Annotated in this window: 224 protein-coding genes, 1 tRNA gene, 13 pseudogenes and 2 CRISPR repeat arrays (2 of these 240 running past the window's edge); of the genes and pseudogenes, 106 read left to right on the plus strand and 132 right to left on the minus strand. The window is 49.8% G+C overall.

What is annotated here, in order from left to right; genetic code table 11:
* On the minus strand, nt 1-87 hold the 5' portion of the coding sequence (locus QJT81_08215; protein WGZ95952.1) for a cytochrome c peroxidase. The gene continues 1,005 nt to the left of window position 1, outside the view; only the first 87 of its 1,092 coding nucleotides appear in the window; it begins with the start codon at nt 85-87; its stop codon lies beyond the left edge, outside the window.
* Nucleotides 88-299: 212 nt separating this feature from the next.
* On the opposite strand from QJT81_08215, the gene gyrA reads away from it, so the two are divergent.
* The 8 genes from gyrA (at nt 300) to QJT81_08255 (ending at nt 8,971) form a co-directional block, all read left to right on the plus strand.
* The gene (gyrA, locus tag QJT81_08220; protein WGZ95953.1) at nt 300-2,879 is read left to right on the plus strand and encodes a DNA gyrase subunit A; all 2,580 of its coding nucleotides are present in this window, start codon (nt 300-302) and stop codon (nt 2,877-2,879) included.
* Between the two features lie 6 nt (nt 2,880-2,885).
* Nucleotides 2,886-3,971, plus strand: coding sequence for a 3-phosphoserine/phosphohydroxythreonine transaminase (gene serC / locus QJT81_08225; protein WGZ95954.1), 1,086 nt, complete (start codon nt 2,886-2,888; stop codon nt 3,969-3,971).
* Nucleotides 3,972-4,077: 106 nt separating this feature from the next.
* Nucleotides 4,078-5,241 (plus strand): phosphoglycerate dehydrogenase, encoded by a 1,164-nt coding sequence (locus QJT81_08230; GenBank protein WGZ95955.1) that lies wholly within the window; start codon nt 4,078-4,080, stop codon nt 5,239-5,241.
* On the plus strand, nt 5,238-6,317 hold the full coding sequence (gene pheA / locus QJT81_08235; GenBank protein WGZ95956.1) for a prephenate dehydratase: 1,080 nt from the start codon (nt 5,238-5,240) through the stop codon (nt 6,315-6,317). Before QJT81_08230 ends, pheA begins: the two co-directional genes overlap by 4 nt.
* A gap of 101 nt (nt 6,318-6,418) precedes the next feature.
* The gene (locus QJT81_08240) at nt 6,419-7,120 is read left to right on the plus strand and encodes a Crp/Fnr family transcriptional regulator (protein WGZ95957.1); all 702 of its coding nucleotides are present in this window, start codon (nt 6,419-6,421) and stop codon (nt 7,118-7,120) included.
* Nucleotides 7,121-7,137: 17 nt separating this feature from the next.
* Nucleotides 7,138-8,337 (plus strand): iron-containing alcohol dehydrogenase, encoded by a 1,200-nt coding sequence (locus tag QJT81_08245; protein WGZ95958.1) that lies wholly within the window; start codon nt 7,138-7,140, stop codon nt 8,335-8,337.
* A gap of 164 nt (nt 8,338-8,501) precedes the next feature.
* Nucleotides 8,502-8,672: a hypothetical protein gene (locus QJT81_08250; protein WGZ96461.1), complete on the plus strand. Its 171-nt coding sequence runs from the start codon at nt 8,502-8,504 to the stop codon at nt 8,670-8,672.
* Nucleotides 8,597-8,971, plus strand: coding sequence for a uracil-DNA glycosylase family protein (locus tag QJT81_08255; GenBank protein ID WGZ95959.1), 375 nt, complete (start codon nt 8,597-8,599; stop codon nt 8,969-8,971). The genes QJT81_08250 and QJT81_08255 overlap by 76 nt, the downstream gene beginning before the upstream one ends.
* On the opposite strand, the gene bamB is transcribed toward QJT81_08255, so the two are convergent.
* Genes bamB through ndk form a run of 7 tightly spaced genes read right to left on the minus strand, consistent with a single transcriptional unit; the run spans nt 8,948 to nt 15,442 of the window.
* A complete protein-coding gene (bamB, locus tag QJT81_08260; protein ID WGZ95960.1) occupies nt 8,948-10,108 on the minus strand; it encodes an outer membrane protein assembly factor BamB in 1,161 nt (386 codons plus the stop codon). The genes QJT81_08255 and bamB overlap by 24 nt on opposite strands.
* Before the next feature lie 10 nt (nt 10,109-10,118).
* Entirely contained in the window at nt 10,119-10,745 is a 627-nt protein-coding gene (locus QJT81_08265; protein ID WGZ95961.1) for a tetratricopeptide repeat protein, read from the minus strand.
* A gap of 31 nt (nt 10,746-10,776) precedes the next feature.
* Nucleotides 10,777-12,063 (minus strand): histidine--tRNA ligase, encoded by a 1,287-nt coding sequence (gene hisS, locus QJT81_08270; GenBank protein WGZ95962.1) that lies wholly within the window; start codon nt 12,061-12,063, stop codon nt 10,777-10,779.
* A gap of 2 nt (nt 12,064-12,065) precedes the next feature.
* Nucleotides 12,066-13,118 carry a helix-turn-helix domain-containing protein gene (locus tag QJT81_08275; GenBank protein WGZ95963.1) on the minus strand — a complete coding sequence of 351 codons (1,053 nt, stop codon included), beginning with the start codon at nt 13,116-13,118 and terminating at the stop codon, nt 12,066-12,068.
* A 16-nt stretch (nt 13,119-13,134) separates the two neighbouring features.
* Entirely contained in the window at nt 13,135-13,836 is a 702-nt protein-coding gene (gene pilW / locus QJT81_08280; protein WGZ95964.1) for a type IV pilus biogenesis/stability protein PilW, read from the minus strand.
* A gap of 37 nt (nt 13,837-13,873) precedes the next feature.
* The gene (gene rlmN / locus QJT81_08285; protein ID WGZ95965.1) at nt 13,874-14,980 is read right to left on the minus strand and encodes a 23S rRNA (adenine(2503)-C(2))-methyltransferase RlmN; all 1,107 of its coding nucleotides are present in this window, start codon (nt 14,978-14,980) and stop codon (nt 13,874-13,876) included.
* Nucleotides 14,981-15,010: 30 nt separating this feature from the next.
* Nucleotides 15,011-15,442, minus strand: coding sequence for a nucleoside-diphosphate kinase (gene ndk, locus QJT81_08290; protein WGZ95966.1), 432 nt, complete (start codon nt 15,440-15,442; stop codon nt 15,011-15,013).
* A gap of 102 nt (nt 15,443-15,544) precedes the next feature.
* On the opposite strand from ndk, the gene QJT81_08295 reads away from it, so the two are divergent.
* The 4 genes from QJT81_08295 to QJT81_08310 all read left to right on the plus strand — a co-directional run bounded on the left by QJT81_08295 (nt 15,545) and on the right by QJT81_08310 (nt 20,854).
* Nucleotides 15,545-17,305, plus strand: coding sequence for a hypothetical protein (locus tag QJT81_08295; GenBank protein WGZ95967.1), 1,761 nt, complete (start codon nt 15,545-15,547; stop codon nt 17,303-17,305).
* 18 nt (nt 17,306-17,323) lie between these two features.
* Entirely contained in the window at nt 17,324-18,694 is a 1,371-nt protein-coding gene (locus tag QJT81_08300; protein WGZ95968.1) for a leucyl aminopeptidase family protein, read from the plus strand.
* A 91-nt stretch (nt 18,695-18,785) separates the two neighbouring features.
* Nucleotides 18,786-19,274: a hypothetical protein gene (locus QJT81_08305; protein ID WGZ95969.1), complete on the plus strand. Its 489-nt coding sequence runs from the start codon at nt 18,786-18,788 to the stop codon at nt 19,272-19,274.
* 23 nt (nt 19,275-19,297) lie between these two features.
* Nucleotides 19,298-20,854, plus strand: a complete 1,557-nt coding sequence (locus QJT81_08310) for a class I SAM-dependent methyltransferase (protein WGZ95970.1) — start codon at nt 19,298-19,300, stop codon at nt 20,852-20,854.
* Nucleotides 20,855-20,862: 8 nt separating this feature from the next.
* Here QJT81_08310 and QJT81_08315 read toward each other — a convergent pair whose 3' ends face one another.
* The 3 genes from QJT81_08315 to QJT81_08325 all read right to left on the minus strand — a co-directional run bounded on the left by QJT81_08315 (nt 20,863) and on the right by QJT81_08325 (nt 23,257).
* Nucleotides 20,863-21,597, minus strand: a complete 735-nt coding sequence (locus QJT81_08315) for a TSUP family transporter (GenBank protein ID WGZ95971.1) — start codon at nt 21,595-21,597, stop codon at nt 20,863-20,865.
* 42 nt (nt 21,598-21,639) lie between these two features.
* Nucleotides 21,640-22,413 carry a hypothetical protein gene (locus tag QJT81_08320; GenBank protein ID WGZ95972.1) on the minus strand — a complete coding sequence of 258 codons (774 nt, stop codon included), beginning with the start codon at nt 22,411-22,413 and terminating at the stop codon, nt 21,640-21,642.
* 64 nt (nt 22,414-22,477) lie between these two features.
* Nucleotides 22,478-23,257: an ABC transporter ATP-binding protein gene (locus QJT81_08325; protein ID WGZ95973.1), complete on the minus strand. Its 780-nt coding sequence runs from the start codon at nt 23,255-23,257 to the stop codon at nt 22,478-22,480.
* Nucleotides 23,258-23,316: 59 nt separating this feature from the next.
* Between QJT81_08325 and QJT81_08330 the strand changes: the two genes are divergently transcribed.
* Complete coding sequence (locus QJT81_08330; GenBank protein WGZ95974.1) at nt 23,317-23,928, plus strand: hypothetical protein; 612 nt, start codon at nt 23,317-23,319, stop codon at nt 23,926-23,928.
* Between the two features lie 12 nt (nt 23,929-23,940).
* Here QJT81_08330 and QJT81_08335 read toward each other — a convergent pair whose 3' ends face one another.
* The 4 genes from QJT81_08335 to QJT81_08350 form a co-directional block, all read right to left on the minus strand.
* Nucleotides 23,941-24,969 (minus strand): folate-binding protein, encoded by a 1,029-nt coding sequence (locus QJT81_08335; protein ID WGZ95975.1) that lies wholly within the window; start codon nt 24,967-24,969, stop codon nt 23,941-23,943.
* A 75-nt stretch (nt 24,970-25,044) separates the two neighbouring features.
* The gene (locus QJT81_08340) at nt 25,045-25,914 is read right to left on the minus strand and encodes a peptidylprolyl isomerase (GenBank protein WGZ95976.1); all 870 of its coding nucleotides are present in this window, start codon (nt 25,912-25,914) and stop codon (nt 25,045-25,047) included.
* A 28-nt stretch (nt 25,915-25,942) separates the two neighbouring features.
* The gene (locus QJT81_08345) at nt 25,943-26,242 is read right to left on the minus strand and encodes a YciI family protein (protein WGZ95977.1); all 300 of its coding nucleotides are present in this window, start codon (nt 26,240-26,242) and stop codon (nt 25,943-25,945) included.
* Between the two features lie 31 nt (nt 26,243-26,273).
* The gene (locus QJT81_08350) at nt 26,274-26,900 is read right to left on the minus strand and encodes a septation protein A (GenBank protein WGZ95978.1); all 627 of its coding nucleotides are present in this window, start codon (nt 26,898-26,900) and stop codon (nt 26,274-26,276) included.
* A gap of 51 nt (nt 26,901-26,951) precedes the next feature.
* Between QJT81_08350 and QJT81_08355 the strand changes: the two genes are divergently transcribed.
* The 8 genes from QJT81_08355 to pgl all read left to right on the plus strand — a co-directional run bounded on the left by QJT81_08355 (nt 26,952) and on the right by pgl (nt 34,282).
* A complete protein-coding gene (locus QJT81_08355) occupies nt 26,952-27,578 on the plus strand; it encodes an L-threonylcarbamoyladenylate synthase (protein ID WGZ95979.1) in 627 nt (208 codons plus the stop codon).
* A 109-nt stretch (nt 27,579-27,687) separates the two neighbouring features.
* Nucleotides 27,688-28,053 carry a site-2 protease family protein gene (locus QJT81_08360; protein WGZ95980.1) on the plus strand — a complete coding sequence of 122 codons (366 nt, stop codon included), beginning with the start codon at nt 27,688-27,690 and terminating at the stop codon, nt 28,051-28,053.
* Between the two features lie 58 nt (nt 28,054-28,111).
* Nucleotides 28,112-29,290 carry a tryptophan--tRNA ligase gene (locus QJT81_08365; GenBank protein ID WGZ96462.1) on the plus strand — a complete coding sequence of 393 codons (1,179 nt, stop codon included), beginning with the start codon at nt 28,112-28,114 and terminating at the stop codon, nt 29,288-29,290.
* Nucleotides 29,290-30,093 (plus strand): ScpA family protein, encoded by an 804-nt coding sequence (locus tag QJT81_08370; protein WGZ95981.1) that lies wholly within the window; start codon nt 29,290-29,292, stop codon nt 30,091-30,093. Before QJT81_08365 ends, QJT81_08370 begins: the two co-directional genes overlap by 1 nt.
* Nucleotides 30,094-30,660, plus strand: coding sequence for an SMC-Scp complex subunit ScpB (gene scpB, locus QJT81_08375; GenBank protein ID WGZ95982.1), 567 nt, complete (start codon nt 30,094-30,096; stop codon nt 30,658-30,660).
* A 36-nt stretch (nt 30,661-30,696) separates the two neighbouring features.
* Nucleotides 30,697-32,136 carry a decarboxylating NADP(+)-dependent phosphogluconate dehydrogenase gene (gene gnd / locus QJT81_08380; protein ID WGZ95983.1) on the plus strand — a complete coding sequence of 480 codons (1,440 nt, stop codon included), beginning with the start codon at nt 30,697-30,699 and terminating at the stop codon, nt 32,134-32,136.
* Complete coding sequence (gene zwf / locus QJT81_08385; GenBank protein WGZ95984.1) at nt 32,133-33,632, plus strand: glucose-6-phosphate dehydrogenase; 1,500 nt, start codon at nt 32,133-32,135, stop codon at nt 33,630-33,632. Before gnd ends, zwf begins: the two co-directional genes overlap by 4 nt.
* On the plus strand, nt 33,596-34,282 hold the full coding sequence (gene pgl, locus QJT81_08390; GenBank protein WGZ95985.1) for a 6-phosphogluconolactonase: 687 nt from the start codon (nt 33,596-33,598) through the stop codon (nt 34,280-34,282). The genes zwf and pgl overlap by 37 nt, the downstream gene beginning before the upstream one ends.
* Nucleotides 34,283-34,333: 51 nt before the next feature.
* Here pgl and QJT81_08395 read toward each other — a convergent pair whose 3' ends face one another.
* Nucleotides 34,334-34,546, minus strand: coding sequence for a hypothetical protein (locus QJT81_08395; GenBank protein ID WGZ95986.1), 213 nt, complete (start codon nt 34,544-34,546; stop codon nt 34,334-34,336).
* A 152-nt stretch (nt 34,547-34,698) separates the two neighbouring features.
* Between QJT81_08395 and QJT81_08400 the strand changes: the two are divergent.
* Nucleotides 34,699-35,136, plus strand: a pseudogene (locus tag QJT81_08400) (AAA family ATPase).
* A gap of 33 nt (nt 35,137-35,169) precedes the next feature.
* Here QJT81_08400 and QJT81_08405 read toward each other — a convergent pair.
* Nucleotides 35,170-36,378, minus strand: coding sequence for an RNA-guided endonuclease TnpB family protein (locus tag QJT81_08405; protein WGZ95987.1), 1,209 nt, complete (start codon nt 36,376-36,378; stop codon nt 35,170-35,172).
* 136 nt (nt 36,379-36,514) lie between these two features.
* On the opposite strand from QJT81_08405, the gene QJT81_08410 reads away from it, so the two are divergent.
* The 3 genes from QJT81_08410 to QJT81_08420 are packed head-to-tail and all read left to right on the plus strand — an operon-like array spanning nt 36,515 to nt 37,855.
* The gene (locus tag QJT81_08410) at nt 36,515-36,874 is read left to right on the plus strand and encodes a hypothetical protein (GenBank protein ID WGZ95988.1); all 360 of its coding nucleotides are present in this window, start codon (nt 36,515-36,517) and stop codon (nt 36,872-36,874) included.
* Nucleotides 36,875-36,878: 4 nt separating this feature from the next.
* The gene (locus QJT81_08415; GenBank protein ID WGZ95989.1) at nt 36,879-37,217 is read left to right on the plus strand and encodes a hypothetical protein; all 339 of its coding nucleotides are present in this window, start codon (nt 36,879-36,881) and stop codon (nt 37,215-37,217) included.
* Nucleotides 37,151-37,855 carry an ATP-binding protein gene (locus QJT81_08420; protein ID WGZ95990.1) on the plus strand — a complete coding sequence of 235 codons (705 nt, stop codon included), beginning with the start codon at nt 37,151-37,153 and terminating at the stop codon, nt 37,853-37,855. Before QJT81_08415 ends, QJT81_08420 begins: the two co-directional genes overlap by 67 nt.
* Before the next feature lie 10 nt (nt 37,856-37,865).
* Here QJT81_08420 and QJT81_08425 read toward each other — a convergent pair whose 3' ends face one another.
* Nucleotides 37,866-38,141 (minus strand): toxin-antitoxin system HicB family antitoxin, encoded by a 276-nt coding sequence (locus tag QJT81_08425; GenBank protein ID WGZ95991.1) that lies wholly within the window; start codon nt 38,139-38,141, stop codon nt 37,866-37,868.
* Between the two features lie 207 nt (nt 38,142-38,348).
* On the opposite strand from QJT81_08425, the gene QJT81_08430 reads away from it, so the two are divergent.
* The 4 genes from QJT81_08430 (at nt 38,349) to QJT81_08445 (ending at nt 42,217) form a co-directional block, all read left to right on the plus strand.
* Complete coding sequence (locus QJT81_08430) at nt 38,349-38,636, plus strand: DUF1778 domain-containing protein (protein ID WGZ95992.1); 288 nt, start codon at nt 38,349-38,351, stop codon at nt 38,634-38,636.
* On the plus strand, nt 38,637-39,137 hold the full coding sequence (locus tag QJT81_08435) for a GNAT family N-acetyltransferase (GenBank protein WGZ95993.1): 501 nt from the start codon (nt 38,637-38,639) through the stop codon (nt 39,135-39,137).
* 93 nt (nt 39,138-39,230) lie between these two features.
* Nucleotides 39,231-39,710: a hypothetical protein gene (locus tag QJT81_08440; protein ID WGZ95994.1), complete on the plus strand. Its 480-nt coding sequence runs from the start codon at nt 39,231-39,233 to the stop codon at nt 39,708-39,710.
* A 2-nt stretch (nt 39,711-39,712) separates the two neighbouring features.
* Nucleotides 39,713-42,217, plus strand: coding sequence for a tetratricopeptide repeat protein (locus QJT81_08445; GenBank protein WGZ95995.1), 2,505 nt, complete (start codon nt 39,713-39,715; stop codon nt 42,215-42,217).
* 35 nt (nt 42,218-42,252) lie between these two features.
* Here the strand turns inward: QJT81_08445 and QJT81_08450 are convergent, their stop codons facing one another.
* Nucleotides 42,253-43,443, minus strand: coding sequence for an AAA family ATPase (locus tag QJT81_08450; protein ID WGZ95996.1), 1,191 nt, complete (start codon nt 43,441-43,443; stop codon nt 42,253-42,255).
* Nucleotides 43,444-43,596: 153 nt separating this feature from the next.
* Here QJT81_08450 and QJT81_08455 point away from each other — a divergent pair, with 153 nt between their 5' ends.
* Nucleotides 43,597-44,721: an agmatine deiminase family protein gene (locus tag QJT81_08455; protein ID WGZ95997.1), complete on the plus strand. Its 1,125-nt coding sequence runs from the start codon at nt 43,597-43,599 to the stop codon at nt 44,719-44,721.
* Nucleotides 44,722-44,754: 33 nt separating this feature from the next.
* On the opposite strand, the gene QJT81_08460 is transcribed toward QJT81_08455, so the two are convergent.
* A complete protein-coding gene (locus QJT81_08460; protein ID WGZ96530.1) occupies nt 44,755-44,955 on the minus strand; it encodes a hypothetical protein in 201 nt (66 codons plus the stop codon).
* On the opposite strand from QJT81_08460, the gene QJT81_08465 reads away from it, so the two are divergent.
* The 5 genes and pseudogenes from QJT81_08465 to QJT81_08485 all read left to right on the plus strand — a co-directional run bounded on the left by QJT81_08465 (nt 44,882) and on the right by QJT81_08485 (nt 46,552).
* Nucleotides 44,882-45,118, plus strand: a complete 237-nt coding sequence (locus tag QJT81_08465; protein WGZ96463.1) for a hypothetical protein — start codon at nt 44,882-44,884, stop codon at nt 45,116-45,118. The genes QJT81_08460 and QJT81_08465 overlap by 74 nt on opposite strands.
* The gene (locus QJT81_08470) at nt 45,010-45,324 is read left to right on the plus strand and encodes an agmatine deiminase family protein (protein ID WGZ95998.1); all 315 of its coding nucleotides are present in this window, start codon (nt 45,010-45,012) and stop codon (nt 45,322-45,324) included. The genes QJT81_08465 and QJT81_08470 overlap by 109 nt, the downstream gene beginning before the upstream one ends.
* The gene (locus QJT81_08475) at nt 45,269-45,712 is read left to right on the plus strand and encodes a hypothetical protein (protein WGZ95999.1); all 444 of its coding nucleotides are present in this window, start codon (nt 45,269-45,271) and stop codon (nt 45,710-45,712) included. The genes QJT81_08470 and QJT81_08475 overlap by 56 nt, the downstream gene beginning before the upstream one ends.
* A 67-nt stretch (nt 45,713-45,779) precedes the next feature.
* Nucleotides 45,780-46,064 (plus strand): annotated as a pseudogene (locus tag QJT81_08480) (excinuclease ABC subunit UvrA).
* A gap of 158 nt (nt 46,065-46,222) precedes the next feature.
* Complete coding sequence (locus QJT81_08485) at nt 46,223-46,552, plus strand: hypothetical protein (GenBank protein ID WGZ96000.1); 330 nt, start codon at nt 46,223-46,225, stop codon at nt 46,550-46,552.
* Between the two features lie 395 nt (nt 46,553-46,947).
* Here the strand turns inward: QJT81_08485 and QJT81_08490 are convergent, their stop codons facing one another.
* Both QJT81_08490 and QJT81_08495 read right to left on the minus strand, forming a co-directional pair.
* On the minus strand, nt 46,948-48,003 hold the full coding sequence (locus QJT81_08490) for a transposase (GenBank protein WGZ96001.1): 1,056 nt from the start codon (nt 48,001-48,003) through the stop codon (nt 46,948-46,950).
* A 474-nt stretch (nt 48,004-48,477) separates the two neighbouring features.
* Nucleotides 48,478-49,533, minus strand: coding sequence for a transposase (locus QJT81_08495; GenBank protein WGZ96002.1), 1,056 nt, complete (start codon nt 49,531-49,533; stop codon nt 48,478-48,480).
* Between the two features lie 502 nt (nt 49,534-50,035).
* On the opposite strand from QJT81_08495, the pseudogene QJT81_08500 reads away from it, so the two are divergent.
* Together QJT81_08500 and QJT81_08505 are read left to right on the plus strand one after the other, a co-directional pair.
* Nucleotides 50,036-51,360 (plus strand): annotated as a pseudogene (locus QJT81_08500) (UPF0236 family protein).
* Between the two features lie 30 nt (nt 51,361-51,390).
* Nucleotides 51,391-51,756: pseudogene (locus tag QJT81_08505) on the plus strand (transposase).
* A 4-nt stretch (nt 51,757-51,760) separates the two neighbouring features.
* Here QJT81_08505 and QJT81_08510 read toward each other — a convergent pair.
* Nucleotides 51,761-51,982: an IS66 family insertion sequence element accessory protein TnpB gene (locus tag QJT81_08510; GenBank protein WGZ96003.1), complete on the minus strand. Its 222-nt coding sequence runs from the start codon at nt 51,980-51,982 to the stop codon at nt 51,761-51,763.
* Between the two features lie 65 nt (nt 51,983-52,047).
* On the opposite strand from QJT81_08510, the gene QJT81_08515 reads away from it, so the two are divergent.
* Nucleotides 52,048-52,302: a hypothetical protein gene (locus QJT81_08515; protein ID WGZ96004.1), complete on the plus strand. Its 255-nt coding sequence runs from the start codon at nt 52,048-52,050 to the stop codon at nt 52,300-52,302.
* Here the strand turns inward: QJT81_08515 and QJT81_08520 are convergent.
* From QJT81_08520 to rfbD, 25 genes and pseudogenes are all read right to left on the minus strand, one after another.
* Entirely contained in the window at nt 52,267-53,514 is a 1,248-nt protein-coding gene (locus tag QJT81_08520) for an O-antigen ligase family protein (protein WGZ96464.1), read from the minus strand. The genes QJT81_08515 and QJT81_08520 overlap by 36 nt on opposite strands.
* A 123-nt stretch (nt 53,515-53,637) precedes the next feature.
* On the minus strand, nt 53,638-54,882 hold the full coding sequence (locus QJT81_08525; protein ID WGZ96005.1) for a hypothetical protein: 1,245 nt from the start codon (nt 54,880-54,882) through the stop codon (nt 53,638-53,640).
* 27 nt (nt 54,883-54,909) lie between these two features.
* A complete protein-coding gene (locus tag QJT81_08530; protein ID WGZ96006.1) occupies nt 54,910-57,237 on the minus strand; it encodes a polysaccharide biosynthesis tyrosine autokinase in 2,328 nt (775 codons plus the stop codon).
* A 24-nt stretch (nt 57,238-57,261) separates the two neighbouring features.
* Nucleotides 57,262-57,849: a polysaccharide biosynthesis/export family protein gene (locus tag QJT81_08535; GenBank protein WGZ96007.1), complete on the minus strand. Its 588-nt coding sequence runs from the start codon at nt 57,847-57,849 to the stop codon at nt 57,262-57,264.
* A 209-nt stretch (nt 57,850-58,058) separates the two neighbouring features.
* Entirely contained in the window at nt 58,059-58,820 is a 762-nt protein-coding gene (locus QJT81_08540) for a capsular biosynthesis protein (GenBank protein WGZ96008.1), read from the minus strand.
* 99 nt (nt 58,821-58,919) lie between these two features.
* Nucleotides 58,920-60,860 (minus strand): nucleoside-diphosphate sugar epimerase/dehydratase, encoded by a 1,941-nt coding sequence (locus QJT81_08545; protein WGZ96009.1) that lies wholly within the window; start codon nt 60,858-60,860, stop codon nt 58,920-58,922.
* A 206-nt stretch (nt 60,861-61,066) separates the two neighbouring features.
* On the minus strand, nt 61,067-62,242 hold the full coding sequence (locus QJT81_08550; protein ID WGZ96010.1) for a DegT/DnrJ/EryC1/StrS aminotransferase family protein: 1,176 nt from the start codon (nt 62,240-62,242) through the stop codon (nt 61,067-61,069).
* Nucleotides 62,243-62,270: 28 nt separating this feature from the next.
* Nucleotides 62,271-62,867: an acetyltransferase gene (locus QJT81_08555; GenBank protein ID WGZ96011.1), complete on the minus strand. Its 597-nt coding sequence runs from the start codon at nt 62,865-62,867 to the stop codon at nt 62,271-62,273.
* Between the two features lie 165 nt (nt 62,868-63,032).
* A complete protein-coding gene (locus QJT81_08560) occupies nt 63,033-63,620 on the minus strand; it encodes a sugar transferase (GenBank protein ID WGZ96012.1) in 588 nt (195 codons plus the stop codon).
* Between the two features lie 52 nt (nt 63,621-63,672).
* The gene (locus QJT81_08565; protein WGZ96013.1) at nt 63,673-64,902 is read right to left on the minus strand and encodes a glycosyltransferase family 4 protein; all 1,230 of its coding nucleotides are present in this window, start codon (nt 64,900-64,902) and stop codon (nt 63,673-63,675) included.
* Nucleotides 64,899-66,725 (minus strand): heparinase II/III-family protein, encoded by a 1,827-nt coding sequence (locus QJT81_08570; protein WGZ96014.1) that lies wholly within the window; start codon nt 66,723-66,725, stop codon nt 64,899-64,901. Before QJT81_08570 ends, QJT81_08565 begins: the two co-directional genes overlap by 4 nt.
* Nucleotides 66,722-68,704, minus strand: coding sequence for a bi-domain-containing oxidoreductase (locus tag QJT81_08575; GenBank protein ID WGZ96015.1), 1,983 nt, complete (start codon nt 68,702-68,704; stop codon nt 66,722-66,724). Before QJT81_08575 ends, QJT81_08570 begins: the two co-directional genes overlap by 4 nt.
* A 282-nt stretch (nt 68,705-68,986) precedes the next feature.
* Nucleotides 68,987-71,524: an SMP-30/gluconolactonase/LRE family protein gene (locus QJT81_08580; protein WGZ96016.1), complete on the minus strand. Its 2,538-nt coding sequence runs from the start codon at nt 71,522-71,524 to the stop codon at nt 68,987-68,989.
* Between the two features lie 79 nt (nt 71,525-71,603).
* Nucleotides 71,604-72,485, minus strand: a complete 882-nt coding sequence (locus QJT81_08585) for a glycosyltransferase (protein WGZ96017.1) — start codon at nt 72,483-72,485, stop codon at nt 71,604-71,606.
* Between the two features lie 59 nt (nt 72,486-72,544).
* Nucleotides 72,545-73,054 carry a hypothetical protein gene (locus tag QJT81_08590; protein WGZ96018.1) on the minus strand — a complete coding sequence of 170 codons (510 nt, stop codon included), beginning with the start codon at nt 73,052-73,054 and terminating at the stop codon, nt 72,545-72,547.
* 199 nt (nt 73,055-73,253) lie between these two features.
* A pseudogene (locus QJT81_08595) lies at nt 73,254-74,302 on the minus strand (IS630 family transposase).
* 86 nt (nt 74,303-74,388) lie between these two features.
* Nucleotides 74,389-75,003 (minus strand): FkbM family methyltransferase, encoded by a 615-nt coding sequence (locus tag QJT81_08600; protein WGZ96019.1) that lies wholly within the window; start codon nt 75,001-75,003, stop codon nt 74,389-74,391.
* Between the two features lie 180 nt (nt 75,004-75,183).
* Nucleotides 75,184-76,005 (minus strand): sulfotransferase, encoded by an 822-nt coding sequence (locus QJT81_08605; protein ID WGZ96020.1) that lies wholly within the window; start codon nt 76,003-76,005, stop codon nt 75,184-75,186.
* On the minus strand, nt 76,002-77,240 hold the full coding sequence (locus QJT81_08610; GenBank protein ID WGZ96021.1) for an oligosaccharide flippase family protein: 1,239 nt from the start codon (nt 77,238-77,240) through the stop codon (nt 76,002-76,004). The genes QJT81_08605 and QJT81_08610 overlap by 4 nt, the downstream gene beginning before the upstream one ends.
* On the minus strand, nt 77,227-78,501 hold the full coding sequence (locus QJT81_08615; protein ID WGZ96022.1) for a hypothetical protein: 1,275 nt from the start codon (nt 78,499-78,501) through the stop codon (nt 77,227-77,229). Before QJT81_08615 ends, QJT81_08610 begins: the two co-directional genes overlap by 14 nt.
* Nucleotides 78,498-79,316, minus strand: a complete 819-nt coding sequence (locus tag QJT81_08620) for a hypothetical protein (GenBank protein ID WGZ96023.1) — start codon at nt 79,314-79,316, stop codon at nt 78,498-78,500. Before QJT81_08620 ends, QJT81_08615 begins: the two co-directional genes overlap by 4 nt.
* A gap of 1 nt (nt 79,317) precedes the next feature.
* Nucleotides 79,318-80,706 (minus strand): hypothetical protein, encoded by a 1,389-nt coding sequence (locus QJT81_08625; GenBank protein ID WGZ96024.1) that lies wholly within the window; start codon nt 80,704-80,706, stop codon nt 79,318-79,320.
* A 4-nt stretch (nt 80,707-80,710) separates the two neighbouring features.
* Nucleotides 80,711-81,484: a sulfotransferase family 2 domain-containing protein gene (locus QJT81_08630; protein WGZ96025.1), complete on the minus strand. Its 774-nt coding sequence runs from the start codon at nt 81,482-81,484 to the stop codon at nt 80,711-80,713.
* Between the two features lie 164 nt (nt 81,485-81,648).
* Nucleotides 81,649-82,692 carry a dTDP-glucose 4,6-dehydratase gene (rfbB, locus tag QJT81_08635; protein WGZ96026.1) on the minus strand — a complete coding sequence of 348 codons (1,044 nt, stop codon included), beginning with the start codon at nt 82,690-82,692 and terminating at the stop codon, nt 81,649-81,651.
* 11 nt (nt 82,693-82,703) lie between these two features.
* A complete protein-coding gene (rfbD, locus tag QJT81_08640; protein ID WGZ96465.1) occupies nt 82,704-83,348 on the minus strand; it encodes a dTDP-4-dehydrorhamnose reductase in 645 nt (214 codons plus the stop codon).
* A gap of 112 nt (nt 83,349-83,460) precedes the next feature.
* Here rfbD and QJT81_08645 point away from each other — a divergent pair, with 112 nt between their 5' ends.
* On the plus strand, nt 83,461-84,516 hold the full coding sequence (locus QJT81_08645) for a transposase (protein WGZ96027.1): 1,056 nt from the start codon (nt 83,461-83,463) through the stop codon (nt 84,514-84,516).
* A gap of 179 nt (nt 84,517-84,695) precedes the next feature.
* On the opposite strand, the gene QJT81_08650 is transcribed toward QJT81_08645, so the two are convergent.
* The 7 genes from QJT81_08650 to cysC are packed head-to-tail and all read right to left on the minus strand — an operon-like array spanning nt 84,696 to nt 90,697.
* Nucleotides 84,696-85,010 carry a sugar nucleotide-binding protein gene (locus tag QJT81_08650; GenBank protein WGZ96028.1) on the minus strand — a complete coding sequence of 105 codons (315 nt, stop codon included), beginning with the start codon at nt 85,008-85,010 and terminating at the stop codon, nt 84,696-84,698.
* Nucleotides 85,007-85,555, minus strand: coding sequence for a dTDP-4-dehydrorhamnose 3,5-epimerase (gene rfbC, locus QJT81_08655; GenBank protein ID WGZ96029.1), 549 nt, complete (start codon nt 85,553-85,555; stop codon nt 85,007-85,009). Before rfbC ends, QJT81_08650 begins: the two co-directional genes overlap by 4 nt.
* Nucleotides 85,552-86,436: a glucose-1-phosphate thymidylyltransferase RfbA gene (gene rfbA / locus QJT81_08660; protein ID WGZ96030.1), complete on the minus strand. Its 885-nt coding sequence runs from the start codon at nt 86,434-86,436 to the stop codon at nt 85,552-85,554. Before rfbA ends, rfbC begins: the two co-directional genes overlap by 4 nt.
* Nucleotides 86,437-86,450: 14 nt before the next feature.
* Nucleotides 86,451-87,713, minus strand: coding sequence for a UDP-N-acetyl-D-mannosamine dehydrogenase (wecC, locus tag QJT81_08665; GenBank protein ID WGZ96031.1), 1,263 nt, complete (start codon nt 87,711-87,713; stop codon nt 86,451-86,453).
* A gap of 19 nt (nt 87,714-87,732) precedes the next feature.
* Nucleotides 87,733-88,854, minus strand: coding sequence for a UDP-N-acetylglucosamine 2-epimerase (non-hydrolyzing) (gene wecB, locus QJT81_08670; GenBank protein ID WGZ96032.1), 1,122 nt, complete (start codon nt 88,852-88,854; stop codon nt 87,733-87,735).
* Between the two features lie 4 nt (nt 88,855-88,858).
* The gene (locus QJT81_08675) at nt 88,859-90,025 is read right to left on the minus strand and encodes a nucleotide sugar dehydrogenase (protein WGZ96033.1); all 1,167 of its coding nucleotides are present in this window, start codon (nt 90,023-90,025) and stop codon (nt 88,859-88,861) included.
* A gap of 45 nt (nt 90,026-90,070) precedes the next feature.
* A complete protein-coding gene (gene cysC, locus QJT81_08680; protein WGZ96034.1) occupies nt 90,071-90,697 on the minus strand; it encodes an adenylyl-sulfate kinase in 627 nt (208 codons plus the stop codon).
* A 438-nt stretch (nt 90,698-91,135) separates the two neighbouring features.
* Between cysC and pta the strand changes: the two genes are divergently transcribed.
* The 3 genes from pta to QJT81_08695 are packed head-to-tail and all read left to right on the plus strand — an operon-like array spanning nt 91,136 to nt 95,653.
* On the plus strand, nt 91,136-93,226 hold the full coding sequence (gene pta / locus QJT81_08685) for a phosphate acetyltransferase (GenBank protein ID WGZ96035.1): 2,091 nt from the start codon (nt 91,136-91,138) through the stop codon (nt 93,224-93,226).
* On the plus strand, nt 93,223-94,362 hold the full coding sequence (locus QJT81_08690) for an acetate kinase (protein WGZ96036.1): 1,140 nt from the start codon (nt 93,223-93,225) through the stop codon (nt 94,360-94,362). The genes pta and QJT81_08690 overlap by 4 nt, the downstream gene beginning before the upstream one ends.
* Nucleotides 94,319-95,653 carry an FGGY-family carbohydrate kinase gene (locus QJT81_08695; GenBank protein ID WGZ96037.1) on the plus strand — a complete coding sequence of 445 codons (1,335 nt, stop codon included), beginning with the start codon at nt 94,319-94,321 and terminating at the stop codon, nt 95,651-95,653. Before QJT81_08690 ends, QJT81_08695 begins: the two co-directional genes overlap by 44 nt.
* Here QJT81_08695 and QJT81_08700 read toward each other — a convergent pair.
* Both QJT81_08700 and QJT81_08705 read right to left on the minus strand, forming a co-directional pair.
* Entirely contained in the window at nt 95,650-97,032 is a 1,383-nt protein-coding gene (locus QJT81_08700) for a VWA-like domain-containing protein (protein WGZ96038.1), read from the minus strand. The two genes, QJT81_08695 and QJT81_08700, sit on opposite strands and share 4 nt — an antisense overlap.
* A 117-nt stretch (nt 97,033-97,149) precedes the next feature.
* A pseudogene (locus tag QJT81_08705) lies at nt 97,150-98,571 on the minus strand (PEP-utilizing enzyme).
* A 220-nt stretch (nt 98,572-98,791) separates the two neighbouring features.
* On the opposite strand from QJT81_08705, the gene QJT81_08710 reads away from it, so the two are divergent.
* Nucleotides 98,792-99,172: a transposase gene (locus tag QJT81_08710; protein ID WGZ96039.1), complete on the plus strand. Its 381-nt coding sequence runs from the start codon at nt 98,792-98,794 to the stop codon at nt 99,170-99,172.
* Nucleotides 99,173-99,289: 117 nt separating this feature from the next.
* Nucleotides 99,290-99,619 (plus strand): hypothetical protein, encoded by a 330-nt coding sequence (locus tag QJT81_08715; protein ID WGZ96040.1) that lies wholly within the window; start codon nt 99,290-99,292, stop codon nt 99,617-99,619.
* Here the strand turns inward: QJT81_08715 and QJT81_08720 are convergent.
* On the minus strand, nt 99,597-101,108 hold the full coding sequence (locus QJT81_08720; GenBank protein WGZ96041.1) for an IS66 family transposase: 1,512 nt from the start codon (nt 101,106-101,108) through the stop codon (nt 99,597-99,599). The genes QJT81_08715 and QJT81_08720 overlap by 23 nt on opposite strands.
* A gap of 53 nt (nt 101,109-101,161) precedes the next feature.
* Between QJT81_08720 and QJT81_08725 the strand changes: the two are divergent.
* Together QJT81_08725 and QJT81_08730 are read left to right on the plus strand one after the other, a co-directional pair.
* A pseudogene (locus tag QJT81_08725) lies at nt 101,162-101,941 on the plus strand (transposase).
* Between the two features lie 246 nt (nt 101,942-102,187).
* On the plus strand, nt 102,188-102,982 hold the full coding sequence (locus tag QJT81_08730) for an RNA-guided endonuclease TnpB family protein (protein ID WGZ96042.1): 795 nt from the start codon (nt 102,188-102,190) through the stop codon (nt 102,980-102,982).
* 56 nt (nt 102,983-103,038) lie between these two features.
* Here the strand turns inward: QJT81_08730 and QJT81_08735 are convergent, their stop codons facing one another.
* Nucleotides 103,039-104,247, minus strand: a complete 1,209-nt coding sequence (locus tag QJT81_08735; GenBank protein ID WGZ96043.1) for a S8 family serine peptidase — start codon at nt 104,245-104,247, stop codon at nt 103,039-103,041.
* A gap of 140 nt (nt 104,248-104,387) precedes the next feature.
* Here QJT81_08735 and uvrC point away from each other — a divergent pair, with 140 nt between their 5' ends.
* Both uvrC and pgsA read left to right on the plus strand, forming a co-directional pair.
* Nucleotides 104,388-106,220, plus strand: a complete 1,833-nt coding sequence (uvrC, locus tag QJT81_08740) for an excinuclease ABC subunit UvrC (GenBank protein WGZ96044.1) — start codon at nt 104,388-104,390, stop codon at nt 106,218-106,220.
* 1 nt (nt 106,221) lies between these two features.
* Nucleotides 106,222-106,770 carry a CDP-diacylglycerol--glycerol-3-phosphate 3-phosphatidyltransferase gene (gene pgsA / locus QJT81_08745; protein ID WGZ96045.1) on the plus strand — a complete coding sequence of 183 codons (549 nt, stop codon included), beginning with the start codon at nt 106,222-106,224 and terminating at the stop codon, nt 106,768-106,770.
* Here the strand turns inward: pgsA and QJT81_08750 are convergent.
* The 14 genes and pseudogenes from QJT81_08750 to QJT81_08815 form a co-directional block, all read right to left on the minus strand.
* Nucleotides 106,765-108,252, minus strand: coding sequence for a hypothetical protein (locus tag QJT81_08750; GenBank protein WGZ96046.1), 1,488 nt, complete (start codon nt 108,250-108,252; stop codon nt 106,765-106,767). The two genes, pgsA and QJT81_08750, sit on opposite strands and share 6 nt — an antisense overlap.
* Nucleotides 108,253-108,349: 97 nt before the next feature.
* The gene (locus QJT81_08755) at nt 108,350-108,997 is read right to left on the minus strand and encodes a hypothetical protein (GenBank protein WGZ96047.1); all 648 of its coding nucleotides are present in this window, start codon (nt 108,995-108,997) and stop codon (nt 108,350-108,352) included.
* A gap of 3 nt (nt 108,998-109,000) precedes the next feature.
* Nucleotides 109,001-109,132 carry a hypothetical protein gene (locus QJT81_08760; protein WGZ96048.1) on the minus strand — a complete coding sequence of 44 codons (132 nt, stop codon included), beginning with the start codon at nt 109,130-109,132 and terminating at the stop codon, nt 109,001-109,003.
* An 18-nt stretch (nt 109,133-109,150) separates the two neighbouring features.
* The gene (locus QJT81_08765; GenBank protein ID WGZ96049.1) at nt 109,151-110,161 is read right to left on the minus strand and encodes an OmpA family protein; all 1,011 of its coding nucleotides are present in this window, start codon (nt 110,159-110,161) and stop codon (nt 109,151-109,153) included.
* Nucleotides 110,162-110,295: 134 nt separating this feature from the next.
* Complete coding sequence (locus QJT81_08770; protein WGZ96050.1) at nt 110,296-110,544, minus strand: hypothetical protein; 249 nt, start codon at nt 110,542-110,544, stop codon at nt 110,296-110,298.
* Nucleotides 110,541-111,582: pseudogene (locus QJT81_08775) on the minus strand (IS630 family transposase). The gene QJT81_08770 and the pseudogene QJT81_08775 overlap by 4 nt, the downstream one beginning before the upstream one ends.
* Before the next feature lie 68 nt (nt 111,583-111,650).
* On the minus strand, nt 111,651-111,845 hold the full coding sequence (locus QJT81_08780) for a hypothetical protein (GenBank protein WGZ96051.1): 195 nt from the start codon (nt 111,843-111,845) through the stop codon (nt 111,651-111,653).
* A 3-nt stretch (nt 111,846-111,848) separates the two neighbouring features.
* Nucleotides 111,849-112,121, minus strand: a complete 273-nt coding sequence (locus QJT81_08785) for a succinate dehydrogenase assembly factor 2 (GenBank protein WGZ96052.1) — start codon at nt 112,119-112,121, stop codon at nt 111,849-111,851.
* A complete protein-coding gene (locus QJT81_08790) occupies nt 112,114-112,350 on the minus strand; it encodes a succinate dehydrogenase assembly factor 2 (protein WGZ96053.1) in 237 nt (78 codons plus the stop codon). The genes QJT81_08785 and QJT81_08790 overlap by 8 nt, the downstream gene beginning before the upstream one ends.
* A 66-nt stretch (nt 112,351-112,416) precedes the next feature.
* Entirely contained in the window at nt 112,417-113,196 is a 780-nt protein-coding gene (locus tag QJT81_08795; GenBank protein WGZ96054.1) for a succinate dehydrogenase iron-sulfur subunit, read from the minus strand.
* A 14-nt stretch (nt 113,197-113,210) separates the two neighbouring features.
* Entirely contained in the window at nt 113,211-114,998 is a 1,788-nt protein-coding gene (sdhA, locus tag QJT81_08800; GenBank protein WGZ96055.1) for a succinate dehydrogenase flavoprotein subunit, read from the minus strand.
* Nucleotides 114,999-115,020: 22 nt separating this feature from the next.
* Nucleotides 115,021-115,398, minus strand: a complete 378-nt coding sequence (gene sdhD / locus QJT81_08805; protein ID WGZ96056.1) for a succinate dehydrogenase, hydrophobic membrane anchor protein — start codon at nt 115,396-115,398, stop codon at nt 115,021-115,023.
* A gap of 23 nt (nt 115,399-115,421) precedes the next feature.
* Nucleotides 115,422-115,799, minus strand: a complete 378-nt coding sequence (gene sdhC, locus QJT81_08810; GenBank protein ID WGZ96057.1) for a succinate dehydrogenase, cytochrome b556 subunit — start codon at nt 115,797-115,799, stop codon at nt 115,422-115,424.
* A gap of 42 nt (nt 115,800-115,841) precedes the next feature.
* The gene (locus QJT81_08815) at nt 115,842-116,555 is read right to left on the minus strand and encodes a GntR family transcriptional regulator (GenBank protein ID WGZ96058.1); all 714 of its coding nucleotides are present in this window, start codon (nt 116,553-116,555) and stop codon (nt 115,842-115,844) included.
* Nucleotides 116,556-116,884: 329 nt separating this feature from the next.
* Between QJT81_08815 and sucA the strand changes: the two are divergent.
* The 4 genes and pseudogenes from sucA (at nt 116,885) to QJT81_08835 (ending at nt 119,630) form a co-directional block, all read left to right on the plus strand.
* A pseudogene (gene sucA / locus QJT81_08820) lies at nt 116,885-117,388 on the plus strand (2-oxoglutarate dehydrogenase E1 component).
* On the plus strand, nt 117,385-118,515 hold the full coding sequence (gene zapE, locus QJT81_08825) for a cell division protein ZapE (GenBank protein ID WGZ96059.1): 1,131 nt from the start codon (nt 117,385-117,387) through the stop codon (nt 118,513-118,515). The pseudogene sucA and the gene zapE overlap by 4 nt, the downstream one beginning before the upstream one ends.
* Before the next feature lie 348 nt (nt 118,516-118,863).
* Entirely contained in the window at nt 118,864-119,133 is a 270-nt protein-coding gene (locus tag QJT81_08830) for a DUF1778 domain-containing protein (protein ID WGZ96060.1), read from the plus strand.
* A complete protein-coding gene (locus tag QJT81_08835; GenBank protein WGZ96061.1) occupies nt 119,130-119,630 on the plus strand; it encodes a GNAT family N-acetyltransferase in 501 nt (166 codons plus the stop codon). The genes QJT81_08830 and QJT81_08835 overlap by 4 nt, the downstream gene beginning before the upstream one ends.
* 61 nt (nt 119,631-119,691) lie before the next feature.
* Here the strand turns inward: QJT81_08835 and QJT81_08840 are convergent, their stop codons facing one another.
* Nucleotides 119,692-120,255, minus strand: a complete 564-nt coding sequence (locus tag QJT81_08840; protein ID WGZ96062.1) for a hypothetical protein — start codon at nt 120,253-120,255, stop codon at nt 119,692-119,694.
* 214 nt (nt 120,256-120,469) lie between these two features.
* Between QJT81_08840 and QJT81_08845 the strand changes: the two genes are divergently transcribed.
* The 3 genes from QJT81_08845 to QJT81_08855 are packed head-to-tail and all read left to right on the plus strand — an operon-like array spanning nt 120,470 to nt 123,145.
* A complete protein-coding gene (locus tag QJT81_08845; protein WGZ96063.1) occupies nt 120,470-121,684 on the plus strand; it encodes a DUF3419 family protein in 1,215 nt (404 codons plus the stop codon).
* 2 nt (nt 121,685-121,686) lie between these two features.
* Entirely contained in the window at nt 121,687-122,385 is a 699-nt protein-coding gene (locus tag QJT81_08850; protein ID WGZ96064.1) for a class I SAM-dependent methyltransferase, read from the plus strand.
* A complete protein-coding gene (locus QJT81_08855; protein WGZ96065.1) occupies nt 122,336-123,145 on the plus strand; it encodes a UDP-2,3-diacylglucosamine diphosphatase in 810 nt (269 codons plus the stop codon). Before QJT81_08850 ends, QJT81_08855 begins: the two co-directional genes overlap by 50 nt.
* A gap of 118 nt (nt 123,146-123,263) precedes the next feature.
* Here QJT81_08855 and QJT81_08860 read toward each other — a convergent pair whose 3' ends face one another.
* A complete protein-coding gene (locus tag QJT81_08860; GenBank protein ID WGZ96066.1) occupies nt 123,264-124,307 on the minus strand; it encodes a substrate-binding domain-containing protein in 1,044 nt (347 codons plus the stop codon).
* 181 nt (nt 124,308-124,488) lie between these two features.
* Here QJT81_08860 and QJT81_08865 point away from each other — a divergent pair, with 181 nt between their 5' ends.
* Both QJT81_08865 and QJT81_08870 read left to right on the plus strand, forming a co-directional pair.
* Entirely contained in the window at nt 124,489-126,324 is a 1,836-nt protein-coding gene (locus QJT81_08865; GenBank protein WGZ96067.1) for a pyruvate kinase, read from the plus strand.
* A 15-nt stretch (nt 126,325-126,339) separates the two neighbouring features.
* Nucleotides 126,340-127,095 carry a hypothetical protein gene (locus tag QJT81_08870; GenBank protein WGZ96068.1) on the plus strand — a complete coding sequence of 252 codons (756 nt, stop codon included), beginning with the start codon at nt 126,340-126,342 and terminating at the stop codon, nt 127,093-127,095.
* On the opposite strand, the gene QJT81_08875 is transcribed toward QJT81_08870, so the two are convergent.
* Nucleotides 127,092-127,421 (minus strand): multidrug efflux SMR transporter, encoded by a 330-nt coding sequence (locus QJT81_08875; GenBank protein ID WGZ96069.1) that lies wholly within the window; start codon nt 127,419-127,421, stop codon nt 127,092-127,094. The genes QJT81_08870 and QJT81_08875 overlap by 4 nt on opposite strands.
* Nucleotides 127,422-127,578: 157 nt before the next feature.
* On the opposite strand from QJT81_08875, the gene QJT81_08880 reads away from it, so the two are divergent.
* The 3 genes from QJT81_08880 to QJT81_08890 all read left to right on the plus strand — a co-directional run bounded on the left by QJT81_08880 (nt 127,579) and on the right by QJT81_08890 (nt 129,785).
* Nucleotides 127,579-128,022 (plus strand): hypothetical protein, encoded by a 444-nt coding sequence (locus tag QJT81_08880; GenBank protein WGZ96070.1) that lies wholly within the window; start codon nt 127,579-127,581, stop codon nt 128,020-128,022.
* 5 nt (nt 128,023-128,027) lie between these two features.
* On the plus strand, nt 128,028-128,987 hold the full coding sequence (locus QJT81_08885; GenBank protein ID WGZ96071.1) for an acetylxylan esterase: 960 nt from the start codon (nt 128,028-128,030) through the stop codon (nt 128,985-128,987).
* 69 nt (nt 128,988-129,056) lie between these two features.
* The gene (locus QJT81_08890) at nt 129,057-129,785 is read left to right on the plus strand and encodes an alpha/beta hydrolase-fold protein (GenBank protein ID WGZ96072.1); all 729 of its coding nucleotides are present in this window, start codon (nt 129,057-129,059) and stop codon (nt 129,783-129,785) included.
* A gap of 149 nt (nt 129,786-129,934) precedes the next feature.
* On the opposite strand, the gene QJT81_08895 is transcribed toward QJT81_08890, so the two are convergent.
* Complete coding sequence (locus QJT81_08895) at nt 129,935-130,105, minus strand: hypothetical protein (GenBank protein WGZ96073.1); 171 nt, start codon at nt 130,103-130,105, stop codon at nt 129,935-129,937.
* A gap of 363 nt (nt 130,106-130,468) precedes the next feature.
* On the opposite strand from QJT81_08895, the pseudogene QJT81_08900 reads away from it, so the two are divergent.
* The 4 genes and pseudogenes from QJT81_08900 (at nt 130,469) to QJT81_08915 (ending at nt 132,944) form a co-directional block, all read left to right on the plus strand.
* Nucleotides 130,469-131,793: pseudogene (locus QJT81_08900) on the plus strand (UPF0236 family protein).
* Between the two features lie 42 nt (nt 131,794-131,835).
* Entirely contained in the window at nt 131,836-132,300 is a 465-nt protein-coding gene (locus tag QJT81_08905; protein ID WGZ96074.1) for a hypothetical protein, read from the plus strand.
* Between the two features lie 131 nt (nt 132,301-132,431).
* Entirely contained in the window at nt 132,432-132,635 is a 204-nt protein-coding gene (locus QJT81_08910; GenBank protein ID WGZ96075.1) for a hypothetical protein, read from the plus strand.
* Between the two features lie 3 nt (nt 132,636-132,638).
* The gene (locus QJT81_08915; GenBank protein ID WGZ96076.1) at nt 132,639-132,944 is read left to right on the plus strand and encodes an isoamylase early set domain-containing protein; all 306 of its coding nucleotides are present in this window, start codon (nt 132,639-132,641) and stop codon (nt 132,942-132,944) included.
* A 163-nt stretch (nt 132,945-133,107) separates the two neighbouring features.
* Here QJT81_08915 and QJT81_08920 read toward each other — a convergent pair.
* Nucleotides 133,108-134,155: pseudogene (locus QJT81_08920) on the minus strand (IS630 family transposase).
* Nucleotides 134,156-134,321: 166 nt separating this feature from the next.
* Here QJT81_08920 and QJT81_08925 point away from each other — a divergent pair.
* Both QJT81_08925 and QJT81_08930 read left to right on the plus strand, forming a co-directional pair.
* Nucleotides 134,322-136,025: a 5'-nucleotidase C-terminal domain-containing protein gene (locus tag QJT81_08925; protein WGZ96466.1), complete on the plus strand. Its 1,704-nt coding sequence runs from the start codon at nt 134,322-134,324 to the stop codon at nt 136,023-136,025.
* A gap of 98 nt (nt 136,026-136,123) precedes the next feature.
* Nucleotides 136,124-137,165, plus strand: a pseudogene (locus QJT81_08930) (IS630 family transposase).
* A 44-nt stretch (nt 137,166-137,209) separates the two neighbouring features.
* On the opposite strand, the gene QJT81_08935 reads toward QJT81_08930, so the two are convergent.
* The 7 genes and pseudogenes from QJT81_08935 to QJT81_08965 all read right to left on the minus strand — a co-directional run bounded on the left by QJT81_08935 (nt 137,210) and on the right by QJT81_08965 (nt 141,524).
* A complete protein-coding gene (locus QJT81_08935) occupies nt 137,210-137,410 on the minus strand; it encodes a hypothetical protein (protein ID WGZ96077.1) in 201 nt (66 codons plus the stop codon).
* A 53-nt stretch (nt 137,411-137,463) separates the two neighbouring features.
* Nucleotides 137,464-137,715, minus strand: a complete 252-nt coding sequence (locus QJT81_08940; protein ID WGZ96078.1) for a zinc ribbon domain-containing protein — start codon at nt 137,713-137,715, stop codon at nt 137,464-137,466.
* Nucleotides 137,712-139,250: pseudogene (locus QJT81_08945) on the minus strand (IS66 family transposase). The gene QJT81_08940 and the pseudogene QJT81_08945 overlap by 4 nt, the downstream one beginning before the upstream one ends.
* Before the next feature lie 77 nt (nt 139,251-139,327).
* Complete coding sequence (gene tnpB, locus QJT81_08950) at nt 139,328-139,702, minus strand: IS66 family insertion sequence element accessory protein TnpB (GenBank protein ID WGZ96079.1); 375 nt, start codon at nt 139,700-139,702, stop codon at nt 139,328-139,330.
* On the minus strand, nt 139,702-139,992 hold the full coding sequence (locus tag QJT81_08955; GenBank protein WGZ96080.1) for an IS66 family insertion sequence element accessory protein TnpB: 291 nt from the start codon (nt 139,990-139,992) through the stop codon (nt 139,702-139,704). The genes tnpB and QJT81_08955 overlap by 1 nt, the downstream gene beginning before the upstream one ends.
* Nucleotides 139,993-140,011: 19 nt before the next feature.
* Nucleotides 140,012-141,055, minus strand: a complete 1,044-nt coding sequence (locus QJT81_08960; protein WGZ96081.1) for a transposase — start codon at nt 141,053-141,055, stop codon at nt 140,012-140,014.
* 154 nt (nt 141,056-141,209) lie between these two features.
* Complete coding sequence (locus QJT81_08965; protein ID WGZ96082.1) at nt 141,210-141,524, minus strand: TlpA disulfide reductase family protein; 315 nt, start codon at nt 141,522-141,524, stop codon at nt 141,210-141,212.
* Nucleotides 141,525-141,594: 70 nt separating this feature from the next.
* Here QJT81_08965 and gph point away from each other — a divergent pair, with 70 nt between their 5' ends.
* The 4 genes from gph to QJT81_08985 are packed head-to-tail and all read left to right on the plus strand — an operon-like array spanning nt 141,595 to nt 145,398.
* Complete coding sequence (gph, locus tag QJT81_08970; GenBank protein ID WGZ96083.1) at nt 141,595-142,266, plus strand: phosphoglycolate phosphatase; 672 nt, start codon at nt 141,595-141,597, stop codon at nt 142,264-142,266.
* Complete coding sequence (locus QJT81_08975; protein WGZ96467.1) at nt 142,266-143,576, plus strand: DNA recombination protein RmuC; 1,311 nt, start codon at nt 142,266-142,268, stop codon at nt 143,574-143,576. Before gph ends, QJT81_08975 begins: the two co-directional genes overlap by 1 nt.
* The gene (locus QJT81_08980; protein WGZ96084.1) at nt 143,560-144,489 is read left to right on the plus strand and encodes a hypothetical protein; all 930 of its coding nucleotides are present in this window, start codon (nt 143,560-143,562) and stop codon (nt 144,487-144,489) included. Before QJT81_08975 ends, QJT81_08980 begins: the two co-directional genes overlap by 17 nt.
* Before the next feature lie 3 nt (nt 144,490-144,492).
* Nucleotides 144,493-145,398 (plus strand): hypothetical protein, encoded by a 906-nt coding sequence (locus QJT81_08985; protein WGZ96085.1) that lies wholly within the window; start codon nt 144,493-144,495, stop codon nt 145,396-145,398.
* Here the strand turns inward: QJT81_08985 and rlmB are convergent, their stop codons facing one another.
* Complete coding sequence (gene rlmB, locus QJT81_08990; protein ID WGZ96086.1) at nt 145,399-146,142, minus strand: 23S rRNA (guanosine(2251)-2'-O)-methyltransferase RlmB; 744 nt, start codon at nt 146,140-146,142, stop codon at nt 145,399-145,401.
* A complete protein-coding gene (gene rnr, locus QJT81_08995) occupies nt 146,142-148,484 on the minus strand; it encodes a ribonuclease R (protein ID WGZ96087.1) in 2,343 nt (780 codons plus the stop codon). The genes rlmB and rnr overlap by 1 nt, the downstream gene beginning before the upstream one ends.
* A gap of 140 nt (nt 148,485-148,624) precedes the next feature.
* Here rnr and QJT81_09000 point away from each other — a divergent pair.
* Nucleotides 148,625-148,711, plus strand: a tRNA-Leu gene (locus QJT81_09000).
* A gap of 50 nt (nt 148,712-148,761) precedes the next feature.
* On the opposite strand, the gene QJT81_09005 is transcribed toward QJT81_09000, so the two are convergent.
* From QJT81_09005 to QJT81_09050, 10 genes are all read right to left on the minus strand, one after another.
* On the minus strand, nt 148,762-149,451 hold the full coding sequence (locus QJT81_09005; GenBank protein ID WGZ96088.1) for an ATP-binding protein: 690 nt from the start codon (nt 149,449-149,451) through the stop codon (nt 148,762-148,764).
* Nucleotides 149,451-150,578, minus strand: coding sequence for an FAD-dependent oxidoreductase (locus QJT81_09010; GenBank protein ID WGZ96089.1), 1,128 nt, complete (start codon nt 150,576-150,578; stop codon nt 149,451-149,453). Before QJT81_09010 ends, QJT81_09005 begins: the two co-directional genes overlap by 1 nt.
* A 2-nt stretch (nt 150,579-150,580) precedes the next feature.
* Nucleotides 150,581-151,966: a cysteine--tRNA ligase gene (gene cysS / locus QJT81_09015; GenBank protein WGZ96090.1), complete on the minus strand. Its 1,386-nt coding sequence runs from the start codon at nt 151,964-151,966 to the stop codon at nt 150,581-150,583.
* Between the two features lie 18 nt (nt 151,967-151,984).
* Entirely contained in the window at nt 151,985-152,404 is a 420-nt protein-coding gene (locus QJT81_09020; GenBank protein ID WGZ96091.1) for an OsmC family protein, read from the minus strand.
* A 189-nt stretch (nt 152,405-152,593) separates the two neighbouring features.
* Nucleotides 152,594-153,373 (minus strand): efflux RND transporter periplasmic adaptor subunit, encoded by a 780-nt coding sequence (locus tag QJT81_09025; protein WGZ96092.1) that lies wholly within the window; start codon nt 153,371-153,373, stop codon nt 152,594-152,596.
* The gene (locus QJT81_09030) at nt 153,370-154,314 is read right to left on the minus strand and encodes a hypothetical protein (GenBank protein WGZ96093.1); all 945 of its coding nucleotides are present in this window, start codon (nt 154,312-154,314) and stop codon (nt 153,370-153,372) included. The genes QJT81_09025 and QJT81_09030 overlap by 4 nt, the downstream gene beginning before the upstream one ends.
* A gap of 34 nt (nt 154,315-154,348) precedes the next feature.
* A complete protein-coding gene (locus QJT81_09035) occupies nt 154,349-155,053 on the minus strand; it encodes a thioredoxin fold domain-containing protein (protein ID WGZ96094.1) in 705 nt (234 codons plus the stop codon).
* 107 nt (nt 155,054-155,160) lie between these two features.
* On the minus strand, nt 155,161-156,048 hold the full coding sequence (locus QJT81_09040) for an AEC family transporter (GenBank protein WGZ96095.1): 888 nt from the start codon (nt 156,046-156,048) through the stop codon (nt 155,161-155,163).
* A 7-nt stretch (nt 156,049-156,055) separates the two neighbouring features.
* Nucleotides 156,056-156,397: a hypothetical protein gene (locus tag QJT81_09045; GenBank protein WGZ96096.1), complete on the minus strand. Its 342-nt coding sequence runs from the start codon at nt 156,395-156,397 to the stop codon at nt 156,056-156,058.
* Between the two features lie 12 nt (nt 156,398-156,409).
* The gene (locus QJT81_09050; GenBank protein ID WGZ96097.1) at nt 156,410-156,937 is read right to left on the minus strand and encodes a universal stress protein; all 528 of its coding nucleotides are present in this window, start codon (nt 156,935-156,937) and stop codon (nt 156,410-156,412) included.
* A 154-nt stretch (nt 156,938-157,091) separates the two neighbouring features.
* Here QJT81_09050 and dsbD point away from each other — a divergent pair, with 154 nt between their 5' ends.
* Nucleotides 157,092-158,990 carry a protein-disulfide reductase DsbD gene (dsbD, locus tag QJT81_09055; protein WGZ96098.1) on the plus strand — a complete coding sequence of 633 codons (1,899 nt, stop codon included), beginning with the start codon at nt 157,092-157,094 and terminating at the stop codon, nt 158,988-158,990.
* Here dsbD and QJT81_09060 read toward each other — a convergent pair whose 3' ends face one another.
* Entirely contained in the window at nt 158,991-160,064 is a 1,074-nt protein-coding gene (locus tag QJT81_09060) for a thioredoxin fold domain-containing protein (protein WGZ96099.1), read from the minus strand.
* 149 nt (nt 160,065-160,213) lie between these two features.
* Between QJT81_09060 and arfB the strand changes: the two genes are divergently transcribed.
* Entirely contained in the window at nt 160,214-160,606 is a 393-nt protein-coding gene (gene arfB, locus QJT81_09065) for an alternative ribosome rescue aminoacyl-tRNA hydrolase ArfB (protein WGZ96100.1), read from the plus strand.
* A gap of 23 nt (nt 160,607-160,629) precedes the next feature.
* Nucleotides 160,630-161,202, plus strand: coding sequence for a Uma2 family endonuclease (locus QJT81_09070; protein WGZ96101.1), 573 nt, complete (start codon nt 160,630-160,632; stop codon nt 161,200-161,202).
* A gap of 10 nt (nt 161,203-161,212) precedes the next feature.
* Here the strand turns inward: QJT81_09070 and QJT81_09075 are convergent, their stop codons facing one another.
* The 3 genes from QJT81_09075 to QJT81_09085 are packed head-to-tail and all read right to left on the minus strand — an operon-like array spanning nt 161,213 to nt 162,540.
* Nucleotides 161,213-161,938, minus strand: a complete 726-nt coding sequence (locus QJT81_09075; GenBank protein WGZ96102.1) for a hypothetical protein — start codon at nt 161,936-161,938, stop codon at nt 161,213-161,215.
* Between the two features lie 24 nt (nt 161,939-161,962).
* Entirely contained in the window at nt 161,963-162,304 is a 342-nt protein-coding gene (locus tag QJT81_09080; GenBank protein WGZ96103.1) for a type II toxin-antitoxin system PemK/MazF family toxin, read from the minus strand.
* The gene (locus QJT81_09085) at nt 162,304-162,540 is read right to left on the minus strand and encodes a hypothetical protein (protein WGZ96104.1); all 237 of its coding nucleotides are present in this window, start codon (nt 162,538-162,540) and stop codon (nt 162,304-162,306) included. The genes QJT81_09080 and QJT81_09085 overlap by 1 nt, the downstream gene beginning before the upstream one ends.
* Before the next feature lie 139 nt (nt 162,541-162,679).
* Between QJT81_09085 and QJT81_09090 the strand changes: the two genes are divergently transcribed.
* From QJT81_09090 to QJT81_09105, 4 genes are read left to right on the plus strand one after another with little or no spacing between them, the layout of a single operon-like run.
* A complete protein-coding gene (locus tag QJT81_09090; GenBank protein WGZ96105.1) occupies nt 162,680-164,368 on the plus strand; it encodes an AAA family ATPase in 1,689 nt (562 codons plus the stop codon).
* Nucleotides 164,365-166,053, plus strand: a complete 1,689-nt coding sequence (locus QJT81_09095; protein ID WGZ96106.1) for an AAA family ATPase — start codon at nt 164,365-164,367, stop codon at nt 166,051-166,053. Before QJT81_09090 ends, QJT81_09095 begins: the two co-directional genes overlap by 4 nt.
* A gap of 46 nt (nt 166,054-166,099) precedes the next feature.
* Entirely contained in the window at nt 166,100-167,245 is a 1,146-nt protein-coding gene (locus QJT81_09100) for an ATP-binding protein (protein WGZ96107.1), read from the plus strand.
* Nucleotides 167,246-167,277: 32 nt separating this feature from the next.
* A complete protein-coding gene (locus tag QJT81_09105; GenBank protein ID WGZ96108.1) occupies nt 167,278-167,883 on the plus strand; it encodes an HAD-IA family hydrolase in 606 nt (201 codons plus the stop codon).
* On the opposite strand, the gene QJT81_09110 is transcribed toward QJT81_09105, so the two are convergent.
* Nucleotides 167,841-171,011 (minus strand): efflux RND transporter permease subunit, encoded by a 3,171-nt coding sequence (locus QJT81_09110; GenBank protein WGZ96109.1) that lies wholly within the window; start codon nt 171,009-171,011, stop codon nt 167,841-167,843. The two genes, QJT81_09105 and QJT81_09110, sit on opposite strands and share 43 nt — an antisense overlap.
* Entirely contained in the window at nt 171,008-172,219 is a 1,212-nt protein-coding gene (locus tag QJT81_09115) for an efflux RND transporter periplasmic adaptor subunit (protein ID WGZ96110.1), read from the minus strand. Before QJT81_09115 ends, QJT81_09110 begins: the two co-directional genes overlap by 4 nt.
* Before the next feature lie 196 nt (nt 172,220-172,415).
* Here QJT81_09115 and QJT81_09120 point away from each other — a divergent pair, with 196 nt between their 5' ends.
* On the plus strand, nt 172,416-173,963 hold the full coding sequence (locus tag QJT81_09120) for an ATP-binding protein (protein WGZ96111.1): 1,548 nt from the start codon (nt 172,416-172,418) through the stop codon (nt 173,961-173,963).
* A 56-nt stretch (nt 173,964-174,019) separates the two neighbouring features.
* Complete coding sequence (locus QJT81_09125) at nt 174,020-174,757, plus strand: TSUP family transporter (GenBank protein WGZ96112.1); 738 nt, start codon at nt 174,020-174,022, stop codon at nt 174,755-174,757.
* 48 nt (nt 174,758-174,805) lie between these two features.
* On the opposite strand, the gene der is transcribed toward QJT81_09125, so the two are convergent.
* Entirely contained in the window at nt 174,806-176,224 is a 1,419-nt protein-coding gene (gene der, locus QJT81_09130) for a ribosome biogenesis GTPase Der (GenBank protein WGZ96113.1), read from the minus strand.
* 60 nt (nt 176,225-176,284) lie between these two features.
* On the opposite strand from der, the gene QJT81_09135 reads away from it, so the two are divergent.
* Nucleotides 176,285-176,830: an NUDIX hydrolase gene (locus QJT81_09135; GenBank protein WGZ96114.1), complete on the plus strand. Its 546-nt coding sequence runs from the start codon at nt 176,285-176,287 to the stop codon at nt 176,828-176,830.
* Here the strand turns inward: QJT81_09135 and QJT81_09140 are convergent, their stop codons facing one another.
* The 6 genes from QJT81_09140 to cas1f form a co-directional block, all read right to left on the minus strand.
* Complete coding sequence (locus tag QJT81_09140) at nt 176,831-177,271, minus strand: RDD family protein (GenBank protein ID WGZ96115.1); 441 nt, start codon at nt 177,269-177,271, stop codon at nt 176,831-176,833.
* Nucleotides 177,261-177,845 (minus strand): aminodeoxychorismate/anthranilate synthase component II, encoded by a 585-nt coding sequence (locus QJT81_09145; protein WGZ96116.1) that lies wholly within the window; start codon nt 177,843-177,845, stop codon nt 177,261-177,263. Before QJT81_09145 ends, QJT81_09140 begins: the two co-directional genes overlap by 11 nt.
* A gap of 124 nt (nt 177,846-177,969) precedes the next feature.
* Nucleotides 177,970-178,374 carry a GxxExxY protein gene (locus QJT81_09150; protein WGZ96117.1) on the minus strand — a complete coding sequence of 135 codons (405 nt, stop codon included), beginning with the start codon at nt 178,372-178,374 and terminating at the stop codon, nt 177,970-177,972.
* Between the two features lie 178 nt (nt 178,375-178,552).
* Nucleotides 178,553-180,034, minus strand: coding sequence for an anthranilate synthase component I (gene trpE / locus QJT81_09155; protein ID WGZ96118.1), 1,482 nt, complete (start codon nt 180,032-180,034; stop codon nt 178,553-178,555).
* 54 nt (nt 180,035-180,088) lie between these two features.
* Entirely contained in the window at nt 180,089-183,424 is a 3,336-nt protein-coding gene (gene cas3f, locus QJT81_09160) for a type I-F CRISPR-associated helicase Cas3f (GenBank protein WGZ96119.1), read from the minus strand.
* On the minus strand, nt 183,421-184,314 hold the full coding sequence (gene cas1f, locus QJT81_09165; GenBank protein ID WGZ96120.1) for a type I-F CRISPR-associated endonuclease Cas1f: 894 nt from the start codon (nt 184,312-184,314) through the stop codon (nt 183,421-183,423). The genes cas3f and cas1f overlap by 4 nt, the downstream gene beginning before the upstream one ends.
* Before the next feature lie 70 nt (nt 184,315-184,384).
* Here cas1f and QJT81_09170 point away from each other — a divergent pair, with 70 nt between their 5' ends.
* The 12 genes from QJT81_09170 (at nt 184,385) to lysS (ending at nt 199,494) form a co-directional block, all read left to right on the plus strand.
* Nucleotides 184,385-184,636 (plus strand): ribbon-helix-helix domain-containing protein, encoded by a 252-nt coding sequence (locus tag QJT81_09170; protein ID WGZ96121.1) that lies wholly within the window; start codon nt 184,385-184,387, stop codon nt 184,634-184,636.
* Nucleotides 184,633-184,920 (plus strand): type II toxin-antitoxin system RelE/ParE family toxin, encoded by a 288-nt coding sequence (locus QJT81_09175; GenBank protein WGZ96122.1) that lies wholly within the window; start codon nt 184,633-184,635, stop codon nt 184,918-184,920. Before QJT81_09170 ends, QJT81_09175 begins: the two co-directional genes overlap by 4 nt.
* A 107-nt stretch (nt 184,921-185,027) precedes the next feature.
* On the plus strand, nt 185,028-186,437 hold the full coding sequence (locus QJT81_09180; GenBank protein ID WGZ96123.1) for a type I-F CRISPR-associated protein Csy1: 1,410 nt from the start codon (nt 185,028-185,030) through the stop codon (nt 186,435-186,437).
* 2 nt (nt 186,438-186,439) lie between these two features.
* A complete protein-coding gene (locus QJT81_09185; protein ID WGZ96124.1) occupies nt 186,440-187,366 on the plus strand; it encodes a type I-F CRISPR-associated protein Csy2 in 927 nt (308 codons plus the stop codon).
* A gap of 2 nt (nt 187,367-187,368) precedes the next feature.
* Nucleotides 187,369-188,400 carry a type I-F CRISPR-associated protein Csy3 gene (gene csy3, locus QJT81_09190; protein ID WGZ96125.1) on the plus strand — a complete coding sequence of 344 codons (1,032 nt, stop codon included), beginning with the start codon at nt 187,369-187,371 and terminating at the stop codon, nt 188,398-188,400.
* A 3-nt stretch (nt 188,401-188,403) separates the two neighbouring features.
* Nucleotides 188,404-189,039 (plus strand): type I-F CRISPR-associated endoribonuclease Cas6/Csy4, encoded by a 636-nt coding sequence (gene cas6f / locus QJT81_09195; GenBank protein ID WGZ96126.1) that lies wholly within the window; start codon nt 188,404-188,406, stop codon nt 189,037-189,039.
* A gap of 141 nt (nt 189,040-189,180) precedes the next feature.
* A CRISPR array of direct repeats spans nt 189,181-193,470; the repeat unit is 28 nt; unit sequence ATTAACCGCCGTATTGGTGGCTTAGAAA.
* Nucleotides 193,471-193,595: 125 nt separating this feature from the next.
* Nucleotides 193,596-194,223: direct repeats of the CRISPR family, unit length 28 nt; unit sequence ATTAACCGCCGTATTGGTGGCTTAGAAA.
* A gap of 333 nt (nt 194,224-194,556) precedes the next feature.
* Complete coding sequence (locus QJT81_09200) at nt 194,557-194,751, plus strand: hypothetical protein (protein ID WGZ96127.1); 195 nt, start codon at nt 194,557-194,559, stop codon at nt 194,749-194,751.
* Between the two features lie 59 nt (nt 194,752-194,810).
* A complete protein-coding gene (locus QJT81_09205) occupies nt 194,811-194,999 on the plus strand; it encodes a hypothetical protein (GenBank protein WGZ96128.1) in 189 nt (62 codons plus the stop codon).
* A gap of 191 nt (nt 195,000-195,190) precedes the next feature.
* A complete protein-coding gene (locus tag QJT81_09210) occupies nt 195,191-195,433 on the plus strand; it encodes a hypothetical protein (GenBank protein WGZ96129.1) in 243 nt (80 codons plus the stop codon).
* A gap of 216 nt (nt 195,434-195,649) precedes the next feature.
* The gene (locus tag QJT81_09215) at nt 195,650-196,771 is read left to right on the plus strand and encodes an ISAs1 family transposase (protein ID WGZ96130.1); all 1,122 of its coding nucleotides are present in this window, start codon (nt 195,650-195,652) and stop codon (nt 196,769-196,771) included.
* 108 nt (nt 196,772-196,879) lie between these two features.
* Nucleotides 196,880-197,975 (plus strand): peptide chain release factor 2 gene (gene prfB, locus QJT81_09220; protein ID WGZ96131.1). Its coding sequence is split into 2 segments (ribosomal slippage): nt 196,880-196,951 and nt 196,953-197,975, totalling 1,095 coding nucleotides; the frame shifts between segments, so codons are not numbered across the junction.
* A gap of 13 nt (nt 197,976-197,988) precedes the next feature.
* Nucleotides 197,989-199,494, plus strand: a complete 1,506-nt coding sequence (gene lysS / locus QJT81_09225; GenBank protein ID WGZ96132.1) for a lysine--tRNA ligase — start codon at nt 197,989-197,991, stop codon at nt 199,492-199,494.
* Nucleotides 199,495-199,612: 118 nt separating this feature from the next.
* Here the strand turns inward: lysS and QJT81_09230 are convergent, their stop codons facing one another.
* The 10 genes from QJT81_09230 to QJT81_09275 all read right to left on the minus strand — a co-directional run bounded on the left by QJT81_09230 (nt 199,613) and on the right by QJT81_09275 (nt 206,948).
* Nucleotides 199,613-200,155, minus strand: coding sequence for a potassium transporter TrkG (locus tag QJT81_09230; protein ID WGZ96133.1), 543 nt, complete (start codon nt 200,153-200,155; stop codon nt 199,613-199,615).
* Between the two features lie 110 nt (nt 200,156-200,265).
* Nucleotides 200,266-200,769, minus strand: coding sequence for a potassium transporter TrkG (locus QJT81_09235; GenBank protein WGZ96134.1), 504 nt, complete (start codon nt 200,767-200,769; stop codon nt 200,266-200,268).
* Nucleotides 200,720-201,661: an ISAzo13 family transposase gene (locus tag QJT81_09240; protein ID WGZ96135.1), complete on the minus strand. Its 942-nt coding sequence runs from the start codon at nt 201,659-201,661 to the stop codon at nt 200,720-200,722. Before QJT81_09240 ends, QJT81_09235 begins: the two co-directional genes overlap by 50 nt.
* Nucleotides 201,662-201,678: 17 nt before the next feature.
* Nucleotides 201,679-201,951, minus strand: a complete 273-nt coding sequence (locus QJT81_09245; protein WGZ96136.1) for a hypothetical protein — start codon at nt 201,949-201,951, stop codon at nt 201,679-201,681.
* Nucleotides 201,952-201,999: 48 nt separating this feature from the next.
* Nucleotides 202,000-203,046, minus strand: a complete 1,047-nt coding sequence (locus QJT81_09250) for a potassium transporter TrkG (GenBank protein WGZ96137.1) — start codon at nt 203,044-203,046, stop codon at nt 202,000-202,002.
* Nucleotides 203,040-203,741, minus strand: coding sequence for a response regulator (locus QJT81_09255; protein WGZ96138.1), 702 nt, complete (start codon nt 203,739-203,741; stop codon nt 203,040-203,042). Before QJT81_09255 ends, QJT81_09250 begins: the two co-directional genes overlap by 7 nt.
* Entirely contained in the window at nt 203,741-204,778 is a 1,038-nt protein-coding gene (locus tag QJT81_09260; GenBank protein ID WGZ96139.1) for a DUF4118 domain-containing protein, read from the minus strand. The genes QJT81_09255 and QJT81_09260 overlap by 1 nt, the downstream gene beginning before the upstream one ends.
* 127 nt (nt 204,779-204,905) lie before the next feature.
* The gene (locus tag QJT81_09265) at nt 204,906-205,352 is read right to left on the minus strand and encodes an ArsI/CadI family heavy metal resistance metalloenzyme (GenBank protein WGZ96140.1); all 447 of its coding nucleotides are present in this window, start codon (nt 205,350-205,352) and stop codon (nt 204,906-204,908) included.
* A 20-nt stretch (nt 205,353-205,372) separates the two neighbouring features.
* A complete protein-coding gene (gene arsB / locus QJT81_09270; protein WGZ96141.1) occupies nt 205,373-206,437 on the minus strand; it encodes an ACR3 family arsenite efflux transporter in 1,065 nt (354 codons plus the stop codon).
* Between the two features lie 4 nt (nt 206,438-206,441).
* Nucleotides 206,442-206,948, minus strand: coding sequence for an arsenate reductase ArsC (locus QJT81_09275; GenBank protein ID WGZ96142.1), 507 nt, complete (start codon nt 206,946-206,948; stop codon nt 206,442-206,444).
* A 107-nt stretch (nt 206,949-207,055) separates the two neighbouring features.
* On the opposite strand from QJT81_09275, the gene QJT81_09280 reads away from it, so the two are divergent.
* From QJT81_09280 to QJT81_09305, 6 genes are all read left to right on the plus strand, one after another.
* Entirely contained in the window at nt 207,056-207,334 is a 279-nt protein-coding gene (locus QJT81_09280; protein WGZ96143.1) for a hypothetical protein, read from the plus strand.
* Nucleotides 207,335-207,351: 17 nt separating this feature from the next.
* A complete protein-coding gene (locus QJT81_09285) occupies nt 207,352-207,753 on the plus strand; it encodes an MBL fold metallo-hydrolase (protein WGZ96144.1) in 402 nt (133 codons plus the stop codon).
* Nucleotides 207,754-207,831: 78 nt separating this feature from the next.
* Nucleotides 207,832-208,146 (plus strand): hypothetical protein, encoded by a 315-nt coding sequence (locus tag QJT81_09290; protein ID WGZ96145.1) that lies wholly within the window; start codon nt 207,832-207,834, stop codon nt 208,144-208,146.
* Between the two features lie 95 nt (nt 208,147-208,241).
* Nucleotides 208,242-209,678, plus strand: a complete 1,437-nt coding sequence (locus tag QJT81_09295; protein ID WGZ96146.1) for an HlyD family efflux transporter periplasmic adaptor subunit — start codon at nt 208,242-208,244, stop codon at nt 209,676-209,678.
* 9 nt (nt 209,679-209,687) lie between these two features.
* On the plus strand, nt 209,688-212,843 hold the full coding sequence (locus tag QJT81_09300) for an efflux RND transporter permease subunit (protein WGZ96147.1): 3,156 nt from the start codon (nt 209,688-209,690) through the stop codon (nt 212,841-212,843).
* A complete protein-coding gene (locus QJT81_09305; protein ID WGZ96148.1) occupies nt 212,830-213,306 on the plus strand; it encodes a hypothetical protein in 477 nt (158 codons plus the stop codon). The genes QJT81_09300 and QJT81_09305 overlap by 14 nt, the downstream gene beginning before the upstream one ends.
* Nucleotides 213,307-213,339: 33 nt before the next feature.
* Here QJT81_09305 and QJT81_09310 read toward each other — a convergent pair whose 3' ends face one another.
* The 4 genes from QJT81_09310 to QJT81_09325 are packed head-to-tail and all read right to left on the minus strand — an operon-like array spanning nt 213,340 to nt 217,327.
* On the minus strand, nt 213,340-214,386 hold the full coding sequence (locus tag QJT81_09310; GenBank protein ID WGZ96149.1) for a DMT family transporter: 1,047 nt from the start codon (nt 214,384-214,386) through the stop codon (nt 213,340-213,342).
* Between the two features lie 28 nt (nt 214,387-214,414).
* Nucleotides 214,415-215,752, minus strand: a complete 1,338-nt coding sequence (chrA, locus tag QJT81_09315; GenBank protein ID WGZ96150.1) for a chromate efflux transporter — start codon at nt 215,750-215,752, stop codon at nt 214,415-214,417.
* Complete coding sequence (locus QJT81_09320) at nt 215,745-216,956, minus strand: NnrS family protein (GenBank protein WGZ96151.1); 1,212 nt, start codon at nt 216,954-216,956, stop codon at nt 215,745-215,747. The genes chrA and QJT81_09320 overlap by 8 nt, the downstream gene beginning before the upstream one ends.
* A gap of 23 nt (nt 216,957-216,979) precedes the next feature.
* A complete protein-coding gene (locus tag QJT81_09325; GenBank protein ID WGZ96152.1) occupies nt 216,980-217,327 on the minus strand; it encodes a helix-turn-helix domain-containing protein in 348 nt (115 codons plus the stop codon).
* 122 nt (nt 217,328-217,449) lie between these two features.
* Between QJT81_09325 and QJT81_09330 the strand changes: the two genes are divergently transcribed.
* A complete protein-coding gene (locus QJT81_09330) occupies nt 217,450-217,686 on the plus strand; it encodes a thioredoxin family protein (protein WGZ96153.1) in 237 nt (78 codons plus the stop codon).
* A gap of 62 nt (nt 217,687-217,748) precedes the next feature.
* Here QJT81_09330 and QJT81_09335 read toward each other — a convergent pair whose 3' ends face one another.
* The 3 genes from QJT81_09335 to QJT81_09345 are packed head-to-tail and all read right to left on the minus strand — an operon-like array spanning nt 217,749 to nt 219,500.
* Nucleotides 217,749-218,117, minus strand: a complete 369-nt coding sequence (locus QJT81_09335; protein ID WGZ96154.1) for a group 1 truncated hemoglobin — start codon at nt 218,115-218,117, stop codon at nt 217,749-217,751.
* Nucleotides 218,114-219,160, minus strand: a complete 1,047-nt coding sequence (locus QJT81_09340) for a tellurite resistance/C4-dicarboxylate transporter family protein (protein WGZ96155.1) — start codon at nt 219,158-219,160, stop codon at nt 218,114-218,116. The genes QJT81_09335 and QJT81_09340 overlap by 4 nt, the downstream gene beginning before the upstream one ends.
* Nucleotides 219,161-219,167: 7 nt before the next feature.
* Complete coding sequence (locus QJT81_09345) at nt 219,168-219,500, minus strand: TusE/DsrC/DsvC family sulfur relay protein (GenBank protein ID WGZ96156.1); 333 nt, start codon at nt 219,498-219,500, stop codon at nt 219,168-219,170.
* Between the two features lie 119 nt (nt 219,501-219,619).
* Here QJT81_09345 and QJT81_09350 point away from each other — a divergent pair, with 119 nt between their 5' ends.
* On the plus strand, nt 219,620-220,465 hold the full coding sequence (locus tag QJT81_09350; protein ID WGZ96157.1) for a LysR family transcriptional regulator: 846 nt from the start codon (nt 219,620-219,622) through the stop codon (nt 220,463-220,465).
* 52 nt (nt 220,466-220,517) lie between these two features.
* Here QJT81_09350 and QJT81_09355 read toward each other — a convergent pair whose 3' ends face one another.
* On the minus strand, nt 220,518-221,411 hold the full coding sequence (locus QJT81_09355; GenBank protein ID WGZ96158.1) for a LysR substrate-binding domain-containing protein: 894 nt from the start codon (nt 221,409-221,411) through the stop codon (nt 220,518-220,520).
* 92 nt (nt 221,412-221,503) lie between these two features.
* On the opposite strand from QJT81_09355, the gene metE reads away from it, so the two are divergent.
* On the plus strand, nt 221,504-223,786 hold the full coding sequence (gene metE, locus QJT81_09360) for a 5-methyltetrahydropteroyltriglutamate--homocysteine S-methyltransferase (protein ID WGZ96159.1): 2,283 nt from the start codon (nt 221,504-221,506) through the stop codon (nt 223,784-223,786).
* 78 nt (nt 223,787-223,864) lie between these two features.
* Here the strand turns inward: metE and soxA are convergent, their stop codons facing one another.
* From soxA to QJT81_09380, 4 genes are all read right to left on the minus strand, one after another.
* Nucleotides 223,865-224,332, minus strand: a complete 468-nt coding sequence (gene soxA, locus QJT81_09365; protein ID WGZ96160.1) for a sulfur oxidation c-type cytochrome SoxA — start codon at nt 224,330-224,332, stop codon at nt 223,865-223,867.
* Between the two features lie 400 nt (nt 224,333-224,732).
* Nucleotides 224,733-225,272 carry a hypothetical protein gene (locus QJT81_09370; GenBank protein ID WGZ96161.1) on the minus strand — a complete coding sequence of 180 codons (540 nt, stop codon included), beginning with the start codon at nt 225,270-225,272 and terminating at the stop codon, nt 224,733-224,735.
* Between the two features lie 16 nt (nt 225,273-225,288).
* Complete coding sequence (locus tag QJT81_09375; GenBank protein ID WGZ96162.1) at nt 225,289-226,224, minus strand: IS1595 family transposase; 936 nt, start codon at nt 226,222-226,224, stop codon at nt 225,289-225,291.
* Between the two features lie 40 nt (nt 226,225-226,264).
* The gene (locus tag QJT81_09380; GenBank protein WGZ96163.1) at nt 226,265-226,750 is read right to left on the minus strand and encodes a helix-turn-helix transcriptional regulator; all 486 of its coding nucleotides are present in this window, start codon (nt 226,748-226,750) and stop codon (nt 226,265-226,267) included.
* A gap of 358 nt (nt 226,751-227,108) precedes the next feature.
* Here QJT81_09380 and tviB point away from each other — a divergent pair, with 358 nt between their 5' ends.
* The 4 genes in view from tviB to QJT81_09400 are tightly spaced (at most 8 nt apart) and all read left to right on the plus strand, a layout consistent with a single transcriptional unit that may run on beyond the window.
* On the plus strand, nt 227,109-228,392 hold the full coding sequence (tviB, locus tag QJT81_09385; protein WGZ96164.1) for a Vi polysaccharide biosynthesis UDP-N-acetylglucosamine C-6 dehydrogenase TviB: 1,284 nt from the start codon (nt 227,109-227,111) through the stop codon (nt 228,390-228,392).
* 1 nt (nt 228,393) lies between these two features.
* On the plus strand, nt 228,394-229,434 hold the full coding sequence (gene wecA, locus QJT81_09390) for a UDP-N-acetylglucosamine--undecaprenyl-phosphate N-acetylglucosaminephosphotransferase (GenBank protein WGZ96165.1): 1,041 nt from the start codon (nt 228,394-228,396) through the stop codon (nt 229,432-229,434).
* Nucleotides 229,431-230,465 carry an NAD-dependent epimerase/dehydratase family protein gene (locus QJT81_09395; protein WGZ96166.1) on the plus strand — a complete coding sequence of 345 codons (1,035 nt, stop codon included), beginning with the start codon at nt 229,431-229,433 and terminating at the stop codon, nt 230,463-230,465. Before wecA ends, QJT81_09395 begins: the two co-directional genes overlap by 4 nt.
* 8 nt (nt 230,466-230,473) lie before the next feature.
* Nucleotides 230,474-230,686, plus strand: the beginning of a protein-coding gene (locus tag QJT81_09400) for an ABC transporter ATP-binding protein (GenBank protein WGZ96167.1). The gene runs 1,554 nt beyond the window's last position; the window shows 213 of its 1,767 coding nt (coding positions 1-213); the start codon lies at nt 230,474-230,476; the stop codon falls past the right edge of the window.

Genomic DNA, 230,686 nt, shown 5'->3' on the forward strand with positions numbered 1-230,686 from the left:
TAAGGCTTCTTTGCTAACAACGTTGTCATTACAGGCCGTGCAGAAGGCTACCAGTACAAAACTGAGGGCGATGAGTTGAGTTTTCATAAATGTTCCGACAGCTATTGCTGATCAATTAAGCTAAGAGTATTGACAATACAGAAAGCTTATCACTAAGCGTTAGTGGCTTGCTTGAAATAGATCAACATCCTGAAACTATCAGGCTCAACATTGATATGCCTAGGCTCACGCAAATGCGCACATCCTTGCATTTTCTGATACAATCCCGCTCTTCATGATTTAGGTGATCGAACAAGAATATGGCCACATTTGCCAAGGAAATTATCCCGGTTAATCTCGAAGATGAAATGCGCCAGTCCTATTTGGACTACGCAATGAGTGTCATTGTTGGACGTGCGTTACCGGATGTGCGGGATGGTTTGAAGCCCGTCCACCGCCGCGTGTTGTTTGCGATGAGCGAACTCGGCAACGAATGGAACAAGCCCTACAAAAAATCCGCCCGCGTCGTCGGTGATGTCATCGGTAAATACCACCCCCACGGCGATACTGCCGTTTATGACACGATGGTGCGGATGGCACAACCGTTTTCATTGCGCTATATGCTGGTGGATGGGCAAGGTAACTTTGGTTCCGTGGACGGCGATTCCCCCGCCGCGATGCGTTATACCGAAGTGCGTATGTCTAAGCTGGCGCACGAGTTGCAAATGGACATCGACAAAGAAACTGTCGATTTTGTCCCCAACTACGATGGCAATGAAAAAGAACCCAGCGTTTTCCCCACGCGCTTGCCCAACCTGCTGATCAACGGTTCATCCGGTATCGCGGTCGGGATGGCGACGAATATTCCGCCGCATAACTTGACCGAAACGGTTAACGCCTGCCTCGCGTTATTAAGCAATCCAGAGTTGACCATCAGTGATTTGATGGAATACCTGCCGGGGCCGGACTTCCCCACAGCGGGCATTATCAACGGCGCACGCGGGATTCGGGATGCCTATCACACCGGCAAAGGGCGCATTTACGTGCGGGCGCGAGCGACGGTTGAACTGGATGAGCGCACCAGTCGCGAAACCATTATTGTCCATGAATTGCCGTATCAGGTGAATAAAGCCCGATTGCTGGAAAAAATCGCCGAACTGGTCAAAGAGAAAAAGCTCGAAGGCATTTCCGAATTGCGCGACGAATCCGACAAAGACGGGATGCGCATGGTGATCGAACTCAAGCGCGGCGAATCCGGCGATGTGATTCTGAATAACCTCTACAAGCAAACCCAGATGCAGAGCGTGTTTGGCATCAATATGGTGGCGTTGCTGGATGGGCAGCCGCGTTTGCTGAACCTCAAAGATGTGCTGGAAGCTTTCTTGCGCCACCGTCGCGAAATCGTTACCCGCCGCACGATTTTTGAAGTGCGTAAAGCGCGGGAACGTGCCCATATCCTCGAAGGTTTGGCGGTGGCGCTTTCCAATATTGACGACATCATCGCGCTGATTAAATCCGCGCCTAGCCCTGCCGACGCTAAGCTCGGTTTGATTGCGCGTGCTTGGAATGCGGGCATTGTCAGCGACATGCTCAGTCGTGCGGGTGCGGATACCTGCCGCCCTGACGATTTGCCGGAACAATACGGTTTGCGCCCTGACGGTTATTGGCTGTCTGAAGTGCAGGCACAGGCGATTCTGGATTTACGTCTCCACCGTTTAACGGGCTTGGAAAAAGACAAAATCCTTGCCGAATACCGCGAATTATTGGAAAAAATTGCCGATTTGCTGGAGATCCTCGCTAACCCTGACCGTTTGCTGCAAGTGATCCGCGACGAATTGTTGCTGGTACGTGATACCTATGGCGATGAGCGGCGCACCGAAATCAACGTGGTCGGTGAAGACCTGTGCATGGAAGACCTGATTGCTGACGAAGAAGTCATGGTCACGTTCTCACACGCCGGTTACGCCAAAGCGCAAACGCTGGACACTTACCGTGCGCAAAAACGCGGCGGACGTGGTAAAGCAGCAACGGCGATGAAAGACGAAGATTTCATCGAAAAGCTGTTCGTCGCCAGTATGCACGACACCTTGCTGTGCTTCTCCAGCCGTGGGCGCATGTATTGGCTGAAAGTTTACCAGTTGCCAATGGGCGGACGCGGCGCACGCGGCAAGCCAATGGTCAACTTGCTGCCGCTGGAAGAGGGCGAACGCATCAACGCAGTGCTGCCTATTCGCGAATACGCCGAAGACAAATACATCTTCATGGCAACCTCCGAAGGTACGGTCAAGAAAACCCCGCTGACTGATTTCTCGCGCCCACGTGCTGCGGGCATTATCGCGGTCGATTTGCGTGACGGCGATAAGTTGGTCGACGTGGCTGTTACCAACGGCGATAACGAAGTCATGTTGTTCAGCACTTCCGGCAAAGCGATTCGTTTCCACGAATCCGACGTGCGGGCAATGGGGCGTGCTGCGGCAGGCGTGCGTGGCATTCGCATGGATGATGGGCAGGAAGTCAACGCGCTCATCATTTTGGGTGAGGGCGAATTGCTGATTGCCACTGAAAACGGTTACGGCAAACGCACCCGTGCCGAAGAATTCTCGCAGCAAGGGCGCGGCGGGCAAGGCGTGATTGCGATCCAAACCTCTGACCGCAACGGTAATGCGGTCGGTGCGGTGCAAGTACGCGAAGATTGCCAAATCATGCTCATCACCGATGGCGGAACCTTGGTGCGCACCCCCGTTGCTGACGTTTCCATCGTCGGGCGTAATACGCAGGGCGTGACCTTGATTCGCCTCAACGACGGGGAAAAACTGGTGCAAATTGCGCCGATTTTGACCGATGCCAGCGATGCCGCCGACGAAGATGACACTACAGATTTAACTGACGATCAGGAATAAGCACTTATGAAAAGAGTATTCAATTTCAGCGCAGGCCCTGCCATGTTGCCGCAATCTGTCCTTGAACAAGCCCAAGCCGAAATGCTGGACTGGAACGGGAGTGGCATGTCGGTGATGGAAATGAGTCACCGTGGCAAGGAATACATGTCCATCGCTGCCGAAGCCGAAGCGGATTTGCGCGAAATCATGGGTATTCCGGCCAACTATAAAGTGTTGTTTTTGCAAGGTGGCGCAAGCAGCCAGTTCGCGATGATTCCGCAAAACCTATTGCGCGGCAAAGGCACGGCGGATTACGTGGATACCGGTGATTGGTCAGCCAAGGCGATCAAGGAAGCCAAGCGTTATGGCAATGTTAATGTGGTTGCTTCTACCAAAGCGGGCAATTACACCAGCGTTCCGGCGTTTGAGTCGTGGACGTGCGATGCCAATGCGGCTTATTTGCACTACACACCGAACGAAACTATCCGTGGGGTGGAATTTGCGTGGATTCCTGAAACAGGTGATGTGCCGTTGGTGGCGGATATGTCGTCCACCATCCTCTCGCGTCCGCTGGATGTCAGCAAATTCGGCCTGATTTATGCCGGTGCGCAGAAAAACATTGGTCCTGCGGGTCTGACTATCGTCATTGTGCGTGATGACTTGATTGGCGAAACCTTGCCCGGTACGCCGACCATGTTTGATTACAAAATCCACGCGGATAACGAATCCATGTACAACACGCCAGCCACCTATAGCTGGTATTTGTCCGGTTTGGTGTTCAAGTGGATCAAGCAGCAAGGCGGCTTGGCAGGCATGGCTGCCCTCAACGAACGTAAAGCGCAAAAGCTCTACACCGCGATTGAAGCCTCTGGCGGTTTCTACAATAGCCCTGTGGCGGCGGATTGCCGTTCGTGGATGAATGTCCCGTTCACGTTGGCAAATGCTGATCTCGACAAAGCGTTCCTTAGTGAAGCGGCGCAACAGGGTTTAACCACCTTGAAAGGCCATCGTTCCGTCGGCGGGATGCGTGCCAGCATTTACAACGCCATGCCAGAAGCGGGCGTCGATACGCTGGTCAGCTTTATGCAAGACTTTGCGAAGAAGAACGGGTAACAGAATATTTCTTGATACCAAGATGTCGGGCTGAAGCCCGACCTACACGTACATGCCTGTAGGTCGGACTTTAGTCCGACCATCCACCACCACAGGAAGCTCCCCCATGTACAAGATTCAAACCCTCAACGCCATTTCCTCCAAAGGCTTGAACCGCCTCCCCGCTGAGCGTTACAGCGTTTCCGACAATGCCGCTGATGCTGATGCCATCCTCCTCCGCTCTTTCAAACTCCACGACTACGCTTTTTCCGACAACTTATTAGCAGTAGGGCGTGCCGGTTCTGGCACGAATAACGTCCCCGTACAGAAATTGTCTGAGCGTGGCGTGGTGGTATTCAATGCCCCCGGAGCCAATGCCAACGCCGTCAAAGAACTGGTACTCGCTGGCATGTTAATGGGATGCCGCAACATTGCCCCAGCAATGGATTTTGTGCGCGGTTTGCAAGGCACGGACGCTGAAATGAGTGTTGCCGTTGAAGCAGGCAAGAAAAAATTCGGCGGCTTTGAACTACCGGGCAGGACATTAGGCGTCATTGGTTTAGGTGCAATCGGCGTGAAAATCGCCAATGCTGCCCGCCATTTAGGCATGAACGTGATCGGCTATGACCCGACCATTACCATCGAACGTGCTTGGCAACTCGATTCCGACGTGGAAGCCGCACCGAATCTCGATACGCTGCTGGCACAGTCCGACTTCATCACCTTCCACGTGCCGCTGATCGACAGCACCCGTAACCTGGTCAATGCTGACAGCCTGCAAAAGCTCAAAGACGGCGTAGTGCTGCTCAATTTCGCCCGCGACGGTATTGTGGATGAGCGTGCAGTATTGGCAGGCTTGGAAAGCGGCAAGGTCTACGCCTATGTGTGTGACTTCCCCAGCAATGCCCTGCGCACCAACTCGCGTGTGATTACCTTGCCGCACTTGGGCGCTTCCACCCGTGAAGCAGAGGAAAATTGTGCCATCATGGTGGCTGATCAGGTGCGTGATTACCTCGAAAACGGTAATATCTGCAATTCCGTCAATCTGCCGAACGTGAAATTGCGCCGCACAGGGCTGGCTCGCATTGCGTTGGTAAACCAGAATAACCCGGATATGCTGGGTAAAATTTCCCATGTTCTGGGGCAGGCTGGCGTGAATATCGCCCACATGATGAACGATTCCAAAGGCAATATGGCCTACACGCTGATGGACGTGGATTCGGTGGTGAATGAAGATACACGGGTAGCCTTGGCGGCTATCCCCGGCGTTTTGAAGGTAAGGTTATTATGAGTGAAAGGCTTGCCGCCTTGCGTGAACGTATTGATGCGCTCGACACCCAAATGCTGGCGTTGTTGAATGAACGCGCCCGCTGTGCCGAAGAAGTCGCGCACACGAAATTGGCGGAAGACCCGAACGCGAAATTCTACCGCCCGGAACGTGAGGCGCAAATCCTCACGCGGATGCAGTCGTTGAATGCAGGCCCGTTGCGCAATGAGCAAGTGACGCACTTGTTCCGCGAAATCATTGCCTCTTGCCTTGCGCTGGAAGAGTCGATGCGCATTGCGTATTTGGGGCCTGCGGGAACCTTCACCCAAGAAGCCACCTTCAAGCATTTTGGGATGAATGTTGGCACCTTGCCAGTGGATTCGATTGGGCAAGTGTTCCGCGAAGTGGAGGCGGGCAGGGTGCGTTACGGGGTTGTGCCGATTGAAAATTCCACCGAAGGCGTGATTACGCACACGTTGGATATGTTTATGCAGTCGAATTTGCGGATTTGCGGGGAAATTTCTTTGCGCATCCACCAGAATTTGATGTGTCGCCATGAAAACTGGCAAGGCGTGCAAAAGGTGTATGCACACGCGCAATCGTTGGCGCAATGCCGTTATTGGCTGGATAAACATTTACCGCATGTCGAACGCATTCCGGTCAGCAGCAATGCGGAAGCGGCACGCTTGGTTGCTAGCGATGATACTGCGGCGGCATTGGGTAGTCGTCAGGCTGCACCGATTTACGGTTTGCAAATCGTTCAAGATAGTATTGAAGACAATGCTAATAACACGACACGCTTTTTGGTGATTGGTGATCAGATGGTGGGCGCGAGTGGCAATGACCGCACGTCGTTGCTGGTATCGACGCGCAATCGTCCCGGTTCGTTGTACCACTTGTTGAAGCCACTGGCAGAAAATGGCGTGGATATGACTCGGATTGAGTCGCGTCCTTCACGTACCACCAATTGGGAATACTTTTTCTTCCTGGATGTACGCGGGCATGAACACGATAAAGCCATTCACAATGCACTGGAAAACTTGCGCCAAGATGCTGAGATTGTGCGTGTTCTTGGTTCTTACCCGATTGCGATTATGTAGCCCCTCAATCCTTTAATATTCCTGAAAACATTGATAAATCACAATGCGCAGGTACTGGCAATCACTAACACTGAAAACTAGTACTGTTAGGATGTGAAATCATGGAATCTCAGATCGGCAATAAGCAAGCGGAAAAATGCTCTTTAGATGAATTTGCGCTCTTTGCTGAGTTAGGGGGTAAGTTCAGTGATGCCTTAAAAAGTGTCGCCAGTGAAACGTTAGAATACATGGCAGCAGAAACTATTTACGCTGCGGGTGTGAGTGCCCAGCATTTTTATATCTTGCACGATGGTTATGTTAAGCTGTTTAAAACCACTTCTAACGGTAAAGATCAGATTATTCGGATTGTCAAGGCAGGTGAAATTTTTGGCTTCGATGGTTTTGTGGATATTCGTTATAACCACAGTGCCGTACCGCTAAAGTATGCAACGGTATGCCGTGTTCCTGTGGAACAATTGAGTGTATTGGGTGAGTCGCGTGCAGAAGTTGAACGTCTCATCATGATGCATTGTATCAAAGAGTTGCAACATGCTGATGAGCGTTTGCTGGAGTTGGGAGCAAAACGTTCCCAGGAAAAATTGGCCTCTTTCTTGCTGGCATGGTGTAACACGACTCCAGTAGGCGAGTGGACGCCGTTGGTGTTGTCCCGTTTGGATATTGCTCAGTTGTTGGGGTTAACCATTGAGACAGTCAGCCGATTATTTGCCCAATGGAAGCGGGAAGGGGTGGTGATTGAAAGACATCAAGCACTTCAGATTGTTGATTCGCAAAAGCTCGCGTTGGTTGCGCATAGCCATAAGTAAGCTATACAAGGACATTGATGCCGGTGCTACAGAATATTTTCCCTTTTTCGATTGCGCGTCTGCCACGAATTGAGTTCGGTGCTGGCGCTATCCGCAAATTGCCCAGCATTGCTGCCCAATACGGTAAGCGTTTGTTGATTATCACTGGGGCTAATTCATTCACAAACTCTGCCGCTGCTGCTACTTTATTTGATGACTTACAACGCGCTGGGTTTACGTGGGAAATCTGCCGAGTGACGCAAGAGCCTTCCCCGCAATGGGTTGATGCCACGTTGGTGGCATATACCGCAGGGCAGTTTGAAGTGGTGATCGGTATTGGCGGTGGTAGCCCTTTGGATGCAGCTAAAGCTGTCGCTGGATTGCTCAAGCCGGGTAATTCTGTCATGGATCATTTGGAAGGTGTTGGTCTTGAACTGCCTTATCAAGGCACATCCACTCCCTTCATTGCGGTGCCGACTACGGCTGGCACGGGGTCAGAAGCGACTAAAAATGCGGTGCTTTCGGTGCAGGGCGAACACGGTTTTAAGAAATCGCTTCGTGACGATAAGCTGGTGGCTGAATACGCCATCATTGACCCAGATTTGCTTGTCACCTGTCCTCCTGCACAAATTGCTGCCAATGGGATGGATGCTTTTACCCAGTTGATGGAAGCCTACGTTTCCATCCGCGCTAACCCACTAACGGATGCCTTGGCGTTATCAGGAATGGAAGCAGTGCGTGATAGCTTGCTGGCTTTCTATGCTGATCCGACCGATAGTGAGGCGCGTAGCAAAATGGCTTACGCTTCGCTGTTGTCGGGTATTTGTCTGGCACAAACCGGGTTGGGTTCAGTGCATGGCGTGGTTGCCCCCTTAGGTGCTTTTCACGCTATCGGACACGGCGTGGGTTGTGGCATGTTGGTTTTAGAAGCAACCCGTCTGAATATCGACCTGATGGAAGCCCGTGAACCAGAGAATCCAGCGTTGGCAAAATACACGGCTATCGGCAAGCTTTTGCGAGGACGTAGCCATGTTGATCCCGTCGGTGCACGAGTATTCTTGATCCATACCTTGACGGCGTGGGTGCAACAACTGAAGTTGCCGCGTTTGACAAATTTCGGTGTTACCGCCGCTGATATTCCAAAAATTGTTGCGCATTCACGGGGTTCGAGCATGAAAACCAACCCGATTGAGTTGATGGATGCTGATATTGCCCACTTGATTCAAGTTTGTCTGTGATGGTGCAAGTGTTTGCCCCTCCTGTCGATTTGTTGCAGCATCAACAAGCCTTACGACAGTGTACACTTTGCCCCCAGATGATTCGCCCCGTCATTACGGGTGAGCCAGTATTATCACCCGTAATGTCTATTGGGCAAGCACCCGGCATCCATGAAGCCAAGGTTATGCGTCCCTTTGGGTGGACTGCCGGTAAAACCCTGTTCAAATGGTTTGCTGGCATCGGTTTGGATGAAGACACGTTTCGGCAGCGTGTATACATGTGTCAGCCATTTGCCGTTGTTTTCCGGGTAAACAGCCGCAGGGTGGTGACCGTGTACCTTCGGGTGAGGAGGTAGCGAATTGTTCACGCTGGTTAATGGCAGAAATTCGGCTATTGCGCCCACAACTGATTATTTTGATTGGAAAACTAGCAATCAGCCAGTTCATGGATGCCAAGAAGCTGGATGAGGTGGTGGGGAAGTGTCATCGTACCTTGATTGAGGGACGTGAAGTAGATTTGCTGCCGCTGCCGCATCCTTCTGGTTTATCTACATGGCCTCGAATGGAGCCTGGCAAAACCTTATTGCAGGACGCGCTGCAAGCACTGGCAGCCCATCCCGCTTGGATCCGTTTATTGGATACTGAAAGCCGATAGTAAGCCGCTTTTACCCAAACTATAAACGGCATTACCCTCTTTTACGGGGGCAACAGTGTAACCGGCTTTATCACCTTGAGTACGTGCGGCTATCTGACCATTGCTAGTGTTGATCCAATGCAAATAGCCTTGGTAATCACCTATTACAAGGTACTGACCGAATAGCGCAGGTGCGGTGGGTTGGCGACGTTGTAAATCATCCAGTTTCCATACTGGATTGCCAGAGAGGGGTTCTAGTTTCCACACATCGCCTGTATCGCTACTGGTGTAAAGGCCATTGGGGTCAGCCTCTACGCCGGTATAGCTGGAATAGGGCGCTGCCCATGCAACACTGCCATCACGCATATTGATTCCAGCTATACGCCCGTTGTAACTGGCTGCAAACAGTGCTTCACCAAGTGCTTTCATTTCGCCGTCTACATCCGTCATGCGATCAAGGTCGCTGCTGCCGCGTGGCACAGAAAGTGTCACTTCCCATAAGCCTTTGCCACTTTGCATATCGAAAGCAGTGACTGCACCGTTATCAAACCCAGCGATAACCATACCCCCGACGACAATTGGGGTGCTGGTACCGCGTAGCGATAAGGTGGGGCTTTTGCGTCCTTGTTGCCAAAGTATTTGCCCGTCTTGTGCAGATAACCCGTGCAAACCACCATTGCCGGTACGGAATACCACAACACCGTTTTTTGCTGGTGAAACGGCAAGCACTTCACTGCCTAATGGGGATGACCAGCGTACTTTACCCGTTTGACGGTCTAGGGCGATAGCACGGCCATTGGCTGTGCCGAGAAAAACGCCACCCTCACCACTGTTGACGCCGCCAGTAACATCGCTATCAAGAGTGGTTTGCCAGATACGCCCGCCATTGACTTTGTTCCATGCGCTCGCTGAACGCCCACCTGCCACCAGCACGGCATTTTCATCGACATTAGGATGGATGCGCACGTAGTCTTTGCCTATCCCGCTGCCAGTGCTGACCTGCCATACAGTACGCACGGCTGCTGTCGTCTTGATGTCTTTCAAGGCTTTAGGCGGGTTTTCTGTTTTGGCAGGTATGACCGCTGAAGTCATTTGCGATAAAGTACTGCAACCTGATAGGGCAACAGCAACTAGCAGGGCGGCGGTAATTTGTTTCATGATGTCCTTTTTACGTTCCCTCGCCGAGGTTGTCACGTTTCAGCTTGATGATTTCGCCAGAACTGCCAGCGGCACTCAGCATCGCTTTGTCATAAGCGGCACGTGCTTCAGCAAGTTTGTTTTGGGCAACGTAAATGTCGCCTTTTAGCTCTTCGATCAATGCCTGATAAGCCTCAGGGTAGGTCTGGTTAATCAGTGTTTGTGCTTCGTCCACTTTTTTCATGGAAAGTAGCACACGGGCAAGACGAATGTTGGCAAGGTGTTTGAAATCAGCTTCTTTGCTGTTGTCGACGACCCAGCGTAATGCGGTGGCTGCCGGTTTGTATTCACCTTTTTCAGCGTATTGTTGTGCTGCTTTCATGCTGGCAATCGCGGCATACGGCGTGGATGCGTAACTGCTTTGCAAAGTTTGAATATCGGTTTGTGCTTGCTCTAACGAGGTTTCACTGGCTTTTTCGGCTTTTGCGTACAATGCTGATGCTTCAGCCGCAGTGGTGGCTTGGTAGTCTTTCCAATACTGCCAACCAAACAGACCGCCAATGGCTAGGGCAATTCCTGCAATGACAGATGTGCCATTTTCTTTCCACCATGCTTTGAGTTCTTCGACTTTTTCATCATCGGTTTTGTAATCAGACATCAGTTTGCCCCTGAGTTATGTGTCATTAAGATTAGTGTTGTTGTGTGTTTTCGAGAAAAACAGCGAGTTGTTGTGCCATTTGACTGATGGGGAGGTTAATCTGCTCACCCTCGGCACGCAAGGGTTTGAGACCGATTTCACCGCGTTCCACCTCATTTTCACCCAGAATCAGTGCAAAACGGGCATTGGATTTGTCAGCACGCTTCATTTGTGTTTTGAAACTGCCTTCACCACCATTACTGATCAGGCGTAAGTTTGGTAAAGCATCTCGCAAAGTCTCCGCCAGCCCTAAACCTGTTTGAATCGCGGTTTTACCTGCCATTATCAGGTAAACATCGGGTGCAGTGATTGGTAGTTCAATACCTTGTGTTTCCAGCAATAAGATCAGGCGTTCTAGCCCCATGCCGAAGCCAACGCCGGGAGTGGGTTTGCCGCCAAGTTGTTCGACTAGCCCATCGTAACGCCCGCCTGCACAAACGGTACTTTGTGCGCCGAGATCATCGGTGACCCATTCAAAAACCATGTGGGTGTAGTAATCCAACCCACGTACCAAACGGGGGTTGACTTCGTAGGCTATGCCCATGCTATCCAATAGTGATTTCAGGGTGGCAAAGTGTTCACGGGAAACCTCATCCAGATGGTCGTGCAGGCTGGGCGCGGCGGCTACGATGTCTTTCAAGTCAGGATTTTTGGTATCCAGAATGCGCAAAGGGTTGGTATATAGGCGGCGTTTGGAATCTTCGTCCAGTTTATCCTGATGGGCGGTAAAGTACTCCACCAGTAATTCACGGTAGGCATGACGGCATTCTTGCGTACCTAGTGTGTTCAATTCCAGCCGCAGATTACGCACACCAAGGGTTTTCCACAATCGTGCGGTCATGGCAATCAGTTCGGCGTCGATGTCTGGCCCCGGCATCCCGAAAGCTTCCACGCCAATTTGATGAAACTGGCGGTAGCGGCCTTTTTGTGGGCGTTCGTGGCGGAACATGGGGCCGATATACCATAGGCGTTGTTGCTGATTATGCAACAGGCCGTGTTGAATGCCTGCGCGAATACAACCTGCGGTACCTTCCGGGCGTAAACTCAGGCTGTCATCGTTACGGTCGTTAAAGGTGTACATTTCTTTTTCGACAATATCGGTTACTTCGCCCACAGCGCGTGAAAACAGGTCGGTTTGCTCGACGATGGGCATACGGATTTCGCTGTAACCATAACGGTTGAGCAAGGTGCGGGCGGTGTTTTCAAGGTACTGCCATGCGGGGGTAGCATCCGGCAGAATGTCATTCATTCCCCGGATAGATTGGATATTTTTGCTCATGCTTACTCGACTCGGAAACGGGCAACGCTGCCTTTGGTGTGTGTGGTCAAATCGAAGGGTTGACCATTGACGAAAATCTTAACGCCCGGTGCATTACCGATTTTGACATTCAGCGGTGGTGTGGCTTTGAATTCTTTAATGTTGCCAGCCGTGTTGAGGGACTCGAACAAGGTCTTTTTATCATCACCTTTGATTTGCATCCAGACTTCTTCGGCGAATTCCATTTTGATGCTGACTTCACCGGCAATGGGCGGCGTGGTGGCATCGGTTGGCGTTGCAGCGGTATCGGTCGGGGTTGTTGCCGGTGGTGTGACGGGTGTTTCCGCTGCGTTGGGTGCTGTTGTTGCAGGCGTGGTTGCAGGAGCAGGCGTTACGGCGGTTGTTTCAGCCGCTTTAGCCTCGGTTGGCGCGGTTGCTACCACTTCAGGAATAGGTGCTGGCGCTGGTGTGGGAACGCTGGGTGTTGCTGCTTGCTGAGCTTGTTGTTCGGTAGCGGCTTTTTCACGTTCCATGGCTTCTTTTTGCGCGACGTAAGCTTCCATGGCAGATGGCGGGCGTTGTTGGGTATCGGGTGGATTGGTTTGTGCAGAAAACGATGACCAAGTATGATTTGCCCAGTCACGCACCCCCGGAATCATGGAAAATAATCCCAATAATAATACTAACGCCCCAAACCCGATGAATTTCAGGGTAGAGGTTGACATCATGGGCTGTGCCACTTTGTTGAGCGGTCTAGCGGGAGCAAAGTGATGGGCAATTTCATCGGGCTTTGCACCGCGCAGGGCTTCATAAGTGCGAATCAGCTCTTTAGCGTCAATGTCTGCCAGTTTGGAATAGCCGCGCAAATAGCCCCGAACGTAAGGCGGTTCGGGCAGGTGAGCGAAATCTTCCCGTTCCAGTGCTTTAATAATATGAGTGGACAGGTGCAGTTCTTCCGCTGCTTGTTCGATGTCAAGTCCCGCTTTTTCGCGGCAAGCCACGAGCAGGGCGGTCAGGTCGCCGGGTTGCACCGCAGCAGATGTCCTTTCTTCGACTGAGTGGGCTGTCTCTGTCACGTGTCCTCCAGTTTAATCAATCAATTTGGCTGGCAGCGCTGCTATCAGGAAATTTTTCCCGCAAGGTGCTGGCACAGGCATCCGCTTTATCCGTTTCATTCAAGCGTGTTTGTACTTGGTAACACAGCAGCAAACTGTCCGGGGTTGCCGGTGCCACTTCATTATAGCGGTAAATAAATGCTTCTGCCTTGGCTGGCTCACCTTTTTCATGGTGCAATCTGGCCATCTGGTAAAGCGCTTCCGAGAAACGGTCGTTTTTTTCCAGTGCTTGGCGGAAATACGTTTCTGCTGCTGCCACATTGCCCGCTTTTTTGGTGCAAATGCCTGCATTGGTGTAGGCAAATTCCGGCGTTTTATAGAGCGGGTCACTAAGTGCTTTGAGAAAAGCCGTTTCGGCGGCGGCATACTGTTGCGTGCGACACAGGTGTGAGCCGTAGTTATTCAGTAAGTCAGGGTCTTTGGGCGTAAGGCTGAGTGCTCTGCGAAAGTGCTTATTCGCCTTAGCATCATCCTTCAAGCGCTCTTGAAGCAAGGCATAATAATGGTGTGCCGGTGCGGAGCGTGAATCTTGCGCCAAGGCTTTTTCCAGATTAATGCTAGCTAAATCCAAACGCCCTTTCTGCAAGTAACCGATGCCTAATTGGGTGTAATAACTGCCTGTTTTGTCATCAGTGCTGGAAATTGTATTGGAGCAGCCACCCATGCTGCTAACTAACATTGTAAACAATGCGTATTTTATTATTTTCATTGCTGTTTTATAACCGTTCGATGCGTGCGAAATGTATCTCTCGGCGACTTTTGTCATTGACCTGACCTGCAAGTTGCCCGCAAGCAGCATCAATATCCTCGCCCCGTGTTTTTCTGGTGATGACAGTATAACCTGCTTCGGTCAGAATATCACGGAAACGGTGTATGCGATTGTTACTAGAACGTTTATAGCGCGTTTCGGGAAACGGGTTGAACGGAATCAGGTTGATTTTCGAGGGAATGCCTTTCAGTATTTTGGCGAGTTCGTGGGCATTGGCATCGCTATCATTGATGCCATCCAGCATCACGTATTCCCACGTAATGTGATTGCGTTCGGTGGTCTTTTTCTCCAAGAACTGGCGGCACATGGCGAGCAAGTCCTTGATTGGGTATTTGCGGTTCAAGGGAACCAGTTGGTCACGCAATTCGTCATTCGGTGCGTGCAAGGAAACGGCGAGTGAAACATCCAGCGTATCGGCTAAACGATCCAATGCAGGTAATACGCCAGAGGTGCTGAGGGTGACGCGGCGTTTGCTCAGACCGTAAGCATTATCATCCATCATCAAGCGTAAGGCATTGATGACGTTATCGAAATTCAGCAAAGGTTCGCCCATGCCCATCATCACCACATTGCTGACGACGCGAGCACCTTTGGGGTCAGCTTGCAAGGTGCGTTTGGCGACCCATAATTGCCCAATGATTTCCGCCGTCGTTAAATTGCGGTTGAAACCTTGGCGGGCAGTGGAGCAGAAGGTGCAATCCAGCGCACAACCGACTTGCGAGGAAACGCACAGCGTCCCCCGGTCGTCTTCGGGGATGAATACGGTTTCAATGGCATTGCCATCGTCCAGCCGCAGCAACCACTTGTGCGTACCATCAGCAGATTGCTGATCCATCACGATTTCCGGGGCGCGAATCACGGCATTATCCGTTAAAAATTGGCGCAGCGGTTTGCTGATATTGGTCATCTGGTCAACACTGTCGACATTAAGCTGGTGCAGCCACTTGATGATTTGGGTGGCACGAAACGGCTTTTCACCGATGGAAGTGAAATACGTTTTCAGCCCTTCATGGCTAAAATCCAGCAGATTAACTTTCTTAACAGTGTCAGACACAGATGACGTTTACCTTAAATGAGCGCTATATTAACGGGTGCGCGGACACAGACCTTCTTCACCGAAGAAGTAGGCGATTTCGATTGCAGCATTTTCCAGACTGTCAGAACCGTGAACGGCATTTTCGTCAATGGAATCAGCGAAGTCTGCACGAATTGTACCAGCGTCTGCATTCTTAGGGTTAGTAGCACCCATCAGTTCACGGTTTTTAGCAACGGCATTTTCACCTTCCAGCACTTGCACCATGACAGGGCCAGAGGTCATGAACGCGACCAGATCACCGAAGAAAGGGCGCTCTTTGTGTACCGCGTAGAAACCTTCAGCGCGTTCTTGGCTCAGGTGAACCATTTTAGCGGCAACGATTTTCAGACCAGCGTTTTCAAAACGGCTGTAGATCTGACCGATCACGTTTTTAGCCACTGCGTCAGGTTTGATAATGGAAATGGTTTGTTCGATCGCCATGCGGAATACTCCAATAAAAGGTTAAGGCTATAATGAGGGCGCAATTGTAATGGGTGTGCATCATGCAGGCAAAGCATATTCGTCGCATCGAGTGCAAACCCCGTGCTAGACTTCGTTGCAAACGGTAAATCACAAGCGATAATCGACGAAAAGGACTTAAATATGCTGGCGAAACTGACCCGATTGGTGATTATGGGTGGCGTGTTGTCACTGGGTGTAACGGGCTGCGGTACGACTACCGGCGGCAAAGCGACGACAACGGGTTCTACCTCCTTGTCTGCGGCGAAAGGTGCATTTTCCACGAATAATTCAGCCTCCCCCTTGGGCATGAATACTAACGAGATTTTGGAAAGCGATGCGAGTATGCCTTTCATCGACCTGATGCGGGCAGCGATGCCCTTTCAGGAAGCCAGCCCTTGGTTGACCAAAGGCAATGTGGTTTATGACACCAATGGTTGGCCTGCCAATTTAAATGGCGGGCAAGCGGGTACACGTTTCCTCTCCAATTTACCCGCTGCGGTTATTCCTGAAGGCACGTATACCGTGCTGTATGACGGCGAAGGCGAAATTCAGTACCTGAATGATGCCACCCTGCTCGAACGTAAACCGGGTTATGACAGCATTACGCTTGCAGCCGGTGATGATGGCATCTTGAATGCGTCGTTGTTGATTACCCGCAGTAATCCACAGAACTATGTGCGCAATATCCGCATTCTGCCACCGGGTGGGATTTGCGCGAGTAATCCGTTCCAGCGCGTGGCGTCTGCCGCTGCGTGTGGGGATTTCAAGTCGTTTGTGGAACATTCCGGTAGCATTATTTTCAACCCTGATTTCATGGCATTCATGAAAGATTTTCGCTCAATTCGCTTTATGAACATGAGTGGCGTGACCCGCAGTGATGAACGCGCTTGGTCAGATCGCAATCAATTAAGCAAGGCAACTTGGGGTGGCAAAGAAGCCACACGCGGCGCACCGCTGGAAATTCAGGTGGAACTCGCCAACCGTTTGAATGCTGACCCGTGGTTTACGCTGCCGCACGAGGCAGACGATAATTATGTGCGTGAATTTGCGTCTTATGTGAAACAGCATTTGAACAGTAACCTCAAGCCGCATATCGAATACAGTAACGAGGCGTGGAATACGATTTTCACTCAAGCTAATTACATGATTGATAAGGGGATGCGTTTAGGGCTGGATTCCAACGCGCAGCGTGCCGGACACCGTTATTATTCGCAACGTTCCGTAGAGATTTTCAAGATTTGGGAAAGCGTGTACGGTGGCTCTGAGCGTTTGGTACGTATTTTGGCGGGCTGGACGGTGAATGATAAGTTGACCGAAACCGTGTTGAGCCACCAAGACGCTTATAAACACGCGGATGCCTTCGCGATTGGCCCGTATGTGTTCGGCGGTCATGCGGAAATTCGTAATGTCAGAACGGTTGATGAAGCCTTTGACTTGATTAATAACCCGATTTATCGCCATTCACTCGACAAAGAAATGGGTTATGTGCGGATGCAAAAAGCGATTGCCGATAAATACGGTTTGCGCTTGGTGGCGTATGAAGCGGGTCAAGGGCTGGCGGATTTCAAAACCAAAAGCGATGATGAGTTCCCTAATCCGGTGTTGTTTGCGGCGAATCGTGACCCTCGGATGCGCGGTGTTTACGACCGCTTGTTGAATGCATGGAAAGCCGAGGGTGGTACCTTGTTTATGCATTACACCGCGCCGCGCACGTTCACCAAGCACGGCCCGTGGGGTACGAAGGAATACATCACGCAACCGACCAGCCAAGCGCCAAAGTATCAAGCATTGCTGGACTTTATCCGCAGCACACCGTGCTGGTGGGATGGTTGTAAGCGTTAAGATTACAGGGGGAAGACGATGTTTACACACGAAAAACCGGCGCATTCGGTGGCGATTCATCCGTTGTTGCCAGCAGCGTGGGAGGCGTTTAGCGCCTCTCTGCCTGAGGCTGAACGGCAATGGGCAAAATTGCACGATTTTAAGGCTAGTTCTGGGCAGCTTTGTTTAGTGCCAGACGGTCAGGGGGGCATCAGCAAAGTGTTGGTGGGTTATAGCACTGATGCTGGGGTACGTTGGGCGCTGGCGGCATTGCCGAACAAATTGCCAGGCGGACATTACCATCTGGTGTGCGATTGGTTGGCAGAAGAGAGCTTGCAAGCCAGCATCGGCTGGGGTTTGGGTTATTACCGCTTTGAGCATTACACCAAGCCGGATAACAGAGCTCGCCCTGTATTAGTCGTCGAGAGTCAGCAAGAGCGAGCTAAGGCGTTTGTTCAAGCGGTAGCACTGGTGCGTGACTTGGTGAATCAACCTGCTAATCACATGATGCCACAGCATTTAGCCTCAGCCGTGCAGCAATTGGCGCATAGGTTTGAGGCTGATTTTAGCGAAGTTGTCGGGGATGATTTGCTGACGCAGAATTATCCGGCGATCCACGCGGTTGGGCGTGCCAGCGCTCATGCGCCCCGTTTGTTGAAGCTGCAATGGGGAAACCCTGAGCATCCAGCAGTGACGCTGGTAGGGAAGGGGGTATGTTTCGATACGGGTGGCTTGGATATTAAACCTTCGCAGTACATGCGCCTGATGAAAAAAGACATGGGTGGTGCAGCTCATGTGTTAGGGCTGGCGCAATTGATTATGCAATTGCAATTGCCAGTCCACCTGCGGGTGCTGATTCCGGCGGTGGATAATGCGATTGGTGGGGATGCTTTCCGCCCTGGTGATATTCTTGCGACCCGTGCGGGCAAGTCGGTGGAAGTGGATAATACCGATGCGGAAGGGCGTTTGGTGTTGTGTGATGCCTTGGCGGATGCGGTGAGTCATAAGCCTGCCTTGCTGCTTGATTTTGCCACTCTGACGGGGGCAGCACGTGTCGCTTTAGGAACAGAAATCCCGGTATTTTTCAGTAATAACGCAGCACTGACGGCAAAGCTGCAAGCTGTAGCAACCGAAGCTGACGAATTGATCTGGAACTTACCTTTGCATCACCCGTATTTTGACCAATTGAAAAGTGGCTGCGCTGATTTTACTAACAGTGGCGGTAGTTATGGCGGGGCAATAACTGCTGCGTTATTCCTCAACGAGTTTGTGCCGGAAACGATACCTTGGGTACATTTTGATGTGATGGCTTGGAATACTCGTGAACGAGCCGGTCGTCCGATAGGAGGAGAGGCGATGGGCTTGTTTACCGTATATCATTATTTGGAAGCCGCTTATCAGAAAATTTGAACTTTATTGCTATCTTTAATTCAGTTTCAATTCATTTTTCTTATTCTGGTCTATAATCTCAGTATTCGAGTGTTAGATAGGTAGGAATACTATGCAACGATGGTTTGCGGTACAGCATCGCACAGCCCGTCATTTTGCTTTAGGGATTGCCTTGACAGGGTTGGCGTTGACTTTTTTAGCAGCAACCCTGTTGGTGTTTCCCTATAAGCTGGCGGCTAATGCTGAAGTGCAGGGCGAGTTGCTGTATGACTTGCTGGGTAGTGTGGAATACCGTACCGATGGGCGCTTCAGTGCCATTGATGACCCCGTGGTGCAACAGCAGTTAAACGCGTTAATCGCACAAAAGCGTTTGAACGGTAATGAAGGCGCTGCTTACATCCTAAATGTGCAAAGTAATGAAGTGGTGTGGCAGGCAGCAGCAACCCCGCTGTTATTTGAGGGTATTGTTGTCGATGATGTTTACACGATGCAATTCATCCAAACCGCAACCCATCAATTGGCTGTGCAAAATTTCTGGCTAAAAGATGCGGGCAATGCCCGTCTGGAGTTCAGGATGGTGGTAGCATTGCCTATCCACTGACTTAGTTTGGGAAGCCTGCCGTTATGGTCGATTTTTACGACGAACTTGCTTACGAAACCAATCCCTTTCCCGAAACACACCCCGGTAATCTTGCGGCGTTAGGGCGATTGTTTGGGATTTCCACTGTCTCTCCCCAACAGTGTCGCGTATTGGAACTGGGTTCGGCAACAGGTGGTAACTTGATTCCGATGGCTTGGCATTTGCCACACAGCGAATTTGTGGGGGTGGAACTCTCCTCAGCACAAGTAGCGATTGGACAACGTATTGTCGGCCAATTGAATCTACAGAATATTCGCTTGGATGTGGGCGATATTTTAGAACTTAACCCCGCAGTACTGGGGCAGTTTGATTACATTATTGCTCACGGGGTGTATTCGTGGGTTCCTTCCGCAGTACGTGAAAAAATCTTAGCATTGGTGCGGGACTGTTTGTCGCCACATGGTCTGGCTTACATTAGTTACAATTTGCTGCCCGGTTGGCGAATGCGGGGCAGTTTGCGTGATTTATTGTTGCACGCTACCCGTGAAGTTTCAGGGGCAGACGCCAAATATCATGCAGCCATTTCAGCCTTGCGCCGCTTGCAACACGCTTTACAAGGTGCAGAAGCTGACAGCCAGCGTTATGTGCAAAAAGAAATTGCCTATTTGCTTGATTCACACCCCAGTTATTTACTGCATGAGTATTTAGCGGGTGAAAATAATGCTTTTCTATTCAGTGAGTTCTTGGCAGATGCGGAACGGCATGAATTGCAATACGTGTGTGAAACGGATCTGCATACCTTGTTTGACACTACCTTAAGTATGCCTGCGCAAGCTGCGTTGAGCGACATTGACGACCCGTTGCAACATGAGCAGTGGATGGATTTTGTGCGAATGCGAGCCTTCCGCAAAAGTATCCTCTGCCGCGCTGATGTGCCATTGGAGCGTGTAGTGGATGTGGATGTGTTCACCACCTTCTTCTATAGCGCTAACTTACGTCTTAAGGGTAAGGAAAATCTCAGCAATACCAAACCTGTGGTTTTTTTGACCCCGGATAATACCGAGCTGAATGTCACGCATCCGCTTAGTAAAGCCGCTTTGCTGTATTTGCAGGCAGTGCATCCTTATACCCCAGATTTCGATGAGCTGTACGCCAATGCAGCAGAACGGGTTCGCCAAGCGGGTGGTAAGCAATTTGCCAATGCCCGCAGTGAATTGGTGAGTGAATGGTTCAGTTTGTACAGTTACCGGGCAGTATACGGTCATTTATCCCCCTGTTTACTCAAACCCGAATGGTCGGAGTACCCACAAGCCAGTGCGTTGGCGCGAGTACAGGCGGCAGAAGGTTGGCAAAGTGTTGCCAGCATCCGCCATCAGGCATTGAGCCTTGATGCGTTTTCCAGGCGCTTGCTGCAAGTGCTGGATGGTACGCACACAGTGCCGGAACTCATCAGCCGCTTGTGTGAGGAAGTGGAAGCAGGCACATTGCAAATTCCCGGTGGTAAACAAGCACAAACCAGTGGGAAGGGCTTAGAAAAAGAGATTAGCACCAACGTCAAACATTTGTTGACGGTGTTTGCACGGCATGGGTTAATGGCCTGAACGGGGTTTTACAGATTTAATAACCCTAATGCACTGACGATGACTAAGCCCCCTCCAATCCAACGTTTGAACAGCGCGTCATTCTGGGTAATAGCGTTATGGGCTTTCAAACCCAATACATGCCCAATGGCAGCGACCGGAATTAATAGCAGGGCCGCCATCACGTTCATGTCGACGGATAAAGCAAGAAAAGTGCTCATTTTAATGCTGACCAGCACAAACCACAGCACAAACAAGGTATCACGTAACTGTTCTTTGGCAACATGGCGCATGTAGACCGCGACCATCAACGGTGCGCCTGTCAATGATGTGCCTGCCACATACCCCCCCAGTATCAATAGGAGTTTGTCTCCCCAATCCTGATGACTTTCAATCGTGCGGTTCAACATCCAGATAAAGCCATAGAGCAAGCTGACTGAATAAATAAACACATTCAGCCACAAGGTAGGCAGACTGACCAAACCGAAAACCCCGATGATCGCTGGCGGGATGATGTAGAGTGACGATTGCCGTAGGTAAGCCCAATCCACATTATGCAGACGTTGGCTCAGGGTGAGGCCGGAAAAGAACAACAGATGCGTGCCAATGATCGGTAGCCACAACAAGGGATCCGGGTTAATAAATAACATCAGCGGCAACCCCAAAGCGGCTCCGCCAAACCCTAAACCGGTACGTACAAAACCTGCCCACACAAAGAGCAGGCACACAAGCAAGGTTTGGGAAACACTAAAATCCAGCAGCATAATGAACGTCGCCGTAAAAAAGCGCATTCTAGCAAATTGTGGTTATGGTGTACTTGCCAGTAAGCTTTTCAGCAGCCATGCCGGTGGTGGAATCTCACTGATGGGTTGGAAAATGCCATCAAGTTTGGCTGGCATCGCGGGTATCTTCCGTGCTTCGCTCCAGTTTCTGCCCCAGTCATTGCTGGTGTATTGATACCACTGCTTCTTCTCACCGTTACCGGCAGGCACATAGGCGGCGGTAATAAGTGAGCCACGCCCTTGCGTATCCATATTGAAATCATGCAGGCCGGGGTAACGGTTATTCCAGTCGGGGCGGTTTAACTCAGCGGGGAAATGCACAGCGGTACAACCAAACTCACTCAATTGATTTTTGCCATACAGAAGCATGTAATCATTGCCCAGTCCTTCACGCCCCCAAGTGGCAAACAGCATCAAGCGATTAAAAGCTGGTGTGCTATAGGCCGACAGTACGGCACTTCCATCCGCAATCGGGTAAGCACGCCATGTGTTTTGGGATTTCGCAAATAAAATAGCCCCTGATTCTGCTGGGTTTTGCCCTAATAACAGTGGCAGGGATACACCGTTTAAAGCATAGCCATGCAGTGCCTTATTTTTTATAAGTGAATCTATAAAAGCGCGGCTGACCTGATTTGCCTGGCCGCATTGCCAGCCCGGTTGCCATAAAGAAGTGAATCCATTAGCAGCGTTGACAGGCGGTGCAACAGCCAAGGCGGTCTCAGCAGCACAGCCACTGACGGGTGACAGGCTGGCAATAAGCAGCAACCCAGCGGCTATGTTGTACGGTTTGGTTTGCATAATCATTCCCCTTTTTACCCCTGATCCTAGTCTAGTCTCTCAGACTACCAGAATAAAGAAATGTTCAGTGTCGGGATGCGAGGAGTAATTCGCGGGTATAAACGTGTTGCGGTTGTTGGAATAGCTTGTTTACGGTGTCAATTTCCAGGATTTGACCATGACGCATGACTGCTATCCGGTCACACAGGCCACCCGCAAGTGGCAGGTCATGGGTAATCAAGATAATTGCCATGTTTCGCACCGCCCGGATGTCACGTAGTAATGCTAAAATTTCAGATTGTACGGTCACATCCAATGCGGTGGTTGGTTCGTCCGCAATGAGTAATTCTGGTTCACACAGCAAGGCCATGGCAATCATCACCCGTTGACGCATTCCGCCAGACAGTTCGTAAGGGTAACTTTGCAAACGGCGGCTGGCATCAGGAATCCGTACTTGTTCCAGCAGGGTAAGCGCTTGTTGGCGTGCAGCTTTGGCTGCCATGCCTTGGTGCACTTCGAGCACTTCGGTGAGTTGTCGCCCAATGGTTAGCAAGGGGTTGAGTGCGGTCATCGGGTCTTGGAAAATCATCGCCATGCGTTTACCCCGGTATTGGTTCAGCAAGCGTGGCGGTTGATTTAATAATTCTGTGCCTGCAAATTGTACGTGCCCGCTGGCTTGTGCATTACGCGGCAATAAGCCCATAACTGCATGGAATAATTGGCTTTTACCTGCACCGGATTCGCCGACGACTGCGAGTGTTTCTCCGGCAGCCAAGTGCAAATCTACACCACACACAGCTTCTACTACGTTTTCGGGGGTATTGAAACGTACCTGCAAGTTTTGGATGGATAATAGAGGTTTCACGGATGCTTGGTTTCCTCTAGGCTATAATCAAAGCATCATAACCTGTAGGCAGTAACAAAATGAACCCTAATCATCGAGACGGCATGTTGGGTGGGTTGCTCAATGTCCGCCAGGAAGCTATTTCCGGCGCAGCAGAACCTGCTTTAAAACGTTTGACAGAAGCAGCCAGTGGTGATGTGAAAGAGATTGCTGCTTCACAGATTGAATTGCTGTCACGTTTTTACGATTTATCCTTGTCACAGGCGGGGCGCAGTTTTCGCTGGGCATTAATTGCCAGTGTCGTGGGGCTGTTGTTTTTCCTTGCGGCGATTGGTTTTATGTTGAGCCAAAGCATGGAAGTGGCGGTGATCAGTGTGATTGGTGGTGCAATGGTGCAGTTCATTGCTGGGGTTAACTTTTTCTTATACGGCAAAACCTTGTCGCAACTCACGTTATTTCAAGGGCGACTTGAAGTGACCCAACGCTTTTTGCTGGCGAATAGTCTGTGCGAAAGTCTGGAGGGCAAAGTGAAACACTATACCCGTGCGCGTCTGATTGGTGCGTTGGCAGGTGTGAGTGGTAGTGATGTGACGAAAGATCTGGTGGATGTTGGTGTGGAGCTGGGGCAAAGCCAGCCCACCTTTGAGCCACCGGTAGAACCTGAACCTCAGGTGGCAGTACAGCCATTGTAAAGAAATTGCGTATTACTCGGTTTCCAATGCATAAGGCAATTCCAGCATCTGAATAGCGTATTCGCCTAAGTGTAAGGGTTTGTGTGCTTCTGCAATTTTCATCACCGCTAATGCCTCCACATAACCATCGGGATTCAGCGTGGCATTCAGGATAGTACCTGCTTCTGGGTCGGTATCGCTGGAAAAATTTTTGCCAGTCTTTGGGATATTTACACAATGCGGAATACCAATGCGGTACATCTGGCGTTTACTTTTTCCCAGATATTTCAAGCGGGCAACGATTTCCTGACCGGGGAAGCAGCCTTTAGTAAAGCTAACACCATTAATTAAATGCATATTCAGCATTTGTGGAACCCACGCTTCTGAGCTGGCTTGCGTGACCATCGGTACGCCCGACATGACGTTAAAATATTCCCAACTGCTGCGTCCGACACAGGCAGCGTTGACGTTAAGGCGTTCCCACAGTTTTTTGGTATCGTCCAATTCGCCCAAGATTTTGAAGCGAGGAATCGGTGCAGGTTGGCGCATAATGGTTAAGCCATTGATCTGCAAAGTATCATAAGCATTGGCTGGTGCTTTGCCGAGAATTTCTTGTAGGCGTACATCACCATCCGGTGCGGCGAAACCGAAATGTACTAAGCTGGCACTGGCATCTTCCAGTGCAACTTTGGAGCGCATGACATACATGCGTAAACGTTTGAGGATGGGTTCCAGCAGATCCCGTGACACACTGAGGTAGTAAACCCCTTGGCGTTTGGTAATGAAAAATGTCGCCAGTGCGCGACCTTTCGGGGTGCAATAAGCACTCAGTTGGGACTGTGTATCGGTGACTTGCTTAATGTCGTTAGTTAACTGACCTTGTAGGAAGGTAGTAGCATCTTCACCGCTGACACTGATCAGGCCAAAATGCGATAAATCACATAGAATAGCGCCTTGAGGTGGGATACGGCGTTCACGTTCGGGGTTGCCAAAAGACACGAGTGAGTCACCGCTGAATTCTGCGCCGTGATCAATAAGAAAAGTTTTCCATTCTGTTTTCATGACGACTCCTTTAATTGGTATGGCGTATTCTCTTGTTCCTCCCCTGATAAGGGGAGGTTAGGAGGAGTTTTCTGCTTATTTCTTTTCTTCTGGCTTAGCTTCAGTCGGTTTGTCTTCTGCTTTAGGTGCATCTGCTGCGGGTTTAGTTTCCGGTAGCATTACCTTGATGTCTGCTTTGGCTTTCAGCTCATCCATATAGGCCAGCATCTTTTTCTGCTGGTATTCACGTTCCAGTTGTGGTTTCAGGGTGTCGAATTCCGGTGGTTTTACGTCACGACGCTCTTCCAGTTTAATGACATGCCAGCCGAATTCAGTTTGTACAGGTTCTTTAGTAATCGTACCGGGTTCCATTTTAGCAACAGCATCGGCAAAGGGTTTAACCATGGTGCTGGGTTTGAACCAACCTAAGTCGCCACCTTGGTTGGCTGAAGGACCATCAGATGATTTTTTGGCTAAGTCTGCAAAATCAACCTTGTTTTCCAGTTCCTTGATAATGCTTTGCGCTTCTTCTTTGGTTTTCATCAGGATATGGCGGGCTTTGTATTCCAGCTTTTCACCGCTTGTACGTTCTTCATACGCTTTTTTCAGCTCATCGTCGCTAGGCTTGAAGGAAGCTGCTTTTTCCTGTGTCCAGGTGTTGAGTACCAGACGGTCAGTCGCATCCTTGATCTTGTCCTTGATTTCCTGACGTTCAGCCAGCCCGGCTTTATTGGCTTCTTGACGGGCTAATTCGGTGATAATTAAGTCGTCGATAATGGCTTTGGTGTCAACTTGCGCCCCTGGCATTCCACCGACCATGCCGACTACGGTATCCAGCGTTTCTTGGGTGATGTCAGTGCCATTGACCGTTGCGACGACTTTTTGGTCATCCGCATACAGGTTTGTCGCCATCAGTGTTAAGCCAACCAGCCCGGTTGCAATCATTTTATTAGTGTTAAAACGCATGGTGAGTGTTGTCCTCTATCGTCGTTGTTTAAGGTAAAACTTTTTTGAAGGGTTTCACAGTGACACGTTGGTAAACACCGGCTGCCCGGTAAGGGTCAGCATCTGCCCAACATTGTGCTGCTTCTAGTGAGTCAAATTCAGCAATAATGACGCTGCCGCTGAAGCCCGCTTCGCCCGGATCATTACTGTCAATCGCAGGATTAGGGCCAGCTAATAGCAAATGACCTGCATCACGCAAGGCATGAAGGCGCTCCAGATGTGCCGGGCGTGCTGCCAGCCGTTGTGCCAGACTGTTTTCAACATCTTCGCCAATAATGACATATAACATAGCAAGGGTGTCCTTAACATTTGGTAACTATTTAGGGGGTGTTTTCAGCGGTTTCAATCGCGTGTTTTTGCAGGTAGAACACTTGTGCAATGATAAAGGCAAAGGTTAAACCGAGTACGCCAAACAGTTTGAAGTCTACCCAAATTTCTTCGCTGAAAGCATAGGCTACGATTAAATTCAGTACGCCAATGAATACAAAAAAGCCTACCCACATGAGATTAGTGGTTTGCCAAATCTTGGGTGGTACTTGCAAAGCGCTTGACATCATGCGTTCTGTCAGCGTTTTACGTGCTCCAACGTATTGACTGATCAAGAAAGCTAAGGCAAAGCCCCAGTTGATAATGCTGACTTTCCACTTGATAAAAATAGGGTCTTTCAGGAAGAGGGTGAGTGTACCAAAGACGATGAGGATGGCTAAGGTGATCAGGTGCATCCGTTCAAAGCGACGGTGCATCGCAAAATACAGGGCATTTTGTAGAATAGTCGCTAAAATGATAACCAGTGTGGCCATTAAGATGGCATCTTTCGGTTCGCTTTGGTTGATCGCCATGAGTGGCAACTGATTAGCGGCAGCAATCCACGCTGGCGGCAGCTCGCCGAAGAACTTGTACACCAGAAAGAATAGCGCCACCGGGAAAAAGTCAAACAGGAACTTCATAGGTATTGGTATAATCGGTTAAAGTTAAACATTCTAAACGATAATTGTACAATGAGTCAGTATTTTCAAATTCACCCAGAAAACCCTCAGATACGCTTGATTCGTCAGGCAGTGACTATCATCCGTGATGGCGGTGTGGTGGTGTTTCCAACAGATTCCAGTTATGCCATTGGTTGCCATTTGGGTGACAAGGCGGCAATGGAACGTATTCAACGTATCCGCCGCGTCGACAATAAACATAATTTCACCTTGATTTGCCGCGATTTGTCGGAAATTTCCTTGTATGGTCAAGTGGATAATATGAATTATCGCTTGATCAAATCGTTGACACCGGGGCCGTACACTTTCATTTTACAGGCGACTCGCGAAGTACCGCGCCGTTTGCAAAATCCTAAGCGTAAGACGATAGGGGTGCGCATACCGGATCATATTGTCACGCAAACCTTGTTACAGGAACTGAATGAGCCATTAATGTCGAGTACCCTGATTTTACCGGGGGATGATTTGCCGATGGTTGATCCTTACCAGATTCGTTTGTCTTTGGAGCATCAAGTGGATTTGATTATTGACGGCGGTTTTTGTGGGCATGAACCCACTACGGTAGTGGATTTGATGGAAGCCCGGCCTGTCATACTGCGTGAGGGTAAAGGCAATGTTGACTGGTTGGTGGAGCACTAAGCATGGAAGGAATGGATTTAGGTTATGTTATTCGCCTGATTGTGGCGGGGGCAATTCCGGTATTGTTCGCCATTACCCTGCACGAAGTTTACAGCAGCCGCGTCGTGACATGGCGATTGTAGCGGTTGCAGGGCCTTCTGCGAATTTGCTGATGGCCGTGTTTTGGGTACTCATGATGCCAGTGTTTGCGAGCTTAATACCCGATGCTAATATTGCTGACGGGTTTATTACCATGGCGCAAATTGGTTTGGTGTTCAACCTGGTGTTATTGGTACTAAATTTATTACCCATTCCCCCGTTAGATGGTGGGCGGGTGTTAGCAGGCTTAGTGCCGCGAAATATGGCGGATGTCTTGGATAAGATTGAGCCTTACGGTTTTCCTATTCTGATCGTTTTGCTATTGCTAGGTGTATTGGATCAAATTATTGGTCCTATTATTGGTACACTTTACAATCTGCTTACCTCTATTATTTGATCAACAAAGGTTTGATGTGAGTACTACACCTTCGCAAAATCAGCGTGTCGTTTCTGGGATGCGCCCGACAGGCTTGTTACATCTGGGGCATTATCACGGTGTCTTGAAAAACTGGGTGGAGATGCAGCTCAATTACGAGTGTTTCTTTTTTGTGGCGGATTGGCACGCCTTGACCACACATTATGAAACTCCGGGTGGGATTTCTCAGCACGTGGAGGACATGGCGATTGATTGGCTGGCAGCGGGAATTAGCCCCAGTTCTGCCACGATTTTCACACAATCCCATGTGCCGGAACACGCTGAATTGCACCTATTGCTGTCAATGATTACCCCGCTTGGCTGGTTAGAGCGTGTGCCGACGTATAAAGATCAGCAAGAAAAGCTCAAGGAACGGGATCTGGCAACCTATGGTTTTCTAGGCTACCCCTTGCTGCAATCGGCTGACATCCTGATCTACAAAGCGGATCGTGTACCGGTTGGTGAGGATCAGGTTGCCCACATTGAATTGACCCGTGAAGTAGCACGGCGTTTTAACCATTTGTATGGGCGTGAGCCAGATTTCGAGCAGAAAGCGGAGCAAGCTGCCAATAAAATGGGCAAGAAACAGGCGAAAATGTACCGTGATTTGCGTCGTCAATACCAAGAACGAGGTGATGCTGAAGCCTTAAATGTGGGGCGTGCGTTGCTGGAATCCCAACAAAACTTGTCATTGGGTGATCGGGAGCGTTTGTTTGGCTATTTGGAAGGTTCGGGCAAGATCATTTTGCCAGAGCCGCAAGCGGCCTTGACCAAAGCCTCTAAAATGCCGGGGTTGGATGGTCAGAAAATGTCAAAGTCGTACAACAATACAATTTCACTGCGTGAATCCCCTGATAGTGTAGAAAAGAAAATTCGCACGATGCCGACTGATCCCGCCCGTGGTCGTCGTACCGATCCCGGTGATCCGGCGAAATGTCCGGTATGGCAGTTCCATGAAGTTTATTCCGACGAGACGACTAAACAATGGGTTCAAGAAGGCTGTCGCAGTGCTGGTATTGGTTGTATCGAGTGTAAACAGCCGGTGATTGCTGCGGTACAAGCGGAGTTGGTTCCCATCCAGCGACGAGCGGCTGAGTTTGAACAAGACCGTGGGCGCGTGCGTGACATTTTACGTGAAGGCTCAGAAGCAGCACGCCAAGTTGCCCGCGAAACCCTTGCGGATGTGATGGAAGCGATGAGTTTCACCCACCATCTCTGATGCATGTGATTCAAAAAGAAATGCCTCTGGCGGTGGTGCGTGGTGAGCAAGTCATCACGATGCCAGAGGATTTATACATCCCCCCTGATGCCTTGGAAGTCTTTTTAGAGGCTTTTGAAGGGCCTTTGGATTTGTTGCTGTATTTGATCCGGCGGCAGCATTTTGATGTCTGTGATATTCCGATTGCACATATTACTGAGCAATACGTGGCGTATGTCGAGTTGATGAAAGAGTTCAAACTGGATCTTGCGGCAGAGTATTTGCTGATGGCAGCCATGCTGGCGGAAATTAAGTCACGATTGTTGTTGCCACGTCACACCGAAGTGGAGGAAGAGGACGATCCGCGTGCACAATTAATGCGTCAGTTGCAGGAATATGAGCAATGCAAACAGGCAGCGGCGGATTTGGATGCTTTGCCACGTTTGGAGCGTGATCATTGCTTAGTGCAAACGGCTGCTGATTTCCCTAAAGCACCACGTCCACTACCAGAGGTTGGTTTGCGTGAGTTATTGCTAGCTTTTCAAGGTGTATTGAAACGTGCGGATATGTTTAGCCATCATGAAATCCGGCGCGAACATTTGTCGATTCGTGAACGTATGACCATGGTGTTGTCTACGGTGCAGCTTCAGCAGTTTGTACCCTTTGAGAACTTGTTCCGGTTGGCGGAGGGGCGACGTGGGGTAGTCGTGACCTTAATGGCGGTATTAGAGTTGCTTAAGGCACACTTGATTGATGTGACGCAGGGAGATGAAGCTTATGCGCCATTGTATATTCGTGCCGCTGTTGCTTCGCTGGAGGATTAAATGGAATTAGCAACTATCCTGCAAGCTATTTTGCTGACAGCGGCTAAACCGTTGTCATTAGAGCAATTGGAGAGCTATTTCCTGCCAGAGGAGGGTATCTCGCGTGGTGCTATCCGGCAGGCATTGGAGGCATTACAAACAGCCAGTGCTGAGCAGAGTTTTGAGTTGAAAGAAACTGCCAGTGGTTTTCGGCTGCAAACCCGTGCCCAGTTCCAACCGTGGGTGCAACGCCATGATGAGGAACGTCCGCAAAAATACTCGCGGGCCTTTCTTGAAACCCTAGCATTGATTGCCTGGCGTCAGCCCATTACGCGTGCAGAAATTGAAGAAGTTCGGGGGGTGGCGGTCAATACGAATGTGATCAAGACCTTATTGGAACGTGATTGGGTGAAAGTTATTGGTCATAAAGAAGTACCTGGCAGGCCGGAAATGTTGGGAACTACCCGTCATTTCTTGGATTATTTCAACCTTAAATCACTGGATGACCTGCCCAGTCTGGTTGAAATGCAAGCCTTAGATGTCGATGAGTTAACCCAGAAGGCTTCCCCTCTGCTATCCTTAACCTGACTACTCGCCATACATTAACATCACAACGAGGTAGGCATGAATACTAGCAATATGGGTCTCATTGGTTTAGGCGTTATGGGTTCTAATCTGGCATTGAACCTGAGTGACAACGGTTATTCGCTTAGCGTATACAATCGCACCTACGCCCTCACGCAACAATTCATGGATAAGCACGCGCAAGGTCGCGTGATTCAAGCGGCACAAACGTTACCCGAATTCGTCGGCCAACTCGCTACCCCGCGTATCATTATGCTGATGGTAACGGCCGGACGTGCGGTGGATGCGGTGGTCGAACAATTACTGCCTTTACTTGACCCCAACGATATTATCATCGACGGCGGTAATTCCAACTACAAAGACACCACGCGCCGTTGGCAGGAACTCACCGCAAAGGGTATCCGTTTCGTCGGTATGGGTGTATCCGGTGGGGAAGAGGGCGCACGGCATGGCCCATCGTTAATGCCGGGTGGTGCTATCGAGGCATGGGCGGATATTCGCGAGATGTTCCAGGCAGTCGCGGCAAAAGTTGACGGTGAAGCCTGTTGCCAATGGCTGGGCGAAGGCGGTTCCGGGCATTACGTCAAGATGGTGCATAATGGTATTGAATACGGTGATATGCAACTGATTGCCGAAGTGTGCCACTTGATGCAACACGCACTGGGGATGGATTTCGATACCATGGCGGATACGTTTGCCGCGTGGAATCAAGGCAAGCTCGAATCTTATTTGATTGATATTACCAGCCAGATTTTGCGCCAAAAAGACACCGATGGTAGTCCATTGGTGACGAAAATCCTCGACCGTGCGGGGCAAAAAGGCACAGGGTTGTGGACAGCGCAAGATGCATTGGAACACGCCGTGCCTCTTACCCTGATTTCTGAGGCTGTCCATGCGCGAATGTTGTCGGCGCGTAAGGATGAGCGGGTTGCTGCCGCGCAAATCTTAGGTGGTTTGCAAGCACCTGTTCCTCCTGAGCAGCGTCAGGCATTTCTCGATGCTATTCACGATGCGTTATATGCCGCCAAGTTGGTGTCGTATGCACAAGGTTTCATGCTGATGCAAACGGCAGCGGCGCAATACGGCTGGAACTTACCTTATGGTGATATTGCTTTGCTGTGGCGTGCGGGTTGCATTATTCGCAGCCGTTTTCTGGGGGATATTAAAGCCAGCTTTGCCCGTGAACCCGTACCGCAAAGCTTGTTGCAAGACCCGTTTTTTGCGGTGGAACTCAAGCAAGCTGATAACGGATGGCGTAAGGCCGTTGCGCTTGCGGTGATGCAAGGTGTACCTGTTCCGGCATTGTCATCGGCTTTGTCATTTTATGATGGCTATCGGTGTGCGGATGGTTCGGCGAATATTTTGCAAGCGCAACGGGATTTCTTCGGGGCGCATGGCTACCAACGGGTAGACCGTGATCCAGCGTTGCATTTTCACACGCATTGGAGCGCTGATGGTGCCGAGGAGCAACTGCCATGAGTTGTGGTTGTGTGGGGATTTCTCATGCCTACGTCATTTTTGGTGCGACGGGCAATTTGGCGGTTACGAAACTGTTGCCTGCGTTGTACCAACTGCATTGTGCGGGTTATCTGGCAGATGATGTGGAAATTCTCGGTTGCGGGCGTACTCCCTTTACCTCTGAGACATGGCGGGCAGAAGTGCGTCAGCAGTTGCTTGCCAGAGATGAGGTGGAAACGGTCGCACTGGACAATTTTGTGCAACGTTTGGATTATTTGGCAGGCAGTTTGAAAGATGCCGCCTTCTACCAATCCTTAGGCGAGTGGATTGGGAATGACGGCGAATGTGCCAACAATGTGATTTTCTACCTTTCGATTAGCCCGGATTTGTACGTGGAAGTCACCGAAGGTTTAGCGGCGGCGCAATTGTTGGAAGAATCGCAAGGTTTTCGGCGCATGGTGATCGAAAAGCCGTTCGGTCACGATCTTGAATCCGCACGTACTTTACAACATAGCCTCAGTGAGCATCTGAAAGAAGAACAGATTTACCGTATCGACCATTACGTGGGCAAAGAGGCGGTGCAAAACTTGTTGGTACTGCGGTTTGCCAACTTGATTTTAGAACCTTTGTGGAACCGTCATCACATCGACCACATCCAAATTACCCATGCAGAAACCGTGGGTGTGGAAGGGCGTGCCAACTATTACGACCATAGTGGTGGTGCGGTGCGCGACATGATTCAAAGCCATTTGTTGCAAGTCATGGCCTTGCTGGCAATGGAACCGCCGGTATCGTTGGAAGCGGAGGCGTTGCGTAATGAAAAGGTTAAAGTCTTGCAGTCGATTCGCCCGGTGGATTTGGAACAGCTTGAGACGTATGCCATCCGTGGGCAATATGCCGCCGGTGAGGTGAAAGGGCAGCCTGTGCTGGGTTATTTGCAGGAGGAGGGTGTGGCAGCCGGTAGCCATACCGAATCTTATGCCGCCATGAAGCTCTACATCGACAACTGGCGCTGGAAGGATGTGCCGTTTTATTTGCGTACTGGTAAGCGTTTGCAAGAACGGCGTTCGTTGGTGGCGGTGCGCTTCAAACAGCCACCGATGCAGTTATTTCAGGGCAGTGGGATTTATCAGCCGCATCCTAACTGGTTGTTGATTGGGATTCAGCCAGAAGATGCAGTACGTATGGAGATTTCTGCCAAAGTACCGGGCTTGGAAATGCGTACCCGGCAGATTGTGATGGATGCTTCGGTGAGTACGCCGGGTGAGCGCAAGGCAGAAGCTTACGAGGAGTTGTTGCTGGATGTGATCAAAGGTGATCGGTCACTGTTCTTGCGTTATGACGAGGTGAAAGCGGCGTGGGTGGTGGTTGATCCGGTGATGCAACGTTGGGCGCAAGATGAGCAATTACCCTTGCAATACCCAGCGGGCGGTTGGGGACCTAAAGCGGCGGAAAAGATTTTCGGTCGTTCGGATCGGGCATGGCGACACACGTTGTCCTGCAATGGGGGCGAGTAATGTTGCCGCGTAACACTCAGGTTTTGCCGGATGCCGAGGCGGTGGCACAACGTGCCTGTGAGCTACTTACCGCTGCGGCACAGGATGCCATTCGGGAACGTGGGGTGTTTCGTTTGGTATTAGCCGGAGGTGGTACGCCGCAACGGGCGTATGACTTGCTGGCAAAGACGGCGCAGGATTGGGATAAGTGGGAAATCTTTTGGGGGGATGAGCGTTGCTTGCCTGTTGAGCATCTGGAACGCAATTCGCGGATGAGCTTGCCGACACAACGACGGTTTCCGATTCCGGCAGAGTTGGGGGCAGAGGCCGCAGCAGCGGCGTATGCGCAAACCATTAGCAACAAGTTGCCGTTTGATGTGGTGCTGTTGGGGATGGGAGAAGATGGGCATACGGCAAGTTTGTTTCCGGGGTTTGTGGATGACCCTGCTGTCTTAACGCAGACTGTGTTTGATGCACCGAAGCCGCCGCCGGAGCGAGTCAGTTTGAGCGTGGCGGCGTTACAGGCGTGTCGGCAGCAATTGGTACTGGTGACAGGTGCGGGTAAGATTGAAGTGCTGGTGCAGTGGCGTAATAGCAAGCTTTTACCAATTGTGCAGGTAGTGCGGGATAACGCTTGCTTGTTAGTAGACGCCGCCGCATACGGTGAATAAATCAGGGTGAGTTAGTTTGTTTGCGATTCAAAGCCGATAAACCGACTGGTTTCACGAAATATTCTGTTGGATGATCTCTGCCATGCCTTCGGGTTGTGGCGGTAGGTTTGCCAGAATCGCCGCCACAAATTCGCCCTTATCCACCAGCAGTGCTGTATTAAACCGCTTTTCAAACGCAATCGTGGAAGACGGTTTGCCCGAAATTCCCGCCCCGCACACACTACCCGCTTGCGCACCGGGGAAGATTTCAACGTGATCCGGCAAGATCAGCAGTTTTCTGGGCGTATACCGTTTCTGGCGTGACTTCGGCTATGCAGTGGGTGCGCTGTGCATGGGCTTGTTGGCACAATGGGAGCAAGGCTTGGACGTAACCTTCTGGCTGGTCGGGGTAGCAATGCTGCTGTCCGGCGCGTGGGTTGCGCTCGCACCTCGAACAGGTGATTGTGGGGCAATCCGCCCTGCTCGACCGTTTGATGATTGCGCTGCTCACGGGCGGGCACATCCTGCTGGAAAGCCTACCCGGTCTGGCGAAAACCACCGCTGTCACCACGCTTGCCAGCGGTGTCTACGCCAGTTTCCAACGCATCCAGTTCACGCCGGATTTGATGCAGGGGGATTTGACTGGCACGGATATTTTCGAGCCGCAACACGGCACATTCCGCTTTATCGCAGGGCCGTTATTCCACGAAATCGTGCTGGCGGATGAAATCAACCGCGCTCCGCCCAAAGTGCAATCCGCGCTGCTCGAAGCCATGTAGGAACACCAGATTACCGTCGGCGGCGTGACTCGCCCCTTGCCCGAACTCTTCATCGTGATGGCGACGCAAAACCCGCTGGAACAAAGCGGCACGTACCGTTATTTCAAACCTACCAAAATCTACCTATAGCTAACTAAAAGTAGTCATGGTGTTGAATTCCTGCTTCACGGGGGCTGGTTTCGTCTTCGGCTTGCGCCCAAGACCAGAGCCTTCCCCTCCACAGGCAGACACCGTGTAACTCACGGCGTATTCTTCTAAATTCTTGGCGGCATTTACGTCACGGTCATGGACTGCACCGCAAACGGGGCAAGTCCATTCACGTACCGACAGTGGCAGCTTGTCCACTTTATGCCCACAGCCAGCAGCAGAACAGGTTTTGCTGGAGGCAAAAAACCGATCAGCCACCACGACCACCGCACCCCGCATTCCCGCCTTGTATTCCAGTTGACGGCGAAACTCGAAAAACCCCATGTCACTGATGGCACGGGATAAATGGCGATTTTTCACCATACCCGACACGTTCAAATCTTCAATGCCGATGGTGTGAAAACGGCGGGTCAAATCCGTGGTGAGCTGGTGCAAACTGTCTTGGCGGATATTGGCGATACGTGCGTGAAGTTTTGCCAGTTTTTGTTTTGCCTTGTGGCGGTTGGCACTGCTTTTGACCTTGCGGGACAGGCTGCGCGAGAGCCGTTTTAGGCGGGAAAGCAAGGCTTTATGCGGCTTCGCCCCGACCACTTTTTCCCCCGTTGACAGCGTTGCCAGTGCGGATACACCCAAATCTACCCCCACTGCGCCTTGGTTTTCGGCAGGCAGGAGGTGGTTTGAGATGGTGTCCACGGTGATGCTGGCGAACCACTGGTCAGCGGTGCGGGAAACCGTGGCAGAGAGAATTTTACCGGAAAAGCGTAACGTTTCCCGCATCCGCACTAACCCAAGGTTGGGAATGCGGATGCGGCAAGCGTCGATGGCAAACTGGTCGTTAGTGAGGGTGAAACTGTCGCGGCTTTTGCCTTTCTTTTTGAATTGCGGGTACTTGGCTCGCCCCGCAAAGAAGTTCTTGAAAGCTGCACCGAGTTGGATAATCGCCATTTGCGGGGCGTTTTTGGTGACTTCCAGCATCCAGGGAAATTGTTCGCGCTTGATGGCGTTCAATTGGCGGCGCAAGCGCATTTGGTTGGGTTTTGGCTGGGTGTTGTCTTCCTTCCATGCCGTGTATTGGGTTTGCCATTCCGCTAATGCCCAATTGTAGGCAAACCGCGCTGTGCCTGCGGCTTTCGCCAAGTACGTCGCTTGCTTATGGTTGGGGTCAAGGCGGATTTTGTGGCTGATGATCATGGCAAACAGAATGCAGCGCGGTGTGATAGTTGTCTAGTCATCCGTGCTTTTGCTGCTATCTTTTACGGATAAACGGCACTACGCTTTTATAAACCTAACCAAAATGATAAAGCTTGAATAGATTTAAATAGATTTTATGGTAACTGTTTCAAACCCCTTGCCCGAAGCGCAACTCGACCGCTTTTTGCTGCATGTGGTGCTGCAATACCCCACCGCTGACGACGAATTGCTGATCCTGCAACGCGACCGTGCGCGGCATTACGGCGCGGATAACCCCGTGCTGCATTCGCCCTTGCACCCGCAGCAAGTCTTGCAAGCCCGCCGCGAAGTGGCGGAAGTGCATGTTGCGCCGGAACTGGAGCGGTATATTGTTGCGCTGGTCGGGGCTACCCGCGACTTGGGGCAGTTTGATGCAACGTGGGCAGATTATTTGCAGGTGGGAGCGTCGCCGCGTGCGTCGATTGCGTTGCTGCGAACCAGCAGTGCCTTGGCGTAAGTGCATGAGTGAATACCAATATTATGATTTTCGAGCGATTGACCAGTCGTTAACCGCAGCACAAAAGGCAAGCGTTGCCAGTTTGTCTAGCCGTGCGCAGGTGAGTTCGCAACGCGCCGAATTCGTTTACCACTACGGCGATTTTCGGGGCAATGTGACCCAGCTCATGCGTGGAACTTTTGACGTGATGCTGTACATCGCCAATTGGGGGAACGCATCGCTTAATGTTAAGGCTGCTCAAGGCATTGTTTGGGGCAGGCGGCGTATCAGGCATTCGTGCAGCGGATCGTGGGGGCAAGCGCCTTGCTGGGCATTATCGGTCTGCTGGTCGGGGTCGGGCTGACGGCGTGGAGTTTGCGCCCAGTGCTGGCTGCGTTGCGTCAGCGCGAACGTTTCCTCGCCGCTACTGCCCACGAATTGCGTACTCCGGTTGCCGCCTTGCGCAGCATTTGCGAATCCGCCCAGCGCGGTGATGAAGCCCCGCAACTCGCCCTGACGCGCATGGATGGTCTGTTGCGCAGCGCCACCCACACGCTCGAAGACCTGCTGCTGTTTGCGCGGCTGGATGCGGGGGCAACGTTGGAACGCCAACCCGTGCGGCTGGATTTGCTGGTCGAAACCCTGCTGCCCGACGACGATTCGGTGACGCTGGACGCGGCTGCGACGGTGGTCAACCTTGATCCCCGACTGGCAACGGTGGCGGTGCGCAACCTGCTGGAAAATGCCCGCAAGCATGGTGCAGCCGCGCAGTCGCACATCCATGTTACGGTGGCGGGTGCGCAAGTCACGGTTGAGGATCAGGGCAAAGGCTTTTCTGCCGGATTGCTGGCACGGCGGGAAACCGATTTCGCGCTGTCGCCGACGCAAGGTGGCACGGGTTTGGGGCTGGCGATTGTGAATATGGTGGCGCGGCTGCATGGCGGCGCGTTGCGGCTGGAAAATCGGGTCGAGGGTGGGGCGCGGGTGACGGTGAGTTTTTAAACTCTTACCATCACAACCGATCCCATTCCGGCACATTAGGATTGTGTGGTACTTTATCCAACAATGACGCAATTTTCTGTTTCAAGTCGCCGAGGTTTTTAGTGCGCAACCGTTGTTCAATACCCGCGAAGGTTTCAAGCTGGCTGAGTTGCGTTGTCAGCAAGTAGTTAGCCAGATTGTTCAGCGAAACCCCTTGAACTTTCGCTTGTTGTTCCAAGCGACTTTTTAGCTCATTGGGTACGCGCAAGGTGACAACTTGTGTTTTGATTAAGCAGGATTCACTCATGGGTACTTCTCCATCGTTTGCAAAAATCACTAGCAGAAGTATATACCGACAGCACATGAATTTTCGGTTTCTTCTGATGAGGTTGAAAACCGAATCCTCATTTGCCGTGGGTATATGGGCTTCGTGACCTTGCGTCGTTTGAATTCGTGGTTTGACAAAAGCACAACGAACGCATACATTTATTGGTGTCATTTTGTCACCGAGATAATGGATGCCATGCAAGCCGTCATGCCCAAAAACGAGCGCGTCACCGCCCGCATTTCCGAAGAAGTCAAACTGCTGTTAACCCAAGCGGCAGAGCTTTCCGGTGCAACGCTGAACCAGTTTCTGGTGCAGGCAGCACTGGAAAAAGCGCAGCGCATGATTGAGCAGGAAAATATCATTCGCCTGTCGATGCAGGATTCTGTCTGGTTTTTCAATGCACTGGATAATCCCCCCAAGCCTAACGCCAAACTGTTACAGGCGGTTGCCGCCCACAGACAGGGGTTGCATTGAGTGAAGTGTGCTGTTCCTTTAAACAAATCCCATCAGCAGGCGGCGTTTGATTGTGGCGATGCTGCGCTCAACCATTACCTGCAAACCACCGCACGCCAGCATCAGGACAAGGGCATTTCCCGCACGTATGTGTTGGTGGATGAGGCACAGCCTGAACGGATTCTTGCCTATATGACACTGACGGTTTGCGAGGTATTGGCGGAACAGTTGCCGCCGGAATGGGTGAAGAAATACCCGAACCGCATCCCCGCTGCCAAGCTGGCGCGGCTGGCAGTCAGCAAGGATTGCCAACGCCAAGGTTACGGCGCATATCTGCTGGTCGAAGCCATGCAAAAAACGCTGGATGTGAATGAGGCAATGGGGCTGGCGGGGCTGTTTGTCGATGCTAAACATGCAGCAGCGCGGCAGTATTATTTGCAGTTCGGGTTTCTGGCAGCACCGGATCAGCTTGAGAATCTGTTCATGCCGTTGAAGGCGATTCGGGTGAGTTTGGGGCGTTAAACGCATTACGCGGATAATGTGCTTCTTATCACAGCCGTCGCCGTGCTAATTTATTAAACTTACAGGCAATTCCACTTTCCGATGAGGCTTGTGATGGCAAATGTTACCCCTTGGATCGAACACCTGAGCAATCCGCTGGTGCTGGTTGGTTTCGCCGTGTTTACGCTGGCAGGCTTGGTCAAGTTGTTCAAACCTGAAAAATTGAGCGGTAAGGAAACCGCAGGGCTATTCCACAAAGGCTTGAATTTCGTGTTTGTGCTGGGTTTGTTAGTTGTCATCCTGGGTTTTACCAACAGCTTTATGGAAAAGTGGCAAACTGTTGAAGCCGCCAAACCCATCCCAACCCCGCCCATCATCAAGCAAAGCATTTCCAACAGCAGCGGCCTGAATGGGCAAGCAGGGCGTGACCTCAACCTTAATCAAGGCGGTGGCACGTTGTCACAGCAAACCAACCTTAATCCATCTACCATGCCTGAGTCACCCGTCCCCAACGTAGAACAACAGATTGACGGCAGCAGCGGTGTCAACGGGCAAGGCGGTAGAGATACCAACATCCAGACACTGGGAAAATGACCATGCGGCATGTGCATTTGCTGCTCCCATTCTTGTTACTGCTAGCGGCTTGCGGTGAAAAGCAGGAAGCTTCCCGTACTGAATTAGCCCCTATTGTTGAACAAACGATGGCACATACCGTAGGTGTGGCGGTACAGGCGGGGGATGATGCCAACGTCACCGTCAACTACCAAAAATCACAAGACTACCGAGATTTTGTGAGCCAGCGAGACAAGTTGCGGGAGCACATTGCCAAATACCCCGATGATTTAAGCTTCCAGCAAGAACTGGTGGTGGTGGAAAAAAATATGGAAGGCTTCAAGCGTGATATACTGAGCCTAGCGGAAGATATCCTGAAAATCCCTATCAATACCGAGCGCTTAAAAAAAGCCAAGCAGCATTTTGACGCAGGAGAATACGTGCAAGCACGGGCTGTATTGGATGTGGAAGGGATTACGCAGGAGCAAGATGCACTTTTGGCAGAGCAGCAGCATCTACAAGAAAAACAAGCATCGGTTACAGCACAATTGGAGGATAATGCTAATGAGTGGTTGTTAAAGGCACAACTGACGGCGATTGATTACAACTTGGGTAAGCAGCGTATTACACAAACTAGCACGTATTTTGAGATGGCGCTTAAAGCGGATAGGAAACCAAAGCTATTGTTTGACTATGCTCACTTTTTAAGTGAGAACAATCAGTACCGCGAAGCCGAAATTCTCTATACTGAGTTACTCCCCGTCCTTCGCCAGCTTGCCAAGGATAACCCAAGACTGTACATGTCAAAAATGGCGGCGACATTGAACAACCTTGGGGCATTGGTTGCCGCTGGCAGCCAGCGGCGCAAGGAAGCCGAAACCCTCTACACCGAAGCACTCGCCAGTTACCGCGAGCTTGCCAAGGACAACCCGGTGAAGCACCTGCCTGATGTGGCAATAATACTGAACAACCTTGGCATCTTGGTGGCAGTTGACAGCCAGCGGCGCAAGGAAGCCGAAACCCTCTACAGCGAAGCACTGGAGATCCGCCGCCAACTTGCCAAGGACAATCCGGCGGTGTACCTGCCCGACGTGGCGGGGACGCTGAACAACCTTGGGGCATTGGTTGCCGCTGGCAGCCAGCGGCGCAAGGAAGCCGAAACCCTCTACACCGAAGCACTCGCCAGTTACCGCGAGCTTGCCAAGGACAATGCGGCGGTGTACCAACCTGATGTGGCGGCGACGCTGAACAACTTTGGCCTCTTGGTGGCTGTTGACAGCCAGCGGCGCAAGGAAGCCGAAACCCTCTACACCGAAGCACTGGCGATCCACCGTCAACTTGCCAAGGACAATCCGGCGGTGTACCAACTTCATGTGGCGGAGACGCTGAACAGTCTTGGCAACTTGGTGGCAGTTGACAGCCAGCGGCGCAAGGAAGCCGAAACCCTCTACACCGAAGCACTGGCGATCCGCCGTCAACTTGCCAAGGACGCCCCGGCGGTGTACCAACTTCATGTGGCGGAGACGCTGAACAGTCTTGGCAACTTGGTGGCAGTTGACAGCCAGCGACGCAAGGAAGCCGAAACCCTCTACACCGAAGCACTGGCGATCCGCCGTCAACTTGCCAAGGACGCCCCGGCGGTGTACCAACTTCATGTGGCGGAGACGCTGAACAGTCTTGGCAACTTGGTGGCAGTTGACAGCCAGCGACGCAAGGAAGCCGAAACCCTCTACACCGAAGCACTCGCCAGTTACCGCGAGCTTGCCAAGGACAACCCGGTGAAGCACCTGCCTGATGTGGCAATAATACTGAACAACCTTGGCATCTTGGTGGCAGTTGACAGCCAGCGGCGCAAGGAAGCCGAAACCCTCTACAGCGAAGCACTGGAGATCCGCCGCCAACTTGCCAAGGACAATCCGGCGGTGTACCTGCCCGACGTGGCGGGGACGCTGAACAACCTTGGGGCATTGGTTGCCGCTGGCAGCCAGCGGCGCAAGGAAGCCGAAACCCTCTACAGCGAGTCACTTACCCTCTGCCGCGAGCTTGCCAAGGACAATCCGGCGGTGTACCAACCTCATGTGGCGGCGACGCTGAACAACCTTGGCCTCTTGGTGGCGGCTGACAGCCAGCGGCGCAAGGAAGCCGAAACCCTCTACACCGAAGCACTCGCCAGCTACCGCGAGCTTGCCAAGGACAATCCGGCGGTATACCAACCTCATGTGGCGGCGACGCTGAACAACTTTGGCCTCTTGGTAGCAGTTGACAGCCAGCGGCGAAAGAAAGCCGAAACCCTCTACAGCGAAGCACTGGAGATCCGCCGCCAACTTGCCAAGGACAATCCGGCGGTGTACCTGCCCAACGTGGCGGGGACGCTGTGGGGATTTGGAGAAGCTTATCTGAACTGGGATGAACCCACCCACGCTCTGCCGCTACTGCAAGAATCCTCCCAACTGTTTGCACCACTCGCTAAACAAGCCCCCGGCGTATTCGGGAAAAAACATGACCATGTGCTGCAACTGATCGAGCAAGCCAAAGCCGCCAAACGTTAGCCAATTACTTCACCGCCCGCTCATGCGGGTCTCACTCAATACAAAAACCCAAACAACCACAGCGGAATCTTCCCCTCCACACCAATCTCCAGCCCATCCGCCACCACCCACGCCGCCGTTTCATCCTTAATCTGCTTCTTCGTTTTGGACTTGCCGCCAACCTCAAACACATACTGCCCATCCACCAGAAAATCCCCACTTTTGGGATAGTTCAAGGTGTGCTGGTAAGACAGCATCGAAGCAAAAAACGTCTCACGCAGCGTCCCCGCTTTAGGCTGGTTACAAAAAACAGCAAACAGGTTAGTGTTATCCAGATACAGCTTTTCCGGTTTGGAAATAATGCTGACCCCGCTGGATTTCGCCCCCAACAAACGCAACAACCCCGCAGCCTGCAACAAACCAAGGTATTTGTAGAGGGTTTTCTGGTTCAGTTCCACCGCGCCGCACAGCTTGGACACATTGATGTCGTAAGGCTCGCTTTGGCACAACATCACCATCAGCTTTTTCAGCGCGTTCACTTTGTCGTAGTCAATCGGGTAAAGCGCGGGGATGTCCGTCTCGATCACCTGCATCGACGCATTCAGCAAGCGCGGCAAATAGGTTGAACCCGCCTCGCGGTAAAACGGGTAAGCACCGTGTTCCAGATACGCGGGCAAATACGCCAAGGGTTTGATGCGGCTGACGGTTTCCAGCGCCAATTGCGGATGGTGTTGGAGCAGGGCATCCAGCGTCACCGCCTCAAAGGTTTCGCCCGTTTCCAACTCCAGAAACTCGCGGAATGACAACACTGGCAAACGGTATAGCATCGCCCGACGGCTCAAATCCGCCTTGGCATTATCAATGGTGGTTGCTGATGAACCCGTGAAAATGACTTTGAGATTGAAATAGCTGTCGAAAATCAGCTTCAGGTCGCGCTCGAAGTGTTGGCATTTGTGGATTTCGTCGATGATGAGCAATTCACCGCCGATTTTCTGGAATTCATCGGCAATGGTAAACAGCCCGTGCTGCCCAACCAAGGGGTGATCAGCAATGACATACAGCACCTTGGTTTCCCGCGCCACGGATTTGAGGTATTGCAGCAGCAAAGTGGTTTTACCCGCCCCGCGTGCGCCCATAATGCCGATCAATCGTTGCGAAAAGTCGATTTGCCGAAACAGGAAACGCTGGTAATCCGGCAGCTTTTGCGTCCTGATTTGACTGGAAAGGTGCTGTAGTGGCTCAATCATCTTACTGTGATACCTGCTTTAATGCGATTTTTTAGTATTATAATGCTAAAAATTGCCAATGTCTTGTTGTGGTCTATTAACCCACTGTCAGCAAAATATCAGCTTTCCCCCGTAACCTGTCCCCATCAACAACCAACCGATGGAGACAACACCATGAAAACCACAATCCGCCAAACCCTGCTTGCCACTCTGATCTGTTCACTTGGAGCTTTTGCAACGATGACCAGCACCGCCACCTACGCCGCCAGCCAAAGCTACATGCCGGAAGAAAACGCCACCCACGAAGGCACTTGGCTGCAATGGCCGCACCAGTACACCTACGGCGCAACCTACCGCAACCGCCTCGACGCGACATGGGTAGCCATGACCAAGGCGCTGGTGCAAAGCGAAAACGTCCACATCATCGCCTACAACGCCACCGAAAAAACCCGCATCCAAAACCTGTTGCTGAATGCAGGCGTGCCCCTCGCCAGTGTCAACTTCCTGATCAGCCCGACCGATGACGTGTGGGTACGCGACAATGGCCCGGTCTTCGTGCGCAACCAGAGCGGGCAATTGCAAATCACCGACTGGGGTTTCAACGGTTGGGGGCTGGATACGCCTTACAGCAAAGATAACCTCATTCCCACCGCCGTCGGCAAAAGCCTCGCGATGCCCACCGTCAACCTCAACAACGTGGTGCTGGAAGGCGGCGCAATCGAAGTCGATGGCAAAGGCGCATTACTCGCCACCAAAAGTTCCGTGCTGCAAAACAAGCGCAACCCCAACCTGACCCAAGCGCAAGTGGAACAAGCCCTGTCCAACAACCTCGGCATCAGCAAATTCATCTGGCTGGATGGCGCACCCGGTGGCAAGGAAGACATCACCGACACCCACATCGACGGTTTCGCCCGCTTCGGCGACGAACGCACCCTCGTCACCATGAGTGCCACCGACCTCAACTACTGGAGCATTTCCAGCAAGGACATCAACACCCTGTACACCGCGAAAAACGCCAACGGCACAGCCTACACTATCGTGAAATTGCCGCTAACCGCCAAAAACGTGGTAACCGCTTACGGCAAAAACCTCGGTTACAAAGGCTCTTACGTCAATTATTATGTCGGCAACAACGTGGTGCTAATGCCAGCCTATCAGGATGCGAATGACACCGTAGCGCGGAACATCTTGCAGTCACTCTACCCAACCCGCACGGTGGTAGGGATCGACGTGCGCAACCTGTACGCCAACGGTGGCATGGTACACTGCGTGACCCAACAACAGCCAACCGCTTACTAATCAACAACGTGGAGATTGCAGAATGAACCGTCGTCATTTTCTCAGCACCAGCCTGCTGCTATCCGCAGGCAGCATTTTCGGCACACCCAGCATGGGCTGGGCAGCGTCCGGCAACGGCTGGCGGATGCCCGACGAAAGCGAACCCCACGCCCGCACTTGGATGGCTTTCGGTGCATCGACCGCCATTTGGGGCAAGAAATTGCTGCCGGAAGTACGCCGTAACCTTGCCACCATCGCCACCACCATTGCCCGCTACGAACCCGTTTCGCTCAGTTTGAGGATACCATCATGCCCTTGCTGGGGCTGGAGAAAATCATCTGGTTACCGGGCATCAAGGGCAAAGACATCACCGACGGACACACCGACTTTTACGCCCGTTTCGCCAAGCCGGGGGTAGTGCTGGCGGGTTACGACCCTGACCCCAATTCCTACGACCACGCCATAACGCTGGCGCATCTGGATATTCTGCAAAGTGCGACCGATGCGCAAGGCAAACCGCTGGAAGTGCTGAAGCTGGAAGCGCCAACCGACATCCCTAGTCGCGGTGTTGGCATTAATCATTGCTGTCTGGCAAATCAGGGCAGCGGAAAACATCCAGCGTGAAGCTTCTGCCCGCGAAGCCTTCAAGGAATACCTGAAACTCGCTATCGACAAGCCCGATTTCGCCGTTGAAAACCTGTCCCTAGCAAAAGGTAAAAAGTCCATGACCGGAAACGTTCGCAGCCCTCAAACGCGAAGCCCGCACCTTGCTGGAGCAAGCCCGATGAACATTGACTGGCTTACCCCGTATCTGGCATTAATATCTGTAGCGTTATTGTTGGCTTCGACTGCGCTCAGCCAACGCACCGACCGTTCCTTGAGCGAAATCGAAGGGAATATGGAGAGAGAAATCTTCCTCTACCAACAGTGGCAGGAGTTGTATGTGTGGACATTGTTGCTGGGAATGGTATGCGTGTGGCTGGCAATAAACGGGAGGCGAAAATCGGAGTAGGGAAATCTCCCTTCCCATCGAAACCTGCTAAACTTCGTCGTTTGTTCGGCACGAGCTTGCAAACCCCATGGAAAAATTCATCCGCATTCGCGGCGCACGCACCCACAACCTGAAAAACATCGACCTTGACCTGCCGCGTGACAAGCTGATCGTGATCACGGGCTTGTCGGGTTCGGGCAAGTCGTCGCTGGCGTTCGACACGATCTTTGCGGAAGGGCAGCGGCGTTACGTCGAGTCGCTGTCCGCCTACGCCCGCCAGTTCTTGTCGATGATGGAAAAGCCGGACATTGACCACATCGAAGGGCTTTCCCCTGCGATTTCCATCGAGCAGAAAACCACTTCGCACAACCCTTGGGATAGCCTGCACGCAGTGACAGGCTAATCTTTCTGTTGTGTCTGTCCTTGGGCAACCTCCAAGGGGTCAACCACTTGTCAAGTAAAGTTGCTACAAGCCTATCCTTATGACAGTATGCAGGGCAGTGTCATTTATAAAAACAAAGGAAAACAAGTATGAAGATTACCCCTTATCTTCTTTCCACATTTTTACTCATCAGTAGCCAAGCCATAGCAGAAGCTCCAAAACTGGAACTCTATTTAGTTCAGTATGATGGCATCAACTGTTTGAAACGAGCTGAGTATTCACTAAAAGAAAGTGGTTTTGAACTTAGCAGTGGAACATATAAAGGAGAAGATAGAGTTGGTGTTAATGGGAATTACAAAGGTGCAGTTACCTGTTCTACTGAAGCTCCTACTTCTGTTGTATTTACCGTTGCTGGTGATGAATACCCAAAAGCAAAAGAGCTTGCACGTAAGCTACAACACAACTTTATGAACTACTAACTTATTAGAATAGTTTGCTTCAAATAAATACACTTAAAACTGTAAAGCTTCGTTCTTCATTAACATAACAATACAAAAAGTGGAAATTATGGTAAATATGCCCATATCCGACCAACAACTAAGTAAAGAAAAAAAAGCCAAAGAAGTTTATACGCTAATCAGCAATACAGCCAATCAGAACACAGTAAGAGCGACTTGCAAAATCCGACAAACTGAGTTGCTCAATTTTCAGCATTGACCGAACGCCGCATATTCAGCCGATTTTTTACTCAATTTGACCAACGAAACCTGAGCTTTTTCAGTTTTACCGTAACTTTTGCTAAATTTCACCCATACCGATGCGACTGCTCCTGTTTTTCAGTCAGTCTTCCCGTGTTTTTTCAAACCCAGTCGCTTTATAACAAGACACGCATCAGTTGATCAGCACTCAACACCAAAATCCCAAACATCAAGTGGCTGTAAACTTTTTGCGCACCTTGCACCCACACATTCCGACCACCAAATTCATCCTTCAGGCGGGCATTGGTTCGTTCTACGGTGCTGCGAATTTTGTAACGCTCGGCATCAGCAGGTTCAAACGCTTCTTTCTGTCCGCCGCGAGGATTGTGATCAATCAGAGGGACATGCCCCAGATGACGGCTGTATTCGTGCAAATCAGCACTGCAATAGGCCGCATCCATCAGGTCGTAGAGACTGGTGACACGTTGGGCACTGATTTGAGAGAGTGGGATGGCTGCCCCGCTGTCGTGAAAGGAGGCGGAAGACAGAATGGCTGCTATCGGGACACCACAATCGGCGGTATCGATATGCAGTTTGTAGCCGTTCCAACTGTGCTTGTAGCCTTGGGCATTCTTCTTCGTCCCCCGGTTACACTGAACCGGTATCTCATCGAGTGCTTGCTGAAGTGACTGTTCCCGTTGGCGCTGAATCCGTGTTTGCCCTTGTTTTTTCTTTGGCTTTTCCTCGGCAACAGGCCGTTCACGTGCCTCAATGGCTGTTGAATCCCGACACAGGTGGCCGATCAGCGCATCGCCCAAATACGTTTTCACCAACGTTTCATGCACACGTTCCGCTAAACGCTGTTCAGCAAATTCAGCGAAGGCACGTGAAAAGGTGGATTCGGAAGGCAGTTTCTTGGTCAGGGGAAACCCGCAGATGCGTCGCAGGGAGCGATCGTTTTGCAGCCGGTCAATGAGTGCTCGCGTATTGACAATATTGAGCACGCTTTTGGCGACAAAAGCATTGGCAAACCAAGATCGCTCCGTCGCTGGCCGTCCAGACCCATCACGAAAAGAGCGCACAAAATCTTCAATGCGCGTCAGCTCCAGTACGTGAATGAGCTTTTCAAGCTTGGGGGTCAATGTGCCAAAGGCATCATTGAAGCAAGGCAGTATTTCAATTTGCAGCAAACTCCAGCGTTGTGCAATCAGGGCGCGTTCGGTAGAATTCATAGCGTGGGCTTAATGGTTGTTTTGACGCTTCTATTATCGCCGAAAACGGCAGCCCACACTTCTTTTTTCCTTCAGATGAAGGAAGGTTCACGCTGAAAATGTAATTTTGCAAGTGGCTCAGTAATACAAGGTCTGGGTGGAATACTTGGCACATTTACTTCAGTAGGCGCTGATATTTATGCTTTGAAAATATACTATGGACTATGGAACAGCATCAGGGAAATGTACGGGTATCCCGAAATTACATCAGCAGATGTTGAAACAATAGAGCGACTTGCAAAATCCGACAAACTGAGTTGCTCAATTTTCAGCATTGACCGAACGCCGCATATTCAGCCGATTTTTTACTCAATTTGACCAACGAAACCTGAGCTTTTTCAGTTTTACCGTAACTTTTGCTAAATTTCACCCATACCGATGCGACTGCTCCTGTTTTTCAGTCAGTCTTCCCGTGTTTTTTCAAACCCAGTCGCTTTATAACAAGACACGCATCAGTTGATCAGCACTCAACACCAAAATCCCAAACATCAAGTGGCTGTAAACTTTTTGCGCACCTTGCACCCACACATTCCGACCACCAAATTCATCCTTCAGGCGGGCATTGGTTCGTTCTACGGTGCTGCGAATTTTGTAACGCTCGGCATCAGCAGGTTCAAACGCTTCTTTCTGTCCGCCGCGAGGATTGTGATCAATCAGAGGGACATGCCCCAGATGACGGCTGTATTCGTGCAAATCAGCACTGCAATAGGCTGCATCCATCAGGTCGTAGAGACTGGTGACACGTTGGGCACTGATTTGAGAGAGTGGGATGGCTGCCCCGCTGTCGTGAAAGGAGGCGGAAGACAGAATGGCTGCTATCGGGACACCACAATCGGCGGTATCGATATGCAGTTTGTAGCCGTTCCAACTGTGCTTGTAGCCTTGGGCATTCTTCTTCGTCCCCCGGTTACACTGAACCGGTATCTCATCGAGTGCTTGCTGAAGTGACTGTTCCCGTTGGCGCTGAATCCGTGTTTGCCCTTGTTTTTTCTTTGGCTTTTCCTCGGCAACAGGCCGTTCACGTGCCTCAATGGCTGTTGAATCCCGACACAGGTGGCCGATCAGCGCATCGCCCAAATACGTTTTCACCAACGTTTCATGCACACGTTCCGCTAAACGCTGTTCAGCAAATTCAGCGAAGGCACGTGAAAAGGTGGATTCGGAAGGCAGTTTCTTGGTCAGGGGAAACCCGCAGATGCGTCGCAGGGAGCGATCGTTTTGCAGCCGGTCAATGAGTGCTCGCGTATTGACAATATTGAGCACGCTTTTGGCGACAAAAGCATTGGCAAACCAAGATCGCTCCGTCGCTGGCCGTCCAGACCCATCACGAAAAGAGCGCACAAAATCTTCAATGCGCGTCAGCTCCAGTACGTGAATGAGTTTTTCAAGCTTGGGGGTCAATGTGCCAAAGGCATCATTGAAGCAAGGTAGTATTTCAATTTGCAGCAAACTCCAGCGTTGTGCAATCAGGGCGCGTTCGGTAGAATTCATAGCGTGGGCTTAATGGTTGTTTTGACGCTTCTATTATCGCCGAAAACGGCAGCCCACACTTCTTTTTTCCTTCAGATGAAGGAAGGTTCACGCTGAAAATGTAATTTTGCAAGTGGCTCAAAGGTAACAAAAATCGGAAAAGAGCTGGTCTATGATATTGCTTTCGACAAGGTTATTGGTTACATCCCTCTCATTGGAATTGCAACCAATATAATGTGCGCAAAAACATTAACATGGCGACTTGGCATATTATTTGGAATGTTAAGTGCAAGTAAGCGACCATTTCAGCACGTCTAGCCCTCGCGATTTCCACGTCCTAAACTGGTTTCCAACCTGAACAACCGAAGGAAACCTCAATGAAACGCCCTCACCGCCGCGCCAGCGAATGGCAAACCCTCATCAGCCAATGGCAAGCCAGCGGCTTATCCGGGGTGTGAACAAAAGTGCGGTGTCCTGTAGACTAAGATGGCATCCCCTAAAACCAGAGAAAAAGGACTTTCCCATGTTGACAGTTAGCTCCCGCGACCAAAAACTTTTAGAAGCCTTGAACCGCAACCCCGCATTAAAAGCTCGGATGGAAGGGCTAATCGAGGTGGTTGAAAATGCCGGTGATGACATTATCAAAGCAGCAGACGCCGAACAGCGGGTGATAGAAGAACTGCGCCAAATGGGAAATGATGCGATCACTGCATGGGCAAACAAACGTGTAGAAAAATGCACAGCCCCAGCCTGTGAAGAAGGCATTGGGAAGTATGTAAAGAGTGGAAAAAAAACTGTCATTGGCACACGACCTACGGAAAAATCCACATAAGCGAACCGGTCTACCGGATTCCCGGCAAGCGTGTCCGCCCCTTTAGCCAGAGTGCCGAGGTTGTTTGCCGAGGCTGTTCGCTCCCGCTGCAACGGGCGGTGACGGACTTTGGGGCGGACTGTTCATTTGCTCAAGTGCCTGATAAATTAGAAGAACATTACGGGATACGGCTGGCATCCAGCAGCATCCGACACATCACCGAAGGTCACGCCAAACGCATCCATGAATCCCAAGTGTTGATAAAAGACTATCCAAGCACGTTGGGAAAAGCCTATGTCATTGCCGAAATGGACGGCAGCATGATCCCCATCGTCGAGATTGACGAAACAGCCCCCGACAAGCGCAAAGGCAAAAAGGAAAGCTGGAAAGAAGCCCGCCTGTGTCTTGCCCACGCCAAAGGCAGTGCTACGCCAACGTTTGGCGCAATATTCGGTGGCACGGTAGAAGATGCTGGAAAAATCTTATTCGACACCGCCTGCCGTGCTGGATTTGGAAAAAGCACGTTCCTCCATGCGGTGGGTGATGGGGCAAGCTGGATCAACCGTCAAGTGGATGAACAATTTGGCACACAAGGACATTACCTGATTGATTTTTATCATGTTTGTGAATACCTATCAGCAGCATCCGCAAGCTGTTCATGCCTCAAGGACAAGGATAAATGGTTTGCCAAACAGAAAAAAGCCCTACAGGATGGTCAAGCTCAAGCGGTCATCGACACACTGAAACCTTTCCTCGAAGCAGAAACGGTAGAAGACAGTAACGCCCCAGTACGAGCTTGTCACCGTTACCTGAGCAACCGCATTGAGCAACTGGATTACCCGACAGCAAAATCCCTCGGATTGCCCGTGGGGTCGGGCGAAATAGAAAGTGCACACCGTTACATCATCCAGCAACGCTTAAAAAAATCGGGGGCATGGTGGAAAAGTGATAATGCGGCGGATATGTTGGCGTTGAGGGTCATGCGGGGAAACCAGCAATGGAAGCATTATTGGCGAAACACCGCTGAGGCGGCATGAGGTTTACCGCACTTTTGTTCACACCCGACCAAAGCCCTTGGTTATGTCATCCGCCGCGAACACGAACTGCGCGTGTTTCTGGAAGATCCCGACGTGCCAATGGATACCAACCACATCGAACGCGCCCTGCGGCCCATCCCCATGGGCAGGAAAAACTGGTTGTTCTGCTGGACAGAACTCGGCGCGGAACACGTGGGCATCATCCAAAGCCTGATCACCACCTGCCGCCTGCATGACATTAACCCGTATGTCTATCTGATGGATGTTCTGTTGCGCGTTAGTGAGCATCCCGCTTCTCAGGTGCAAGACCTTACGCCAAGATGTTGGAAACAACGGTTTGCGGATAAGCCATTGCGCTCGGATTTGTTTGCGGATGTCAACGACGGGCTAGAATGACCGTTTACGCATGACCCGCCGATAATGCTCCCAAGTCGATGAAGGTATTGGCGGGAACGGCTGGTTCCTCCACGCCATCTGCGGAGCGTAGACGCTGCCGCCATTGGCAAAAACTGGCGTAACCGATACTGTGCTGTTCACAAAATACCGGGGCGGATAAGCCGCTGGCTTGCCATTGGCTAATGAGGGTTTGCCATTCGCTGGCGCGGCGGTGAGGGCGTTTCATTGAGGTTTCCTTCGGTTGTTCAGGTTGGAAACCAGTTTAGGACGTGGAAATCGCGAGGGCTAGACGTGCTGAAATGGTCGCTTACCGTTTACCGCCCGTTAATACTGACTATTGTGGAAACCTGCAAACGCCTAGGTGTCAGCGCTTACCGAATTATCCGCCAGGCGTGCCAGCAGGCACTGACCAAAAAACCAGTGACGGTGCGTTTGCCGATTCCTCCACCGCAAGTACTGAATCCGGTTACTGGATTTCTTGCCGCTTATGGGGAGCTGTTCCGTGAACAGTTACCTCCTAGATTGGTGCAGGAAAATGCCTCCTAGAAATGCAAAGAAGATGCTGTTGGCAGGTGTATGGAAGTTGAAGTCCGTTAATCCATGCAAAGTCAACAGCAACAGACTGATACCCGCAGCTATTTGCATGAAGTAGAAACGCCCCCAAGCGTTATGAGAATGACGTTGTTTACCTAATTGAATCCAACCTATTACATATAAGGCTAAAAATAGTACTATCAGAAATGCTCCTGGAAATCCTGTTTCTAGCAATAACTCCAAATAATCGTTATGCACATGATTGATGAATTCCGGTATCTCTGGGGGTTGAAATGCCATGAAAACCGACTGGAATGTGCCAAGGCCACTACCTAAAGGAAAAAACTGCTTAGTTGCCCCCCATGATTGAGTGAAAATTTCCCATCTTAAATCTTCTAATGGATCTATGGCAAAGCGGTTAAGTACAGGTATTAGCCCGATATTGCTGGCAATACCTAACGACATGACAGCGATAGCTGTACCAAAGCCTAAGGCGCGTTTGCCACCAATATGTCTGGCAAATAAGATGGAACATAGTAAGAGTGCGAGCATGATAAGCACTACGCCTGTTCGAGAACGAGCGAAAATACCACCGAGTATTAATACCATGCTAATTGTAAAAAAAATAAGAGCTTGGTTAACAATAGTTTGGTGGGAATGGTCTTCTTTTTGCTTTTTGTGACGAAAAGTATAAGCAGTTAAGCCTAAAGCAATCGGTATGGCTAGTTCCATCAATCCTGAGAAATGATCACGATTAGGGTAAGTGCCAACGGCGTTATTACCACTGGTGATTTCCCACCAAAAAGCCCATTCAGCCCCACTACCATACTGGATCAAGCCCAAGGATGCCTGAAAGGTTGCAACCCCTAGAAAAATATACGCTAAACGTGTAACGTATTGTTTGGGGAGGAGCAGAGTAGTAATGAAAATAGCGATCACTGGCAAAAGAGCGAGTAGTGCAGTAAGAGTTCGAGAAGGAATTAATGATATTGGTAGGTAGTTTACCGTAACCCCTGATTCAGAGAGTACCGCTAAGCTTTCGACATAAAGTGCTCGCCCCGGCAATTGCTGCCAAACTGTACTGGGTAGAGGGATTAAATAAAGCAAAGGTAACAGAACACCGCTAATAATTAACGTCCATGCTAAGGTCGGTACGCGTTTCTTATCAATGGGATACCAAAATATTACCGTTAGTAAAATAATGCCTAATATTTCTAGTGTCATCAAGGCAGGTGACATCCTGCCACCACGCATTAATGGTGCAAAGCATAGTATTGCGACACTCAATGTGAATAGCAATTGAGTATGCATTGAGGCGGCGTTTTTTATCGAGTCGCTCTGCATGGCTTAGTTATCATCATTAGAAAGTGGACGAATACGGATGGTATCAAACCAGACATCACCCTTGAATACTTGATCATGGGTGTAAGAGCTTGCCGCTTCTAAACGTAATACTTGTGTTTCACAATTGACGGGAGGGACTTCCACGGGGGTAGTGAGTGTTGACCACTCGTTGCTTTCTTGTAGCACGGGGGATTCTGCTATGACCCGATCATCTTCAGAACAGCGCATTCGCCATTGCAGTCCTTTGTTAGTACGAAAATGATCAGTCCGAAAACGTAAACTTAGTTCATAATTAGCTGGCTTCAATAGTAAATTTTGCCATACATGTTGGAACTTAATGTGTTTTGAGGGATTAAAACGGATTTTCAAGGCTCGATGCCCGTCCATGCCAAACGTCATGTCTTGCTTGATGTTTAATTGTGCATGGGGTACAAAAAACCAATCAAAACCTGTGTTATGCCATTTGCCCTCAAAACCCCCATCATAAATCAAACCTTTGTAAGCAGTGGCATCTTTAGGCAAACTGGTTAGCCAAACATCGTAAGCATTTGTCCAGTGTTTGTCATTCAAGAGGCGATTGATGTATTGCTTCATTTCACCTTCATAGAGAGGGGTAGGAGAGCGTAATCGTAAAGTATAAAGATGTTCTAATAATTTTGGAGAAGTTTGTTGGTCAGTAGCTAAGTAATTAAAAAATGAAACCCACCATGATGGAGGATTCATGGCAAATGATTCAATTAAATGTGCTGTCGAAGGACTGCCCGCTATTGCACGCATGTGAGGAAATAAACCAGCATGTAATAATGAATCACGAGTAAAAAGAATATTCCACTCTTTGACTATTTCAGGATATTTACCTATTTTTCCCCAGAATAGCGCTAAGGGTAAATGTGTTTCATCTTGTGCGGTCACAATTCTGGTCGCTAAGTGAGCTAATCGTTCCGCTTGCGCTTGATTCCCTTGCTTAAGGCGAATATGTGCTAACTTTGCGATAGCTCGCCCACTACTGATGTTGGCTGCTAATGCTTGCAATGTATAGATTTCATCTAGATTTAGCTCCCCCTTTTCTTGTGCTTGCTCAGCCAATTGACACCAGTCATCAGTGTCCAATGGTTTCCAACCGTGTGGATCAATATCAAGAGTTAGCCGCCGTGTATCTATGAAGTCGTCTGGCACAATATGAGCACTGCGATAGCTTATACTGAGGTAGAGGGTTAGTGCTGCTAATAACACTAACCCTGAACGCATGAAGACTGCTCTCACAGTTATGATACCTTATGCCTTATTTTCTAATGCTTTTTTATCACCGTAACTATAGTAGTAGTCATAGTTATAGTAAGCACCACCGGTGTTACCTTTTGCTTTAGTCATAACGACTCCAATGACGTTGTTACGTGCTTGTCGTAAGCGTTGGAATGCTGCTTGTACTGGGCGTTTCCGAGATTGGTTCCATGCCGCTACTAATAACGTGGCATGGGTTCGGTTACCAATGACTAATGCATCAGCAAGCCCTAAAACAGGTGGAGAATCTATCATGATAATATCAAAAGTACATTCTGGGCTATCAGCAAATGCAACAAGTTCAGCTAAGCGTTCACTGGATAGTAACTCAACAGGATTTGGTGTGATGGGACCAGAAGGAATCACATAAACTTCAGGAATGAAGCTCGTTTGTGTAATATTATCCAGATTTTCTTGGCCAATTAAATAATGTGATAAACCTTTAGAGTTATCTAACTTAAAATGTTTGTGTAGTGTTGGTTTCCGTAAATCAGCGTCTATGAGCAGTACCCGTTTACCCGCTTGCGCAAAAGCTGTTGCTAAATTGATTGCAGTGCTGCTCTTGCCTTCACTGGAATCACTACTGGTTACATTTAGTACTCTTGGTGCGCCTTCACGGGTAGCAAACATTAGGTTGGTACGCAGTGATCGGAAAGCTTCCGCAACGGCTGATGTCGGTTTTTCAACAGTCAATAATGCATAATTATGTTGTTTACTGTCTTTACCGGCAGTAGGTGCTACACCTAATATTGGCAGGGGTAATACTTTTTCTAAATCTTCGGTGCTCTTAATGCGATCATCGAGGAATTCCAGCATAAAGGCAATTACTGTGCCAAGGAACAAGCCTAACACTGCGCCCAAAGAAAAATTCAGACGTTTATTAGGCTTATGTACTGCATATGGTACTAGCGCAGCATCAACTATAGAAATATTATTTGTATTTGCTAAACCCGCAACGTTGACTTCTTTTACACGCTGTAACAACCCTTCATACAGTTGACGATTGGTTTCTACTTCACGTTGTAATGTGTTGTAGCCAATGCTTTTATCTTGACTATTGAGTAATTCTAGTTTGTATTTTTCTACTTCAGCTGATAGTTGAGATTCTTTTTGTTTGGCTGCTAAGTAATCCGATTCTAATGCGCTCGCCGCCGTGGTTTTTTCCAGAGAGGATTCACGGCGTATTTCTTGATCTAGCTCGTTAATTTGTTGGCTAAGTTGTTGCAGCAAAGGGTAATCAGGTTTATAAATTTGCAGTTTTTCCTGATAATCCCCTTGTAGTTTGGCCTTAGTAGTTTTTAACTGTTGAATAACTAAGCTTTCTTGAACTCGGCCTAAACTTTTACTAGCTTGTGCTTGTTTGAATTCACTTTCAGCAGAAATCCGATTTTTTTCCGCCTCAGTGAGCGCTTCACTTAAGCCTTGCAGCTTTTGTGCAACTAGGCTTGCTTTATCACTACTGGTATTAAAAATAGACTTCTCTTTGGCGTATTGCACTAGTTTACTTTCTGATTCTTCTAACTTGCTTTTAGTTTGTGCTAGTTGTTCTTCAAGGAACTTCCTTGCATATTCTGTTGAGTTTGCACGACGCTCTAAGTTCATGTTGATATAATTGTCTGCCAATGCATTAGCAATAAGAGCTGCCATTTCAGGGTCGGGATCATCGTAATGGACAGTAACAATTTTGGAGTTTTTAACTGGCTCAATGGTTACATTATTCATGAATTTTTGTGATAACGGTATGTCTCCGAGTTTTGAGGCCATGTCCGCTTTGGCATCGTCAGTTGCCGTGGTTGTATTAGAAGATTCACCCTCTGCTATGGGTTTGAACCAGTTAGTGAAAGTGTCTAGTGTATCGTGATAAAAAGATGTTTCTAACTCCTCACCTTTTAAGCGTGACTCTAACCTCATTTTTTCAATAACACGGTCGGCTAAGCTGCGACTTTTTAAGATCTCATACTGTGTTTGATAGAAGTCTTTACTGTCAACAGGGCGCTGAGAGCCTGCTTCAACGTCATAATCCAAGACACGTTGTTCTTCTGTATTTATTTCCAATGTAACGCCTGCACGATAAATAGGTGTCATACTAAGTGTTACTAAGATAGAGATTATAGTGACTAATAAAAATACTAATAAAATTGTGCCTTTACGGCGATTGATCACTGACCATAATTCACGTAAGTCAATTTCATCGTTATCTTGATCATCCTGACGGGAAGGCATCTCATGATGTGGAGCAACCAGTGTTCGCTGTTGAACAGGAATAAGCCCTTTATTAAATTGTAACTCTTCTGCATCGTTGTGAATATTTCGGTGAGTCATGACAAAATCCGGTTTATTGTTTCATTATTGCAGAATGTTATTAAGAGTAGCGAATGGGCTTAATAAGGCAGCCGTTTCGCGTAACCAGTAGCGACTATCAGATCGATGCACGATTACACGATCATCCCCGCGTAAATAAGGGTCAGGTATTTTACCTTCACGGATAGCACTCAAGTTCAAGTTATAGGCTTTGGTTTGATCACCAATACGCCGAAATAAAACAATTTTCTGAGTATCAGCCAGTGATGATAACCCTTCACCAAGAGCAATTGCTTGTACCAAGGTAACTGCGCCAGTAATTGGATAAACACCGGGTTTTTTCACTTCTCCCTCAATAGTGACACGCTGATTAGTGAAGTTTTCCATGAAAACGGTGACTTGTGGATTTTGCAAGTATTTTTGCCCTAAAAGCGTTTTTAGTTTGGTTTCAACTTCAGGAGGGGTAGAGCCTGCAACGGTTAACGCACCAACTAGTGGCAAAGAGATTTGCCCCTTCGTGTCTACTCTTACTTTGCCGGAGAGTTCCTCTGCTTGGAAGACTTTAATGTCTAACATATCACCAGCGGCAATGCTGGCTTGCTCTGACGAAGTGGTGTAGTCGAGTTCATTCATGTTAGCGAAGATACCCTCTGTTGCGGTTCCCGTTGTGATATTCTCGCCAACCACCCCGGTACTACTGCAAGCTGATAGCCCAACAACACACAGAAATACAGTAGTGGATATGACGAGCTTAATGCCATGCTTTTGCGAGTGTATGAACATCTTTTAACCCTTTCATTATATGTTGCATTGACGCTTATATTTTGTTGAACCTAAAGTATTTAGTTAAACAGGCGATTAAACCAACTTTTTTTCGTAAACTTACCCGCTAATAGTATTGGTAGAGAATAACCTAATCCTAATGGTGCTGGCAGTAAGTCTGGTTCTGCATTGTCTAAAATTGCTTGGGGGCGTTCTTTTACCATGCGTATGACTTCTGCTTCATCTCGTAGGAGACGTATAGCTTCAGTAACACCACCTGACATAATAGGTGGGCGATGATCAATGCTATGTGCATCAGATGCAATAATATGTACAACACCATCTGATAACAGACGTTCCGTCCGTTTTTTCGCACTTGGGCCAAAATTACCCGTGATAGCCCCTGCTGTGATTTGCAGCCATGCCCCGATGCGTGCAGCTTGAATAAAATCGTCATAATGCTCATCCAGCCAACGCAGTCGTTCAGGGTGAGTAAGAATAGGGACATAGCCAGCATTTAGGAAGTTTTCGATTTGTGCCAAAAAGTGAGGTACTGGCACATGATGGGATGGCTCCAGCAGAAAATAACGGGAGCCATGTAGGGTAGGAATTCTACCTTTCTTAAGCCCTTCCATGACTTCGGGAACCATGTGTACATCTGCCCCCATAACCAATGTTAGGGGAATATCCAGTGCATCCAGCTCGGCTTGTAACGTTTGCAGTGCTGGCGCAATGGTAGCAGTGGAGTTGGCATAAACACCTGGATAGATATGTGGTGTACAGGCCAGATGCGTGGTTCCATCTGCTACCGCTAGACGTGCCATAGCAATTGAGGTTTCCATGTTTTGAGAACCATCACAGAGTGCGGGCAAAATGTGGCTATGTAAATCTATCATCCGCTTAGTATAAAGGAATAGGTTGTCGGTTAGCTGTGCGTTTCATCACATATCTTTGCAAAGACTCATTTTCTTAACGGGTAAATTGACCACAACCGATGGTGTGGTTGCGATCTTATTCACATAACCTTGTACCTGTTGGCTGAGAATTTGATAAATAGTAGGTAAATTACGTTGCTCACAAGCGTAGCGTAATTCATCAAGCGTGGCTTCCAGTTCCAACCAAGGCAAGCAGCTTTCATTGGCTTTGAAAATGCGTGGATGAGCTGTTTTTTCAGCATCGCTATCAATGAGTAGCTCTTCGTAAAGTTTTTCTCCTGGACGTAACCCCGTTACTTCAATGCGAATATTACCTTGGGGATTAGCCTCATCCTGCACTTGCAAGCCGGATAAATGGATCATGCGTTTCGCAAGGTCGAGAATTTTGACGGGTTCCCCCATATCCAGCAAAAAGACTTCTCCACCTTTAGCCATCGCTCCCGCTTGGATAACCAGTTGCGCAGCCTCAGGAATCGTCATAAAAAAGCGAATAATGTCAGGATGTGTAACCGTGATAGGGCCACCTTCCTGTATCTGGCGACGGAATAAGGGTACAACGGAGCCTGAGGAACCAAGCACATTACCAAAGCGTACCATACAAAATACCGTTTTACTGGAGACTTGACTGAACCCTTGCAATACCAATTCGCATAAGCGCTTACTGGCACCCATGACATTTGTTGGGCGCACTGCCTTATCCGTAGAAATCAGTACAAAACGTTCTACCCCTACATTCAAAGCAGCTTGAGCGGTATAGAATGTGCCAAAGGTGTTATTGCGAATACCTTCAATTGGGTTGCATTCCACCATCGGTACATGTTTGTAAGCGGCTGCATGGTAGAGCGTTTGGATATGGTTAGCGCGTAAGGTTTCTTCGACACGCAGCCTGTCTTGAACCGAACCAAGCGTGGGGATGAGTGGGATAGTTAGTTTCTCATGTGCCATAAACTCTTGTAGTTCGCGCTCAATTTGATAAAGCGCGAGTTCTGAAGATTCAAACAAGACCACCCGACTCGGAGATAGGCGAATGATTTGGCGGCATAACTCAGAACCAATAGAGCCACCCGCCCCAGTTATCATGATATTTTTATGACGGATATTCGCACTAAGCAGTGTGTTATCAGGTGTCACAGGTACGCGCCCCAATAATTCTTCAATGTCAATTTCGCGTAAGCTGTCGATGTCGCTCTTTCCTGAAACTAACTCAGTTAGACTAGGGATAGTGCGTACATGCACAGGTAACGGTTCTAGTTGGTTGACTATCTCGCGGCGACGTGCATTGCTAACAGAAGGCATTGCAAGCAGCACTTGCTTAATTTGATATTTCTCTACTAATAGCGGTAAAAGTAATGGTTCATAAACTTTTATTCCAGCAACTGTCGCATGTTTTAAGCTAGAGTCATCGTCTAAATATAAGGTGGGTGTGTATTCAGGGCTACGAGCCAATAGACTAGCCAGTTGTCTGCCTGACTCACCCGCACCATAAATAGCCACAGGAATTTTGTTTTGTTGCCGGTCTTGTAAAAAACGATAATAACGACGAATAAAGTAACGACTTCCTCCAATGAAAATAAAAGCAGTACCAGCATAAATAGGATAAACGGAGCGCGGTATTCCTTCTGCTTCCATGAGAGCCGCGATTCCCACTAGCACGACACTCGATAACATAATTCCTAGAAAAGTTGCCTGAATTGCTTGCCCGCCAATATACCGGATAACCGCACGGTACAAACCTAATTTGATAAAAACTGGGATGCTGACTAATGGGGCGAGAATTAAGAGTATAATTCCTCCTTTAAGATCAGGAGTCCATGTACCTAAACGCATGGCAAATGCTGCCCATACTGCAATAGGGAGGAGCAGGCAGTCTGTTGCCAGCATTAGTAAACGTTTTTGCCAACGTTGTAAACCAAATATACAGGTATAAAGTGTTTTAAAACTCATCATTCTTTTACTCCAAGGTACGCCAACTCTTGTATGCCCAACATCAGAAGCCCTTTGATGTTGACTGTTTCATATAACACAGATTACACATAAAATTAACTAATAACTTGGAGTGTAAAGAACAATCTACCAGTGTGTCCGTGATAGTTGTCACATTGAGTAAAAATTAATATATATACGTTAAGTTATTTTATGATTGTTTGTTGTTCTCATGTACTTGCAAGCCGCATGACTTCCGTTAGTGTTGTGCAAGTGTGTTGGATGTGGGGTTCATCAAGCGTGGGGTGAACAAGGAACATGAGGCTGGTTTCCCCTAGTTCTTTGGCGATAGGTAGACGTTCAGCAGGACGCCAGCCAGTATGCTCAAAAGCTTTTTCTAAATAAACTTCAGAGCAAGATCCAGAAAAACAAGGTACGCCGCGTTGGTTGATTTCCGCCATGATGCGGTCACGATTCCAGCCCAGTTTAAGTTGGTCTGGCTCAACAAAAACGTAGCATTTATAAGCGGCGTGACCGATGTGAGAGGGGAGGGATGGAACACGCAAACCCACTAGTTGCTGGGCTGTTTCCCAGATCGCAGTAGCATTGCGTTGACGTTGGACAGTCCAGTCTGTCATTCGAGTGAGTTGGATGCGCCCGATGACAGCTTGCATTTCCAACATCCGCCAGTTAGTCCCGAAGTTATCGTGTAACCAACGGAAACCGGGTGGATGTTGGTGCTCATAAACCGCCTTCCAACTTTTGCCGTGATCCTTGTAGCTCCACATGGTTGACCAAAGTTCGTGGTCATTGGTGGTAACCATGCCGCCTTCGCCACCAGTGGTCATGATTTTGTCTTGGCAGAATGACCATGCACTGATGTGTCCAATACTGCCAACCATTTTCCCTTTGTAGGTAGCACCGTGAGCCTGTGCACAGTCTTCGATAACGTAAAGGTTGTGTTGGGCGGCGAGTTGCATGATGGCATCCATTTCGCACGGCCAGCCTGCTAAGTGGACGCAGATAATGGCGCGGGTGCGTGGGGTGATCATCGGGGCAATGGTGGCAGCGGTGATGTTTTGGCTGTTGCGGTCAATGTCTGCAAACACAGGAGTAGCCCCAGCAGTGACAATGCAGGAGACAGAGGCTAGGAAGGTGCGGGAGGTGACGATGACCTCATCGCCTTGTCCGATGTTTAAAGCTTTTAAGGCAACATCGAGGGCGACGGTGCCGTTGGCGAGGGCAATAGCGTGTGATGTGCCGCACCATGTAGCAAATTCTTTTTCAAATTCGCGGCATTCGTTACCTGTCCAGTAGTTGACTTTGTTGGAAAGAAGGGTGCTGGAAACAGCGTCAGCTTCTTCTTGAGTAAAAGAAGGCCAAGGTGGGAGTTGGGTGTTTAGCATGGTGTTGATTTTGCTTGTTTGTGTAACGTTATTTAGGGCGTGCCGGGCAACCCACCACGGTGATGTTATCGGGTAGATTATGAGTGACGACTGCACCAGCACCGACGGTGACATGGTGACCGATAGTGAGGTAAGGCAGGATGGTTGCACCTGCACCAATCAGGCATTCCCTGCCGATGGTGACACCACCGCCGAGGGTGGCGGCGGGGGCGATGTGGCAGAAGTCGCCAATGACACAATCATGATCGACGATGGCATTATGGTTGATGATGCAGCCATCACCAAGCTGGGTATCTGGGCCGATAATTGTGCCAACGGTGATGAGGCTACCCAAGCCAATTTTTGCACCGGGGTAAATGGTTGCGCGGGGGTGAATGGCGGTTTCAGGTAAAATACCGACGCTACGCCATTCGCTTTGCAGGCGGCTACGGATGACATTGTTGCCAATCGCAAAATGGATAGAGTAAGGGTATAAATCCTGAATTTTTGACGGGGAAAGGATGGTAATACCACATAGCTCCCCACGCGCCTTGTCGTCAATGAAGTTCTGGATTTGTGCACCGCTGTGTGTCAGGGTGTGAAAGGCGACTTTGCCATGACCACCTGCTCCGTAGATGTAAATCATGGTGTGTCGGGCAACCGTTTTTGTAGGATGATAAAGTTGCGGTAGTCTTTGTTGCGTTTATGCATAGATGATGTCCTGCTGGATGGATGCCTTTGCTCCGAGTTTGGTAGTGTTTTCTATATTAGGATCAACGGTGGCACACTTGGTTGTCAGTATAACAGCCGCTTAACTGCCTGTGAATTTGGACATGGTGGCTTCGCCTTCAGCACTGATACCTTCACGTACGAATACTTTTTTGACGGTCAGGAGCAGGATTTTCAGGTCAAGCCAGAAGGATTGGTTATCGACATACCAAACATCAAGTTTAAATTTGGCTTCCCAGCTAATGGCATTGCGCCCGTTGATTTGCGCCCAGCCGGTAACGCCTGGACGAGCCTCGTGGCGACGGGCTTGTTCTAGGGTGTATCGGGGCAGGTATTCCATCAGTAATGGGCGCGGGCCAACTAAACTCATGTCGCCTTTGAGGACGTTCCATAGTTCTGGTAATTCGTCGAGGCTGGTAGTACGTAGGAAGCGACCAAAAGAGGTGAGGCGTACACTGTCAGGCTGCAGGTTTCCGTCAGCATCGCGGGCATCGGTCATGGTGCGGAACTTGACCATCTTGAACGGTTTGTCGTGTAAGCCAGGGCGAACCTGGGTGAAAAAGATTGGTGAGCCGAGTTTTATTCTTATTAATACCATTAACATTAGTAACAATGGGGATAAAAGTAGCAATGCTAGGAAAGCGACGGTGAAATCAGTGAAGTGTTTCATTGTGTTAACCATAAGCCTGTTGAACATCGACTCATTATATTAGTTATATTTATTAATTGCGGTGATGGACGTCACATTCTGCTAACCATGCTACAAACTGGTTGGCTAATTGATTACGGTCGAATTCAGCTTCCGCTAGTTTACGAGCATTGATACCCATCTGTTGAAGTTGGTGTCGGTTAGAAGCTGCTTGTTCCAAAGCATCGGCGAAGGCTTCTGGATTATTCGGTGGAACAGCAAAGCCACACTGATGTGTGGTAATCATTTCTGAGAGCCAACCGGGGTAGTTGTTAAGTACAGGTAAGCCAGCAGCAATATAATCAAAAAATTTGTTGGGGGATGTACCGTAATAAAACGCGGGGACATTCGCCAAAATTTGTAAGCCAATATCGGTGCTTGCCATGAGACCAGCAAGTTTCTGTTTATCGACAGGTGGGTGAAAAATAATGCTATCCAAACCTTCTTGCTGGGTACGTACCTGTAAGGCTGGTTTGAGTTTGCCTTGACCGATCATTACGAGTTTGATGTCGTTGCGCCCACGTTGCTTTAGAACAGCAGCCGCATCCAGTAGCGAATCCAGACCATTAGCCATGCCGTGTGTGCCAGTGAAAACTGCCATCAGGTCGGATGAGGCAACACCTTCTGGTCGCCAGGGTTGCGATTTATCGGCAAACAGGGGGAGATCGCAGCCGTTTGGGATCATCGCGATTTGTTCGCGTTTTACACCGCGTTTGGCGATACCATCAACAATCCCCGGTGAGAGACCAATCAAACGGTGTGCGGAACGGTAGGATGCCCATTCCAGCACGCCCATGAGCCAGAGAACAACAGGATTTTTGATCACCCCCATTTCACGTGGCAATTCAGGCCATAGGTCGCGAACTTCAAAAACAAAGGGTTTGCGGCGTAGCCAGCGAGCAAAGATACCGGGAATACCTGCGGTTAGTGGGGTTGTGGTGGCAAATAGCACATCGTAAGATTGTGTGAAAGCTAGTCTGATGCTTTTCATAGCAAAGCTTAGGAATAGCCAAGTGCGCTTGAGGAAGCTGTCATGATTAGAGTAGGCAAGGTTGAATTCGATGATACGAATGCCATCGACAACCCCCTCGCGCCGCCCACCTTCAAATGTATTGCTTAGCCCTGTATTGCCACCACCGTAGCTACCGCAAACCATGGTTACTTCATGCCCGTGTTCAAGAAGTTTACGTGCCATTGCATAAGAACGAATGCCTGTTGAGCCTTTGGGAGTTGAGAAGTGTTGGTGAAAATATAAAACTTTCATGAGTTGAAATGATATTCCGTGGTTAGTTCACCCGCTTGGTGTATTTCAACTTCCAGTACGGGCAAGGTTGTTTTTTGTAAGTAGTAGCGTGATTCCCAGCCTTGGGTGATTTCCATGCGAAGTATAGGGACAGAACTTCTTATGGTTATTCGATGATTACCATTGCTGATACCGGATTCATCTAAAACCCAAGTACTAGGTTGAAGTCGCCAGCGCAACACGGCTTTATGCGTGAAGCCTGAAACAGTATCTTTAATGCTGAGTGTATTGATTGATAATGTAACTGTGCGGTGATGAGCGGCTCCTTGGTAGTCACAATACCCCGCTGCTGTGCTGACGATGCCATGTTGTTCATGCACGGGAATAACATCGTTAGCTTTTAACCATTCGCCAAACAAGAAGCGGCTTAATCGTGGCATTTGGTCGCGGTCATCAAACTGGATGGTGTTATGGCTGGCTGTTCCGCCAAAGTATTGGGTGGTTTCATCACCTGCGTTGTAGCTGTATGTACCTGCATCGCGTAACAAGTTTTGCCCAGCTACCCATAAATCGACATGTAGTGCATCTGCTTGACTGGGGCGGAATCGAAAGCAAGGGAACCGTAGCAAGGCAAAGTGATTGCCCTGTCGCATTAAACTGTAACCACCATTGGCAAAATGAATGGATCGAGGTGGTTCTGTCAATGTTTGTGGTATTGGGATGCCTAACCAGTGTAAAGGAGTCTTCAAATCGCCTTTACTCGAATAAACCCAACGATGACAAAACAAGGCCATTGCCAACTGCACGGCGGGGCGGAAATCTCGGTAGTCAATGTCATTCAATGGTAATAGACGTGCGCCGTCATTTGCACCCAAGTTAGGGGCATCACCTGTTTCGGCTTGGGTCATTTGGTAAAGCCAGTTTGTTGCCCGTTGGAGTTGTTGGTAGAGTTGGGCAGAAAAGGTTGGCAGATTTAAGCATCTGCGCCAGTGTTCTGCCATGCTGTAGGTATCGAGCATGACACGGTGATAATTGACAGAGTACTGGCTGAAGCTACCATCAACTTCGATCAGGCGTTTGGCACGGTTTTCCAGCCACTTGATGCCTAACCGCTGCCATTTCTTGCCATCGCTATCACCTAAATAGTGTAACCAACTGCCACCAATAAACAAGGCGGCAGCTTCGGATGTGCCGTGATTGTTATCTTGGGCAATTGCATAGTGAATGGTTGGGGCAATGCGTTGCAGGTGTGCTTTGATGAGTGTTTGTAATGCTGGGCTGGCCTGCTGGTGTTGCTGCAAGAGTAGAGCAGCAAATGCGAGGTGCATGACGCGGATGGAAGTTTCTTGCCCGCATTTCCAATTAACCCCGTAGTAAGCTGGGTTGTGGGTACACCAGTCAGATAGCCAGTGGTTTAAGTTATCTAGTGCTGTTTCGTTACCTTGGAGGGCTTGTTGGGCAAAGTGTATAACCCAGTCAAAACGGGAGGCTTCCCAGACAGTTTTGATGTCGCCGAGTTTGGGATCGAAGTCGGGAATTTGCCACCAAGGTAGGTTCGCTTGCGCTGTTACGCTATTGAAGGAATTTTGATGCCAGTTTGGGGGGGCGCGGTGTTGGGTGGTGTGCCAGCCGAAGTAGGTGAGAGGATACTCTCCCCCATCCCCGACCCTTCCCCCGCGAGGGGTGAAGGGAGTGAAAAAGGTATCATCAATCGGTAACTGTGCCCGTATACGTCTGACTGGGTTGATGCCCAGTTTTACGCTTAAACGATAACCTAAAACCCGTGATAGGTTGGGAATGCCCAACGCCAGTATGGTGCGGGCTTTGCTGCGTTGTGAGTTCACTGATTGCGTAGTTGTTCAGTGGCTTCGATAGTGATGCGGGCGACTTCAAAAATCTCTGCTGCTGGAATCGGTGTAGCTTGACCGGATTCAATCGCATTGAGGAAAGCAGCGGCGCAGGCGTTTTGACCTTTATCCTGTTTCCAGAGATTCATCTTTTTGAAGTTTGACCAACCGTAGCCTTTGAGCTTGATGAAGTTGTCGAGTTGCAGCACTTTGCCAGCAGCAAAGGCTTCGATACGTTCTTTGGGGAAGCTGGCTGCACCGTTGGCAAGGTAGTTGATCGTGCCGAAAGAGCCATCAGCGAAGCCGAGGATGAATGCAGCTTTGTCTTCCGTAACGGCAACACCGGGGGCATCACCCATGCGGCGTGCTTGTACGGAAACGATTTCATGGCCCGCTAGATAGCGCATCAGGTCAATGTAGTGACAGGCTTCACCAATAATGCGCCCGCCACCGACTTGCAGGTCTTGTGTCCAGTGATCGGCGGGGATAGCACCTGCATTCATGGTCATCATGAAAGACTTGGGTTCGTTGATACTATCCAGTAGTTCTTTCATTTTCTGGATTTGTGGGGAGAAGCGGCGGTTGAAACCGACCATCAGGTGAAGTTTTCGCCCGGCTTGATGGGCTTCATGATAAGCCGTTTCTACTTCCTGAAGTTCTTCTAGGGTGATAGCTAGGGGTTTTTCGACAAAGGCGTGTTTGCCTGCTTTGAGGGTTTGGGCGACAAAGCGGGCGTGGGTGTTGTGGCGGGTGACAATCGCAACGGTATTGGTGTTGGTGTCTGCCAGCATGGCTTCGATGTCGGTGGAAGCTTCAGCAAAGCCTGCTTTTTCACCGTGGATGACACCGTTAACTCCGCCAGAGGTGACAATGCTGTTGAATTGTGCACCTGCTGCTTTGAAGGCGGGGATGAGCATACGTGAGGCGTAATTGCCTGCACCAATAAAGCTCATCACGGCTTTTTGGGGGTTAAAGCGGCTGTCGCTGTTGAGTTTGACTGTGCTTTGCAGACGGCTTTCAACCGGGCTTTCGTATTGAAGCAAGATACCCAAGGCTGATTTATCACTGGTCAGCAGGTCATAGGCAGCGGGGGAATTTTCAAACTTGAAGCGGTGGCTGATGAGTGGTTTAACGTTGAGTTGACCACTTGCCATCATGTCGAGGATGGCTTCAAAGTTGCGTTGTTCTGTCCAGCGAACATAGGCAAGAGGATAATCTTGTCCTTTGTCTTCGTAGTTGGGGTCATAGCGACCGGGGCCATAAGCGCAGGAGACTTGGAAGCTTAGCTCTTTGTCGTAGAAGTCGGCACGGCTGAGTTCTAGCCCTGTGACACCGACCAGAATAATGCGCCCGCGTTTGCGGGACATTCGCGCTGCTTGGGTGACAGGATCGTTGGATTTGGTGGAGGCGGTGATAATGACAGCATCGACACCTTTACCACGACTGAACGCCATACCCGCTGCGATGGGGTCTTCGCCATTGCCTGGGTTGCAAATGTCTGCGCCGAATTGTTTGGCGAGGTTGAGTTTGGCTGGGTCATAGTCGATGGCTAAGACGCGGCAACCGTGGGCGCGGAGCATTTGCACGGTTAGAAGCCCGATCAGACCAACCCCCGTGACCACGATACTTTCACCGATGGTGGGGGCGGCGAGGCGGATACCTTGTAAGCCGATGCTGGCTATGACGGTGAAAGCGGCTGATTCATCGTCTACATTGTCGGGGATTTTTGCGCACAGGTTTTTGGGGACGCGCACGATGTCAGCGTGGGAGCCGTTGGAGACTACGCGGTCTCCGGCTTTGAAGCCTTCGACGTTTTTACCAGCTTCAACGACTGTACCGACGTTGCAGTAGCCCAAGGGGATGGGTTGGGCTAATTTGGATTGTACTGCCTCAATCGTGGTGGCTAGACCATCAGTTTTGACTTTTTCCAGTACCATTTTTACTTTGTCTGGTTGCTGCCGTGCTTTGTCAAGCATAGAAGATTTTCCGAAGTCCACTAACATTCGCTCGGTACCGGCGGAGATCAGTGACACTGTTGTAGCAATGTTAATGGCATTAGCTGAAAGGGATGGGGCAGGGGAGAGGGTCACAGTTGTACCACCTTTTGCCATGTCTTGGAGAATTTGTTTCATAAATATAATATTAAGTTTAATGGGTAAGTTAGCTAAATAAAAGTATCTTGTAAAATAAGAAACGGGTAGATTTAAATCTACCCGTTTTTTATATCTCTGAATAATTACTCAGTTTTAACTTTATAACTAAGGAATTGTAACACTTAATGTATCTGAGTATTCAGAGTAATCAGCTTTGCGGACAGCTCTAACCCTATAATAGTAAGAATTGCCCGAAGTGAGAGAAGGCGGAATAATCACAAGAGATAATGTATTTCCAGTCCCTGATTTTGCTTTGCTTGAAAGAGTCTGAGCGACTGTATTGCATGTAGAGTCTAAGCAGCGCTCTATTTTAAACCCTGTTTCATCGCTACTATTATCCATCCAAGTTAATTGGATTTTTTGGTTGCTCATGAATGCTGCATCTAATAACGTTGGCTTTGCTGGAAGAGGTAACGTGGTTGCAGTTTCCACATTAGAATATGCTGAAGAATTGATATTGCTTCCCACTGCTTTCAGCGCTTGTACCCTATAACGATAAGTTGTATTCGGCGTTGCCGTCGGATCAGTAAAGGTTGCTAGTGATCCAACACCTGTTTTTGCAGTCACTGATTTTATGACGTTAAAGGTGCAATTTGTATCAAGACACCGTTCAATCATAAATTTTGTTTCGTTATCACTATTGTCTTGCCATTGTAAACTAATCCTACTACTGCTTACTACCGTCGCTGTCAATAAACTAGGAGCTGCTACTAAAGGAACAGTTATTGTCGTTGCATTAGAATATTCTGAGTAAATGGAAGATTTAATAGCTCTTATACGATAATGATAAGTCACACTGGTTTGTAATCCAGTATCGGTATAATTACTGATATCTTGATTTACGTCAGCAACTTTTGAAAAGTTGTCACAATCTTGTCCGGCACAGCGTTCAATCTCAATATTTGCTCCATTATTATTATTTTGCCATGTTAAAGTAACTTGAGTGCCGTTGGTAAGAGCTGCTGAAAGTTCACTAGGTGCAGTAGGTTTATAGGAGAAAACCTGAATTCTATGGTTATAAGTGTCAGCCACATAAAGAACATTGCCTGTATTGTTTACTTTAATATCAAAAGGGCTGTTAAATTGACCATTATCAGATCCAAGTGTCCCCCATTGACTTAAAAATTGTAATTCTTTACTAAACTTTTGTATTCTGTTATTTTCTGTATCTGCGATATAAATTATTCCATTTATATCGATGTCAATACCTCTTGGAGAGTTGAATAAACCATTATCAGATCCAAGCGTTCCCCATTTTGACAGAAAGCGACCTTCGCTATCAAATTTCTGCACTCTATTATTTCCTGTATCTACTACATAGATAAATCCTGTTGACTCATCTATTGCAATACCTTGAGGGTCTTTAAATCTTCCATTATTAGTTCCAGCACCACCAAACTTACTTAGAAATACACCATCTTTATCAAACTTTTGAATGCGATTATTATAAGTGTCTACAATAAAAATATTTCCACTTGAGTCAATTGCAAGAGCACGAGGTGAGTTAAATAGCCCATTTTCTTTACCTCTACTTCCCCATATAGTTATGGCATTTCCTTGGCTATCAAATTTTTGAACTCTATGGTTATATGTATCAACAACATAAGTATTACCTTCTTTATCTGAATCTACAGCATAAGGATAATTCAATTGATTATTAGAGCCAAATTGTGTTTGATTATTTGAAGTAGTATTAATTTTTTGAATGCGGTGATTATGAGAGTCAGCAACGTAAATAGAATTTTCATCAACAGGATTACTTATTCCATATGGAAAAACGAAATGCCCATTTTCTTTTGAACTAATAATATGTTCAATAAAATTACCTTGATTGCTTAATTTTTGAATTCGATGGTTATATGTATCAGCTATATATATATTGCCATAAGTATCTAGTGCTATCGTTTGTGGATAGGAAAATTCTTTATCATCGCTACCATTACTCCCCACGCTACTTAATAGATTTCCTTGGTTATTAAACTTTTGAATTCTATGATTGTTAGTATCGCTTACGTAAATATTACCTTCTGAGTCTAGAGCAATTCCCTTAGGTGTGTTTAATTGTTGGTCATTATTGCCAAGACTTCCCCATTTGATTAGAAAACTTCCTGAGCTATCAAATTTTTGAATTCTATGATTGCCTGTGTCTACAACGTAGATATTACCACTTAAATCTAGTGCAATACCTTGAGGTGAGCTTAATTGGCCATCACTATTACCATTTGAACCAAATGAGCTGAGGAAACTACCTTGAGGATCAAATTTTTGAACTCTATGATTATTAGTATCTGCCACATAAACATTACTATTTGAATCTACTGTGATAGCTCGTGGATAAACAAACTCTCCTTGTCCGTTACCGTGAGAACCCCATGAAATTAAGAAGTTACCTTGAGGATCAAATTTTTGAATTCTATGATTAGGTGAGTCAGCTACATAAATATTATTGGCTGCATCTAAAATAACCGAGTTAGGACGGGCAATGGAATACTTATTTCCAATAATGTAGTCAAAGTGCGGTAAGTTATTATCAGCATGTACACTTGAAATGAAAATAGTATTCATCAATATTGTTAATAATAAGAAAATCTTAAAATTCTCTATAAGTTGAAGAATCGTTGATTTACCTGTCTTTATGTTCATGCGGTATTTACCCCCAGTAAATTGATGTTTAAGAGTCGTAGCATAGATAATGCTATTGTTGGAGCCATTGGAATTTAAGTTAGGTGATGCTGCTCGGTATTTTTCCATATCTTGATCTCAATCCGTGATATAGCCCTATAATAATAAACTTAACTTTTTTTATTTTTTTGTCATCAAATAACAATATTTTTATAAATGTCAATAATAACATTATCCAAACTTTGGTTACAAGTTTGGGGAAATAAGTGAAATGGCGCGATGTAAACTTTATAGAATTTCTGTAATGATAGTAAAGACGAAATGCTGGGTGTGAATGTGATTCGATATTCTTCCCTAAAAACTTTATAATTTGTGAGTTTCCTAATGTGTGATTCATATCAATATAATTAAGAATGAAAACTTTGCTTTTATTCTTTCTGGCTCTTAAACAAAAGTCAAAATCCACCATGTCAATAAAAAAACGTTCATCAAATCCGTTTATTGAGTTAAACAATGATGCCGAAAATAAACAACCTGATGTTATTGTTGTCATTTTTTCGTAAAGTTCATTATCTTTTAAATCTTTTCTGTAATGTGATGGTCTAGCTAATGAGAATAAATTTTTTTCTTTTTGGGGGATATTAGAGTTGTTAGCTTCTTTCATTAATCGACAAATTGAATCTGTTTTTATTGTTGTATCATCATCGAATGTGATAAACCACATATATCCAGATTTTTCTGCTGCTCTAATGGCAACATTTAAACTTGCGGCAATACCAATATTAAAAATATTATGAATTAATATAATATTTTCATTATCAGAAAACGTTGATTCTAACCATTCTTTTTTATTATTGTCGCCACTGTCATTAATTATAAAAACTTTATTAACTTGGGGGGATATGATTTTAACATTGGTTACAATATTTCTATTGGGTGAAAATGTTGTAATAACAGCACATGTGTTTTCTATTTTAATCATAGCTTTATATAAAATTGAGTCAGAATATTTAATCCTGACTCAATTTTTAATGTAGATTATTAAACGCCAGTTTGAACGCCGATTTTAATCAATTGATCACCTCTTGTTCTGGTAGGAGCCAAGCAGTCAAGCATAACAGAATTATTGGAATCTGCAGCCTGAGGTGGCAAATTGATTGAAATTGTTTCAGGAGCACCTGTTCCTGTACTAATGTTAGTGCCACGTAGCATATCGCCGCCAGCAATTACTGCTCCGTTAGCATCAGTGGTACGCATTACACAATCCCATGTACCAGTACTCAGGCTGCTATCTTGTACCACGATGTTAGCAACGTTTGCTCCCGGTGTAGCAGCAATAGCAGTATCAAGTGGGCAAATAAAGCGTAAGCCTGTACTAAAACTGCCAGTATTGATATGACCGTAAGGGTGATATGCATAACCAGCCCCTTTTTTAACAGTTATTGTTGCATTTTCATACAAAGCACAGGTTGTACCTGGCAACATCTCTGCTTGTGCAACAGATACGTTAAGTGCAGCAAGAGCTGCGAGTGAGATGATAAGTTTCTTCATGATTTGATAACCCTATGGTTTATAAAGGATAGTAGGCGTGATACCGTAAACGTTTCAATAAGAACCACACCTAATAGGTATTATACATAATAAATTTAAATTATTCAATTAATTTTATGTTAAATGACTAATGATTTATGGCTTGAGTTTGATATGACACAATTTAAGTCGCTTCTTGCTCTTTTAGGAAACTTATACCTTACAGCGTCAAGACCTGAACATTTTTAAAGGTTTGAAAATTTGTTGTCATCAACTGGGTCAGTTCTTTCTTGTGATCGGTATCCAGCTTGTCGAGACAGTTGGTGATGGCCGCCTTGAAAGCGGGAAACTTATCATAGTATTTCGAGTACAAGCATTTTTTCTTGACGAACTTCCACAACCGTTCAATCAGATTGAGGTTGGGTGAATAGGTCGGTAAAAATAATAGTTCAATATTGAGCCTTTTCGCACAGGCAAACACGGCTTCACAGCGTTGATACTTGGCATTATCCAAGACCAAAGTGATCGGTATTTTGAGTGCTAACGCTGCAATTTTTTCCAATAATTCACACACGCTGTTAGCGTTGATATAGGAGTCGTTAGTGATCGTGATGAGTTGTAGCGTTATCGCATTGAGTGCGCCCAATACGTTGTAGCGTTGTCGACCACAGGGGGCTTTGATGAATACGCGGGAAAATGACCACAAAAACCCCAGAAACGGTGCTAACACGAAGTGGGCGGCATCGACAAAAAAAGGGCGCGTTTGCCCTCCTTAGCCTCCTGAATGCGCGGTTTTAGTTCATTTTCCAGGAACTTTTCTTGTGCTTCCACATCAGCTTTGGCGGGTATCATCCCCACTTTATGGATGTCCATCCCTATTTTCTTCATAAAGACACGTACCCTGTCCTCACTGCGTTTGATGCCTGTCAGCTCCTCAATCTTAGCGGCTGCCGCCTTGCTGGTTGCGGGGGGATATTCACGAAAATAGGCTTCAATCTTGTCTTTATATGCCATCAAATCACTCTGTGGTTTATTGAATCGTATTTCTTTAAGAGCTTCTAAACCGTTAGGTTGTAGGTAGGCGTTTAGGTAGGCAAGCAGCGTGGCTTCTGTAATCCTTTCCAATCGTTTGATTTCCTTATGCGTCAACTGTTGGGATTTCAGGTACAGCACGGACATTTTCTTACGGACTCTGGGATGAGGATGGCGCTCCTTCCAGTAGAACAGCTCCGCTATCTCATCCTCAGTGAAAGTGATTTTTAATGTCATACATTACTCATGGCTGCTTTTGTTACCAGTCATCTAACCATATTTCCCTGATCAAAAAAACTATTTTATGGCACGGACTGGTATACCTACAAAATGGACGAATGAATTGCCACTCTATCCATATAATTTCCTGACTTATTTAATCCAGATAGAAATATATGATAGCCAAGGTTTGACAATTTTTCTTCGCAGGTATTATTTGTATGTGTATTTTTTTCCCAAAAAAATACTTTTGGTATTAAATTAGACTGATCAGTATGAAGAATAGATTCAATAATTATTTCATCGTATCCTTCAGCGTCTATTTTGATGAAATCAACTTCTTTAAGATTTTGTATGCTACATAATTCATTATATGATATACAATTAACATTTATTTTTATTTTATTATTGTGTTTTAAAATAGAGCGTATTTTCCCAATAAGTGATTGAGGTCTTTTAAAAAAAGAAGAGTTTTTCCCTTCTTTTCCTGAAATTTCCAGTTCCCTTGTTTCTGTTCTTTCAGTAATTGCATTGTTAACAAATGCTATTTGATTCTTATGTTGAGAGTAATTTTTTTTTAGCTCAGTAAAAACACTTGGTATGGGTTCAACTAGAACTGCTTGCCAATATGGATTAGTAAGTAAAAAATCAAAAATAAAATCTTTGCCACTTTCTTTTGAATATTCATATTTACCATCATTTGCACCTATTTGAATCATTATAGGATTTTTTTATTAATATTTTTTAAATATAGGTTAATTAAATCAGGTTCTTCTAAGATTTTCATTTTTAACTCCGTGATAGATTGTAAAAAAACCAATAATGAGAATATCGTTTTTAATTTAAAATTGATTGAATTTTTGTTTTCTAGATGAAGAAATATATTTTGAACTGAAGTTCTAATAATAGGTTGTTTTTTCCCCCATAAGTTTTTCTATTTGCTTGATTTCTTCTTCTAGAACAGATTTTATCTGCATTCTTTGATCTTCTGATATTGAAAACGCTGGGGGTTTATTTTCTTTTGGCTTTAGAAATAATGAGCCAAATTTTAAAATTATTTTGTATTGTGCGGGACTGATTTTTTTTCTAATTGTACGTAAAGCCTGAAATAATAAATCATATTTTTTTGAAAATTTTATTTTATTTTTTGAGTTGTTTGAGTGAATATTAATGTAGTCTTTATTGAATTTAGAGTGATCAATGTTTAAAAACTTGGAAACTTCCTTTACTGTATTTTCTTTGTCATTAATTAAATCTTCAAATTTTAAAATTAATATATTATCACGTCCAAATTTTTCCACATAAGGCTTTATTTGTGAGTAATATTTAGTTATTTCAATGAGCGGTAAATAATTATTGAGTGCCGTGTTAAAAGAATAATCAATATAACCTCGCTCGTAAAAATGTTTGTAACTTGATGCAATCCGATCTATTGGGTTTCTTATTATATAAATGAATTTCATTGATGGGTTGTGTTCGTACATTAACTCTATGGCTTTGCCAGACAAATCTGTGGAAAAGGTGTATTTGGTTGAAGCTTCAAAAAAACAACTTTCTTGTTGTTTAGTGTCAAAATATTTTCCAAGGCTAATATTTTTTTTTAAAAAAATATCTGGCTCTTTAGGCTTTGATCCAATTAAATGAGGGTGGCTAGATAATATATCAAATAAAGTAGTAGTCCCAGATTTTTGTGAACCAACAATAATAAAGTTGATTTTCATAGTTTTAAAACCAATTGAAATGATCTTGTGATCATGAAAATGTAAGGTAAAGAAGCAATAATGGCATAGGCTTTTACCGTATTTACCAAGTCAAAGTTAAGGTATACCATTAATAGAATAATAAATGTTTTTATTGTTATGCTGAAAATCTCAAGCATTAATAAAAAGAATTGGTCTTTTTTCAATACCAAAACTCTTGCTGAAACAGGAGAGATAAACACAAAAAATAAATAAATAGAAAGTGAAGCTGCAATTTCTCCAGAAGTACTCCAGTTTGAACCAAATATAAAAGAAAATATGTCTGTACTGAAAAAATAAAATATAGAAAATATAGGAGAGCTAATGATGGCTAAGTTAGATGTGAATTTAAATATGATTTTTTTTAAATTCTTATTATTATTAATGTTTAATGCTATTATTGGTGTTGTTGCTTTATTAACAGATGCTGAAATTAAAGTAATGGGCATTTTTAATGCTCTTTCGGCTAAAGTAAAATAACCAATACTGGTTAAACCAAAAAAGTAAGTTAGTAAAATACTAGGCACTCCTTGAGATGATGCATTAAGTAATAATTGTGGTGTGCCGTATTTTATAAATTCAGGATTTTTCTTAATAATAGCCACTGACTTTAATAGTTGATTTTTTTTTAGGTTAATGTCTATTTGTATTTCTTTTTTTGAAAATAAGAAATACATTAATGTTAATGCTATTTGTCCAAACAAGGCTGATATTATTAAGTTTTCATCATGGTAAAAAAATAAACCTAATAATATATTAATAGAGCCTATCAATATAGCTTGAAGAAAAATGGGAAAAGCTAATGTCTTGAATTTGTGTTTTCTAATTAGCCATTGTTCATAACCTTTGGAATTAGCTAAAAAAAATGTATAAAAAACGACAAAAAAACCAATCATCACATGAGTATTATTAATATATTCAAATATTGATAATACAACTAAAATAAATATTGCTACAATTGATGAAAATATTGAAAATAAATTAATTATTTTAGTTATGTCAATTGCCGTGCGATCAAGTGTGGGCAGATTTACTGCATTCTGATAAGTTAAAGTAAATAACGGCAATAATATAATTGATGCGACATTGAATATATTCAAAACTCCAAAAGCATCGGGTGTATATATTCTGGTTAATACTGGCATTATTGAAATTGACAATATTTGCGCAGCTAACGTACCTCCGCCAATAATAAGAACATTTTTAATTGTTTGCATGTTTTTCTACAATATAAAGAAATTTTCTTTTTATTTCATCTGGATGATAAGTTCTAGGAACTAATGCACTATCTTGTAAACTAGACAGCTCTTTAATTTTTTCAATAGTCTTATTAATATTTGGTGATTCTATCTCATTAACAAATAACTGAGGTATTTCTTTTTCAAAAGAAAATAAAATGCTTTCTTTGGGAGATGTGGCAAATATTGGGCATTTTAATGTTATATACTCAAATAATTTGCTGGGTATATTTGATATACTCATTGATGTCAGTAATAAAACATTTGACTGAGAAAGAAGATGGAAAAGCTCTTCTCTTTCTACTTCATCTTTTAATGTTATAGTTATATTTTTTAAATTGTTGTTTTGTAACTTAATTGTGTCTATTTCTTCTAAATCTTCTTTTGTTAAACGTCCAATTATTTGAATAGTAAAGTGATAATTCGGTAATTGGTAACCAGCTGAAATAATAGGAGAAATAAAATGATGTGCTCTCTGAGTACTTCGTGAACCTCTTATACGACCAGCATAAGTCATTATTATATTTTGGGACGGGTTTTTTTGTTTATTGCTATGTAGTTTATTTAGTAGTTCTTCTTCAATAACTGGATAGCCGTTCGTAATAACGTAAGATTTATTTTCTATGTTTTTATAACGATTAATCAGTAAACTCAACCACTTTGAACTGGATGTTAAAATTATTGCTGAGTTCTTCACAACTAACGCTTCTAGTTTTTTTTCTATCCAATATCTGATGCCTTTAGAATGTAATGAATCTTTCAGTGATTCATCTAACCAACCATCACGCATATCAATAATATGTTTCTTTTTATATTTTTTTGATAAATACATCCCTAGTATATGCAATGATTCTGGAGGACTAGATGTTAAAATAAAATCACTATTTTTGATTTCTTCTTGAACCGCTGAGTCAAAAGCTACACTCCAATTCCATAGTATAATAGGATCTGGAATTAAAAGATTGTTAACAATATATTTTCTTAATGTGTTTTCTTTTCTATGTGGAGAAAAGCTCAAATTGTTTTCTTTTTTTTGTTTTCTCCATGTATACAAATTAAATCGATCAAATACTTCAATTTGTTTTCCCCATGGCTTTTCTAAAATGGTATTTTTTTTCCCAGATGTAATCATGGTAATATAAATGTTATTTTCTAAACACCAGTCAATGTATCTTTTTATTCGATAGTTACCAACATGTCCAGTTGCTTCCCAAAAAGGAGCAATAATTACAATATTCATTTATAAAATTTCTCATATATTAACTTGTTTGACGTAAGCATGAATTTGCTTTTTTTATATAATGATACTAATTTTGATGTTGAATGATTATGATGGATAATTGTGTACTTTGTATTACAAACACTTTTAAGATTATGGCGATATAATTGTTCCCCTATATAAAGTTCTTCACTATATAGAAAGGGAGCATCATGAATTATCCCACCTTTATCAAAGAAAGCTTTACTTAAAAAGAAAAATGAACCATGGGATGTATATATTAAATATTCTTTTTTTTCTTTGGGATCTTTTTTTATAGATAACTTATCTTTTATGTGGCTAAGATAAATATATAGTCCGCCAATCCAATGAAATGAGTGAATAAGAATTTGTTTTAAAAGAAATGCTTGACTAGGTCTGTTTTTTAAATGTGGATTTTGTGCAGTACCTGTTTGTGTTTTTATTAAAGAAGATACTTGTCCAATATTTTCAATATTAGTATCAAGTATATCTAAAATGTTTTTGTCTAATGTAAGATCTGTATTAGATACACATACCCATGATGGATTTTTGTTATAAGATTTTCTGTAAAAGTCAAGTCCATAACTACAACCATTTAAATAGCCTAAATTATTTTTAGGATTTAAAAGCGTCACTCGATAAAAACTGTTTATGATTTCATGTTCTTTAAATGTTCCGATATTATCTGTTATAACAATATCTATGTCATATTTTGTATTATTTAATGCGTCAATTTGTGTAATGTAGTTATTTACTTCATTTATATTGTTAAATCCTATTATTAGAAAAACGATGTTGGGTTTTTTTTGATGCATTTTAATATTTCCTAGAAAGCTTTTCTGTTTCTTTTGCAGCTAAATACATAATAAATAAAGTTATTGTAACTGATGAAGCTAAATATGGATTAAAAAATGAGGCTATACCTAGTGATAGTAATGTGAGTGCTATACTTAATTCTAATATTGTTACACTTGAATGTAATTTATTATTAATTTTAATTCTATAGCTTATGATTCTATATGCTAAGAAGAAAAATGGTAAAGTTACAATAAATAGTCCTACTATACCTGTTCTGTAAAGAACCATGGCATATTGAACTTCTGCTGATAAACCAGAACCTCTATAATATCCTTCTAACGGAATTCCTACTCCTTTCCCTAAAAACGGAGCCTCAATCCATGCATCTAACATTGCTTTTGTTTGAATAACTCTGGCTTCTTTTACATAATCTTCAAGAGTTGATGAGCTTTGTAATTCTATTAATTTATTTTCAGCTAATGGATTTTGCAGTAAAAAATATGAGCCAATTATAAATACCATAAGAATTGCAGGTGCTGTTTTTATTAAGGGAATAAGCTGTTTAGTGCTTTTTGCTTGTCCTGCAATAAATAACATTGCACTGATAAATATCGAAAGTATTGGTCCTCTTAAGAAATTCAATATTATTGGTAATAAGTTTACTATGACTAATAATATGGATATGGTTTTTGACTTTGAGCTTTTATTATAGATTAATAACAAACCGTAAAATAAGCCTATAAAGCCATAGAGTATAGATTCATAGCTTAATCTGATATAATTAATTTTTTTATCCATATCTCTTCCTAGATAAACCCAGTTGTCAACTATTAAGATTCTGATTTCATCTGAACTAATATGAGCAAAAATAAATACTGAACTAAGAAGTAATACGGCTGTTAGTATCCAAGCTTTAATAAAAGGAAAATATCTGCTAAATAAATAATAAAGTGGATAAAATCCTAATAAACCAAAAAATCTTAATATATCTGATAATGCATTGGAAATTTCAGCACCATTATATAATACTCCCCAGAAAAATAATAAACCAGGAAAAACAATGCTATAAAAAATTATAATTTTGTGTGTTTTGGGAGATATTTCTTGTAATGATTGCCTGAATTTACGATTCAATAAAAATGTTGATATTATGAAGAGTAATAATAATCCTCTTCCTGGTAGAAAACCAATTTTTAACCAAGCACCAGACATTCCAAATATTAATTCATTTAACCATATTATAATTAAAGAAATTGATAGGTTTCTGGTGAAAATATATGTTGTTATAAGGGGTAATAGTATTACTGATAGTAATACTATTAGTGGATTTGTCGGCGCAACTGTTAAACCAAAAACTGTTGAAAACCCTGATAGTAAAGCAACATATATTCCTTTATTTCTATTCATTTTATTAATTGCTTTTTGCGATTTTTGTAAGTGGTTTATATATTATATTTCGTGTAAGTATATTAGCATAGTTATTGATTTGCTTATTGTGATGCTTGTTATTGTTTTTATTAAATACGGTTGAATTTTTTTCATTTAATATGATCTCTTTGTATTTATTATAAATTATAATGTCTTCTTGGTTGTTTTCTTTAATTATACTGATTAATTTTTTACTGTTCATTATTTCTTTTTTTATTGTGTTGTCATAAGCTGTATTTCTGTTGGCATTTATTTGGGTTAATATTTTTTCTCCGCTTAGCTTATTTAGCATTTCCATACAAAATTTAAAATCTTCTGTAATTCCAACAAAAAACATTTTTTTCTCAAGTGTTTCTAGAGCCTCTTTCGATTCTTTGTTTTCAGAGAAAAATCCAGTTTGTAAGTTTTGCATATCTGGCGATTTAATCCATTCTTCAAGAGGTATTGTGTCACCAGTGCGTTGTCTATGGTATTGATAATGAGATATACAACGATCAATAGGGTTTCGCAAAAAAGTATAATATTTGATATTAGGAATGCTGGAAGCTAAATCTGATAATGGACTTAATTCATGCGAAGCTATGCTTTTGATGTTAAATGGCCATAGTTTTTTAGTTAGTTTGAAGTCATCACTGGAAAAAAACGTATTCTTCATATTCAAACGTTTTACATCACAGTGATGAATGCCGAAACTACTTCTTAGTATGAGATTAGTCGACGAACCCGCTGTTTTTGGAATGTGAACGAAAGCAAGCATCTTTTCTCCATTTAAGTACTTATGCAAAAGTTTTTCGGAAAAACCACCCCTTACAAATCAATCGGTTACGATTGCAAAGTTCCGAGTAACTTATGCCTAAGTACTTATATATTTATAACTGGTTAAATAAAAAATAAACTAATTTCTAATATATTTAAATAACATTAATTTTTTATTAGATTTTGAAAATCTGGATTTTTTAAATACCATTCTAATGTTTTTATTAAACCAGAGTTAAATGTTTCAACGGGGATATAACCAAGGTCATGACGAATTTTTTTATTATCAATGGCATATCTTCTATCATGTCCGAGTCTGTCTTTTACATACGTAATATATTGCTCATGTGGCACATTAAGTGAGTTAGAAAGATAAGAATCTAATAAGGCACATAATTCACGTATCAGATTAATATTAGTTTGTTCATTATTGCCACCTATATTATAGGTTTCCCCAATTTTTCCTCTACGGATAATTAAATCAATTCCACGACTGTGATCATCAACATACAACCAATCTCTGATTTGTTGGCCATCACCGTATATAGGAACGGTTTTTCCTTCCAATAAACATGATATAGCAAGTGGGATTAGCTTTTCAGGATATTGATAAGGACCATAATTGTTTGAACAGTTGCTAGTTGTGGTTTGTAACTTATAAGTGTGTTGATAGGCTCTGACAATATGATCAGAAGCTGCCTTACTTGCCGCATACGGTGAATTTGGTGCATACGATGTGGTTTCCGTAAATGCAGGATCAGTAGGAGAGAGTGTTCCATACACTTCATCTGTCGAAACATGATGGAAACGATGTGCAATCCCCGGCTTTTCATCTAACCAAATTGTTTTTGCCGCTTTCAACAAGCTATGTGTGCCATCAATATTGGTTTTCAGGAAAGCATCAGGACCATAAATAGAACGATCAACATGTGATTCAGCTGCAAAGTGTACTATCGTGTCAATATTTTCTTCACGAAGCAATTCAATCACTAAGGCTTGATCGAGAATATCACCATGCACAAAACGGAAATTACTTTTTCCATCATGAGCTTGTAGATTTTCGCGCCGTCCTGCATAGGTCAATGCATCTAGTACTACAATATGGGCATCAGGGTATTGCTCAAACCAATAATGCACAAAATTCGTGCCTATAAAACCAGCTCCGCCAGTGATGAGTAAACGTTGAGGATTATGTGTAGCCGTTGTCATATAAAGTTACTTTATGAATTTCTTTGTTTAAGTTCGCCCAGCATAGCACGTAAGCTGTCACGCCAATGGGGGAACGGTGTTTCTAATATACTTTCAGTTGTGCTTTTATCCATCACACTGAAAGTAGGTCGTTGTGCAGGTGTTGGGTAAGCTACGCTGCGAATAGGTTTAATCGGTATAGTATTTGTCAATATGCCTAAAGTTAAAGCTTCTGTTTGAATAGCGACTGCAAAGTCATACCAACTTGCTACTCCATTATCAGCACAGTGAAATATGCCTTGTGCTTGCTTGTCGACTAATGCCCATAAAGTAATAGCTAACGTCCGTGCCCATGTCGGTGTACCTATTTGATCATACACTATGCTCAATTGTGGCTTGTCAGTCATGAGGCGCAACATTGTTTTTACAAAGTTATGTCCATGAGATGAATAAAGCCATGAAGTACGCACAATTAATGCTTCAGGTAGCAGCGTTTGTATTACTTGTTCGCCTGCTAATTTACTCGAACCATAAACACTGAGTGGTCTAGCTGGTGTATTAGGCAGATAGGGGGTTGTTTGTTGTCCGTCAAACACAAAGTCAGTGGAAATTTGCACCAGTTGAATGTTTTGACCATTAGCACAGCGTTCAGCGACAGCTTTTGCTAATAGAGCCACTTGCAAAATTACATTTTCAGCGTGAACCTTCCTTCATCTGAAGGAAAAAAGAAGTGTGGGCTGCCGTTTTCGGCGATAATAGAAGCATCAAAACAACCATTAAGCCCACGCTATGAATTCTACCGAACGCGCCCTGATTGCACAACGCTGGAGTTTGCTGCAAATTGAAATACTGCCTTGCTTCAATGATGCCTTTGGCACATTGACCCCCAAGCTTGAAAAGCTCATTCACGTACTGGAGCTGACGCGCATTGAAGATTTTGTGCGCTCTTTTCGTGATGGGTCTGGACGGCCAGCGACGGAGCGATCTTGGTTTGCCAATGCTTTTGTCGCCAAAAGCGTGCTCAATATTGTCAATACGCGAGCACTCATTGACCGGCTGCAAAACGATCGCTCCCTGCGACGCATCTGCGGGTTTCCCCTGACCAAGAAACTGCCTTCCGAATCCACCTTTTCACGTGCCTTCGCTGAATTTGCTGAACAGCGTTTAGCGGAACGTGTGCATGAAACGTTGGTGAAAACGTATTTGGGCGATGCGCTGATCGGCCACCTGTGTCGGGATTCAACAGCCATTGAGGCACGTGAACGGCCTGTTGCCGAGGAAAAGCCAAAGAAAAAACAAGGGCAAACACGGATTCAGCGCCAACGGGAACAGTCACTTCAGCAAGCACTCGATGAGATACCGGTTCAGTGTAACCGGGGGACGAAGAAGAATGCCCAAGGCTACAAGCACAGTTGGAACGGCTACAAACTGCATATCGATACCGCCGATTGTGGTGTCCCGATAGCAGCCATTCTGTCTTCCGCCTCCTTTCACGACAGCGGGGCAGCCATCCCACTCTCTCAAATCAGTGCCCAACGTGTCACCAGTCTCTACGACCTGATGGATGCGGCCTATTGCAGTGCTGATTTGCACGAATACAGCCGTCATCTGGGGCATGTCCCTCTGATTGATCACAATCCTCGCGGCGGACAGAAAGAAGCGTTTGAACCTGCTGATGCCGAGCGTTACAAAATTCGCAGCACCGTAGAACGAACCAATGCCCGCCTGAAGGATGAATTTGGTGGTCGGAATGTGTGGGTGCAAGGTGCGCAAAAAGTTTACAGCCACTTGATGTTTGGGATTTTGGTGTTGAGTGCTGATCAACTGATGCGTGTCTTGTTATAAAGCGACTGGGTTTGAAAAAACACGGGAAGACTGACTGAAAAACAGGAGCAGTCGCATCGGTATGGGTGAAATTTAGCAAAAGTTACGGTAAAACTGAAAAAGCTCAGGTTTCGTTGGTCAAATTGAGTAAAAAATCGGCTGAATATGCGGCGTTCGGTCAATGCTGAAAATTGAGCAACTCAGTTTGTCGGATTTTGCAAGTCGCTCAATAGTTCAGGAGCTGTGGCATTAATACGCCATGCATTAACTTGATCAGTTTCGGCTTTATCGACTGCTGTGTAAGCGGCTGCGTTGACGATAATGTCAGGTTTGTATTTATTCAGTGCAGCCTCAATTTGTAGCGGTTGGGTAATGTCCAGTATATCTGCATCGGTCGCTATCAGCATGTATTTGGAGGGACAGGTAGCTTTTAATTCAAAACCCAGTTGTCCATTTGCACCCGTCACCAGAACCTTGATTAGAGATTCATTTCTTGGTAGAAATTGATGATTCATGCAAATTTATCCGCTTCATGCCAGTATTTACCTGCCGCATCTTTCGCAGAGAGTTGCGGCATTTCTCCATTAACCAACGGCCACTGGATACCAATTGTAGAATCATTCCAATGTAGGCAACGATCGTATTGTGGCGCATACGGCTCAGTGCATTTATACAAAAAATCAGCAGATTCACTTAACACATAAAAGCCATGTGCAAAACCGGGTGGAATCCACAGCATACGATGATTATCCGCGCTGAGTTCAATACCAAACCACTGCCCAAATGTTGGTGATGATTGGCGTAGGTCAACAGCGACATCAAAGACTGCCCCGGTAGTTACTCTTACCAATTTTCCTTGGGTTTGCTGAAGCTGATAATGCAGGCCACGTAAGATACCTTGCCCAGAACGGCTATGGTTATCCTGTACAAAGGTGAGATTTAAACCTAATGAGACAAGTGTTTCGCTATTCCACGTTTCCATGAAAAAACCACGCGCATCCCCAAAAACAGTAGGTTCGATGATTTTGACATCGGGGATATGTGTTGGAATCAGTTTCATGCTACTAATCCTATAAGGTAATCGCCATAGCCACTTTTCTTCAAGGGTTCTGCTAATCTGAAGAGTTGTTCTTGATCAATAAAGCCCATTCGCCAGGCAATTTCTTCAGGGCAAGCAATTTTTAACCCTTGTCTTTCTTCAATTACACGAATGTAATTAGATGCATCCAGTAATGAGGCATGTGTACCCGTATCTAACCAAGCTGTGCCTCGTTTTAGCATTTCAACCTGTAATTGCCCTGCTTCAAGATACATTTGATTAAGAGTGGTGATTTCCAATTCGCCACGAGGCGAAGGTCGTACCTCACGTGCCATATTTACGACTTGGTTATCGTAAAAATACAAGCCAGTCACAGCATAGTGTGAGCGTGGTTTAGCAGGTTTTTCTTCAATGCTCAATGCCTTACCCTGGGGGTCAAAATCCACTACGCCGTAGCGTTCAGGATCTTTAACATAATAAGCAAACACTGTTGCTCCATTTTTTTGTTGGGAAACGGTTTGTAAGCGTTGTGAAAGCCCTTCTCCGTAGTAAATGTTGTCACCTAAAATTAAAGTGGTCGGTGCATTTCCTACAAAGTCTGCTCCGATTAGAAATGCTTGTGCTAGTCCTTCTGGTTTTGGTTGTACCGCATATTCAATATTTAAACCCCACTGTGAGCCATCAGCTAATAATTGTTGGAACTGGCTAGAGTCTTCAGGTGTCGTGATGATCAGAATATCTCGGATATCGGAAAGCATCAGCACCGTCAGGGGGTAGTATATCATAGGTTTATCATAAACAGGCATAAGCTGTTTGCTAACTGCTTTCGTTAGTGGGTACAAGCGTGTACCACTCCCTCCTGCAAGAATAATACCTTTGCGTTTACTTAATAGAGTTGACATTTTTTTACTCTCTACTATTGAATAACACCGCAGAAATCGAAAAGATTGACGAGTCGTATTTGAGTCGTCTTAAATTCTTTGTGAGCGACTAATAACATGAAAATATCAGCTTTTTTTAGAGAATCTTCAAGCGATGCGAGTTTGAAAGAGCTGGTGTTTATACCCAACTCATGGGGATTGATTAAGAGGTCGATATTTGGTTCTACAGCAATAATACTTAAATTTTCCTGACTTAACTTCTGTACAATATGTAAAGCAGGTGATTCGCGTAAGTCATCAATATCTGGTTTGAATGCTAAGCCAAGACAAGCAATCACTGGTTTTCTGCCGTTATCACGTTCAAAAATCAGTGCGGAATTTTTAATTTTCTCAATAACCCACTCAGTCTTATAGTTATTGACTTCCCGTGCAGTACGAATCAGAGGTGACTCATCTGGTGTCTTGCTAACAATAAACCAAGGATCTACAGCAATACAATGCCCACCAACCCCCGGCCCTGGTTGTAGAATATTCACCCGTGGATGACGGTTGGCCAGTTTAATTAACTCCCAAACATTAATATCCAGCTTGTCACAAATAATAGAAAGTTCATTAGCAAACGCAATATTCACATCGCGGAAGCTGTTTTCTGTCAGTTTACACATTTCTGCGGTGCGTGCGGTGGTTGAGATGCACTCACCTTTCACAAAGGTCTGATATAATTCAATGGCACGTTCAGAACAGTGTGGGGTCATGCCGCCAATAACACGATCATTGTTCACCAGTTCTTGCATAATTTTGCCCGGTAACACGCGTTCAGGGCAGTAGGCGAGGTTGATGTTTAATATTGGGTTTTGGATATTGAATGGGTGAGGGACAAGATCAGGGCGTTCTTCCGATAACCATTGGGCGACATCCTCAGTGGTACCAACAGGAGAAGTCGATTCCAGTATCACTAAATCACCCTGTTTCAACACTGGGGCAATAGAGCGTACCGCCGCTTCTACATAACTCACATCTGGCTGATGATCACCTTTGAAAGGCGTTGGTACAGCAATCAAAAACGCATCCGCTGGCTCTGGTACAGTCGTCGCACGCAAATAGCCGGTAGTTACAGCAGTTTTCACTACATCATCTAAATCAGGTTCGACAATATGAATCTTGCCCTGATTAATCGTATCAACTGCTATTTGGTTTATATCAACCCCAATAACTTTCTTGCCAGCAGAAGCAAATGCCGCAGCAGTAGGCAGACCGATATAGCCCATACCGATAGTGGAAATGGTTTTAAAAGCCATAATTTATTCCCAATCCTGATTAATTCTTGTTTAGCAGTGTTTGCACAATCCGTTGACAGGCTTTGCCATCGCCATATGGATTGTGTGCAAAGCCCATCGTTTCATAGGTGTGGCGATCATCCAGCAAAATGCTGGCTTCCTGTACAATCTTATCGGCATCCGTTCCCACCAGTTTTACCGTGCCTGCCTGTACAGCTTCTGGGCGTTCGGTAGTGTCACGCATCACTAATACCGGCTTACCGAGTGAGGGGGCTTCTTCCTGAATTCCGCCAGAATCGGTCAAAATCAAGTAAGCCCGATTCATGAGGTATACAAAGGGTAGGTAGTCTTGTGGGTCAATCAAGTGAATGTTGCTGTTGTGACTCAGTAAACGATTCACTGGCTCATGGACATTTGGGTTCAAGTGCACTGGGTACACAATCTCCAAATCATCCCGCTGGGCAAGCTGTGCCAGTGCCTGACAAATACGCTCAAACCCATCCCCAAAACTTTCTCGCCGATGCCCTGTCACCAGTAGCAATTTCTTCGTGGGATGTAAAAAACGGAATTGACTCGCTAACTGGTCTTCCAGTGTGGAGTTTTGTTGAATCCGCTGGATAACCTCTAGTAGTGCATCAATAACGGTATTGCCTGTAATGATAATTTGTTCAGACGCAACATTTTCTGTCTTCAAGTTCTCCGCAGCCAATGCTGTTGGAGCAAAATGCAGGTCGGTAATTGCACCACTCAGCTTACGATTAATCTCTTCTGGCCAAGGGGAGTAAATGTTGCCAGTACGTAACCCTGCTTCTACGTGTCCAACTGGGATTTTCTGATAATATGCCGCCAAACTTGCGGCAAATGTTGTTGTTGTGTCGCCATGTACGAGAATCCGGTTAGGCTGGAAAGTTGTCAATACACCCCGTAACTCGGTAAGTACGCGACAAGTAATATCGGTTAAATCTTGCCCTGGTTGCATGATGTTCAGATCGTATTCCGGCACGATATCGAACAATTCTAATACTTGATCCAGCATTTGGCGGTGCTGCGCGGTAACACACACTCGAGCATCAAAAGCAGGGTTGGCTTGCAATGCTTTTACTAAAGGAGCCATTTTGATGGCTTCTGGGCGTGTGCCAAAAACGATGAGGATTTTTTTCATTTAGTTAGTCACTCCCAAACACATCTCGCGTATAGACTTTTGCAGCGACATCCCGAATATCATCGGTTACACGATTCGCCACAATCACATCACTCATCTGCTTAAATGCTTCCACATTACGTATTACTGCCGAGCGGAAAAACGTTTCTTCGCCCAACACTGGCTCATACACCACCACATCAATCCCCTTTGCTTTGATACGTTTCATAATCCCCTGAATCGAAGAGGCTCGAAAGTTATCCGACCCCGCCTTCATAATCAGCCGGTAAATCCCCACTACCCTTGGGTTACGACGGATAATGTCATCCGCGATGAAATCCTTACGGGTGCGGTTAGCTTCCACTATCGCATTGATTAGGTTTTGCGGCACTTGGTTGTAGTTCGCCAACAACTGTTTGGTGTCTTTTGGTAAGCAATAACCGCCATAACCAAACGACGGATTGTTATAATGGTTGCCAATACGCGGGTCGAGACACACTCCGTCAATAATCTGGCGCGTATTTAGTCCATGTGTCGCCGCATACGTATCCAACTCATTAAAATACGCCACCCGCATCGCTAGATAAGTATTAGCAAACAGCTTGATTGCCTCTGCTTCGGTCGAATCGGTGAACAGGGTAGGGATGTCCCGCTTGATTGCCCCTTGCTGCAACAATTCGGCAAAAGTTGCTGCCCGCTGGGAACGTTCGCCTATCACAATCCGCGCCGGGTAGAGGTTGTCATACAAGGCTTTGCCTTCGCGCAAAAATTCCGGCGAAAACAAAATGTTGTCGCTACCAGTGTCTTGTCGCAGCCGTGCTGTATAGCCCACTGGCACGGTAGACTTGATTACTATTACCGCCTCTGGGTTGATAGCCATCACATCCCGCACCACCATTTCCACTGAACGGGTATTGAAGGTGTTGGTTTGCGTGTCGTAATCGGTTGGTGTGGCAATAATCACAAACGCAGCCTCACGGTAGGCATCTGCCTTATCCAATGTGGCACGAAATTGCAGATCCTGCCGTTGCAAGAACGTCTCAATTTCGGTATCCACAATTGGCGATTGCCGTGCATTTAATTGCGCCACTTTTTCTGGCACGATGTCCAACGCCACGACTTCATGGTGTTGTGCCAATAACAAAGCATTGGAAAGTCCGACGTAGCCCGTCCCGGCGATAGCGATTTTCATGGTTTTTAGAAATACTTAGAGTTGAAAATAGTGAGAATTTTAGCGCTATACAAGCGACAATACTTTCCGTTGTTCACTAAGCCGAATATTTCCATGCTGAATAAGATAAGACACAATGCGTTCTACTTCTTCATGGATTGATACATCAGGTGTTGCGGTCAGTTCTGGTGCCAGAGGTGCTTCATACGGTGAATCAATGCCGGTAAAATACTTGATTTGTCCAGCCCGCGCTTTTTGGTACAAGCCCTTGGGATCACGTTCTTCACAGATTTCTAGGGGGACATCCATATACAACTCCATGAACTCACCAGGCTCCAACATATCGCGCACCATCTGCCGATCTGCCCGAAAGGGAGAAATAAATGCTGTAATCACAATCAGTCCAGCATCCACCATCAACTTAGCAGCCTCACCAATTCTGCGGATGTTTTCTACCCGATCTGCATCACTAAATCCTAAATCTTTACTCAAGCCGTGGCGTACATTGTCACCGTCTAACAAGTAAGTGCGAAATCCCATTTCATACAAACGGCATTCTAACGCATCAGCCAACGTTGATTTGCCTGAACCACTTAAGCCTGTGAGCCACAATACAAATGGCTTTTGTCCATTCATACGAATGCGTTCTGCTTTAGAAAGTCGATGGGAGTGCCATGTAAGATTGTTTTTCATAAAGTTAGACTCTGTATTCATTACCTTCTTGCGAGAATTACAATAAAAAAATATTGTCGCTGTTGAGGAAGGTGATTTCCGTGTAGATGGTTATTATACTGATTAGGTTTAATAAGCCGCTAGATGCGCTACCGCCCTACCTTGTATTGCCCGGTATGGTTTCGGTTTGGTATTCCTAATTGATGAGCGATAGCTTAACTCGAAAAGCCGATGAATGGTTGTGATGACGGTCACACGTGTCTGAATAAAGTGACGATCACCCTAAGAAGTAAACAATATAATGCAACGACGTTCATCGGATTGCCACAAAACGCCATTGGCAGCCACCCCTTGATCCGGTATGATAATTGCTGCAATGCACAAAATCATCCAATAGACATACTTCTTGCTCCCATCGCCCCTTGAGGGAGAGGGGCAGGGGGTGAGGGGTAAACACTCGTGTTTCACAGCATCTACATAGCCGGGGCAGAACCCCACAGCGGTAAATCCATCATCGTGCTGGGCATGATGGAAATGCTCCGTGCCATGACACCCAAAGTGGGGTTTTTCCGCCCCGTCATCCGCGAAAATAACGGGCGTGACCCGCTCATTCACCTGATTTCCAAACGTTATGACTTGGATATGGCAGGCAGCGAACGCTACGGCGTGACGCAAGAGGTTGCCCGCAAAATGGTGGCAGCAGGTAACCATGACGAATTGCTCAAACTGATTCTCGCCAAATACCGCGCTGTACAAGAAAAAATGGACATCGTGGTATGTGTAGGCACCGATTTTACGGGGGCAAGTTCTGCGCTAGAACTTGATTTCAATGCCAGCCTCGCCAATCACTTCGGTTGCTTGTTCATGCCCGTGATCAAAGGGCATGGGCGCACCGCCGGTGAAATTGCCGATGCGGTGCGCATGTTGGAAGAGCATTTGGAAGCAGGGCAACACTGCGAGTTGCTGGCAGCCTTCGCTAACCGCGTTCCCCCCAATGAAGTGGATGAGCTGTCCAGCTTATTAAAAGGGTCGCGATTCCCATTTTATGTCTTGCCCGAAAAAAGTTCGTTGGAACGCCCCACTGTGGGTGAAATTGCCCGCGCTTTGCACTTCGATTGCCTCTACGGTACGCCACAGTCGCTGAACCATGAAGTTTCGCGCTACAAAGTGGCGGCGATGCAGGTGCAAGATTTCCTCGGTCATTTGGAAAATTGTACGCTGATTATTACCCCCGGCGACCGTTCCGACATTATTCTCGGCAGTCTGGCGGCGGATGCGTCCAGCAATTACCCGCTGATTGCGGGGTTGGTGCTGACGGGGGGGCAACAACCCGCGCCGCAAGTCAGCAAGCTGCTGGAAGGCATGAATCCGTTGCGTTTGCCGATTTTGTCGTCACCGCTGGATACTTTCGAGACAGCACTCAAAGTGAATGAAGTGGAGGGCAGTATTTTGCCTTCTGACGAACGCAAGATCGCGGTGGCCTTGGGCTTGATGGAATCGTGTGTGGATATGCACCAGTTGCGCCAATTGATTATCCAGAACGTGGGGCAGCGTATGACCCCGCTAATGTTTGAATACGAACTGATCCAGCGTGCTAAAGCACAGCGCAAGCACATTGTGTTGCCAGAAAGTAATGATGAGCGCGTGTTGCGAGCAGCAGAAATCCTGTCCTTGCGTGATGTGGTGAAAGTGAGTTTGCTGGGTGTTGAAGCTGAAGTGCGTGCGAAAGCCTCGCATTTGGGACTGAAATTGCGTGATGTGGCGATTATTGATCCGCGTCAATCGCCGTTGCGCCGCGAGTTTGCCGATGCGTATTTCGAGCTGCGCAAGCACAAATGCCTTGCCCCAGAATTCGCGTGGGACACGATGGCGGATGTGAGTTATTTCGGCACGATGATGGTGCAGTTGGGCTATGCCGATGGGATGGTTTCCGGTGCGGCGCACACCACTCAGCACACGATTCGCCCCGCGTTTGAAATCATTAAGACCAAACCGGGGTGTTCACTGGTTTCCAGCGTGTTTTTCATGTGTTTGGAAGATCGGGTGTTGGTGTATGGCGATTGCGCGGTTAACCCCAACCCGAACGCGGCGCAATTGGCGGACATCGCGGTAACGTCTTCCGACACGGCGCGAATGTTTGGGATTGAGCCACGTACCGCGTTGCTATCGTATTCGTCGGGCGAATCCGGCAAAGGTGATGATGTGGAAATGGTGCGCATGGCGGTGCAGCTTGCTCATGAGAGCCGCCCTGATCTGAAACTCGATGGCCCGATCCAATACGATGCGGCAGTGGATGCCGAAGTGGGCAGTTCCAAAATGCCCAATAGCGACGTGGCAGGCAAGGCAACCGTGTTTATTTTCCCCGACCTCAATACCGGCAATAACACCTACAAAGCGGTGCAACGTTCCGCCAATGCTGTCGCCATCGGCCCTGTCTTGCAAGGTTTGAACAAGCCGGTGAACGATCTTAGCCGTGGCTGTACGGTAGCGGATATTGTGAATACCGTGGTGATTACCGCGATTCAGGCGCAACAGGAGACGGCAGCATGAAAATATTGGTGCTGAATGCGGGCAGTTCGTCGATCAAATACCAAGTGTTTGGCATGGAAGACCAGCAGGTGTTGGTCGGTGGGCTGCTTGACCGTATCGGTGAGGCGGGCAGTGAAATGGCTTCTCACGATGAGGCGTTGGCACGCATTATTCTGCATTTGCAGGCGGCAGGCATTACCGACATTGACGCGATTGGGCATCGGGTGGTGCATGGTGGCGAACAGTTTAAGCAGCCTGCGCTGATTGATGCGGCGGTGGTAGATGCTATCCGCGCCATGATTCCGTTAGCGCCGTTGCACAATCCGGCGAATTTGGCGGGGATTGAAGTGGCGCAACGGCTGTTTCCGGGGATTCCGCAAGTAGCTGTATTTGATACCGCATTCCACCAGACCATGCCGCCGGTGGCGTTCCGTTATGCGGTGCCAGTTGAGTTGTATCGGGAACACAAAGTGCGGCGTTACGGTTTTCACGGCACGTCGCATCATTACGTGGCGCAACAGGCGGCAGCGTATTTGCAACGTGAGTTAGCCGACCTCAATTTGATTACCCTGCATCTAGGGAATGGGTGTAGTGCAACAGCGATTGCGCGTGGCAAAAGCGTCGATACGTCAATGGGCATGACTCCGATGGAAGGCTTGGTGATGGGAACCCGTTGCGGTGATATTGACCCTGCGCTGCATTTTTACTTGCAACGCGAAACGGGCTTGTCGCCGGATGCTGTGGAAAGCCTGTTCAACAAACAAAGCGGGCTGAAAGGCTTGTGTGGTGTGGGTGATATGCGTGAAGTGCAGGCATTGGCGGATACGGGCGATACCGATGCGCAATTGGCTGAGGCGATGTTTGCTTACCGTGTGAAAAAATACATCGGCGCATACAGTGCCGTGTTGGGACAGGTCGATGCGGTGATTTTCACCGGCGGCATTGGCGAACACTCGGCACGTATTCGGGCGCAAGTGTGTGCAAATTTGCAAGTATTCGGCGTATACCCCGATCTTGCTAAAAATGCAGTGCATACCGCAGGCATTATGGCGTTTCAGCAGGAAACTGCTACCCTCAAGCTTTTGGTTATCCCGACCAATGAGGAGCTTGAAATTGCCCGCAGTACCGCCCAACAATTGTTTTTACGCCGGTCTTGATTTAGGCACATCCGGTTGCCGGTTGATCGTTATTGATGGCAATCAGGCGGTGCGGGCAGAAGCGCGGGTGGTTTATCCAGAAGAACCCTCACCCCCGTCCCCTCTCCCAGAGGTAGAGGGGGGAAAGACGGCGTTGTGGTGGGATGCTGTGCAGCAAGTCATGGCTGAAATCCCTGAGACTATTCGCACTACGCTGCAAGGAATTGCGGTGGATGGTACCTCTGGGACTATTTTGCTGGCGGATGCGAATGGCAACCCGACTACGCCCGCGTTGATGTATAACGATGCGCGCGCACTGGAACAATCGCGCCGGATTGCCGCCATTGCACCGCGAGACAGTGGGGCGCATGGCGCAACCAGCAGCCTCGCCAAACTGCTGTGGTTGCTGGAACACTACCCGGATCAGCCGCACGCTTACGTCCTGCACCAAGCCGATTGGATCGCCGGAAAACTCGCAGGGCAATTCGGTTTCAGCGACGAAAACAATTGCCTGAAGTTGGGCTATGACCCGGTAAAGCGCGAATGGCCTGCATGGGTGAAAGCGCTGGTTCCTGAGCACTTACTGCCTAGGGTTTTAGTGCCTGGGGAGAAAATCCCCCCCGCCCCCCCTTTTGCAAAGGGGGGAATAGGAACGGCGGCAGGTTCTCTTACTCCCCCCTTTGCAAAAGGGGGGCTAGGGGGGATTTTTCTTCACGCCGGAACCACCGATAGCATCGCCGCTTTTATCGCGACGGGGGCGAGTGAGTTTGGGGATGCGGTGACTTCTCTCGGCAGTTCCATTGCTCTTAAAATCATCAGTGACAAGCCTGTCTTTGCGCCTGAGTTTGGTATTTACAGCCATCGTTTGGGGGATAAGTGGTTGGCGGGCGGGGCATCTAATAGCGGCGGGGCGGTATTGTTGCAGCACTTTTCCCGCGATGATTTACAGCGTTTGACGCCGCAACTTCAGCCAGATAAGCCGACGGGATTGGATTACTACCCGTTGAGCAAACTGGGCGAACGTTTTCCCCATGCCGATCCGCAATGGCTACCGCGTTTAAGCCCGCGTCCGGCGGATGATGTGCAGTTTCTGCAAGCGATGCTTGAAGGGATGAGCCGGATTGAGAGGGAAGGCTGGCAACGTTTGCATGAGCTGGGTGCGCCTTATCCGCGTACCTTGCGGACGGTTGGGGGCGGCAGTCGCAATCCCGCATGGATGCAAATGCGGGAAAGGCTAATCGGTGTGCCGTTTGTACCGTCCTTGCATGATGAAGCGGCGTTTGGGGCGGCATTATTGGCGTGTGGCGATTAATTCAACTGCACCCGCGTCCCCCACGGCACGGGCGACTTGCCTTTCACCAACCAAATCACCGGATAATTCGGTTGCACTTTGGGGAAATACCCCTGTGCATCCGTGAAATACACCAAAATATCCGGTTGCTGATCTTGGGTTTGCACCCACTCAAACACAGGGCGGAAATCGGTTGAACCACCACCGGGCATGGCTTGCGGTAACGTCGCTTCTTCCCACGGCTCAAAGCGGCGCGGAAAACCTTCTACCACTTCGGAATCACACGCGAGCAAGGTAACAGCAGCGCGAACCTGCCCTTTGATCACATTAATTTCTGATAAACAGTCCTGCAATTCCTTGTCATTCACCGAGCCACTCACATCCAGCGCGACGACGGCGTTGATTTGATAGCTTTTCAGCGTCGGGAATATCGCGGGGTCGCCGCGCCGTGACGAGGGGCGGGCGTAGCTGTAATCATCGCGTGCTACGGCGGTCATGTAGTGCGCCAGCAAGGTACGCCAGGGCAAGCGGGGTTGCAGCAGTTCTTCCACCAAGCGTTTCATGACGCCGCTGAGTTTTCCGGCTTGTTGCGCTTGTTGGGCGGCTCCGGCAAGGCGTTGTTGCCATTGTACGCTGAGGTCTTCGGCTTCTTGCTGGTTCAGTGGGGGCGGTGGGGGTTCGCCATCTTCGCTGGGTTCATCGGGGGATTGTTGTTGGGTGTTGCCGTCGCCTTCGTTGGCATCTTGCGGTTGGGATTCGGCTTCGCCGGATTCGCCCGCGTCTTGTGCGTCAGGTTGCTGCGGTGGGGTGTCGTTATCGGGTTCGGTATCCGTATCGGATTCTTCGGGGGTGTCATCCGCGTTGGTCGGGTTGTCTTGCTTGTCGCGGTTATCCAGCGGGTTTTCGCTTTTGTCGCTGCTGCCTTCGTTGGGGTTGGTTTCCTTGTCGTACAGGTGCTGATCCATCGTTTCGGTCATGTCGTTATCGTCGAGGAGCGGGTAAATCTCCTCGGCACTCATGCCGACGTATTCCTTCATCATAATCATGCCGGGTGGCGGTTTGAGGCCGTCGGCAATCAGGATGGGGTTGATGGCGTAATCACAGGCCAGATCCCAGCGGTGTTTGACGCGGTGGGCGCGGCGGGCGAAATGCGACAAGGCGCAATGCAGGGCTTCGTGGGCGAGGACGAATTGCGCTTCGTCGGTGCGTAATTCCTGCACGTATTCGGGGTTGTAGTAGAACTTGCGGGCATCCGTGCCGGTCGTCGGACACCATGCCGGATTCGCAATTTGTAACGGCAGACGCAGCACGAGTGCACCCAGAAACGGTTTATCCAGAATCAGTTTGGTGCGGGCGGCAACCAGTTTGTCTTCAATGGCTTTGATGTCGATGTCAGGCATGTTGGACGGCAGTTGTTGGGGAAAAATGCCATGGTAGGGGGAGCGGGGGTAATGTGCAAATGGGCATACACAAAGCCAATAAAAAGCCTCTTCCGAGTGGAAGAGGCTCGTGGGGCGCTATGCTGCTTTGTCAGTGACCGCTTTTTCCTTGCCCAGCAGTATTTGGGCATGAGCCGCAGCCAAGCGTGCAATCGGCACACGCGGCCCAGAACAAGACACGTAGTTCAACCCGATTTCATCACAGAAACGGATGGAAGCCGGATGCCCCCCATGTTCGCCGCAAATACCAACCTTGAGGGTAGGGTGCGTGCTGCGTCCCCAGCCAACTGCCAGTCCCATCAAGCGCCCGACGCCTTTCACGTCCAGCACCTCGAAGGGGTTGTCCTGCAAGATTTCGCGTTCGTTGTACATCGGCAGGAACTTGTTCTCGGCATCTTCACGCGAGAATGAGAAGGTGGCTTGGGTCAGGTCGTTGGTGCCGAAGGAGAAGAATTGCGCTTCTTCCGCCAGACTTTCGGCCCGCATACAGGCACGCACCACTTCCATCATGCTGCCAAACTGGTAGCTGACCTTGACGCCGAAAGTGGCTTCGACCTGTTGATGCACCGATTGCACCAGCTTTTTGACGTGCTTAAGCTCTTCGGCGGTACAAACTTGCGGAACCATGATTTCGGGGGAAACCGGGATGCCCGCCTTGGTGCAGTCAGCCGCCGCTTCCAGCACCGCGCGGATTTGCATGGTGTAGCCTTGCACCGATAAACGCAGGTGGCGCAATTACTCCAGCTCATCGACCAGTTGCTGTTCGGAGGGCAGGAATTCGTGGATTGGCGGGTCGAGCAGGCGCACCGTGACCGGGCGCGGCGACATGGTTTTGAACACTTCCTTGAAATCGGCACGCTGGATCGGCAACAGCTTGTCGAGTGCCGCTTGGCGTTGTTCAGCAGTGTCCGCCACGATCATGTCGATGACGATGGGCAGGCGTTCGGCGGCGTTGAACATGCGTTCGGTGCGGCACAGGCCGATGCCCATTGCGCCGTATTTGAGGGCGCGGGCGGCATCATTGGGGGTGTCGGCGTTGGCCATCACTTTGAGGCGGGCAGCTTTGTCTGCCCAGCCGAGCAGGGTGATGAGTTCATCCGAGAAGTCCGCTTCGACTTTGGGTACAGCGCCAAGGTAAATGCTGCCGCTAGTGCCGTCGAGGGTGATGACATCGCCTTCCTTGATGATGGTGTTGCCGACGAATGCCTTGCGTAATTGCACTTCAACGTGGATGTCTTCTGCCCCGGCGACGCAAGGTTTGCCCATGCCGCGTGCTACTACCGCCGCGTGCGAAGATTGGATGAAACGGCGGTAGGAGTCGTAGCCGAAGCGTTCGTTACGGGTGTGGGCAATCAGCCCAACCAGTGTTTGCGAATTCAGCCCAAGGTTGAGGATGGTATCCATCATGCCGGGCATTGACATGGCTGAGCCGGAACGTACCGAAACCAGCAAGGGGTCTGTGGCGCTACCAAAGCGCTTGCCAGTGGCGGCTTCCAGCATTCCCATCTGGTCACGGGTTTGTGCCATGACGCCATCGGGCAACTGGTGTTCAGGTTGAGCTAAGGGGTTTGAAACAGTTACCATAAAATCTATCTAAATCTATTCAAACTTTATCATTTTGGTTAGGTTTATAAAAGCGTAGTGCCGTTTATCCGTAAAAGATAGCAGCAAAAGCACGGATGACTAGACAACTATCACACCGTGCTGCATTCTGTTTGCCATGATCATCAGCCACAAAATCCGCCTTGACCCCAACCATAAGCAAGCGACGTACTTGGCGAAAGCCGCTGGTACAGCACGGTTCGCCTACAACTGGGCGTTGGCAGAATGGCAAACCCAATACGCCGCATGGAAAGACGATAACACCCAGCCAAAACCCAACCAAATGGGCTTGCGCCGCCAATTGAACGCCATCAAACGCGAACAATTCCCCTGGATGCTGGAAGTCACCAAAAACGCCCCGCAAATGGCGATTATCCAACTCGGTGCAGCTTTCAAGAACTTCTTTGCGGGGCGAGCCAAGTACCCGCAATTCAAAAAGAAAGGCAAAAGCCGCGACAGTTTCACCCTCACCAACGACCAGTTCAGCCTTGACGGTTGAGCCACTTGCAAAATTACATTTTCAGCGTGAACCTTCCTTCATCTGAAGGAAAAAAGAAGTGTGGGCTGCCGTTTTCGGCGATAATAGAAGCATCAAAACAACCATTAAGCCCACGCTATGAATTCTACCGAACGCGCCCTGATTGCACAACGCTGGAGTTTGCTGCAAATTGAAGTACTGCCTTGCTTCAATGATGCCTTTGGCACATTGACCCCCAAGCTTGAAAAGCTCATTCACGTACTGGAGCTGACGCGCATTGAAGATTTTGTGCGCTCTTTTCGTGATGGGTCTGGACGGCCAGCGACGGAGCGATCTTGGTTTGCCAATGCTTTTGTCGCCAAAAGCGTGCTCAATATTGTCAATACGCGAGCACTCATTGACCGGCTGCAAAACGATCGCGTAACTGTTCACGGAACAGCTCCCCTTAAGCGGCAAGAAATCCAGTAACCGGATTCAGTACTTGCGGTGGAGGAATCGGCAAACGCACCGTCACTGGTTTTTTGGTCAGTGCCTGCTGGCACGCCTGGCGGATAATTCGGTAAGCACTGACACCTAGGCGTTTGCAGGTTTCCACGATAGTCAGTATTAACGGGCGGAATTGGTCGCCCCGGAAAGATTGGCTGAAAAAACTGGTCTTACGCCAGATGACATAGGGGCGGATGGCACGTTCGGCGGCATTATTGGTCAGAGGAACACCGGGATGACGCAGAAATGTCCATAACATAAGCTCATCATCCAGTAAACGTTGGCACTGGTTGGCGGTTTTAGTGGGCTTATCAGGATGTTGTGCTTGCCGTAAGCCGCTACCTGCCAACAATGTCTGGCGGAAGGCTTCGCGGAGTTTATCCATGCGTTGCCGGTAGAGTCTGTCAGCGTAAGCGCCTGCGAGCCTGCGGTTATGTAAGTGGACAATCAGGCGTGCCAGACGCAGTAAACGTTTCCCTAAGATGCCTGCACGCCCGTAACGTTGTGCCATTTTTTTGAACTTGCGGATGATATGCGCCCAGCACAGTTGCCGCCGTTCAGTGGGGTGGTGGTTATAGCCGCCGTGCTGGTCGGTCACGAGTATGCCATCGAATGCACCCAACAATTCATCCGCTGCGCCTTTGCCGCGTGAGTAATGCGTCATGAAGTACACCACCTGTGGCGAACACATCACCCACAACCATTCACGTTCGCGCCCACGGTAGTGACTGGTTTCGTCCGCGTTTACCACCGGGCTGCTACGCACCGCTTCACCCGCCTGCGCATATAAAGGCGCTAACCAACCGCTGACGGGTGCAGTCGCTTCACTGATCGCACCGCTACTGAAGGATAACTGCCATTGTTCTTCCAGCAGTAACTGGATTTGCCGCGTGGATAGGCGGCAAGCCCCGTTCATCAGGGTAATCCAACTGATCAATCCTGCTCCCATCTGCCCACTGGGGACGTCTTCGGGCAACTCAGCTACCTGACGTTTCCCACAGCAAGTACACGTACCCGCATACAGGCGGTGTTCCGTTACATGGTAAGCGACTTCCGGCAGGTCAAACACCTGATGACGCTGGCTCGGTGTGGTTTCCATCGCCAGATGACCCCCACAACGGCAACAGCCTTCAGGATAATAGTGCTGGATAGCGTCCAGCCGCGATTCCTCCACTAAGGCACGTTCATGTTTGCTGTGCCCCGGCTGACCGCCGCGTTTTAGCGCGCTTTTAGGTTTGCGTTCGCGCTGGGCGCGTTGTTCGGGCGTGTCCCGTGAGGGTGGGTTAGAGGAGTTACTGGAGGAGTCATTCAGGCGTTCTTTTAGTTCTGTCAGTTCCGCTTCCAGTCGTTTGACCCGTGCTTGCAAAGCAACCACCAACGTCAGCAGATCACGGTTAAGCTGCTGGGAGGCTGCCAAATCGGTGGGCAACGCAATGTCGGTAAAATCGGTGGTGATGGTCAGATCGTTCATTCATCAAGCATAGCTCAAGCTGTGGCAGTTGCAAGCTCGTGAACAGTTACAACGATCGCTCCCTGCGACGCATCTGCGGGTTTCCCCTGACCAAGAAACTGCCTTCCGAATCCACCTTTTCACGTGCCTTCGCTGAATTTGCTGAACAGCGTTTAGCGGAACGTGTGCATGAAACGTTGGTGAAAACGTATTTGGGCGATGCGCTGATCGGCCACCTGTGTCGGGATTCAACAGCCATTGAGGCACGTGAACGGCCTGTTGCCGAGGAAAAGCCAAAGAAAAAACAAGGGCAAACACGGATTCAGCGCCAACGGGAACAGTCACTTCAGCAAGCACTCGATGAGATACCGGTTCAGTGTAACCGGGGGACGAAGAAGAATGCCCAAGGCTACAAGCACAGTTGGAACGGCTACAAACTGCATATCGATACCGCCGATTGTGGTGTCCCGATAGCAGCCATTCTGTCTTCCGCCTCCTTTCACGACAGCGGGGCAGCCATCCCACTCTCTCAAATCAGTGCCCAACGTGTCACCAGTCTCTACGACCTGATGGATGCGGCCTATTGCAGTGCTGATTTGCACGAATACAGCCGTCATCTGGGGCATGTCCCTCTGATTGATCACAATCCTCGCGGCGGACAGAAAGAAGCGTTTGAACCTGCTGATGCCGAGCGTTACAAAATTCGCAGCACCGTAGAACGAACCAATGCCCGCCTGAAGGATGAATTTGGTGGTCGGAATGTGTGGGTGCAAGGTGCGCAAAAAGTTTACAGCCACTTGATGTTTGGGATTTTGGTGTTGAGTGCTGATCAACTGATGCGTGTCTTGTTATAAAGCGACTGGGTTTGAAAAAACACGGGAAGACTGACTGAAAAACAGGAGCAGTCGCATCGGTATGGGTGAAATTTAGCAAAAGTTACGGTAAAACTGAAAAAGCTCAGGTTTCGTTGGTCAAATTGAGTAAAAAATCGGCTGAATATGCGGCGTTCGGTCAATGCTGAAAATTGAGCAACTCAGTTTGTCGGATTTTGCAAGTCGCTCGGTTGCCGCATCCGCATTCCCAACCTTGGGTTAGTGCGGATGCGGGAAACGTTACGCTTTTCCGGCAAAATCCTCTCTGCCACGATTTCCCGCACCGCTGACCAGTGGTTCGCCAGCATCACCGTGGACACCACCTCAAACCACCTCCCGCCTGCCAAAAACCAAGGCACGGTAGGGGTGGATTTGGGCGTATCTGCACTGGCAACCCTATCAACGGGGGAAAAAGTGGTTGGGGCAAAGCCGCATAAAGCCTTGCTTTCCCGCCTAAAACGGCTCTCGCGCAGCCTGTCCCGCAAGGTCAAAAGCAGTGCCAACCGCCACAAGGCGAAGCAGAAGCTGGCAAAACTTCACGCACGTATTGCCAACATTCGCCAAGACAGTTTGCACCAACTCACCACGGATTTGACCCGCCGATTCCACACCATCGGCATTGAAGATTTGAACGTATCGGGCATGGTGAAAAACCGTCATTTATCCCGTGCCATCAGTGACATGGGATTCTTCGAGTTCCGGCGGCAACTGGAATACAAGGCGGAAATGCGGGGTGCGGTGGTCGTGGTGGCTGATCGGTTTTTTGCTTCGAGCAAGACGTGTTCTGCTGCTGGCTGTGAGCATAAAGTGGAGAAGCTGCCACTGTCGGTACGTGAATGGACTTGCCCCGTTTGCGGTGCAGTCCATGACCGTGACGTAAATGCCGCCAAGAATTTAGAAGAATACGCCGTGAGTTACACGGTGTCTGCCTGTGGAGGGGAAGACTCTGGTCTTGGGCGCAAGCCGAAGACGAAACCAGCCCCCGTGAAGCAGGAATTCAACACCATGACTACTTTTAGTTAGCTATAGGTAGATTTGGGTAGGTTTGAAATAACGGTGATTCATCACGCCCTTACAGTTTAGTTGAGCGGTGCTTGCACAATACCTGTACCTACGTCATCTTCTTCACTGTCTGGGTCAAGGGCGGCGTAAGTACCACTGGCGATGAGTTGTGCCATCAAGCTTTGGCTTTCGACACGCCCGGTCATTTCCAATTGGCGTTGCGCCCACAGTGCGGCAACCCCGGCTGCATGGGGTGTTGCCATGCTCGTGCCATCCATGCTGGTCAATTTATCGCTTCCCGCTTCAGCAGAGAGAATGTCAACCCCTGGAGCGCTAATATCGGCTTGGTTATTGGAGAATTCAGCAATCTTCAAGCCTTTGTCGGATTCGCCAAGCGCCCCAACCGCGATAATGCCAGTGCCTGCGGCAGGTGGTGCCACTGAAATTTCGTATTTGGGGCGATTGCTTTCATTACCGGAGGCCGCAACAATGATTGCGCCCTGTCCGAACGTGCTGTATGCCTGTACGAAACGTGCCAGTTCGGTGAATAAGTTAACGTTGGCCCGGTATTCTTCCAGTGCCATGGAGGTGGCAGGGTTAACGTTCATGTTTTCCTGTTGAACCAGCCAGTCCACATAACCGGGGAAGTCGATTCCGACCGACATTGAAATGACGTGTGCCCCTTCGTGCAGTGCCCATTGGATCGCTTTTGCAAGAGTAGCTGAGGTGCCACCGCCTTCACCCAGCACTTTGCCGATCAATGCACGTTCGATATTGCGGGCAATGCCAATGCGCGTACCGTTAACGTCCTGTCCAAAAATGGTTCCGGCGCAGTGTGTGCCATGGCCATTGAGGTCGTTGGGTTCTTCGGTGGTGAAGTTTTGCTGTACCAGTGCCATGCCTGCAAAAGCAGGGTGATGTGGGTCGATACCCGTATCCAGCACCGCCACGCTGATGCCAGTGCCGTCAAAACGTGATTCGGGAGCACGCACCGCTTTGACTCCCCACGTTGCGGTGGTGTCAAGGGGAGGGGAGGGAGGTGTGTCCGTAGCCTGCCGTCTGACCGGGGCAATGAGTTTGAGCGGCATTGGCATCGCAATCGCACGGGTACGCGGGTCACGGCGTAGATCGTTGCGTTCCCGTTTGGTCAGATCGGCTTCTTCCAGTTTGATGGTGGCAGGTGGGCGGGAAAAGGTATTCACCCCTGCGCCCCGCGTTCCCATATCGCCACGGGTGGGTGAAGAGATTTCCCGGCTACGTAAAATAATGTATTTTTCTGTACTCATTGTAATTTCCCCGCTTGTTCTGAGTGTGATGCAGAATACCTACTAACTATAGTCGGCTTTGGGATTGCCAGCCTGTAATTTTTATGCAGTCTGAGTAACTTCAACAGCAACTTACTGTGTGCTGTGGCAAAATAGCAACTATGCAAACCGAATTGCCCAATTTTGATCCCAAAGACTTCCTCAAGACCGCCCCCCACAAACCGGGCGTATATCGGATGCTGGGTAAAGATGGCGCAGTGCTTTACGTTGGTAAGGCCAAAGACCTGAAAAACCGCCTGTCGAGCTACTTTCGCGGTACGCTGACCAATTCGCGCATTTTTGCAATGGTAAAGCAAATTTGTCAGGTGGAAATTGCTATTACCAACACCGAAGCCGAAGCGTTGTTGTTGGAAAGCAACCTGATCAAACAACATTCGCCGCGCTACAATATTTTGCTAAAAGACGGTAAGGGCTATCCCTACATTCACATTACCGCAGGCGAATACCCCCGCATTGAATTTTATCGTGGGTCACGTAAACAACCGGGGCAATATTTTGGCCCTTACCCTAGCGTGGGGGCGGTGCGTCAAACCATGCATTTAATGAAAAAATTGTTTAAAGCACGCCAGTGTGAAGACAGTTATTTCGCCAATCGTTCACGTCCGTGCCTGGAATACCAAATCAAGCGTTGTAGTGCGCCATGTGTGGGTTTGATTGATAAGTCGGACTATGCACAAAGCATTCGTCATGCGGTGCAATTTCTGCAAGGGCGTACCCAAGAGGTGATTGACGAGCTGGTGCAAAAAATGGAAAGCGCCGCCATGACCCTGAATTTTGAGAAAGCAGCGGAATACCGTGATTTGATTGAAAGTTTGCGGCACATTTCCCAACAGCAATACGTCAGCGGTAGCAATGGTAATGTCGATGTGGTGTCGATTTGTTTAGGCTCAGGTGTTGCCAGTGTGCAGGTATTTACGGTGCGTAATGGTAATAATCTCGGCAACCGCAACTTTTTCCCCAAACTGCCCGATGATGAGGCGCATAGTGCTGAAATTCTAAGCTCATTTTTAGCGCAGTATTACCTGAACCATGATGTTCCGGGTGAAGTTTTAGTGTCGGAAATGCCCGATGATGCGGATGTGTTAGCGGATATGCTGACCCTCAAGCAAGGGCGTAAAGTGGTCATTCGCCAACCGCAACGGGGTGAACGGAGTAAGTGGGTGGAGTTGGCGCAGCGTAATGCTGAACAGGCGTTGCAAATGCAAGTGCTTTCCCGTGCCGGGATGCAGCAACGATTGTTTGCGGTGCAAGAAGCGCTGGGCATGACAGCCTTACCCGCCCGCATGGAATGTTTCGACATCAGTCACACGATGGGGGAGGCGACTGTCGCCTCTTGTGTCGTGTTCGACCTGAATGGTCCACTAAAGTCAGAATATCGGCGTTATAATATCGAAGGTATTCAACCTGGAGATGATTATGCAGCGATGCGTCAGGCATTGACCCGTCGGTTTCGTCGAGCGGTTGAGCAGGAAGGTAAACTCCCTGATATTCTGTTCATTGACGGTGGCAAAGGTCAGGTCACGCAAGCTTTGGATGTATTGCGTGAATTACACGTGCAGGGTGTTGAAGTTGTTGGTGTGGCAAAAGGCGAGGGGCGCAAACCGGGGTTAGAAACCTTGATTATCGAACAGGGCAAGGAACGCTTGGTATTGCCAGAACATTCGGCAGCTTTGCACCTGATCCAGCAAATTCGTGATGAAGCCCACCGTTTTGCGATTACGGGGCATCGTGCCCGGCGGCAAAAAGCACGCACACAGTCACCTTTAGAGCAAATTGAAGGTCTGGGGGCGAAACGGCGGCAAGTGTTGCTGCAACAGTTTGGTGGTCTGAAAGCGATTGAACGTGCCAGCGTGGAAGAGTTGACGAAAGTGTCGGGAATTAGCCCCGTATTGGCACGTAAAATTTATGATTTCTTTAACGGAGAAGAGAGTTGATATGGTGTTCAACCTGCCGGTGTTGCTGACGTGGTTGCGGATTGCATTTATTCCGCTGCTAGTGTTCCTGTTTTATTTGGATCAGCCTTGGGCGCCATTGGCGGCAGCTACCTTGTTCGGGGTGGCGGGTTTGACTGACTGGGCGGATGGCTATTTGGCACGGTTGTGGCAACAGGAATCACGTTTCGGGGCTTTTCTTGATCCCGTTGCGGATAAATTAATCGTGGCTGTGGCTTTGATCTTGTTGGTGGAACGCGAAGTCAATGTTTGGATCACTTTGGCAACCGTCGTTATTATTGGGCGGGAAATTGTGATTTCAGCCTTGCGCGAATGGATGGCGGAGTCCGGCAACCGTTCCAAAGTAGCGGTGGCTTTCATTGGTAAGCTGAAAACCACCGCGCAAATGATTGCCTTGATTTGTTTATTGTATAACCAAGACCTATTCGGGGTGTTGCCCCTGCGGGAAATTGGCTTGGTGGCATTGGTCATTGCGACGATACTGACCGTTTGGTCAATGGTGCAGTACCTACGCAGTGCGTTTAGCTCATAAACTTTCTTGGTAGGCTTTGAGTTGTTCCCATTCACCTTGTGCGGCAAGCGCTGCTTGTTTAGGCCAGCTTGAGGTGTCGTGCTGGCTGAATTGCTCATCTTCCACAATCAGTAGTGCTTGCAGTTTTTGCGGAGAGGTTTCTGCTAATTGCTGATAAGTGTGGATGCCTGCACGGTGCAGGATGGAGGTAAACGTTGGGCCAATCCCGGTAAGTTTCTGTAAATCGTCTTGCTTGATTGACAAGTTGCTGGTGAGCTTTTCAGTCAGTTCTTTGGCACTGGCTGCGAGTGCCGCGAGCGTGGAACTACCTTTTGCCAAGGTTTCAGAACCGATGGTATTCCCTTTAGAACTGAAGTCGTTGCCAAGTTCTTTAGCTTTGTGCAGCCAGTCGTTGCTAACGGGTGCTGCCTTTTCTTTTAGATGTTCCACGCTGTCTTTGGCCTTGTGCAGCCAGTCGTTGCTGACAGGCGTTGCTTTTTCTTTGAGATGTTCTACGCTGTCTTTGGCCTTGTGTAGCCACTCATTGGCAGCAGGTGTGGCCTTTTCGGTGAGATGTTCCACACTTTCTTTGGCTTTGTGTAGCCAGTCGTTAAACATGCCTAGTGTGTTGTCTTTACTTGTTGGGTTGCTGGTTGCATCTGGCATATCAGGTAAGTCAACAATCGGTTTGTGCGGGTCAATCGCATCGAGTAATGAGTCGGTTTTCATTGTTTCTAATTCATCGGGTGGATCAATAATCGGTTTATGTGGGTCAATAGCGAGTAGCAACGGGTCGAGGCTACTGGTCTCCTGCATATCAGGCGGGTCAATAATGGGTTTGTGCGGGTCGATAGCAAGTAATAGCGGGTCAAGGCTGCTTGTTTCCAGTATATCTATATCGGGTGGGTCGATAATCGGTTTGTGCGGGTCGATTGAAGCTAACAGGGGGGCGGGTTCCCATGTCTCTGCTGGTTGTGAGGTGTTGTGCATGGTGGCTTCCTCCGGTACAACATTGAGTTCTGTATCTGGTATGTCGATAATCGGTTTATGTGGGTCGATAGCGGCAAGCAATGGATCAATTTCTGGTAACGGTGGCAATTCGAGCGTGACTTCTGGTGTTGCGTTAGTGCTTACTACGAATTCCGCATTAGTTTCTGGTGTTACTTCCGGCAGCGTAAGCGTGGGTTTGTCTTGAACTTTGGGAACATACACATCAGTGACAGCTTGCTTGTGAGGCAATTGTGGTAGTTCAAGTTCAGGACTGGATGCGACAGGGTTGGTGCGAAGGTTTGGGGTGTGAATGTCGAAGTCACGGGTGTGATATTTGCCTGCTGGCACTGGTGTTATACCAATTGGGATAGTTTTTTTCTTAGGGCGACAACAAATACCCATTTGACGTAATAGGCGGCAGAGTAATATCCCCACGACAAAGCTCAGTAACAATAATGAGATAATTTCCCCTGTTGCCATGCCAAATGTATAAGGGGGGGGGGCAGTATTCATGATTGGCATTCCTTATTCAATGCATGAGAAAGATGGATTAAACTAGCATCCTGCTAGCAAAAACCGGCAACTTGCCGGTTTTTGTGGAGCTTATTATCTAGACTCGTCCGCTGATAAGCAGGTTTTGGTATTCCTTGAGACGTTCCCATTCACCTTTGTTAGCCAATTCTGCTTGGTAAGGCCAGCTTTTGGGGTCGTGCATCTTGAACTGATTGCCAGCAGCTTCCAGTATCGGTTTGATTTCTTCCGGTGTCATGGAAGCGAGTTGTGCGAAATTACGTACTCCCGCTGCATTGAGCACTTGCTCCAGTTTGGGACCGATACCCTCCAGTTTTTTCAGGTCGTCTTTGTGACCTTGTCCCGTGGTGGTAAAGCTGGGAGGGATGCTGCTAACGCGAGCAGTACCCACATCACTGACATCATAGTCAGAGGGGAGCGATGATGTGCTTGGCACGCTAGGTTCAGGGGTGCGCAATAAGCTGTTAATGTCGGCCGTATAGCCGCCACCTTGAAGATCTTTACCCGGAAATTCGCGTGGGGTGCGCTGCCCTTCGCGTGTGATGCTGGCATGACTGGTGTGACCCAAGGAAGACTCTCTGGTGTTAATTGCATGGCTGGTACAGCAAATGCCTAATTTGCGCAACAGCCAGCACAGCAGCATACCCAGCAAAAACATGCCGAGCAGTAACAAGACGATTTCCAGACTGGCAATGCCAAAGGTGTAGTCAGCACTTGTTTGCTTCATGAATTACTCCTCATGGCTTGAGCGGTTGCGGAAATAGCAGAACAGGAATCCCAATAGGAATGCGCCCGCGAGCATGAGGATGACATCCAGACTGGCGCTGGTCATGTCGTAACGGCTTGTAATGTCTTTAAACATGGTAACAACTCCAATCGTTTATTTTACAGGGGTGATTTCAACACGGCGGTTTTTCTTGCGACCTTCTTCCGTATTGTTGTCAGCAATCGGTTTGTTAGCACCTTCAGAAGATGCAGATACACGATCTTTAGGAGCGCCAAGATCAACCAATGTTTTTTGGAGCATTTCAGCACGTTTCAAACCGAGGGCTTTGTTTTTTGCGGGATCACCTTTGTTATCGGTGTGACCGATAATGGTGACTTTCGCACTGCTATTGTCTTTGAGGAATTGTGCCACTTTTTTAAAATATTCCTTGGTGCTATCAGCTAATTGTGGATTAGCAGAGCCAGTTGGGAAGGTGAGGGTGGCTGGGCCAATGTCGCCGTTTTGATTGGTGTTCGCCGTTTCCATCGTGACTTTATCGGCGTCGGCTTTGGCTTTTTCCTCAGCAGCGGCTTTATCGGCGTCGGCTTTGGCTTTTGCGTCAGTAGCGGCTTTATCAGAATCAGCTTTATCAGCGTCAGTTTTTCTTGCATCGGCTGTTTTGGAGGAATCACCACCATTGGCTGCTGGGTCAAGGTAGTCTGCCAGTTGGTTATTGTTGGTATCGCTTGCATCATCAACGTTGCCATCGCCATTAGGGTCGGCATTTTCCTTAATGGTTAGGATACCATCGCCATCGTCGTCATCATCCAGTGCATCAATTTTGCCGTTCCCGTCGGTGTCTTGTGGGTCACGGGCGAGTTCGATGAAATCAGAAATACCGTCGCCATCGCTATCTTCTTTGCTGGGGTCAAGACCTAAGTCTTTTTCTTTCGCATCGGGGATGCCGTCACCGTCGGTATCGGTCATGTCATCGCTTGATTTGTCGCCAGCATCTGAAGCCGCGCCAGACAGTGCCGCAGCGCCTGTTGCCGCTGTGCCTGCTGCAATTTGCGCCGAGTTTGTCTCAGCACCACAGAATCCCTTCACTTTGCAGGTATACCACCACCAGCTACCTACTCCCCAAATACCGGCTAACAGTAGCACGATTAATGATTTTGCTTTCATGCAGGCGAAACTCCTTTCCTGGAACATTCTTGAATAACGTTATGAGACACACTTTTTATAGTATGCAATAGCTTGAATTACAACCGAGTTATTGTTCGCATGAAAATAGCATGAACGGTGGAAATTTGCTGACTTCAGCATTGCTCCCACGGTAAACCGTGAAAACGCCAGCCACCTAGCGTGCCCCGGTGATGATTAGCATCACGTTCGCCTTCAAAGCCTTCGTCGATGTGCATAACATGCTGGAAACCCGCGACCAGTAATGCGCTGGCAGCTTCGCGTGAACGTTTACCACTGCGGCAAATTAACACTATCTGTGCTTCTTTGGGGGGGATTTCTTTAAAACGGGTCGTGAGTATTTGTTCGATTTCGCTATACTTCAACCGCCCATAATTGCAGATTCCTCAAAGGTCTGAAAGTTGAGAGTCAGCAAGGAGTCCAAGGCTTTTTTATGCGTAGTGTGGGTTTGTGCCAAACAGGCATCAATGGCCTGCGCAAACGCGGTAAAGTTTTCATGGTAACGTGAATACAGGCATTCCTTCTTCACAAACTTCCAGAGGCGCTCAATCAGGTTCAGGTTGGGGGAATAAGCGGGTAGGAACAACAGTTCGATCCCGAGTGTTTGGGCGAATGTTTGTACCAGGCTACAGCGCTGGTAACGGGCATTGTCCATCACCAAGGTCACCGGGACATCCAGGGCCAATGCCTTGATTTGCCGAAGCAACTGACAAACACTTTGGGAGTTGATGTAACTGTCATTGGTCACGGTGACCAGTTCATGGGTGACTGCATTCAACGCACCGAGGACATTGTAGCGCTGGCGTCCGGCAGGGGCGCGGATGAACAGCCGGGTGAAACACCACAGGAACCCCAGAAACGGGGCCAGGACAAAATGGGCGGCGTCGACAAAGAAAACGGCGCGTTTTCCGGCCTTGGCCTCCTCAAGACGCGGCTCCAGCTCTTTTTTTAAAAGTCTCCTGGGCAGCAGGGTCGGCTTTCGCCGGTATCATCCCCACCTTCCTGACGGACAAACCCAAGTCATGCAGGAATAGCCGCACGGCTTCCCGCTTGAGTTCAAGGCCGGTTAAGCGCTGTATATCAGCGATCGCCTGACTGATCCGGGTCGGTGGATGCTTCTCAAAATGTTTCTTCAGGGGCTCACGGAAAGGTTCCAACCGGCGGGTTGGGCGACGGAAATCCAGTTGTTCCAAGGCAGCGATCCCACCTTGTTGGTAACGTTTCAAATAACGGGTGACCGTCGTTGAACTCACCTGTGCCAGCCGTTCAATGTCCCCATGCGCCATTCCCTGGCTTTTTAGCCACAACACTTCCATCCGTTGGCGGACGCGAGGGTGGGCATGGCGGTAACGCCCCTCATTCAAGGCGGTTTGATCGGATTCGCTGAAGTCTATCTGGATCATGGAAAGGACGACCGGTTGCCAATAACAGCCGTACTTTGCTTGAGGGCTTCTCATTATTCAACAGCTATTCACGGGCAAAGTATAATAAAATTGGGATTAATCTCCCAATCGGGTTCGTCAATCCACGCAATGTGCACAGCCCCGACCGGATGACCCACAAACAAATATTCCATCGCGGAACGGATGTCGATCAAAATACTGTTTGGGGTGGTTTGCAATAAATCGTAGGCGGCAGTAGGGGAAAGGTCGTGTAATTCAGGCATGGACTATTCTCCGGCGGTGTTGTCATGGTGTTGGCGTACTTTTTCAATAATAGCGCACATACCTGCGTCTCTGGGTTGGCGATTGCCAATTAACCAATCCAGAATTTCCTGATCTTTGGATTTTAATAAACGCTCGAACGCAAATTGTTCACCCATATCGAGATGCTGGAAACAATCACGCAAGAAATTTCCCAAGGGGCGATCCAATGCTTGCAAGGTGCGTCGACATGCCCAGCGCAAGCGCACCAGCCGTTCGGCTTGTTGTTGTTCAGTCATTGACAACACGCAACTTAGCAATCAGGTCGGCGTACTGGTCGGGGAAGGGAGTTGCATCTAATAACATGTCCCAGATGAGCGGGTCTTGCATTGCCAGTAATTCGTCTAAGCGTTGCAATTCTGTGGGACTAGCGCTGCTGTAATGGCGCTCCAAATAGTGCTGGAAAATCACATCCAGCTCTTTCAAACCACGCCGACAGCGCATTTTTACGCGAGAAAGTTCACTCATGGTGCTGGTGTCCTCTTGCTCCCTTCACCCCTTGCGGGGGAAGGGTCGGGGATGGGGGGAAACGGCTTACCGCCGTTCGATCATCTTTTTCTTCAACTCGGCAATGGATTTCGCCGGGTTTAAACCCTTAGGGCAAGTATTGGTACAGTTCATAATGGTGTGGCAACGGTAAAGTTTGAACGGGTCTTCCAAATTGTCCAGACGTTCGCCCGTGGCTTCATCACGGCTATCCACTACCCAACGATTGGCTTGCAGCAATACCGCCGGTCCCAAATAACGGTCACTGTTCCACCAGTAGCTAGGGCAAGAGGTGGAGCAGCACGCGCACAGAATGCACTCGTAGTGATTGTCGAGCTTCTTGCGGTCTTCCGGTGATTGCAGGCGTTCGCGATCCGGTGGCGCAGGCGTTTGGGTTTGCATCCAGGGTTTAATCGAGGCGTATTGCGCGTAGAAGTGAGTCAAATCGGGGATCAAATCCTTGACCACTTCCATGTGCGGCAAGGGGCTGATTTGCACATCGCCCTCGCAAGCGTCAATCGCTTTAATGCACGCCAGTGTGTTAGTGCCGTCGATATTCATCGAACATGAGCCGCAAATCCCTTCACGGCAAGAGCGGCGGAAGCTCAAGGTCGGGTCAATCTCGTTCTTGATCTTCAGCAAAGCATCCAACACCATCGGCCCGCATTGGTCGAGGTCGATTTCGTAGGTATCCCAACGCGGATTTTCACCGCTGTCCGGGTCGTAGCGGTAAACCCGGAAATTTTTCACGCGGGTCGCACCGGCAGGGGCAGCCCAGGTTTTGCCACTCTTGATGATCGAGTTGGCAGGTAAGTTAAATTCAGCCATGACAATGCTCCCTGTTAGTAAACCCGTTTCTTCGGTGCGATGTACTCGATTTCATCCGTCAAGGTGTAAGTGTGGACGGGGCGGTAGTCGATGGATACCTTGCCAGCCTCATCGACCCACGCGATGGAGTGTTTCATCCACTGCTCATCGTTACGATCCGGGAAGTCTTCGCGGGCATGTGCGCCCCGGCTTTCTTCACGGTTTAACGCGCATTGAATCGAGGTTTGGGCGCAATCCAGCAAATTGGCTAACTCGAAGGTTTCCATCAAGTCAGAGTTCCACACCAAGCTGCGGTCTGTTACCGCGACATCATTGAAGCTGGCGTAAATCTCATTCATTTTCTCGACACCTTCCTGCAAGGTTTCCGCAGTGCGGAAGACCGCCGCGTGTTTTTGCATGGTGTGCTGCATGGCTTCACGAATTTGCGCGGTGCTGGTGTTGCCATTGCCGTGATGGATGCGCTTGAAACGCTCCAACACTTTTGCCACGCCTGCTTCAGGAAGCGCCGGTTGAGTAGCGCTAGGGGTAACGGTTTCCGCACAACGGTTGGCGGCGGCGCGTCCGAATACCACGATGTCCAGCAAGGAGTTGGAGCCGAGGCGGTTCGCACCGTGCACCGAGACGCAAGCGCATTCGCCAATCGCCATCAAGCCGGGAACCACGCTATCAGGTTCGCCGTCTTTCAGCGTGACCACTTCGCCCTGGTAGTTGGTGGGAATGCCGCCCATGTTGTAATGCACGGTTGGCAGTACCGGAATCGGCTGTTTGGTCACATCCACACCGGCAAAGATACGCGCACTTTCCGCGATTCCCGGCAGACGTTCGTGAATCACTTCCGGGCCTAAGTGTTCCAGATGCAGATGAATATGGTCTTGCTTGGGACCAACGCCACGCCCTTCATTGATTTCAATGGTCATGGAACGACTCACCACGTCACGCGAAGCAAGGTCTTTGGCATTCGGGGCGTAACGTTCCATAAAACGTTCACCCTTGGCATTGGTCAGGTAGCCGCCTTCGCCACGCACGCCTTCGGTAATCAAACAGCCCGCGCCGTAAATACCGGTGGGGTGGAACTGGGTAAATTCCATGTCTTGCAAGGGCAAACCTGCCCGCGTCACCATGCCATTACCGTCACCGGTACAGGTATGCGCCGAAGTGGCAGAGAAGTACGCCCGCCCGTAACCGCCCGTTGCCAACACGACTTTTTGCGCCCGGAAAATACGCAGAATGCCGTTAGCTAAATCCCACGCCAGTACCCCACGGCACACGCCTTCCTCATCCATAATCAGGTCAGTCGCGAAATGCTCAATGAAAAATACCGCATCGTGACGCAAGGATTGCTGATACAGCGTGTGCAAAATCGCGTGTCCGGTGCGGTCAGCCGCTGCACAGGTGCGGTGCGCAATGCCTTTACCGAATTCGGTGGTCATCCCGCCGAACGGACGCTGGTAAATACGACCTTCTTCCGTGCGTGAAAACGGTACACCTTGGTGTTCGAGTTCGATCACTGCCGGAATCGCTTCGCGGCACATGTATTCAATGGCGTCTTGGTCGCCCAGCCAGTCCGAGCCTTTTACGGTGTCGTACATGTGCCATTGCCATTTATCCGGCCCCATATTACCGAGTGCGGCGGACATCCCGCCTTGCGCTGCCACGGTATGGCTGCGGGTCGGGAATACTTTGGTAATACATGCCGTGGACAAGCCTTTTACTGCCATCCCGAAAGTAGCCCGCAAACCCGCGCCACCTGCGCCTACGACCACGACATCGTAGGTATGATGTTCAATTTTGTATTCAGTCATTGTGTGATCAACCTCTGTGTCATTAGCCCGCGAATGCGACCCGTAAAATGCTCAAAATGCTGCTCGTTCCCAGCAATACCAGTACCAGTTTCATGCCAATCAACGCGGCAAGTTTGATGCCCTCGTGATGCACATAATCTTCAATTACCACGGTTAACCCCAGACTGGCATGAAAGAACGCGGTGAACACAAACAAGGTCAGCATGGTAGTGGTGAATGGCTGCGCAAACCACGCTGCAACGCTGGCATAGTCATCGCCAGTATGGGCAGCCAGGGAAAAGACCAGCCACAGTGTCAAGGGAATCAGCGCAATGGCAGTGACGCGCTGTATCCACCAATGGCTAACCCCGCTGGTCGTTCCCAGCCCGCTGGCACGTTTAAAAGGTGTCAATAAACTCATGTGTAGCAGTTCCTCAACAGGGGCTAGGCAATCAGCCAAAGCAGGATAGTCAGCGCCAACGACGCGCCCACCACGATTTTGCCGCTTAAATAAACGCTAGGCAGATCGAAGCCATGCCCGCTGTCCCACACCAAATGGCGGATACCGTTAGATAAGTGGTAAAACAGCGCCCAAGACCAACCAAACAACACCAGTTTGCCGAACCATGAGCCAAGAATAGCGTTGGCATTCGCAAAAGATTCCGCACCCCCGGCAATGGCAGCCAGCCAATACGTCACTAACAGCGTGCCGATAGCCAACACCACCCCCGTGCCTCGGTGCATGATGGATAGCACCGACGTGAGTTGCGGCTTATACACCTGCAAGTGGGGTGAAAGCGGTCGTTTGTTCGCGGTCTTCATGGAGTATCCCCGTTAATAAAAAGCTAGAAAACGTGTACGCGGTTACGTGTCTGAAGTCGGCATCTGTTCCAATAGCTTGCAGGCATAATCCCGCGAAGCCCGGATATGATGGCGCATCAGCGTTTCCGCCATTTCCCCATCGCGCCGCTCAATGGCTGACACGATCAGGTTGTGTTCCTGAAAGGCTTGTTCGCTGCGACTAAACCCGGACTTGAGGCGGAAACGGTAGAAGCGTACCAAGTCATACAAGTCCTGACATAACATGCGAATCAGGCGTTTATTTTTGCTGCCTTGAATAATCGAAAAGTGAAAATCCAAGTCAACGTCATGTTGCGAATAGCTTTGGTGTTGCGCAATTTCGGCTTGGTGACGTTCCAAAATTTTGCGCAAATGTACCAATTCCTCTGCCGTCATGTGTTCGGCGGCGAGTCGTGCTGCCATACCTTCGGTGGCTTCGCGTATTTGGTAAATTTCCAACAGTTGTGCTGTGGAAAAATCAATGATGCGTGCACCAATATTGGGCTTGCGCGTCACCAAATTACAGTTTTCCAGTTTACCAATCGCTTCACGTAAGGAACCTCGACTGACGCCATAAGCGGCTGCCAACTCTGGCTCACTAATTTTTTTCCCAGCGGGGATTTCACCCACCAAAATGGCACGCCGCAAATCAAGAAATAACTTGTCTGCAATCGTTACCGGATCCTGCAATTTGCAAGCAGTCAGAAAGGCCATGGTGCTACCTCGTTTTGTCGACATCTTGTCTGTTGTGTTGACAATAATACCGCGAAACTGCCATTTTTCAAGAAAAACATCCTGACATTGTTGACACTTTAAAGCTATAATGTCGACACTATAACCAAGAAATGACAGTGTTTACCCCGAATACGTGGGTAGCAGCGCACCTTAAGACACTAAGATGTCGACAATGCACTAGTTTGTTGCACTGCGTCAAGTCGGAAATGTTTGATATTTACCATCTTCGACAAAGCAGCGAAGGGGTTATTACGGCGGAAGATGCGCAAGAACGGGTGCAACGTTGCCGCCAGCAATTTGCGGTATTCCATAAGCAGGAAAGTGGCGCAACCGTCATTTGGGAGGCACAATTCGGCGACTTCGCTAACTGTGCGCAAGTGGTCATTGACCAGTTCATCAGCTCCGGTGAACAGAAATGGGGGTGCTTGTGCGGGCTGGTGATGCTATTGCCACACGGCTTTGAAGGGCAGGGGCCGGAGCACTCTTCGGCGCGGTTGGAACGATACTTGCAGTTGTGCGCCCAGAAGTCAGATGGTGCGTGATTACCGCGCCCCGCTGATTGTGATGACCCCGAAAAGCTTGGTGCGTATTGAACAGATTTATTGGATCGTTACCCGAACATCGCGGTGAATGTCTGGTGTCAGGAAGAGCCGTTGAATCAAGGCGCATGGTTAAGCATTCAGGCCGCGTTGCGGCTCGTATTGGGTGGCATGGCGCGTTTGGATGTGGTAAGCCGCCCCGCTTCAGCGTCGCCTGCGGTGGGTAGCGCCAAAGTTCATGCTGCACAGCAGCAAGAATTGGTGAATAATGCCTTAGGAATCAGGGTCGAGTCATGAAAGAAGGAAACGTTATGCCGCTATTGAAGCATTACCAGGACGCCATCAAGGAGGGTGCGATCCAACACGATCCCGCCCAACTCGAAGGTATCAAGGTCTTGCAAGAGGTGTGGAATGGCTTGCTCAAACCGCGTGAAACGGCTCGCGTGGCACGTTCGCGGGGTTTGTTGGCGGTATTTTCCAAGCGGCATAATGTGGTGATCGAGCCAGTGCGCGGCGCTTACCTGTGGGGTGGCGTCGGGCGTGGCAAGACCTGGTTGATGGATATGTTTTATTCACGTCTGCCGCTGACGGAAAAGCGGCGGATGCATTACCACCATTTCATGTTCTTCATTCATGAGGAACTGAAACGGCTGGCGCACCATCGTAGCCCATTGGAGGCATTGGCGGCGCAATTGGCACAAGAAGTGCGCCTGTTGTGCATCGACGAATTCCACGTCATGGACATTGTGGATGCGATGTTGCTGCACGGTTTGCTGGAGGCGATGTGCAAACACGGCATTACCTTGGTAACGACGTCTAATCGTCCGCCGGATGATTTGTATTTGAACGGTTTGCAGCGCGAACGGTTCTTGCCTGCGATTGCGTTACTGAAAAAGCACACGCATGTGGTGGAGTTGGATAATCAGATTGACTACCGCATGTTGAAACACGTCAGCCAAGATAGCTTTTTGGAAGACGACGATGCGGTGTTGGTGGAACACGAGCTGGAAAAGTGTTTCGCGGAACTCGCGACCGGTGCGATTGAGGTCGGGCAGGATATTGAGGTGCAAGGGCGTTGTTTGCCGACACATCGCCTGTCTGAAAATATTGTGTGGTTTGATTTCAAAACCTTATGTGAAACGGCGCGTTCTACCCGCGATTACATCGAGTTGGCGGAACGCTTTGATTACATCGTATTATCGGGTTTGCATGTGTTGACCGAGGAACACGAATCGGCGGCACGGCGTTTTCTTAACCTGATTGACGAGTTATATGACCGGCAGGTGCAGTTCATTTTTTCCACGACGATTGCGCTGGATAATCTGTATCAGGGTGAAAAGTTGCGCTTTGAGTTTCAGCGGGCGTTGAGCCGCTTGAATGAGATGAAGGGCGATGATTATCAGCAGGTTAAGTTTAGCGGTTGAGTTAGACTGGTGTGTAAGGTGTAAGTACTCATGCAAAAGTTTTTCAGAAAAACAACCACTTACAAATCAATCGGTTACGATTGCAAAGTTCCGAGTAACTTATGCCTAAGTACTTAGTTAATTAGGTCTAGAAGATACTTCCCATTATCAATACTAAAATTATTCTTGATTGATCAAAGATCAATATTTCTAATATGGTAGCATCTGCAAGCCATTTGCTTGTTAAATGCGCAATATTTTTCAGATGAACGGCATAATTTTTCATGTGATTCATGCGAGCGTTAGCTAGGCAATCCGTGTGGAATGTGACAAACTGTACTCACAAGGTAAGTACAGGAGTTTATGGTTATGTTGGCACTATCAGAACGCATCAATCTACGCACTAATGCGGAAACCAAAAGCTTGTTGACGCGAGCCGCCTCTTTTCGTGGTTTGTCGTTGAGCAATTTTCTGTTGGAAGCTGCTCAAAAAATGGCGCAAGAAGTCTTGAAAGGGCAGGAGCAAATCCTGTTATCTGAACGGGATTGGGAGCGGTTTGCGCTGATTCTCGATGATGATTCTCCGCCAAATGCCAAATTACAAAAAGCCATGAGCAAGTTTAAGGCTACCCAAGCATGAGCCGCTGGGTAATTGAACCGTTCCATAAGCATTCGGGGCGTGATGGGTTTGCCTGCGGCGAACCAGCGTTAGATGCTTATTTGGCAATATATGCAGGACAGCATGAGCAAGCGGGCGTTGCGCGAACATTTCTAGCCGTTGACCCACAAGATCAAGGCTTGGTGGGTTATTACAGCCTGAGCATGAGCAGTATCCCCCGTGATAATTTGCCGGATGCGTTGCACAAGCGGTTTCCGGCGTTTCCTATTCCGGTGGCACGTTTGGTCAGGTTGGCGATTGATCGCAGCCGTCAAGGGCAAGGTGCAGGTGAATTTCTGTTCATGGATGCCTTGCAACGCTGCCATAAACTGGCCAAAGAAATCGGTATGGTGGCGGTGGTAGTGGATGCGAAACACGACAAAGCTGCGGCGTTTTACCGCCAATACGGGTTTGAAAGTTTGCCAGACCAGCCCTTGTTGTTGTGGTTGACGAGCAAGAAGCTGGGTAAATTGTTTTAAGAAATCGTGCGTTTAAACGGGTAAACGGACGTATGGCATTAACCCCGTCAGCGTGACGAAATCAGCACTTCATGCTTTTGTTCGGGTAGAATCGGGGCATCGACAAAAAAAGGGCGCGTTTGCCCTCCTTAGCCTCCTGAATGCGCGGTTTTAGTTCATTTTCCAGGAACTTTTCTTGTGCTTTCACATCAGCTTTGGCGGGTATCATCCCCACTTTACGGATGTCCATCCCTATTTTCTTCATAAAGACACGTACCCTGTCCTCACTGCGTTTGATGCCTGTCAGCTCCTCAATCTTAGCGGCTGCCGCCTTGCTGGTTGCGGGGGGATATTCACGAAAATAGGCTTCAATCTTGTCTTTATATGCCATCAAATCACTCTGTGGTTTATTGAATCGTATTTCTTTAAGAGCTTCTAAACCGTTAGGTTGTAGGTAGGCGTTTAGGTAGGCAAGCAGCGTGGCTTCTGTAATCCTTTCCAATCGTTTGATTTCCTTATGCGTCAACTGTTGGGATTTCAGGTACAGCACGGACATTTTCTTACGGACTCTGGGATGAGGATGGCGCTCCTTCCAGTAGAACAGCTCCGCTATCTCATCCTCAGTGAAAGTGATTTTTAATGTCATACATTACTCATGGCTGCTTTTGTTACCAGTCATCTAACCATATTTCCCTGATCAAAAAAACTATTTTATGGCACGGACTGGTATAGCAGGTAAGCAAACAGGTTGCGCACAGGTACGCGAAACCCATAACACAACGGTCATATAACCGTCATTTTGCCGTCATTCCCAAGCCTTAGCCTCAAGCCCACGATTAGATTTTGTTAGCGAGAGTTTCATGGCAGGTATTTCCGACGCAATGCGCGATGCTGTGCATCAACATGCCCCCACGTCCTTGATGGGGATGCAGCAACGTTTGTTCAGCTTTTGGTTCAATAGCTTCATCTACAACCAGATTTGGGAAGACCCCACGGTGGATATGCAAACCTTGCAACTGACTTCGGAAAGCCGGGTGCTGACGATTGCTTCGGGCGGTTGTAACGTGTTGAATTACCTGACCGCAAGCCCCGCGCATATCACCGCGATTGACCTGAACCCCTACCATTTGTCCCTGACGCGCCTGAAACTGGCAGCGATGAAACATTTGCCGGATCACGCCACCTTCTACGATTTCTTTGGTTACGCTGACCGCGACACCAATCCGGCGCATTACGAGCAATACATCCGCCCGCATTTGGATGATGCATTGGATGGATTCTGGCAAGGCCGCAGCATTTTGGGGCAAAAGCGCATTCATATGTTCCGTGACGGGCTGTATCGGCAAACGCGCTTCGGCTATTTCATGCGCTTCTTGCACTGGATTGCTCGCCGCACCAATTACCACCCTGAAAAGCTCCTCACTGCCACCAGTTTGTACGAACAGAAAGCGATTTTTAACCAACACATCGCACCGTTTTTCGACAATAAGTTGGTGAAGTTTTTGGGCAAATTGCCAATGTCGGTGTTCAGCCTTGGCATTCCGCCGCAGCAATATAAGGCGATGAAAGAGCAGGGCAATCTGATCGAGCAATACCGCGAGCGTGTCGAACGTTTGGCGTGTGATACCCCGATTCAGAACAATTATTTCGCATGGCAAGGTTTTAGCCACAGCTACGATCACGAAAAGCGTCAGGCGATTCCTGATTACCTGAAAGCGGAAAATTACGACAATATCCGCCAGCAATTGGGCAAAGTGGATACGCACCTGGGCTCCATGATCGACTTCCTTGAGCAGCAAGCTCCGCACAGTTACGACCGTTTCGTGTTCCTTGATGCGCAAGACTGGATGACGGATGAAGTCCTCACCCAGTTGTGGACGCAAGTTGCCCGCGTGGGCAAGCCGGGGACGCGGATTATCTTCCGTACCGCCGCCGCCGAATCACCGTTGGAAACCGCGTTGCCAGCCGAATTACGCAGCCAGTTTGTGTACGAAGCTGAAGCTTCCGCGCAACTGTTCCAGCAAGACCGTTCGGCGATTTACGGTGGTTTTCACCTCTACCGCAAGGCCGATTGACGATGGATGCCGCACAGAAAATGGATCAGCAGTACCGTTACCAGCGGTACGTTTACGACTGGTCGCGCAAGTATTATTTGTTGGGGCGCGATGCCTTGCTGGCGGAAATCCCGTTGCAGTCGGGCGAAACCTTGCTGGAAATCGGCTGTGGCACGGGGCGTAATTTAACCAAGTTGGCTTATCGCCATCCGCACGCCAAACTTTACGGTATGGATGCGTCGGCGATGATGCTCGATACTGCCCGTGACAATTTGCGTAACACTTTGTATGCGCAACAAATTACTTTGCAGCAAGGCTTGGCGGGGCAGGTTGATCACACCACCTTCGGGCTGGAAAAACCGTTTGATCATATTGTGTTTTCGTATGTGCTGTCGATGATCCCCAGTTGGCAGGATGCGTTGGAACATGCCTTGAGCATCCTCAAACCCGGTGGTTGTTTGCACGTGGTGGATTTTTCCGACCAGCAAACCATGCCTACCTGGTTTCGCAAGCTGCTGTTGCAGTGGCTGGATTGGTTCAATGTCCACCCTGATCCGGCAGTCCCGGCGTATTTGGAGCAAATGGCAGCCCGTCATCACGACCAATTGCGTATTCGTCACCTGAGTGGGCGTTACGCAGTGCTTGCGCATTACCAGAAAGGGGGGATTCCCAATGACCATCAACCAGAACTTCCGCAAATATCGCAGTATCTGGATTTCTGATACGCACCTCGGTTCGCGCGGGTGCAAAGCCGAGTTTCTGCTCGATTTCCTGCAACACAATCAAGCCGATCATTTGTATCTGGTCGGCGATATTATCGACGGCTGGGCATTACGCAAACGCTGGTATTGGGATACGTTCCACGACCAGATTTTGCACTTGCTGTTTGAACGGGCGCAACGCGGGTCGCAAGTGACCTACGTCAGCGGCAATCATGATGAGTTTTTGCGTCCATTTATCCATCACCGCATTACCGCGATCAGTTTGGAAGACGAGGTGGTGCATACCACCGCTGATGGGCGCAAGTTTTTGGTGCTGCACGGCGACCAGTTTGATGGCGTGATGCAGTTTGCGCGGTGGCTGGCAATCTTGGGTGATTGGATTTACGAGCGTTTGCTGGTGGTGAATAATGTGTACAACCGGCTGCGGCGGCGCATGGGTTATCCGTATTGGTCACTCTCGGCTTACCTCAAGCACAAAACCAAGTCGGCGGTGAATTTCATCTCGGCATTCGAGGAAACGCTGGCGAAAGAAGCGAAAAAGCGTCAGTTGGATGGGATTATTTGCGGGCATATTCACCATGCCGAAATCCGCGAGATTGACGGGGTATTGTATTGCAATGATGGCGATTGGGTAGAAAGTTGCACCGCACTGGTGGAAGAGTGGGATGGGAGTTTGCACGTGGTGCGCTGGACAGAAGCTAAAAATGCCGCTGTGGAAGTATGCTTGCCCAGCGTAACGCCTGAACCGTTAGCTGCTTAACGCTATTTCAGAACAACAAGCATAAAAAAAGGGAGCATCCGTGCTCCCTTAATCTTTTTGAATCTTTAGTTATCGCTTAGATCGGCTTATTTTTTATGATTGTCTAGAGAGAGTTTGATTACTTCAGTGCGTTTACTGACACTGGCTTCAGTGCGTTAGCAGCAGCAACTGTTTCAGCTTTTTGGCTATCCGGTAATGCAACCAGACCTTTGTCAGCCAAGTAGCCGTCTTTGCTCAGCGCTTCTTCGCTAGTGAATTCAGCGATGAATTCTTTGATACCAGGTACTTGACCAACGTGGCTGTTTTTCACGTAGAAGAACAGTGGGCGTGACAGTGGGTAAGCACCGCTAGAGATGTTCTCGTAGCTGATTTCTTTGCCGTCGATAGTGGCAGCTTTCAGGGAGTCCATGTTTTGCTCAAGGAAGCTGTAACCGAAGATGCCGACTGCATCACGGTTAGCTTGCAGCTTTTGTACGATCAGGTTGTCATTTTCGCCCGCTTCGATGTAGTGACCGTCTTCACGCACGGTGGTGCAAGCGGCTTTGAATGCTTTCTCGTCTTTCTTTTTCAGCTCTGGCATACCTTGGAACAACAGGCAACCTTTTTCCATGCCCAGTTCAGCCAATGCGTCACGTGTGCCAGATGTAGGTGGCGGGCCCATGACTTCGATTTTCACGTCAGCCATGTCGGGGTTGATTTGCTTCCAAGTGGTGTAAGTGTTGGGTTGCAATTCACCGTTAGGGCCAGTTGGAACGTCTTTTGCCAGTGCCAGATACAGTTCGCGGCGAGACAGTTTGACGGGTGCAGCATCCTTGGCTTGAGCTACAGCGATACCGTCGAAGCCGATTTTGACTTCAGTGACTTCGTTAACGCCGTTTTTGATGCAGCTTTCCATCTCGCTCTTTTTCATGCGGCGGGAAGCGTTGGTGATGTCTGGGGTTTCAATGCCAGCGCCTGAACAGAACAATTTCATACCGCCGCCAGTGCCGGTGGATTCAACCTTAGGAGCAGCCATGCCTGTTTTCTTGGCAAACTGTTCAGCAACAGCCGTCGAGAAAGGGTATACAGTAGAGGAGCCAACGATTTCGATATTATCGCGTGCTTGTGCAACGCCAGAGGCAGCAACCAAGCCCAGTACAACTGCCAGAGTGAGTTTTTTCATTGCGAGTTTCCTTCAAACAAAAAGAATCCAAGGCGGATTTGCGCGAATCTTAAGGGGTATTCAATGAAGGTTTTATGGCAGATATATTAAGAAAGGATGACAACGACTGTTTGCTCAGGTGTCATCAAGCTGCAATAACGGCGGCGTAGCATGGGTAAACCCCCAAAATGGAATCAAGCCAATGGACAATAACGTGTTACTAACCCGTTTGTGGCAATTGCGTGAACAGGCAGTGGACTTCGCGGCACAACACCCTGATGTAGACAACATTCACCCTAATCATGCCGTTTCTGCGCAAAATTTATTGCATTATCTTGGTTTACGCAGCCATGAATTGCGTGAGGTACAACTGGCTTTGATTGAACGGGGATTAAGTTCTCTGGGGATTCTTGAGGCGCATACGCTGGCAACGCTCAACCGGGTGATTGCGGCTTTGGAATGTTTGAGTGGGTGCGCTCCCTCACCAGAACCGAACGCCCCGATTCAGGTTGCTGAGAGCCAGCATTTATTGGCGCATGCCAGCCATGCACTGTTTGGCGAACGCCCCACCCAGCGTGAAGCCCGTATTATGGTCACGATGCCGACGGAAGCGGCTGAAGGCTATGCATTCCTCAGTGAGTTGTTGGCAGCAGGCATGGAGGTGATGCGCATTAATTGTGCTCACGATGATACGGATGCTTGGCAACAGATGATTACCAATCTGCGTTTGGCAGAGTCACTCACCCATAAACGCTGTAAAACCCAATTGGATTTGGCAGGTCCTAAACTGCGCACGGGTACGCTTGGCGTGGTTGGGCGAGTCATTAAACTTAAACCAGTACGTGATGTGTTTGGTCATGTGTATTTGCCGGGGCGACTCTGGTTGATACCGCAAGGCGAAGTGGTGGTAGTCTCTGATCTTCCTGCCTTAGAAGTCGAAGGCGCGGATTTTAATGGGACACAGGTGGGTGATTACATTGTACTGACGGATGCCCGTGGCTCTCTGCGTCAATTACGTATTGCTGCAAAACATCAGCACGCCCGCTTGGTAACGACTGAGCACACGGTGTATCTGCAAGAAAATACCCAACTGGTGTTTGAGCGCAGTGGCAAAGCGTTTGGCACGGGTTCATTGGTCAATGTGCATGAAGTAACGCCTCCGTTGGTACTGTCAGTGGGCGATGCCTTGATTTTAACCCGTGACGATCAACCGGGTGTATCTGCCAAGCAGGCGACCGATGGCACACAAACCGAACCCGCCCGCATTCATTGTACGTTGGAGGAGGCTTTCGTTGTGGTACGAGCAGGGCAACACGTGTGGCTTGATGATGGCAAAATCAGCGGGATAGTCGAACAGAATGATGGCGCTGAAATCAGGTTGCGTATTACCCAAACACCCCCCGGTGGTGCGAAATTGCGTGCAGAAAAAGGTATCAACTTTCCCGACGCGGCGTTTGATTCATCCGCTTTAACCGAGAAAGATGTAGCCGATTTGGAAGCCATGGCGGGCAAAGTGGATATGGTGGCGTTGTCGTTTGTGCGCTCCCCGCAAGATGTGGCGAATTTGCAAGGACATTTGCAGCGTTTAGGCATCCCGGAAACGGGGATTATTCTGAAAATTGAAAACCGTGCGGCCTTTGAAAATTTGCCTGCGATTTTGCTGATGGCGATGCGCTCACCCAATATCGGGGTCATGATTGCACGGGGTGATTTGGCGGTAGAGGTAGGGTTTGAGCGTTTGTCAGAGGTGCAGGAAGAAATCCTCTGGTTATGTGAGGCTGCACATATTCCAGTGATTTGGGCGACGCAAATTCTGGAGGGAATGGCGAAAAAAGGTGCGCCATCCCGTGCTGAAGTGTCGGATGCTGCCATGAGTATTCGCGCCGAATGTGTGATGCTGAATAAAGGGCCTAATATCGTCGAAACGGTACGTTTTCTGGATGGTATTTTGCAGCGCATGGAAGGCCATTACCACAAGCGGCGTTTGATGATGCGCCCGTTGAGCGTGTGTCAGCATTCTTTACAACTCAATAATTAGTTAAGGACATTAGCCATGTCTGGATTAACAGATGCAAATGCCTGTTATCGACGTTTAGAAGTTGATCGAATCAAACAAACGACTGAGCATTTATGCCTGCGGATACACGAACGTTTTCCGCACGCTAATTTGCTTAAGGTGTGTCATGAGCTGGATCATCAGGTGGATGCACTCAAAGCCAAAGCGTGTTGGATCGCTTGCCCCAATTGGTGGTTGCGGGGAGTGATGTTGCTATCGGCTATGCTGGTGCTTGGTGTGGTGCTGTGGTTTACGTTTGCACCACTCAAAGAGTTGTTATTGAACCGTGTTGAAGCGCCGGGCGATTTCTTGCAGGCAGTGGAGGCGGTGCTGAGTGGTGTGTTTTTACTAGGGCTATGGATACTGTTTTTGTTTACCTTAGAGCAACGTTTTAAGCGTAGTCGGGCGCTAACGGCTATCCACGAATTACGCGCTTTAGCGCATGTCGTGGATATGCACCAGTTGACCAAAGACCCCAGTTACATTCTCAATAAGGCTGCCCGCACTGCGTCATCACCACCGCGCAATCTGGGGGCGTTTGAGTTGATTCGTTACTTGGATTATTGCAGTGAAATGCTTTCAATTATCGGCAAGCTGGCGGCGTATTACGCACAGAATTTCAATGATTCGGTATTGTACGATGCGGTCAACGACGTGGAATCGTTGACCAATGATTTGTCGCGCAAGATTTGGCAAAAAATTGCGGTATTGCACGAATACCAGCAAGAGCAAGACGAGAACGCCACTGATTAATGTTTCACGATTTTTGAAAACATCTGGATGATGACGACGCCCGCAATGATCATGCCCATGCCAAGCACGGCGGGTAAATCCAAGCGTTCATCGTACATAATAATGCCGATGATGCTGATCAGCACAATCCCCAGCCCTGACCACACCGCGTAGGTAAACCCCAAGGGCAGGGTGCGTAACGCGAGCGTCATAAAATAAAACGCAAACCCGTAACCCACGATCATGATCAGGGTAGGGATGGGCTTGGTAAATTCTTCAGTCGCCCGTAATGAACTGGTGGCAATGACTTCAGCGATGATGGCAAGCGCAAGGTAAAAATAAGACATAAGTTAGGGTTTTGGTTTTACACAACAAAGGACTGGTATCATAAACGGAATGCGAGTGTTATGGCATTGGATTCTTGCCAATTATCGTCTTGTCATCAATCCGTATTAGCGTTTTGTTATATTCCAGCATGACAAAACTCCACAGAGCGACTTTAAGATGAATGATAAAAAACATTGTGCAATGGATACCCGTGATTTAGTCACGCTATTGGCTGACTTAGCCGAGCAAATTGAAACCTTGATTGGCAAAAAAGGTGCGGTCAGCGTGTTCCGCTATGCAGGCAAGCAAATGGGCAAACGTTTAGGTGCTGGGCAGTCCGGCGATGCGGAGCAGGCACGCGGGATTGTGGCAAAATTTTTCCAAGACAAAGAATTCATGGATGGCGTGACGCTGGAAGGTAATGGCGCAGAACTGAGCGGTTGCCGTATCGGTTTGGTATTGCGTGATCGGGGCGTGCAAGCCGGTTCACATGCACTGTGCCATTTCGGGTTTGGCTTGATTGATGGTGTTACAGAAGCAGTAACAGGGCGCAAGATTATTACCCTGCATGTGGCTTCGGAATACCAGGATGACGGCATTACTTGCCATGAAACCTGGTAACGCGGATGTCTGTTAGTTTTGCCCATGGTTTTGCCTTTGACCCCAGCTATGGCTATTCGCTGGATGATTTGTTGGCGGTTGGATCGCCGACTATACCCGCCGACTTTGCGGCTTTTTGGCAAGCACGCTATGCCCGCGCTATGCAGGTGCATCCTTGCCCGCGCATCAGGCACACGGGGACGGCACACGCGGGTTATGAAGTTTATAGCCTGCGTTACTTTTCTACTGACCATGTGGTTATCCGGGGGTGGGTACTGATTCCGCAGGATCAGCCGGTGACGCAGGGCATAGTATTTGGGCATGGCTACGGTGGTTGTGATGGGCCAGATTACCGTTTGCACCCAGCGGGTACGGCGTTGTTGTTCCCGTGTTTTCGGGGGTTGGCGCGTAGCCAGCATCCGCCCGTTTCCAGTAATCCTGCTTTCCATGTCTTGCATGACATCGACAAGCCGCAACAGTACATTATTGGTGGCTGTGTGGATGATTTATGGCTGGCGGTATCGTCCATGCAGATGTTGTTCCCGGCAACGAAAGGGCATATTGGCTATTCGGGTATCAGTTTTGGGGGCGGAATCGGTGCTTTGGCAATGCCGTGGGATGCGCGGATTCAGCGTGCGCATTTGAATGTGCCGACGTTTGGCAATCAGCCCTTGCGCTTGCAATTGCCGACGATTGGTAGTGGTGCGGCGGTGCAGCGTTATCAGCAGCAACACGGTAATGTGTTGGACACCTTACAGTATTACGATGCGGCAAGTGCCGCACAGTCGATTCAGCAGCCCATGCATGTGGCGGCTGCATTGTTTGACCCAGCCGTTGCGCCGCCGGGGCAGTTTGCGGTGTACAACGCTTTACCAGCAGAGAAAACGTTGTTTGTGCTGGAGGCGGGGCATTTTGATTATCCGCAGCGAGGGGCGCAGGAACAGGCGCTATTGCAAGAATTGGAAGTTTTTTTCGCGCTACTGTAAAACGCCTGCAATATCGCACGCTTATGATGCGCCCATCAAAATGTCGCAAACAGTAAGCAGGTCAGGTCAATGCAACGCGAATATCACCGCTGGCACAGCCCTCGCATGGGGCGCATGATGGAATTGCTGGTTTTTGGGCACGCGGGAGCCAAGGTGCTGGTGTTTCCCACCCGCGACGGGCGTTTTTACGAATATGAAAAATTGCGCATCGTCCACCAGCTTGCGCACAAGATTAATGCGGGGCAGTTGCAATTGTTTTGTGTGGATAGCGTGGATCACGATGCGCTGTATTGTTTTTGGAAACACCCCGCCGAACGCATCCGCCGCCACATGCAGTTCGAGGATTACATCCTGCATGAGGTGTTGCCGTTTATGCAGCATAAGAACCAACACTCTTGCACCATTGCGCATGGCTGTAGTTTGGGGGCGTTTCATGCGGCGAATATCGCGTTTCGCCATCCGCACTTGTTTCAAAAACTGAGTGCATTTTCAGGGCGTTATGATTTGACGATGCAGACGGAAAGTTTTTCCGATCTGTTCAACGGCTATTATGACGACAATATCTATTTTCATACGCCGACACATTTTTTGCCGAATCTGGATTGTGAATGGCGGCTACAGCATTTGCGGCAGATGGACATTGTGCTGGTCATCGGTAAGGAAGACCCGTTTTTGGGCAATAACCAGCATCTGAGCCATATCTTGCACAGCAAGGGTATCCGGCATCAATTGCATGAGTGGAATGAGCGGGCGCATCGGGGTTATTACTGGCGGCGCATGGCGCCGTTGTACGTGTAATGCCATCCGACACAGTTCTGTCACATTGAAACGTTAGTATCTCGCGTTGACGAAGGATCATGTTAATTCCCACTCTTGAGAATGCGAGGAATAGGAATGGATTACGACAATACGACGGAAGACGGGTGTGAACAAAAGTGCGGTAAACCTCATGCCGCCTCAGCGGTGTTTCGCCAATAATGCTTCCATTGCTGGTTTCCCCGCATGACCCTCAACGCCAACATATCCGCCGCATTATCACTTTTCCACCATGCCCCCGATTTTTTTAAGCGTTGCTGGATGATGTAACGGTGTGCACTTTCTATTTCGCCCGACCCCACGGGCAATCCGAGGGATTTTGCTGTCGGGTAATCCAGTTGCTCAATGCGGTTGCTCAGGTAACGGTGACAAGCTCGTACTGGGGCGTTACTGTCTTCTACCGTTTCTGCTTCGAGGAAAGGTTTCAGTGTGTCGATGACCGCTTGAGCTTGACCATCCTGTAGGGCTTTTTTCTGTTTGGCAAACCATTTATCCTTGTCCTTGAGGCATGAACAGCTTGCGGATGCTGCTGATAGGTATTCACAAACATGATAAAAATCAATCAGGTAATGTCCTTGTGTGCCAAATTGTTGGGTGTGAACAAAAGTGCGGTGTCCTGTAGACTAAGATGGCATCCCCTAAAACCAGAGAAAAAGGACTTTCCCATGTTGACAGTTAGCTCCCGCGACCAAAAACTTTTAGAAGCCTTGAACCGCAACCCCGCATTAAAAGCTCGGATGGAAGGGCTAATCGAGGTGGTTGAAAATGCCGGTGATGACATTATCAAAGCAGCAGACGCCGAACAGCGGGTGATAGAAGAACTGCGCCAAATGGGAAATGATGCGATCACTGCATGGGCAAACAAACGTGTAGAAAAATGCACAGCCCCAGCCTGTGAAGAAGGCATTGGGAAGTATGTAAAGAGTGGAAAAAAAACTGTCATTGGCACACGACCTACGGAAAAATCCACATAAGCGAACCGGTCTACCGGATTCCCGGCAAGCGTGTCCGCCCCTTTAGCCAGAGTGCCGAGGTTGTTTGCCGAGGCTGTTCGCTCCCGCTGCAACGGGCGGTGACGGACTTTGGGGCGGACTGTTCATTTGCTCAAGTGCCTGATAAATTAGAAGAACATTACGGGATACGGCTGGCATCCAGCAGCATCCGACACATCACCGAAGGTCACGCCAAACGCATCCATGAATCCCAAGTGTTGATAAAAGACTATCCAAGCACGTTGGGAAAAGCCTATGTCATTGCCGAAATGGACGGCAGCATGATCCCCATCGTCGAGATTGACGAAACAGCCCCCGACAAGCGCAAAGGCAAAAAGGAAAGCTGGAAAGAAGCCCGCCTGTGTCTTGCCCACGCCAAAGGCAGTGCTACGCCAACGTTTGGCGCAATATTCGGTGGCACGGTAGAAGATGCTGGAAAAATCTTATTCGACACCGCCTGCCGTGCTGGATTTGGAAAAAGCACGTTCCTCCATGCGGTGGGTGATGGGGCAAGCTGGATCAACCGTCAAGTGGATGAACAATTTGGCACACAAGGACATTACCTGATTGATTTTTATCATGTTTGTGAATACCTATCAGCAGCATCCGCAAGCTGTTCATGCCTCAAGGACAAGGATAAATGGTTTGCCAAACAGAAAAAAGCCCTACAGGATGGTCAAGCTCAAGCGGTCATCGACACACTGAAACCTTTCCTCGAAGCAGAAACGGTAGAAGACAGTAACGCCCCAGTACGAGCTTGTCACCGTTACCTGAGCAACCGCATTGAGCAACTGGATTACCCGACAGCAAAATCCCTCGGATTGCCCGTGGGGTCGGGCGAAATAGAAAGTGCACACCGTTACATCATCCAGCAACGCTTAAAAAAATCGGGGGCATGGTGGAAAAGTGATAATGCGGCGGATATGTTGGCGTTGAGGGTCATGCGGGGAAACCAGCAATGGAAGCATTATTGGCGAAACACCGCTGAGGCGGCATGAGGTTTACCGCACTTTTGTTCACACCCAGCCTTGGCGGAGCATTTGACTCGTCAATTACAAGTGCTGGAAGCGATTTGCGCCGAATACCAGCACCCCATTTATATCGAAAACACCTACCATAATCTGGAGTTTTACCGCTGGTTTTTCGAGTTAGTGGAACGGTTGGAATTGCTGCATATCCACCACTGCTTCGACATCGGTCACGCCAAAATCTGGTCACAGGAAAAACTGCCGCAGTGGGTTTTATGGCTGCGCGAACTCAGTGACAAGGGTTTCCACATTCACTTTCACCTGCACGCGAATAACGGGTTGGCGGATCAGCACCTTTCCTTCGTGGAAACCGAGGTGTCAGGCATGAACCGTGCCGACAGTTATACCTTGAAGTGGGATTACTTTGAGGCAATCGCAGAATTGCGTGATTACTTCCCGACTAGCCGCAAAGTGTTTGAGGTTAAGCCGTGGTATGCGCTGGATAATATGGCATTGGTGATGGAGCGGTTGGGGTAATGCGCGGCGAGAGGTTGCACGTTTAAGATGCAGTTTGATGTCCGGATCATCCCTAAGTTTCATTGGCATAAAAATTGCTTAACATTCTTGTGAGAGAATGCCCATTAACGTACACCTCACAGGAGTTCGCCATGAACATTCAAGCAGCTATCACGTATCTTCATACGGGTCAGTGTTTTTGTAAGAATATTAATCAAGCATTGGAAAAATTGTCCAAATTGGTTGAAGCAGGTATCCGTAAAGTGGATATTACTTTCAGTTCCCATCTGGTGATTTTGGAAACCAGAGAAGGTAGAGAGGTTTTATGTTCACGCTTTCTTGAGCAAAGAGATTAAATTATGTTGAAAAAGCAATACTTGAAAACCCGTCCTGCCTGCAAAGTCACGTTCCGCATCAGCAAACACGCCGCAAAGTCTGCCCGTGAAATTGCGTTGGTGGGGGATTTTAATGACTGGAATGTACAGGCAACCCCCATGACCGCTCTGAAAAACGGTGAATTCACCACCGTGCTGGAACTGGATACTGGGAAATCGGAATACCAGTTTCGTTATTTGTATGATGGTAGCTATTGGGAAAATGACTGGGAAGCGGATGGCTATGTGACTAACGGTGTAGCGGGTGAAAACGGGATTGTACGTATTTGAGGCATAAGAGTTATTCATAAGCCTGCATCATCAAGTTGTCATCAAAATCCGGTATACGGAGACGACCAAGTAATAATCTGGAGTCTCTGATGAAACTAAAGCATTCCTTTCTGGTAAGCGCGTGTATTTCTGCATTGGGTCTGGTGAGTGGCTGTAATATACCTTACAGCGTCAAGACCTGAACATTTTTAAAGGTTTGAAAATTTGTTGTCATCAACTGGGTCAGTTCTTTCTTGTGATCGGTATCCAGCTTGTCGAGACAGTTGGTGATGGCCGCCTTGAAAGCGGGAAACTTATCATAGTATTTCGAGTACAAGCATTTTTTCTTGACGAACTTCCACAACCGTTCAATCAGATTGAGGTTGGGTGAATAGGTCGGTAAAAATAATAGTTCAATATTGAGCCTTTTCGCACAGGCAAACACGGCTTCACAGCGTTGATACTTGGCATTATCCAAGACCAAAGTGATCGGTATTTTGAGTGCTAACGCTGCAATTTTTTCCAATAATTCACACACGCTGTTAGCGTTGATATAGGAGTCGTTAGTGATCGTGATGAGTTGTAGCGTTATCGCATTGAGTGCGCCCAATACGTTGTAGCGTTGTCGACCACAGGGGGCTTTGATGAATACGCGGGAAAATGACCACAAAAACCCCAGAAACGGTGCTAACACGAAGTGGGCGGCATCGACAAAAAAAGGCGCGTTTGCCCTCCTTAGCCTCCTGAATGCGCGGTTTTAGTTCATTTTCCAGGAACTTTTCTTGTGCTTCCACATCAGCTTTGGCGGGTATCATCCCCACTTTATGGATGTCCATCCCTATTTTCTTCATAAAGACACGTACCCTGTCCTCACTGCGTTTGATGCCTGTCAGCTCCTCAATCTTAGCGGCTGCCGCCTTGCTGGTTGCGGGGGGATATTCACGAAAATAGGCTTCAATCTTGTCTTTATATGCCATCAAATCACTCTGTGGTTTATTGAATCGTATTTCTTTAAGAGCTTCTAAACCGTTAGGTTGTAGGTAGGCGTTTAGATAGGCAAGCAGCGTGGCTTCTGTAATCCTTTCCAATCGTTTGATTTCCTTATGCGTCAACTGTTGGGATTTCAGGTACAGCACGGACATTTTCTTACGGACTCTGGGATGAGGATGGCGCTCCTTCCAGTAGAACAGCTCCGCTATCTCATCCTCAGTGAAAGTGATTTTTAATGTCATACATTACTCATCGCTGCTTTTGTTACCAGTCATCTAACCATATTTCCTTGATCAAAAAAAACTATTTTATGGCACGGACTGGTATAATAACGAGGCAGTTGCTATTAGCACAGATGTTCCGGCAACTAGCCTACGCATTCTGCACATCAACGATCATCATTCCCACCTGCAACCTAACAGCGCCACCCTAACACTGGCGGGTAAAGCCACAGCGGTCAAGACCGGCGGTTTCCCACGTGTGGTAAATAAAATCAACGAATTGGCAGCCAGCGGCGGCAATGTATTGAAACTACACGCGGGTGATGCGATTACGGGCGATTTGTATTACACCCTGTTTAAGGGCAAGGCAGATGCTGAGCAGATGAATCAAGTTTGTTTTGATGCCTTCACCCTAGGGAATCACGAATTTGATGCTGGGGATGCTGGATTGAAAAACTTCCTCGATTTCCTCAACAGCAGTGCAGCGTGTAAAACCGAGGTGTTGTCTGCGAATGTGCAGCCTAAAGTTGGTACTTCACCACTGACGTTGAATTCTGCCACTGATTACATCAAGCCTTACACCATCAAAGAAATCAACGGGCAGAAATTTGGCATTATCGGCCTCACCATTGCAGGCAAAACCAAAAACTCTTCCAGCCCGGATGAAACCACCACGTTTGCAAATGAAGCGACTACCGCACAAAAATACATCGACGAATTGGCGGGCAAAGGCGTTAACAAAATTATTTTGCTGACGCATCAAGGTTACGGCAATGACCAAACCATCGCCAAGCAGCTCAAAGGCGTTGACGTGATTGTGGGCGGCGATTCGCATACTTTGCTTGGGGATGGTTTCAAAGCCTTCGGTCTGACACCAGCAGGTGCTTACCCGACCAAAACCACTGATGCGAACGGCAAGCAGGTGTGCATTGCCCAAGCCTCGCAATACAGCGACATCGTGGGCGAGTTGAGCATTGAGTTTAACGCCAGTGGTGAAGTAAGCGCGTGTTCAGGTACACCACACCTGTTGTTAAGTGACACTTTCCAAGTGAATAAAGTGGAACTGACGGGTGCAGAGCGCGAAGCAGCATTAAAAGCGGTAGCTGATGCACCGGAACTGTCTATTGTTACTTCGGATGCAACTGCTCAAGCCAACCTCGATAGTTATTCCAAACAAGTCGATGTGTTAAAGCAAACCAAGATCGGGGTAGCCGCTGAAACGCTGTGTCACGAACGTATTCCTAACCAAGGTTTAAGCAAGACCGCAGGCTGTACCGTTGCTACCCAATCGCATGGCAGTGACATTGCCAATATTGTTTCCAAAGCCTTTTTGGAAATGAGCCTGACATCTGACATTTGTTTGCAGAATGGTGGTGGTGTGCGTATTGATGTACCCGCAGGCGACATTACCCTCGGCACGGCTTACACCTTGCTGCCGTTTGCGAATACTCTAACCGAGATGGATATGACCGGAAAAGAGATTATTGACTCGCTGGAAGACGGCATTGATTTCGCGCTGAATCCGCAAGGTTCGACGGGTTCATACCCGTATGCAGCCGGTTTGCGTTGGGATGCGGATTTGTCTAAAGCTAAGGGGGCGCGGGTTACGAATGTACAAGTGAATCCGCGTGTGACGGGGGCGTGGGCAGCGATTGATCCCGCTAAAACCTACAAAGTTGTGACCAACAATTTCTTAGCAGCAGGCGGCGATGGCTATACCACATTTAAAAACTTGGCAGCCGATAAAAAGCTGAATACGTATCTGGATTACGCGCAATCGTTCGCGGATTATGTGACCCGCGAAACAGCCGCCGGGCGGAATGTGGTGAAGTTGCCCGTAGAAGAATACAGCACCCAGCAGTTCATCGACAAAGACGGTATTCTGCGTTAAATGATCGTATCCGTTATACTTTGCCCGTGAATAGCTGTTGAATAATGAGAAGCCCTCAAGCAAAGTACGGCTGTTATTGGCAACCGGTCGTCCTTTCCATGATCCAGATAGACTTCAGCGAATCCGATCAAACCGCCTTGAATGAGGGGCGTTACCGCCATGCCCACCCTCGCGTCCGCCAACGGATGGAAGTGTTGTGGCTAAAAAGCCAGGGAATGGCGCATGGGGACATTGAACGGCTGGCACAGGTGAGTTCAACGACGGTCACCCGTTATTTGAAACGTTACCAACAAGGTGGGATCGCTGCCTTGGAACAACTGGATTTCCGTCGCCCAACCCGCCGGTTGGAACCTTTCCGTGAGCCCCTGAAGAAACATTTTGAGAAGCATCCACCGACCCGGATCAGTCAGGCGATCGCTGATATACAGCGCTTAACCGGCCTTGAACTCAAGCGGGAAGCCGTGCGGCTATTCCTGCATGACTTGGGTTTGTCCGTCAGGAAGGTGGGGATGATACCGGCGAAAGCCGACCCTGCTGCCCAGGAGACTTTTAAAAAAAGAGCTGGAGCCGCGTCTTGAGGAGGCCAAGGCCGGAAAACGCGCCGTTTTCTTTGTCGACGCCGCCCATTTTGTCCTGGCCCCGTTTCTGGGGTTCCTGTGGTGTTTCACCCGGCTGTTCATCCGCGCCCCTGCCGGACGCCAGCGCTACAATGTCCTCGGTGCGTTGAATGCAGTCACCCATGAACTGGTCACCGTGACCAATGACAGTTACATCAACTCCCAAAGTGTTTGTCAGTTGCTTCGGCAAATCAAGGCATTGGCCCTGGATGTCCCGGTGACCTTGGTGATGGACAATGCCCGTTACCAGCGCTGTAGCCTGGTACAAACATTCGCCCAAACACTCGGGATCGAACTGTTGTTCCTACCCGCTTATTCCCCCAACCTGAACCTGATTGAGCGCCTGTGGAAGTTTGTGAAGAAGGAATGCCTGTATTCACGTTACCATGAAAACTTTACCGCGTTTGCGCAGGCCATTGATGCCTGTTTGGCACAAACCCACACTACGCATAAAAAAGCCTTGGACTCCTTGCTGACTCTCAACTTTCAGACCTTTGAGGAATCTGCAATTATGGGCGGTTGAAGTATAGTTGAGTGGCTGGAGTCCCATGCTGTGGATTCCAGCCTTTAAGAAACTGGTTGGCTGTCACGCTTAGCCTGTGTCTTTTGTTTTTCAATGAAGCTGCTTAGTTCTTCTGCTGTCACCGCGCCTGGCTGCACCGCTAGTAGTTCGCCCTGTGGGTTATATACCATAAATGTTGGTGTGCCAATGAAGCTTTCTTTGGCGGTGGTGTAAAGGTATTTGTCGACTTCTGATGGGTTACTCAATAGGTTGGTGAACGTGAAACCGTTATTTCAAACCTACCCAAATCTACCTATAGCTAACTAAAAGTAGTCATGGTGTTGAATTCCTGCTTCACGGGGGCTGGTTTCGTCTTCGGCTTGCGCCCAAGACCAGAGCCTTCCCCTCCACAGGCAGACACCGTGTAACTCACGGCGTATTCTTCTAAATTCTTGGCGGCATTGATGTCACGGTCATGGACTGCACCGCAAACGGGGCAAGTCCATTCACGTACCGACAGTGGCAGCTTCTCCACTTTATGCTCACAGCCAGCAACAGAGTAAACGGTCATTCTAGCCCGTCGTTGATATCCGCAAACAAATCCGAGCGCAATGGCTTATCCGCAAACCGTTGTTTCCAACATCTTGGCGTAAGGTCTTGCACCTGAGAAGCGGGATGCTCACTAACGCGCAACAGAACATCCATCAGATAGACATACGGGTTAATGTCATGCAGGCGGCAGGTGGTGATCAGGCTTTGGATGATGCCCACGTGTTCCGCGCCGAGTTCTGTCCAGCAGAACAACCAGTTTTTCCTGCCCATGGGGATGGGCCGCAGGGCGCGTTCGATGTGGTTGGTATCCATTGGCACGTCGGGATCTTCCAGAAACACGCGCAGTTCGTGTTCGCGGCGGATGACATAACCAAGGGCTTTGGTCAGCGGGTTGGAGGGGATTAAATCGGTACGTTGTAATTGGGTTTGGCACCATTCAAAGAACTGGTCGACCAACGGCTTGCTGTGGGTGAGGCGGTAGGTACGTTTGGCTTCCCCGTCGAGTTTTTTCTCGTTAATCTGGGCTTCGTGCTGATAGAGTGCCGCGATAGTGTCAAGGGCTTGGCGTACTGCTTGTGGTTCAGCGGTTTCGGCGGCAATGAAGGTGCGACGGCTGTGTACCCAGCATTGGGCATGGGTAATCTTGTCATTGGCGTTGACGTAACTGGCATAAGCACGGTAACCGTCGCTGAGCAGTGTGCCGCTGAACTGTTGGCGAAGAGTCTTTTCAATGTGTTGCCGCCCACGGCTGGCGGAGAAGGTGAAGACGATTTCGTCCTGATCCCCGTACAGCGGCCAGAAGTAGCCTTGCTTCATCTTGCCGTTGCCTGCGGGGCTGGCTTTGATGGGGGTTTCGTCCATCGCCAGCAGCTTGCTTTGCAGTACACTGGCGAGTTGCGCTTCGGCAATGGGTTTGAGCAGGTCGATGGCACGTTTCACCGCATTGGTCAGCGTCGTGCGGCTGAGGGTGATCCCCGCTTGGGTCAGGCGTTGGTGCTGGCGGTACAACGGCAGGTGGTACTGGAACTTGTCCACCAACATCCCCACCAAAAAGCTGACATCGGTGACACTACGTTCCAGCACGTTGGCGGGTGCAGGGCTGGGAAGTGGTGGGTTGCTGAGCGAAGCCGAAGCACTGCCCTTACGTTTGATGACCGGGCGCTCGTATTGCAGGATGAGGTAGCTGGCAGGGCGTTGCGCCACCCGATGGGTCACCTGGGTGCCGATCACCTCATACTGGTCAGCCTCTTCCCCCTGAAGTTCCGGCGGGGTGAGGTGAATCACCTTGACCGGGACATCGGCGGTAAAGCGTAACCCGCTGTCATTCACGCAGTCATCCGGGCGCAGCTTGGGGGCTTTACCGCGTTGGTAGGTGACGGTAATGCTTTCACCCTCGGGTGCGGCAACCGGGGCGGCGGCGGGGGCAAACAACGGCAACTGCGCCACCGGTATCTCAACCGGACGCTTTTCCGATTTGCTGCCAAAGACATGTTGCCTGAACCACGCCAATTGGCGTTTCAATTCAGCTATATCCTGTTTCAGGGCAGCATTTTCCTCACGCAACGCCAGCATTTCCGCCACAATCGGCGGCATGGGAACGCTGGTGTCAGACGGGGTGGATGGCTTTAAAATCATGGGCTTATTGTACCAGAATGTGGCTGCACAGGATACTGGTAACGCTTGAATTGTCTGGATTTTTGCACCTCAATGCCCGCCAAAATCAACTGCAAATCCGTCCGGGTCAGTTCGCGCTGCCCGCTGGTTGTCGGCTGCACCCGGTATTGGCCCTGCTCCAGGCGTTGGCTCCATAAGCAATAGCCGCTGGGTTCAAAATAGAGGATCTTCATCTGGGTTTTACGTAGGTTCACAAACACGAAATAATGCCCACTCAGGGGATTTTGCCCTAACTGGTTTTTCACCAAAGCGGTCAGCCCCGTAAAGCTTTTGCGCATGTCGGTGGCTTGGGTGCATAGCCAGATGCGGGCGGTGGCTGCGGGGGCAAACATCAGCGTTGGCTCAGGCGTAGTTCAACACCATTCCCCAAACTCAGCACAATGTGCCAGCCTTGCCCCAGCGCGGCATGACCCGCCGATAATGCTCCCAAGTCGATGAAGGTATTGGCGGGAACGGCTGGTTCCTCCACGCCATCTGCGGAGCGTAGACGCTGCCGCCATTGGCAAAAACTGGCGTAACCGATACTGTGCTGTTCACAAAATGCCGGGGCGGATAAGCCGCTGGCTTGCCATTGGCTAATGAGGGTTTGCCATTCGCTGGCGCGGCGGTGAGGGCGTTTCATTGAGGTTTCCTTCGGTTGTTCAGGTTGGAAACCAGTTTAGGACGTGGAAATCGCGAGGGCTAGACGTGCTGAAATGGTCGCTTACAGCAACAGAACACGTCTTGCTCGAAGCAAAAAACCGATCAGCCACCACGACCACCGCACCGCGCATTTCCGCCTTGTATTCCAGTTGCCGCCGGAACTCGAAGAATCCCATATCACTGATGGCACGGGATAAATGACGGTTTTTCACCATACCCGACACGTTCAAATCTTCAATGCCGATGGTGTGAAAACGGCGGGGCAAATCCGTAGTGAGTTGGTGCAAACTGTCTTGGCGAATGTTGGCAATACGTGCGTGAAGTGTTGCCAGTTTTTGTTTTGCCTTGTGGCGGTTGGCACTGCCTTTGACCTTGCGGGACAGGCTGCGCGAGAGCCGTTTTAGGCGGGAAAGCAAGGCTTTATGCGGCTTCGCCCCGACCACTTTTTCCCCCGTTGATAGGGTTGCCAGTGCAGATACGCCCAAATCCACCCCTACCGTGCCTTGGTTTTTGGCAGGCGGGAGGTGGTTTGAGGTGGTGTCCACGGTGATGCTGGCGAACCACTGGTCAGCGGTGCGGGAAATCGTGGCAGAGAGAATTTTACCGGAAAAGCGTAACGTTTCCCGCATCCGCACTAACCCAAGGTTGGGAATGCGGATGCGGCAACCGTCAAGGCTGAACTGGTCGTTGGTGAGGGTGAAACTGTCGCGGCTTTTGCCTTTCTTTTTGAATTGCGGGTACTGGGTGCGTCCCGCAAAGAAGTTTTTGAAGGCTGCGCCGAGTTGGATAATTGCCATTTGCGGGGCATTTTTGGTGACTTCCAGCATCCAGGGGAATTGTGCGCGTTTGATGGCGTTCAATTGGCGGCGCAAGCGCATTTGGTTGGGTTTTGGCTGGGTGTTGTCGTCTTTCCATGCGGCGTATTGGGTTTGCCATTCTGCCAACGCCCAGTTGTAGGCGAACCGTGCGGTGCCTGCGGCTTTCGCCAAGTACGTCGCTTGCTTATGGTTGGGGTCAAGGCGGATTTTGTGGCTGATGATCATGGCAAACAGAATGCAGCACGGTGTGATAGTTGTCTAGTCATCCGTGCTTTTGCTGCTATCTTTTACGGATAAACGGCACTACGCTTTTATAAACCTAACCAAAATGATAAAGTTTGAATAGATTTATATAGATTTATATAGATTTATATAGATTTTATGGTAACTGTTTCAAACCCTGCTCGTCGATGAATTTTTCTGCGTCAGCTTTGCCGCTGGTATCATCCAGTGAAATACCGATGACGTCCACATCGGGGTTCGTTGCCTCAAAGTCGACGGTGTGGTGCGCACTGGCACGACACGCACGGCAATCGGATGCCCAGACCTTCATCACCGTCCATTTACCCTTACCAACCAGTTCTTCAAAGGTAAGGGTCTTACCATCCAACTCACTCAGAGCGGATGCGCTCGTAGAAAATAGCACCCCGTGTGCGAATAGTGCGATAATCAGCGCCTGTTTGATTCGTGACATAAATCATCTCCTGGAATTCGTTAATTGCTCGTCTTGTTTTACGTAACCGCTGATTGTATGGATGCATCTGATGCCGACAAGTTCTTTTTTACCGATAAAATGCGTGCTGTTTGATCTGGATGGTACGTTGCTGGATACTGCGCCCGATCTATTAGCCGCTTTGAACGCAGTATTAGTTGCTGAAGGGCACGAACATTTTACCCTCGCTCAAGCACGTCACACTGTTTCCCACGGCAGCATTGGGATGTTGGAACTAGCGTTTGGAACAGATCAAAGCGCCGCCGATTTGCAGCGCCGTCGCGGGATTTTTCTCGATTATTATCAGGCAAATATCAGCCGCCATTCGTGCTTGTTTGAGGCGATGCCTGCCGTGTTGGCAACCTTGGAGGCAGGTGGCATTCCGTGGGGGATCGTCACCAATAAGCCGGAATACCTGACGTTTCCCTTGCTGACAGCTTTGGATTTGCATACCCGACCAGCGTGCATTATTGGTGGGGATACCTTGCCGGTGGCTAAGCCGCACCCCGAACCCTTGTTGTTGGCGGCGCAACGTTGCGGCATTCCTCCCGCACAATGCCTGTATGTGGGTGATGCGGAACACGACATCGTGGCGGGGCGTAATGCCGGTATGCGAACCTTAATTGCAGAGTGGGGATATTTGAATGCGAATAATGAGCATCATGCTTGGCCTGCGGATGGCAGCCTTACGCACCCTTCTGAATTGCTGGCGTGGTTAACTTGATGGAGAGTGCTCCGTTTCAATTGGGCGCATTCATTGATGACAATATTGTGGTGGTCGTAGCGCTCATTATGTTTGCGTTGGGGGTGTTGCTTGCCCATTTCATTTACAGCGCCCCGTTGCGGCAGGCGCAGCGTGAATTGGAACGCCTGCAACTGTTGTTGCAAACCGAAGAGCAAATCAATGAGGAACGCTTGCGCATGTTGGATGATGCGCAAGATCGCTTGCATCATACCTTTGCCTCGTTGTCGCAGCGGGCGTTGCGCGATAATAACACCCAGTTTTTGCAATTGGCGCACGAAACACTGGGGCGGTTTCAGGTGGAATCGCGCACCGATTTGGAGCAACGCCAGTTGTCGATTCAGCATTTGGTTGACCCGATTCGGGATGCATTGGCTAAAACCGAAGCACAAATTCAGCAGATTGAGAAAGATCGGCTTACCAGTTTCGGGGTTCTCAGCCAACAGATTCGCGGCATGATGCATGATCAAACCGCCTTGCGTGATGAAACCGGGCGTTTGGCATCGGCGTTGCGTACCCCCGGTATCCGTGGGCAATGGGGCGAATTGAGTTTACGACGGATTGCAGAACTTTCCGGCATGATCGAGCATTGCGATTTTGTCGAGCAAACCCAACGCAGCAATGGGGAGCGCACCATTCGCCCCGACATGGTGATCCGAATGCCCGATGCCCGCGAAATGATCGTGGACGCGAAAGCGCCGATGGATGCCTACCTTGATGCGGTGAATGCGGATAACGAAGACAGCCGCAAGCGGCATTTGCAACGCCATGCCCGCCATGTACGCGATCACGTCAAAGTGCTCGCAGGTAAACGTTACTGGGAGCAGTTTGAGCAATCACCGGATTTCGTGGTGTTGTTCATTCCCGGTGAACAATTCTTGGGTGCTGCGTTAGAACAAGACAAAACACTGTTGCACGATTCGCTCAACGACAAGGTGATTCTCGCCACGCCCAGTACCTTGGTGGCGTTATTGCGAGCCGTTGCGTTTGGGTGGAAACAAACGGTATTGGCCGAAAATGCCAGCAAAGTGCGGGATTTGGGTGAGGAATTGCACAAACGTCTTACGGTTTTCCTTGACCATCTGGAGCGTTTGGGGCGTAATCTCGGCAGCAGCGTGGATACCTACAACAAGGCGCTAGGTTCGCTAGAGCGCAGTGTGTTGCCGGGGGTACGCAAATTGTCGGAGTTGGGGATTTCATCGGGGCGGAACATTACTGAACCGACACTTGTCGAAACTGTACCACGCCGTCCCTATGTCAAGGATACTGAAACTGATGCTGAAACCGATTAAAACGCGCTATTACCTGACCCTGTTACAGATGCTTGTCGTCTTGTTCCTTCTAGGGGTGGTGGTACTGCTGAACAAAGCACAAGTGGCGCAATTTTTCTACTCGACACAAGCCGGACAATTGGGTTTGGTGCTGAACGGCATTATTTTGCTGATTTTTCTCGTCGGTTTGGTACGCATGATTTTTATGTTCCTCAGTTTTACCCGTGAGCAGGATATGCTGCAACGTTTTCTCAAACGGGTGGATGAGAATGTGCCGAATCCTGCCTATGGTTTGCCTGAATCTGCTCTGATTGTGGATCGTTATTATGCGGTGCAAACCATTGCCCGCCAGCACGCGGGAGTGAATCAAGCAGCATTGGCCTCCACGTTAGCAGCAGGAATGTCGACTCAATTCACTTTAGTAAGATTCGTGCATAACATTCTGATTTTAGCCGGTGTGTTTGGTACGGTGGTATCGTTGTCCATTGCCTTGATGGGGGCTGCGGGTTTATTGGATTCTCCTGAAAATATGCAGCAAATGGGCACGATTATTGGCGGTATGTCCAACGCGCTGAGTACCACGATTACGGCGATTGTGTGTTACGTGTTTTTTGCGTATTTCCACTTGCGTCTGCAAGATGCACGTACCCAGTTATTAGCGAATGTTGAAAATGTCACAACGCTCTATATTTTGCCGCGATTTAAACATGTGGAAAATAGCTTGATGCATGATGTGGCGGTGTTGACCGCTGAATTGCGTAAGGCAGCAGAGGCGATTCATGTGATTCAAGATCGCTTCTTGCACGCAGGTGAGCGCCTGCAATTGGCAGCGGATGATTTGCAAGTCGCAGTGAGTCAGAGTGGTGACAATATTCGGGTGATTCGCGACTCGATCCGTGAAGGTTTTCGCCTTGACGACAAACCGAAGGGGTAGGGCATGAGTGACGGGCATTTTTCCTTTGCATCCCTGATCAGTTCGCGGGACGAATACGAGGAAAGTTTTTGGCCATCGTTCACCGACATTATGATGGTCATTACCATGATTTTTCTGATTGTCACGGTAGCGGTGGTCTTGACCAATACGCGCTTATTGGACAATTTGCGTAACAGCGTGTTAGCTGAGCAAGCGGCACAATTTGAAGCCCAGCAATCCGCACTCGAAGCCCAGCGTGCCGCTCAGGAAGCACAACGTGCGGCGTTTGAGGCACAAAAAGCTACCCAGCAAGCCGAATTCCAGCTTCAGGCTAATGCCACCTTGGAAGAGCAACTGGAGTATTTGCAACAACGCTCTTCCAGTTTGGAAATGGAATTATTGCGCAGCCGTGCGGAAACCGAAGCCGCCCGCAATGCCAGCACCGATAAAGAGGCGGAGCTGACGCGCTTGCAAACCCTCAGCCGTGAACAGGCGGATACCTTAGGTTTACGCGAAAAAGCGATCATTGAATTGCAAACCAATTTAGACGAAAAAAGTTCACAAGTTATTGGTTTGCAGACGAAAGTGGATGAAAGCGAGAAGAAGTTGCTGAGCCTGCAAGGTGAATTTACTGAACTTGATCAGAAATACCAGAAACTGCTTAAACCCGCCCGTTCCGCCAAAGGCAAACAGGTGGTTGAAGTGGTGTACGGCAAAAACGGTTACAGCATCCGCAAGCCGGGGGAAACGGCAGCGCGTGGCGTCAACCGTTCCGCATTGGATGGCGAGTTAAGTGCCTTGAAAACTCAGCATGGCACGGATTTGTACGTGAAAGTCATTATTCCCGACAATAGCGGCTTGTCGTACAACGAAGCGTGGCGGTTTACCAGCGAAATGCTGAAGAAATACGACTACTATTCTGAACCATGATCAAGACGTTTGCCGCTGCCGCAAGGCTTCGTACAAGCACACACCTGTCGCGACTGACACGTTCAAGCTCGATACTTGCCCCGCCATTGGTATCGAAATCAGGTAGTCGCACGCTTCTTCGGTGAGGCGGCGAATACCTGCCCCTTCCGCACCCATGACCAGTGCCATCGGCCCTTTTAAGTCGGCTTGATATAGAGTTTGCTTGGCTTTGTCGCTCGTACCCGTCAGCCAAATACCACGGCTTTTCAGCGTTTCCAGCGTGCGGGCAAGGTTGGTGACGGGGATAAACGGGATGATTTCCGCCGCCCCTGATGCCACTTTGCGCACGGTTGGGGTGATGCTGGCAGCGTTATCTTTGGGGGCAATCACCGCGTGCACGCCCGCCCCTTCGGCGGTGCGCAAACACGCACCCAGATTGTGTGGGTCGGTCACGCCATCCAATACCAGCAGAAACGGTGCTTCGCTCATGCCGTCGAGCATGTCGTAGAAGTCGTTTTCTGTCCATGCTTTGAGCTTGTAATATTCGGCAACAATGCCTTGGTGGCGGTTATTGCCTGCCATTTTGTCGAGTTTGTCGGCATCGGTTAGCAAGATGCGCATTCCGCTTTCTTCCGCCATCTTTTCCAGTTTTTTCAGGCGGTCGTTGCGGCTGCGTTTGTCCAGCCAGATTTGTCCGAGGTTTTCGGTATCGTTGCGCAAGGCGCTTTCAACGGCATGTACGCCGCAAATAATGGATTTTGACATTAGGTGGTCGGTTTCTTCTTGCGGGGTTTTCTGTTTGCCGGTTTTTTGGGACTGGCAGGTTTCTGGCTGGCGGTCGGGTCAGACTTTGGCGTGCGTTCCATTTTGCCTTTGCTGGTGGGTTTACGGCTGCGGCTGCTGGGCTTTTTGGTGCGTGTTGCGTCGGTTTCGCCCTCGACTTTGGCGAGTACAAAGTCGATTTTGCGTTCGTCCAAGTCCACGCGTGCCACGGTGACGTTGATGGCATCACCGAGGCGGTAAATGCGCCCGGAGTTTTCGCCGGTTAATTGGTGATGCGCGGCATCGAAGTGGTAGTAATCGCTGGTCAGGGCGGTGATGTGAATCAAGCCTTCCACGTAGATGTCTTTGAGTTCGACGAATAAGCCAAAGCCCATGACGCTGGTAATGACGCCGCTGAAGGTTTCGCCGATGTGTTCCTGCATGTATTCGCATTTTAGCCATGCGGTCACATCGCGGGTGGCATCATCCGCCCGGCGTTCGGTCATGGAGCAGTGTTCGCCGAGGGCTACCATGTCTTTGTGCGAATATTGGTAGTCTTTGACCTTGCCGCCACGCACTAAATGGCGAATTGCACGGTGTACCAGCAAGTCGGGGTAACGTCGGATCGGTGAGGTGAAATGCGCATAAAACGGCTGTGCCAAGCCAAAATGCCCTTCGGAATCAGGGCTGTAGACCGCTTGTGACATTGAGCGTAGCAATACGGTTTGAATCATGTGCCGATCTGGGCGGTCGCCGAGGCTATTCAGCAACGCGGTGTAATCGTTCGGCGTGGGTTCGTCACCGCCGCCCAAACTGAGTGAGAGGCTGGCGAGGAATTGGCGCAAATCCGCGAGTTTTTCCGGCGTGGGGCCTTTGTGGGCGCGGTGTAGTGCGGGGATTTTGTACTTGCTGAGGTAAGTCGCGGCGCAGACGTTGGCGAGGATCATGCACTCTTCGATCAGCTTGTGCGCGTCGTTGCGTTCGGTCGGGACAATCGCTTCGATTTTGCGTTCAGCATCAAACACGATGCGCGTTTCGGCAGTTTCAAAGTCGATCGCGCCACGGCGATCACGTGCTTTGCGTAGGACGTGGTAGAGCGAATACAGGTCGTCGAGGTGTTCGCAGAGTTCTTGCGGGTGTTTACGACGCGCATCCATATTGCGCTCGACCACGATTTTCGCCATCTCGGTGTAAGTGAGGCGGGCGGCGGAGTGCATAATGCCTTCGACGAATTGGTAGCTGATCAGTTTGCCGCGTGCGCCGATTTGGATGTCGCAAATCATGCACAAGCGGTCAACGTGCGGGTTGAGGGAGCACAAGCCGTTGGACAAAATTTCGGGCAACATCGGGATGACTTTGCCGGGGAAATACACCGATGTGCCGCGTTCGGTGGCTTCGCGTCCGATGGCGGAATCAGCTTGCACGTAGTGGGATACGTCGGCAATCGCGACCAGTAAACGCCAGCCGTTGCCGTCGCGTTCGCAGTACACCGCGTCGTCGAAGTCTTTGGCATCTTCGCCGTCGATGGTGACGAAGGGGGTGTCGCGTAAGTCTTCGCGGCGCGGGTCGGCTTTGTCGGCTTCGGGCACTTCATAGCCGAAACGATCGGCTTCTTCGGTAATCTCGCTTGACCAGCCGTGGGGCAGTTGGTGGCTGCGGATGGCTACGTCGATTTCCATGCCCGGCGCCATGTGGTCGCCGAGTACTTCGACGATTTTACCGGTGGGTTGGGCGCGTTTGGAAGGTTGTTCGACAATCGCGGCGACGACGATTTGACCGGGTTTGGCATTGCCTGCGGCATCGGGGGGAATCAGGATGTCTTGGCTGATGCGGGAATTGTCAGGGGTGACAAAACCGATACTGCCTTCCATGAAATAGCGCCCGACCACTTGGGTTGTGCCGCGTTCCAGCACCTCGACTACAGCACCTTCGCGGCGACCTTTGGGGTCAAGACCACGCACGCTGCATAAAGCGCGGTCGCCATGCATTAAACCGTGCATTTGCTTGGCGTGCAGGAAGAGGTCGGGTGTGCCGTCATCCGGTTTCAGAAAGCCGAAGCCGTCGGGATGTCCGATAACGCGCCCGGCAATCAGGTCGGTGCGTTCGATGGGGACGTATTGGCGGCGGCGGTTGTAAAGTAATTGCCCGTCACGTTCCATCGCCCGCAGGCGTTTTTTCAGGGCATCGACATCACGTTCGTCGTGCAGGTGCAGCGCTTCGGTGAGGGAGGCAAAGTCTAGCGGCTGCCCTTGTTCCGTCAGCAGTTGCAAGATGACCTCGCGGCTGGGGATGGGGTTTTCGTACTTTTCGGCTTCACGCTGACTATGGGGGTCGTTGAACTTCAAATTGTGTCCTTGTGTGGTTTGTCTTTTCGTATGGACGAAGTGTAACAAAAAAATGTAATAAAAACGCGCCTTGGTGTTTGACAAGATGCCGTAAGCGCTATATATTTCGCGTCTCACAAAGCATTACTGTTTTGTGAATTGCCGAGATGGCGGAATTGGTAGACGCGCTAGTTTCAGGTATTAGTGGGGGCAACCCCGTGGAGGTTCGAGTCCTCTTCCCGGCACCAAAATTTAAAGGCTAGTCAGAAATGACTGGCCTTTTGCGTTTTTATACGTATCAGCCCAGTGGAATAATATCCGCATAAGCAAACCCATTGCGCTCAATAACCGTACCGACATTTACCGGAATGTGTTTTTTGAACATGGGGCCAGCCACTACCACAGTATGAATTTCACCGTTTTCCCCACACGGATGACAGTCATCAGGGAAGCTGGCAATCACGTCTTTAGACCAACGTTTGCCAGCAATATGTGCCGGAAGCTTATTCAGGTCAACGCTGCTAATGTGCGCGTGTAACCCTGCAGAAAGCATGGCTTCGACCAAATACCGCGTACACATACCCCACAGTGGGAACAGCGGGCTAATGCCGCTGCCTTGCAGTTGCCGTTCGCGGTATTGGCGGATTTCATTCACAAACAGATCACCAAAGGCCATGCATTCCACCTGATGATTAGCCGCAGTAGCGATGTATGCCTGCATGATGGCATCGTATTGATCATTGCTGCATTCATCGGGCAAGAACACTAACTCAATCGGCAACCCCGCTGCTTCTGCTTGGCGATGTAACATTTCGATGCGGGTATCGTGCATGGAAGCGCGGTTGTGTTTCTGCTCAACCAGCGTAAACAAGCCAACCAGTTCAATGCTAGGGTCTTGTTGCAACACATGTAACGCCCACGCACTATCTTTACCGCTGCTCCAACTGAGCAGGGTTTTCTTTTTGCTACGAAGTTGTTGGTTGGGCATTAACGGTACTGCCGCAGATACCACCACTCAAAGCCGCGTTTCATCCAGTGAAATACGCGACAAGACGGTAATACCAGTGAACGTTTTTCAGTGCGTGCGACCAATGTGCCTTTATTGACTGAATCGACGATACAGACGAGTTCTACCTTGAATGTTGCATTGGTGGAGCCACCATTTAACTCACCTAGCAGGTTTTTAGCCGCAGCTTCTGCCTGCAAATCCGCCATGTGTGCTTGTTTGGGCATCCAGTCGGGGCCTGGGAAACTGCCGGAATCACCCGCTACGTAAACCTTGTCCCAACCGTCTACTTTGCAATGTTGGTTGGCTTGGAGCAAGCCGCCAGCAGAACGGGGCAGGGTGGTGTTGTCGAACCACAGATTGCCCGTCATGCCCGGCATGAACAGGATCAGGTCAGCGTTGAATTCGCCACCTTCGGTCGTCACTTTCTCAGCGGTAAAGCTTTTCATCTTGTGACCAAGGTGCGTTTCGATTTCGCGTTTACCCATTTCAGAGAGTAAGCCGGACATGGCTTTGGGGCCAAGGCGATTACCGGGCTGCGGGGCAGGGCTGAAGAATACCAAGTGGAATTTGTCGCGGCGGTTTTGCTGGCGCAGCAAGGTATCAATACCAAACAGAAACTCGAACATGGGGCCGCCCCGCATGGCACTTGGTTCATTCGGGTTGCCTGCGAAACCCACGGCGATGGTGCCACCCTGCATTTCTTTCAAGCGGTCGCGGATTTTCTCCGCTGCGCTGATGCCTTCGCAGGGGGTAATGGCATGTTCGATACCGGGCAGTTTTTTGATGAAGCGTCCGCCAGATGCGATGATCAGGCCATCATTAGCGACATCCCCCTGATCGGTTTCGACAATGCGCCCGCCATCGCGTAGCCCTGTCACATTGCCTTGGTGGAATTTGACGTCCATGCGCTTGAAGAAGTTAGCCAGCGGTACGGTCAAATCTTCGCGGGTACGCAAGCCGTTAGGAATCCAGATAATCCCCGGCAAATAGTGCAATTCCGCACGCGGTGCAATCACGGTGATTGCTACTGATTTATCGTGCTGGCGTAATGCGCGTACCGCACTCAGGGCAGCAAAACCTGCCCCAATAATCGTAATGTTTTTCATGTTTATACTCGTTTCCAGGTTGTGCCGTTCGCACCGTCTTCCAGAATAATGCCTTGTGCTTTGAGTGCGTCACGGATGCGGTCGGATTCTGCCCATTGTTTGGCTTTGCGGGCATCCAAGCGTTGTTGAATCAGGGTTTCAATCGCCACATCATCCAAACCACCCGCACCTGCTGAGCCTTTGAACCAGCTTTCGGGGTCATCTTGCAATAAACCGAGCACATTACCAAGGCGTTGCAACAATGCCCCAAGAGCTGCTGCCGCCGCATCACTTTGGGTTTTACGGATGCGGTTAATGTCACTGGCGAGTTCAAATAGTACAGTAATGGCTTCTGGTGTATTGAAATCGTCATCCATAGCGGCGATGAAGCGGTTTTCATAATAGGTATAAGCCGCAGGCCCTGATTCCGGCAAACCACGGATGGCGGTGTATAGGCGTGACAACGATGCCCGCGCTGCATCCAACTGATCAGTGCCGTAATTTAACTGGCTGCGGTAATGACTGTTTAGGATGAAAAAACGCACTTCAGCGGCTTTGTAGTCTTTCAAGACTTCACGGATCGTGAAGAAATTGTTCAGCGACTTCGACATCTTCTCATCGTTGACGCGAATGAAGCCGTTGTGCATCCAGTAATTGACGTGCTTATGCCCGGTGCAACCTTCGCTTTGGGCGATTTCGTTCTCATGGTGCGGGAACTGCAAATCACTGCCGCCACCGTGGATGTCAAAATGATCCCCCAGCAGCTTTTGCGACATGGCGGAGCATTCGATGTGCCAGCCGGGGCGTCCTTGTCCCCAAGGCGCATCCCATGCCGGTTCGCCCGGTTTGACGGCTTTCCACAAGACAAAATCCAGCGGGTCGTCTTTGATTTCATCGACAGCAACCCGTTCGCCAGCTCGTAACTCATCCAGTTTGCGCCCGGAGAGTTTGCCATAGCCTGCGAATTTGGAGACATCGTAATACACGTCGCCGTTTTTGCCTTGGTACGCCATGCCTTTGTCGAGTAAGACCTGAATCATGTCCAGCATTTCCTGGACGTTGCCCGTGGCACGGGGTTCGGCGTCAGGGCGTAAGACGTTGAGTGCGTCTTCGTCTGCGTGCATAGCATCGATGAAACGTTGGGTCAGCACCTCCATCGGCTCGCCGTTTTCAGCTGCACGTTTGATGATCTTATCGTCAATGTCAGTGATATTACGGACGTATTCCACTGCGTACCCACTGGTTTTGAGGTAACGGTATACTGTATCAAAGACCACCATGACCCGTGCATGACCCAAGTGACAGTAATCGTAAACCGTCATCCCGCACACGTACATGCGTACTTGTTTGGGTTCAATGGGTTTGAAGACTTCTTTCTGGCGGGTCAGGCTATTGTAAATGTGTAACATGAGGCTTCTTCAACAGGGTTAATCAATCAGTTTACTGAGGATAGTCGCACCGTGGCTCAAGGTTTTGTGAACGGGGCAACGGTCGGCAATGTCTAACAAACGTTCGCGCTGGTCAGCGGTAAGTTCACCGAGAATTTGAATGTCACGCTCAAACGCGCTTTGTTTATTGGCATCGCGGCTGTGGCGCAAGGTGACAATAACGTTTTCGACAGGCCATTTCTTGCGTTCGGCATACATGCGGATGGTCATGGCAGTACATGAGCCGAGAGCAGCTTTTAGGTATTGATACGGGGCAGCACCCAAGTCATCGCCACCCAGTGGCACGGGTTCGTCGGCAACCATTTGGTGTTTGCCTGCGTTAATGTCACAGGTGTAGGTATCCGCTTTATCACGCAAACTGACGATAACGGTATGCGGGTCTTTGGGTTGTGCGTCCATGGGTTTCCTTTTTATGTAGGTCGTGCGCAGCAGCTAGGTGTCAACTGGATAAGGTACAGACGTTTCTGCAACCGGTAGCAACGGATCGACGTCTGCCTCATCCAGCCGACTTTTGCATCTTCGGATTTTATCCCCTTTATGAAAAATTGCCATGTCTCGAATAGGGCATATCCTGGCGTTGCGTTACTATCAAGGTAACACCACCCGAACCGATTCTGACGGCCTCAACACCTCTTTTGCATTGCGCTTAAAGAGAATATCCAGCTCATAAATCGCGCCTTCCGGCTCGATCCGCACCGCTTCCACGCCTTGGCTGTATACCTTGCCGCTGCGGTTATCGCCGTTCACTTGCACTTGCGCCGTTGTCCCTACTGGGTAACGCCGCAATACATCCGCCGTCACCAATACCCGTGCTAACATCTGATCATCGGGTGCAAGGCTAACCAGCGGCTGATCTTGCTTACCTGCAAAAATGACTGCACCTTGCCATGCATTATTGGCGGCAATAATCCCCGCAAATGGCGCTTTGAGTTCGGTATGACCTAAGGCTACTTGTGCGGCTTCTTCTGCTGCTTTCGCTGACTCCAGTTCGGTGGTGGCAACCGCTTTTTTCAATTCACCATCTTTGAGTTCTTCCTCGGCAATTAAGCCACGGTCAAATAGCTCTTGGGTACGTGCCATGTCACGTTCCGCATCATCCATGCTTAAGGTGGCACGCGCCACTCGCGCTTTGGCTTCCAGCAACGCCGCTTTCTGTTTACGCTGATCCATGCGTACCAGCAAAGCGCCTTTGTTGACGTGTTGCCCTGTGGTCACATTCACTTCTTCCACCACACCGTTTTCGACGACGCGCATATCCACCTTGTGTTGCCATTCCAGACGACCTTTCAATTCCAGTGCTTGGGCAGGCAAACTGTATAGTAATAGAATGGGTAATACGATCTGGAAAGTAGTCGGGAGGTGTTTCATGCAGGCTTGTCCTCTGTCGGGGCAGGTTTGGGCAAGGGCCAAACGGGGTTGCCTTGTAAAGCATTCAATTGTGCCAAGGTCAGGGCACGGCAGAACTGGATTTGTTGTTGTTGCAAGCGGGCTTTGCTTTGTTGAGTCATGGCATCACCGATGTCGGATTTGACTTCTTGCTCATACAGGGTGCGGCTACGTTCCAGATAATAATCGCGCCAGAGAATTTCCGCTTGGGAACGCTCTTCGGCTACCTTGAATACATCCAGACGCAACAGTAATTCGAGAATGTGCTGGCGTAATTCCATATCGGTCACGGCACGTTCGTCAGCAGTCATATCGTCACGGCGGTCATCCAGCCACTTGTTGTTTTTTAGGCTGGTTTCTACCAGTTCATTCAGCGGTGGCAACTCGGTAGGAAATGTACCAATCTCTGGCGGATTCAGCTCATTTGGCAGCTTTTGCGGATTATTAATGGCTTGGGCTAACAACGAGCGTGTCAAACGTTGCGCAGCAGCACTGGCAGCGCCTTGTTGGCGTACCACTTGGTATTCCGCGTCGAGTTCTGCAACATCCAATTCCGAAAACTCTTTCAATTCCAAACGGGTACGGGTACGGTCAAGTGGGATGTAGTACACCGCCATATTTTCGTTATCACGAACCGCGCTGGAATCTGCCAACACCACATCAAAAAAGCGTTCCATGATGTCGAGGCGTTGCTTTTCCAGTGGTGCAATCAGGTTGGGTAATAAACGGTCGCGCTGATTGTCTACTCCCGTATTGCTATTATACGCAAGGCTATGGCAGTCCAAGTACAGTGGCTGCGGGGCAGGGTGGCGTAACGCAATTTCCGGTGCAAGCTGGCTAAGTGGATGGCCTTCGGCGTAGTTGAGTGCTTGATCAAGACTCAACGGGTCAGGGACATCAGCGGCCTGGACGCTAGTGAACAATATCAGGGAGGAAAGCATTCCCCACCAACCAGCGTTAACTCTTCGCATCATCAGCCTTAGCAGCGGCATCGCCGCCTTGTTCACGCTTGAATTTAGAGAACGGTACATCTTCATTCTTTTTGTCGGCAATGTATTTACCAAACAGCATGAACTCATCCGCATCTTTGGTTGCACCTGTCAAACGCCCGTTTTTGATGGGTTCGCCATCTAACCCCATGAATTGGAACACGGGGGTGGCACGCACTCGAAATTCTTTCAAAGAAAAATCTTTTTGGGTAGTGGCGTCACCTTTGAAGTTGGTTAATTCCACATCGCCTTCAATATCGACAGTGATAATGCGGAAGTTTTCTTTGTAGTAATCCTGAATATCACTGCGGTTGAGAACGGTGCTTTTCATACGCTGACAGAATGGGCACTCATCCATTTCAAACATCATCAGCAAACCTTTTTTGCCGTCCGCTTTGGCAGTTTCCAACTCTTCTTTCATGTCATTAAAACTGTCGTCGAAGAATTGCGCGGCATCGCGGATTTCTACTTTAGCAGGGGCACTACTGACAGTAGCTGTTGTATCAGCAGCTTTATCATCGGTGCTGACACTGGTGGATTTGTCATCAGCAGGTTTATCCGCAACGGTAGCACTATCAGCGACTTTAGCCGGTTCGGTAGGCTTGTCTTCCGCGACAACACTGGTGGAAAGGCTCAACGCGATGAGCGTACTCGATAATACAGTACGTAACACTTATATATCCTCCTAACTATTGATTGTGAGCGTTAGCGTGCACTCAATTTGTGCTCTTATCCTAGGTTGAATTTAGACACTCTTCAAGCTTAAAAGTTACGATAGGGTTAGTGCGGCAAGGCGAACCAAAGTATGGCTGGCATAATCACCAAACTGGCGAGATTGCCTAATAACACGATAGAGGCAACCTGATCCGGTTCTTGTTGGTATTGTTCCGCTACTAATACATTGAGCACGGCTGGTGGGAGCGCCGCAAACAGCAATAGTTGTGCATATTGAGTGGCATCTAAGGTGAGTGTCTGCGCAACCAACAAAGCACTGATAAGTCCGGCAGCAGGGCCTGCAATAGCGCCGAGTGTACCTAATTTCCAATCACGAAAATTCACATCCAACAGGCGCACGCCCAGCGAAAACAGTAGCAGCGGAATGGAAACCTGCCCCAGTAATTTGACCGTATTCGCCAAGGCATCCGGCAATGTAAGGTGTAAACTGCTAAACAATAACCCCAGAATCGTGGCCTGAATCATTGGCATTTTCAGCAAATGCAGCGGGTTGGTGCGATGATTGAGGATGTAAAACCCAACCGTGAAATGCAGCACCATTTCAATGATAAACAACACCACGGCTGCTTGCAGCGCTGACTCCCCAAACGCAAACAGGATCAACGGGATACCCATATTGCCGGAGTTATTAAACATCATCGGTGGTAAAAAGGTTTTCAGATTGATGCGAAACAGCCAGGCCAGCGGCAACAATAACAGACCAGAACCCAATACCACTGCCACGCCGCCAATGGCGAGATCGCGGAAGGCTAAAAAATCGAAGGGTTTATCCATCAGCGCCCAAAACACCAGAAATGGCGCGAAAAATTCCATATTGAGGCGGTTAACCACCGCCATATCCGGGCGGCGGAAATAGCCATATGCTGCCCCCAGTGCCGAGCAGGCAAAGACGGGGAAGATAATGCTGAAAATGCGCAAAGCGGCATCAAGCATAATCTACTCAGAATTCCTTTACCCACGCGATTTTATTATCGCCGATTATCCAATGCCCTGCTTGCACACCGACAAAAGCGCCAACGGCATCCCATGCCAGATCTTTACCGCTGAATTGTTTGCCTTCATCTTGACTGTCGATGATTTCCTTGAGGACACCGGGAGCAATAGCCCAAGCAAACGCTTTAGTTCGATTATGCGTTTGCGTATAGGCAGCAACTCCCAATGCAGCAGAGACACTAAAATGTACTGATTTATCCTTGCTCGTCCATTCATCGGCATGGCTCAGATTAGAGGATAACAGCAACAGTAGCAGGGGGGTTGCCTGCAAAGTTTGGGGGGCTTTCATGTGGAATGAGGCTCAATCCATTATTCGAACCGCCATTACATCACACGGAACACCTTTGAGGGTAGCTTCAGCGGTTGAACCCATGAAGCCAAGCACACTTTTTTTGCCGCTGTTACCAACGACCACTAACTCAATGCCATTTTGTTTGACGAATTCGATAATGGCATCGCTGGGTTTGCCGCTGGCATAGGTCACTTCTAAGGCAACATTTGCACCGGCACCTAAGTTATCGGCTAATTTGCGCAGTTTTTCGGTTGCCAGATTGATTTGGTTTTGTTTGATGGCGGGAGGCATTCCGAGTTTGTTGGTGCCGCCGAAAGCGACATTGCCGAGTGAGGCATCTTCCAGCACATTCAGCAGGGTAAGCTTGGCTTGGTAAAAGTTTGCCAGTTCGTGGGCGCGTGCCACAATGGTATTGCTGATTTTGGTGAAATCGACTGGCACTAAAATATGTTGGTAGCGGTGATTGCCATGACCGCCAATGCGCTCAAAGGCTTTGGTGAAATCGACTGGCACTAAAATATGTTGGTAGGGCTTCATGGGGTTCTCCTGTGGGTGGCGACCGCTCCATCATGTGATGGATTGCCGGATACAAAAATGATGTACGTCAATTTTTCGGTGTTCTGACAATTTACCCGTAATTCCATTACACTCAAACCATTATGCTAAGAGTCGATGAGGAGGAAAAGTCGATATGGGTATTCCAGCGGCGTTGTCGCGGTATTTGCGTTATTGTTTGGTGGTGTGCAGTCTGTTATTTGCGCTACCACCCGCTATGGCGGTTGATACCAGCTTTGATTTTGGGGACGAAAGCCTGACGTCGGAACAGGCATTTGCGTTAGGGCAACCCACTTTGGAGGGGGATAAGTTAACCGTGCAATGGGTAATTGCGCCTGACCATTACCTGTATAAAGATAAATTTCTGGTCAAGATTTTCGACCCGCAAGGCATGACGGTGGGTGCGCCTGAGTTGCCGAGTGGTGATGTTAAGCAAGACGAATTTTTCGGTAAAATCGAAGCTGTACACGATCTGGCTGCCATTCACTTGCCGGTGAAACGCACCGAACTCGGTAAAGCAGGCAGTTTTGTGCTGGAACTCGGTTGGCAAGGTTGCGCGGAAAATGTGCTGTGTTACCCGCCAGAACTCAAAGCGTTCAAGGTGAATTTGCCTGCGCCCGCAGCCGGTGAACAACCGAGCGTGACTTGGGCTGAAACCGCCTTGCCCGAAGCCGTTGCCAAAGCAGCCGATAACACTGCTGGCAGTGCAGTAGCTCCTCCTTTGTCGGAGCAAGATCAATTGGCAGAACAGCTTGCCAAAGGTAATAAAGCTTGGGTGTTGCTCACCTTTGTGGGGCTGGGGTTGTTATTGGCATTTACACCGTGTGTATTCCCGATGATCCCCATTCTTTCTGGCATTATTGCGGGTCAAACAGCGCTTACCCCACGCAAAGCCTTTGTGTTGTCGTTGACTTATGTGTTGGCAATGGCTGTCACTTACAGCATTGCGGGTATTCTGGCGGGTTTGTTTGGGGAAAATTTGCAGGCGCTGTTCCAGAATGGCTGGTTTTTGGGGATTTTCAGTGCGATTTTCGTTTTGCTGGCGTTGTCGATGTTTGGTTTTTACGATTTACAAATGCCTTCCAGCATTCAAACCCGCTTAAACAACCTGAGTAACCGTCAGGAAGGCGGGAGTTTGATCGGGGTGGCTATTATGGGGGCGTTATCTGCCCTGATTGTCGGGCCGTGTGTGGCTGCACCATTGGCAGGTATTTTGATTTATATCGGGCAAACCGGTGATGCGGTATTCGGTGGTATGGCATTGTTCGCGCTGAGTATTGGGATGGGGCTGCCTTTGTTACTGGTGGGGACGTCGGCTGGGCAATGGTTGCCGCGTGCGGGTATGTGGATGGAAGCCATCAAGGCAGTCTTCGGCGTTATGTTGCTGGGTGTGGCAATTTGGTTGCTAGAACGTATTTTACCGGAATCGGTGGCATTGTTGTTGTGGGCAATTCTGTTTGTGCTTTCCGGGGTCTTTATGGGGGCGTTTACGCCTTTGACAGAAACCAGTAACGGTTGGCGTAAACTGTGGAAAGGTTCCGGGATCCTGCTGGTGTTGTATGGCAGTTTATTGCTCGCAGGCAGTGCGCTTGGTAAGGGGGATTTATTGCAACCCTTGCGTGGGTTAAGTCTGGGGCAGGGGGGGATTGCGACAGCCACGGCGGGGACGGGTTCGGCGCTGCCTTTCAATAAAGTTACGACCTTGGCAGAAGTCGAGCAAGCGGTTAAGGATGCTAAAGGTCAGCCGGTGATGGTCGACTTTTATGCTGACTGGTGTATCACGTGTAAAGAAATGGAGAAATATACCTTTAGCGATCCTTCCGTACAGTCATTGCTGCGTAATGCCATTTTGGTGAAAGCCGATGTGACGGAAACGAACGCGGAAACCAAAGCCTTACTCAAGCATTTTAAGATTCCGGGGCCGCCTGCCATCCTGTTCTTTAACAAGGATGGCGAGGAGTTACGCCCGTTGCGTGTGGTTGGGTTTATGCCTGCTGAAACGTTTGCGGGACATTTGAGTAAGTCATTGCAGTAGTTATTCCATCAAATCCGCCGGGAAGCCGTGGGCGGCTAGGGCTTCGCGGCGGTGTTGCAGGTAGCGTTGGAATTCCGGCATCCACGCATACGCGCCAGAGGTGACGTAATCAATCGCGCCGTGGGTGTGGAAGGCTTTGAAATAGGCTTCGGTGCGGAAGACTTCTTTGCCAGCGGTATCGAAGAAGACGAGGCTGGGGCTGTATTTGATTTCCAGCGTTTTTGCCCATTCTGCCACTGTCATTTCCTTGCCATCGGGGGTTTGGATTTTGGTGTCATCGTCGGGGTTGGCTTGGGCAAGATCGAGATTGCTGAGGGAATACGCGAGTTCTTTGCGTTTGAAAATGTCATTGTAGAGTTCATCGCAGGTGTCGCATTCGGTTTGCGCGAATACCACCATCAGCGGGCGTTTGCTGTCTTTGCGAGCGTCTTGCAGGCGTAACGGCGCAGGCAAGGCGGTGGGCAGGGTGTAAGTTTTGTCAGTCGTGGCAGCGACGTTACTATCGGTTTTGCCATCGGCTTTGAGCTTGGCGAAGTAGTCTTTGAAACTGCCGTCTTTTTCGTGTTTACCGGCAACAAAATCCAGTGCCATCTCAAATTTGTCGGGGGCGTAATAGCCGTTGACGCGCAATACCACTTTACCGGCTTCGTCGAGGAATAGCATGGTGGGGGTGTATTGCACTTTTGATGCAGCGGCGAAGGCTTTTTCGGTGGTTTCTTTGCCGTCAACGTCGGTCACGTTGCGGTCGCCCCACATATTGATGGCAATCACGTCGAAGTTTTTTTGGGTCTTGGCGGTGATGTTTTCCTTGCTGAAATTTTCTTGGATCAACTTGGTGCAATACGGGCAGCCGTCTTGGTAGAAATACAGCACGGTGCGTTTATTCGCGGCAGTGGCATCTTTAATGTCGTCGCGCAGGTCGAGGAAGGATTCTTTGAACCACGCGGGTTTGTCGATAGCGCCGGGGTTGACTAGACCGGCTTCGAGTTGGGTGGGCGTGCCAGCGGGCGTGGCAGCTTGGGTTGCTCCGGCGAGTAATGCCAGCGCGATCGGGATGGGTAACAGGTACTTCATGAGATTGCCTCCTCAAACAGCGGTAACGCGGTGATATTATTGGGTTATGGAAGCAGTTTAGCAGGTTGTCGGTAGTGCTGATATTTCTGGGGTTTGTTATACGTTATACTGGTTTTCACTAGTAATGATCACCCATTAGGATGCGCAACATGATCATCCCGCCCGAAGAACTTGATTTCCAACCCATCCGCGCTCAAGGCCTCGGCGGGCAAAACGTCAATAAAGTCTCGACTGCGATTCACCTGCGTTTCGACATCCGCGCTTCTTCATTGCCGGATAGTTGGAAAGAAAAACTGTTGAGCTACGCTGATCAGCGCATTTCCGGCGATGGTGTGGTGGTCATTAAGGCGCAAACTCACAACAGTCAGGAAAAAAACCGGGCGGACGCGCTTGAACGCTTGCAACAATTAATCGCGGATGCGACCAAAGTGCAAAAGAAGCGCAAAGCCACGCGCCCGACGTTTAGCTCGCGGCTCAAGCGGCTTGACAGCAAGAAAAAGCACAGCGACATTAAATCGGGGCGTAAAAAAGTCGATTATTAGGATTATATAAGCCGAGGTATGGGATGGAAGCACGAAAATTTCAAACAGTCGATGACTTGCTAATGACTTCATCAGTCGATGGGCGTATTGAGTTGATTAGCGGTGAAATTGTGAAACGCCCGATGGCGCGATTCGCCCATGCGCAGGTGCAATCGGGTCTTTCTGATGAAGTTTCCCCCTTCAAGCGCCGTAAAGGTGCAGATGGCTGGTGGATCGTGACGGAAATCAGCGTGCGTTACAGCGAACATCACTGCCCAACCCATGACCTTGCCGGATGGCGTAAGGCGCGTGTGCCGAATCCGCCAGAGGGTGTGGTGGATATTTTGCCTGACTGGGTGTGTGAAATTACCTCGCCGGGGCATGAAAGCAAGGATTTGGTGATGCACCTGATGCGCTTACAGGTGTACCAAGTGCCTTATTATTGGGTGATTTCACCAGAGAATAAAACCCTGATTGCTTATGAGTTGGCGGGAGAGCATTACCGCGTGGTGTTTTCCAAGGAGTGTATTGCGGTTGAAGATTGCCAGCGGGTGTTTATTCCCCCGTTCGCCAAACAGGGGATTGATTTGGGGTATGTGTTTGGGGTGCAGGCGTAACAGCCGATTATTAGCAATGCTGTTTGGCGTAGTGCAGCAATAAAGCACGGCTGTTTTGATAAGCCTGTTCTGCTTGTTGCAATAACGTCGCATCCAGTTCCACATCATCCACCGCTTCCTGAAAATCCGGTAATATTTTGCCGGTGTGAATGAGTGGTGAGGTATCCCCCGCACCGGCTACGCCTGTTTTGGCAAAGCTGCCGTATTCACGCGATAATGGTTCAGTCACGCCTATCCATTGCTGTAACTGGCTTAATAAGCCGTCAGTGTCAGTGCAGACTTTTTCGGTATCAAAATAGTAATAACGTTGCGGGTGTTGCTGGGCGAAGTCGGTCAGGGTTTGCAAGCGTTCAAGGTAATAGTTAGTTGCGCCTGTGGGTTGCGCATACAAATCGTCGGTGGATTTTTGCCGGAATAACTTAATGATGCTTTTAATGGTTGGCTCAGGTTGGCGCAACGCAATAAAAATGACAGCATCTTGCAACGCGGGCAGGCTTAAATTCAGTCGATAATCGTTGTGCAGCAGTTTATCAAATTGATAGTGACTGTCGGGTTTTAAGCTATCGTGTTGGCTGTAATCCGCGATTTGCTGGGCTAAATCAGCGTCGCTGAGGTAGCTTTGGTGCATTTCGTAATAGCCATTGATACGCGGGTGTGAGCCGATAATATGCCCTAGCAAACTGCTGTAGGCTCGCATGTGGCTGAGTAGGAAGATTCGGGAGTAGGGGTGTTTCATGGGGTATTATGCTTTTTTATGTTCTCAGAAAAGTGACAAACTCAGTTTTAAGCTCTCATCAAGTGCTAATATTTTTTTGTCTGGTAGTCTGCTTACTTTCTCGGTTAGAAATGCTTTATCAAGAGTCAAAATCTGTGAAACATTGATAACAGAATCTTTTGAAAGTTCTGAATCTCTTTTGGATATGGAGATATTACCCGGAGCATTGGCTAATCGTAAATTTGATGTCACGATGGCGACAACGACGGTTTGTATTCTGCTTTGGTTGAAATCGTCAGATGAAATGATGACAACAGGTCTTTTATAACCCGGTTCTGAACCTCTTGGTTCTTCAAGCGAAGCCCACCATATTTCTCCTCTTTTCATTACCATTCTTCTCGTGGGATGGACTTGATCTGCATTGAATGTAATTCATCCTCTAAATATGAGGACTCATCTGAATAAATTTTATTAAGTTCTTCTGTTACATTAATGTATCTTCTTGATGCGATGTATTCTTTAATGGCCTTGGCATAAAGCTCACTTCTGGAAATGCCAAAATGATGAGCAAAAACTTCTGCTGCTTGGAATATTGGGTCGGGTATGGATACTGCTGTTTTCATGCTGCCTATGGTATGACAATAGTTATACCCTGTCAAGATGGTGTCTACTTATCGGGACTTGACAACAGCAGCACACCGCAGCAAACGCTACACTGCAATATGCTATCATCTGCCACATCACCACCGTGCAGGACGTGCCATGAAAATCCCCTACGGCTTGAGCAATTTCAAGAAAGTCATCACCGAAGGCTTTGTCTATGTGGACAAAACCGCCTACATCGCCGCGTTAGAAGCCGACGGGCAGTACCACTTTCTGTTGCGCCCGCGCCGTTTCGGTAAAAGCTTGTTCATCTCGGCACTGGAGTATTACTACGACGTAAAACACCAAGCAGATTTCGACGCGATTTTTTCCCAACTCCACATCGGGCAACATCCCACCCCGACGCGTAGCAGCTATCAGGTGCTGTTCATGGAGTTCAGCGGGATTGCCACGGATAGCGCGGAATCGGTTTACCGTGCGTTTACCCACAAAGTCGACTTGGCGTTGCAACGCACCCTTGAACGTTACTACTATCCGCCTGAAGCCATCGCCAGTGTTGCGCAAAGCCTGTCCCCCTATGAAAAAATGGAATCGTTTTTCAAAGCGACTGAAGGGCAAAAAGTCTTTTTGTTGATCGACGAATACGACCATTTTGCCAATTCGATACTGGCGGAAAATATGCCGCTGTTCAAAAGTATCGTCGGCAAGGGTGGTTTCGTGCGCAGCTTTTACGAAACCATTAAAACAGCCACTCAGCGCGGCACGGTAGACCGTTTGTTCATCACGGGGGTTACGCCGATCATGCTGGATAGCCTGACCAGTGGGTTTAATATTGGTAAAAACCTGTCGTTACAAGAAGACTTCAATGCAGCCGTCGGTTTTACCAAGGATGAAGTGGCGGACTTACTCCAGCCCTTGGCGGTCGATTGTCATCTGGATGCCTCAGTGTTGCTGGAGGATGTGACCCGTTGGTACAACGGCTACCGCTTCCACGCGGATGCACCCGAAACGGTTTATAACGCCAATATGGTGTTGTATTTTCTGGATAATTTCGACACAAAACGCTGTGCTTATCCGAAAAAAATGCTGGATGCGAATATTGCCTCCGACTATGGCAAGTTAATGGGCTTGTTCGGTATCGGCGACCGTGAAGACAATTACAAGGTGCTGGATGAATTGCTCAACACGGGCGAAATCATGGCACGGCAGGCGGAAAAATTTGATTTCGACAAAGGCTTTTTCCGGGATGATTTCATCAGCTTGTTAGCCTATATGGGGTTTGTGTCGCTGCAACGCGAAGAATTGGCTGGTGAGGTGTTTGCTATCCCCAACCATGTGATGCAAGAGATGTATTTTCAGTATTTCAAAGCGGAACTGGAGCGCCGTAACCAGATTGAGATTCCCAATCGTGGCTTAGCATCGGCAGTGGCATCCTTGGCTGCCGATGACAATATTCAGCCGTTAATGGATGAAATGCAGCGCGTGCTACAGGTGCTTTCCAACCGCGATTTCATGAAGATGGACGAAAAGCACATCAAAACCCTGCTGCTGACGCTGCTCTACCATTCGCCGGTGTATTTCATCCAAAGCGAGCGCGAAATGAATCACCGTTACCCCGACATTCTGCTGTTGGAACGCAGCCCGTATGCCGTGCCGCACCAGCATCTGATCGAACTGAAATACGCCAAAAAATCTGAGGGTGTAAAAGGCTGGGATGCGAAGCGGGAAGAGGGGATTACGCAAGTGCAGGGCTATCTGCAATTGCCAGAAATCGCTGCATTGCCCAAACTCAGCGCGTGGGTGGTGCTGACCGATAGTGAACAACTGAATGTGGTGAAAATACAATGAAAATCCCCTACGGCTTGAGCAATTTCAAGAAAGTCATCACTGAAGGTTTTGTCTATGTGGACAAAACCGCCTACATCGCAGCGTTAGAAGCCGACGGGCAGTACCACTTTCTGTTGCGCCCGCGCCGTTTCGGTAAAAGCTTGTTCATCTCGGCACTGGAGTATTACTACGACGTAAAACACCAAGCAGATTTCGACGCGATTTTTTCCCAACTCCACATCGGGCAACATCCCACCCCGACGCGTAGCAGCTATCAGGTGCTGTTCATGGAGTTCAGCGGGATTGCCACGGATAGCGCGGAATCGGTCGAGCGTTCGTTTACGCATAAAGTCGATGTGGCTTTGAAAAGCACGCTGGAACGCTACGCTTACCCAGCCGCAGCCATCACCAGTGTTGATAAAAGCTATTCTTCCTACGAAAAAATGGAAGCCTTTTTCAGTGCGACCCGTGGGCAAAAAATCTTTCTGTTGATCGACGAATACGACCATTTCGCCAACTCAATGCTGGCGGATGACCCGAATCTGTTCCAAAGTGTGATGGGGAAGGGGGGGTTCGTGCGCAGTTTTTACGAAACCATCAAAGCAGCCACTCAGCGCGGCACAGTAGACCGTTTGTTCATCACAGGTGTTACCCCGTTGATGCTCGACAGCATGACCAGCGGGTTCAATATTGGGGTGAATTTGTCCTTGAATGAGGACTTTAATGCAGCGATGGGTTTCACCCAAGCCGAAGTCGCCGCACTGATACAACCGCTGGTGGATACTTGCCAATTGGATGCGGGGCTTTTGCTGAACGACCTGGCGCACTGGTACAACGGCTACCGTTTTCACCCTAAAGCCCGCGAGACGGTCTACAACGCCAACATGACACTGTATTTCTTACGTAATTTCAACGTAAAAAATTGTAGCTACCCCGAACAAATGCTGGACGAGAATATCGCCTCCGATTACCGCAAAATCATGGCACTGTTTGGCATCGGCGACCGTGAAGCCAACTACCAAGTGCTGGATGAGTTGGTCACGACTGGCACGGTAAAAGCTCAACAGCAACGCAAGTTTGAGCTGGACAAAAATTTCAGCCGTGACGATTTTATCAGCCTGCTGGCTTACATGGGGTTTGTGACCATTAGCGGCAGCACCCTGACGCAGACGGTGTTTGCCATCCCCAACCATGTGATTCGCGAACTCTATTTCCACTACTTCAAGGTGGAACTGGAACGCCGCAACCAGATCAGCATTCCCAACCAATCTTTGACGCAAGCCATTGAACTGTTGGCGTTGCAAGACGACATCCAGCCATTGTTGAATGAAATGCAGCGTGTACTACAGGTACTTTCCAATCGCGACTTCATGAAGATGGACGAAAAGCACATCAAAACCCTGCTGTTGACGTTGCTCTACCATTCGCCGGTGTATTACATCCAAAGCGAGCGCGAAATGAATCACCGTTACCCCGACATCCTGCTGCTGGAACGCAGCCCGTATGCCGTGCCGCACCAGCATCTGATCGAACTGAAATACGCCAAAAAATCCGAGGGTGTAAAAGGCTGGGAAGCCAAGCGGGAAGAAGGCATCACGCAAGTGCAAGGCTATTTGTCTGTGCCCGAAATCGCTGCATTGCCCAAACTCAGCGCATGGGTGGTACTGACCGATAGTGAACAACTGGATGTGGTGAAGATACAATGATTTACTTTAACGAAGTAAGCACGATGAAACGCAATCAGAGTCAAACATGAACCCTCAAGAACTCCAAACCCTCATCCAACAAGGCGAAAACGCCGCCGTCGAATTCAAGGCATTGCCGCTGCGCCCTGAAGCCTTAGCCCGTGAAATGGTGGCATTCGCTAACAGCGCGGGCGGTACAATCCTGCTCGGTGTGGCGGATGACGGCACAGTGCTTGGCATCGACGGTTCAGAGCAACTCGAAGAATGGGTGATGAATATCGCCCGCACTGCCGTGATTCCCGCCTTGACCGTGACTTACGAAACCTTAGCGATCAATGCAACACGGGTTGCGGTAGTCGCTGTTCCCAAAGGCAGCGACAAGCCTTACCAAACGGGTGATAAATACTTGATGCGGGTCGGCTCAACCAACCGTGTGGCGACACAAGCCGAATTGATGCGCTTATTTCAAATGTCCGGCGTGTTCCATTACGACACCCTGCCAGTCGCCAACGCCAGCATCAACGACCTCAATATGGCAGCACTCGATAGCTATTTCGCCAACTACGGCTTTGAGTTTTCCAAGGAGGCGGATATTGCCCGCCGTCAGTTATTGATCAATACCGATATTCTCGCGCCCACAGGTGAACCCACCATTGGCGGTTTGCTAATGTTCGGGATCAACCCGTCACGCTATTTGCCACAAGCGGCGATTATGTTTGCCCACTTTAACGGTTTGGAAATTGCGGCTGAGTTGATCGACCGCCAAGAAATCATTGGTACATTGCCCCAGCAAGTGGATGCTGCCGTCGCCGTGATGAAAAATAACCTGTTGCGCCCCTCCACCATCGAAGGCATGAAGCGCAAAGATACCCGCCAACTGCCGCCCGATAAGGTGTTGCGTGAAATGGTGGTGAATGCTTGTGTCCACCGCAATTACGCGATTGCCGGTTCACGCATCCGCATTTTCATGTTTGATGACCGCATCGAGTGCATCAGTCCGGGGCGTTTGCCGAATACCGTGACGGTGGAAAAACTGCGTTCGGGCGTGTCCTATGCTTCCAATCCGGTGCTGTTGAAGTTCATGGATAACCTGCGCTACATCGACCGTTTAGGACGCGGTTTCCCGATGATTTACCGCGAAATGCAGCAAATTGGCAAAGAAGTCAACGTTTACGAACTCGGCGAAGAGCTGCGCGTCGTGTTGCCCTTATAACGCCGTTGTCACCCATAATCGAGAGCTAAGCCATGCAACCCACCCTCAAACTCATCGCCTTCGACCTATTTGGTGTCGTGATTTCCGACGGACACCTCGTCACCCACGGTTTGCTGCCATTGTTACCACCGACAGTGACCAAGGCCGTCGTCAAACCGTATTACGATGCTTACACCGGCGGGCAGATTAGCGAAGCGGCGTTTTGGAAAGGCATCGGCTTGACGCTGGAATCGCCGATTCGCCAGCAATTCCTCAACTTTTTTGAATTGGATGCGGACTTGGCGGAAGTTACGTATGCGCTGTCACAACGTTACCGCCTAGGCATCCTCTCCAATTTGGGGGCGGAATGGGGTGACATGTTGGAAGCGCGGTTTGCCTTCAGCGAACGTTTCGAGCCGCGCATTATCAGCGGCGCGGTCAAGTGCCAAAAGCCCGAACCCGCGATTTACGAAGTGCTGATAAAAGCCAGCGGGGTAGGGGGTGAACACATCGCCTTCATCGACGACCGCCGCGAAAATCTGGCGGTGGCCAAGCGTTTCGGCATGACCACCATCCATTACCGGCGCGAAGCCGACGCGCACCCGTTTGAGCCGGATTACACCATTGAATCCTTGGCGGACGTGTTGGCGATTTTGTGAGATTTGCCGAACAATTTGACGGGCAATTCGCGCACATCGCCCCCCATTAAATACAAGGCTGGCACTAAATACAGCGCCAAAAATGTCGCAAACAAAATCCCGAACCCCAGCGTGACCGCCATCGGAATCAGGAATTGCGCTTGCGTGGTTTTGTCCAAAATCAGCGGTGTCATCCCCGCAAACGTGGTCAGCGACGTCAGCAAAATCGGGCGGAAACGTGCCACACCCGCTTCACGCACTGCATCCACCACGGCTAAACCGTCTTTGAGCTTTTGGTTGATGCGATCCACCATTACCAGCGCGTCATTTACCGCCACTCCAAACAGTGCCAGCAAGCCAAACATGCTGCTAATGCTCAAATCCATGCCCATCAGCAAATGCCCGCCGAACGCGCCAATGATGGAAAACGGAATGACGCTCATCACCACCAGCGGTTGCGTATACGATTGCAGCGGAATCGCCAGCAAAATATAAATCGCCATTAGCGCAAAACCCAAGCCCATCATCAGGCTGCCCATTGACTCCTTCTGCTCTTTCTGTTCGCCTTCCATGTCGTAACTGACGCTGGGGTAGTCGGCGAGCGCTTCCGGCATCCAGGCTTTGAGGTCAGCCACGACTTTGGGAATATTGATGCGCCCTTTGTCCACGTCAGCGGTAATGTCGATTACGCGCTGGCGGTTGACCCGCGAAATTTTCGGCGCACTTTGCCCCAAAGTAATGTCCGCCACTTCACTGAGCGGAATTTCCGCGCCATCCGCGCTACGAATCAGCAAGTTTTGCAAATCGGAAAGTGAATAACGTTCCTCCTTGGGGTAACGCACCATCACCTTGACTTCAGACTGATCGCGTTGGATACGCTGCGCTTCAGCTCCAAAAATCGCGTGGCGCACTTGCGTACCCACCGTGCCAAGGGTTAAACCCAGTTGTTCAGCTTCGGGGCGGATGCGCAATTGCACCTCTTGTTTGCCGCCTTCAAAGCTGTTTTTAATGTCGAATACACCGTCGTATTCCGCCATTTTTGCTTTGATTTTGTCGGCAACCTTTGCCATGTCCTCGAAGTTATTGCCGCGCAATTGCACCGCTAATGGGCTGCCGCCTTGGGCGACTTCGGCACGGAAACTGACTTCCTGTGCGCCCGGAATCGGTCCGATCAGCTTGCGCCATTCATTGGTTAAGGCGGTGCTGCTGATGTCCAGGCTGCGTTCTTCGGGGGCAGTAATTTCAAACGTGACGCTGGCAAGATGGGATTTACCTGCGCTTTCGCCGCGCCTGCCGGATGAACCCGTTGCCCCTACCGTGACCAGAATATGCTGGATAATGCTCGCGCCAGTGGTGGGTTCGATATACTTTTCCTGCAATTGCTGGGCAGCGTTTGCCATGCGTTCAACGTTGCGGGTGGTCACTTCAATGGGCGTGCCTTCCTGCATTTGCAGTGTGCCGGTGGCAAACTCGCCTTGTACACGCGGGAAAAACGTGAATTTCATGCGCCCGCTCATGGGTAAGGTCAGGCTCAGGATAAATAGCGCAATAAATACGCTGATGACCAGATAACGCCAGTTGAGCGCCGCGTTGAGTGAAGGGCGGTAAACACGCTCGATAAACGTTTCTAGCCCGTGTGAAAATTTGCGCTGGAAACGGGTGAATGCGCCGATTTCATCGGCACGCCGTGTGTGTAAATGCCGCAAATGCACCGGCAGAATCAGCTTGGATTCGATCAGCGAAAACAGCAGCACCGGAATCACGATTAGCGGGATTTGCGCGAAAATCGGCCCCCGATCCCCTGCCATCATTAGTAACGGCGTGAACGCGGCAACGGTTGTCATGACCCCAAACGTGACCGGTACGGTGATTTCCTGCGTGCCTTCCACCGCCGCTCGCATGGGGTCATCGTGGCGTTTGACGTGCGAGTAAATATTTTCCCCCGTCACAATGGCATCATCGACCACGATCCCCAACACCAGAATAAAGGCGAACATGCTGACCAGATTTAAGGTGACACCGAGTTCCGGCATTAGCCACAATGCGCCGAGGAAACTGATCGGAATTCCCAACATAATCCAAAACGCCAAATCCACTCGCAGAAACAGTGTTAGCACAATAAACACCAAAATTGCACTCTGGATGGCGCTGGAGGTGAGGGTGGATAAACGCGCTTTAATGGTTTTGGAGTTGTCGCGCCAATAATCCAGCGTGGTTCCGGCGGGCAGGCTGTCGCGGCGTTCCGCAATGTAATCTTTGATGGTGTTGGCTAAGGTAATCGCGTTCTGGTCGCCAATGCGGTAGACGTTGATAAATGCCGCTTTTTGCCCGTCGTATTCGGAATAGAGTTCGTCTTCGTTAAAGCCATCATTGATGTTGGCAATATCACCGAGGCGAATGCGCGAACCATCCGTGCCGCTAATGACGGTGATATTGGCAAACTCGGCTTGTTTGTAGGCTTGCCCCAAACTGCGCACCAAAATATCGCCGCCACTGGTTTTGACCGTGCCGCCGGGAATATCCCGCGATGCATTGCGGATCGCTTGCGCAATGGTGTCGAGGGTAATCCCGTATTGGCGCAAGGTGGCTTGCGGCACGCTAATGCTGATTTCAAACGGACGTACTCCGCCCAAATCGGCTTGGGTAATGCCCGGTAAGCGCAGCATTTCATCGCGCACGGCTTCGGCTTGCAGGCGCAATTCGGTTTCCGACAGCACATTGCTGCCGAGTATCACGCTGATGACTTCGCGGCGGCGCGTAAGCTGTTCGACCACGGGGCGTTCGGCATCGGCGGGCAAGCGGTTGGTAATGCCATCCACACGGGTTTTGATCTGGTTGACCAGCTCGGTCACGTCATGCTGTTTGTCGATTTCGACGCGCATTTGTGCCGAGCCTTCGGAGGCATCGCTGATGATTTCAGTAATGCCTTGCAGGTCGGCAATCGCCTCTTCGACGCGGGTGATAATGCCGTCTTCGACTTCGCGTGGCGTTGCACCGGGGTAGGCGACGGTAATATTGACAATATCCAGCTCAAATTCGGGGAATACTTCCAGCGGAATGCGTTTGAGGGCGGAATACGTCCCCAGCACCATGATTAGTACCATCAGGATATTGGCAGCAACGGGGTTGCGGACGAACCAAGCGATCATGGTTTGGACTCCTGCGGTGGGTCTGCTGGCTTAGCTTGCGGCTTCTTTTCGCCTGCCACTTGCACGGCTTGACCCTCGGTTGCCAGCGGTAGGGGTGTGATAATCACGCGCTGTCCGTTGAGGTCGGTATCGGTCTGAAATACGACTTCTTTTTCGGCATTCCACACCACGTTAATGGGTTGTACGGCGACTTTGCCATCGCGTAGCAGCAGGATTTCTTTGCCTTGGCGCACCGCCGCACTGGGCACGCTATACACGTTGTTGAACAGTTTGCCTGCAATTTTGGCGTTGAGGTATTGCCCGATGAGTAACGGTGCAGATACGCCTTCCCGTGCAATAAACGGCTGGTCGATTTGTGCAATCACGCTGATTTGACGGCTTTTTTCATCGAGTGCGGCGCTGCTGCGTACCACTTGCCCTTGCCAGACATCGCTACGGTTGCCATTGCTGGGGCGGAATTCGACGGTTGGCATCGCGGCAGGGTCGGCGGCTTTGTCGCGGAAGGCTTCGGGCATTCCCAACAAGTCATACTGTGCCAGTGAGAGCGGTAAATGCACTTCCACTGCATCGGTGGCGTAGATCACGCCCAACACCGTGCCGGGGGTGACGTATTGCCCGACTTCAACACGCTTTTCTTGCACGCGCCCGCTGTAAGGGGCAGTAATGCGGGTGCGGCTGAGGTTGAGTTTTTCTTGCTGGAGTTTGGCTTCGGCGGCGGCAATCGCGGCTTGCGCGGCGGCAATGTGCGGGCGGCGGGCGGCAAGGTCGCTTTGGGTGCGATTTTTGCTACTTTCCAGCAAGCGCCAGTCTTGTTGCGCCAGTTGTGCTTGGGCTTCTTGTTCTTTCAGGGCAAGCTGCTTTTGTGCCAAGTCACCTTCCGCAATGGTAATGGCGTTGGCGTAATTGTCGGCATCCAATTTCAGCAAGGGTGCGCCTTTATCAAAATAGCCGCCATCCTGAAAGTTGGGGGAAATTTCCAACACTTTACCGGAGACTTCCGCCACCAAGTTGGTTTGGGTTTGCGCTTTGACAATACCGGAGGCGCTGACGTTGACGCGGTAATCTTGCAATGCGAGGGCTTGCGCTTCGACCACGGTGGGGCGGGTTTCCTGCGGCTGTTTTTCGGCTTCGGGGCCGGTGGCAATCAGAAATTTGCCCAAGCCGACACCAATAGCAATGACCAGCAGGGGGAGGATGATTTTTTTCATGTGTGCAGGTTGTCCTTTGTCCCAATGTGGGCGGATTCTACGCCCAGATTGTGCAAGCAGTGTGGAAGTTTAGCGGCAGCGCTACATGGCACACATACTGCCATACAAGGACAGGAAAAGTGTTTATTCCATAGCAATTGTGCGTTTAGAATCCTGTGCTATGCTGATACCTTCGGATAATAGCAAGCCAAACGCCATGACTGCACGCAAAAAACTCCCCATTGGCATTCAGACTTTCCGTGAAATTCGGGAAAAAAATCACTATTACGTGGACAAAACTGCCTTGGCGCTGCAACTGATTAATGGCGGTAAGCACTATTTCCTGTCGCGTCCACGTCGTTTTGGCAAAAGTCTATTTTTGGATACGCTAAAAGAGCTGTTTGAAGGTAACGAAGCCTTGTTTCAGGGGTTAGCCGCACAACATCAATGGGATTGGAGCATTCACTATCCGGTGTTGCGGTTTAGCTTTGGCAGTGGAAAATTCACCGATACCCAAGGTTTGCCCAATACGCTCAACACCCAACTGCGCCATTTAGAGCAACATTTCGGCATCTCGCGGCAATTTGAGGACATCGGCGGGCGTTTTGCCGATTTGATTGTGCAAGTGCAGCAGCAAACCGCTTTGCCAGTGGTGATTCTGATTGATGAATACGACAAACCGATTTTGGATGCGTTGGATTATCCTGAGATTGCCAAAATCAATCGCGATTTTCTGCGGGGTTTTTATGGGATCATTAAAGACTACGATGCGTACATAAAATTCAGCTTTCTGACTGGCGTGAGCAAGTTTTCTAAAGTGAGTTTGTTTTCTGGGTTAAATAATTTGTATGACATTACCTTAGAGCCTGAGTTTTCAGCTATTTGTGGTTATACCGATCAGGATATTGATAACGTGTTTGCGCCAGAGTTGGCGGGGTTGGATAGGCAGGCTATTCGTGAGTGGTATAATGGTTACAATTGGCTGGGTGAAGGCGTTTATAACCCCTTTGATATTTTGCAGTTGTTTAAAAGCCGTGAATTTAAAAATTACTGGTTTGAAACGGGCACGCCAACTTTTTTGGTGGAGACGTTGTTTAAACGTCAAGTGACTTCGATTAAATTGACGAGTATGCTCAGTAACAGTGCGATGTTGTCGAGTTTTGATATTGGGCATATTGCCATTGAAGCATTATTGTTTCAGAGCGGTTATTTAACCATTCATGAGGTAAAACGTATTGGTAGCCAAACCTTGTATCGCTTGGGGTATCCGAATAAAGAAGTATACCAAAGCCTGAATGAAAGCCTGTTGAGTATGCTGGTGCAAGACCAAAGTGCGCAGGTGGAGCAGGGTTTGCAATTGTATACCTTGTTAGAAGCGAATGATTTGCAGGGGTTAAAGACGCTGTTCCACAGTTTCTTTGCCAGCATTCCTTATCACTGGTATACCAATAATGATATTCAACACTATGAAGGCTATTATGCCAGCGTGTTTTATTCGTATTTCGCCGCGTTGGGGTTGGATGTGATTGTCGAGGATGCGACGAATCACGGGCGGACGGATATGACGCTGAAATTTAATGGGCGGGTGTATATTTTTGAATTTAAGGTGGTCGAGTTGACACCGAAAGGCGAGGCGATACAGCAGTTGAAAGAACGGCGGTATGCGGATAAATACCGCCATTTGAATCAGCCGATCTATTTGATTGGGGTAGATTTTTGTCGGGTGGATCGGAATATTGTGGGGTTTGTGGTGGAAGTGGCGTGATTGGTGTTAGCGTCAAATAGGATTAATTTCACTGACAAAAAATAGGCAAAATTTTCATGGAATTACTCTTAGCCCTGTTCATCATCGCCATTATCGCTGGATGGGTCGATTCCATCGGTGGCGGCGGTGGACTAATCTGCATCCCCGCTTTGCTGTGGGCAGGTTTCACCCCATTGGAAACGCTGGCGACCAACAAATTGCAAGCCAGTTTCGGCTCATCCACCGCCGCGCTCAACTACACCCGCCACGGCTTGGTCGATGTCAAAGGGCAAAAGCTGGTAATCGCGCTCACCTTCCTCGGCTCAGTCGGCGGCACATTGCTGGTGCAACAAATTGACTCCAGCCTGTTGGAAAAAGCCATTCCGGTATTACTGATCTTATTCGCGCTGTATTTCTTATTCTCACCGAAAATCAGCGATGCGGATAAACACCAAGTGATTTCACCCAAAACGTTTGCAATGACCGTCGGCGTTGGGGCAGGTTTTTACGACGGCTTTTTTGGTCCCGGCGCAGGCACGTTTTTCACGATGGGCTATGTGGCGTTGTTGGGTTTTGGTTTGCCAAAAGCCACCGGTAATACCAAACTGCTGAATTTCACCAGCAATATTGCATCGCTGCTGTTTTTCGCGCTTTCAGGGCATATCGTCTGGTTGGCAGGTTTGGTGATGGGAATAGGGCAGGTGATCGGCAGTTACCTCGGTTCGCACATGGCGGTCAAGCACGGCACGCGCCTGATCCGCCCTATCCTAGTAACCGTATCGTTGCTAGTCTCGCTCAAATTATTGCTAGACTAACTCTTACTCCCTGCCCCCCTTGCGGGGGAAGGGCTGGGGAAGGGGGTCTTACTTCTTTTTCTTCTCGCTCTTCTTAATCTTGTGAATTCGCGCCGCTTGCCGTTTTTTGGTGTGTTCCTGACGCGGTGTCAGCGTATTGCGCTTGCCTTCATACGGATTTTCGCCGCCTTTGTATTCAATCCGCACCTGACTGCCGGCTAATTTCAGGGTTTTGTGGAAATAGTTGGTCAGGTAGCGCGTGTACATATCCGGCACGTAATCGGTACGGTTGCCGTGAATAATGACGCGGAACGGGTTGCTGCCACCTTGGTGAGCGTAGCGCAATTTGATGCGTTGCCCACGGGTCAGTGGCGGCTGATGTTGTTGCACAGCCATTTCCAGAATGCGCGTCAAGCGTGGTGTAGGCACTTTGAGCATGGCGGAATCGTAAGCGCGTTTCACGGCGGTATACAGCAAGCCGACGTTAGAGCCGTGCAGCGCGGAGATGAAATACTTTTCGGCGAAATCGAGGAACGGCAATTTGACTTCAAGCTGTTGCTTGATCCACTCGCGGTCGTCGGATTCCATGCCATCCCATTTGTTCACTGCCAGCACCAAGGCTTTGCCCGCATCCAAAATCAGCCCCAGCAAGTGGGCATCTTGGTCGGTGATGCTGTCATGCGCGTCCACCAGCATAATGACGACATGGCAACGTTGAATCGCATCCAGCGTTTTGATAATGCTGAACTTTTCAATGGTTTCATCCACGCGGCTGCGGCGACGTACCCCAGCGGTGTCGATCAGGGTGTAGGCTTGCCCATCGCGTTCAAACGGAATGAAAATGCTGTCGCGGGTCGTGCCCGGTTGGTCGAACGCAATCACGCGCTCTTCGCCCATAATGCGGTTGATCAGGGTCGATTTGCCCACATTCGGGCGACCCACGAAGGCGATGCGGATACTGCCATCGTCTTCCTCTTCTTCCGCGTCGTCGAAATCCGCGCCGAGTGAATCGAGTACCGCTGTCATCAGCACGGTTACGCCGCGTCCTTGCACCGCTGCAATTTGGAACACTTCGGTAAAGCCGAGCGCGTAAAATTCGGAGGAGGCTTGATCCGCATCCACCCCGTCGATTTTATTGACGAGCAGGTAAACTGGCTTACCCATCACACGAATGTCTTGCGCAATCTGTTGGTCGGCTGCGGTTAGCCCTTGCTTGCCATCGACGATGAATAGAATGGCATCGGCTTCCTGCATCGCGGCGCGGGTTTGTTTCGCCATGTGTTCGTCGATGCCGACTTCTTCACCGCTCAAACCACCGGTGTCGATCAGCAGGTAGCTGCGTCCGTTGAGTTCGCCAGTGCCGTATTTGCGGTCACGGGTCAAGCCGGGGAAATCGGCAACGAGCGCGTCACGCGAACGGGTTAAGCGGTTGAATAGGGTGGATTTGCCTACATTGGGGCGACCAATCAGTGCGAGGACGGGTTTCATGGTATAAACAGTACAGCAGAAAATGAAGCAGGCTAGGATAGCATTATTTTGGGAGAAAACATGAATTATTGCAGCGATTGCGGCGCAACCGTGAGTTTAAAAATCCCTGAACACGACGATCGCCTGCGTTTTGTGTGCGATGCCTGCGGGGTGATTCATTACCAAAACCCGAAAATTGTAGCGGGGGCATTGCCGGTGTGGGGCGAACAGGTGTTGTTGTGTCGGCGGGCGATTGCACCGCGTTACGGTTTGTGGTCGCTGCCAGCGGGATTCATGGAAAACGGTGAAACCACCGATCAAGCCGCTGCCCGCGAAGCGCGTGAAGAGGCGAATGCGACGCTACGGGATTTGCGGCTGTATACGGTGATTAGCATTCCGCACATCAATCAGGTGTACATGCTGTATCGCTGCGAATTGGTGTCAGACGACTTTTCGCCGGGGGTGGAAAGTCTGGAAACGCGCTTGTTCCACGAGCATGAAATCCCGTGGGGCGAGTTGGCGTTTCCGTCGGTGCGCAAGACCTTGGAATGTTTTTTCAGTGACCGCAAGTTGGGAGCGTTTTCGGTACACAATTTGGGATTTGTGATACCCAAGCCTGCGGCGTGATTATTTTTTGTGGATGCGCACGAGACGTGTGTCTGAAAAACGGTCATGCCACGTCAGCTTTTCAGGGTCGAATAGCGAAATCAAAAAACCAGCCCCCAGCGTTGCCCAACTGAGCAATGCCCACAGGCAACGGGAACGCGCTTGCTGCCAATTGATCGCTTGTCCATCGGGGGTAACAACGCGCAGCTTCCATGCTCGCATTCCCAGCGTTTGCCCGCCGTGCGTCCAGAACCAGCCGAAAAAGCCGTAGGTCATGGCGGCGTATACTAACAACATGATGGCATCCGGTATTTTTGCGCCGGTTAATGCAGTGACAGCGTAAGCGGGAATCGCAGCGGCAATCACCACGCTGAAACCCGCGAGTACGGTGTCGTAAATGATTGCGCCGAGGCGACGCAGGAGGGTAGCGGGTTCAGCCGTCATAATATCTTTATTTGCCATCCAAGAAATTCCGCAACATGTCATGCCCGTATTGGGTGAGAATGGATTCGGGGTGGAATTGCACGCCTTCCACCGGCAGCGTTTTGTGGCGCACGCCCATGATTTCATCGAGCTTGCCATCGGCGGTTTCTGTCCAGGCGGTAATTTCCAGACAGTCGGGAATGGTTTCCTGTTCGATCACCAACGAATGGTAGCGGGTGGCTTCCAGCGGATTGGGCAAGTCCCTAAAAACACCCACGCCTTTGTGGTGAATCATCGAAGTCTTGCCGTGCATGATTTCCTTGGCACGGATGATCTTGCCGCCGAACGCTTGCCCGATGGATTGATGCCCAAGGCATACGCCCAAGATGGGGATTTTTCCCGCAAAGCGCAGCAGGGTGGGGATGGAAATACCCGCTTCCGTTGGTGTGCAAGGCCCTGGAGACAGCACGATTTTGTCGGGGGCAATGTCGTCAATCGCTTCGACGGGGATTTCGTCGTTGCGCACCACCTGCACATCCGCACCCAGTTCGCCGAAGTATTGCACGAGGTTGTAGGTAAAGCTGTCGTAATTGTCGACCATTAAGAGTTTCATAGCGTTTTCTGAATCCACGTTGTCGTTGGGATTGTATGGCTGTCTTTTTGTCTTGAACTGGGATTTTTGGGATGACAAGATTACCAAGATGAAGAGGGGAATCTCTCCTCTTTTCTTCATCCTGCTAATCCTTTAATCCTGCAAATCTCAGTTCAGACATTCTAGTATTATACACCCGCTTGTATTGCAAACTTTTCGCACCGAAGTTGATCAGTAACCCCGTGGGCAGTTGATAGGCTTCGAGGTAGTTGATGGCTTGCGCAAGGTGCACGTCTTCTAGCATGGTGAGGGCTTTGAGTTCAACCATCACGCTGTTTTCCACAAAAAAATCAACACGGCGCGTTCCAATTTGTACGGCACGGTAGTGAATGCTCATTTCCTTTTCGCGCTCAAACGACAAACCTCTATGCTGCATTTCAAGTGAAAGAGCGCGTTGGTAAATGACCTCTTGGAAACCATTGCCCAGTGTATTGTGAACTTGCATGGCAGAGCCAATGATCGTGTGCGTCAGCGCGTTGAGGGTTTGCATTGTGTGTTCCTTTGTTATTGTTTTTTGTCTGCTGCTGGTTTTCTTTTGTCTGAACTAGGATTTTTGGGATTACAGGATTACCAAGATGAAGAGGGGGAGTCTCCTCTCTTCCTTCTTCATCCTGTAATCCTTTAATCCTACAAATCTTAGTTCAGACATTAAAATCCCAGTTCAGACATTACTTGTGTTTACCATTCAGCCCAGACAACGCCGCACTAGCAGCCCGAAATACCGCCCGCCCTTTGTTCATGGTCTCATCCCATTCCGATTGCGGCACAGAATCGTACACTACACCCGCACCCGCCTGAATATGCAGCACATCATCTTTTATCACGGCGGTGCGGATGGCAATCGCCGTATCCATATTGCCATTCCACGCCAAATAGCCGACCGCACCCGAATACACACCGCGCTTGACGGGTTCGAGTTCGTCAATGATTTCCATCGCGCGGATTTTCGGCGCACCGCTGACGGTTCCGGCGGGGAATGTAGCGCGTAACACATCCATCGCATCCAGCCCCGGCAACAGCTTGCCAGTGACGTTGGAAACGATGTGCATGACGTGCGAATAGCGTTCCACGATCATTTTGTCGGTGAGTTTGACCGAGCCGATTTCGCTGACGCGCCCGGCATCGTTGCGCCCAAGGTCGATCAGCATCAGGTGTTCGGCAAGTTCTTTGGGGTCGTTGAGCAGTTCGGTTTCGAGTTCCTGATCGCGCTGTTCGGTGTCGCCACGGCGGCGTGTGCCTGCAATCGGGCGCACGGTCACGGTATCATCTTCGAGGCGCACCAGAATTTCCGGCGAGGAACCGACGATGTGGAAATCCCCCAGATTGAGGAAATACATGTACGGCGACGGGTTGAGGCGGCGCAAGGCACGGTACAAATCCAGCGGCGGCGCGGCAAACGGGATGCTCATGCGCTGCGACAGCACCACTTGCATAATGTCGCCTGCCTTGATGTATTCTTTTGCATCCAACACCGCTTGCTTGAAACCGTCTTCGGTGAAGCCGGAAATGAAGTCGCTTTCGTCTACCTGTGTCGCTTTGGGGGCGGGTTGGTAGAGGCGGCGGGCTTCCTGCAACTGGCGTTCGAGCGCGTCGAGACGTTGCTGAGCTTGCTTGTATCCACCCGTTTCCGCTAGGACGATGAGGTGCAATTCGCCGCGCAAATTGTCGAACACCACGACTTCATCCGACACCATCAGCACGATGTCAGGTGTACCAATTGGGTCGGGTTTGTCGCGCCCATGCGCCAGCTTTTTCTCGATGTAGCGGATGGTTTCGTAGCCGAAATAGCCGACCAGCCCGCCATTAAAGCGTGGCAAGTCTTCGATGTCGGGTACGTTGTATTGCTGCTGAAATTCGGTAATCCATGTCAGCGGGTCAGCAACCTCTACACTTTCCACGGGTTGATTAGCGCGATGCAGTTCCACCTGCAAGCCGAACACCTTGATGATGGTTTGCGCAGGCAGGCCAAGCATGGAATAACGTCCCCATTTTTCTCCGCCCTGTACGGACTCGAACAGGTAGGAATAGGGCGCATCAGCGAGTTTTAGATAGGCACTTAACGGGGTATCAAGGTCTGCCAGAATGGTACGACGGACAGGAACGCGGTTGTAGCCTTGAGCGATATAGGTATCGAAAGTATCCTGATTCATGGTGTGCGTGGTGTGCATTTCAGGTTGAATAAGGGGGGAAAGTCTAGCATAGGCTTAACGCAGGCGATACATGCCGAGTAATGCGTGGTAGCGCAGGGTGTGATTCTTGTCGGTGTCGCTGTAGCAGGCACTTTCGATGCTCATCAGTTGTTGGCGTGCGAGTGTTTCTTCCTTGTCGGCAAAGAGCTGGGATTTCAATTTCGTGTAAAGTGCCTCGACATTCCATTCACATAAATAGCGAGAGGTGGGAATGTTTTCAGGTTTCGGGGGCTTGATCTCCACCGTCTCGAATGTGTGTTTGATTTCCTCGCGGCAATACCATTGATTTTCCGCGTCCAGCCAGAATAACAGGTTGCTGTGGGCGCGACGGAAACGGTTGTGTTTGGCGTGGTAGTCGCTCAGTGCCATTGCGGGTGATTTGATGAAATTCTGCAAACCAATGTGTGAATCTTGGCGTTTGGCTGTGCCGCTTAACCAATCGCGGAGTTTGCGGTGTTCCAGCGTGGTAATGGCGGCGGATTGCGCTTGTTCCTGGCTTAATAGGGAACGTGCATCAATATTTTGTATGAGTAGGGCGAGGTCATACACCGCGTGGGTTTGGTGTTGCTTGAGTGCGTAACCATCTGACTCCACACCGGGGTAGCAGAACGCTTTGTCATTGCCTTTGTAGCCGCGCACAGTGGTGGAGAGCAGAGCAATGTTTTGGGTATTTGCTGTCGTGGGGCGGTGGCGGCGTACCCGTCCGGCGGTTTGAATAATGGCGCGGGTTGATGATGGCTCGATGATTGCCCAATCGAAATCGTGATCACGCCCGATTTCTTCAATCGGTGTGGCAGAAACCACCAGCATGATGTCTTGTGCAGGGCTACTATCCAATGCTTGGCGCACCAGTGGATGTTGCAGGAATTCGGCTTCATCCTTGCGTTTGAGCATCACGTCCAACTGCTTTTCGACTTCAAACCGCACCACCGGCAGCAACTTGGCGTGGTAGCACAATACGCGGTGATCCGGTTGGTCAGGTGTGGGTTCGTGTTGCAGCAAATATTCGGCGAAACGCCAGCACGGTTCGGTATTGCTCCAACGCACCAAGCCGATGGATACCCGCTTGCCCGTTTGTGGGTCAATCATGGCGTGTTGCTGGTGGAAGGTGTGGCACTGCGCTAATACCGCCGCAAAGACGGGGCTGAGATCGACCGTTTTGTGTGACTGAATATAGGTTGTGGCGGGTTTTGTGGTGGGGAGTTCCAGCAACGCAGCTTGGCGTTTGGCGGTTTCGCCTTGCAACTGCTCGACCAATTGCTGGGTAATGTTGCCGTGGGTGCGGTTAAAAGCTTCTTCGCTACTGCATTTTTCCAGGCGGCTGAGACTGGCTTGATCGGCAAACCAACCTGCAAACAAACGCGGTTCTTGCTGTTTGCGGGCGCAATATTGCGTGTAACCTGTGGCGTAGGCGGCAAAAAACTGTTCGGCAAGGGCAGGGGGGATGGTTGCCGAAGCGAGCAAGACTTTGCGCCCAAACAAGCCGCACAAATACACCAATTTGCCGAGTACAATCAGGTCTTCTTCACTGTACGCATCGACTTCATCCAGCACTAAGTCGGCGGTCATCAGGCGCAAACTGGCGTATAAATGGCGGCTGCGGTTGGGGTTCGCAGCGGCAACCAAGTAATCCACGGTGGAAACCAGAATCGGCGCGGTTAACAACAGGCGTTTTTTGGGTTCGGTTGCCAACAGGGTTTGCAATTGTGGTGGCAAGTCCAAATCCACGTCTTCCATGCCGTCAATGGCGTGATCGTCAAGATTATCCGAAGTCGCGCTTTCACTGCCTGAGGTTTCAAGGTTGATTTCGTGTAAGCGTCGTGCCAGTTCCGAGCCGACCAATGTGCTGACTTGTTTATCGTCCAGCTTCAATTCGTCGCGGTAAGCTGTGCCGGATTGCAAGGTCAGGGTGCGTAATCCCAGTGCGAGGTTGTAACGGACTCGCGGGGAAAGTTGCGCCATCAGCCGCGCACAGGCACGGGTTTTACCTGCGCCGGTGCGTGCTAACACTATGCCGAAAAAGCCGCTGTCTTGGATGCCGTCTTTGACGCGCTCCTTGATTTTTTGGCACGCATCATCCTGCCAGTAAAACGGCGAATCGGTGTGTTTGTGAATCTGCCGTAAGCCGTCTGGCAGGGCTTCGGGCGTGATGCCGGGGAGGGTGTCGAGTAAGCGCAACCCCAAACGGAACAGACTGCCGCTTTCTTTGCCGACACCGCGTAAATGCTCGTTGAGCGTTGCTGCCATGCAGCCTTTGGCGCGGTTGGTATTGGCGAAATACAACGGCTTCGCGGCTTTTTTGTCTCCAGTAAAGCACTGTTGAGTGTTCTGCTTGGAAACAAAATGGTCGCCCAACATCAGCATGGTGCGGCAATAGTGGGCGATGAAGGGAATCCAATTCGGTGCTGACAGATTGAGTTCGGGATTCGCCCGCATTAGATGCTGTAATTGCGTGGCTTTAGCAGCAACTTGTTGTGTCCACCACGGGTTATCTGACCAAAGTGCTTTTTTGTCAGCCATCGGTTGCAGGCATTCCAGAAAAACGTCGTGCGTAAACGGGCGGTGAATGTGTGAGCCAGCGCGTAATAACGCTTTGCCATCCCGTTGTATTGCACCCTGTGGCAAGCGATGGTGCGAGAGAATTAACCATGCCAGATGATGCAGCAACGGTGTGTTGTTGATATTGGGTAATGGTAAATCGTGTACTTTGGTGTCCAATGTCGGGTCATTATTGCCTTGAATGTCCCGCCAGAGGCGTTCGAGTTGTGCCGCATCGGTATAATACCCGTCTGCAAACGCCGCTTCCAAACGTGGGTGTAGTGTTGAGTAGTCCGCCAGTCGTTCTATCCACGTCGTATCATCTGGCAATTGCCCCAAGATTTTTTCCAGCATCAGCCATGACACGTATTCGTGGCGTAAGGGTTCACCTGTCGAGGCATTCTTGCTGAGTTTGTTTTGGAAGAGTCGGTTGGCTTTGCCTAAATCGTGGAATAAGCCTGCCAATTCGGTGAGGTAACGGGCGGCGCGTTCCTGTGGTGTCGGTTCGATCACGGTTTGCAGCATGTCACGCTTTGTCCAACTGAAGGCGAACACACCTTCGTTGTTGAAGTGTTTGCGTGTGCCAATAATCCATTCCAGTGTAGTGCGATTGTTACCGCGTACCCGGTGACAACTGACCGACATTTGTCGGGTTACTTTGCTTTTAAGTTCGGCGTAAATGTCGCGTAAGCCTTCTTCGGAAAGGCGTGCCATCCATGTGCGTCGCCCCAATTGCGTGGCGTATTTATTCAGGATGCGCCGTGAAAGTTTGAAGGCGTTGTGTTCGCATTCGCTGACAAACAGGATAATCATGCAGCCTCCGCATTGACTTGTTGCAGGGCGGCTTTCACTTGATTGAACATGAAGGGCAGGCTATCCATTTGATCGAGGAAGGCAATGCATTGATTGCGCATTTCCTGATCGCTTTTCTTTTGTGAGGCTGCCGTAAATGCTACGGGTAAAATCACGGCATCTTTGATCATATCCGCCACATCAAACACCAATGCACCTCGGCGGGTCATCCCGTGTGAAACGGGCATGGCGTGTGGAATGCCCAATACCCACAAAACGGTGGCAGCCAAGCCGTAAGCCAAATAATTGCCGTGATCCAGATAGCTGTTGTGTGCGTCGCTGGTGTTGCCTGCGCCCGGTTTACGTTCAAATTTCACCTTGAAGTGGCGAGCAAGCAGAGCGTACAAGCTCTTGGAAAAGTTTGCCTCGTAGCCCATCAGTTGTTGGTTGTCGCGGGCGATGACGATTTGTTGCAGGTAGGTTTCAATCAGCGGGGCAGGGTCAACAGGGAGATTTTCCACCTTCTTCCATGCTTTGCGCACGAATTCACAGCGTTGTTGCTGGAAATATTTGGCGACTTGCAGGCGTTTTTGTTCATCCCACCAGAATCTTACCCATGCTTGCAGGTATTCAGTCGGGCGGTATTCGCTTTGTGAGGCGAGAAACAAAGGTGAGCCGCCACCGCCGACGAATGCCAACATTACGCCTTCCTCTGCCAGCAAACGGGCGGCGGGTTGGGTGATGGATGTACCCGTTCCCAGCAATAACACGGAGGTGTTGCCATACGGAATGCTCCAGAATTTTTGGTAGGCATCTTCTTGGCGCACGTAGGTGAGCTTTTCATCTTTGACCATGATGCGGCATTGTTCCAACAGGTAAATGCCTTGGCGGTGCGAAGGTAAAATAGCCATGGTGTAGCAATCTCAATGTTAGGTGATGTAATATAACGTTATACAACGTCAAATATTGAGGATCAATGCCATGTCAAAAGAATCCATCGGCTTTCGGATTGAAAGTGAAAAGCGGGTCGCTTTGGATCAACTGTCACAAACCATGCAGCGTGACCGTTCCACCCTGATCAATGAAGCGATTGATAGTTACCTTGAACTGCATTTCTGGCAGGTTGAAGTGATTAAACGTAGCTTGGCAGCAGCTAATGCAGGTGAGGTTGGGGTAGAACATGCGGAGGTGTTTAAGAATCTGCGTGCTCGCTTGTTGGAGAAGATGCATTGATACGGGTTGTTTGGCAAAAAATTGCCATTGACCACTTAGAAAACATCATGGATTACATCGGTCGAGAAAATGTTACGGCGGCTTTGACCATTCATGACCTGATTGAAAAACGGGTTGCTCAGTTGGCGACTCATCCCCATTTGGGCAGGGAGGGGAGGGTGGCAGCCACTCGTGAATTGGTTATTGCAGGAACACCGTTCATTGTTGTCTATCAGATTGTACCTGCCCATGTGCAAATTCTCGCTGTTTTGCATGGAGCAATGCGCTGGCCTGATACTTTCTAATCAATCTCTTCTGCCCTTTCTCTTACATTTGACAAGCTTGTCATTGGTTGGCAAGCTCATAAAATTCCTTCATCATAGCTGAAAATCCTCGCAAGGAAATAGGCTGTATGCAATTTGATGATGCCAAAATTGATCTGAAAAATCTTCCTGATCTTCTCACCCGTTACGATTCACCGTTGCTGCAAGTAGCCAGCGGTGAGTTGCGCCAATACTTAACGGCGTTGCTGAACGCGCTGTTCTGGAAGGCAACCAAACCCGAAGCGTTATTTGATGAATCCACCGCTAAACACGCATTACAAGACGAAAAACGCTTGCAGTCGTTGTTGGGCGTTGCTGAAAGTGCGTTGGGGACACATAACCTCAAATACCCCAATGCCAATGTGAATCAGGGGGCGGTGTTTGAACAAAATGTAGTACGGGACACGGGGCAGAACATTCAGCCGTGGGTGTCGTCACGTTCGGTAGCGTTAACTCGTACTATTGGAGGGGCGGGGAATGCGGCTTGGGCGGCGGAAATCCGTTTGTTAGGCACGGAGTTTTTACTGGATGGACAACGGGTACGCATGGTGGATGTGTTAGCGCAACGTGAAGGTGCAGTTTGGGATGCATTATTGGGCTTGGGTTTGCGCGAGGGTGATGCAGAGAAACTGGGGGGCGTGTTACGGCAACGCTTGCAACAGTCGGATAAAGGCTATTTGGATCGTTTGAGCAAACAGGTGTTTTTCCCGCTACGGGATGACGAGGATATTGTCATTACGCCAGTACAGCATTTTGGCTTAGCTCGTGAATTTCATACGCGCTTTTTCCAGCGGGTGAAGAAAGAAAATCCGCAGCAGGAACGCTTTCAGACAAGGGCGTTAAAAGTTGGGGGTGCGAACCCGATTAATGCAGGGCCGTATAACGCGGAAATTGCCGGTTTGTATCGCCATTTGTTAGCGGAAGTGCCGCCTGCAAATCGTCGCCCCTTTGCGGCAGAGACTGAAAAAGAACAGGTGTTTGAGGAACATGCACAGTTGTTACTCGCAAGGTTGCGCCAGCGGCACACGGTTTTCCCGTTGCCGACTCAGTTGGTGTTTGATGATACGTTTTTGAGTGGTGAAGCCATTGCGCAGCACGGTTGGAGCAGTGGGGAACGGCGGGGCAAAAGCAATGCGTACAACCGTAATACCTATCAGGTGGCGGTGGATTACATGGCGGAACAACTTCTACACGATGCTACCCATTTGGCAGAATGGTTAGCGGCACAAGAAAACAGCGTGTTGTTGCAGCCCGAATTTGCACAAGTGTCGGTCTTGGAAAAAGCGTGGTTAGACCCGCGTTTGCGTCCGCAAGCGCGTTTGGGGGCGGAGCAAATGGAGATACTGCTGACCGATGCGTTGCGTTTGTTTAAGGCTTGCCAGCATCACTATCAATACCAAACAGAACAGCAGAAGTGGGATAAGCAGTCACGCATATTATCCATTGGGGATGATCAAGCCTTGCGTGACAGTTTAGCAACCTTGATTCGGGAGTTTTAGGCATGAGTACAGTGATGGAAACAATGGCTTATGTGGTGATTCCTGGTTTGCAGGTGAAAGACTTTAATGCCGAAAGTAACCAGTACCTGGTGGGTATTCCGGCGATGACAGGATTTACAGGCTTTGGGCATGGTATTGAGCGGCATTTGCAAACGTTGGGTTGGAAACTGCAAGTGGAAGGTGTGGCGGTGATGTTGCACGACTTGCGGCTGCATGAGGGGCATCCGAAATGTCCGGCGGCGATGTTGGGCGCGAAAGATTTTATTAACCCGCCGATTATTGAAGAAATTAAAGGCGATATGCGGGTGACGCTGGTACTGCGTTTGGTGGGGGATTATGCCGATGATGCTTTAAACGACAAGTTGACGGACAGTTTTGCTTCGGTGGAAACACGCCAAGCCTTGTACGCCTGGATTCATGCTAACCCGTGTTGTGGCGGTAGTTGCCACGATTTGAAAGCCTTGCGGTTGCTTCTGGCGAATGATGTTGCGGATGATTTGCGATTGATCCAAGCATTGCAACGGTTGCAGCAGCACGATAAAGGTTTCTGGGTTGTGCCGCGTGATGATTTGCTCCGTGAGCGGCAAGCCGAAGGGCAGGACGTGCTGGATGCATTACTGGATACCCAACGGCGGATGAAACAAGCGGATGGTCGTTGGCGGCGCGATACGTGGATTCGGGATGAAAAACGCTGGTTAGTCCCCCTCGCGGTCGGCTACCAAGCCATCGAAGCCCCGCAATCCCGCCAGGGTGTGCGTAAGGGAGCGCGGCATATCTACGCCGAGCCGCTGATGGGTTTGGGGGAGTTGGTCTACGCCAGTCATTGGTTGTGGAAACCAGATTTTATATTGGATAGCGTGTTTTGGGTGCATCGGCATGACGCGCAGCAACAAACGTATTTTGTAACGACTTTACAGGCAGAGGCATAATCATGGCAGCAGCAAAATTAACTTTACCGTCAATGTTGAATTATACCCGCAGCATTATTCCTTCCAACGGGGTGTTTTTTTACCGTGAAGGCGATCAGGAAAAGCCGATCACGGTGCATCAGCAGACGGTGCGCGGCACGATTGCGAATTACGGCAATGTGTACAAAGGCGATAAGCAGCAAAGTGAAAGCGACCTTGCCAAGCAGCTTGATCCGGCGAATGCGAATATTCAGCGTATTGATGTGTGTTACTTGCCGGATGCGGTGGATACGTTTTGTTTGCGCTTTAGCGTGACGTTTGCGGCGCATTCGTTGGCTCCGGGGGCGTGTAATGACACGGAATATGCCAAGGCGTTGGAGCAGTTTGCGCTGGCGTATCGGGAAAAGGGCGGTTATACCGAGTTGGCGGGGCGTTATTTGCAGAACCTGATCAATGGGCGTTGGTTGTGGCGTAACCGTTATGCGACCGATAAGCAGGTGACATTGAGTTACGGCGGGAAAACGCTGGTGTTTGCGGTGGCGCATGAGCTGGAACACGATTACAGCGCGGTGGAAGGGTATGCGGTGTTGCGTGATGCGTTGGCGGCGGCGTTGTCGGGTGAGGGTGGCGTGTTGCGTTTGCAGGTAACGGCGGCTGGGGTGTTGGGCTTTGGGCAGGAGGTGTACCCGTCACAGGAGTTTGTGGAGGGTAAGAAAGATAAAACGCTGGCATCGGTGAAAGTGGCGGGTGATGTGCGTCAGGCGGCTATGCACAGCCAGAAAATCGGTAATGCCTTGCGCACGATTGATGATTGGCACAGCCGTGCAGCGGATTACGGCAAGATTGCGGTCGAGCCTTACGGCGTAGTGGCGCAACGGGCAGAAGCGGTGCGTTTGCCGAACAGTAAGAGCGATTTGTACAGCTACTTGAAGGATTTGGAGCTGTGGACTGAGCGTGTCACGGCGGCACAGGGGATGTTACCCGCTGAGGCGCATTACCTGATGGCGTGCTTGATTCGTGGTGGGGTGTACAGCGGCGGCAAGAAAGAGAAGTAAGCCATGACTAGCCATTATTTGGAATACACGGTGGCGTTGCCTGCGGTCGAAAGTGGCGAGATTAGCCATTTGTTGGGGCGGTTGTGGCAGCGTTTGCATGGGGTATTGGCGGGGGCGAATATCCAGCACCTTGGCATTTCGTTGCCGCGTGCGGGGGCGAAACACCCCGGCAATGTGTTGCGCTTGCACAGTGATGCAGAAACCTTGCAGGCGGTGGCGGCGAATGCGGGTATCCGCCAGCTTGTGGAAAGTGCGGGTATCGTCACCAGTGCGGTGTTGCCTGTGCCGACGGGGTGCGCTTACCGTTGTTATACGCGCAGTCGCCAGTCGGAGAAGTTCAGCGATGCGTGGATTTTGCGGAGTGAGTCCCGCTTGCTGCAACATCTGGAAAAAAAGGGCGTGGTGTTGTCGATCAGCGAATTGCTGGCGCGGCGTAAACGCTTGCAAGAACGGGCTGCCCAAGCCAAACGTGACGCGGTTTATATCAAGTTGCAAAGCCACAGCACCCGCCAAACATTCTCTTTACTGGTGAATACGGCAACGGTGGATGCGGCTTGCTCTGGTCAGTTTTCCCATTATGGGCTGGCGATTGGCGCAGACGAAAAAACGCCGGGTCAGGCTACCGTGCCTTTTTGGTAAACGCGCACCCTTCGTTTTTTCGGTGTGGTGCTAACCCATTGATTTAATGTGGTCGTCTTTTAACAACCGAAAAACGAAGGGTACGCCATCCAAAACACGGCAAGTTACTGATATACTGGGGCTTGCCGCGTTTTTGGCACTATTAACCGCCGTATTGGTGGCTTAGAAAGATACCAGCCATGTGCACACTGGTTTCGTGTTATTAACCGCCGTATTGGTGGCTTAGAAATCAAATTTATACGTGACCGGCAAAAATGCCCAATTAACCGCCGTATTGGTGGCTTAGAAACTCGGTCATGACCCGTGCAGAGTCGTATTGTGATTAACCGCCGTATTGGTGGCTTAGAAAGAACCCCGGTTTTATCTGGTGATTTGCGAGACATTAACCGCCGTATTGGTGGCTTAGAAAAATCGGCTCGTTGCCAAGAAATTCATCTTTGCATTAACCGCCGTATTGGTGGCTTAGAAACGATCGACAGCCGCGCCGCTGAAACAATCTATATTAACCGCCGTATTGGTGGCTTAGAAATCGCCTTCAGGGGCGATTTGGTTGATGTCGTAATTAACCGCCGTATTGGTGGCTTAGAAATTATTATCCATTCCATGATCGGGCTGGCGCTAATTAACCGCCGTATTGGTGGCTTAGAAAAGAAACCGCACCACGCACCACGCCCGCAATTTATTAACCGCCGTATTGGTGGCTTAGAAACAACAAGGTCACGTCATGCATTGAGGAAACGGATTAACCGCCGTATTGGTGGCTTAGAAAACTATCGTTAGGCCGGAAGATGCAGACGAACTATTAACCGCCGTATTGGTGGCTTAGAAAATGAATCGGGTGGCTGGTATGCCCTCCGCTGCATTAACCGCCGTATTGGTGGCTTAGAAATTGTTATGCAACCCAGCCTCATTGCCTAACCAATTAACCGCCGTATTGGTGGCTTAGAAAAAATAGTAATGCTGGTAAATATTCATTTGAGAATTAACCGCCGTATTGGTGGCTTAGAAAAACAAGCCCGGCGTGTTGAAATACTTGAAAAGATTAACCGCCGTATTGGTGGCTTAGAAATGTCACGATCTCGATTAGCCGCCGTTCCCATGATTAACCGCCGTATTGGTGGCTTAGAAATTAGGCACTACAACCCGCACCTTTGCCGGTGCATTAACCGCCGTATTGGTGGCTTAGAAAACTGCTATTGTGAGTGGTGACAATCAGTTGGTATTAACCGCCGTATTGGTGGCTTAGAAACAACATCGTCAGGGCATGGGAAACGCGGCTTTATTAACCGCCGTATTGGTGGCTTAGAAAACAATTACCGGGCTTCTGCTGCGCATGTGTACATTAACCGCCGTATTGGTGGCTTAGAAATCGAATGGACGCAAACCAAAGCGGGAAAACTCATTAACCGCCGTATTGGTGGCTTAGAAATTGACCGTGGGCATGGCAAGCCACAAATGCACATTAACCGCCGTATTGGTGGCTTAGAAACTGCATTTGCATCCGATAGCTTGCCCCGGTTCATTAACCGCCGTATTGGTGGCTTAGAAAGACATTCCGCCGGAACTGGCGCAGGCTCAAGCATTAACCGCCGTATTGGTGGCTTAGAAAGAATACAGCAGGGTGGCGCGTGGATTTGATGCATTAACCGCCGTATTGGTGGCTTAGAAAGACGACAAACGACCACCCGCCCGTACAGGTGAATTAACCGCCGTATTGGTGGCTTAGAAAAAAGGCATCGGCACTAAAGGCGTCGAAGATTTATTAACCGCCGTATTGGTGGCTTAGAAACTACCCTCACGCTATCAGTTTCAAAATGGCGGATTAACCGCCGTATTGGTGGCTTAGAAAATACACAAGGGCATGACGCGCCCGTGACTGACATTAACCGCCGTATTGGTGGCTTAGAAATTAGTGATCGCGTCTCGGAAACGTTAACACTAATTAACCGCCGTATTGGTGGCTTAGAAACAAACAAGTACAAGGCACACAACATGGTCAATATTAACCGCCGTATTGGTGGCTTAGAAAATCCAATCATTCCAGTCTGTCGCCCATGCAGGATTAACCGCCGTATTGGTGGCTTAGAAATAGCATGACGGTTAATGTAAATGCCAGCGTGGATTAACCGCCGTATTGGTGGCTTAGAAATAAAGGGTATAACAAAGAATATCGAACGCGATATTAACCGCCGTATTGGTGGCTTAGAAACATATACTCCCGGTGCGACGATACCAAATCACATTAACCGCCGTATTGGTGGCTTAGAAAAAAATATTGATGGCGAGCTTCGCACAAATAGCATTAACCGCCGTATTGGTGGCTTAGAAAATAACCGTGGAGATTATGCCGCCAAGGTTTCCATTAACCGCCGTATTGGTGGCTTAGAAAAGCGGCATGACACGCCGGAAAATATCCGTCAGATTAACCGCCGTATTGGTGGCTTAGAAATGCAAAAGTTCTTGGAAGTAATCGGCGCAGGTATTAACCGCCGTATTGGTGGCTTAGAAAGCGAACCAGTCCTTGGCGGCGATGGATTCGGCAATTAACCGCCGTATTGGTGGCTTAGAAACAGTACAGAAACTGTAATCACCCCCAGTACAGATTAACCGCCGTATTGGTGGCTTAGAAATGTGGGCTGTCCCCCTCACGATGATGGTTAGAATTAACCGCCGTATTGGTGGCTTAGAAAAAGAGCTTGACAGCAGAGGAACGTGAGATAGCATTAACCGCCGTATTGGTGGCTTAGAAACAATTCCCGCATTTTCTTTCAATCGGGCTTTTATTAACCGCCGTATTGGTGGCTTAGAAATGCAACTTCCGCATCCGATAATGCGTCTAGACATTAACCGCCGTATTGGTGGCTTAGAAAGGAAAGTGTAGCAGCAAGCAAAAAGGCTGGGGATTAACCGCCGTATTGGTGGCTTAGAAAATTGATATGGTCTCTAGCCTAAAACCAACCACATTAACCGCCGTATTGGTGGCTTAGAAATCCAAGCCCTCCACTGCCCGCTTGCGGGTTCCATTAACCGCCGTATTGGTGGCTTAGAAACGCAGCGGCATAACACTGACGGTCAAGTCAGCATTAACCGCCGTATTGGTGGCTTAGAAAGACTGCGCTTGATATTCCACGGGGCATATGCAATTAACCGCCGTATTGGTGGCTTAGAAAATACAAACGGAACGCTCAGACCATTTAAACAAATTAACCGCCGTATTGGTGGCTTAGAAAAGTAATGAAAGGCGACCAATCACCGGCTTGAGATTAACCGCCGTATTGGTGGCTTAGAAATCACCCGCCGTAAATTCACCAAAACGAACGAAATTAACCGCCGTATTGGTGGCTTAGAAATAAAAATGGATACTGCTGCGATTCAAACCGCTATTAACCGCCGTATTGGTGGCTTAGAAATGATGATTGGTTCATGACAAAGCGGCCTAAAGATTAACCGCCGTATTGGTGGCTTAGAAATGCATTGCATGTGCAGCCAATCAATACCGACAATTAACCGCCGTATTGGTGGCTTAGAAAAGAAGAACCACGGCAGGAAGCCGACAAGTCGCATTAACCGCCGTATTGGTGGCTTAGAAAAGCATCTTTTCCGCATGGGTACGCCCATCACGATTAACCGCCGTATTGGTGGCTTAGAAAATACGTCCGGCGCATGACTCGTGAACCAATGCATTAACCGCCGTATTGGTGGCTTAGAAACGTCTGAAATGGTGACGGTGGATGAGCGTAGCATTAACCGCCGTATTGGTGGCTTAGAAAGGATGTCAGAGACCCGCTACAGATACGCATTTATTAACCGCCGTATTGGTGGCTTAGAAACGATACGCGCCAAGTTGCGCACCGACAGCTTCATTAACCGCCGTATTGGTGGCTTAGAAATATTCGATGCCTACGGCTTCTACCAAAGTGGTATTAACCGCCGTATTGGTGGCTTAGAAACAACACCCAAGCCAATAACAAACATTAGGAAAAATTAACCGCCGTATTGGTGGCTTAGAAACTGGATGATTGCAGTACATCTCTTTGGGGTGAATTAACCGCCGTATTGGTGGCTTAGAAACTTCTGATAGGGTTTTTGATGGTTTCGGCTTGATTAACCGCCGTATTGGTGGCTTAGAAAGGCAAGATTAGCAAGGGGCGCAATGCTTACGAATTAACCGCCGTATTGGTGGCTTAGAAAGCGAAGATCAAGGGCTGGTACAGCTACTCCAAATTAACCGCCGTATTGGTGGCTTAGAAAAGACAAAGGCTTTGCCGGTGTTGATTGCGTTGATTAACCGCCGTATTAGTGGCTTAGAAATGCTGCCATTTCCGCTGCTTGCTGGCTTATGGATTAACCGCCGTATTGGTGGCTTAGAAATAAGCCCTCACCTTTAAAGTTAACGTAGTCCAATTAACCGCCGTATTGGTGGCTTAGAAACGTGCCATGCAGCCTGCGTGGGTAGATAAGTACTTAGGCATAAGTTACTCGGAACTTTGAAATCGTAACCGATTGATTTGTAAGGGGTGGTTTTTCCGAAAAACTTTTGCATAAGTACTTAACGTATTAACCGCCGTATTGGTGGCTTAGAAAATGCCAATGCATCAAGCAACTCTTGCGCAATGATTAACCGCCGTATTGGTGGCTTAGAAACCCCGCCGAATGTAAAACGCGCTCTAGTCTGTATTAACCGCCGTATTGGTGGCTTAGAAAAGTCGTCGATGCTAGAAACACAACTGGAAGTCATTAACCGCCGTATTGGTGGCTTAGAAAACGCGGCATCGCGAAATGCCGAAACAGCAGCTATTAACCGCCGTATTGGTGGCTTAGAAAGTTAATGCCTGCACTGTAATGGTAGGGACATTATTAACCGCCGTATTGGTGGCTTAGAAAAATGGCAAACCGCGCAAAGTGGAATTCGATTTATTAACCGCCGTATTGGTGGCTTAGAAATCTGCGTAGGCAATTTCTGGTAGGCTTAATGCATTAACCGCCGTATTGGTGGCTTAGAAATACAGGAGTAGTTGTCAATTACCCAGCAGACAATTAACCGCCGTATTGGTGGCTTAGAAATACCCAGTGAAACCCACGGCGCAATCAATCAGATTAACCGCCGTATTGGTGGCTTAGAAAATCAAGCGCAGGCGCACCCCGCCGTGGTTACAATTAACCGCCGTATTGGTGGCTTAGAAATCTTGGGTGTACTCCAGCAGAATGCGCTTGATCAGCGCGGGGTAGTCTGTGGGTGAGCGGTGCTTGGCACGCAATTTCTCCCGAATTTGGCGTTTCAGCGAATCAGTCGGCACGGGCGCAAGGCTGCCATTTCCAAACAAATCTTGCCCTAAACGGTAGGGCGTGCGGTTATCCACTGCCGTTTCCAGCATGTGCTGCTCTTCTGGTGGAAGTTGTACAGAAATCGTCATGGTCGTTACACCGTTATTCACGAGATAACAAAAGCGTAGCAGTAAAACCCGAATTCCTAAAGCAGCTATAATAGGCGTGTTACCTGTTTGCTAGGAGACAAACATGCCCAAAGGGATCTCAGCAGAAGAGCAAAATCAGTTCGACATGTTGCTGAAAGATACACAAGGTTTACAAGATCAAAATGCCGCCGCTTGGTATGAAAACTACTGCAAACGTCATGCAAACAACCCGCGTACTACCGATTTGACCGACGAAGACGTGAACAGATTGGCGCACGAGCTTCGTTTAATTCCTTGACCCGTCTACCACTTCACCTTTTAGCCTGCCCCTGTTCCAATCAACAACAGGAGTACATTATGCCAAACCCCAACATGACCAAAACCCAGTGGGTCGAGCTGTTCCGTGAAACCGGCTTGGACGAGGCGACCATGCGCCAGTGGCATCGCTTGTTTGAGCAGCGTCACCCGGCGCAGCATCAGGCGTTTCTGGAATGGCTGCAAATCCCGGCGGAGGAGGTCGCGCAAATCCGCCAACATTCACGCTGATAAGGGAGGTTGCGGATGTACACCATCGGTCAACTGGCGAAACGTTTCGGCCTGTCACGCAGCAATCACCGAGTGATCTTGCCTCTATGGGCAACCGAGCCATACCGGTCATTCACGACACTTATTTTCTACTGAATACGTGCGTGAAGATGCCATTGAAAACTCCCCATCCAGATTGGAGAAACACAGCAATGAAATACATCAAAAAAACAACATGGCTGCCGGTTCTTTGCTTGGCATTGTCCAGCAGCGTGTGGGCGGATGACGCGAGTGATGCCATTGAAAAGGCGGCAGCACTGTACAAGGAAGGCCAAACCCAGCAAGCCATCACCCAACTGGAATTTTCAGCAACCCCATGTTTGGTGCTGCATCCCAGGGCGGCAAGGTACAAATGGTCAATGGCCAGCAAGCCATTCTCAAAGACGACGGCCTGATGATGGTGGTAGAAAATACCTTCATGGTGCAGATCAATGCCGAAAAGGGGATGGAGGCTGATGTAATCGCCTATGCTTCTGCGATTGACCTGAAAAAATTGTCCAGCTTCAAGTAAGGATTTGAAACAGGATGCTCATGTTCATATCAGGGCAATCGCTTGAAAGTTTGGTTGCAAAACATGCATAAATAAGGTTTTTCCCGAAAGGACAAAACCGATGCCGAACTTGCCGTCCAGCGCTATCAGCCGCCTACTGGAACAGTTGTCAGTTTTAGAAGACCCACGCCAGCAAGCCAAAGTTCTCTACCCCCTACCTGAAATCCTATTGCTGGGTTTGGCAGGCAGCTTAGCAGGGGCAGACGATGTGGTGGAAATGGTGCGCTGGGCAAAGCTAAACGCGGATTTCCTGCGCCGCTATTATCCCTATGCACGGGGCTTTCCCAGCCATGACACGGTGAGTGACGTGTTCAACGCGCTGAATGCTAAGCTGTTTTCGGAACTGTTTATCCGTTGGACAAACAGCCTGTCCGCAGGGGAGGCTGACCTATTGAACATTGACGGCAAAACCTCACGGCGCAGTGGTGGCAACGGGCAGAACCCTCTGCACCTGGTGTCAGCGTGGGCAAACCAGCAAAATCTAGTGCTGGGGCAGGAAGCCACCGACCAGAAATCCAATGAAATCACTGCCATCCCCGCCTTGCTACGCAAGCTCGACATTGAAGGCTGCTTGATCACCATTGATGCGATGGGGACACAAAAGGCCATCGCCAAGCAAATCGTGGAAGCAGGCGGTGATTACCTACTGGCAGTCAAAGACAATCAGAAAACGTTAGCAGAAGACATCGCCCTGTTTTTCGAAAAGCCGCCTGCCGGTTATGTGCTGGATGAAGACACCCAGGTGGAAAAAGACCACGGGCGGCTCGAAACCCGCCGTTGCCGCATTTGCACCGATGTTGCTTGGTTGGAACAACGGCAGGAATGGGCAGGACTTGCCAGCATCATCTGTATCGAGTCCTGGGTCGAAAAAGCAGGAAAATCCACCTATTCCATCCGCCACTACATCTGTTCACTGGCGATGATCGCCAAGGCCGCACAATATGCCGTCCGCTCCCACTGGGCAATCGAAAACAAGTTGCATTGGGTGCTGGATGTCCTGATGCGGGAAGATTTGGCGAGAAACCGTAGCAACCATGGCGCACATAATCTCGCCATCCTGCGCCACATGGGTACTAACCTGCTGCGCAATGACAAAACCAACAAACATAGCCTCAAAGTCCGTCGTAAACAGGCAGGGTGGTCAACTGACTATCTGGCACAACTGCTGGAGCAAGTCATGTAAGTAAGGCGATTATTCAAGCGATTGCCCTGATGTTCATATCTGATCCGCTTTGATTCTACCCCCATGATTGCTATCATGGGCGGCTTTTCCCTGTGTTAGCGAAATATCATGGAACTCAACCCCACCTATACCAAAATCAAAGATCTCCAAGGGCGCGTGGGCGCTCTGAGGGGGTATCTTTGACTACGAAACCAAACACGAACGTCTAGAAGAAGTTACCCGCGAACTCGAAGACCCCAAAGTCTGGGATAACCCGCAGCGGGCGCAAGACTTAGGCAAAGAACGCGCTGTCCTCGAAGGCATTGTCGGTGGTATTGACAAGATCAGTTCTGGTCTTAGCGATGCGAAAGAATTGCTCGAACTTGCCGAAATGGAAGACGACGAAGACAGTGCGGAAGCCGTTATCGCCGATGTCGAGAGCCTCGAAAAGCACGTTGCCCAGCTCGAATTTGAACGCATGTTCTCCGGGCCGATGGATCGCAACAATGCCTTCCTCGACATCCAAGCCGGTTCGGGCGGTACTGAAGCGCAAGACTGGGCAGAAATCCTATTGCGCATGTATTTGCGTTGGGGTGAAGCCAAAGGTTTCAAAGTCGAATTGCTCGAAGCCAGCCCCGGTGACGTGGCAGGTATCAAAGGCGCGAGTGTCAGCTTTGAAGGCCCTTACGCTTTCGGCTGGTTGCGCACCGAAACGGGCGTACATCGCTTGGTACGCAAGTCGCCCTTCGACTCTGGCAACCGTCGCCACACCTCCTTCAGCGGCGTATTCGTGTCACCGGAAGTCGATGACAATATCGAAATCGACATCAACCCTGCGGATTTGCGCATTGACGTATACCGCGCTTCCGGTGCGGGTGGTCAGCACATCAACAAAACCGAATCGGCGGTGCGGATTACCCATACGCCCACCAATACGGTAGTGCAATGCCAGAGCGGGCGTTCCCAGCACCAGAACAAAGACAACGCCATGAAGCAATTGCGTGCCAAACTCTATGAGCAGGAAATGCTCAAGCGCAATGCGGATAAGCAAGCGTTGGAAGACAGCAAATCCGACATTGGTTGGGGCAGTCAGATTCGTTCCTATGTTCTCGACCAGTCGCGCATCAAGGATTTGCGCACGGGTGTGGAAACGGCGAATACTCAAGCAGTATTGGACGGCGATCTGGATAAATTTATTGAAGCAAGCCTGAAAAGTGGCTTGTGAGAGCGAGAATGTTATGAGCGAACATGAAACCCATCACGACCATCACGATGAAAACAAACTGATCACGCAACGCCGCGATAAGCTGGCGAAGCTGCGTGAGCAAGGCAATGCTTTTCCGAACGACGTGGTGCGTGAACACAAAGCTGCTGATTTGCACAAAGAATACGGCGAACACGACAAGGAATGGTTTGAGGAACATGCGATTCCGGTGACAGTAGCCGGGCGCATGATGCTCCAGCGTGTCATGGGCAAGGCGAGTTTTGCGACGATTTCCGATGTGTCGGGGCGCATCCAGTTATATACCCAGAAGAATGTGTTGGGTGATGAGGTGTTTGACGATTATTGCCATTGGGATTTGGGCGACATTATCTGGGCTTCCGGGATGTTGTTTAAGACCAAGACTGGCGAGTTGTCAGTCAAGGTGCATGACATCCGCTTGCTGACCAAATCGTTGCGCCCGTTGCCGGAAAAATTCCACGGCTTAACGGATCATGAGCAGCGCTACCGTCAGCGTTATATTGATCTGATCATGAACCACGATACGCGGGATGCGTTCATGATGCGTTCCAAAATTGTCAGTTATATCCGCAATTTCTTTATGCAGCGCGATTATCTGGAAGTCGAAACGCCGATGTTGCAAGTGATTCCGGGTGGTGCGGTGGCACGTCCGTTTATCACGCACCATAACGCGCTGGATTTGCCGATGTATTTGCGGATTGCGCCGGAATTGTTCCTCAAGCGCTTGGTGGTCGGTGGTTTTGAACGCGTGTTTGAAATCAACCGCAACTTCCGCAACGAAGGGCTTTCCACACGGCATAACCCTGAATTCACCATGATCGAATTCTATCAGGCGTATGCGACTTACCACGATTTGATGGATTTGACCGAGGCGTTGATGCGCGGCATTGCCAACGATGTCGTCGGTAGCAATGAAATTACCTATCAGGGCGAAACCTTCGATTTCGACAAGCCGTTTGCGCGGATGAGCGTGCGCAGTTCGATTTTACACTTTAACCCGGAATTGTCTGCTGAGCAGATTGATACCCTGGAAGGGGCGATGGAGGTTGCGTGTAAATTGGGTATTCCGCTCAAAGACAGCTACGGTTTGGGTAAGGTACAAATTGAGATTTTCGAAAAAACGGTCGAACATCGCTTGATGCAGCCAACGTTTATTACCGAATATCCCGCAGAAGTCTCACCGCTGGCACGGCGTAATGATGCTAATCCATTCATCACTGACCGTTTCGAGTTTTTTGTCGGTGGGCGTGAAATTGGCAATGGCTTCTCCGAATTGAATGATGCGGAAGATCAAGCGGAACGTTTCATGCAGCAGGTGGCGGATAAAGACGCTGGTGATGATGAGGCGATGCACTTTGATGCAGATTACATCCGTGCGCTGGAATACGGGATGCCACCGACAGCGGGTGAGGGGATTGGGATTGATCGGTTGGTGATGTTGTTTACGGATGCGCCGTCAATCCGTGACGTGATACTTTTTCCGCACATGCGACCGGAATAAGTGCCACATCACTGCTGGCTTGGTAGCGTATTCCTATCAATATAAAAAACCAGCACTGGGTTTGAAAACCTCAGCACTGGTAGTGATCTGAGTCGGGGGAGTTTATCCCAAACTCAGGTTACTTAAGGTGCGGCGGATATGGCAATAAAGTCGTAATGATTAGATTAACCCCCCAATCACTCACATAAGGGATTAGACCATTAGCATTCAGGGCGAACCCCGCATTGTTGAACGCCGAAATGGTATAAAAGAAGGCTTCCCAACTCGCTTGCCGCCACCCTAAGCTTGACTGCCAGGTGAGTGTTAACAAGATAAAACCCACGGCTTCAATCAACAGTGAATAAATCAGCACCGCTTTAGCCGTTTGCATCACTTTATCCAGACTGGTTTGGTTGAATGCCTCCTGTGCCACCCGTTGCTGGATAAAACTGATTTTCGTACCCAGCATAATCGCGCCGACCACCGCAAAGGTCATAAAACCCAAGCCACCGACTTGGATCAGCAAGGCAATGACCACTTGCCCAAACAGGGTAAAGTGCGTGCCGGTATCCACCACCACTAGCCCGGTAACGGTCACGGCTGAGGTCGCGGTAAACACTGCATCTAACCAAGCGGTCGGTACATGGCTGGCAATCGGCAGTTTGAGCAATACACTACCCAAAGTTATGTCTTAGCGTAACGGCTTGCACACTATAGCAATCGCAGTGCCAAAGCGCCCTAAGCCAATCACCAAAAATCGTTCCACAGTTCACTCCTGATCCTATTAATCATTCAATAACGCCAGAACGCAGGTAACAACAACGCAAACACGGTCAGGTATTCCAGCCGCCCGATAATCATGGCGGCGGAAAGCATCCAGATCCCCGCATCGCTGACCGGTTGGAAATTACTGCCGACTACGCCAAACCCCGGCCCCAGCACATTGATACAGGCGGCAACGGCGGTAAACGCTGACCATGCATCCAATCCCGTCAGCATCAGCAGCAAGGTGAATACCACGCCATTGAGCGCAGTAAAAAATAGAAAAGCCATCACTGCATTGAGTACCGCGTTATCGACGACTGCGCCGTTGTAATGAATCGGAATCACCGCATGAGGATGCAACGCCAACTGGATTTGCCGCCGAAACATTTTAAACGCCACAATATCGCGAATGACTTTATTGCCCCCTGCCGTCGAACCCGCACATCCACCTAAGGAACTGTCCCGAAATAACTTCCCGAAATCAGGGGGACTGAGGGACAGCGGAGTAGTTCCATTTTGGCAGGAAGTCATCGAACTGGATGGTCATGTTATCCTTGAACGCTTGGGTATACTTGCGCCCGGTTTCAAAAACTTTACTGATGATGCGGACAGCGACCTTCAAGCCAGTGGTGGTTTCCGTTTTTGCCATGTAGTGTTTGGCGGTTTCGACCGTTTCCAACGGCACACCCCGGCAGGCACGGGTCACATGGGGGAACAGTCGGTGTTCAATCGGGTTGTATTTGGAGCAATAGGGCGGGTAGTGGGCGATGCGTATTGTCAGGTTCAGGCTGTCCGCCAATGCCTGCAAGTCTTGCTTGAACAGGTACGCAGAGGAACTGTTGCTGCCACCACCGTCACATAAGACCAACAGCTCGTCAGCTTCGGGGTAGTTGGGTTTCCCTTGCTCACGCCACCATAAGCCAAGGCTTTCGCAGGCAAACTCGGTGGTGTCGTGGCTGGTGTTCAGGTGCAGTGCCGCTTCGTTGCGGGCAAGGTCGTAGATGCCGTGGGGGATCACCTGACCATTGCCATAGCTGGGGAAGTCATGGTCATTGACCTCCGTGGGTTCGACGGCATCCGTTACCCCTTCACGGTAAAAGTTGCCCAGCAGTTCCTTCTTTTTGGTGTCAATGCTGATCACGGGTTTGCCTGCTTGCAGGTAGGTTTGTTTGAGTTGGGCAATCTTTTCAAACTGGGCATTACGGTCAGCGTGTTGCCCCATGGTGCGTTTCTTCTGGGGCTTGCGGCGGCGGTAGCCGTGCTCCCGTAATAGGCGCGACACCACGTTTTTCCCAGCCGATGTCCCCAATGCCTGCATCCGCCGGGCAATCTGCCGACGTGACAGGTTCGTCCATTTCACCGCCTCCCGCATGGGGTCGCCTGCCGTATGATCCTTTAAAACTTGGCGAAAATGCTCATCCAATTGCAGGTGCGTAGCGTTCAGCCGTTTGCGCCCGCCCCTTTTTTTCGCTGCCTTACGGTGGGCAAGCCATCTTCCGATTCCAACTCCGTCAACCCGTGGCGGATGGTTTTGGGGTCACAGTCCAATAACCGGGAAATGTAGTCCTGCCCCCCGTGCCCAAGCCGGACGGCTTCCACGGCGGCGTAGCGGCGGCGGTCACGCTCATTGAGCGATTGGTAGAACCGCTGCATTTGTTTTTCTATGGCTGATGGGTAAACATCCATTGGCTCATCCTCGGTGTTGATTGGCATTACAAGGGGCTATCTTCCCCCTTTCGCTGTTAGCAGAAAAGAGGGAAGTTATTTCGGGACAGTTCCTAAATACGCCACGGTTACGAGAAACAAATCCGTCCCCGGCGGCCAACTGCTCAAATCTGCTGCGCCAAATCCGGTACTGGTAATAAACGACACCACATGAAAAAATGCAAAACTGACGGATTCGCCGATGCCATAACGCTCTTGTGCAAACAGCCAAACAGCCAAGCCTAATGATAAAAACACTACCATGAGCACAAAGACACGCGCTTCCTCATTGTGCCAATACACCTTGAAACGTCCGGTATTCAAAAAGCCAAAATGCAAGGCAAAGCTCACTGCCCCCAAGATCATGAAAACATTGCTGACGCCCAACAACCAATGGCTTTCGTAAAACCACATGCTGCTATCGTGCGTGGAAAACCCGCCAGTTGAAACGGTGGTAAAGCTATGCGCCAGCGCATCGTAAAACGTCATACCACCCCAGTAATACGCCAAGACGCACAGCAACGTGATCAGTAAATACACCAGCCACAAGTAATGCGAGGTATGCGCAATACGCGGGGTCAGCTTGTCATCTTTGACCGGCCCTGGGGTTTCTGCCCGCAATAAACGCATTCCCCCCACATTCAACATCGGTAACACTGCCACCACGAAAATCACCACCCCCAAGCCGCCCATCCATTGCAAGAATTGGCGGTAAAGCAAAAAGCTTGGTGGCATACTGTCCAAGCCCACCAAAATGGTTGCCCCAGTCGTGGTGAGGGCGCTAATCGACTCGAATACCGCATCGGTGAAGCTCACTTCCACAATCAACATGATCGGCAATGCTCCCAAAATGCCGGTTATAATCCAGGTCAAGGTGGCAAATAACAAAGCATCGCGGTACGACACGGTATTCAAACGACGTTTCCATGCCAGTGCTACCAATAACAACGGCAACATAATCATGGGGATAGCCGATTCCATAAATAACACCGCCACCCCATCGTCAAACACCCAGCGGGATAACAGCCCAAAGCACAATTGCACCACGCCCATCCACAGCACCGGCACGGACAGCAGCAGCAGGGTATTCGCCAGATTTAACATAACGGTAAGGGGATAAACCGATAGCCAATGCCCGGCTCGGTTAAAATATAAGTTGGGTCATCGGCATTATCCTGAAGCTTTTTCCGCAACTGGCTGACAAAAATGCGCAGGTAATGGGTATCTTCCACATGGCTTTTACCCCAGATGCTGGTGAGCAACTGTTGCTGCGTAATCAAACGCCCCGGATGCCGCGCCAACATCACCAGCAAGGCAAATTCCTTGCGGGATAAGGTCAGCAATTGCGCTTTATGCCACACCTGATGGTTGGGAATATCAATTTCCAAATCGTTGAAAACCAGCCGTGCCGGGGTGGTTTCCTCGTTGCTGTTCTCTTTTAAATCGCGCAATAATACCCGCACCCGCGCAATCAGTTCGCGAATCCCAAACGGTTTGCTCAAATAATCGTTCGCGCCGCCTTCCAGCAATTTGACCTTTTCCTCTTCGGCATCGCGGGCGGTGAGTACCAATACCGGCAAATTGCTCCAGGAACGCAAGGTTTGTAAGACCTTGAAACCGTCTTCATCCGGCAAGCCCAAATCGAGGATCACCAGATCAGGGCTTTCCAGCGCAATCATGTCGATACCTTGGCGGGCAGTGCTGGCTTCCAAATACGCAAACCCTTCCGCCTGCAAGGAAATGCGCATGAAACGCCGGATTTGCACTTCATCATCAATGAGCAAAATACGCTGTTGCATTAGGCTTGTTCCTCTGGGACGGCAGGTAGGCGGATGCGTACACCAAACGGTGCATCCGGTGCAGTAGTGGGCAGCATGTCGATGTGACCTTGATGCGCATGAATAATCCCAGCGGCAACCGTCAAGCCCAAACCCGTGCCGCCTTCGCCGCTATCCCCGCTGCGGGTGGAATAAAACGATTCAAACACTTTGTGGCGCAAGGTTTCCGGTATGCCAGCACCGTAATCCGTCACGGTGATTTCTACCCAAGGGGCAGCAAAGCGCAGTTTGAGAATGACGGCAGTGCGGGAATATTTCAGGGCGTTGTCGACGAGGTTATACAGGGCTTGTGCCAGCAAGGATTCGCGCACCTTGACTTCGGGCAGGGGTGGCAGTACGTCGAGCCGCACTCTGGGGTTGTCCACCCGTTTCAGCACCTGTTGCACAATCGGCATGAGCGGCTGAATTGTGGTGGTGAAATTCATTGCGCCGTGTTGAATTTTGGTGGCTTGCAGCACGTTTTCGATGTAATGGTGCAACCGGTGGCTTTCTTCCAACGCGCCGTTGATTAATTCATCCAGCTCTGCGGCAGGCAGCCGCTCGCGGTAGGCTTGCAAGGTACTCAATGTGCCGATAATGCTGGCGAGTGGGGTACGCAGATCGTGGGAAACCGAGAGCAGAATGCTGGAACGCAGGCGGGTATGTTGCAATTCCGCCTGTTGCCGCCGGTACAACATTGCCAGTTGGCTGGTCAGCAGCGCAATCACCATGAATACCAGCATACTCACCGTGTCTTCCACCTCGTGCATGTGCAGGGTGTAACGTGGTTCGGTGAAAAAGTAATTGAACGCCAGTGCGCCAAATACCCCAGCGAGGATTGCGGAGGCACGTTGCCCGACAAACGCCACGACGCCCACACCCAGTTGCAAAATGAGCAACACACCCAAGCGCGGCAAAAACCAGCTTCCCAATAACAGGGAAACCAGCAACGCCAATAGCATGATCAACAAGGCAGCCAGATAATGGTACTTTTCTAACGCCTTAAATACGCTTTGCATCAACGACACCGGTGATTAACTCGTGGCTTAGGCTAGAGCGTGGGGGCGTAAAAAGACAATAGTGCTGTGCGGCAATGGCGTAAAATTTACGTAAAGAAACTGAAAACTCAGATGTGTGCTGTATATTTCAACAGCATGTTGACTTCTTCACACTATCCAGCGGAACGCAACAATCCACGGATGTATCAGCACGGTCTACCCCAAACTCTTGGAGTTCGCCCATTGTTTGGTAGTGTTCCCACGCAAAACCGGCGGGGTCGACTGTCCAGTGCTTGTCGCTTTTGGCATAGCAACACGCGGTTTCCCCCTGATCCAGCACCGCATCACCCGCAGCCATTTGCGCCCGCTGTTTCAACTCCTGCAATTCCGCCGCGTCTTCTGCCTGAAAACCGAAATGGTTTACCCCCAGTGTGTGACCACGTGCGGAAATGGCAAAGTTTACCCGTGGGTCTTCCAACATCCATTTGGTGTAATCGCTGCGCTCGACACTGGGCGTTTGCCCAAACAGCTTGTTGTAAAAGCCGATGCTTTGTGCCAGATCATCGACCGATAAATGCACATGAAAACGTTTCATCCAAAATTCTCCTCTACTGATTAACGACCGGCTTCATACCAGCCACGAGTACGGTTGACGATCGCAACCACCGACAGCATAACCGGTACTTCCACCAATACGCCCACCACCGTTGCCAATGCCGCACCGGAATTGAAACCGAACAGCACAATCGCGGTCGCCACCGCCAGTTCAAAGAAATTGCTGGAGCCGATCAATGCTGATGGCGCTGCCACACAATGCGCCACACCAAATTGGCGGTTAAGCCAATACGCCAGCATTGAATTGAAATACACTTGGATCAGGATCGGGATTGCCAGCAACAGAATGATTAGCGGTTGTTCCAGCAGTTGTTGCCCCTGAAACCCAAACAACAATACCAGAGTTGCCAATAATGCCAGCAGGGAAAGGGGTTGTAAGGTTTGCAGTGTTGCCGTCAGTTTGCCGGTTGCGAGTAGCCATTGGCGCAACGCTTGGCTGATCACAACCGGCATCACGATATAAATCACCACCGATAGCAGCAAGGTATCCCAAGGTACGCTGATGGCTGAAATTCCCAGCAACAAGCCGACCAGCGGGGCAAAGGCGAAGATCATGATAAGGTCATTCAATGCCACTTGCGACAGGGTGAAATGCGGCTCGCCATCTGACAGGTTGCTCCACACAAATACCATCGCGGTACACGGTGCGGCTGCCAGCAGGATTAGCCCTGCAATATAGCTATCGAGTTGTTCCGCAGGCAGCCAGTCGGCAAACAACACGCGGATAAACAGCCAGCCCAGCAACGCCATCGAAAACGGCTTTACCAGCCAGTTGATGAACAGCGTAACGCCAATGCCTTTCCAGTGCTGGCTGACTTCATGCAAGGCACGGAAGTCAATTTTCAGCAACATCGGAATGATCATCAGCCAAATCAGCAGCGCCACTGGCAAGTTGACTTGGGCGACTTCCATTTGCCCAATCCCTTGGAACACATCAGGAATCAGGCTGCCCAGTGCGATACCCACCAGAATGCACAGCAGTACCCACAGGCTCAGGTAGCGTTCAAACAGACCCATTGGCGCACCGGCGGAGCGTTTGACAGTGACTTCACATTGGGCGCTCATACCGTTAAGCCTCCTTTACCGCTGACAAGGTGGTATTGCCAATCTCATGCAGGTGTTGTTGCAATGTCAGCTCATCCAGCGCGTGGAGGGGCAGATTGACGAAGATGTCAATGCGGTTGTGAAGCTGGCGATAGGCTTCGCGGAATGCTGCCAGACGGGTCAGATCATCGCCGCTTACTTCTGCCGGATCCGGTACACCCCAGTGCGCGGTCATTGGTTGACCCGCCCATACCGGACACATTTCCGCCGCCGCTTTGTCACACACCGTGAACACGAAATCGAGTTTGGGGGCATCCGGTGTGGAAAATTCTGCCCAGTCTTTGCTACGCAAATCAGCGGTTTCATAATTCAGGCGTTGAAGTAAACTAGTCGTTAGTGGGTTGACTTCGCCGGGTGGGTGGCTGCCCGCGCTGTATGCCTTGAACTTACCAATCCCCAGACGATTGAGGATGACTTCCGCCATAATGCTGCGGGCGGAGTTGCCGGTGCAAAGGAACAGAACGTTGTACATGGTATGCCTCTTGCTGATATGGAAAAGAAGTATATAATATTCGCAAAATCAAATATATGAAATGGTGCATGTTTTGTGTCATAGAATATTCATTTAAGGATTCCACCATGTTAAGAAAACTCGTGTCAGGGCTCATCGGCTTGCTGCTATTAGCCGCGCCATTCGCTCACACTTTTGAACCCACCACCCAAAAAGTCACCGACAACGTGTACGCCATCATCGGTGAACTCGACCAACGCAGTGCCGACAACCAAGGGTTGAATAACACCACTGGCTTTATTATCACCGCCGACGGGGTACGCTTGTCCAGCGCGATTGGCGGCAAGCCCGAAGACCTGCAAGTGGAATACGCCAGCGAAACCTTTGAGGGCGATGAAAAACCCTAACCATCGGTGGCGTGGAAATGTCCTTGCGTTACCTCGGCGATGCGGTGCTGTGGTTGCCCAAGGAAAAGCTGGTATTCACGGGCGATATGGTATTCAACGAGCGGATGCTGGGCGTATTGCCGGAAATTTCCAAAGTAAAAGACTGGCAAGCAACTTTCAAGAAAATGGCGGAACTCAAGCCCGAACACGTCATTGCGGGGCATGGTGCACCCAGCGATTTGGCTGCCGCGCAGAAAAATACCGGCGATTACCTCGATTGGCTGGTAACGGAGGTCGGCAAGTCGCTAGAGGCGATGGAAGATTTGGGCGATGCGGTTAAACGCTTGTCAGCGGATGATAAGTTCAGCTTCCTCAAACTGTCCAAAGACTTGCATGGGCGCAATGTGCATCAGACGTACTTGCAGCTAGAGGCGGAGTAATGTCTGGACGGGGCATTTGCCTATACTTGAGACTTTTGCTATGTTTGAACCGAAATCATACAGGTATTTACTAATCGTATGCGCAAGCACATTGTCACATTCCTCATCTTGCTGATGGCTGCCCTGCCGGTCTGGTCAGCGTCGATGGTGTGTCATCATGTACCAACAATGCAAGCCACCGACCATCGCTGCTGTCTTGAGATGCAAAAACAGCAGTCGGCACAAGTTTCCGCTGATACTTGCCATTGCGACCAACTCCAGCACGCACAGTTTGTCCTGAGCTTGCCAATGCTGCCTGCCGTTGTACCGCCAAACGGTTTCATCCCGCAAGTTTTCTCCCCACAGGTATTGCCAGAAGCTGCTGACGTACCCTACCGCCCACCGATTGCCTGAACTGTAGGTCGGACTTCAGTCCGACATCCCCCCGCAACCCATTGCAACATTTTTGTCGGGCTAAAGCCCGACCTACAGTATTGGACATAAAAGTCATGAAAAAACAGATGGTTGCCGTATTAAGCGGCGGCTTGCTCATGGGTATGGCAAGCCTCCCCTTGGCTGTATTTGCCCACGGTGGCGAAGACCACAGCCACGATGACGCGCCCCCTGCGCCCATTATCGCCCCCAATAACAGCGGCATACGCTGGGAATTACAATCGCCCGACGTGGAACTGCTCGGCGCACTCCACGACGGCAAATTGACCCTGTATGCCAGCCATTTCCGCGATAACACCCCGATTTCCAATGCCAACATCGAGCTGGAAAGCAAGGGGCAAAAGCTGCTGCTGCAAACCGATGCCAACGGCATAGGTGAAACCGATGCAGCATGGTTGCAACAAGCGGACAAACGCGAATTGCTGGCAACCGTGCAAGCCAAGGGCGTCAACGATTTGCTGGTGGGCAAACTGGCGTTTAGCAATGGCACAGCACAAGCCACCCGCTTGACCGATGGCAGCGTGTTCATGCCGCAAGCGTCCCAACAAATACTTGGCTTACACACCACGGCCAGCAAACCGCAAACCGTTGCCCAACGTGTCACCTTAAACGGCGTGGTGGTAACTGACCCGAACGCCAGTGCCGTGATTCAACCGCCGCTGAGCGGGCGCTTGCTTGCACCGGAAAACGGCTTCCCCAGCATTGGCAGCAGGGTCAAAAAAGGTCAAACCCTCGCTATCCTCGAACCCGCCGCCAGCAATACCGACAAGGGCGACCAGCAAGACAAAATCGCTGAAGTACGCTCCGAACTGGCATTAGCAGAGAAAAACGCCGCACGACTGACTAGCATTGCAGGCGTTATTCCACAAATGGAAGTCGATGCCGCCCGCAACACCGCCGACACCCTCAATGCCCGCCTTAAAGCCCTGCAAAGCCACCTTGCGCAACAGCCACAACCGCTGCTTGCCCCACTATCCGGCATTATCAGCAGTGCCAGGGTAGTGTTAGGGCAACAAGCCAACGCAGGCGATGTCCTGTTTGAAATCATTGACCCGACACAGTTACAAGTCGAAGCCCTCGCCTACGACGCAACGGTAGCGGCACAAATCACCGGTGCAACCACCACCCTCAATGGCAAAACCCTGACACTGGACTTCATCGGCAGCAGCCAACAACTGCGCAACCAAGCCCTGCCCCTACGTTTTAAGGTGGAAGCGAGAGGAGAATCTCCCCTCACCGTCGGGCAACCGCTCAAACTCGCCGTGCAAACCCGCACCAGCATTCAAGGCACGCCCTTACCCGCCAGCAGCGTGGTCAACAATAACCAGCAACAGCCAACCGTGTGGGTAAAAACCGCCGCCGAACGCTTCACCCCCCACACCGTCAAGCTGCAAACGCTGGATGCCGATACCGTAATCATTACCGAAGGCTTGCCGAACAGCAGTATCCGCGCCGTCACCAGCAGCGCGGTCTTGCTGTCGCAAGTGCGCTAGGGGGTTGCCATGTTTAACGCGATTATCCAGATCAGCCTGAAACAACGCTTGTTCGTGTTGATGGGGGCATTGCTGCTGATGTTGTATGGGCTGTTTACCCTGCGGCAATTGCCCGTGGATGTATTCCCCGACCTCAATAAACCCACCGTCACCCTGATGACCGAAGCCGAAGGTATCGCCCCGGAAGAGGTCGAACAACTAGTCACCTTCCCGCTGGAAACGGCGATGAACGGGCTGGAAGGCGTGACACGGGTACGTTCCGTCTCCGGCGTGGGCTTGTCGATTCTGTACGTCGAATTTGGCTGGGGGACGAACATTTACCGTAACCGCCAGCAAGTTTCCGAGCGACTCGGAGCAGTTACCAACCAGTTACCCGCAGGCGTTGTGCCGCAAATGTCGCCGATCAGTTCGATCATGGGTGAGATTTTGCTGGTGGCAATGACGGCGGAAGAACCCCCCATCCCCAACCCTTCCCCCGCAAGGGGTGAAGGGGGTAAGACAGCAACACCGATGGAGGTGCGGGATTTGGCGGAGTGGGTGGTGCGCCCGCGCTTGCTGGGGATTCCGGGGGTATCGCAAGTGATCCCGATGGGCGGCGAAGTACGCCAGTACCGCATTACCCCCGATGTGGCAAACATGGAACGCCTCAAGATCAGCATCAGCCAGTTGCAAACCGCGCTGCACGGTTTTGCCAGCAATACCAGCGGCGGCTTTCTGGAAGCACAGTCGCAGGAATACCTGATCCGCAACATTGGGCGCACCACCAAGCTGGAAGACATGCAGCAATTAGTGGTAGCACACCGTGACAACGTGCCGATCCTGTTGCAGCAGGTAGCGAAGGTGGAATTTGCCGCTGGGGTGAAACGCGGGGAAGCCAGTTTCATGGGCAAACCGGCGGTCATCCTGTCGGTGCAAAAGCAGCCCAGTGTCGATACGGTCAAGCTCACCCGCGAAGTAGAAAGCGCCTTGGCAGAGATCAACCGCAACCTGCCTGCGGGGGTAAAGGCGGATAACCTGCTGTTCAAGCAAGCCAATTTCATCGAAAGTGCCATCAGCAATGTAGAAGAAGCCTTGCGTGACGGGGCTATCATGGTGGTGATTGTGCTGTTTTTGTTCTTGCTGAATGTGCGCACCACGCTGATTTCACTGACCGCCATCCCGCTGTCCTTGCTGGCAGCAGGGTTGGTGTTTCATGCGTTTGGCTTGTCGGTCAATACCATGACGCTGGGCGGCTTGGCGATTGCCTTGGGCGAACTGGTGGATGATGCGGTCGTCGATGTGGAAAACGTGCTGCGCCGTCTGCGCCAGAATGCGTTGCTGCCCGCACCCTTGCCTGCCTTGCAAGTGATTGCGGCGGCTTCGCGGGAAGTGCGTTCCGGGGTGGTGTATGCCACGCTGATTGTGGTACTGGTATTTGTGCCGCTGTTCTTTCTGGCGGGGATTGAGGGGCGGCTGTTTACGCCCTTGGGTATTGCTTACATTGTGTCGATACTGGCGAGCTTGGGGGTGGCGGTGACGGTGACGCCGGTGTTGTGTTATTACTTGCTGGGGAAACAAACGGCGGCAGAAAAGCCAGATTCCCCGCTAGTCCGCCTCCTCAAACGCCTCGACACCCGCCTGCTGCACTGGTCATTCCGCCACGTCAAGCTATTGCTCAGTGCCGCCGTGATCGTGGTATTGCTCGCCATCGCCAGCATCCCGTTCTTTCCCCGTGCGTTCCTGCCCGCGTTCAACGAAGGCACGTTGACGGTCAGCCTGCTGTTGCAACCGGGCATTTCCCTGACCGAATCCAACCGCATTGGCACATTGGCAGAAAACCTGTTGTTGCAAGTGCCGGAGGTGAAACAGGTCGGGCGGCGCACCGGACGCGCTGAACTGGACGAACACGCCGAAGGGGTGCATTCCAGCGAAATTGACGTGGATTTAGCACCTTCGGAACGTGGGCGTGACGCGGTATTGGCGGACATTCGCAGCCGATTGGCGGTGATCCCGGCTGCCATCAATATCGGGCAACCGATTTCGCACCGCCTTGACCATTTGCTCTCTGGAGTCAGGGCGCAAATAGCCTTGAAAGTGTTTGGCGATGACACCGACACCTTGCGTAGCTTGGCAACAGATTTGCAAACCCGCTTGGCAGCGATTCCCGGCGTGGTCGATTTGCAGCTCGAAAAACAGGTGCGCATCCCGCAATTGCAGGTACGGGTCGATTACAACAAAGTGCAGCAATACGGCGTTACCCCTGCCAGCATCAACCAAGCCCTCGAAACCCTTGCCAACGGCGCAACGGTCGCACAAGTGTTGGACAATAACCGCCGTGCCGACGTGGTGATCCGCCTGCAAGACGCTGACCGCACCGCCCACGGTTTGCGCAATCTGCTGGTGGAAACCCACGCGGGCTACATTCCCCTACAACAGATTGCCAGCATCGAAGACAGCAGCGGCCCCAACCAGATCGTGCGTGAAAACAGCCGCCGCCGCATTGTGCTGTCTGCCAATGCCGCTGATGGCGCGGACATGGCAGGTGTGGTGCAAGCCATCCGTGCCGAACTTGCCGATTTCCCGTTACCCGAAGGCTATTTCACCCGCCTCGAAGGGCAGTTCCAGGCACAAGAGGAAGCTACCCAACTCATTGCCATGCTGGCGCTGGTATCACTGACGCTGATTTTTCTGGTGTTGTACAGCCGTTACCAATCCAGCGTGTTGGCGCTCATCATCATGGGAAATATCCCGCTGGCACTGGTCGGTGGGGTGGTGGCGCTGTGGCTGGCGGGGCAAACGCTGTCGGTGGCAAGTCTGGTCGGCTTCATCACACTGGCGGGGATTTCCACCCGCAACGGCATCCTTAAAATCAGCCATTACCAGCATCTGGTGCAGCATGAAGGCGAAACGTTCGGCATCCCCATGATCGTGCGCGGCAGCCTGGAACGTCTGACACCCGTGTTGATGACCGCGTTGGTGGCAGCGTTTGCGTTGCTGCCCCTGATCTTAGCCAGCGGCGAACCGGGCAAGGAAATTTTGCATCCGGTGGCATTAGTCATTTTCGGCGGGTTGGTCAGTTCCACCCTGCTCGATACCCTGCTTACCCCGGTACTGTTTTACCGCTGGGGCGAAAAACCGTTACAAAACCTTTTATCTAATCAAGGAGCTACCCATGAAACTGTTTAAAACCACCCTGTTTGCTGCATCCCTACTGATGGCAGGCTATGCAATGGCGCATACAGATGAATTCCTCGATAGCCAGAAATCCCCGCACGATGGGCAAATCCGCATGACCGACACCCACCATCTCGAACTGGTGATCAAGGACAAGGACATCACCGTATACGTGATGAACCATGCCAACGAAGCCCAGCCCAGTGCGGGAATGACCGCCACCGCCACGGTGCTTTCTGGTGATACCAAAACCGAAGTGAAGCTGGAACCAGTGGAAGAAAACCTGCTGAAAGGCACGGGCGACTTCAAAACCAGTGATGACATGAAAGTGGTGTTGTCGGTTACGCCTGCACCCATGACAGTACGCTACACCCCGTTCCAGAAGGCGGAAGCCGACCCAGCAGCAGAAACAGCTCCGGCTGGGCATGACATGGGCAAAATGGACATGCCCGCCAAGGATGAAGTGAAAAAGTAAGGCTTCCTGTTCCGCTACACCAGCTACCCATCATTACTCATGCCCATGCTGGTGATGGGCATCCGGGAAATGGGCATGGGTATGCACCATCGGTTCATGCCTGTGCCAATGCCGGTGCTTGATACCCACCGCTACCGGAAAATCATGCCCATGCTGGTGGTGTTCATCATGGGTATGCTCATGTTCATGTTCCAGTGCACCATGCGGGTGTTCGTGGGCATGATTTTCTGTCAAATGCAGCCAGACACCTGCCGCCATCAACAGCCCCGCTGCCAGCAGTGGCACTGTGACGGGTTCGCCCAACAACACGATGGAGAGCATTGCACCGAAGAAGGGTGCAACTGAAAAATAAGCCCCGGTACGGGCAGTCCCCAAATGGCGCAAACTGACCACGAACAGGGTGAGGCTTACCCCGTAAGCCAGAAACCCCAGCAACAGGGCTGCACCCAACAAAGGAAGTGCGGGTAGCGATGCAGCACCCAATACCCACACCAAGGCAAGATTGACGATACCCGCCACCAGCCCTTTCACCGACGCAATCCATGTTGCATCATTCAGTGATACCTTGCGGGTTAGGTTATTGTCGACTCCCCAAGCAAAACAGGCTCCGAGTATCGCCAGCGCAGGCCATACAGTGCCAATGCGTGCTTCCCCTGACCAACTCAATAGCAACGCCCCGGCAACGATAGCGAACATACCCAGTGCAATGCGCCGATCCACGTTTTCGCGGAAGACGAACCATGCCAGCAGTGCGGTGAACACCCCTTCGGCATTGAGCAGCAGGGAAGCACCGGAAGCAGGCATATTGACCAACCCCACCATCAGTAACACAGGTGCAATGACCCCTCCAGACAGCACCGCACCACCAAACCAGAGGGTTTCGTGACGGGATAGCCTGACTGACGGGGCGTGACTGAACCAGCGGTACAACAGCAACCCCAGCCCTGAACCCAGATACAGCAAGCCCGCCAGCATCCACGGGCTAATGCCATCCAGCAACAACTTAGCCAGCGGAGTGCTTGCGCCAAACAGTACGGCAGCACCTAAAGCGGCGGGGATGCCTTGCTGGGAAAAAGCCAATTTTTCCGGTTTAACCGTGCGTTTTATCTCACATTGCTCCCATAGCCAGTGTATAAACCAATCCCAATACGGCACACACGCCGATTACTTTCATCACGTCCACCTTGTATTTCCACAAGGCAATAAACGCAGCGATTGCTACCACCACAGCGAACCATTCAAACGGGGCTGTAAACGGAGTCGCGTCCGTCGCTTTCGGCCAGAACGTATGCCAAGCGAAAAACACCGCCAGATTCATGATGACACCCACCACCGCAGCGGTCACGCCGGTCAAAGGTGCGGTAAACTTGATGTCATTACGCGAGCTTTCCACCACTGGCCCTACCGCGAGAATGAACAGGAATGACGGCAAAAAGGTGAAAAACGTTGCCACCGCTGCCCCGGCAAAACCGGCAGCAAGCGGATTGGTAAACACTTCCTTGGTAACACCCCCCAGATAGCCTACCCAAGTGACCACCATGATTAATGGCCCTGGGGTAGTCTCGCCCAGTGCCAGACCATCAATCATTTGCGGGCCGGTCAGCCAGCCGTACTGTTCCACCCCACCTTGGTACACATACGGTAACACCGCATACGCCCCACCAATGGTCAGAAATGCTGCCTTGGTAAAGAAACTGCCCATGTCATTCAGGGTTTGCTGCCCGCCGACCACCAGCATTGCCAGCCCCCAGATGCCAACAAATACCGCCAGCGTCATCCCCAGCTTCATCCATGAGAATTGGGCGTGTGCCGGAGTGGGTGTGTGGTCATCAATCACCGCCGCGCCGTATTGCTTGTCAGATGCACCGTGTCCGCCGCCGCCTTTGAACTTGTCCGGCATGACTTTGCCACCAATCACACCCAATAAAGCGGCTGCTAACACAATCCACGGGAAACCAATCCCAAACACAAAAATGGCAACAAAAGCCGCTGCTGCAATGCCCCACAAGACGCTGTTTTTCAGTGCCTTCGAGCCAATTCGCCACGCCGCAAACAGCACAATCGCCACCACTGCGGGTTTTATGCCATAAAATAGACCCTGCATCAGCGGTACATCGCCCCATGCCAGATACACCCCCGCCAATACGGAGAGCAGTAAAAACGCAGGCATAAAGAACAATACCCCCGCCATCACCGCGCCCACCACGCCGTGCATCAACCAGCTAATGTAAATCGCCAACTGGATCGCTTCCGGCCCCGGCAAGATCATGCAGAAATTCAGTGCGTGTAAAAAACGGTGTTCCGAAATCCAGCGTTTCTTTTCCACCAGATCGGTGTGCATCATCGCAATCTGCCCCATCGGGCCACCAAAGCTGATGAAACCGAGTTTCAGCCAGTAGAAAAATGCTTCGCCCAAGGTTGGGGTACTCGGAGGTAAATTAGCCATAACGACCATCCACACGCGGTTTGATCAACATGGGTGCATACTGCCAAACAAACAGGGCGAAAGCCACGATCCAGATAAATTGCGCCATTAATATCCATAAAGCGTAAAACTGTGGAAACAGCCCCGCAGCGACCACCCGCACCAGCGTACCGATTAGCAATAAGCCGAAAATCACGCTGACTAACGACGGCGGCTCAGCCACATTACGCCCGGTATGCCCCAGCGTCACACGCGCCATCATCCCCACCGTCAGGGTCGCAATCCCGCCATACGCAAACGCATGAATCGCCAAAAACGGTGAAATTCCCGCCGCCAGGCTCAGAAATTTCAGCGCAAAACCCGCAATCAACCAGCCATACGCCAGATACAGCACCCACAACAACGGCTTTTGCCAAATATTGGGGTGATACCAGCCCCACAAACGCAAAATATGCAGCGGCACTTGCACCAATGCCAAAAGTGCTGCCGCCCACGCTGAGCCGGGATGACCGCTTGCCATTGCCAGCAAATCCGCCAGCATAAACAGCAAAAACAAAATCAAGCTGGCGCGATCAATCCACGAATGGTTCTGCGCGGTAAACGGGCAACCTACACCGCGTTCGATGAAAAACGGGATTACCCGCCGCCCCATCGTCAAAATCAACGCTACAATGACGTAAAAACCCGCATACAAACCCAGTTGCATTCCTTGCGCCCAAATACCTAGCAAACCCAGATAAAACAGCGTGTTCGCCAGCAACAGCAATGCAACCTTGCCCACAATCGCCGCTTGATTCCATTGTTTCGCTCGGATAATGGGCAGTGCCGCTGCGACCAGTAAACCCGTGAGCCACACCACATCCAACACTGCCGTCCACACCAGCGGCAACCCCGTAAACGGCAATACCCGTGCTGCCAACCATAATCCCGCCAATAGCAGCAATGGCGTACCACTCAAGGTTTGTTGCCCCGTCCAGTTTTTGATAGCGGTCAGTAAAAAACCCGTAATGACTGCACCCGCATACCCAAACACCATTTCATGCGCGTGCCAGGTTACCGACGGGTAAGCACTGTGCAAACCTTGCCAGTTAAAGCTGTAAAGCGCAGTCCATAACACCATGCCCAGCAGCGCATACAAGCCCGCAGCCAGAAAAAACGGTCGGAAAGCCAAGTGCGTGAATGCCGGTTGCTGTGAAGCGGGCGGGGTAATCTCCAATTGAATCATGGAAAATTTCCTTAATAATCAAATTACTGTTTGTGGTCTGCGGTCGAACGGATGTCATGATCTAACGATTGCAATTGGGCAATGATAAGCGCCAGCTTTTTGCCATTTTCTGTGATGGTGTATTCGGTATGCGGTGGTATTTCTGGGTAAACTTGACGGGATAACAAACCGTAAGCCGTCAGTTTTCGCAAGCGTTCCCCCAATACTTTGGTGGAAATACCTTCGATATGACGCTCTAATGCGCCGGGGCGGGAAATACCCTCGGCAATAGCCTGCAAGACAGAAACCGACCATTTACACCCAACGACATCCTCTAACTGCCGATAGCTTGAACGCTGGGATGATGATTTTTTTTCTGCCTTATTTTTCATGAAATTACCCCATAAAGTAGGTAGGGAACCAAAAAGTGCCTGCTATTATGCTGCGGCGCAGAGGCTTAAGCTGTGAGTGTGTCATAAAGGCATCCACCGTAACAATTTCAGGAGAAAATATTATGAAAACCAATGCCATATTTTATCATGCCGGTTGTCCGGTGTGTGTTGCCGCCGAACAAGCGGTGGCTAATGCACTCGATCCGGCACGCTATGAGGTGGAAATTGTCCATTTGGGCGAGGATAAAGCTCGATTAGCAGAAGCTGAAGCAGCCGGAATCCAGTCTGTGCCTGCTTTAGTCATGGATGGCGGCGTATTCCACATCAATTTTGGTGCAGGCATTGATGCCTTGCGCTAACGACTCCTGAGTACGGTTGCCCCACCGATCAATCGGTGGGGCAACCTGTGATGCGGATGGAATTACCGGCACAATACGTCAGTACGGGTACTTTCCACGATTGCACCCGCGTCCGCGATAATGTCTTCCGGCACATTCAAATCGCGCAAGGCTTTGACCAGATTTTCCACCGTGGCATCGAAATGCACATCCGAAAGCCCCATGTGATCGACCATGTGCTGGTGAGCGGAACGCATGTCCTTACCCGCATAACCGCCTTCCGCGCCCAACGCAAAGGAAATGAAATCCTTCTGGTGTTGGCGTTGCTTTTCCATATTGGTATTCGCGAAAAAGTGTTTGACGCGATCATCCGTCAGCATGTATTCGTAAAAACGATCAACTGCTGCATCCACTGCGGCTTTACCACCAATACGCTTAAAAACATCTCTCATTGTGAAACTTCCTTATGACTAAAAAACATGAATAAAACCAACCCCAGCAACACCAAACACCACACGGCAAAACCCACCCACACGATCAGCAGTGAAATCCACTGCAACGGCGGAAATTCAGCCGCCAACCCTAAGCGGAAACTGGCAACCGCGTACATCCCCAGCGGAAACACCATGCTCCACATCGCCGGTTCGTAGCGTAGCGGGTAACGTTTCACCCCGTGCTTCCATACCCCAAAGATCACCAGCATCGGAATCCACCAAGTTGCCCACGACCACAACAACATTGCTACGCCATCAATAAACGGGTGCAAGGCTTGTAAAAAGTGCAGGCTAGGCGAGGTTTGCAATAACACCGTTCCGGCATTCACCCCTGCCGCCGCTGCACCCATAATGACCCACAACAAGGGTGAAGTGTCTTCCGGCTGAAATCGCTGGAAGAATATCCGGTAGCAAAATAAGGTGACAAAAATCCCGTATAACACCAGCCCCAGCAGCCACAGCAAATGCACTTCCACCAGCATGTAATCGGTGTAAATGCCCAAATCCGGCGCAACCATCACCCCCAACAATACCAGCGATTGCGTGGCAATAATCGAAGTCAGCCAGTCGCCATGCACCACATTCACGGTATGCGGATGCGTCAAAAACGTCAGCACGCTAAAACTCAGGTACAACAGCAATGACCACACCACAAAGGCAAACGCCCAACACGCCAACGCCAATTGCGGGTAGCCGTGTTGATGCAGCAAAATCCCCACCACATTGGTCGATACCACCAGCGTAAAAAACGCAAATACCCGCCGGATATTCAACAGGTCGATTTTCACCGCTTGCGGGAAACGCCATAAACGCCACGCACTCAAACCCAGCATGATGACCCATGTCAGCAACGCTGCCATGAATAGCCCCTCCGCCAGCAGCGTTTGCCCGATCATGTCAAACGCAATGCTCAAGATGCCGCTCGCCATTGCTACTGCGAAGTAGCCCGGCGGCAAGCCTTCCAGCCATCGGAGTGTGTTGTCAGATGTATGCTGCGTCATGGATAAACTAGCCAGTACTCCACGCACGGGGGCGTTGCATTCCGGCAATTTTGCAGGTTTGTTTCACATAGCCATAAGGGAACAGATGGAACAATTGCTGCTTGGCGGCTTTTTTGTCGATTCCTTGCTGTTTTGCCATGAAATCGGTGACGTGGCGGATGTCGGGGGTGATTTTGTGTTCTTCCCAATAATCACGCACGTATTGCAACACGACCCAGTAATCATCGGTCAATTCGATGTTTTCTTCAGCGGAGAAAGCGTGGGCAATGTCTGGATTCCAATCTTCGGGGTTAACGAGATAGCCTTCGGCATCGCGTTCAACGTTTAGTTCTGTGGACATGGTGTGCCTCCTATTCCTACTAAAATGTTCAGATTTAAGCATACGCATAAGCATTAGTGCTTACATAACGATATTTTTTGCTGTCTAATATCGAAATTGTCGATAGTAAAGATTGCCGCATGGATACCGAACAAGCCCGTACTTTCCTCGCGATTGCTGCCCACGGCAGTTTTATTGCCGCTGCCAGCCAGCTACACCTCACGCAATCCACCGTGAGTGCGCGGATTCAACGGCTGGAGGAAACCTTGAATGCACGGCTGTTCGTGCGCAATCGCTCCGGCGCGAGCCTGACACCCGCAGGGCGGCGTTTTCTGGAATACGCCAAACGGCTGGTATTTACCGCAGAACAGGCGATTCACGACGTGGGTTCATCCAGCCGTTACCGCGCGACGCTGCGTGTCGGGGGGCGCATTGCCTTGTGGGAAGGTTTTTTGCCGCAATGGGTCGGGTGGATGCGCCGCACCAATCCCGATGTGGCCATGCGTACTGAAATCGGTTTTGAAGATGACCTGATGCGCCGTTTGATTGAAGGCACGCTCGACATGGGTTTGATGTACACGCCCAGCCATCAACCGGGGCTGATTGTTGAACATTTGTTTGACGAACGCCTGATTCTGGTCAGCAGTCGCCCTGATGTTCACGAACCGGGGTCGGGTTATGTCCACGTTGATTGGGGCGCAAGTTTTCATGCGCAACACCGCCAAAGTTTCCCGCAAATGGAAACGCCTGCATTGGTGGCGAATATCGGTTGGTTAGCGATACAACTGGTGCTGGCGAATGGTGGTTGCTGTTTTTTGCCGGTGCGTTTGGCACAGCCGTTGTTGATGACGGGGCAATTGTTTCCGGTGGTGGGTGCGCCGGAATACGACCATCCGGCGTACATGGTTTATCCGCAAAAAGCCGAGAGCACGGTGTTGGAACAGGCGGTGCAGGGCTTGCGGGAAGTGGCGAAACAGCAGCGTTAACCCACGCTTTCGGCACACATCTTGCTATCGCGAAGAGGCGTTTTACCACCACCTATGAATTGGGTGGTTTTTGCTGACGCAAGCAGGTGAATAATCCCTGCATCCATGCCTGTTGGCGATCTTCTGCACGAACCACCAGCCACAGATGTTTTTCCAGCGGCTGGACCGCGTGAGTTAACAGCGCAATGCGATCCCGACAGGCATTGCGTTCCAATAACCATGCGGGAAGGAGCGCAATTCCGCGTCCACTGGCAACCATCCCCAGCATCAATTCCGTATCCCCCACCGTCTTGTGGTGGCGTGGCTCCAGCCCAGCAGGTTGCAAAAGCTGGGTGAACACATCCAAACGGCTACGCTCCACCGGATAGGTCAGCAAGGTTTCATCTGTCAAATCACTGGCGGTGAACGTTTGCCGTGTCGCCAAGCGGTGCTGCTTGCTTACCGCCAAGCATAGCCGGTAACTGAAAAGTGGTTCATGGTGCAAATCACCATGCGGCATCTGGTCGGGTGTTAGGCAGGCATCAATCTGGTAGCTCAGCAAAGCCGGTAACGCGGAAAAGCGGTACTGGCTGACCACATCCACATCAATAGCAGACCATTCCTGCATAAAACGGGTCAGTGCCGGATTCAGCCATTGCGCACAAGGCAAGCATTCCACCGCGACATGCAAACGCCCGCCGCGCCCGTCCGCCATCAGTTTGAGGCGACTGCGGGTGATTGCAATTTCTGGCAAAACCCGCTGCGCCAGCCGCAACAATTCCTGTCCCGCAGGCGTGAGGCTGAGGCGTTGCCCCTGTTTGTTCCAGAAGGCAATACCGATCTCGTGTTCCAATGCTTTCATGCGGTGTGACAGGGCGGATTGGGTCAGGCACAAGGCTTCTGCCGCCGCACCGAGCGTCTGGTACTGGTGCAGGGCGTGGATAATGCGTAGGTGGGCGATGTCCATAATGAGATTTACTCATGATTTGCTGAGAAAAACGCGATTCTATTCATTGATAGATCACTGCACAATCCACCTTCCTGTTATTCAATGGAAGAATGTGTATGCGACTCCACAACCTCGGCTTCCCGCGCATGGGCGCGAACCGTGAACTGAAATTTGCACTGGAAAGTTACTGGAAAGGCACGGCTGACGCTGATAATTTGCTGACGACGGCTTACAGCTTGCGCCAACAGCACTGGAACGTCCAGCAGCAAGCGGGGCTAGACTTTGTGCCCGTGGGCGATTTCGCCCTGTACGACCATGTGCTGAACACCAGCCTGATGCTCGGCAATATCCCGCCACGTTTCCAACAGGGGCAAGGGGCAAACGAACTGGACCAGTATTTTCGCATGGCACGGGGACGCGCCCCGACAGGCGAACCCACTTTTGCCTGTGAAATGACCAAATGGTTTGACACCAATTACCACTACATCGTGCCGGAACTGGCAGCAGACACCGATTTTCATCTGGCTTCCACCCAGTTGCTGGATCAGGTGAAAGAAGCCAAAGCCGCCGGGTTCAACCCCAAGCCCGTCCTGCTGGGGCCGTTGTCGTACCTGTGGCTGGGCAAGGTCAAGGGGCAGGAATTCGACAAGCTGGAACTGCTACCCCGCCTGCTGCCCGTGTATGTGGAAGTGTTGCAATACCTCGCCGCGCTGGGGGTGGAATGGGTGCAAATCGACGAACCCATTCTGGTGCTGGATTTGCCGCTGGCATGGCAAAACGCCTTTGAATCCGCCTACAACCAGCTCCAAAGCCGTAACCTAAACCTGTTGCTGGCAAGCTATTTCGGTGAGTTGCGCGACAACTTGCGGCTGGCGTGCAACTTGCCCGTGGCAGGGCTGCATCTGGATGCGGTGCGCGGGCGGGAAGAAATAGCGCGGGTGCTGGACAACCTTTCACCCTACAAAGTGCTGTCCCTTGGGGTGGTGGATGGGCGCAACCTCTGGAAAACCGACCTCAACGCGGTGCTGGCATGGCTCGAACCCATCCACCAACGCTTAGGGGAACGCCTGTGGCTTGCCCCCTCCTGCTCATTGCTGCACGTACCGCTGGATTTGGGGCTGGAAACCACGCTGGATACAGAACTGAAAAATTGGCTGGCATTTGCCGTGCAAAAGCTGGATGAATTGCGCATCCTCAGCCAAGCCCTGACCCAAGGACGCGGCAGTGTGCGTACTGCGCTGGAAGCCAACCACGCCGCCATTGAAAGCCGCCAAACCTCCACACGGGTACACAACCCGGCAGTGGCACAACGCATGGCAGACATTACCCCGGCACTGCTGCAACGCGCATCCACTTACCCCGAACGCGCCAAGGCGCAACAGCAACGCTTTGAGTTGCCGCTGTACCCCACCACCACCATTGGCTCATTCCCGCAAACGCAAGAAATCCGCAAGGCACGGCGTGACTTCAAGGCGGGGCAACTGGATACAGCCAGCTACCACGCTGCGATGCAGGCAGAAATCCGCTACGCCGTCGAAGTACAGGAACAACTGGGGCTGGATGTCCCCGTGCATGGTGAAGCCGAACGTAACGACATGGTGGAATACTTCGGAGAACAGCTTGCTGGATACGCCTTCACCCGGCTGGGTTGGGTACAGTCCTACGGTAGCCGTTGCGTCAAACCGCCGATCATTTACGGCGATGTCTCACGCCCGTTGGCGATGACGGTGGAATGGTCGGCTTATGCCCAGTCCCTCACCGCCAAGCCCATGAAAGGGATGCTCACCGGCCCGGTTACCATGCTGCAATGGTCATTCGTGCGGGACGACCAGCCGCGCCGTGATACCGCGTTCCAGATTGCGCTGGCGTTACGGGATGAAATCCTTGACCTAGAAGCGGCTGGCATCGGCATTATCCAAGTGGATGAACCCGCCTTCCGCGAAGGTTTGCCACTGCGCAAAACCGAATGGAAAGCCTACCTGCAATGGGCGGTGGAGGCGTTCCGTCTGTCAGTAGCGGGGGTACGCGATGATACCCAAATCCATACCCACATGTGCTATTCCGAGTTCAACGACATCATGCCGGAGATTGCCGCGATGGATGCGGACGTGATCACCATCGAAACCTCGCGTTCCGATATGGAATTGCTGGAAGCGTTCAGTGAATTTGCCTACCCCAATGAAATCGGCCCCGGCGTGTACGACATCCACAGCCCCAATATCCCCACGGTAGACAGCATGGTGCGGATGATGCAGAAAGCCAGCCGCGACATTCCACCCCAACGCTTGTGGGTGAACCCGGATTGTGGGCTGAAAACGCGCCAATGGGCGGAGGTGATCCCGGCACTGGCCAACATGGTGGAGGCTACCAAGGTGTTACGCGAAGCTGCTTGATAAAGAAACCGCCCAGCAGCGGTGTAAGCCGTTCTACTGGGTTGGTTGTGGCTTGCGGAGGCAGAGGTGGAGGAATACTTAAGGGCGCATTGCAGGTGACTGGATAGGGTAATCATTGGACAGTGCTGTGAGGAACACTTCCATATCCGTGTAGGTTTGGCTGCCCACTTGCAGCGGTTGTACGCCCGCGTTACGGTCGCACTCTGCAAGACGCACATGCAGGGATTGCACTTCATCTTTGCCGCGCCACAATGGCCAATGGGTCGCATCGCCATAGCTGGTGGTCGGTGTCTGCCCGCGCAGGTTGTTACCAACCATCTGGATGTGGCAGCTTGCACAAGCCAAATTGAGACGGCCAGCCTTGAGGTTGAAGGCTTTTTGCCCGCGGTCAAAGGCTTCTTTCAAGGAGCCTTCGCTCACATCAATTTTAATGGGCATGTCATTGCTGGCAGCGGCGATGTACATGGAAACCGCGCTGTTGTCGTAACTGCCGTTAGTGAGCTTTTGACCTTCCTTGTCGGAACAGAACTCGATGCGGGCTTCCATACCGATGACCTGTTTCAGGTCTTCGTCATGGCGGGGATACTGGAGATGTAATGGTTTAATGATTCAGGACTGTCCTAAATCATTAAACCATTACAATTACAGGATGCTGTTGGTACTGTTTGTGTTCGGGCCGGGCAACCTGTCGTGTGACAAACTGTGCGTGAGTGTCATTTCTCCACGGGAAACGCCCAAACCACAACGCCCCTACCAACGGCACCCCCGTGTTGCTGAGTGACTGTCACAGTTGGGTATTGTCGGTTTGCACCACAAACAATAAGGCTTTGGTATTCATGGTGAATCTCCCTGTTGATGCGTGATACAGGGAGATACGTTCAGGTGTGGGTAGCAGATGCACACTGCCCGTACTGCGGGTTGACCAGACATTGCTGCAAACTCATTTCTAGGTATTTTCCCCATCCAAATACTGCTGCACTTCGGGGGTGAAACAGTTTTTTATCCAATCCGCACATTGCCCCAGTGGTATGCATTGCTGATGGAGGAAACGGATTTCCTCCAAAACATTGCTATGTTCAGCCGTCAAGGTGTTATGCGCCACTTTCAGCAACGCAACCCCGTAATGCACTAACTCCACTTCTTGTTGGTAATGACGCTGTAACGTATTGCACAGTTGTGAGTTACTGAGCGTTACCTTACGGATAGCCTGACTGCCATCGTAAAAAGAAAATGTCACCTGTCCCTCCGTGGGTGCAAGGCTAATACAAGGAGGGCGGGTACGTGTTTTTGCCGCACCGGGGATAAAGTAAATCCGGCGGTAAATACTTGAGCGAAAATAGGCCATCATCCGGTTCAGTATATGAATCTTTCGTTCCCGCGTATCTCGACCAATGGGTGAAAACAAGAAATTCATCAGTGCATCCAATGGGTAAAACTCGATGTGTTCTTGGGTAACAGGCGAGTTATTAAATTGTTGGAGGCTCAATATGCGTTTCAGGGTCTTATCCCAACAGCAGCGAAAGCAAGGACTGTAAGGCAGCTTGCCCCCGTTTCCTGATGTTGTGAAGAGACTCGAAGAATGCAAGGTAACACGGTAGCTTTTCTTGTGAGATCCCCCGATGAGGTCGTAACCATGAGCGTAACAGTGACCAAAAACCTTCCATCGTATTGACGTGGACTTCATGGAAACCGTCACCATCTTCGTCACGGGCATATTCGCCTGCGCCATGGTTGACGGTTTTGTGGGCATAGCCCCATTCTTCCAATCGGCTGTAAATGTTGTACTCATCGGTGTAGACCAGCGTGCCTGCTGCCACCGTTTCCACAATCAACGGCTTGATCGTCGTCTGTTTCACATTCGCCAGCATACGGATCACGACCTCCCCGGAACGCTGGATCATGCCGAAAATGGGTGGTTTGTCCTTTTCCAGTGTCCCACGCCCCGGCGCACCTTTCAGGGCGCGGCGGCGACCTTCACGCCCAGCATCCGCGACGGCTTCGGGGTTTCCCTTGTGTCCAGCCTTGACATAAACCTCATCAAATTCAACATTCCCAAACAGGTTTACTGGCGTTTTTTTCTCGACACCACGCCGTAACTGTTCCGTCATCGCCTGAACATCATCCTTGTTCAACCCCAATTCGCGGGCGATTTGTTGGTTGGACAGGTTCAACGACATCAGGTACAGGCACAACACCCACACCTTCAGCGGCTGGTGGTGGCCTTCAAACACCGTGCCCGTCAGGTCATCAAAACGCTTTTGGCAATCCTTACACTGGTAACGCTGGCGTTCCTGCTGGGTGTCATCCTTGCCTCGACGGATAGTGTCCTGTGAACCGCAGTGCGGACAAATCACCCCATTAGGCCAACGCACGGAACGGACTTGCTCGAAACAGGCGGCATCACTGGTCAGGCTGGAAATACTGATGAGCGAGGTCATAAAGCCTCTCCTTGGCTATCGGAAATGACTAACTTTACCGCTATCCAGCACGTTTGCAATGCCGGGGAAAACAAGACCCTGAAACGCATATTGAGCCTTGTTGGAATGTTTCATCACCGGTTTGGATGAAAGGGTCAGAGGGAAAGCAGGGAAAAATGCAGAACGATCCATCATTCAGGCTTTCTGTGCTGGTGCTGGTGCTGGTGCTGGTGCTGCCAACATTTATCTCACTTTTAGCTGTCAAGTGTAAATAATTTCCCAATAAATATCTAGGTGACACACTAAATAAGTCACTGATAGCAAACAAATGGAGAATGCTTAAGCTGCTATTTTCCAGTTCCAAATCAGATACTTGTGCTTGCGACAGCGTTTCGCTCGCGGGTAAAAATGGAATCAAATCGCGTAAGTGTGCATTTACTTTGTCGGCAAAACCAGACTGATGCAGATGATGCTTTTCGCGCAACTCTCTAAGTTTTTGACCATCCTGCGGGCGCAAGCGGTGTTTTTTTCCATCACTTTTCAGCATTTACTCTTCCTTTTTGCCGTGCAACTAACTTTAGTGTGTAAGCATTTTATTAAAAAATAAAATGCTTACACTATAGGGAACCAGATGAAATACCATGTAATACGTTATTTTACTTATAAAACCCAAATTCACGTATACCTAGGTGTATTCTGGTTTATTAAATTTTTTGACATAACCTCATTTCATCAAGAAAAAGTAAATTTCATTGTGTGATACTGATTTCTCTTATGGCTATTTTGCAAGTATTGCTAACTAACCTGATTTTTAAATACACCACCTCTTACTCAACGTATGCTGATGTCACAGTAGGGCGGTAGCGTGCTTATTTTATCATCACCTGACATTGTTCATTAACTTCATGCCACTCAAAAATATTGACAACTGTGTTTTAGCCATTGTTGGTCTAGGCTATGTAGGCTTGCCGTTAGCTGTTGCTTTCGGCAAACATTTGCCAACTATCGGTTTTGACACCAACCTTGCCCGCATTGTTGAACTTCAAAGCGGCAATGACCATACCTTGGAAATAGCAGCAGAGGCATTACGCGCTGCGCAATACCTGAGTTATACCAACCAGCTTGAAGCATTACGCGATGCCAATGTGTTCATTGTCACCGTCCCTACACCTGTCGATGCCCATAAATGCCCTGACTTAACCCCTTTGCTGCGAGCCAGTGCAACCATCGGCAAGGTCATCAAGCATGGCGATGTCGTGATCTATGAATCTACTGTTTACCCCGGCGCGACTGAAGAGGATTGCATCCCAGTCATCGAGCGTATCTCCGGGTTAACCTTCAACGTGGATTTCTTCGCGGGGTATTCGCCGGAACGCATCAACCCCGGCGATCAGGAGCACCGCCTTGCCACCATCAAAAAGGTGACATCAGGCTCTACCCCGGAAGCAGCAGCGTTTATTGATGCATTATACCAGCGCGTGATTACAGCAGGAACACACAAAGCCAGCAGCATTAAAGTCGCCGAAGCCGCTAAAGTGATTGAAAATACCCAGCGGGATTTGAATATTGCCTTGATCAATGAGTTGGCCATCATCTTTAACCGTATGGGGATTGATACCGAAGCCGTGTTACAAGCGGCGGGAACCAAGTGGAATTTTTTGCCGTTTCGCCCCGGTTTAGTCGGCGGGCATTGCATTGGTGTTGACCCTTACTACCTGACACACAAAGCACAGGCGTTAGGCTACCAGCCAGAAGTGATTTTGGCAGGTCGCCGTATCAATGACGGCATGGGCGCGTATGTGGCGGCGCAATTGATCAAGGTGATGGTGAAAAAACGCATTCACGTAGAGAGTGCAAAAGTGTTGATCATGGGGCTGACGTTCAAGGAAAACTGCCCCGATTTACGCAATACACGGGTAGTTGACATCCTTAAAGAGTTGCGTGAGTACCATATCAAGGCCGATGTGTATGATCCTTGGGCAACGGCGGCGGAAGCACAACAAGAATACAACCTGGATCTGGTTGATGAACCTAAACAACAGTATTACGACGCGGTGCTAGTGGCAGTAGCACATCAGCAATTTCACGACATGGGCATTGGAGCAATTCACGCTTTGGGTAAGCCTTTGCATGTTGTATATGACCTGAAGTACCTATTTCCGGCAGATGCTGTGGACGCAAGATTGTAAAATGTTAGTGTTATTAACGGTATTTTTTGTCACTTTGTCGAGTATCTACCTACTGTGTCCATTGGCTGAGCGTCTGGGGTGGGTGGATAAGCCGGATTGCCGTAAACAGCATGATGGGCAAATCCCCATGATAGGGGGTATCACAATGTTTGCAGGATTAGCTATTGCCAGCTTGTTATCACTGCCACCACTGACATTGCACCTTGTATGGTTTTGGTCTGCATTGCTCATTGTATTGCTGGGGACGCTGGATGATAGGGTTGGGCTGGGTGCTGCTTTGCGGTTAGGGGTGCAAACGGTTATAGCACTGCTGTTAATACTTGGTAGCGGCTTGTTTCTGGAAAATATGGGTGATTTATTAGGATTGGGTGATCTACATGTGGGGTTGGCTGGTTATTGGCTAACTGTCTTGGCGGTGCTTGCAGCCATCAATGCCTTTAATATGATGGATGGCATTGATGGGTTGGCAGGCAGTATGGCACTCGTCACCTTTGTAGGGTTCATTGTGTTGTTTAGCATGACCCGGAATAGCTATGGGTTATGGTTAACGGGGCTATTATTAGCCGCACTGGTGCCGTACTTGTTAGCGAATTTGTCGTTGCTACCCTTTGGGCGCAAAGTATTCCTAGGCGATGCTGGAAGCATGTTGATTGGTTTGAGCGTGGTATGGTTGTTGATTTTTGGCAGCCAAGGCGAGTACCGCAGTTTCCGCCCAGTAACGGCATTATGGTTAGTGGCAATACCGTTGATGGATATGGTGGCGATTATGTTTAGACGCTTACGCAAAGGTAAATCGCCCTTGGCGGCAGACCGTGACCATTTGCACCATATTCTGATGCGCAATGGCTTATCAGACCGTCAAGCCTTAGCTCGTATAACATTGGCGGCACTGGTGTTGATGGGCATTGGTTTGGGGGGGGAGTGGTTGCAGTTGCCCGATAGTTTGATGCTAAGCATGTTCTTGTTGTTGTTCATGGGGTATGCCTATGCGTTACAACACTTATCAAATTCTGAACATTTACGGTTGGGTCAAACTTTATGACAAAGCGTACTTACGACATGCTGTTGGCGGATTTATCCCATTCCCCCAAAACATGGTTGGTTACGGGGGTGGCTGGCTTTATTGGCTCCAATCTGCTGGAAACCTTGTTGAAGCTAGACCAGCGGGTGGTAGGGTTGGATAACTTTTCCACCGGGCATCAGCATAATCTGGATGAAGTGCAAACACTGGTTAGCCCGCAGCAGTGGGGAAATTTCCGCTTGCTGCGTGGTGACATCCGGGAGCTGGTGGATTGCCAGCAGGCGTGTGAGGGGGTGGATTATGTGTTGCATCAGGCGGCATTGGGCAGTGTACCGCGTTCGATTGAAGACCCGATAACCACAAACAGCACCAATATTGACGGTTTCCTGAATATGCTGGTCGCAGCACGGGATGCGCACGTCAAACGCTTTGTGTATGCGGCCTCCAGTTCTACCTATGGGGATCACCCCGCCTTGCCGAAGGTGGAGGACAAGATCGGCAAACCCTTGTCGCCGTATGCGGTAACGAAGTATGTGAATGAGTTATATGCGGATGTATTCGCCCGGACTTACGGTTTACAATCCATCGGTTTGCGCTACTTCAATATTTTCGGGCAGCGGCAAGACCCTGATGGCGCATACGCTGCGGTCATTCCCAAGTGGATTTCTAGCATGATTAAAGGTGAACCGGTCTATATTAATGGTGATGGTGAAACTAGCCGGGATTTTTGTTACATCGACAATGCCGTGCAGGCGAATTTGCTGGCGGCAACGACGGAAAACCCGGATGCAGTGAATCAGGTGTATAACGTGGCGGTGGGGGATCAAACGTCACTAACTGAGTTGTATGCACAGTTACAGCAGCGTTTATTGCCAGAGTTTGTACATTTGCGAGGGGCTGCGATAATGTATCGTGATTTCCGGGCTGGTGATGTGAAACACTCAAGAGCGGATATTAGCAAAGCAACAAGCTTGCTAGGGTATGCGCCCACCCATTGTTTAGAACAAGGATTAGCGCAAGCTATGCCTTGGTATATCTGTCAAATAAGATAATATTTACTATGTCGACACCTACTCTTAACACGACACTCATTCACAACATTATCACCTTGTGGCGGCATTTAGGAAAAAAGCGTCGCTCCCAATTTTTATTATTATTAATAATGATGCTAATGACTATGTTTGCCGAAGTTATTAGTATTGGTGCAGTCATTCCCTTTTTAACAGCGTTGACCACACCGGAGTTATTGTTTAATGCAGAGTGGTTTAAATTT

This window comes from Candidatus Thiothrix putei (assembly GCA_029972225.1).
Lineage (GTDB): Bacteria > Pseudomonadota > Gammaproteobacteria > Thiotrichales > Thiotrichaceae > Thiothrix > Thiothrix putei.

Bases quoted from the DNA above. Each gene is read 5' to 3' on its own strand.
- gyrA (WGZ95953.1), top strand. From the start codon at position 300: ATGGCCACATTTGCCAAGGAAATTATCCCGGTTAATCTCGAAGATGAA.
- serC (WGZ95954.1), top strand. From the start codon at position 2,886: ATGAAAAGAGTATTCAATTTCAGCGCAGGCCCTGCCATGTTGCCGCAA.
- QJT81_08230 (WGZ95955.1), top strand. From the start codon at position 4,078: ATGTACAAGATTCAAACCCTCAACGCCATTTCCTCCAAAGGCTTGAAC.
- pheA (WGZ95956.1), top strand. From the start codon at position 5,238: ATGAGTGAAAGGCTTGCCGCCTTGCGTGAACGTATTGATGCGCTCGAC.
- QJT81_08240 (WGZ95957.1), top strand. From the start codon at position 6,419: ATGGAATCTCAGATCGGCAATAAGCAAGCGGAAAAATGCTCTTTAGAT.
- QJT81_08245 (WGZ95958.1), top strand. From the start codon at position 7,138: ATGCCGGTGCTACAGAATATTTTCCCTTTTTCGATTGCGCGTCTGCCA.
- QJT81_08250 (WGZ96461.1), top strand. From the start codon at position 8,502: ATGCGTCCCTTTGGGTGGACTGCCGGTAAAACCCTGTTCAAATGGTTT.
- bamB (WGZ95960.1), bottom strand. From the start codon at position 10,108: ATGAAACAAATTACCGCCGCCCTGCTAGTTGCTGTTGCCCTATCAGGT.
- QJT81_08265 (WGZ95961.1), bottom strand. From the start codon at position 10,745: ATGTCTGATTACAAAACCGATGATGAAAAAGTCGAAGAACTCAAAGCA.
- hisS (WGZ95962.1), bottom strand. From the start codon at position 12,063: ATGAGCAAAAATATCCAATCTATCCGGGGAATGAATGACATTCTGCCG.
- pilW (WGZ95964.1), bottom strand. From the start codon at position 13,836: ATGTTAGTTAGCAGCATGGGTGGCTGCTCCAATACAATTTCCAGCACT.
- ndk (WGZ95966.1), bottom strand. From the start codon at position 15,442: ATGGCGATCGAACAAACCATTTCCATTATCAAACCTGACGCAGTGGCT.
- QJT81_08300 (WGZ95968.1), top strand. From the start codon at position 17,324: ATGTTTACACACGAAAAACCGGCGCATTCGGTGGCGATTCATCCGTTG.
- QJT81_08305 (WGZ95969.1), top strand. From the start codon at position 18,786: ATGCAACGATGGTTTGCGGTACAGCATCGCACAGCCCGTCATTTTGCT.
- QJT81_08310 (WGZ95970.1), top strand. From the start codon at position 19,298: ATGGTCGATTTTTACGACGAACTTGCTTACGAAACCAATCCCTTTCCC.
- QJT81_08315 (WGZ95971.1), bottom strand. From the start codon at position 21,597: ATGCTGCTGGATTTTAGTGTTTCCCAAACCTTGCTTGTGTGCCTGCTC.
- QJT81_08320 (WGZ95972.1), bottom strand. From the start codon at position 22,413: ATGCAAACCAAACCGTACAACATAGCCGCTGGGTTGCTGCTTATTGCC.
- QJT81_08330 (WGZ95974.1), top strand. From the start codon at position 23,317: ATGAACCCTAATCATCGAGACGGCATGTTGGGTGGGTTGCTCAATGTC.
- QJT81_08335 (WGZ95975.1), bottom strand. From the start codon at position 24,969: ATGAAAACAGAATGGAAAACTTTTCTTATTGATCACGGCGCAGAATTC.
- QJT81_08340 (WGZ95976.1), bottom strand. From the start codon at position 25,914: ATGCGTTTTAACACTAATAAAATGATTGCAACCGGGCTGGTTGGCTTA.
- QJT81_08345 (WGZ95977.1), bottom strand. From the start codon at position 26,242: ATGTTATATGTCATTATTGGCGAAGATGTTGAAAACAGTCTGGCACAA.
- QJT81_08350 (WGZ95978.1), bottom strand. From the start codon at position 26,900: ATGAAGTTCCTGTTTGACTTTTTCCCGGTGGCGCTATTCTTTCTGGTG.
- QJT81_08355 (WGZ95979.1), top strand. From the start codon at position 26,952: ATGAGTCAGTATTTTCAAATTCACCCAGAAAACCCTCAGATACGCTTG.
- QJT81_08360 (WGZ95980.1), top strand. From the start codon at position 27,688: ATGGCGATTGTAGCGGTTGCAGGGCCTTCTGCGAATTTGCTGATGGCC.
- QJT81_08365 (WGZ96462.1), top strand. From the start codon at position 28,112: ATGCGCCCGACAGGCTTGTTACATCTGGGGCATTATCACGGTGTCTTG.
- QJT81_08370 (WGZ95981.1), top strand. From the start codon at position 29,290: ATGCATGTGATTCAAAAAGAAATGCCTCTGGCGGTGGTGCGTGGTGAG.
- scpB (WGZ95982.1), top strand. From the start codon at position 30,094: ATGGAATTAGCAACTATCCTGCAAGCTATTTTGCTGACAGCGGCTAAA.
- gnd (WGZ95983.1), top strand. From the start codon at position 30,697: ATGAATACTAGCAATATGGGTCTCATTGGTTTAGGCGTTATGGGTTCT.
- zwf (WGZ95984.1), top strand. From the start codon at position 32,133: ATGAGTTGTGGTTGTGTGGGGATTTCTCATGCCTACGTCATTTTTGGT.
- pgl (WGZ95985.1), top strand. From the start codon at position 33,596: ATGGCGACACACGTTGTCCTGCAATGGGGGCGAGTAATGTTGCCGCGT.
- QJT81_08405 (WGZ95987.1), bottom strand. From the start codon at position 36,378: ATGATCATCAGCCACAAAATCCGCCTTGACCCCAACCATAAGCAAGCG.
- QJT81_08410 (WGZ95988.1), top strand. From the start codon at position 36,515: ATGGTAACTGTTTCAAACCCCTTGCCCGAAGCGCAACTCGACCGCTTT.
- QJT81_08415 (WGZ95989.1), top strand. From the start codon at position 36,879: ATGAGTGAATACCAATATTATGATTTTCGAGCGATTGACCAGTCGTTA.
- QJT81_08425 (WGZ95991.1), bottom strand. From the start codon at position 38,141: ATGAGTGAATCCTGCTTAATCAAAACACAAGTTGTCACCTTGCGCGTA.
- QJT81_08430 (WGZ95992.1), top strand. From the start codon at position 38,349: ATGGATGCCATGCAAGCCGTCATGCCCAAAAACGAGCGCGTCACCGCC.
- QJT81_08440 (WGZ95994.1), top strand. From the start codon at position 39,231: ATGGCAAATGTTACCCCTTGGATCGAACACCTGAGCAATCCGCTGGTG.
- QJT81_08445 (WGZ95995.1), top strand. From the start codon at position 39,713: ATGCGGCATGTGCATTTGCTGCTCCCATTCTTGTTACTGCTAGCGGCT.
- QJT81_08450 (WGZ95996.1), bottom strand. From the start codon at position 43,443: ATGATTGAGCCACTACAGCACCTTTCCAGTCAAATCAGGACGCAAAAG.
- QJT81_08455 (WGZ95997.1), top strand. From the start codon at position 43,597: ATGAAAACCACAATCCGCCAAACCCTGCTTGCCACTCTGATCTGTTCA.
- QJT81_08465 (WGZ96463.1), top strand. From the start codon at position 44,882: ATGGCTTTCGGTGCATCGACCGCCATTTGGGGCAAGAAATTGCTGCCG.
- QJT81_08460 (WGZ96530.1), bottom strand. From the start codon at position 44,955: ATGGTGGCAAGGTTACGGCGTACTTCCGGCAGCAATTTCTTGCCCCAA.
- QJT81_08470 (WGZ95998.1), top strand. From the start codon at position 45,010: ATGCCCTTGCTGGGGCTGGAGAAAATCATCTGGTTACCGGGCATCAAG.
- QJT81_08485 (WGZ96000.1), top strand. From the start codon at position 46,223: ATGAAGATTACCCCTTATCTTCTTTCCACATTTTTACTCATCAGTAGC.
- QJT81_08490 (WGZ96001.1), bottom strand. From the start codon at position 48,003: ATGAATTCTACCGAACGCGCCCTGATTGCACAACGCTGGAGTTTGCTG.
- QJT81_08495 (WGZ96002.1), bottom strand. From the start codon at position 49,533: ATGAATTCTACCGAACGCGCCCTGATTGCACAACGCTGGAGTTTGCTG.
- QJT81_08510 (WGZ96003.1), bottom strand. From the start codon at position 51,982: ATGAAACGCCCTCACCGCCGCGCCAGCGAATGGCAAACCCTCATTAGC.
- QJT81_08520 (WGZ96464.1), bottom strand. From the start codon at position 53,514: ATGACACTAGAAATATTAGGCATTATTTTACTAACGGTAATATTTTGG.
- QJT81_08525 (WGZ96005.1), bottom strand. From the start codon at position 54,882: ATGCGTTCAGGGTTAGTGTTATTAGCAGCACTAACCCTCTACCTCAGT.
- QJT81_08530 (WGZ96006.1), bottom strand. From the start codon at position 57,237: ATGACTCACCGAAATATTCACAACGATGCAGAAGAGTTACAATTTAAT.
- QJT81_08535 (WGZ96007.1), bottom strand. From the start codon at position 57,849: ATGAATGAACTCGACTACACCACTTCGTCAGAGCAAGCCAGCATTGCC.
- QJT81_08540 (WGZ96008.1), bottom strand. From the start codon at position 58,820: ATGGAAACCTCAATTGCTATGGCACGTCTAGCGGTAGCAGATGGAACC.
- QJT81_08545 (WGZ96009.1), bottom strand. From the start codon at position 60,860: ATGATGAGTTTTAAAACACTTTATACCTGTATATTTGGTTTACAACGT.
- QJT81_08550 (WGZ96010.1), bottom strand. From the start codon at position 62,242: ATGCTAAACACCCAACTCCCACCTTGGCCTTCTTTTACTCAAGAAGAA.
- QJT81_08555 (WGZ96011.1), bottom strand. From the start codon at position 62,867: ATGATTTACATCTACGGAGCAGGTGGTCATGGCAAAGTCGCCTTTCAC.
- QJT81_08560 (WGZ96012.1), bottom strand. From the start codon at position 63,620: ATGAAACACTTCACTGATTTCACCGTCGCTTTCCTAGCATTGCTACTT.
- QJT81_08565 (WGZ96013.1), bottom strand. From the start codon at position 64,902: ATGAAAGTTTTATATTTTCACCAACACTTCTCAACTCCCAAAGGCTCA.
- QJT81_08575 (WGZ96015.1), bottom strand. From the start codon at position 68,704: ATGCTTGACAAAGCACGGCAGCAACCAGACAAAGTAAAAATGGTACTG.
- QJT81_08580 (WGZ96016.1), bottom strand. From the start codon at position 71,524: ATGAACATAAAGACAGGTAAATCAACGATTCTTCAACTTATAGAGAAT.
- QJT81_08585 (WGZ96017.1), bottom strand. From the start codon at position 72,485: ATGATTAAAATAGAAAACACATGTGCTGTTATTACAACATTTTCACCC.
- QJT81_08590 (WGZ96018.1), bottom strand. From the start codon at position 73,054: ATGAAGAAACTTATCATCTCACTCGCAGCTCTTGCTGCACTTAACGTA.
- QJT81_08600 (WGZ96019.1), bottom strand. From the start codon at position 75,003: ATGATTCAAATAGGTGCAAATGATGGTAAATATGAATATTCAAAAGAA.
- QJT81_08605 (WGZ96020.1), bottom strand. From the start codon at position 76,005: ATGAAAATCAACTTTATTATTGTTGGTTCACAAAAATCTGGGACTACT.
- QJT81_08610 (WGZ96021.1), bottom strand. From the start codon at position 77,240: ATGCAAACAATTAAAAATGTTCTTATTATTGGCGGAGGTACGTTAGCT.
- QJT81_08615 (WGZ96022.1), bottom strand. From the start codon at position 78,501: ATGAATATTGTAATTATTGCTCCTTTTTGGGAAGCAACTGGACATGTT.
- QJT81_08620 (WGZ96023.1), bottom strand. From the start codon at position 79,316: ATGCATCAAAAAAAACCCAACATCGTTTTTCTAATAATAGGATTTAAC.
- QJT81_08625 (WGZ96024.1), bottom strand. From the start codon at position 80,706: ATGAATAGAAATAAAGGAATATATGTTGCTTTACTATCAGGGTTTTCA.
- QJT81_08630 (WGZ96025.1), bottom strand. From the start codon at position 81,484: ATGCTTGCTTTCGTTCACATTCCAAAAACAGCGGGTTCGTCGACTAAT.
- rfbB (WGZ96026.1), bottom strand. From the start codon at position 82,692: ATGACAACGGCTACACATAATCCTCAACGTTTACTCATCACTGGCGGA.
- QJT81_08645 (WGZ96027.1), top strand. From the start codon at position 83,461: ATGAATTCTACCGAACGCGCCCTGATTGCACAACGCTGGAGTTTGCTG.
- QJT81_08650 (WGZ96028.1), bottom strand. From the start codon at position 85,010: ATGAATCATCAATTTCTACCAAGAAATGAATCTCTAATCAAGGTTCTG.
- rfbC (WGZ96029.1), bottom strand. From the start codon at position 85,555: ATGAAACTGATTCCAACACATATCCCCGATGTCAAAATCATCGAACCT.
- rfbA (WGZ96030.1), bottom strand. From the start codon at position 86,436: ATGTCAACTCTATTAAGTAAACGCAAAGGTATTATTCTTGCAGGAGGG.
- wecC (WGZ96031.1), bottom strand. From the start codon at position 87,713: ATGGCTTTTAAAACCATTTCCACTATCGGTATGGGCTATATCGGTCTG.
- wecB (WGZ96032.1), bottom strand. From the start codon at position 88,854: ATGAAAAAAATCCTCATCGTTTTTGGCACACGCCCAGAAGCCATCAAA.
- QJT81_08675 (WGZ96033.1), bottom strand. From the start codon at position 90,025: ATGAAAATCGCTATCGCCGGGACGGGCTACGTCGGACTTTCCAATGCT.
- cysC (WGZ96034.1), bottom strand. From the start codon at position 90,697: ATGAAAAACAATCTTACATGGCACTCCCATCGACTTTCTAAAGCAGAA.
- QJT81_08690 (WGZ96036.1), top strand. From the start codon at position 93,223: ATGAAAATATTGGTGCTGAATGCGGGCAGTTCGTCGATCAAATACCAA.
- QJT81_08700 (WGZ96038.1), bottom strand. From the start codon at position 97,032: ATGCCTGACATCGACATCAAAGCCATTGAAGACAAACTGGTTGCCGCC.
- QJT81_08710 (WGZ96039.1), top strand. From the start codon at position 98,792: ATGATCATCAGCCACAAAATCCGCCTTGACCCCAACCATAAGCAAGCG.
- QJT81_08715 (WGZ96040.1), top strand. From the start codon at position 99,290: ATGAATTCTACCGAACGCGCCCTGATTGCACAACGCTGGAGTTTGCTG.
- QJT81_08720 (WGZ96041.1), bottom strand. From the start codon at position 101,108: ATGAACGATCTGACCATCACCACCGATTTTACCGACATTGCGTTGCCC.
- QJT81_08730 (WGZ96042.1), top strand. From the start codon at position 102,188: ATGCGGGAAACGTTACGCTTTTCCGGCAAAATCCTCTCTGCCACGATT.
- QJT81_08735 (WGZ96043.1), bottom strand. From the start codon at position 104,247: ATGAGTACAGAAAAATACATTATTTTACGTAGCCGGGAAATCTCTTCA.
- uvrC (WGZ96044.1), top strand. From the start codon at position 104,388: ATGCAAACCGAATTGCCCAATTTTGATCCCAAAGACTTCCTCAAGACC.
- pgsA (WGZ96045.1), top strand. From the start codon at position 106,222: ATGGTGTTCAACCTGCCGGTGTTGCTGACGTGGTTGCGGATTGCATTT.
- QJT81_08750 (WGZ96046.1), bottom strand. From the start codon at position 108,252: ATGAATACTGCCCCCCCCCCTTATACATTTGGCATGGCAACAGGGGAA.
- QJT81_08755 (WGZ96047.1), bottom strand. From the start codon at position 108,997: ATGAAGCAAACAAGTGCTGACTACACCTTTGGCATTGCCAGTCTGGAA.
- QJT81_08760 (WGZ96048.1), bottom strand. From the start codon at position 109,132: ATGTTTAAAGACATTACAAGCCGTTACGACATGACCAGCGCCAGTCTG.
- QJT81_08765 (WGZ96049.1), bottom strand. From the start codon at position 110,161: ATGAAAGCAAAATCATTAATCGTGCTACTGTTAGCCGGTATTTGGGGA.
- QJT81_08780 (WGZ96051.1), bottom strand. From the start codon at position 111,845: ATGCCTGAATTACACGACCTTTCCCCTACTGCCGCCTACGATTTATTG.
- QJT81_08785 (WGZ96052.1), bottom strand. From the start codon at position 112,121: ATGACTGAACAACAACAAGCCGAACGGCTGGTGCGCTTGCGCTGGGCA.
- QJT81_08790 (WGZ96053.1), bottom strand. From the start codon at position 112,350: ATGAGTGAACTTTCTCGCGTAAAAATGCGCTGTCGGCGTGGTTTGAAA.
- QJT81_08795 (WGZ96054.1), bottom strand. From the start codon at position 113,196: ATGGCTGAATTTAACTTACCTGCCAACTCGATCATCAAGAGTGGCAAA.
- sdhA (WGZ96055.1), bottom strand. From the start codon at position 114,998: ATGACTGAATACAAAATTGAACATCATACCTACGATGTCGTGGTCGTA.
- sdhD (WGZ96056.1), bottom strand. From the start codon at position 115,398: ATGAGTTTATTGACACCTTTTAAACGTGCCAGCGGGCTGGGAACGACC.
- sdhC (WGZ96057.1), bottom strand. From the start codon at position 115,799: ATGAAGACCGCGAACAAACGACCGCTTTCACCCCACTTGCAGGTGTAT.
- QJT81_08815 (WGZ96058.1), bottom strand. From the start codon at position 116,555: ATGTCGACAAAACGAGGTAGCACCATGGCCTTTCTGACTGCTTGCAAA.
- zapE (WGZ96059.1), top strand. From the start codon at position 117,385: ATGAAAGAAGGAAACGTTATGCCGCTATTGAAGCATTACCAGGACGCC.
- QJT81_08830 (WGZ96060.1), top strand. From the start codon at position 118,864: ATGTTGGCACTATCAGAACGCATCAATCTACGCACTAATGCGGAAACC.
- QJT81_08835 (WGZ96061.1), top strand. From the start codon at position 119,130: ATGAGCCGCTGGGTAATTGAACCGTTCCATAAGCATTCGGGGCGTGAT.
- QJT81_08840 (WGZ96062.1), bottom strand. From the start codon at position 120,255: ATGACATTAAAAATCACTTTCACTGAGGATGAGATAGCGGAGCTGTTC.
- QJT81_08845 (WGZ96063.1), top strand. From the start codon at position 120,470: ATGGCAGGTATTTCCGACGCAATGCGCGATGCTGTGCATCAACATGCC.
- QJT81_08850 (WGZ96064.1), top strand. From the start codon at position 121,687: ATGGATGCCGCACAGAAAATGGATCAGCAGTACCGTTACCAGCGGTAC.
- QJT81_08855 (WGZ96065.1), top strand. From the start codon at position 122,336: ATGACCATCAACCAGAACTTCCGCAAATATCGCAGTATCTGGATTTCT.
- QJT81_08860 (WGZ96066.1), bottom strand. From the start codon at position 124,307: ATGAAAAAACTCACTCTGGCAGTTGTACTGGGCTTGGTTGCTGCCTCT.
- QJT81_08865 (WGZ96067.1), top strand. From the start codon at position 124,489: ATGGACAATAACGTGTTACTAACCCGTTTGTGGCAATTGCGTGAACAG.
- QJT81_08870 (WGZ96068.1), top strand. From the start codon at position 126,340: ATGTCTGGATTAACAGATGCAAATGCCTGTTATCGACGTTTAGAAGTT.
- QJT81_08875 (WGZ96069.1), bottom strand. From the start codon at position 127,421: ATGTCTTATTTTTACCTTGCGCTTGCCATCATCGCTGAAGTCATTGCC.
- QJT81_08880 (WGZ96070.1), top strand. From the start codon at position 127,579: ATGAATGATAAAAAACATTGTGCAATGGATACCCGTGATTTAGTCACG.
- QJT81_08885 (WGZ96071.1), top strand. From the start codon at position 128,028: ATGTCTGTTAGTTTTGCCCATGGTTTTGCCTTTGACCCCAGCTATGGC.
- QJT81_08890 (WGZ96072.1), top strand. From the start codon at position 129,057: ATGCAACGCGAATATCACCGCTGGCACAGCCCTCGCATGGGGCGCATG.
- QJT81_08910 (WGZ96075.1), top strand. From the start codon at position 132,432: ATGAACATTCAAGCAGCTATCACGTATCTTCATACGGGTCAGTGTTTT.
- QJT81_08915 (WGZ96076.1), top strand. From the start codon at position 132,639: ATGTTGAAAAAGCAATACTTGAAAACCCGTCCTGCCTGCAAAGTCACG.
- QJT81_08940 (WGZ96078.1), bottom strand. From the start codon at position 137,715: ATGACCGTTTACTCTGTTGCTGGCTGTGAGCATAAAGTGGAGAAGCTG.
- tnpB (WGZ96079.1), bottom strand. From the start codon at position 139,702: ATGTTTGCCCCCGCAGCCACCGCCCGCATCTGGCTATGCACCCAAGCC.
- QJT81_08955 (WGZ96080.1), bottom strand. From the start codon at position 139,992: ATGAAACGCCCTCACCGCCGCGCCAGCGAATGGCAAACCCTCATTAGC.
- QJT81_08960 (WGZ96081.1), bottom strand. From the start codon at position 141,055: ATGATCATCAGCCACAAAATCCGCCTTGACCCCAACCATAAGCAAGCG.
- QJT81_08965 (WGZ96082.1), bottom strand. From the start codon at position 141,524: ATGTCACGAATCAAACAGGCGCTGATTATCGCACTATTCGCACACGGG.
- gph (WGZ96083.1), top strand. From the start codon at position 141,595: ATGCCGACAAGTTCTTTTTTACCGATAAAATGCGTGCTGTTTGATCTG.
- QJT81_08975 (WGZ96467.1), top strand. From the start codon at position 142,266: ATGGAGAGTGCTCCGTTTCAATTGGGCGCATTCATTGATGACAATATT.
- QJT81_08980 (WGZ96084.1), top strand. From the start codon at position 143,560: ATGCTGAAACCGATTAAAACGCGCTATTACCTGACCCTGTTACAGATG.
- QJT81_08985 (WGZ96085.1), top strand. From the start codon at position 144,493: ATGAGTGACGGGCATTTTTCCTTTGCATCCCTGATCAGTTCGCGGGAC.
- rlmB (WGZ96086.1), bottom strand. From the start codon at position 146,142: ATGTCAAAATCCATTATTTGCGGCGTACATGCCGTTGAAAGCGCCTTG.
- QJT81_09005 (WGZ96088.1), bottom strand. From the start codon at position 149,451: ATGCCCAACCAACAACTTCGTAGCAAAAAGAAAACCCTGCTCAGTTGG.
- QJT81_09010 (WGZ96089.1), bottom strand. From the start codon at position 150,578: ATGAAAAACATTACGATTATTGGGGCAGGTTTTGCTGCCCTGAGTGCG.
- cysS (WGZ96090.1), bottom strand. From the start codon at position 151,966: ATGTTACACATTTACAATAGCCTGACCCGCCAGAAAGAAGTCTTCAAA.
- QJT81_09020 (WGZ96091.1), bottom strand. From the start codon at position 152,404: ATGGACGCACAACCCAAAGACCCGCATACCGTTATCGTCAGTTTGCGT.
- QJT81_09025 (WGZ96092.1), bottom strand. From the start codon at position 153,373: ATGAAACACCTCCCGACTACTTTCCAGATCGTATTACCCATTCTATTA.
- QJT81_09040 (WGZ96095.1), bottom strand. From the start codon at position 156,048: ATGCTTGATGCCGCTTTGCGCATTTTCAGCATTATCTTCCCCGTCTTT.
- QJT81_09045 (WGZ96096.1), bottom strand. From the start codon at position 156,397: ATGAAAGCCCCCCAAACTTTGCAGGCAACCCCCCTGCTACTGTTGCTG.
- QJT81_09050 (WGZ96097.1), bottom strand. From the start codon at position 156,937: ATGAAGCCCTACCAACATATTTTAGTGCCAGTCGATTTCACCAAAGCC.
- dsbD (WGZ96098.1), top strand. From the start codon at position 157,092: ATGGGTATTCCAGCGGCGTTGTCGCGGTATTTGCGTTATTGTTTGGTG.
- QJT81_09060 (WGZ96099.1), bottom strand. From the start codon at position 160,064: ATGAAGTACCTGTTACCCATCCCGATCGCGCTGGCATTACTCGCCGGA.
- arfB (WGZ96100.1), top strand. From the start codon at position 160,214: ATGATCATCCCGCCCGAAGAACTTGATTTCCAACCCATCCGCGCTCAA.
- QJT81_09070 (WGZ96101.1), top strand. From the start codon at position 160,630: ATGGAAGCACGAAAATTTCAAACAGTCGATGACTTGCTAATGACTTCA.
- QJT81_09075 (WGZ96102.1), bottom strand. From the start codon at position 161,938: ATGAAACACCCCTACTCCCGAATCTTCCTACTCAGCCACATGCGAGCC.
- QJT81_09080 (WGZ96103.1), bottom strand. From the start codon at position 162,304: ATGAAAAGAGGAGAAATATGGTGGGCTTCGCTTGAAGAACCAAGAGGT.
- QJT81_09085 (WGZ96104.1), bottom strand. From the start codon at position 162,540: ATGAAAACAGCAGTATCCATACCCGACCCAATATTCCAAGCAGCAGAA.
- QJT81_09090 (WGZ96105.1), top strand. From the start codon at position 162,680: ATGAAAATCCCCTACGGCTTGAGCAATTTCAAGAAAGTCATCACCGAA.
- QJT81_09095 (WGZ96106.1), top strand. From the start codon at position 164,365: ATGAAAATCCCCTACGGCTTGAGCAATTTCAAGAAAGTCATCACTGAA.
- QJT81_09100 (WGZ96107.1), top strand. From the start codon at position 166,100: ATGAACCCTCAAGAACTCCAAACCCTCATCCAACAAGGCGAAAACGCC.
- QJT81_09105 (WGZ96108.1), top strand. From the start codon at position 167,278: ATGCAACCCACCCTCAAACTCATCGCCTTCGACCTATTTGGTGTCGTG.
- QJT81_09110 (WGZ96109.1), bottom strand. From the start codon at position 171,011: ATGATCGCTTGGTTCGTCCGCAACCCCGTTGCTGCCAATATCCTGATG.
- QJT81_09115 (WGZ96110.1), bottom strand. From the start codon at position 172,219: ATGAAAAAAATCATCCTCCCCCTGCTGGTCATTGCTATTGGTGTCGGC.
- QJT81_09120 (WGZ96111.1), top strand. From the start codon at position 172,416: ATGACTGCACGCAAAAAACTCCCCATTGGCATTCAGACTTTCCGTGAA.
- QJT81_09125 (WGZ96112.1), top strand. From the start codon at position 174,020: ATGGAATTACTCTTAGCCCTGTTCATCATCGCCATTATCGCTGGATGG.
- der (WGZ96113.1), bottom strand. From the start codon at position 176,224: ATGAAACCCGTCCTCGCACTGATTGGTCGCCCCAATGTAGGCAAATCC.
- QJT81_09135 (WGZ96114.1), top strand. From the start codon at position 176,285: ATGAATTATTGCAGCGATTGCGGCGCAACCGTGAGTTTAAAAATCCCT.
- QJT81_09140 (WGZ96115.1), bottom strand. From the start codon at position 177,271: ATGGCAAATAAAGATATTATGACGGCTGAACCCGCTACCCTCCTGCGT.
- QJT81_09145 (WGZ96116.1), bottom strand. From the start codon at position 177,845: ATGAAACTCTTAATGGTCGACAATTACGACAGCTTTACCTACAACCTC.
- QJT81_09150 (WGZ96117.1), bottom strand. From the start codon at position 178,374: ATGCAAACCCTCAACGCGCTGACGCACACGATCATTGGCTCTGCCATG.
- trpE (WGZ96118.1), bottom strand. From the start codon at position 180,034: ATGAATCAGGATACTTTCGATACCTATATCGCTCAAGGCTACAACCGC.
- cas3f (WGZ96119.1), bottom strand. From the start codon at position 183,424: ATGATTATCCTGTTTGTCAGCGAATGCGAACACAACGCCTTCAAACTT.
- cas1f (WGZ96120.1), bottom strand. From the start codon at position 184,314: ATGGCTATTTTACCTTCGCACCGCCAAGGCATTTACCTGTTGGAACAA.
- QJT81_09170 (WGZ96121.1), top strand. From the start codon at position 184,385: ATGTCAAAAGAATCCATCGGCTTTCGGATTGAAAGTGAAAAGCGGGTC.
- QJT81_09180 (WGZ96123.1), top strand. From the start codon at position 185,028: ATGCAATTTGATGATGCCAAAATTGATCTGAAAAATCTTCCTGATCTT.
- QJT81_09185 (WGZ96124.1), top strand. From the start codon at position 186,440: ATGAGTACAGTGATGGAAACAATGGCTTATGTGGTGATTCCTGGTTTG.
- csy3 (WGZ96125.1), top strand. From the start codon at position 187,369: ATGGCAGCAGCAAAATTAACTTTACCGTCAATGTTGAATTATACCCGC.
- cas6f (WGZ96126.1), top strand. From the start codon at position 188,404: ATGACTAGCCATTATTTGGAATACACGGTGGCGTTGCCTGCGGTCGAA.
- QJT81_09200 (WGZ96127.1), top strand. From the start codon at position 194,557: ATGCCCAAAGGGATCTCAGCAGAAGAGCAAAATCAGTTCGACATGTTG.
- QJT81_09205 (WGZ96128.1), top strand. From the start codon at position 194,811: ATGCCAAACCCCAACATGACCAAAACCCAGTGGGTCGAGCTGTTCCGT.
- QJT81_09210 (WGZ96129.1), top strand. From the start codon at position 195,191: ATGAAATACATCAAAAAAACAACATGGCTGCCGGTTCTTTGCTTGGCA.
- QJT81_09215 (WGZ96130.1), top strand. From the start codon at position 195,650: ATGCCGAACTTGCCGTCCAGCGCTATCAGCCGCCTACTGGAACAGTTG.
- lysS (WGZ96132.1), top strand. From the start codon at position 197,989: ATGAGCGAACATGAAACCCATCACGACCATCACGATGAAAACAAACTG.
- QJT81_09235 (WGZ96134.1), bottom strand. From the start codon at position 200,769: ATGACTTCCTGCCAAAATGGAACTACTCCGCTGTCCCTCAGTCCCCCT.
- QJT81_09245 (WGZ96136.1), bottom strand. From the start codon at position 201,951: ATGCCAATCAACACCGAGGATGAGCCAATGGATGTTTACCCATCAGCC.
- QJT81_09250 (WGZ96137.1), bottom strand. From the start codon at position 203,046: ATGTTAAATCTGGCGAATACCCTGCTGCTGCTGTCCGTGCCGGTGCTG.
- QJT81_09255 (WGZ96138.1), bottom strand. From the start codon at position 203,741: ATGCAACAGCGTATTTTGCTCATTGATGATGAAGTGCAAATCCGGCGT.
- QJT81_09260 (WGZ96139.1), bottom strand. From the start codon at position 204,778: ATGCAAAGCGTATTTAAGGCGTTAGAAAAGTACCATTATCTGGCTGCC.
- QJT81_09265 (WGZ96140.1), bottom strand. From the start codon at position 205,352: ATGAAACGTTTTCATGTGCATTTATCGGTCGATGATCTGGCACAAAGC.
- arsB (WGZ96141.1), bottom strand. From the start codon at position 206,437: ATGAGCGCCCAATGTGAAGTCACTGTCAAACGCTCCGCCGGTGCGCCA.
- QJT81_09275 (WGZ96142.1), bottom strand. From the start codon at position 206,948: ATGTACAACGTTCTGTTCCTTTGCACCGGCAACTCCGCCCGCAGCATT.
- QJT81_09280 (WGZ96143.1), top strand. From the start codon at position 207,056: ATGTTAAGAAAACTCGTGTCAGGGCTCATCGGCTTGCTGCTATTAGCC.
- QJT81_09285 (WGZ96144.1), top strand. From the start codon at position 207,352: ATGTCCTTGCGTTACCTCGGCGATGCGGTGCTGTGGTTGCCCAAGGAA.
- QJT81_09290 (WGZ96145.1), top strand. From the start codon at position 207,832: ATGCGCAAGCACATTGTCACATTCCTCATCTTGCTGATGGCTGCCCTG.
- QJT81_09295 (WGZ96146.1), top strand. From the start codon at position 208,242: ATGAAAAAACAGATGGTTGCCGTATTAAGCGGCGGCTTGCTCATGGGT.
- QJT81_09300 (WGZ96147.1), top strand. From the start codon at position 209,688: ATGTTTAACGCGATTATCCAGATCAGCCTGAAACAACGCTTGTTCGTG.
- QJT81_09305 (WGZ96148.1), top strand. From the start codon at position 212,830: ATGAAACTGTTTAAAACCACCCTGTTTGCTGCATCCCTACTGATGGCA.
- chrA (WGZ96150.1), bottom strand. From the start codon at position 215,752: ATGGCTAATTTACCTCCGAGTACCCCAACCTTGGGCGAAGCATTTTTC.
- QJT81_09320 (WGZ96151.1), bottom strand. From the start codon at position 216,956: ATGATTCAATTGGAGATTACCCCGCCCGCTTCACAGCAACCGGCATTC.
- QJT81_09325 (WGZ96152.1), bottom strand. From the start codon at position 217,327: ATGAAAAATAAGGCAGAAAAAAAATCATCATCCCAGCGTTCAAGCTAT.
- QJT81_09330 (WGZ96153.1), top strand. From the start codon at position 217,450: ATGAAAACCAATGCCATATTTTATCATGCCGGTTGTCCGGTGTGTGTT.
- QJT81_09335 (WGZ96154.1), bottom strand. From the start codon at position 218,117: ATGAGAGATGTTTTTAAGCGTATTGGTGGTAAAGCCGCAGTGGATGCA.
- QJT81_09340 (WGZ96155.1), bottom strand. From the start codon at position 219,160: ATGACGCAGCATACATCTGACAACACACTCCGATGGCTGGAAGGCTTG.
- QJT81_09345 (WGZ96156.1), bottom strand. From the start codon at position 219,500: ATGTCCACAGAACTAAACGTTGAACGCGATGCCGAAGGCTATCTCGTT.
- QJT81_09350 (WGZ96157.1), top strand. From the start codon at position 219,620: ATGGATACCGAACAAGCCCGTACTTTCCTCGCGATTGCTGCCCACGGC.
- QJT81_09355 (WGZ96158.1), bottom strand. From the start codon at position 221,411: ATGGACATCGCCCACCTACGCATTATCCACGCCCTGCACCAGTACCAG.
- metE (WGZ96159.1), top strand. From the start codon at position 221,504: ATGTGTATGCGACTCCACAACCTCGGCTTCCCGCGCATGGGCGCGAAC.
- soxA (WGZ96160.1), bottom strand. From the start codon at position 224,332: ATGGAAGCCCGCATCGAGTTCTGTTCCGACAAGGAAGGTCAAAAGCTC.
- QJT81_09375 (WGZ96162.1), bottom strand. From the start codon at position 226,224: ATGACCTCGCTCATCAGTATTTCCAGCCTGACCAGTGATGCCGCCTGT.
- QJT81_09380 (WGZ96163.1), bottom strand. From the start codon at position 226,750: ATGCTGAAAAGTGATGGAAAAAAACACCGCTTGCGCCCGCAGGATGGT.
- tviB (WGZ96164.1), top strand. From the start codon at position 227,109: ATGCCACTCAAAAATATTGACAACTGTGTTTTAGCCATTGTTGGTCTA.
- wecA (WGZ96165.1), top strand. From the start codon at position 228,394: ATGTTAGTGTTATTAACGGTATTTTTTGTCACTTTGTCGAGTATCTAC.
- QJT81_09395 (WGZ96166.1), top strand. From the start codon at position 229,431: ATGACAAAGCGTACTTACGACATGCTGTTGGCGGATTTATCCCATTCC.